Annotated in this window: 203 protein-coding genes, 1 rRNA gene, 4 pseudogenes and 1 riboswitch; of the genes and pseudogenes, 53 read left to right on the top strand and 155 right to left on the bottom strand. The window is 35.5% G+C overall.

Features of this window, described 5'->3' with window-relative positions; translation table 11 throughout:
* Positions 1-212, bottom strand: a 16S ribosomal RNA gene (locus tag C9J37_RS07525); the annotation flags it as partial.
* Between the two features lie 268 nt (positions 213-480).
* A complete protein-coding gene (locus tag C9J37_RS07520; protein WP_107894877.1) occupies positions 481-1,380 on the bottom strand; it encodes a DMT family transporter in 900 nt (299 codons plus the stop codon).
* 130 nt (positions 1,381-1,510) lie between these two features.
* Here C9J37_RS07520 and C9J37_RS07515 point away from each other — a divergent pair, with 130 nt between their 5' ends.
* Together C9J37_RS07515 and C9J37_RS07510 are read left to right on the top strand one after the other, a co-directional pair.
* Complete coding sequence (locus tag C9J37_RS07515; RefSeq protein WP_024364890.1) at positions 1,511-2,233, top strand: MgtC/SapB family protein; 723 nt, start codon at positions 1,511-1,513, stop codon at positions 2,231-2,233.
* Positions 2,234-2,245: 12 nt separating this feature from the next.
* Entirely contained in the window at positions 2,246-3,229 is a 984-nt protein-coding gene (locus C9J37_RS07510) for a cation diffusion facilitator family transporter (RefSeq protein WP_107894876.1), read from the top strand.
* 115 nt (positions 3,230-3,344) lie between these two features.
* Here the strand turns inward: C9J37_RS07510 and C9J37_RS07505 are convergent, their stop codons facing one another.
* The 3 genes from C9J37_RS07505 to C9J37_RS07495 all read right to left on the bottom strand — a co-directional run bounded on the left by C9J37_RS07505 (position 3,345) and on the right by C9J37_RS07495 (position 5,333).
* Complete coding sequence (locus C9J37_RS07505) at positions 3,345-3,662, bottom strand: hypothetical protein (RefSeq protein ID WP_153063485.1); 318 nt, start codon at positions 3,660-3,662, stop codon at positions 3,345-3,347.
* Positions 3,628-3,846, bottom strand: coding sequence for a hypothetical protein (locus tag C9J37_RS07500; protein WP_107894874.1), 219 nt, complete (start codon positions 3,844-3,846; stop codon positions 3,628-3,630). The genes C9J37_RS07505 and C9J37_RS07500 overlap by 35 nt, the downstream gene beginning before the upstream one ends.
* 323 nt (positions 3,847-4,169) lie before the next feature.
* Complete coding sequence (locus C9J37_RS07495) at positions 4,170-5,333, bottom strand: iron-containing alcohol dehydrogenase (protein ID WP_107894873.1); 1,164 nt, start codon at positions 5,331-5,333, stop codon at positions 4,170-4,172.
* A 228-nt stretch (positions 5,334-5,561) separates the two neighbouring features.
* On the opposite strand from C9J37_RS07495, the gene C9J37_RS28210 reads away from it, so the two are divergent.
* Positions 5,562-5,813: a hypothetical protein gene (locus tag C9J37_RS28210; protein WP_107894872.1), complete on the top strand. Its 252-nt coding sequence runs from the start codon at positions 5,562-5,564 to the stop codon at positions 5,811-5,813.
* On the opposite strand, the gene C9J37_RS07485 is transcribed toward C9J37_RS28210, so the two are convergent.
* From C9J37_RS07485 to pruA, 3 genes are all read right to left on the bottom strand, one after another.
* Positions 5,790-7,034, bottom strand: a complete 1,245-nt coding sequence (locus C9J37_RS07485) for a Glu/Leu/Phe/Val family dehydrogenase (RefSeq protein ID WP_024364887.1) — start codon at positions 7,032-7,034, stop codon at positions 5,790-5,792. The two genes, C9J37_RS28210 and C9J37_RS07485, sit on opposite strands and share 24 nt — an antisense overlap.
* A gap of 82 nt (positions 7,035-7,116) precedes the next feature.
* Positions 7,117-8,310: an ornithine--oxo-acid transaminase gene (locus tag C9J37_RS07480; RefSeq protein WP_107894871.1), complete on the bottom strand. Its 1,194-nt coding sequence runs from the start codon at positions 8,308-8,310 to the stop codon at positions 7,117-7,119.
* Between the two features lie 230 nt (positions 8,311-8,540).
* The gene (pruA, locus tag C9J37_RS07475; RefSeq protein ID WP_024364885.1) at positions 8,541-10,085 is read right to left on the bottom strand and encodes an L-glutamate gamma-semialdehyde dehydrogenase; all 1,545 of its coding nucleotides are present in this window, start codon (positions 10,083-10,085) and stop codon (positions 8,541-8,543) included.
* 148 nt (positions 10,086-10,233) lie between these two features.
* Between pruA and C9J37_RS07470 the strand changes: the two genes are divergently transcribed.
* Complete coding sequence (locus C9J37_RS07470) at positions 10,234-11,541, top strand: sigma-54-dependent Fis family transcriptional regulator (protein ID WP_024364884.1); 1,308 nt, start codon at positions 10,234-10,236, stop codon at positions 11,539-11,541.
* A 52-nt stretch (positions 11,542-11,593) separates the two neighbouring features.
* On the opposite strand, the gene yugI is transcribed toward C9J37_RS07470, so the two are convergent.
* From yugI to C9J37_RS07455, 3 genes are all read right to left on the bottom strand, one after another.
* Complete coding sequence (gene yugI, locus C9J37_RS07465; RefSeq protein WP_024364883.1) at positions 11,594-11,968, bottom strand: S1 domain-containing post-transcriptional regulator GSP13; 375 nt, start codon at positions 11,966-11,968, stop codon at positions 11,594-11,596.
* Between the two features lie 88 nt (positions 11,969-12,056).
* Complete coding sequence (locus C9J37_RS07460) at positions 12,057-13,712, bottom strand: hypothetical protein (RefSeq protein ID WP_107894870.1); 1,656 nt, start codon at positions 13,710-13,712, stop codon at positions 12,057-12,059.
* On the bottom strand, positions 13,705-14,253 hold the full coding sequence (locus tag C9J37_RS07455) for an RNA polymerase sigma factor (protein WP_107894869.1): 549 nt from the start codon (positions 14,251-14,253) through the stop codon (positions 13,705-13,707). Before C9J37_RS07455 ends, C9J37_RS07460 begins: the two co-directional genes overlap by 8 nt.
* A 243-nt stretch (positions 14,254-14,496) precedes the next feature.
* Here C9J37_RS07455 and C9J37_RS07450 point away from each other — a divergent pair, with 243 nt between their 5' ends.
* Complete coding sequence (locus C9J37_RS07450; RefSeq protein WP_107894868.1) at positions 14,497-15,837, top strand: sodium-dependent transporter; 1,341 nt, start codon at positions 14,497-14,499, stop codon at positions 15,835-15,837.
* A gap of 109 nt (positions 15,838-15,946) precedes the next feature.
* Here C9J37_RS07450 and C9J37_RS07445 read toward each other — a convergent pair whose 3' ends face one another.
* A complete protein-coding gene (locus C9J37_RS07445) occupies positions 15,947-16,207 on the bottom strand; it encodes a DUF1871 family protein (RefSeq protein WP_107894867.1) in 261 nt (86 codons plus the stop codon).
* A 73-nt stretch (positions 16,208-16,280) separates the two neighbouring features.
* Between C9J37_RS07445 and C9J37_RS07440 the strand changes: the two genes are divergently transcribed.
* Entirely contained in the window at positions 16,281-17,450 is a 1,170-nt protein-coding gene (locus C9J37_RS07440) for a MalY/PatB family protein (protein ID WP_107894866.1), read from the top strand.
* A gap of 132 nt (positions 17,451-17,582) precedes the next feature.
* On the opposite strand, the gene C9J37_RS07435 is transcribed toward C9J37_RS07440, so the two are convergent.
* Positions 17,583-17,792 carry a hypothetical protein gene (locus C9J37_RS07435; protein WP_025220379.1) on the bottom strand — a complete coding sequence of 70 codons (210 nt, stop codon included), beginning with the start codon at positions 17,790-17,792 and terminating at the stop codon, positions 17,583-17,585.
* 24 nt (positions 17,793-17,816) lie between these two features.
* On the bottom strand, positions 17,817-18,404 hold the full coding sequence (locus C9J37_RS07430; protein WP_024364876.1) for a peptidylprolyl isomerase: 588 nt from the start codon (positions 18,402-18,404) through the stop codon (positions 17,817-17,819).
* A 348-nt stretch (positions 18,405-18,752) separates the two neighbouring features.
* Between C9J37_RS07430 and C9J37_RS07425 the strand changes: the two genes are divergently transcribed.
* Positions 18,753-20,603, top strand: a complete 1,851-nt coding sequence (locus C9J37_RS07425) for a transglycosylase domain-containing protein (RefSeq protein WP_107894865.1) — start codon at positions 18,753-18,755, stop codon at positions 20,601-20,603.
* A gap of 166 nt (positions 20,604-20,769) precedes the next feature.
* Here the strand turns inward: C9J37_RS07425 and C9J37_RS07420 are convergent, their stop codons facing one another.
* The gene (locus C9J37_RS07420) at positions 20,770-21,333 is read right to left on the bottom strand and encodes a DUF5366 family protein (protein WP_107894864.1); all 564 of its coding nucleotides are present in this window, start codon (positions 21,331-21,333) and stop codon (positions 20,770-20,772) included.
* A 154-nt stretch (positions 21,334-21,487) separates the two neighbouring features.
* Here C9J37_RS07420 and C9J37_RS07415 point away from each other — a divergent pair, with 154 nt between their 5' ends.
* The 7 genes from C9J37_RS07415 to mnhG are packed head-to-tail and all read left to right on the top strand — an operon-like array spanning position 21,488 to position 27,249.
* Positions 21,488-23,905 carry a Na+/H+ antiporter subunit A gene (locus C9J37_RS07415; protein ID WP_107894863.1) on the top strand — a complete coding sequence of 806 codons (2,418 nt, stop codon included), beginning with the start codon at positions 21,488-21,490 and terminating at the stop codon, positions 23,903-23,905.
* A complete protein-coding gene (locus C9J37_RS07410; RefSeq protein ID WP_024364872.1) occupies positions 23,892-24,314 on the top strand; it encodes a Na(+)/H(+) antiporter subunit B in 423 nt (140 codons plus the stop codon). The genes C9J37_RS07415 and C9J37_RS07410 overlap by 14 nt, the downstream gene beginning before the upstream one ends.
* Complete coding sequence (locus tag C9J37_RS07405) at positions 24,314-24,655, top strand: Na(+)/H(+) antiporter subunit C (protein WP_024364871.1); 342 nt, start codon at positions 24,314-24,316, stop codon at positions 24,653-24,655. The genes C9J37_RS07410 and C9J37_RS07405 overlap by 1 nt, the downstream gene beginning before the upstream one ends.
* Positions 24,648-26,135 carry a Na+/H+ antiporter subunit D gene (locus tag C9J37_RS07400; protein ID WP_107894862.1) on the top strand — a complete coding sequence of 496 codons (1,488 nt, stop codon included), beginning with the start codon at positions 24,648-24,650 and terminating at the stop codon, positions 26,133-26,135. The genes C9J37_RS07405 and C9J37_RS07400 overlap by 8 nt, the downstream gene beginning before the upstream one ends.
* Before the next feature lie 4 nt (positions 26,136-26,139).
* Positions 26,140-26,619, top strand: coding sequence for a Na+/H+ antiporter subunit E (locus tag C9J37_RS07395; RefSeq protein WP_107894861.1), 480 nt, complete (start codon positions 26,140-26,142; stop codon positions 26,617-26,619).
* Positions 26,616-26,897 (top strand): Na(+)/H(+) antiporter subunit F1, encoded by a 282-nt coding sequence (locus tag C9J37_RS07390; protein WP_024364868.1) that lies wholly within the window; start codon positions 26,616-26,618, stop codon positions 26,895-26,897. Before C9J37_RS07395 ends, C9J37_RS07390 begins: the two co-directional genes overlap by 4 nt.
* On the top strand, positions 26,881-27,249 hold the full coding sequence (gene mnhG / locus C9J37_RS07385) for a monovalent cation/H(+) antiporter subunit G (protein ID WP_024364867.1): 369 nt from the start codon (positions 26,881-26,883) through the stop codon (positions 27,247-27,249). Before C9J37_RS07390 ends, mnhG begins: the two co-directional genes overlap by 17 nt.
* A gap of 204 nt (positions 27,250-27,453) precedes the next feature.
* On the opposite strand, the gene cysC is transcribed toward mnhG, so the two are convergent.
* Genes cysC through C9J37_RS07365 form a run of 4 tightly spaced genes read right to left on the bottom strand, consistent with a single transcriptional unit; the run spans position 27,454 to position 31,005 of the window.
* Entirely contained in the window at positions 27,454-28,047 is a 594-nt protein-coding gene (gene cysC / locus C9J37_RS07380) for an adenylyl-sulfate kinase (RefSeq protein ID WP_107894860.1), read from the bottom strand.
* Positions 28,044-29,183, bottom strand: a complete 1,140-nt coding sequence (sat, locus tag C9J37_RS07375) for a sulfate adenylyltransferase (RefSeq protein WP_024364865.1) — start codon at positions 29,181-29,183, stop codon at positions 28,044-28,046. The genes cysC and sat overlap by 4 nt, the downstream gene beginning before the upstream one ends.
* Positions 29,184-29,225: 42 nt before the next feature.
* Complete coding sequence (locus tag C9J37_RS07370; RefSeq protein WP_201262147.1) at positions 29,226-30,287, bottom strand: sulfate permease; 1,062 nt, start codon at positions 30,285-30,287, stop codon at positions 29,226-29,228.
* A gap of 16 nt (positions 30,288-30,303) precedes the next feature.
* On the bottom strand, positions 30,304-31,005 hold the full coding sequence (locus C9J37_RS07365) for a phosphoadenylyl-sulfate reductase (RefSeq protein WP_107894858.1): 702 nt from the start codon (positions 31,003-31,005) through the stop codon (positions 30,304-30,306).
* A 576-nt stretch (positions 31,006-31,581) separates the two neighbouring features.
* Here C9J37_RS07365 and C9J37_RS07360 point away from each other — a divergent pair.
* Genes C9J37_RS07360 through C9J37_RS07345 form a run of 4 tightly spaced genes read left to right on the top strand, consistent with a single transcriptional unit; the run spans position 31,582 to position 35,393 of the window.
* A complete protein-coding gene (locus tag C9J37_RS07360) occupies positions 31,582-32,577 on the top strand; it encodes a sulfate ABC transporter substrate-binding protein (RefSeq protein ID WP_407656235.1) in 996 nt (331 codons plus the stop codon).
* An 11-nt stretch (positions 32,578-32,588) separates the two neighbouring features.
* A complete protein-coding gene (gene cysT, locus C9J37_RS07355) occupies positions 32,589-33,422 on the top strand; it encodes a sulfate ABC transporter permease subunit CysT (protein ID WP_107894856.1) in 834 nt (277 codons plus the stop codon).
* Between the two features lie 9 nt (positions 33,423-33,431).
* A complete protein-coding gene (gene cysW, locus C9J37_RS07350; RefSeq protein ID WP_107894855.1) occupies positions 33,432-34,307 on the top strand; it encodes a sulfate ABC transporter permease subunit CysW in 876 nt (291 codons plus the stop codon).
* Positions 34,308-34,322: 15 nt separating this feature from the next.
* A complete protein-coding gene (locus tag C9J37_RS07345; RefSeq protein ID WP_107894854.1) occupies positions 34,323-35,393 on the top strand; it encodes a sulfate/molybdate ABC transporter ATP-binding protein in 1,071 nt (356 codons plus the stop codon).
* Between the two features lie 221 nt (positions 35,394-35,614).
* On the opposite strand, the gene cysI is transcribed toward C9J37_RS07345, so the two are convergent.
* From cysI to C9J37_RS07305, 7 genes are all read right to left on the bottom strand, one after another.
* A complete protein-coding gene (gene cysI, locus C9J37_RS07335) occupies positions 35,615-37,336 on the bottom strand; it encodes an assimilatory sulfite reductase (NADPH) hemoprotein subunit (RefSeq protein ID WP_024364858.1) in 1,722 nt (573 codons plus the stop codon).
* Between the two features lie 16 nt (positions 37,337-37,352).
* Positions 37,353-39,137, bottom strand: coding sequence for an assimilatory sulfite reductase (NADPH) flavoprotein subunit (locus C9J37_RS07330; RefSeq protein ID WP_107894852.1), 1,785 nt, complete (start codon positions 39,135-39,137; stop codon positions 37,353-37,355).
* Between the two features lie 28 nt (positions 39,138-39,165).
* On the bottom strand, positions 39,166-39,327 hold the full coding sequence (locus tag C9J37_RS07325; protein WP_227665373.1) for a YezD family protein: 162 nt from the start codon (positions 39,325-39,327) through the stop codon (positions 39,166-39,168).
* Positions 39,315-40,064, bottom strand: a complete 750-nt coding sequence (locus tag C9J37_RS07320) for a sirohydrochlorin chelatase (protein WP_107894851.1) — start codon at positions 40,062-40,064, stop codon at positions 39,315-39,317. Before C9J37_RS07320 ends, C9J37_RS07325 begins: the two co-directional genes overlap by 13 nt.
* A gap of 12 nt (positions 40,065-40,076) precedes the next feature.
* The gene (gene cobA, locus C9J37_RS07315; protein WP_107894850.1) at positions 40,077-40,853 is read right to left on the bottom strand and encodes a uroporphyrinogen-III C-methyltransferase; all 777 of its coding nucleotides are present in this window, start codon (positions 40,851-40,853) and stop codon (positions 40,077-40,079) included.
* A gap of 605 nt (positions 40,854-41,458) precedes the next feature.
* Complete coding sequence (locus C9J37_RS07310) at positions 41,459-41,668, bottom strand: hypothetical protein (RefSeq protein WP_024364854.1); 210 nt, start codon at positions 41,666-41,668, stop codon at positions 41,459-41,461.
* A gap of 65 nt (positions 41,669-41,733) precedes the next feature.
* Positions 41,734-43,242, bottom strand: coding sequence for a leucyl aminopeptidase (locus C9J37_RS07305; protein ID WP_107894849.1), 1,509 nt, complete (start codon positions 43,240-43,242; stop codon positions 41,734-41,736).
* Between the two features lie 124 nt (positions 43,243-43,366).
* Between C9J37_RS07305 and C9J37_RS07300 the strand changes: the two genes are divergently transcribed.
* Positions 43,367-43,849, top strand: a complete 483-nt coding sequence (locus tag C9J37_RS07300; protein ID WP_036205676.1) for a divergent PAP2 family protein — start codon at positions 43,367-43,369, stop codon at positions 43,847-43,849.
* A gap of 63 nt (positions 43,850-43,912) precedes the next feature.
* Here the strand turns inward: C9J37_RS07300 and C9J37_RS07295 are convergent, their stop codons facing one another.
* From C9J37_RS07295 to C9J37_RS07285, 3 genes are all read right to left on the bottom strand, one after another.
* Positions 43,913-44,242: a YuiB family protein gene (locus C9J37_RS07295; RefSeq protein WP_024364851.1), complete on the bottom strand. Its 330-nt coding sequence runs from the start codon at positions 44,240-44,242 to the stop codon at positions 43,913-43,915.
* A gap of 139 nt (positions 44,243-44,381) precedes the next feature.
* Positions 44,382-44,879: an NUDIX hydrolase gene (locus C9J37_RS07290; protein WP_024364850.1), complete on the bottom strand. Its 498-nt coding sequence runs from the start codon at positions 44,877-44,879 to the stop codon at positions 44,382-44,384.
* A 134-nt stretch (positions 44,880-45,013) separates the two neighbouring features.
* Entirely contained in the window at positions 45,014-45,472 is a 459-nt protein-coding gene (locus tag C9J37_RS07285; protein WP_407656233.1) for a MarR family winged helix-turn-helix transcriptional regulator, read from the bottom strand.
* A 134-nt stretch (positions 45,473-45,606) separates the two neighbouring features.
* Between C9J37_RS07285 and C9J37_RS07280 the strand changes: the two genes are divergently transcribed.
* Together C9J37_RS07280 and C9J37_RS07275 are read left to right on the top strand one after the other, a co-directional pair.
* The gene (locus C9J37_RS07280; RefSeq protein ID WP_167397275.1) at positions 45,607-46,098 is read left to right on the top strand and encodes a CarD family transcriptional regulator; all 492 of its coding nucleotides are present in this window, start codon (positions 45,607-45,609) and stop codon (positions 46,096-46,098) included.
* A gap of 270 nt (positions 46,099-46,368) precedes the next feature.
* Positions 46,369-46,932, top strand: a complete 564-nt coding sequence (locus C9J37_RS07275) for a hypothetical protein (RefSeq protein ID WP_107894846.1) — start codon at positions 46,369-46,371, stop codon at positions 46,930-46,932.
* A 293-nt stretch (positions 46,933-47,225) separates the two neighbouring features.
* On the opposite strand, the gene C9J37_RS07270 is transcribed toward C9J37_RS07275, so the two are convergent.
* Positions 47,226-48,311 carry an SH3 domain-containing protein gene (locus C9J37_RS07270; protein WP_107894845.1) on the bottom strand — a complete coding sequence of 362 codons (1,086 nt, stop codon included), beginning with the start codon at positions 48,309-48,311 and terminating at the stop codon, positions 47,226-47,228.
* Between the two features lie 366 nt (positions 48,312-48,677).
* Between C9J37_RS07270 and C9J37_RS07265 the strand changes: the two genes are divergently transcribed.
* Positions 48,678-49,088: a topoisomerase gene (locus tag C9J37_RS07265; protein ID WP_107894844.1), complete on the top strand. Its 411-nt coding sequence runs from the start codon at positions 48,678-48,680 to the stop codon at positions 49,086-49,088.
* 94 nt (positions 49,089-49,182) lie between these two features.
* On the top strand, positions 49,183-49,548 hold the full coding sequence (locus tag C9J37_RS07260; protein WP_107894843.1) for a hypothetical protein: 366 nt from the start codon (positions 49,183-49,185) through the stop codon (positions 49,546-49,548).
* A gap of 37 nt (positions 49,549-49,585) precedes the next feature.
* Here C9J37_RS07260 and C9J37_RS28205 read toward each other — a convergent pair whose 3' ends face one another.
* On the bottom strand, positions 49,586-49,729 hold the full coding sequence (locus C9J37_RS28205) for a hypothetical protein (RefSeq protein ID WP_167397274.1): 144 nt from the start codon (positions 49,727-49,729) through the stop codon (positions 49,586-49,588).
* Positions 49,730-49,885: 156 nt separating this feature from the next.
* Positions 49,886-50,260, bottom strand: coding sequence for a HesB/IscA family protein (locus C9J37_RS07255; protein WP_107894842.1), 375 nt, complete (start codon positions 50,258-50,260; stop codon positions 49,886-49,888).
* Positions 50,261-50,442: 182 nt separating this feature from the next.
* Here C9J37_RS07255 and C9J37_RS07250 point away from each other — a divergent pair, with 182 nt between their 5' ends.
* The gene (locus C9J37_RS07250) at positions 50,443-51,135 is read left to right on the top strand and encodes a DUF2225 domain-containing protein (protein ID WP_024364842.1); all 693 of its coding nucleotides are present in this window, start codon (positions 50,443-50,445) and stop codon (positions 51,133-51,135) included.
* A gap of 50 nt (positions 51,136-51,185) precedes the next feature.
* Here C9J37_RS07250 and C9J37_RS07245 read toward each other — a convergent pair whose 3' ends face one another.
* Positions 51,186-51,422: a NifU family protein gene (locus C9J37_RS07245; RefSeq protein ID WP_024364841.1), complete on the bottom strand. Its 237-nt coding sequence runs from the start codon at positions 51,420-51,422 to the stop codon at positions 51,186-51,188.
* Positions 51,423-51,506: 84 nt separating this feature from the next.
* Between C9J37_RS07245 and C9J37_RS07240 the strand changes: the two genes are divergently transcribed.
* On the top strand, positions 51,507-51,842 hold the full coding sequence (locus tag C9J37_RS07240; RefSeq protein WP_107894841.1) for a YuzD family protein: 336 nt from the start codon (positions 51,507-51,509) through the stop codon (positions 51,840-51,842).
* A gap of 89 nt (positions 51,843-51,931) precedes the next feature.
* On the opposite strand, the gene C9J37_RS07235 is transcribed toward C9J37_RS07240, so the two are convergent.
* Positions 51,932-52,999, bottom strand: coding sequence for an NAD(P)/FAD-dependent oxidoreductase (locus tag C9J37_RS07235; protein WP_024364839.1), 1,068 nt, complete (start codon positions 52,997-52,999; stop codon positions 51,932-51,934).
* A gap of 385 nt (positions 53,000-53,384) precedes the next feature.
* On the opposite strand from C9J37_RS07235, the gene C9J37_RS07230 reads away from it, so the two are divergent.
* Positions 53,385-53,621 (top strand): YuzB family protein, encoded by a 237-nt coding sequence (locus tag C9J37_RS07230; RefSeq protein ID WP_024364838.1) that lies wholly within the window; start codon positions 53,385-53,387, stop codon positions 53,619-53,621.
* A 136-nt stretch (positions 53,622-53,757) separates the two neighbouring features.
* On the opposite strand, the gene C9J37_RS07225 is transcribed toward C9J37_RS07230, so the two are convergent.
* Both C9J37_RS07225 and C9J37_RS07220 read right to left on the bottom strand, forming a co-directional pair.
* Complete coding sequence (locus C9J37_RS07225; protein ID WP_107894840.1) at positions 53,758-54,510, bottom strand: TIGR01457 family HAD-type hydrolase; 753 nt, start codon at positions 54,508-54,510, stop codon at positions 53,758-53,760.
* Positions 54,507-54,959: a DUF86 domain-containing protein gene (locus C9J37_RS07220; RefSeq protein WP_107894839.1), complete on the bottom strand. Its 453-nt coding sequence runs from the start codon at positions 54,957-54,959 to the stop codon at positions 54,507-54,509. Before C9J37_RS07220 ends, C9J37_RS07225 begins: the two co-directional genes overlap by 4 nt.
* A gap of 88 nt (positions 54,960-55,047) precedes the next feature.
* On the opposite strand from C9J37_RS07220, the gene C9J37_RS07215 reads away from it, so the two are divergent.
* Entirely contained in the window at positions 55,048-55,314 is a 267-nt protein-coding gene (locus C9J37_RS07215; protein ID WP_069509851.1) for a DUF3055 domain-containing protein, read from the top strand.
* Positions 55,315-55,477: 163 nt separating this feature from the next.
* Here C9J37_RS07215 and C9J37_RS07210 read toward each other — a convergent pair whose 3' ends face one another.
* The 11 genes from C9J37_RS07210 to C9J37_RS07160 form a co-directional block, all read right to left on the bottom strand.
* Positions 55,478-55,657 carry a hypothetical protein gene (locus C9J37_RS07210; protein ID WP_107894838.1) on the bottom strand — a complete coding sequence of 60 codons (180 nt, stop codon included), beginning with the start codon at positions 55,655-55,657 and terminating at the stop codon, positions 55,478-55,480.
* A gap of 64 nt (positions 55,658-55,721) precedes the next feature.
* Positions 55,722-56,249, bottom strand: a complete 528-nt coding sequence (locus tag C9J37_RS07205; protein ID WP_107894888.1) for a D-glycero-alpha-D-manno-heptose-1,7-bisphosphate 7-phosphatase — start codon at positions 56,247-56,249, stop codon at positions 55,722-55,724.
* Positions 56,250-56,662: 413 nt separating this feature from the next.
* Entirely contained in the window at positions 56,663-56,845 is a 183-nt protein-coding gene (locus tag C9J37_RS07200) for a hypothetical protein (RefSeq protein ID WP_107894837.1), read from the bottom strand.
* A gap of 959 nt (positions 56,846-57,804) precedes the next feature.
* Positions 57,805-58,629 (bottom strand): undecaprenyl-diphosphate phosphatase, encoded by an 825-nt coding sequence (locus C9J37_RS07195; RefSeq protein ID WP_107894836.1) that lies wholly within the window; start codon positions 58,627-58,629, stop codon positions 57,805-57,807.
* Positions 58,630-58,784: 155 nt separating this feature from the next.
* Positions 58,785-59,138, bottom strand: coding sequence for a YutD family protein (locus C9J37_RS07190; RefSeq protein ID WP_107894835.1), 354 nt, complete (start codon positions 59,136-59,138; stop codon positions 58,785-58,787).
* Between the two features lie 34 nt (positions 59,139-59,172).
* Positions 59,173-60,096, bottom strand: coding sequence for a lipoyl synthase (lipA, locus tag C9J37_RS07185; protein WP_107894834.1), 924 nt, complete (start codon positions 60,094-60,096; stop codon positions 59,173-59,175).
* A gap of 115 nt (positions 60,097-60,211) precedes the next feature.
* The gene (gene yunB / locus C9J37_RS07180) at positions 60,212-60,982 is read right to left on the bottom strand and encodes a sporulation protein YunB (protein ID WP_024364830.1); all 771 of its coding nucleotides are present in this window, start codon (positions 60,980-60,982) and stop codon (positions 60,212-60,214) included.
* Between the two features lie 44 nt (positions 60,983-61,026).
* Entirely contained in the window at positions 61,027-62,136 is a 1,110-nt protein-coding gene (locus C9J37_RS07175) for an HD-GYP domain-containing protein (protein WP_107894833.1), read from the bottom strand.
* 35 nt (positions 62,137-62,171) lie between these two features.
* Positions 62,172-63,539: a bifunctional metallophosphatase/5'-nucleotidase gene (locus C9J37_RS07170; RefSeq protein ID WP_107894832.1), complete on the bottom strand. Its 1,368-nt coding sequence runs from the start codon at positions 63,537-63,539 to the stop codon at positions 62,172-62,174.
* A 16-nt stretch (positions 63,540-63,555) separates the two neighbouring features.
* Positions 63,556-64,377 carry a sulfite exporter TauE/SafE family protein gene (locus tag C9J37_RS07165; protein WP_025220403.1) on the bottom strand — a complete coding sequence of 274 codons (822 nt, stop codon included), beginning with the start codon at positions 64,375-64,377 and terminating at the stop codon, positions 63,556-63,558.
* A complete protein-coding gene (locus tag C9J37_RS07160; protein ID WP_107894831.1) occupies positions 64,377-65,234 on the bottom strand; it encodes a DUF72 domain-containing protein in 858 nt (285 codons plus the stop codon). Before C9J37_RS07160 ends, C9J37_RS07165 begins: the two co-directional genes overlap by 1 nt.
* Before the next feature lie 234 nt (positions 65,235-65,468).
* Here C9J37_RS07160 and C9J37_RS07155 point away from each other — a divergent pair, with 234 nt between their 5' ends.
* Positions 65,469-65,840, top strand: coding sequence for a hypothetical protein (locus C9J37_RS07155; protein ID WP_107894830.1), 372 nt, complete (start codon positions 65,469-65,471; stop codon positions 65,838-65,840).
* Positions 65,841-65,957: 117 nt separating this feature from the next.
* On the top strand, positions 65,958-66,188 hold the full coding sequence (locus C9J37_RS07150) for a hypothetical protein (protein ID WP_107894829.1): 231 nt from the start codon (positions 65,958-65,960) through the stop codon (positions 66,186-66,188).
* A 734-nt stretch (positions 66,189-66,922) separates the two neighbouring features.
* Here the strand turns inward: C9J37_RS07150 and sufB are convergent.
* The 7 genes from sufB to C9J37_RS07115 form a co-directional block, all read right to left on the bottom strand.
* Complete coding sequence (sufB, locus tag C9J37_RS07145) at positions 66,923-68,320, bottom strand: Fe-S cluster assembly protein SufB (RefSeq protein ID WP_024362718.1); 1,398 nt, start codon at positions 68,318-68,320, stop codon at positions 66,923-66,925.
* 24 nt (positions 68,321-68,344) lie between these two features.
* The gene (sufU, locus tag C9J37_RS07140; RefSeq protein WP_024362717.1) at positions 68,345-68,773 is read right to left on the bottom strand and encodes a Fe-S cluster assembly sulfur transfer protein SufU; all 429 of its coding nucleotides are present in this window, start codon (positions 68,771-68,773) and stop codon (positions 68,345-68,347) included.
* Positions 68,763-69,992: a cysteine desulfurase gene (locus C9J37_RS07135; protein ID WP_107894828.1), complete on the bottom strand. Its 1,230-nt coding sequence runs from the start codon at positions 69,990-69,992 to the stop codon at positions 68,763-68,765. The genes sufU and C9J37_RS07135 overlap by 11 nt, the downstream gene beginning before the upstream one ends.
* Positions 69,992-71,299: a Fe-S cluster assembly protein SufD gene (sufD, locus tag C9J37_RS07130; RefSeq protein ID WP_107894827.1), complete on the bottom strand. Its 1,308-nt coding sequence runs from the start codon at positions 71,297-71,299 to the stop codon at positions 69,992-69,994. Before sufD ends, C9J37_RS07135 begins: the two co-directional genes overlap by 1 nt.
* An 18-nt stretch (positions 71,300-71,317) precedes the next feature.
* On the bottom strand, positions 71,318-72,097 hold the full coding sequence (gene sufC / locus C9J37_RS07125; protein ID WP_024362714.1) for a Fe-S cluster assembly ATPase SufC: 780 nt from the start codon (positions 72,095-72,097) through the stop codon (positions 71,318-71,320).
* A gap of 792 nt (positions 72,098-72,889) precedes the next feature.
* Entirely contained in the window at positions 72,890-73,648 is a 759-nt protein-coding gene (locus tag C9J37_RS07120) for a response regulator (protein ID WP_107894826.1), read from the bottom strand.
* Positions 73,620-76,565: a histidine kinase gene (locus C9J37_RS07115; protein WP_167397273.1), complete on the bottom strand. Its 2,946-nt coding sequence runs from the start codon at positions 76,563-76,565 to the stop codon at positions 73,620-73,622. Before C9J37_RS07115 ends, C9J37_RS07120 begins: the two co-directional genes overlap by 29 nt.
* Positions 76,566-76,812: 247 nt before the next feature.
* Between C9J37_RS07115 and C9J37_RS07110 the strand changes: the two genes are divergently transcribed.
* Positions 76,813-77,715 carry a glutamate biosynthesis transcriptional regulator GltC gene (locus C9J37_RS07110; protein WP_107894824.1) on the top strand — a complete coding sequence of 301 codons (903 nt, stop codon included), beginning with the start codon at positions 76,813-76,815 and terminating at the stop codon, positions 77,713-77,715.
* Positions 77,716-78,120: 405 nt separating this feature from the next.
* On the opposite strand, the gene C9J37_RS07105 is transcribed toward C9J37_RS07110, so the two are convergent.
* The 11 genes from C9J37_RS07105 to C9J37_RS07055 all read right to left on the bottom strand — a co-directional run bounded on the left by C9J37_RS07105 (position 78,121) and on the right by C9J37_RS07055 (position 94,736).
* The gene (locus tag C9J37_RS07105) at positions 78,121-81,303 is read right to left on the bottom strand and encodes a hypothetical protein (RefSeq protein ID WP_107894823.1); all 3,183 of its coding nucleotides are present in this window, start codon (positions 81,301-81,303) and stop codon (positions 78,121-78,123) included.
* Positions 81,300-82,721 (bottom strand): glycosyltransferase family 2 protein, encoded by a 1,422-nt coding sequence (locus tag C9J37_RS07100; RefSeq protein WP_024362709.1) that lies wholly within the window; start codon positions 82,719-82,721, stop codon positions 81,300-81,302. The genes C9J37_RS07105 and C9J37_RS07100 overlap by 4 nt, the downstream gene beginning before the upstream one ends.
* Entirely contained in the window at positions 82,718-83,764 is a 1,047-nt protein-coding gene (locus tag C9J37_RS07095) for a HEAT repeat domain-containing protein (RefSeq protein ID WP_107894822.1), read from the bottom strand. The genes C9J37_RS07100 and C9J37_RS07095 overlap by 4 nt, the downstream gene beginning before the upstream one ends.
* Positions 83,761-84,645 carry a response regulator gene (locus tag C9J37_RS07090; protein WP_107894821.1) on the bottom strand — a complete coding sequence of 295 codons (885 nt, stop codon included), beginning with the start codon at positions 84,643-84,645 and terminating at the stop codon, positions 83,761-83,763. The genes C9J37_RS07095 and C9J37_RS07090 overlap by 4 nt, the downstream gene beginning before the upstream one ends.
* Before the next feature lie 309 nt (positions 84,646-84,954).
* Positions 84,955-86,001 carry a glycosyl hydrolase family 18 protein gene (locus tag C9J37_RS07085; protein ID WP_235617053.1) on the bottom strand — a complete coding sequence of 349 codons (1,047 nt, stop codon included), beginning with the start codon at positions 85,999-86,001 and terminating at the stop codon, positions 84,955-84,957.
* 22 nt (positions 86,002-86,023) lie between these two features.
* Positions 86,024-87,775 carry a polysaccharide deacetylase family protein gene (locus tag C9J37_RS07080; RefSeq protein ID WP_107894820.1) on the bottom strand — a complete coding sequence of 584 codons (1,752 nt, stop codon included), beginning with the start codon at positions 87,773-87,775 and terminating at the stop codon, positions 86,024-86,026.
* Positions 87,772-89,640, bottom strand: coding sequence for a glycosyltransferase family 2 protein (locus C9J37_RS07075; RefSeq protein WP_107894819.1), 1,869 nt, complete (start codon positions 89,638-89,640; stop codon positions 87,772-87,774). The genes C9J37_RS07080 and C9J37_RS07075 overlap by 4 nt, the downstream gene beginning before the upstream one ends.
* A gap of 5 nt (positions 89,641-89,645) precedes the next feature.
* A complete protein-coding gene (locus tag C9J37_RS07070; protein ID WP_235617052.1) occupies positions 89,646-91,073 on the bottom strand; it encodes a polysaccharide deacetylase family protein in 1,428 nt (475 codons plus the stop codon).
* 16 nt (positions 91,074-91,089) lie between these two features.
* Complete coding sequence (locus tag C9J37_RS07065; RefSeq protein ID WP_107894818.1) at positions 91,090-92,415, bottom strand: nucleotide sugar dehydrogenase; 1,326 nt, start codon at positions 92,413-92,415, stop codon at positions 91,090-91,092.
* Between the two features lie 742 nt (positions 92,416-93,157).
* The gene (locus C9J37_RS07060; protein WP_107894817.1) at positions 93,158-93,916 is read right to left on the bottom strand and encodes a DUF4085 family protein; all 759 of its coding nucleotides are present in this window, start codon (positions 93,914-93,916) and stop codon (positions 93,158-93,160) included.
* Between the two features lie 625 nt (positions 93,917-94,541).
* Positions 94,542-94,736, bottom strand: a complete 195-nt coding sequence (locus C9J37_RS07055; RefSeq protein ID WP_107894816.1) for a hypothetical protein — start codon at positions 94,734-94,736, stop codon at positions 94,542-94,544.
* Positions 94,737-94,875: 139 nt separating this feature from the next.
* Here C9J37_RS07055 and C9J37_RS07050 point away from each other — a divergent pair.
* Positions 94,876-95,109 (top strand): annotated as a pseudogene (locus C9J37_RS07050) (IS21 family transposase); the annotation flags it as partial.
* Between the two features lie 22 nt (positions 95,110-95,131).
* Positions 95,132-95,827 (top strand): annotated as a pseudogene (istB, locus tag C9J37_RS07045) (IS21-like element helper ATPase IstB).
* Positions 95,828-95,882: 55 nt separating this feature from the next.
* On the opposite strand, the pseudogene C9J37_RS28885 reads toward istB, so the two are convergent.
* The 11 genes and pseudogenes from C9J37_RS28885 to C9J37_RS06990 form a co-directional block, all read right to left on the bottom strand.
* Positions 95,883-96,017 (bottom strand): annotated as a pseudogene (locus C9J37_RS28885) (tyrosine-type recombinase/integrase); the annotation flags it as partial.
* 239 nt (positions 96,018-96,256) lie between these two features.
* The gene (locus C9J37_RS07035) at positions 96,257-97,120 is read right to left on the bottom strand and encodes a MetQ/NlpA family ABC transporter substrate-binding protein (RefSeq protein ID WP_107894815.1); all 864 of its coding nucleotides are present in this window, start codon (positions 97,118-97,120) and stop codon (positions 96,257-96,259) included.
* A gap of 67 nt (positions 97,121-97,187) precedes the next feature.
* Positions 97,188-97,856, bottom strand: coding sequence for a methionine ABC transporter permease (locus C9J37_RS07030; protein WP_069509329.1), 669 nt, complete (start codon positions 97,854-97,856; stop codon positions 97,188-97,190).
* Positions 97,846-98,874, bottom strand: a complete 1,029-nt coding sequence (locus C9J37_RS07025; RefSeq protein ID WP_107894885.1) for a methionine ABC transporter ATP-binding protein — start codon at positions 98,872-98,874, stop codon at positions 97,846-97,848. Before C9J37_RS07025 ends, C9J37_RS07030 begins: the two co-directional genes overlap by 11 nt.
* An 84-nt stretch (positions 98,875-98,958) precedes the next feature.
* A riboswitch (SAM riboswitch) is annotated at positions 98,959-99,063 on the bottom strand.
* Positions 99,064-99,119: 56 nt separating this feature from the next.
* Complete coding sequence (locus C9J37_RS07020) at positions 99,120-99,431, bottom strand: thioredoxin family protein (RefSeq protein WP_107894814.1); 312 nt, start codon at positions 99,429-99,431, stop codon at positions 99,120-99,122.
* Positions 99,432-99,445: 14 nt separating this feature from the next.
* Positions 99,446-99,787: a toprim domain-containing protein gene (locus C9J37_RS07015; protein WP_024362697.1), complete on the bottom strand. Its 342-nt coding sequence runs from the start codon at positions 99,785-99,787 to the stop codon at positions 99,446-99,448.
* A 200-nt stretch (positions 99,788-99,987) separates the two neighbouring features.
* Positions 99,988-100,368, bottom strand: a complete 381-nt coding sequence (gene gcvH / locus C9J37_RS07010) for a glycine cleavage system protein GcvH (RefSeq protein WP_024362696.1) — start codon at positions 100,366-100,368, stop codon at positions 99,988-99,990.
* 81 nt (positions 100,369-100,449) lie between these two features.
* Positions 100,450-100,803: an arsenate reductase family protein gene (locus C9J37_RS07005; RefSeq protein ID WP_025220417.1), complete on the bottom strand. Its 354-nt coding sequence runs from the start codon at positions 100,801-100,803 to the stop codon at positions 100,450-100,452.
* Positions 100,804-101,028: 225 nt separating this feature from the next.
* Entirely contained in the window at positions 101,029-102,813 is a 1,785-nt protein-coding gene (locus tag C9J37_RS07000; protein WP_024362694.1) for an acyl-CoA dehydrogenase FadE, read from the bottom strand.
* A 72-nt stretch (positions 102,814-102,885) separates the two neighbouring features.
* On the bottom strand, positions 102,886-104,058 hold the full coding sequence (locus C9J37_RS06995; RefSeq protein WP_107894813.1) for an acetyl-CoA C-acetyltransferase: 1,173 nt from the start codon (positions 104,056-104,058) through the stop codon (positions 102,886-102,888).
* Positions 104,059-104,106: 48 nt separating this feature from the next.
* Positions 104,107-106,491 (bottom strand): 3-hydroxyacyl-CoA dehydrogenase/enoyl-CoA hydratase family protein, encoded by a 2,385-nt coding sequence (locus C9J37_RS06990; protein WP_107894812.1) that lies wholly within the window; start codon positions 106,489-106,491, stop codon positions 104,107-104,109.
* Positions 106,492-106,892: 401 nt separating this feature from the next.
* Between C9J37_RS06990 and C9J37_RS06985 the strand changes: the two genes are divergently transcribed.
* Both C9J37_RS06985 and C9J37_RS06980 read left to right on the top strand, forming a co-directional pair.
* The gene (locus tag C9J37_RS06985) at positions 106,893-107,237 is read left to right on the top strand and encodes a thioredoxin family protein (protein WP_407656234.1); all 345 of its coding nucleotides are present in this window, start codon (positions 106,893-106,895) and stop codon (positions 107,235-107,237) included.
* A 133-nt stretch (positions 107,238-107,370) separates the two neighbouring features.
* The gene (locus C9J37_RS06980) at positions 107,371-107,874 is read left to right on the top strand and encodes a C39 family peptidase (RefSeq protein WP_107894810.1); all 504 of its coding nucleotides are present in this window, start codon (positions 107,371-107,373) and stop codon (positions 107,872-107,874) included.
* Here the strand turns inward: C9J37_RS06980 and C9J37_RS06975 are convergent.
* From C9J37_RS06975 to C9J37_RS06925, 11 genes are all read right to left on the bottom strand, one after another.
* Positions 107,867-108,754 carry a 5'-3' exonuclease gene (locus tag C9J37_RS06975; protein WP_107894809.1) on the bottom strand — a complete coding sequence of 296 codons (888 nt, stop codon included), beginning with the start codon at positions 108,752-108,754 and terminating at the stop codon, positions 107,867-107,869. The genes C9J37_RS06980 and C9J37_RS06975 overlap by 8 nt on opposite strands.
* A gap of 136 nt (positions 108,755-108,890) precedes the next feature.
* Positions 108,891-109,889: an agmatinase family protein gene (locus C9J37_RS06970; protein WP_107894808.1), complete on the bottom strand. Its 999-nt coding sequence runs from the start codon at positions 109,887-109,889 to the stop codon at positions 108,891-108,893.
* Between the two features lies 1 nt (position 109,890).
* A complete protein-coding gene (gene hutI / locus C9J37_RS06965) occupies positions 109,891-111,162 on the bottom strand; it encodes an imidazolonepropionase (RefSeq protein ID WP_107894807.1) in 1,272 nt (423 codons plus the stop codon).
* 359 nt (positions 111,163-111,521) lie between these two features.
* On the bottom strand, positions 111,522-112,520 hold the full coding sequence (locus tag C9J37_RS06960) for a polysaccharide deacetylase family protein (RefSeq protein ID WP_235617051.1): 999 nt from the start codon (positions 112,518-112,520) through the stop codon (positions 111,522-111,524).
* A complete protein-coding gene (locus tag C9J37_RS06955; RefSeq protein WP_235617050.1) occupies positions 112,508-113,254 on the bottom strand; it encodes a GNAT family N-acetyltransferase in 747 nt (248 codons plus the stop codon). Before C9J37_RS06955 ends, C9J37_RS06960 begins: the two co-directional genes overlap by 13 nt.
* Positions 113,235-114,917 (bottom strand): GNAT family N-acetyltransferase, encoded by a 1,683-nt coding sequence (locus C9J37_RS06950; protein WP_235617049.1) that lies wholly within the window; start codon positions 114,915-114,917, stop codon positions 113,235-113,237. The genes C9J37_RS06955 and C9J37_RS06950 overlap by 20 nt, the downstream gene beginning before the upstream one ends.
* Positions 114,910-116,088: a glycosyltransferase family 4 protein gene (locus C9J37_RS06945; protein WP_235617048.1), complete on the bottom strand. Its 1,179-nt coding sequence runs from the start codon at positions 116,086-116,088 to the stop codon at positions 114,910-114,912. The genes C9J37_RS06950 and C9J37_RS06945 overlap by 8 nt, the downstream gene beginning before the upstream one ends.
* Positions 116,057-116,692 (bottom strand): sugar transferase, encoded by a 636-nt coding sequence (locus C9J37_RS06940; protein ID WP_107894804.1) that lies wholly within the window; start codon positions 116,690-116,692, stop codon positions 116,057-116,059. The genes C9J37_RS06945 and C9J37_RS06940 overlap by 32 nt, the downstream gene beginning before the upstream one ends.
* A gap of 145 nt (positions 116,693-116,837) precedes the next feature.
* Positions 116,838-117,308 carry an SACOL1771 family peroxiredoxin gene (locus C9J37_RS06935; protein ID WP_107894803.1) on the bottom strand — a complete coding sequence of 157 codons (471 nt, stop codon included), beginning with the start codon at positions 117,306-117,308 and terminating at the stop codon, positions 116,838-116,840.
* A gap of 22 nt (positions 117,309-117,330) precedes the next feature.
* Positions 117,331-117,636 carry a hypothetical protein gene (locus C9J37_RS06930; protein WP_235617047.1) on the bottom strand — a complete coding sequence of 102 codons (306 nt, stop codon included), beginning with the start codon at positions 117,634-117,636 and terminating at the stop codon, positions 117,331-117,333.
* Entirely contained in the window at positions 117,633-117,839 is a 207-nt protein-coding gene (locus tag C9J37_RS06925; RefSeq protein WP_107894802.1) for a helix-turn-helix transcriptional regulator, read from the bottom strand. The genes C9J37_RS06930 and C9J37_RS06925 overlap by 4 nt, the downstream gene beginning before the upstream one ends.
* 208 nt (positions 117,840-118,047) lie before the next feature.
* On the opposite strand from C9J37_RS06925, the gene C9J37_RS06920 reads away from it, so the two are divergent.
* Positions 118,048-118,644 carry an NUMOD4 domain-containing protein gene (locus C9J37_RS06920; protein WP_107894801.1) on the top strand — a complete coding sequence of 199 codons (597 nt, stop codon included), beginning with the start codon at positions 118,048-118,050 and terminating at the stop codon, positions 118,642-118,644.
* Positions 118,645-119,047: 403 nt separating this feature from the next.
* On the opposite strand, the gene C9J37_RS06915 is transcribed toward C9J37_RS06920, so the two are convergent.
* From C9J37_RS06915 to C9J37_RS06905, 3 genes are all read right to left on the bottom strand, one after another.
* Positions 119,048-120,739, bottom strand: a complete 1,692-nt coding sequence (locus C9J37_RS06915) for a GNAT family N-acetyltransferase (RefSeq protein ID WP_107894800.1) — start codon at positions 120,737-120,739, stop codon at positions 119,048-119,050.
* Positions 120,740-121,004: 265 nt separating this feature from the next.
* Positions 121,005-121,712: a TspO-related membrane protein gene (locus C9J37_RS06910; protein ID WP_107894799.1), complete on the bottom strand. Its 708-nt coding sequence runs from the start codon at positions 121,710-121,712 to the stop codon at positions 121,005-121,007.
* 235 nt (positions 121,713-121,947) lie between these two features.
* Positions 121,948-123,264, bottom strand: coding sequence for a protoglobin domain-containing protein (locus C9J37_RS06905; RefSeq protein ID WP_407656231.1), 1,317 nt, complete (start codon positions 123,262-123,264; stop codon positions 121,948-121,950).
* A 208-nt stretch (positions 123,265-123,472) separates the two neighbouring features.
* On the opposite strand from C9J37_RS06905, the gene C9J37_RS06900 reads away from it, so the two are divergent.
* Positions 123,473-124,381, top strand: coding sequence for a MerR family transcriptional regulator (locus tag C9J37_RS06900; RefSeq protein WP_107894798.1), 909 nt, complete (start codon positions 123,473-123,475; stop codon positions 124,379-124,381).
* Positions 124,382-124,601: 220 nt separating this feature from the next.
* Positions 124,602-125,288 (top strand): ZIP family metal transporter, encoded by a 687-nt coding sequence (locus tag C9J37_RS06895; RefSeq protein WP_235617056.1) that lies wholly within the window; start codon positions 124,602-124,604, stop codon positions 125,286-125,288.
* Positions 125,289-125,364: 76 nt separating this feature from the next.
* Here the strand turns inward: C9J37_RS06895 and C9J37_RS06890 are convergent, their stop codons facing one another.
* The gene (locus C9J37_RS06890) at positions 125,365-126,423 is read right to left on the bottom strand and encodes an S-layer homology domain-containing protein (protein ID WP_107894796.1); all 1,059 of its coding nucleotides are present in this window, start codon (positions 126,421-126,423) and stop codon (positions 125,365-125,367) included.
* A 475-nt stretch (positions 126,424-126,898) separates the two neighbouring features.
* Between C9J37_RS06890 and C9J37_RS06885 the strand changes: the two genes are divergently transcribed.
* Positions 126,899-127,798, top strand: coding sequence for a 3-hydroxyacyl-CoA dehydrogenase (locus C9J37_RS06885; RefSeq protein WP_025220433.1), 900 nt, complete (start codon positions 126,899-126,901; stop codon positions 127,796-127,798).
* A 95-nt stretch (positions 127,799-127,893) separates the two neighbouring features.
* On the opposite strand, the gene C9J37_RS06880 is transcribed toward C9J37_RS06885, so the two are convergent.
* A complete protein-coding gene (locus C9J37_RS06880; protein WP_137067725.1) occupies positions 127,894-128,532 on the bottom strand; it encodes a hypothetical protein in 639 nt (212 codons plus the stop codon).
* Positions 128,533-128,723: 191 nt separating this feature from the next.
* Here C9J37_RS06880 and C9J37_RS06875 point away from each other — a divergent pair, with 191 nt between their 5' ends.
* Positions 128,724-129,173, top strand: coding sequence for an AraC family transcriptional regulator (locus tag C9J37_RS06875; RefSeq protein WP_107894794.1), 450 nt, complete (start codon positions 128,724-128,726; stop codon positions 129,171-129,173).
* Positions 129,174-129,565: 392 nt separating this feature from the next.
* On the opposite strand, the gene C9J37_RS06870 is transcribed toward C9J37_RS06875, so the two are convergent.
* From C9J37_RS06870 to C9J37_RS06860, 3 genes are all read right to left on the bottom strand, one after another.
* Entirely contained in the window at positions 129,566-130,252 is a 687-nt protein-coding gene (locus C9J37_RS06870; RefSeq protein WP_107894793.1) for an ABC transporter ATP-binding protein, read from the bottom strand.
* Position 130,253: 1 nt separating this feature from the next.
* The gene (locus C9J37_RS06865) at positions 130,254-131,288 is read right to left on the bottom strand and encodes an ABC transporter permease (protein WP_107894792.1); all 1,035 of its coding nucleotides are present in this window, start codon (positions 131,286-131,288) and stop codon (positions 130,254-130,256) included.
* A gap of 221 nt (positions 131,289-131,509) precedes the next feature.
* On the bottom strand, positions 131,510-132,508 hold the full coding sequence (locus tag C9J37_RS06860) for a PDDEXK family nuclease (protein ID WP_107894791.1): 999 nt from the start codon (positions 132,506-132,508) through the stop codon (positions 131,510-131,512).
* 191 nt (positions 132,509-132,699) lie between these two features.
* On the opposite strand from C9J37_RS06860, the gene C9J37_RS28200 reads away from it, so the two are divergent.
* Both C9J37_RS28200 and C9J37_RS06855 read left to right on the top strand, forming a co-directional pair.
* Complete coding sequence (locus C9J37_RS28200) at positions 132,700-132,867, top strand: leucine-rich repeat domain-containing protein (RefSeq protein ID WP_137067724.1); 168 nt, start codon at positions 132,700-132,702, stop codon at positions 132,865-132,867.
* Between the two features lie 3 nt (positions 132,868-132,870).
* Positions 132,871-133,140 (top strand): hypothetical protein, encoded by a 270-nt coding sequence (locus C9J37_RS06855; protein ID WP_107894790.1) that lies wholly within the window; start codon positions 132,871-132,873, stop codon positions 133,138-133,140.
* 97 nt (positions 133,141-133,237) lie between these two features.
* Here C9J37_RS06855 and C9J37_RS06850 read toward each other — a convergent pair whose 3' ends face one another.
* Complete coding sequence (locus tag C9J37_RS06850) at positions 133,238-133,534, bottom strand: hypothetical protein (protein ID WP_107894789.1); 297 nt, start codon at positions 133,532-133,534, stop codon at positions 133,238-133,240.
* 324 nt (positions 133,535-133,858) lie between these two features.
* Between C9J37_RS06850 and C9J37_RS06845 the strand changes: the two genes are divergently transcribed.
* Positions 133,859-134,230 (top strand): hypothetical protein, encoded by a 372-nt coding sequence (locus tag C9J37_RS06845; RefSeq protein WP_107894788.1) that lies wholly within the window; start codon positions 133,859-133,861, stop codon positions 134,228-134,230.
* Positions 134,231-134,290: 60 nt separating this feature from the next.
* On the opposite strand, the gene C9J37_RS06840 is transcribed toward C9J37_RS06845, so the two are convergent.
* The 3 genes and pseudogenes from C9J37_RS06840 to C9J37_RS06830 all read right to left on the bottom strand — a co-directional run bounded on the left by C9J37_RS06840 (position 134,291) and on the right by C9J37_RS06830 (position 136,543).
* Positions 134,291-135,157, bottom strand: coding sequence for a M23 family metallopeptidase (locus tag C9J37_RS06840; protein WP_107894787.1), 867 nt, complete (start codon positions 135,155-135,157; stop codon positions 134,291-134,293).
* A gap of 162 nt (positions 135,158-135,319) precedes the next feature.
* Positions 135,320-135,601 (bottom strand): annotated as a pseudogene (locus C9J37_RS06835) (GNAT family N-acetyltransferase); the annotation flags it as partial.
* A gap of 234 nt (positions 135,602-135,835) precedes the next feature.
* Positions 135,836-136,543, bottom strand: coding sequence for a DNA alkylation repair protein (locus C9J37_RS06830; RefSeq protein ID WP_107894785.1), 708 nt, complete (start codon positions 136,541-136,543; stop codon positions 135,836-135,838).
* Between the two features lie 359 nt (positions 136,544-136,902).
* On the opposite strand from C9J37_RS06830, the gene C9J37_RS06825 reads away from it, so the two are divergent.
* Positions 136,903-138,081 (top strand): NupC/NupG family nucleoside CNT transporter, encoded by a 1,179-nt coding sequence (locus C9J37_RS06825; protein WP_107894784.1) that lies wholly within the window; start codon positions 136,903-136,905, stop codon positions 138,079-138,081.
* 61 nt (positions 138,082-138,142) lie between these two features.
* On the opposite strand, the gene C9J37_RS06820 is transcribed toward C9J37_RS06825, so the two are convergent.
* The 17 genes from C9J37_RS06820 to C9J37_RS06740 form a co-directional block, all read right to left on the bottom strand.
* Entirely contained in the window at positions 138,143-138,991 is an 849-nt protein-coding gene (locus C9J37_RS06820; RefSeq protein WP_107894783.1) for an MBL fold metallo-hydrolase, read from the bottom strand.
* Between the two features lie 462 nt (positions 138,992-139,453).
* On the bottom strand, positions 139,454-140,479 hold the full coding sequence (locus C9J37_RS06815; RefSeq protein WP_107894782.1) for a class I SAM-dependent methyltransferase: 1,026 nt from the start codon (positions 140,477-140,479) through the stop codon (positions 139,454-139,456).
* On the bottom strand, positions 140,448-141,347 hold the full coding sequence (locus tag C9J37_RS06810) for a hypothetical protein (protein WP_107894781.1): 900 nt from the start codon (positions 141,345-141,347) through the stop codon (positions 140,448-140,450). The genes C9J37_RS06815 and C9J37_RS06810 overlap by 32 nt, the downstream gene beginning before the upstream one ends.
* Positions 141,331-142,374: an arginase family protein gene (locus C9J37_RS06805; RefSeq protein ID WP_167397272.1), complete on the bottom strand. Its 1,044-nt coding sequence runs from the start codon at positions 142,372-142,374 to the stop codon at positions 141,331-141,333. The genes C9J37_RS06810 and C9J37_RS06805 overlap by 17 nt, the downstream gene beginning before the upstream one ends.
* A complete protein-coding gene (locus C9J37_RS06800) occupies positions 142,358-142,912 on the bottom strand; it encodes a hypothetical protein (protein ID WP_107894779.1) in 555 nt (184 codons plus the stop codon). The genes C9J37_RS06805 and C9J37_RS06800 overlap by 17 nt, the downstream gene beginning before the upstream one ends.
* A 328-nt stretch (positions 142,913-143,240) precedes the next feature.
* Positions 143,241-143,846 (bottom strand): TetR/AcrR family transcriptional regulator, encoded by a 606-nt coding sequence (locus C9J37_RS06795; protein ID WP_107894778.1) that lies wholly within the window; start codon positions 143,844-143,846, stop codon positions 143,241-143,243.
* A gap of 59 nt (positions 143,847-143,905) precedes the next feature.
* A complete protein-coding gene (locus tag C9J37_RS06790) occupies positions 143,906-145,210 on the bottom strand; it encodes an MFS transporter (RefSeq protein ID WP_107894777.1) in 1,305 nt (434 codons plus the stop codon).
* Between the two features lie 337 nt (positions 145,211-145,547).
* Positions 145,548-146,120, bottom strand: a complete 573-nt coding sequence (locus tag C9J37_RS06785; RefSeq protein ID WP_107894776.1) for a branched-chain amino acid aminotransferase — start codon at positions 146,118-146,120, stop codon at positions 145,548-145,550.
* A 103-nt stretch (positions 146,121-146,223) separates the two neighbouring features.
* Entirely contained in the window at positions 146,224-147,063 is an 840-nt protein-coding gene (locus tag C9J37_RS06780; RefSeq protein WP_107894775.1) for a GIY-YIG nuclease family protein, read from the bottom strand.
* Positions 147,064-147,158: 95 nt separating this feature from the next.
* Entirely contained in the window at positions 147,159-148,043 is an 885-nt protein-coding gene (locus tag C9J37_RS28880; protein ID WP_235617046.1) for an HNH endonuclease, read from the bottom strand.
* Between the two features lie 318 nt (positions 148,044-148,361).
* Positions 148,362-148,688: a hypothetical protein gene (locus C9J37_RS06765; RefSeq protein ID WP_201262143.1), complete on the bottom strand. Its 327-nt coding sequence runs from the start codon at positions 148,686-148,688 to the stop codon at positions 148,362-148,364.
* Positions 148,689-148,765: 77 nt separating this feature from the next.
* A complete protein-coding gene (locus tag C9J37_RS06760; protein WP_107894774.1) occupies positions 148,766-152,104 on the bottom strand; it encodes a DEAD/DEAH box helicase family protein in 3,339 nt (1,112 codons plus the stop codon).
* Positions 152,105-152,379: 275 nt separating this feature from the next.
* Positions 152,380-153,942 (bottom strand): SIR2 family protein, encoded by a 1,563-nt coding sequence (locus C9J37_RS06755; RefSeq protein WP_201262142.1) that lies wholly within the window; start codon positions 153,940-153,942, stop codon positions 152,380-152,382.
* 54 nt (positions 153,943-153,996) lie between these two features.
* Positions 153,997-154,140, bottom strand: a complete 144-nt coding sequence (locus C9J37_RS28195; protein ID WP_167397271.1) for a hypothetical protein — start codon at positions 154,138-154,140, stop codon at positions 153,997-153,999.
* Positions 154,141-154,167: 27 nt separating this feature from the next.
* The gene (locus C9J37_RS06750; RefSeq protein ID WP_107894773.1) at positions 154,168-155,316 is read right to left on the bottom strand and encodes a restriction endonuclease subunit S; all 1,149 of its coding nucleotides are present in this window, start codon (positions 155,314-155,316) and stop codon (positions 154,168-154,170) included.
* Between the two features lie 2 nt (positions 155,317-155,318).
* Entirely contained in the window at positions 155,319-156,812 is a 1,494-nt protein-coding gene (locus C9J37_RS06745; RefSeq protein ID WP_107894772.1) for a type I restriction-modification system subunit M, read from the bottom strand.
* 230 nt (positions 156,813-157,042) lie between these two features.
* Complete coding sequence (locus C9J37_RS06740; RefSeq protein ID WP_107894771.1) at positions 157,043-157,960, bottom strand: HNH endonuclease; 918 nt, start codon at positions 157,958-157,960, stop codon at positions 157,043-157,045.
* A 345-nt stretch (positions 157,961-158,305) separates the two neighbouring features.
* Between C9J37_RS06740 and mutT the strand changes: the two genes are divergently transcribed.
* Both mutT and C9J37_RS06730 read left to right on the top strand, forming a co-directional pair.
* Positions 158,306-158,704 (top strand): 8-oxo-dGTP diphosphatase MutT, encoded by a 399-nt coding sequence (gene mutT, locus C9J37_RS06735; protein ID WP_107894770.1) that lies wholly within the window; start codon positions 158,306-158,308, stop codon positions 158,702-158,704.
* 25 nt (positions 158,705-158,729) lie between these two features.
* On the top strand, positions 158,730-159,596 hold the full coding sequence (locus C9J37_RS06730; RefSeq protein ID WP_235617045.1) for a phospholipase D-like domain-containing protein: 867 nt from the start codon (positions 158,730-158,732) through the stop codon (positions 159,594-159,596).
* Here the strand turns inward: C9J37_RS06730 and C9J37_RS06725 are convergent.
* The 3 genes from C9J37_RS06725 to C9J37_RS06715 all read right to left on the bottom strand — a co-directional run bounded on the left by C9J37_RS06725 (position 159,484) and on the right by C9J37_RS06715 (position 163,687).
* The gene (locus C9J37_RS06725; protein WP_107894769.1) at positions 159,484-160,269 is read right to left on the bottom strand and encodes a hypothetical protein; all 786 of its coding nucleotides are present in this window, start codon (positions 160,267-160,269) and stop codon (positions 159,484-159,486) included. The genes C9J37_RS06730 and C9J37_RS06725 overlap by 113 nt on opposite strands.
* A gap of 522 nt (positions 160,270-160,791) precedes the next feature.
* The gene (locus C9J37_RS06720) at positions 160,792-162,264 is read right to left on the bottom strand and encodes a restriction endonuclease subunit S (RefSeq protein ID WP_107894768.1); all 1,473 of its coding nucleotides are present in this window, start codon (positions 162,262-162,264) and stop codon (positions 160,792-160,794) included.
* On the bottom strand, positions 162,257-163,687 hold the full coding sequence (locus C9J37_RS06715; RefSeq protein WP_107894767.1) for a class I SAM-dependent DNA methyltransferase: 1,431 nt from the start codon (positions 163,685-163,687) through the stop codon (positions 162,257-162,259). The genes C9J37_RS06720 and C9J37_RS06715 overlap by 8 nt, the downstream gene beginning before the upstream one ends.
* Before the next feature lie 243 nt (positions 163,688-163,930).
* Between C9J37_RS06715 and C9J37_RS06710 the strand changes: the two genes are divergently transcribed.
* Positions 163,931-164,356 carry a hypothetical protein gene (locus C9J37_RS06710; RefSeq protein WP_107894766.1) on the top strand — a complete coding sequence of 142 codons (426 nt, stop codon included), beginning with the start codon at positions 163,931-163,933 and terminating at the stop codon, positions 164,354-164,356.
* A gap of 150 nt (positions 164,357-164,506) precedes the next feature.
* Here the strand turns inward: C9J37_RS06710 and hsdR are convergent, their stop codons facing one another.
* The 7 genes from hsdR to C9J37_RS06675 all read right to left on the bottom strand — a co-directional run bounded on the left by hsdR (position 164,507) and on the right by C9J37_RS06675 (position 177,009).
* Positions 164,507-167,728 (bottom strand): type I restriction-modification system endonuclease, encoded by a 3,222-nt coding sequence (hsdR, locus tag C9J37_RS06705; protein ID WP_107894765.1) that lies wholly within the window; start codon positions 167,726-167,728, stop codon positions 164,507-164,509.
* A 248-nt stretch (positions 167,729-167,976) separates the two neighbouring features.
* A complete protein-coding gene (locus C9J37_RS06700; RefSeq protein WP_167397270.1) occupies positions 167,977-168,861 on the bottom strand; it encodes an HNH endonuclease in 885 nt (294 codons plus the stop codon).
* A 671-nt stretch (positions 168,862-169,532) separates the two neighbouring features.
* Complete coding sequence (locus C9J37_RS06695) at positions 169,533-170,126, bottom strand: HNH endonuclease (RefSeq protein WP_107894763.1); 594 nt, start codon at positions 170,124-170,126, stop codon at positions 169,533-169,535.
* 491 nt (positions 170,127-170,617) lie between these two features.
* Positions 170,618-173,815 carry an AAA family ATPase gene (locus C9J37_RS06690; RefSeq protein WP_107894762.1) on the bottom strand — a complete coding sequence of 1,066 codons (3,198 nt, stop codon included), beginning with the start codon at positions 173,813-173,815 and terminating at the stop codon, positions 170,618-170,620.
* Complete coding sequence (locus C9J37_RS06685) at positions 173,812-174,483, bottom strand: hypothetical protein (RefSeq protein ID WP_107894761.1); 672 nt, start codon at positions 174,481-174,483, stop codon at positions 173,812-173,814. Before C9J37_RS06685 ends, C9J37_RS06690 begins: the two co-directional genes overlap by 4 nt.
* Positions 174,434-175,837, bottom strand: coding sequence for a hypothetical protein (locus tag C9J37_RS06680; protein WP_235617055.1), 1,404 nt, complete (start codon positions 175,835-175,837; stop codon positions 174,434-174,436). The genes C9J37_RS06685 and C9J37_RS06680 overlap by 50 nt, the downstream gene beginning before the upstream one ends.
* A complete protein-coding gene (locus tag C9J37_RS06675; protein ID WP_107894759.1) occupies positions 175,828-177,009 on the bottom strand; it encodes a DUF2399 domain-containing protein in 1,182 nt (393 codons plus the stop codon). The genes C9J37_RS06680 and C9J37_RS06675 overlap by 10 nt, the downstream gene beginning before the upstream one ends.
* Before the next feature lie 356 nt (positions 177,010-177,365).
* Here C9J37_RS06675 and C9J37_RS06670 point away from each other — a divergent pair, with 356 nt between their 5' ends.
* Positions 177,366-177,800, top strand: a complete 435-nt coding sequence (locus tag C9J37_RS06670; RefSeq protein ID WP_107894758.1) for a hypothetical protein — start codon at positions 177,366-177,368, stop codon at positions 177,798-177,800.
* 871 nt (positions 177,801-178,671) lie between these two features.
* Here the strand turns inward: C9J37_RS06670 and C9J37_RS06665 are convergent.
* The 6 genes from C9J37_RS06665 to C9J37_RS06640 form a co-directional block, all read right to left on the bottom strand.
* The gene (locus C9J37_RS06665; protein WP_107894757.1) at positions 178,672-179,238 is read right to left on the bottom strand and encodes a histidine phosphatase family protein; all 567 of its coding nucleotides are present in this window, start codon (positions 179,236-179,238) and stop codon (positions 178,672-178,674) included.
* Positions 179,239-179,647: 409 nt separating this feature from the next.
* Positions 179,648-180,241 carry a hypothetical protein gene (locus tag C9J37_RS06660; protein ID WP_107894756.1) on the bottom strand — a complete coding sequence of 198 codons (594 nt, stop codon included), beginning with the start codon at positions 180,239-180,241 and terminating at the stop codon, positions 179,648-179,650.
* Positions 180,242-180,376: 135 nt separating this feature from the next.
* Entirely contained in the window at positions 180,377-180,799 is a 423-nt protein-coding gene (locus C9J37_RS06655; protein WP_107894755.1) for a hypothetical protein, read from the bottom strand.
* A 176-nt stretch (positions 180,800-180,975) separates the two neighbouring features.
* Complete coding sequence (locus tag C9J37_RS28745) at positions 180,976-181,209, bottom strand: hypothetical protein (RefSeq protein WP_201262141.1); 234 nt, start codon at positions 181,207-181,209, stop codon at positions 180,976-180,978.
* Between the two features lie 331 nt (positions 181,210-181,540).
* Positions 181,541-182,155 carry a hypothetical protein gene (locus tag C9J37_RS06645; protein ID WP_107894754.1) on the bottom strand — a complete coding sequence of 205 codons (615 nt, stop codon included), beginning with the start codon at positions 182,153-182,155 and terminating at the stop codon, positions 181,541-181,543.
* Positions 182,156-182,339: 184 nt separating this feature from the next.
* Positions 182,340-182,774 (bottom strand): hypothetical protein, encoded by a 435-nt coding sequence (locus C9J37_RS06640; protein WP_107894753.1) that lies wholly within the window; start codon positions 182,772-182,774, stop codon positions 182,340-182,342.
* 379 nt (positions 182,775-183,153) lie between these two features.
* Between C9J37_RS06640 and C9J37_RS29385 the strand changes: the two genes are divergently transcribed.
* From C9J37_RS29385 to C9J37_RS06635, 3 genes are all read left to right on the top strand, one after another.
* Entirely contained in the window at positions 183,154-183,285 is a 132-nt protein-coding gene (locus tag C9J37_RS29385) for a hypothetical protein (RefSeq protein ID WP_268807985.1), read from the top strand.
* Between the two features lie 353 nt (positions 183,286-183,638).
* Complete coding sequence (locus tag C9J37_RS28190) at positions 183,639-183,779, top strand: hypothetical protein (RefSeq protein ID WP_167397269.1); 141 nt, start codon at positions 183,639-183,641, stop codon at positions 183,777-183,779.
* 1,321 nt (positions 183,780-185,100) lie between these two features.
* Positions 185,101-185,433, top strand: a complete 333-nt coding sequence (locus tag C9J37_RS06635) for a hypothetical protein (RefSeq protein ID WP_107894752.1) — start codon at positions 185,101-185,103, stop codon at positions 185,431-185,433.
* A gap of 880 nt (positions 185,434-186,313) precedes the next feature.
* Here C9J37_RS06635 and C9J37_RS06630 read toward each other — a convergent pair.
* From C9J37_RS06630 to C9J37_RS06615, 4 genes are all read right to left on the bottom strand, one after another.
* Positions 186,314-186,550, bottom strand: a complete 237-nt coding sequence (locus tag C9J37_RS06630; RefSeq protein ID WP_107894751.1) for a hypothetical protein — start codon at positions 186,548-186,550, stop codon at positions 186,314-186,316.
* Positions 186,551-187,115: 565 nt separating this feature from the next.
* Positions 187,116-187,808 carry a hypothetical protein gene (locus C9J37_RS06625; protein ID WP_107894750.1) on the bottom strand — a complete coding sequence of 231 codons (693 nt, stop codon included), beginning with the start codon at positions 187,806-187,808 and terminating at the stop codon, positions 187,116-187,118.
* Positions 187,808-188,257, bottom strand: a complete 450-nt coding sequence (locus C9J37_RS06620) for a hypothetical protein (RefSeq protein WP_107894749.1) — start codon at positions 188,255-188,257, stop codon at positions 187,808-187,810. Before C9J37_RS06620 ends, C9J37_RS06625 begins: the two co-directional genes overlap by 1 nt.
* 526 nt (positions 188,258-188,783) lie before the next feature.
* Positions 188,784-189,764, bottom strand: a complete 981-nt coding sequence (locus C9J37_RS06615) for a hypothetical protein (protein ID WP_107894748.1) — start codon at positions 189,762-189,764, stop codon at positions 188,784-188,786.
* 263 nt (positions 189,765-190,027) lie between these two features.
* Between C9J37_RS06615 and C9J37_RS28185 the strand changes: the two genes are divergently transcribed.
* A complete protein-coding gene (locus tag C9J37_RS28185; RefSeq protein WP_167397268.1) occupies positions 190,028-190,186 on the top strand; it encodes a hypothetical protein in 159 nt (52 codons plus the stop codon).
* A gap of 224 nt (positions 190,187-190,410) precedes the next feature.
* Here C9J37_RS28185 and C9J37_RS06610 read toward each other — a convergent pair whose 3' ends face one another.
* Positions 190,411-191,049, bottom strand: coding sequence for a hypothetical protein (locus C9J37_RS06610; protein ID WP_107894747.1), 639 nt, complete (start codon positions 191,047-191,049; stop codon positions 190,411-190,413).
* A gap of 215 nt (positions 191,050-191,264) precedes the next feature.
* Positions 191,265-192,119: a hypothetical protein gene (locus C9J37_RS06605; RefSeq protein WP_107894746.1), complete on the bottom strand. Its 855-nt coding sequence runs from the start codon at positions 192,117-192,119 to the stop codon at positions 191,265-191,267.
* Between the two features lie 80 nt (positions 192,120-192,199).
* On the opposite strand from C9J37_RS06605, the gene C9J37_RS06600 reads away from it, so the two are divergent.
* The gene (locus C9J37_RS06600; protein WP_107894745.1) at positions 192,200-193,387 is read left to right on the top strand and encodes a protein kinase family protein; all 1,188 of its coding nucleotides are present in this window, start codon (positions 192,200-192,202) and stop codon (positions 193,385-193,387) included.
* Positions 193,388-193,434: 47 nt separating this feature from the next.
* Here the strand turns inward: C9J37_RS06600 and C9J37_RS06595 are convergent, their stop codons facing one another.
* From C9J37_RS06595 to C9J37_RS06590, 3 genes are all read right to left on the bottom strand, one after another.
* Positions 193,435-194,001, bottom strand: a complete 567-nt coding sequence (locus tag C9J37_RS06595) for a recombinase family protein (protein ID WP_107894744.1) — start codon at positions 193,999-194,001, stop codon at positions 193,435-193,437.
* Between the two features lie 230 nt (positions 194,002-194,231).
* A complete protein-coding gene (locus C9J37_RS28180) occupies positions 194,232-194,381 on the bottom strand; it encodes a hypothetical protein (protein WP_167397267.1) in 150 nt (49 codons plus the stop codon).
* A gap of 89 nt (positions 194,382-194,470) precedes the next feature.
* The gene (locus C9J37_RS06590; protein ID WP_107894743.1) at positions 194,471-195,001 is read right to left on the bottom strand and encodes a hypothetical protein; all 531 of its coding nucleotides are present in this window, start codon (positions 194,999-195,001) and stop codon (positions 194,471-194,473) included.
* Between the two features lie 133 nt (positions 195,002-195,134).
* Here C9J37_RS06590 and C9J37_RS06585 point away from each other — a divergent pair, with 133 nt between their 5' ends.
* The gene (locus tag C9J37_RS06585) at positions 195,135-195,848 is read left to right on the top strand and encodes a hypothetical protein (protein WP_107894742.1); all 714 of its coding nucleotides are present in this window, start codon (positions 195,135-195,137) and stop codon (positions 195,846-195,848) included.
* A gap of 660 nt (positions 195,849-196,508) precedes the next feature.
* Here C9J37_RS06585 and C9J37_RS06575 read toward each other — a convergent pair.
* The 14 genes from C9J37_RS06575 to C9J37_RS06510 all read right to left on the bottom strand — a co-directional run bounded on the left by C9J37_RS06575 (position 196,509) and on the right by C9J37_RS06510 (position 219,879).
* Complete coding sequence (locus C9J37_RS06575; RefSeq protein ID WP_107894741.1) at positions 196,509-196,904, bottom strand: SMI1/KNR4 family protein; 396 nt, start codon at positions 196,902-196,904, stop codon at positions 196,509-196,511.
* Positions 196,901-197,521 (bottom strand): HNH/ENDO VII family nuclease, encoded by a 621-nt coding sequence (locus C9J37_RS06570; protein ID WP_107894740.1) that lies wholly within the window; start codon positions 197,519-197,521, stop codon positions 196,901-196,903. Before C9J37_RS06570 ends, C9J37_RS06575 begins: the two co-directional genes overlap by 4 nt.
* Entirely contained in the window at positions 197,512-200,631 is a 3,120-nt protein-coding gene (locus tag C9J37_RS06565) for an ATP-binding protein (RefSeq protein ID WP_107894739.1), read from the bottom strand. Before C9J37_RS06565 ends, C9J37_RS06570 begins: the two co-directional genes overlap by 10 nt.
* 13 nt (positions 200,632-200,644) lie before the next feature.
* On the bottom strand, positions 200,645-201,430 hold the full coding sequence (locus tag C9J37_RS06560; RefSeq protein ID WP_107894738.1) for a hypothetical protein: 786 nt from the start codon (positions 201,428-201,430) through the stop codon (positions 200,645-200,647).
* On the bottom strand, positions 201,427-203,535 hold the full coding sequence (locus tag C9J37_RS06555) for a dynamin family protein (RefSeq protein ID WP_107894737.1): 2,109 nt from the start codon (positions 203,533-203,535) through the stop codon (positions 201,427-201,429). Before C9J37_RS06555 ends, C9J37_RS06560 begins: the two co-directional genes overlap by 4 nt.
* Positions 203,532-204,509 (bottom strand): hypothetical protein, encoded by a 978-nt coding sequence (locus C9J37_RS06550; protein ID WP_107894736.1) that lies wholly within the window; start codon positions 204,507-204,509, stop codon positions 203,532-203,534. The genes C9J37_RS06555 and C9J37_RS06550 overlap by 4 nt, the downstream gene beginning before the upstream one ends.
* A 5-nt stretch (positions 204,510-204,514) precedes the next feature.
* The gene (locus C9J37_RS06545) at positions 204,515-205,828 is read right to left on the bottom strand and encodes a dynamin family protein (protein WP_107894735.1); all 1,314 of its coding nucleotides are present in this window, start codon (positions 205,826-205,828) and stop codon (positions 204,515-204,517) included.
* Positions 205,829-205,919: 91 nt separating this feature from the next.
* A complete protein-coding gene (locus tag C9J37_RS06540; RefSeq protein ID WP_107894734.1) occupies positions 205,920-206,894 on the bottom strand; it encodes a helix-turn-helix transcriptional regulator in 975 nt (324 codons plus the stop codon).
* 447 nt (positions 206,895-207,341) lie between these two features.
* Positions 207,342-208,409, bottom strand: coding sequence for a DUF4145 domain-containing protein (locus tag C9J37_RS06535; protein ID WP_107894733.1), 1,068 nt, complete (start codon positions 208,407-208,409; stop codon positions 207,342-207,344).
* The gene (locus C9J37_RS06530) at positions 208,409-209,185 is read right to left on the bottom strand and encodes an MPN domain-containing protein (RefSeq protein ID WP_167397266.1); all 777 of its coding nucleotides are present in this window, start codon (positions 209,183-209,185) and stop codon (positions 208,409-208,411) included. The genes C9J37_RS06535 and C9J37_RS06530 overlap by 1 nt, the downstream gene beginning before the upstream one ends.
* A 139-nt stretch (positions 209,186-209,324) precedes the next feature.
* On the bottom strand, positions 209,325-213,872 hold the full coding sequence (locus C9J37_RS06525; protein ID WP_107894731.1) for a sacsin N-terminal ATP-binding-like domain-containing protein: 4,548 nt from the start codon (positions 213,870-213,872) through the stop codon (positions 209,325-209,327).
* A 4-nt stretch (positions 213,873-213,876) separates the two neighbouring features.
* Positions 213,877-216,963 carry a DEAD/DEAH box helicase gene (locus C9J37_RS06520; RefSeq protein ID WP_107894730.1) on the bottom strand — a complete coding sequence of 1,029 codons (3,087 nt, stop codon included), beginning with the start codon at positions 216,961-216,963 and terminating at the stop codon, positions 213,877-213,879.
* Positions 216,964-217,077: 114 nt separating this feature from the next.
* The gene (locus C9J37_RS06515) at positions 217,078-217,293 is read right to left on the bottom strand and encodes a YdbC family protein (protein ID WP_107894729.1); all 216 of its coding nucleotides are present in this window, start codon (positions 217,291-217,293) and stop codon (positions 217,078-217,080) included.
* Between the two features lie 18 nt (positions 217,294-217,311).
* Positions 217,312-219,879, bottom strand: coding sequence for a restriction endonuclease (locus tag C9J37_RS06510; protein WP_201262140.1), 2,568 nt, complete (start codon positions 219,877-219,879; stop codon positions 217,312-217,314).
* Positions 219,880-220,039: the final 160 nt, after the last annotated feature.

Here is a 220,039-nt window from a genome sequence, read left to right as displayed (position 1 = left end):
CTTTCAGTATTGTCCCATGAGGGACAATAGATTATTCGGTATTAGCCCCGGTTTCCCGGAGTTATCCCAAACTATAGGGTAGGTTGCCCACGTGTTACTCACCCGTCCGCCGCTAACGTCAAAGGAGCAAGCTCCTTCTCTGTTCGCTCGACTTGCATGTATTAGGCACGCCGCCAGCGTTCGTCCTGAGCCAGGATCAAACTCTCCATAAAAGAAATTTGATTAGCTCAAATTGTTTTGCTGGCATCAATTTTGATGTCCAAAATTTTGTTTCGTTCACTAACGAAGTTAGCTAGTAAAAACTATATTGATTACGTTTTGCTTGTTCAGTTTTCAAGGTTCATTTATTCCCGCTTGTTTTCAGCGACTTTATTATCATAACTTGTATTCAACAAGAAGTCAACAACTTTTTAATTTCTTTTTTCATGTCGTCCTTCTTGTTAAGGACAAGTAATAATATATAATATAGCAATATAAAAATCAAGCTTTTTTCTTAAAAAACTTTAAAATCTTTTTATCATCCACTACAAACAGTAGAATCCCTGCTATTACAATGCATCCACCAATGATTTGTGTAGTGATTAAATACTCTTTAAAAATAATAAAAGCTAATACTGCCGCTCCAATTGGTTCAAATAATATAGCAATTGATACAACATTCGTACTAACGTATTTAATAGACCAATTAAATAAAGTATGACCTAATAAATTAGGGACAATTGCTAATAAAATAAACCACATCCAATCCATAGACGAATATGGACCGAATGATTCCCCTTTTAATAAAACATAGAAAAACAATGTAATCGTACTTACTGCGTAAACAATCATTGTATAAGTCACAAGAGATAATCGCTTTCGTACATCTTGGCCAAATAATAAGTATATTGTAATAAGTGCACAAGCAATTAATGCAAGCATATCCCCATAGAACGCAGATCCACTTAGTTTAAAATCAACCCAGCTTATTATCACACTACCAACAATGGCAATAGCCCCCGCAAAAATAGTTTTTACAGTAATTTCCTCTTTAAAGAAAAAGTATGTACCTACAAACGCAAAAAGTGGTTGAAGTGTCACAAGCACAGTTGAGCTTGCAACAGATGTGTAATTTAGTGACTCAAACCACAAAATAAAGTGGAAAGCTAAAAAAACACCCGCTATAGAAGAAAAACACCAATCTCGAATAGATAGCTGTTTTAATTCATTGGTATATTTCCAAAAAAATAGTGGTGCCATGATTATGACAGAAAACAACATACGATAAAAAGCAATAACACCAGCATCTGCAGTTGCTAATTTCACAAAAATAGCAGATAAAGATACTGAAATAACACCTATGAAAATTGGAATATATGGATGAATCTTCGGTTCGCTCATTGAATCCACCTCCATAAAAAAACTTATACTTCATTACTTGCGTGATGTACAATACAAAAAAGTAATGTACATATAATAATGACAGCTTGCATATTTCTTAGCAATACGAAATAACAATGGAGGGTTGCGTTTGGAAACATTATTGGAGAATATGATTACATATGAAGTTGGAATAAAATTAGTGATTGCAGCCACATTAAGTTTAGTAATCGGTATTGAAAGGGAATTAAAAAAGAAACCTGTTGGATTAAAAACAAGTTTAGTGATTGCTACATTTAGTTGCTTACTAACTATTATTTCTATCGAGACTGCATACTCAACACCTCCAAGGGGAGATATAAACATTACAATGGATCCCCTTCGTTTAGCAGCACAAGTAGTTAGCGGCATCGGATTTCTTGGGGCAGGTGTCATTTTAAGACGCGGTAATGATAGCATTTCTGGTTTAACTACTGCAGCTATGATCTGGGGAGCTGCTGGCATTGGGATTGCTGTTGGCGCAGGCTTTTATATGGATGCAACACTAGCTGTTATTATCATTGTTTTTGGCATCGAAGTGTTATCTCCTTTTCTTATGAAAATTGGACCAAAACGAATTCGGATGCGAGAAGTATCATTAAAGGTTCAGATTGATAATGATGACCATACAGAATCATTTCTTCTTTTTTTAAAGGAAAACAACATTGTAATTGAAAATATTCGTATTAAAGATATACCAATGGCGAATAATCAAGTATTACACGAATTAGATTTCCGTTTATCGTTAATTGTCTCAGATAATTTACTGTCGTTTTATCGTTCATTACGTACCTTACCTTATATTGAAAAAATAGAAATGGAAATTTTAAACTAGTTGGAGGACTCTATGACAGAAATATTAAAACTATTAAAAGACGGTAATAAACCCTCCCTTATGGCTGCATTTGTAAACACCTTTTTAGGAATCATTAAAGGGATTGCTTTTTTCTTCACAGGCAATGTGGCTATGTTTGCCGAAATGATGCACTCCCTTGGTGATGCTGCAAACCAATTTTTCGTCTATATCGGCTCCGCCCTTTCGAAAAAAGCACCTACAAAGCAATTCCCAGGAGGCTTTGGTCGAATTGTTAATCTTGTATGCTTATTCGCCGTAATTATTGTAGCCATCCTATCTTATGAGACGATCAAGGAAGGCTGGCATCATTTTATGCATCCTTCAGGTGAATCGAAAGGAATGTTTATTGCACTTGGTGTGTTGTTTATTGGGATTGTATTAGAAGGTACAGTTCTTGCAAAAGCAGCAGTCGAGGTGCTACATGAGGCTGGACAAGAAAAGGCTGGCCTAGCTTCTATTGCAAAAGCATTTACGTATTTAAAACGTGCAAAACCTGCAACTAAATTAGTTTTTATGGAAGATTTAGTAGCTACTGGTGGTAACGTTTTAGCCTTTGCCGCCATCTTAATTGCACATTTTACTGGTTGGGCGAGAATTGAAGGACTTGTGTCAATTATTATTGGCTGTATGATGTTTTATGTAGTTGGCAAGGTATTCCTAGATAACGCACGTGGTGTTATCGGTGAAACGGATGAGGAAATGCTGAATCATATTGCTCACCTTGTAATGGATGACACCAATATTAAAGATATCGTTCGTTTAGAAGTGATTAAAGAAGGAGAATTTCTACATGTAGAGCTTGTGGCAGAAGCTGACCCGAATTTATCCCTTGCTTATTTAGATGATGTACGCGACCATTTAACAGAAGTACTTCTAAGTCAAAAAGGCGTATCAAAAGTAGCCATTTTATTTGATGAGGATGATGGTAGATTAAATTGGAATCACCTTGGAGAACGACCTACAAAAGAACAATAAACAAATAGCCAATTGCCAACGTTAGGCAGTTGGCTATTTAGTATAAGAATACGTAAAAAGCTCTATCATTGACAAATGCATTCAAACTTCTGTGAGACAATTACATAATCCGTAATCATCTTAAACAGATCATTTTTTGTATGCCATCGTGTTGAATTATAATTTTTGAGAATTCTAATGTAGCTAGACGATTGGCTAAATCAAATTCTTCAGCATTTGTTAACGGCTCTCCGTCCGGACGACAACCTAAACCAAAATTACCCGCATAAGAATCTTTTAGTACATTCGGATGCATCGATTTATAATGCACCTCGGCAATGGCATCCTCACCATTCATAAGATTATGCGCTACTAAATAGTGCTTCAAAGCCCCACTTAAATCAATTGCAATCGCCGTTTCAGCTAAAAATTGTTCGATAATATACAAGCACAATTTCAGCATCTTCTAAATTCGGCGTTACCTCCAGCATCATTTCTCCAGAAGGACGAACGTAAAGTTGCACAATTGCTTCCCTTTGTCCATCAGTTAATGTGATAGTCGTTTGTCCATATCGCATGCTTTTAAAAAATAGTCGATTGTCGACTACATATCCTGCGGCAATATGATCATTGTCCATTCGTAACGCAGTCGCTTCAATTCCTAATACTTCGATACAATTTTTTAATTCGTAAATATTCGGCTGAAAAAATGACCCTCACAGTGCATCGTAATATGATTTTCAATCAATTGTTTTAACATTCTCTCTAAATCCCCTGTCAGTTCAAAAATGATTACATTCATTTTAAAAAAATTACCTGAACAAATTCTGAACAATTTTGACAATTAACCTAAATAATCGACAGTCGTTTGTAGTTGATTTTATGTAATGAGTAAAATAAAAAGATGTATCAGAAGTGATAACCTCACTCTTCGATACATCCTTATCTGTCATACTATAACCTAACGTGCATTTTGTAAAATTGTACGTACATCTTCTTCCTGCAACTTATTGAAGTTGCCAAAAGGTCCATTTTCCATGGCATGTTCAACAATTTGGTCGAATTTTGCATCGTCAATATCGTAATCGGCTAAACGATTTGGTGCACCTAAAGATGTCCAAAATGCCGATAGACGATCAATCCCCTCATGGGCAACTTCCTCTGTTGTCTTTCCAGTTGCATCAACACCAAAGACACGTGTCGCAATACCCGCAAAGCGCCCAGGATTAACTGATACATTTAGACGCATCCAATGTGGTTGCAAAATTGCTAAACCACCTGCATGCGGGATATCATAAATGGCTGATACGGCATGTTCAATATTGTGGGAAGCCCAATCCCCTTGGGAACCAATTGATAAAAAGCCATTTAAACCAATTGTTCCTGCTAGTAGAATCGTTTCTCGTAATGTCACATTCTCTAAATCTTCAATAAGTTTAGGGGCCGTGCTAATTACTGTTCGTAATACTCCTTCACACATTTCATCAGTAATGGGTGTATTGGTTGCATTATGGAAGTATTGTTCAAAGACATGGGACATCATATCCACTATACCGTAAACTGTATGATTTTTGGGCACAGTCACTGTGTATGCTGGATTTAAAATAGAAAACTTAGGGAAGACAGCTGGGCTACCCCAACTGAATTTTTCTTCCGTTGAAGCGTTCGTAATGACCGAACCGGAATTCATTTCAGAGCCTGTTGCAGCTAAGGTTAACACTGTTCCTAACGGTAGTGCATCTTTCACAATAAATTTTCTTTTAACAATATCCCATGCGTCCCCGTCATATTTTGCCCCGGCTACTATTAATTTGGAGCAGTCAATAACAGAACCACCACCAACAGCGAGCACAAGGTCAATCCCCTCTTTTTTACAAATCTCTATGCCTAGACGAGCTGTCTCTACACGCGGATTTGGCTCAACACCGCTCAATTCAAAAATGGACTTACCCGCTTCTTGTAATTTCTCCATGACAGCATTATACACACCATTCTTTTTAATGCTACCTCCGCCATAAACAACTAGCACCTTCTGTCCGAACTGCGCTAATTCTTTCGGTAATTTTTCCAACGCCTCTTCACCAAAATGTAACTTCACTGGATTATAAAATGTAAATGAATTCATGGAAATCGCCCCTTTCTAGTTGGATTTTCTCATATTTCTAGAGTAGAAAGCAAAGATTTAAGCGCATTATACGGGCGTGCAATAATCCGCATATGCCCTATGTATTTTTTCTGGTACAAGCACACCTAATTCATCTTGTAATTTTCTTTGTATTTCATCGTAGCAAAAGATGCATTCTTGTTTTTTACATAAAGGAATTTTGTTTATGCTTATTAGCACAATTATTAGATGGGGATTTATATTGGGGAGCTTGCTGGTGTTGCGTATGATGCAAATAAGAAAGAGGCGCGTGGAAAAGAAAAAAGTGTTGGCGGACCGACTGGAACATCTTCTGCTTACAAACCCATAAAAATCGTCGTAACAAGTTTTGTTAAGTTTAACTTTCGTAACGGGCACACAGCTTCATTCTATACAAAAAAGAGTCGCTCCAAATTGGAGACGACCCTTTTCGATAGATTAAACCCATCCGCGGAAGCGTGATGCTTCTGCAGTACGACGTACACCAACCATATATGCAGCTAAGCGCATATTGATGTTACGTGTAGTGGCAGTTGTATAAACATTTTCAAATGCTTCAACCATTTTTTTGTACAGGCGTTCTTCTACTTCTTCTTCTGTCCAGTAATAACCTTGGTTATTTTGTACCCACTCAAAGTAAGATACTGTAACACCACCTGCAGATGCTAATACATCAGGTACAAGTAAAATGCCACGCTCTGTTAAAATTTTAGTCGCTTCTGCTGTCGTTGGACCATTTGCTGCTTCTACGACAATGTTTGCTTTAATATTATGCGCATTGTCAGCAGTAATTTGGTTTTCAATTGCGGCAGGAACTAAAATATCACAATCAAGCTCTAAAAGATCTTTATTTGAAATTGTGTTTTCGAATAATGTTGTTACAGTTCCGAAGCTATCACGACGATCTAATAAGTAGTCGATATCTAAACCTTCAGGATCATGAAGTGCACCATATGCATCTGAAATACCAATTACTTTGGCACCTAAATCATTCATGAATTTAGCTAAGAAGCTACCTGCGTTACCAAATCCTTGAATAACAACGCGAGCACCTTTAATATCAATACCACGTTTTTTCGCAGCTTCTTCGATAACGATTGTTACACCTTGAGCAGTTGCACGATCGCGACCCTGAGAACCACCAAGTACAAGTGGCTTACCTGTGATGAACCCTGGAGAGTTGAATTCGTCCATACGGCTATATTCATCCATCATCCATGCCATAATTTGTGCATTTGTAAATACGTCTGGCGCAGGAATATCTTTTGTTGGCCCTACGATTTGACTTACCGCACGTACATAACCACGGCTTAGACGTTCAATCTCACCCATTGACATTTGACGTGGGTCACAGATGACACCGCCTTTACCTCCGCCATATGGTAGATCAACGATTCCGCATTTCAATGTCATCCACATTGAAAGCGCTTTAACTTCCTCTTCTGAAACAGCTGGGTGGAAACGCACGCCACCTTTTGTTGGTCCTACTGCATCATTGTGCTGAGCACGGTAACCAGTAAATACTTTTGTCGTACCATCATCCATTTTAACTGGAATGCGTACTTGTAGCATACGAAGCGGTTCTTTCAGTAATTCATACATTGCTTCGTCATAGCCTAGTTTATTAAGAGCATCTTGAATAACATCTTGAGTTGATGTGAACAGATTTAAGTTTTCAGACATATTAAATCGCCTCTTTGTTTTTATAATGATAGTATATCGGCATCATTGTAACACACTTCCGAAATAAAATGTGAACATTTTGTTAAAGTTTAAATACTTTTTCAATTTGAGCAATTGACCAATCTAAATCTTCTTGAGAAATAACTAATGGTGGTGCAAAACGAATAACAGTATCATGTGTTTCTTTACATAATAAGCCTAATTCTTTTAACTTTTCACAATATGGACGCGCTGCCTCTGTTAATTCCATACCGATAAATAAACCACGACCACGAACATCTTTAATCACCGGGTTGTTGATTTCACGTAGTTTCCCTTTGAAATATTCACCTAGTTCTTGTGAACGCTCTGCTAATTTTTCATCTAATAATACTTTAATAGATGCGATAGAAACAGCACAAGCTAAAGGATTTCCTCCGAAAGTTGAACCGTGTGAACCTGGGTTGAAGACACCTAAAATATCGCGGTTAGCAGCTACACAAGAAATTGGGAATACACCGCCACCTAATGCTTTTCCTAAAATGTACATATCTGGCTCTACTTCTTCCCAATCACAAGCAAACATTTTACCTGTACGAGCTAATCCTGCTTGAATTTCATCTGCAATAAATAACACATTGTTTTCACGGCATAGTTCACGAGCTGCTTTTAAGAAACCTTCTGGTGGTATAACGATACCAGCTTCCCCTTGAATTGGCTCAAGTAAAAATGCTGCTGTATTTGGTGTAATTGCAGCTTTTAACGCTTCTAAATTACCATAATCTACAAGTTTAATGTTAGGTAACATCGGTCCAAAACCGCGGCGATATTCTTCATCAGACGATAAAGATACAGCTAGCATCGTACGCCCGTGGAAGTTTCCATTACAAGCGATTAGTTCTGCTTTGCCTTCTTCGACACCTTTTACATCATAAGCCCAACGACGAGCTGCTTTAAATGCAGTTTCCACTGCTTCTGCACCCGTATTCATAGGTAAAACCATTTGTTTATTTGTTAATTTTCCTACAAGCTCATACCATTCACCTAAGTTTTCACTGTAAAATGCACGAGAAGTTAATGTTACTTTATCAGCTTGTTCTTTTAATGCAGCAATAATTTTAGGATGACGATGTCCCTGATTTACTGCAGAATATGCTGATAACATATCTAAGTATTTGTTTCCTTCTGGATCTTTAACCCAAGCACCCTCAGCCTCTGCAATAACGATTGGCAGTGGATGATAGTTTGCAGCACCATAATTTTGTGTTTGTTCAATAACTTGTTGTGATTTTGTCATAAAGCACTCTCTCCCTACTAACTCATAATAAAAATCTATGAAAGATAAGACTGCCTAGTAGAGCTGAAAAAGGGCTATATAATAGAAACAAAAAATATTTGTTCACCTTAATATGGTTAAATCGCACACCTCGTAGAATTTATTTTCTACGAGGTGTGCTAACTTTTTCTACTTACTAGAACAGTCTATCTTTGAACATGTGGTGTCATCCCACATTAAATCAGTAAAAATTAAAGCATTTCTGAAGTTGTTTTTGCTTGCATATGAAGTTGTAGGTAGTCTGGGCCACCAGCTTTTGAGTCAGTACCAGACATGTTGAAACCACCAAATGGTTGGTAACCAACGATAGCACCTGTACAACCACGGTTGAAGTATAAGTTACCAACGTGGAAATCTTCACGAGCTTTTTCTAGGTTCATACGATTATTTGTAATAACTGCACCTGTTAAGCCGTATTCTGTGTCGTTTGCAATTTCAATCGCTTCATCGAAATCTTTTGCTTTTGCAATTGCTACAACTGGTCCGAAAATTTCTTCTTTCATGATGCGAGCAGAAGGATCTACGTCTGCAAACACTGTTGGGTTGATGAAGTAACCAACAGAATCATCTGCTGTACCACCTGCTACAAGGCGTCCTTCTTTTTTCCCGATTTCAATGTATTCAGTAATTTTATTGAAAGCTGCTTGGTCGATTACTGTTGCCATGAAGTTGCTATTGTCAGCTGGGTCACCGATTGTCAATTCATTAGTAAGCTCTGCTACACGGTTCACTACTGTGTCATAAACATCTTCTACGATAACAGCACGAGAGCATGCCGAACATTTTTGGCCTGAGAAGCCGAAAGCTGATTTTACAATTGATTGTGCTGCAAGCTCTAAGTCTGCTTCTTTATCGACTACAATTGTATCTTTACCGCCCATTTCAGCGATAACGCGTTTAATCCAAATTTGACCTTCGTTATGTGTTGCTGCACGTTGGTTAATACGTAAACCGACATCACGAGAACCAGTGAAGCTGATAAAGCGCGTTTTCGGATGATCAACTAAGTAATCACCAACTTCTGCACCAGAACCTGGTACGTAGTTAACAGCACCTGCTGGTAATCCTGCTTCTTCTAAAACTTCGATAAATTTATATGCAACAACTGGTGTAGTTGAAGCTGGCTTTAATAATACTGTATTCCCTGTTACTAAAGCTGCTACTGTAGTACCCGCCATAATTGCAAATGGGAAGTTCCATGGTGAAATAACGATACCGATTCCTAATGGGATGTAATCATAACGGTTGTATTCACCTGGGCGACTTTCTACTGGTTGGCCGTCTTTAATACGTAACATTTGGCGACCATAGTATTCTAAGAAGTCAATTGCTTCTGCTGTATCTGCATCCGCTTCATTCCAAGGTTTACCTGCTTCTTTTGTCAATAATGCTGAAAACTCATGTTTACGACGACGGATAATTGCCGCTGCTTTGAATAACACATCAGCGCGAATCGCTGGGTCTACTTTTTTCCATGTTTTAAATGTTTCGTCAGCTACTTGCATTGCTTTTTCAGCTAATTCTCTGCTTGCTTTTGAAACGCGACCAATCACCTGTGTTTTTTTAGCTGGGTTATATGAAACGATTTTATCTTCTGTAGTAATGCGCTCTCCACCAATAATTAATGGATAGTCTTGACCTAAATAACTTTCAACTTTATTTAATGCCTCTAAATATGCGTTGTAATTTGCCTCTTGAGAAAAATCTGTAAATGGTTCATGTTTGTATGGAATCATACTATATCCTCCTTTTGTGAGCTGTAAATATTTAGTATGCAAAAACTATTGACGCAAAATATTTTTGCGTATAAAATATTCTTACACTTATTATAATGCAAAATTTCGTTGCATATTTCAAGTAAAAAATTTTTGAGGTGCACATTTTATGAATAATTCTGAACCATTACTACCCTTTTATGAGTTTATTGCAACGAATGTATCCGTTGGTATACATGCGATTGACGTAACGGGTAAAACAATTATCTATAATTCAAAAATGAAAGAAATCGAAGGATTTCATTTTGATGAATTAGCAGATCGTTCGATTATTGAATTGTTTTCCTTCCGTCAACATGAAAGTACTTTAATGCGGGTGTTACAAACCGGTTTACAAGAAATGAATGTGAAACAAACCTATTGGAATAAAAACGGCCATGAAATTACAACCATTAATGATACATTCCCTCTTTTTAAAAATAATCAATTGATTGGTGCGATTGAATTCGCACGTGATATCACATCTTTAGAAAAATTAGTCTATCAGCCGCTACGACGATATGGTGAACCTTTAACTTTTGATATGATTACAGCAGTATCTGAAGCAATGCAACAAGTTATTGTCAACGCTAAAAAAGCGGCTGCAGTAAAATTACCTGTTTTACTTATCGGAGAATCTGGTACAGGCAAAGATTTAGTTGCAGAAGGTATTCATCATGCAGCTTCTACTGATCCTGAAGCCTTTGTTACATTATTTAGTCGACGTTCGGCAAAATCCGTGCTCGATAAGGTGCAGGAACTTTTACAAGATGATAAAGCCTATACATTTTTCTTCGAACGTATTGATTTTTTAAGTCTTCCTATTCAGGAACAGTTACTTGAGTTATTACAGTCATTACCACCATCCAAATATATGCTAATCGGTAGTGTCGGCAGTGACCCAATTACACTTATTGCAGAAAATAAGCTGTCTAAATCTCTCTATTATTTCTTTGCAACAATGTCCATTACTATTCCAAATTTAACAGATCGCAAAGAAGATATTTTACCGTTCGTGGCAGATTATTTTAGTCGTCATCGTGAGCGATTTGCGTCAAATGTGGCAGAACTTGCACCGGATGTCCAAGCATTATTCTTACAATATGATTGGCCAGGAAACTTAAAGGAACTCGAACTATTGCTAGATGAAATCGTTTCGTTTATGACAACAGAATCAACCGTTACGTTTGATTTACTACCTGTTCATTTTCGATTTAAAGTGCAAAGCCAAGACACATCTGACCATGAACCTGAATTTTTCATGTTCCACCAGCAAAACGATGTCATGCCTCTCGATGCTTATTTACGAGAAGCCGAATCCTATTATGTGCAAAATGTCTTAAATCTATATGAAGGCAATATAACAAAGGCTGCTGGTGCTCTCGGTATGAGCCGACAAAACCTGCAATATCGCATACGGAAGATGAAAAAGGGCTAAATCATAAATAATAAAAAACGAGGATGCCTTCACATGAAAGCATCCTCGTTTTTTAATGTCCTGACTGTTCGATCCAGTCCTGTAATTTATCTTTTAAGGAATTAAAACCATTCGCATCGGATTCATCCACTCGATCCTGTAATGATTTTCGGGGTGGTGCGTCTTTTTTTCTTGCTGCTGGGCGCTCTTGTAAGGCACGAATCGATAAACTAATTTTTTCGGCCGCTTCATCGATTTCAAGTACCTTGACTTCAACCTCTTGCCCAACTGATAAAAACTCACTGACGTCTTTTACAAAGCCGTACGTAATTTCAGAAATATGCACGAGCCCTTGTGTATCGTCATCAAGTGCTACAAATGCACCGTACGGTTGAATACCTGTAACTTTTCCGGTCAATACGTCTCCTAATTCATATTTTTTTGCCATAACCTTTGCCCACTTTCTATATGTTTGCTACGTATATATCACGATAAATTATAACATACGTCAATAAGTGGGGCAAAAAATCATCCCATCAATCCATGATTGCTGTGATACGATAATTACCTTCCTCTGATTTTGAAAACTTGATAAGGAACTGCCTTCCGTACTTTTCCTGATTGCCTATAGCAACACGAGCAGCGACGGTAGGAAAAATTCCATTATATTCGCCTAGCTGACTAAAAACATCAAGACTCTGTATCGTTTGTAACATACTTGCATCCACTTCGGCATCTGGTGTTAATAAAGCATTTTGCACTGCCTTATCGTCAATGGTCACAGCATATAAGTAAAGTGAGGCAATATTGATTGGGTGTAGTTGATTGATGATTGCTTCATCATTATTGTTTTTATATTGTTCATATATTCCTTTTACTTGTGCAATACGAGACTCATTCATATCGACAACATTAAAGTCACTGTCGTTAATATAACCTGCTGTTTCTTGCCGTGTCTGTAAAAGTATTGTCCAGATATCATAAGATGTGAGTTGTGATAATGTAGCTGAGTGTTGCGTTTGCTGTAATTCTCCTAAAATAGTAGCAGCGGTCTTTTTCATTACTTCACCATACTTTCCACTAGCTACTTCCTCTAAAAATTTCATATAGTCCTGATGAGGTTGCCCGTCAATTGCTATGGCAGGATATTGTTTTGTACCTAGCAATAATACCACCCACGTATTTTTATAGGTTTCTTCTAAAAGCTTATAATCAAGAGAACTAGCATTTACATCTGCAAGTAACGTTCGTTCCATTATTTTAAGTGAGCGCGCCGTTTTTTCTCGCGTGTATCGTAAGTCATCTGCCAATAATAAGTAACCCATTTTTAAATATTCGAAATACCCGAAAACATCCGGATGTAATTGGTTGACATACTGCGGAGCAAATTCCCCATCGATTGGATTTGCTTTAAAATAAAACACGCCATTTCCATCCGTTTTCAACTCCATATATTGATTATTTGCCGCTTCAATAATAGCTTGTAAATCAGATGGATATTGTTTTACATCATCTTTTTCTTTTAATTGCTGTTGATAAGGCTCAAGAAGCTTGCTATAAAAACGCTCCAATTCCTCTACGGAAATAACGTAGTTACTATAAACTGCAAACGATTCCTCAAAACTTATATTTCTAAAGGTTTTTATCTTTTCTAACGCCCGCTTAGGCGTTATTAAACTATTCATTATATTTTCTTCCATAATTTCTACATAGTTTTCATCCGTTAATTTCAAATGCAAATTAGTCGTAAGATAAAAATCTAACATTGAATTTGCGTTTTTAATAAAATCAAACGCTTCTAGCTCATCTTTGGTCACTTTTAATTCCTTTCTAATATCCTCCTTTTTACTATTAAATTTTTTCGTTAAGTAATCCGCTATCTCTTCCTCAACTGCCTTTTCAACAGGCACATCTTGTGTTACTTCACTGTGTGTATTTTCCTGTTGATTCAATGTATAGAACGACACTAAGAGACCAACTAGCAACACACTTGCAACGCTTGCTATCCAGACTGCTGGCTTCTGCCATTTTACGGCGTGTTTTTGTTGTGCGGTAATCAATTGTTTAGGTAGTGCTTTTGTTTTTTCTTCTTCGATTTGCTTGAAAACATTGTCGGGATTTAATTGAAGTTCCATTCGGTCGTATGATTTTTTCAACAGCGCCATGCGTTTGTCAAATTGTTGATCATCCATTTTCAACACTCCCTTCCTGTATCAAAGCTACTTTAAGCTTTTCTTTTGCCCGCAATATGCGTACTTTGACAGTGGATAACGAAATGCCAAGTACCTCTGCAATTTCCTCATACTTCAACTCATGAAAGTAATACAAGACGAGCGGATAGCGATATTTTTCATCAAGCGCTTGAATGCTATGATGCAATACGCGGTCTTCCTCAAAATTTAGGACATGCTTTTCAGCTGAAGGACTTGGGACTTGTCGCTGCGCGTTTAACAACTCCTCCTTTGCTTGCTCGCGTCGCTCTTTTCGATAATAATCACGGGTAGCATTAAGTGTGACTTTATAAAGCCATGTCGTAAATCGGTCCTGCTTAAATTGATGTAAAAAACGGTATAGCTTGACAAAAACTTCTTGTGAAACATCCGCTAAATCACTACTATGTACGCCACATTGAAAGGCAAATTTCTCAACTGTTCGCTGATGGATGCGAATTAGTTCAATATAAGCTTCTTTATCACCTTGTTGTGCTCGCTCGATTAATTCCGTTTCATTCACTCGTTATCCCTCCTTTTCTATGTAACGACCTGTTCTTCCTAATTGTTACAATTTAATTATAAATGGCTAGCTTGAGAAAATCGCTAGAATTGATAGTAAAAACATGTATTTCGTTTAAAGAATTCTACTTGTATTAAGACGTTGTGGCGTAAAAAGTATTTATAATCAATTTTCAGAAATTTGCCTTGTGTTATGTCATATTTGCGGTAAAATAGAACTTTAGTATAAGGAGGCTTTATTTTCGTGTCATCTAGAGATCAATTTTCAACAAAAATTGGATTTATTTTAGCTGCTGCTGGTAGCGCCATAGGATTAGGCGCTATCTGGAAATTCCCCTATATGGCGGGAACCAACGGCGGAAGTGTATTTATTTTATTATTCATTTTATGTACATTTTTCATCGGCTTGCCGGTGTTAATTGCAGAATTTATGATTGGACGTCGTGGGCAAAAGGATGCTGTAACATCGTTCAAACAACAAGCCCCAGGAAAACCATGGTTTTTAATAGGATGGGGCGGCATGATTATTGCGGGTTTAATACTATCCTTCTATAGTGTAGTAGGCGGATGGATTTTAAGTTATTTAGGACGTTCATTAACGTTTCAATTAACGAGTGATGGTCATAACGGGAATTATGCTGATTTGTTTGGCAATATTATCTCTAGTCCATTTGAAGCGGTACTTGTGCAAGGGTTATTTTTACTGTTAACGATTGCTATCGTATCTGGAGGTATTAAAGGTGGGATTGAAAAAGCAAGTACGTGGATGATGCCACTACTATTTATTTTCTTTATTGTGTTAGTAATCCGTTCCTTAACACTTGATGGCGCAATGGAAGGCGTAAAATTTATGTTTGTACCTGACTGGTCTTACTTAAATGCCGAAACATTTTTAAAAGCGCTTGGACAAGCATTCTTCTCCTTAAGTGTTGGTATAGCTGTTATGATTACGTACGCATCGTATCTCCCTAAAACCGAAAAAATCGGTAATTCAGCCATTAATGTAGCATCTATGAATATTATTATTTCGCTTCTTGCAGGTTTAGTTATTTTCCCAGCTGTATTCGCGCTAGGCTATACACCCGACCAAGGGCCAGGGCTTGTTTTTATTATCTTACCTGCCGTTTTTGAGCAATTGCCACTTGGGGGCCTATTCCTAACGATTTTCTTTATTCTTTTACTATTTGCTACAGTGACTTCTTCGATTTCAATGTTAGAAATTGTAGTAGCTATCGCCATTGGAGACAAACCCGAGAAGCGTAAAAAAATCGCATGGATTGGTGGTCTTATTATTTTCATCTTCGGAATTCCGAGTGCCCTATCTTTCGGTATTCTATCAGATGTCAAAATATTAGATCGTTCCATTTTTGATTTTGTAGACTTTATTACAAATAGTGTCGGCATGCCAATCGGTGCCTTACTGATTTCTATTTTTGCAGGCTATTATTATACGAAGGATATTTCTCGTAAAGAGCTTGCTTCCTCAAGTCTACTGTTTAACACTTGGTATATTTTAATTCGTTATGTGTCACCTATTGCGATTTTGCTTATTTTTATCCAAGGTATTTTGCCGTTATTTCAATAAGAAAGTGAGGTTGTCTAAAAACATAAGACAACCTCACTTTTATAAGGAAGCAGCTTTCGTGCAATCATTTGCACACAAACCTTTCCAATAAAAAAACACTATATGTCGATTAAATAATACATTTTGCTTCAAACTTAATGGCCAGTAGTTTATATGAAATCGCAACACAATCTTCAATTGGAATCCACTGTTCAAACGAGTGTTCGTAAGTTTCTTGAATGACCTTCGCAAGAGCAGTTGGGTCATCAATACTTTGTAGTGCTGCAACAACATCTGCTGTTTCTGTATCATAATGCTCAGCACCTAAGTGGAAAGGATCCCACTCTGCTAGCAGATGCACAGCTGTTCGATTCATTTTTATATTATCCAAAATACTCACCTATTATCCTTTAATCTTAATAGGTATGATACCATAGTAAAAAAAAAAGAAAAGAGGGGTTTGCTTGTCGATTTTCGATCAAACTTTAAATCGTCGTTGTACTAACTCAGTAAAATGGGACGCAATGGAGAAAATTTATGGATTAAGCGATACAACAGAAATATTACCAATGTGGATAGCGGACATGGACTTTGCTCCACCTTCTGTAGTTGCAGCAGCACTGCAAAAGCATGCTAAAGAAGCGATTTTTGGCTATAGCTATGTAGGCGAGGAAGCAAAACAAGCGATAGTAGATTGGCAAAAAAGCCGATACAATTGGCACATTGAGCAAGAAGCCATTTCTTTCAGCCACGGTGTCGTATCAGCTTTGGCAAATATTTTGACTGCACTGACTCAACAAGGCGATAAAGTGCTTATTTCTACTCCCGTCTATCCGCCATTTTTTAATATCCCTAAAAATAATGGCCGTGAAGTGGTTACTTGCCCTTTAGTAGCGCAAGATGAAACATTTGTCTATGATTTTGAGGCTTTTGAACAGGCACTTGCCCAAAACGTTAAAGCATACATATTGTGTAACCCACATAATCCAGGAGGCTATGTATGGGACGAAGCCACATTAAAAGAAATTATTCGTTTATGTGCAAAATATGATGTGCTCATTATTTCAGACGAAATTCATGCTGATTTAATGTTAGATGGTGCACAACATACTCCGCTTGCTAAACTAGCAGGAGATGAAATTAATCGTGTTATTACCTGTATGGCACCGACAAAAACATTTAATCTTGCAGGAATTCAAGTTGCTTATATTATTACGACTGATAAGAAAAAGCAAGTGCTTTTAGAGGCGGTTAATATGGCTTGCGGACAAGGTTCATTGAATAGCTTTGCTCCTGTAGCACTGCAAGCAGCCTACACAGAAGGATTACCATGGCTAGAAGAGTTACTTCTTTATATTTCCAATAATATGAATTATGTTATAGCCGAGTTAACGCAATTGCCAGGCATACACATTGCAAAGCCTCAAGGTACGTACTTACTGTGGATTGATTGCCGCCAACTAGGTCTCAATGAAAAAGAATTAATGCAACGTTTGCTTGAAGTTGGAAAACTTGCACTAGAACCTGGTTCAAAATATGGTGAAGAAGGCCGTGGCTTCCTGCGTATGAATGTAGCTTGCTCATTTGATACGGTAAAAGATGCCGTTGCTCGTTTTAAGCTCGCATTGTCATAGTGCCAGTCACTCACACAATTTTGAATTTTCAAGCTGTGCCTGCTGTCGGGATGTATATAAAAAGACTACAGACAAACTCGGGAAATCTCAAGTTTGTCTATAGTCGGAGGCACTCTTTTGCAGAGTGCTTTTTTAATTGTGTCTATTGTTCGTGCTGTTTCTCTCAGCTAAAATACGTGCTTCGATTTCCTTAGATTTTAATTCCTGCTTTTTAGAAATTTTACGGAAAATCATAAATACGCCTATACATAAAATAAGCATAATTAAAAATTCAAAAGCTGCTGGAATATACGCTGATTTATCTTCAGGGAAATATAAAAATTGATACATCAAATGTTCCATATTTTCTACACGTCCTTACAATAATTATTCAAAAACTGTAATTGACTCGATTTTCACATCTTCAACTGGTTTATCACGGAAGTCTTTTTCTACTTCAGCAATTTTATCAACGATATCCATACCTTCTACAACATGACCAAATACAGAATGTTTATGGTCTAACCATGGTGTTCCACCATTTTGTGCATACGCCTCAATAATTTCTTCTGGGAAACCAGCACCTTGTAATTGGCGCAGCATATCACTTGGAAGGTGCTTCATTTGTACGATAAAGAATTGAGAACCGTTTGTGTTTGGACCAGCATTTGCCATTGATAACGCACCACGTAGGTTAAATAATTCATCAGAAAACTCATCTTCAAATGAGTTACCCCAAATTGACTCTCCACCCATACCTGTACCAGTAGGGTCACCGCCTTGAATCATAAAATCTTGAATAACGCGATGGAAAATAATACCATCATAATAACCTGATTTTGCATGCCCTAAGAAGTTTTCAACTGTTTTTGGTGCTTGTTTTGGGAACAATTTAATTTTTAATGCACCTAACGTTGTTTTCATTTCTACAAGTACTTCGCCTTCTTGTACTTCAGTTGTTAATTGTGGAAACATTGGAGTCTCTCCTTTAAATGTAAATTTCAGTTTCAACGAAAATGATTATACCTTATCATTTCTGACCTCATATTAGTCTAACATACTTCCTAGCTGTTTTCTCCATCAAAGTATTGACGAATTTTGCAATTTTACAATCGTTTAGTCAAGTATGATTATGAAAATCTAGAAACTTCTGTGTAGTACCAATGGTAGTATAACCCAAAATCATGTTGGAATGACAGACGACCTCAAGGCAATTCTTATTTTGTAATTTAGTATTGTGTAAATAGGTCTGAACGAGTATTTGGAATACATCCAAAATATGCTATTCTGATGAAAGACTTATTTTCAAAGTTGGAGGCATATATGAAAAAAGTTTTTGGTTTTATTATTGTAACGCTATGTTTACCTACCATTTGGTGGATTGGTACAAATATACGAGCAGAGCTGAATACAGCACAAGCCCACGAACAACAAATTCAGGAGAAAATTGAGGTTCCCGAAGTCCAGGTACAGCTTCCTGTCACACTAGTTGATCAGAACGGCCAAACCTTTAGTGAGGAATATGTCGAATGGCGACAACCTTTAACTTTACAAGAAATCCCACAAATTGCCCAGGAAATTTTTATTGCTAGTGAGGATGCAGACTTTTATAATCATGTCGGCTTCGATCTTAGCGCTATCCTACGCGCGGTTGTTGCTAACTCAAACACCAATTCAGCTTCACAAGGAGGCAGTACCATTACCCAACAGCTTGTTCGTATGCGTTATTTATCTGATGAAAAAACATACGAAAGAAAACTAACAGAGCTATTTTATGCCTATGAACTTGAAAAGAAATACGATAAAGATGCCATTTTAACGATGTATTTAAATGAATCCTATTTTAGCAATCAAGTTTATGGAATAGGTAGTGCAGCAAGCTATTATTTTCAAAAGCCTATCCAAGAATTATCGATTGCACAGATAGCGTTTATTTCAGCTATCCCTAACAATCCTTCTCTTTATAACCCTTTAAAACATTTTGATGATACCAAGGCAAGACAAGAACGTCTACTTGATACACTCGCTACAAGTGGTGTTATTACAAAAGAAGATGCAGTTACATATAAAGCAGAACCAATCACATTAAATGTTAAGAACAAGGTACAAAGCTATCCGATGTATAGTACTTACGTTCTTCAGGAGTTACGCTGGCTTGTAGCCGAGAAGGAAGGCTATACAGATCGATTGCTCAACACGCTAAGTGAAGAAGAAAAGAAAACTATTCAAGCACAACTAGACAATCGGCTTAATACTTTATATCAGAATGGTTTAACTATTTATACTGCACTGGATCCAACTAAACAGAATCATGATGAAGAGCGCATAACTGCTATTTTAGGCAATGGCCAATTACAGGCGGCGGGTGCTGTTATTAACAATTCATCTCGTGAAGTCGTCAGCCTCTATGCTGGAAAAAATTACGAAAAATTTGATTATCATCGAGCCTATCAAGGTCCGCGACAGCCAGGCTCAGCCTTTAAGCCACTTGCTGTCTATGCTCCCTATTTTGAAACAACAACCCATACGCCAGACTCTATTGTCAATGGTGGGCGCTATTGTGTCGGTTCTTTTTGTCCTCAAAATTATGGAGGATATAACTACGGTGATGTGACAATTCATACAGCATTCCGGAATAGTTACAATACGTCCGCTCTTCGCATTTTTAACGCTGTGGGGGTGGATACAGCTTTCAGTTATCTTGATCGCTTCCATTTCCGCTCCATGGTGGCAAAGGATCATACTTACGCTGCTTCATTAGGTGGATTAACATATGGCGTCACTGCTCTTGAGCTTGCAGATGCCTATACAAGCTTTATCGATGGCTCTTATGTGCTAGCCCACAGTATTCGAAAAGTAACAGCTAATGATGGCACTGAGCTATATAGTTGGGACAAGGAACGTGACCAGATTTGGTCGCCTAAAACCGTAAAATATATGCGTGGGCTGTTGGCAGAAGTTGTCTCAAATGGTACGGGGCAAGGGGTTTATAGTAATAGTAGCTATGTTGGGGCTAAAACAGGTACAACAAATGATTACCGTGATTACTGGCTAGCTGGTTTAAATGACCAATATACCGCTGCCGTGTGGCTTGGCTATGATAAGCCTCAGCCGATGGAAAAACTAGAAGCGTACAAAATTCATCACAAACTCTTTAATGTTTTACTAGAGTAACTTTCTATTAGTGTATCAGCGCCAATTGTTTCGGTGAATTGTTTCGGTGACTGGCACTAGCATAAAAAACCCACTTCGTTTTCTGCAGGCACATCACCAGCCTTCGCAGGAGTCAAAGTGGGTTTTTACTTAGAAAAAATTCAGAATTGTTTGGGTGACTGGCACTTTATTTGGCAAATGGGAGACTTGCTAGTACGCCGTTGTACAATTTTAAAATGACATAAACTAATAACGAGAATAGTAATGTCCACATGAAAAGCTCAAATATGAGTAATCCAATTGTTCCACCCATAGACATATAAAGGCTCATTTTATAAATACGATAAATGAAATATATAAAAACCGTTAATACAAAAATACCTGCCAATACATAGATAGATTGAATTGCAAAGGCAGAACACATTGCACCAATAAATAAAATGACATAGCCTTCACGTGCTTGACTCACCGCAGCCCCTTCATTGTCTTTCGAAAAAAACAACATTCCTAGTTCATGAATTGTTTCTCCAACTAGTTTGAGTGCTGAAAAAGCCATAAAAAAGATAAGCGCAAACACAACGAGTAACAATACACGTAATTCAAAATCTGATAAAAATTCTCGCATTCCAGAATAAACACCGATTGCTTGAAACAACTGTAATGCTTCACCTACGGCATACATGCCGAACGTTAAACTAAATAATAAAATTGTAATTAATGGTAAATAACCATATATGTAAGGGTTCCTCATAAAAAATTTTTTTCCTCTGTTTTTTTTGATAACTTCCTATTTATAATATAGCGAAAATTCTCCTTGTATCCAAGCTAAATCCTACGAGTCGATATGCATTCCCTACAAAAGTACGTTATAATTATTACACTTACCTGCATAAAGGAGGATTTTTTTGTTACAAGTACTCTATATTTTCATCCCGATGCTTGCTGCAATTTTTGTGCCTTTTATATATAAAAGCATTAAAAATATTCACACAGGCTGGTTTGTTCTTGCAGTACCTGCTACACTCGCCGTGATTTATGCTACTTATATAGCGAGAGTTGCAAAAGGCGAAGTATTTTATGATGGGATTCCTTGGATACCATCACTTGATATTTCTGTTGTATCTTATTTAGACGGACTTAGTTTATTATTTTCATTACTAATTACTGGAATTGGCTCACTTGTTGTGCTTTACTCCATTTTCTACTTAGATAAACATAAAGAAAAACTACATAATTTTTATGTTTACTTATTACTATTTATGTCCGCTATGCTCGGTGTTGTACAATCAGACCATTTAATTACTTTGTACTTTTTCTGGGAATTAACATCTATTTCATCGTTCCTATTGATTGGTTATTGGTACACACGCGATGCTTCTCGCTTCGGTGCACTAAAATCGATGATGATTACCGTTTTTGGCGGCTTAATGATGTTAGGAGGATTTATCCTTCTTTATTTAATGGGTGGAACATATTCAATCCGTGAACTTATTGCAATGGCACCAAACTTAGTGCAACATCCGTTATTCATTTGGGCCCTTATATTATTGCTGTTTGGGGCGTTTACGAAATCTGCACAATTCCCATTTTATATTTGGTTACCCGATGCAATGGAGGCGCCGACACCTGTCAGCGCATATCTTCACTCTGCAACAATGGTAAAAGCAGGTATTTACTTAGTTGCTCGCTTTACACCTATTTTTGCAGCTTCTGAACTTTGGATTTGGCTTGTTACAGGGGTTGGTCTGCTAACGCTCTTCTGGGGTTCGTTCTTTGCAGTAAAGCAAACCGATTTAAAAAGTATTCTTGCCTTTTCTACTGTCAGTCAGCTTGGGCTAATTATGTCATTACTAGGAGCTGGTGCAGTTGCATTTCATGTAAATGGAGCAGCAGATTCAATGTTTAAATATGCAGCTTTTGCAGCCATTTTCCACTTGATTAACCATGCAACATTTAAAGGTAGCTTATTTATGATTGCTGGGATTATCGATCATGAAACAGGTACACGTGATATACGTAGACTTGGCGGATTAATGAGCATCATGCCTCTTAGTTTTACGGTTGCGGCTATCGGTAGTTTTTCAATGGCAGGATTACCACCATTTAATGGCTTCCTAAGTAAGGAAATGTTTTTAACGGCGATGTTATCACTTCAGAATTTCGAATTTTTCGGCTTTGATACATGGGGCGTGCTGTTCCCAATTGTTGCTTGGATTGCGAGTATTTTTACGTTTATTTATAGCTTTTACTTTGTATGTAGAACATTTACAGGAAAATATAAACCAGAACTTTATGCTCATAAACCACACGAAGCTCCGATAGGCATGCTTATATCGCCGATGATTTTAGCATCATTAGTCGTGATTATTTTCTTCATTCCGAATCTTATTGGTGATACGTTTGTGAAGCCGGCTGTACAAGCTATTCAGCCGTTTTTATATAATGCACCTGAAGATATCAACATTCACGTGGCAGCTTGGCATGGCGAAATTACACCAGAATTAGTTATGACAATTGGCATTGTTATTATAGGCGTCTTATTATTTGTTGCCTTACCTAAATGGCAAGGCATCTACAAGCTATTCCCGCGTGCTCTTACGTTCAATAATGCCTATGACAAAATGATGCTTGCTTTAGATGTAGGGTTAAATCGTGTATCACGTCTTTATATGACGGGATCTATGCGTCACTATCTACTGTATATGTTTAGTGGCATCACCGCTATTTCAATTGGAACCTTATTTGTAAAAGATGCCTTTTCACTATCTTTTGAAGGTACAGCACCAATCCGCTCATACGAACTAATTTTAATTGTCGTGTTAATGATTGGAACAGCGATCACAATTTTTGCAAAGTCACGACTGACAGCAATCATTGGGCTAGGCTCTGTCGGTTATACTGTTGCATTATTCTTTGTTATTTTTAATGCACCTGATTTAGCGTTAACTCAACTAGTTATCGAAACCATTTCGGTTGCGTTATTTTTATTGGCGTTTTATCATCTTCCGAAGCTTGGCAAGCGCGAAGAACGTATGCGCTTTCAATTAAATCGTGCGATTATTTCAATCGCAGTTGGTGTGATGGTGACACTTATCGCATTATCTGCACATTCGCAAAAACTTGTGCCGACCATCTCAAAATATTATGAAGAAACCGTTTATTCTAAAGCGGGTGGCGGTAATATTGTCAATGTGATTTTAGTAGACTATCGTGGCTTTGATACATTATTTGAAATTACAGTATTAGGTATTGCAGGTATGGCAATTTTAGCAATGATTAAGCTGCGTATGAATAGAAAGGAGAAACCACATGAAAACAAATGATGTGATTATACAATTTACAGCTAAAATTGTATTCTTCATTATTTTCTTCTTCTCCATTCATATCTTCCTAGCTGGTCATTATACACCCGGTGGCGGCTTTGTTGGGGGGCTTTTAACATCCAGTGCCATTGTACTGTTAGTCCTTGCCTTTGATTTAAATACAGTACGAAATGTTTTACCGATAAACTACACGTATTTAACGGCTACAGGCTTATTATTGGCATTTGCGACAGCCGCATTCCCGATGTTTTTAGGAAAACCATTTTTTACACATTTCTTTGATTATTTCGAATTGCCGCTTCTAGGTAAGCAGTCTTTGCACACAGCAATGCTTTTTGACAGCGGTGTTTACTTGGTTGTTGTTGGCGTTACGATGACCATTATTCAAACGATTGGAGAGGATGAATAATGGAAATAATTATGGCGTTTGTCATTGGCTTTCTGTTTATGGCAGCGGTTTATTTAATATTATCGAAAAGCTTATTACGCATTATTATTGGTACTGGACTTTTAAGTCATGGTGCCCATTTACTTATTTTAACAATGGGTGGATTAACAGGTGAGGCACCTCCTGTTTTAAAAGAAGGAGCCAAAACGTTTGCTGATCCTTTACCGCAGGCATTGATTTTAACTGCGATTGTTATTAGCTTTGGGGTAACGGCTTTCTTCCTAGTACTCGCATATCGTTCCTATCAGGAGCTTGAGACAGATGATATTAGCTTAATGAGAGGAAGTGATGAGGATGAATAACTTCCTTTTACTGCCGATTATCATTCCGTTCTTCTTCGGCATGATGTTAATGTTTGGGCAAAAAAATTTAAAATACCAGCGTTCATTTGCTTTACTAGGCATCCTACTTGCTTTTGTTTCAGCCGTTGCGCTATTAGTAAAGGTTAAAAATGATGGCATTCAGAAAGTCACGTTTGGCAATTGGCCAGTACCATACGGTATTACAATGGTTTCTGATATGATGTCGGCACTGTTAGTAACTACATCATTACTCATTGCATTCTTTGTTGTCTGGTACGGCTTTGGCTCTATTACAAAAGAGCGTGAACGCTTTTTCTATTACCCTGGTATGATGTTTATTTTAACTGGTGTAAATGGTGCCTTTACGACAGGAGATATTTTCAACTTATTTGTATTCTTTGAAGTACTCTTAATGGCGTCGTATTTACTAATTGTGCTAGGTGGAGAAAAAGGACAACTGAAAGGCTCCATTAAATATATTTTAATTAATGTTATTTCTTCTGCTTTGTTTGTTATTACGGTAGCCTACCTTTACTCGGTTGTGGGTACACTAAATATGGCAGACATCGCAGTAAAGATTAGCGACATTCATCAGCCAGGTATTATAACCGTAATTGCTGTTTTGTTTTTAATGGTTTTTGGACTAAAAGCAGCCATATTCCCACTTTACTTCTGGCTTCCAACTTCTTATGCTGCTGCACCTATTCCCGTGTTAACACTTTTCGGTGCACTGCTTACTAAAGTTGGCGTTTATGCGATTACGCGCACATACACATTATTTTTTGTACACGATTTATCGTATACACATGATTTACTAATGGTGCTAGCCATTGGAACAATTATTGCTGGCTGTATCGGCGCACTAGCCTATTTCGATGTCAAGCTCATTATTATTTACAACATCGTGATTGCAGTAGGTGTCATTTTGTTTGGTGTTTCCCAAATGAATGAAATGGCGCTAAAGGGCGCAATGTTCTATTTGATACATGACATGCTTATAAAAGCAGCCCTCTTTATGTTAATTGGTATTGTCATCTACATTACTGGTACATCAGATTTACGTAAAATGGGCGGTCTTATGAAAACATATCCTGCTCTTGGATGGTTCTATTTAATTGCTGCCTTTGGTTTAGCTGGGATTCCTCCTCTTAGTGGTTTCGTTGGAAAGCTTTTAATTGTGCAGGGGGGCTTTGAGGCTGGCAGTATGTGGAGTAGTATCTTTATTTTAGCCTCCTCTTTACTTGTCCTACTGTCGGTTATTCGTATTTTCCTATATGCCTTCTGGGGAGAGGAAAAGGAAACTAAGGGAACTGTCGATAAAAAAGTCTATACTACACTTTTTGTGCCGACTGTCCTATTAGTGCTTATTACCGTTGCCTATGGTGTTGGTTCGGAATGGATGACACCATTTATGAATGATGCTGCAAAACTTTTAAATGACCCATCTATTTATATAGATGCTGTAATGAAGGGGGATTAGAGCTATGGCATTTCAAATTATTTTAAATTTTGCTCTTGCCTTCGTTTGGATGTTCCTTTCATCTAATTACACAGCAACAGGCTTTATAGTAGGCTTCATCCTTGGTATTGTATTGCTCGTCATTATGAGAAGATTTTTCTTTACACGTCTCTATGTATTTCGAGTATGGGCAATTATTAAACTCACTGTTCTCTTTTTAAAGGAATTAATATTAGCCAATGTTCAAGTATTGAAAGTTGTATTAAAGCCCAAACTGGACATGCAACCTGCCTTCTTTGCTTACCCAACTGTATTGAAAGAAGACTGGGAAATTACATTACTATCAAGTCTCATTACATTAACTCCTGGGACTGTTGTAGTGCATGTTTCAGATGATGCTAAAACATTGTTTGTCCATGCTATTGATATTAGTGATGTAGATGATGCCATTGCATCCATTCGAGACTCTTTTGAAAAAGCTATTTTGGAGGTGAGTAAATCATGATGACGTTTATTATTGCAGCGATCGTAGTGATTTGCTTATCGATGATTGCAGTGATTTACCGTATGGTGAAAGGACCCTCTGCATCAGATCGTGTCGTAGCACTTGATTCCTTAGGTGTATCACTTATTTCTTTAATCGCGTTATTTTCAGTTTTAGTGGAAACAAGTTTCTTCCTAGAAATTGTTTTATTATTAGCGATTTTATCATTCATCGGTACTGTTGCTTTCTCTAAATTTATAGAGAAAGGAGATATCATTAAACGTGACAATTCTCGCTAATACGTTAGTTATTTTATTTATTTCGATTGGTGTACTATTTATCGTTGTAACAGCTATTGGGCTGATTCGATTACCTGATTTGTACACACGCGCACATGCCGCATCTAAAAGTGCCACACTTGGTGTTATGTGTGTGTTGGTAGGTGTATTCTTTTATTTTTGGCTAATAGAGGATCATTTTAACCCACGTATTTTATTAGGTATTTTGTTTCTATTCATAACTGGACCTGTCGGAGGACATATTATGACTCGTTCCTCCTACATAGCAGGTGTTAAGCCATGGAAAGGAACCGTACGTGATGAGCTAGGACCAGAAATTGAGAAAATGAAAAAAGAACAAGGTATTAAATAAACAAGGATGAGACAAAAATGAAAAAGTGTTAGATTGACTACAATCAATCTAACACTTTTTTGCTACACCGTTATTGTCCGCTTCGGCGGTGCTTTCCGCTCAGCACAGTAAGCCGCAACCCTCGCTAACGGTTTCTAGTGCCTGGCACTGCGCATATTCAGCGGGCATAGTTAGCATTGAAATTGTTTGAGTGCCTGGCACCCTTTAAATATAGCCTTTATCTGTTAAAAACGTTGTTAACTGCTCTACACATTCCTCAATAGAATAGCGTTCAGTATCCAAAATAAATTCGGGATGTTCAGGTTCTTCATAGGGCGCACTAATACCTGTAAAATTAGCAATTTCCGCATTGCGCGCTTTTTTATATAGACCTTTTGGATCGCGTTGTTCACATGTTTCTACGGAGCATTTCACATACACTTCTAAAAATTCCCCCTCTTCCACTAGCTGTCGAACGACTTGACGATCTTGTCGATAAGGTGAAATAAAGGCTGTGAGTACAATTTGACCACTCTCCACAAAAAGCTTAGAAACTTCCCCGATACGTCGTATATTTTCCTTACGGCTCACTTCGTCAAAGCCTAAATCATTATTTAAGCCATGTCTTACATTATCACCATCTAATACGAACGCCTGATTACCTCGCTCAAATAATGTACGTGCAAACGCGTTTGCTACGGAAGATTTTCCTGATGCCGATAATCCTGTAAACCATAAAATAAAGCTGTGATGTTTGTTTTGCGTGCGACGCTCTGTTTTCGTAATAGAAGCTTCATGCCATACGATATTAGAACTCATTTTAATACCTCCTTACGCATGCCTTTTATTAGTACATCGACAACCTCTTTACGGCTAAATGTACTTGGAGGCACTTCTCCATTACGGAGCATTTCTCGGACTTTCGTTCCTGACAAAATTACATGTGATGCACTATCATGCGGGCAAGTTTTTGTAGTTGCCATGCCTTCACATCGAGTGCAATAAAAACTATGTTCAAACTTTAAAGGCACAATCCCAAGTTCATCTTCGGTAAATTGTTCAAAGATTTTTTGCGCATCATATGTGCCATAATAGTCCCCTACACCTGCATGGTCACGTCCAACAATAAAATGGGTACAGCCGTAATTTTTCCGCACTAGTGCATGGAAAATGGCTTCCTTAGGCCCTGCATAGCGCATAGCCGCTGGGAACACACCTAATTGCACACGACTTTGAGGATAGTAATTTTCCAAAAGCACTTCATAACTCTCCATACGTATAGCAGCAGATACATCATCCGACTTCGTTTCACCGACTAATGGATTTAAAAATAAGCCATCAATTGTTTCTAATGCCGCCTTTTGAATATATTCATGCGCACGGTGAACAGGATTACGCGTTTGAAAGCCCACAATTGTTTGCCACCCTTTGTCTTTAAACAACTGCCTTGTTTCTGTTGGATCAAATGAATACGTAGGGAATATTTGCTCTAGACGCTTAATTAACGTAATTTGACCACCAACATATATCCCCTGCCGTTCATGTAACTTTTTCACTCCAGGATGGGCTAAGTCTTGTGTACCGTAAATAAGTAGTGCCTCTTTTTGCTTATCTGGTTCATATATATCCTCGATATGAATAACACCATAGACATCATTACCATAGATTAATTTTGCTTCATCACCTGGTTGTAAAGTTGCTGCTACTGCCTGATCAACAGGAAGTGTAATCGGTATACTCCACACAATGCCAGAGGCCAACCTTGTATGTTCAACAACAGATTCATAATCTTCTTTAGTTAAGAAACCGTCGATTGGGCTATACCCTCCAATTGCGATTAATTCTAAATCACTTAACGCAATGGTATCCAAAACAATCTCCTTCTCAATATGTACTACTGATTTTTGTGGATTATAAGCTTGCACTAAAGTGCCGCCATGTGGTTGTAAACTCATTCAATATTCCCCCTAATTTTATTTGAATACTATGTTTTATATTTAAATGCCTTCACCTGCATCGTATATTGAGCGTTCTTCTTCACGCATTGTTCGCATTAAACTAATAGCACCAAGCGTTCCGATTATAACGCTCCCCATAATGACGATGGCATATAAATCTTTCTCCATAAATAACTGAATTAGACTATAAGAAATCGCTAATGAAAAAATTGGTGATACAATCCAAATACACATGATTTTCTTTACGATATGTTTATGAAAAATTTGTTTACCGCTTTTCGCCATTCCGATACCAATAATAGAAGAGGAAGTTACTTGCGTTAATGGCACAGGTAATCCAAACAATGAACTAATACCAACAAGCAAGGCACCTGTAGTTGAAATAAGAATACCTTCAGCTTTTTCAAAACGCACTATCTTTTTGCCATTTGTTTCGAGTACACGTCTTCCTAGCAACAACGCCCCTAGTGCAACAAAAGCACCGCCTAGCCAAATACCCTTTGTCACCGTAATCATACCAGCACCAACAAGTGGGCCTACTGCATTGGCAACATTATTCATACCTGCTGAAAAAGCTTCAAAAAATCCAGCAAATATGAGTAGCACTGTTAAAATTGGGTGGTTTTTTAAAAAGCTCTTCCCTTGAAATTTATACAGTACTTTGCCAACTATAAAGGCAATGACAAACGCAATAACAGGAACGATTACCCAAAAAGACATAATGACGAGCAATGATTTGACATATAGCACGCGGTAGGCAATTCCTACACCTACGACTGCTCCTACGGTCACTTCACTCGTCGATAAGGGAATGCCTAACAAATTGGCAAGAAACAACGCACTTGTCGCAGAAATTAATATAATGATGACGATTTTTACAGTAATATACTGTTGTGGCATAATCCCTGAACTGATAGTCTTGACAACTTCACCGCCACCCAATATAGCGCCTGCCAAAACACCTACCGCACAAATTAACAATGCGTGCCATGCTTTTTTTATAGCGCCTGCCCCATAAGCAACACCCATGGATGCTGCTGCACCACTTGCCCCAATATTCATTGCAAAAAATAAACTTATAGCTAATGCAATATATTCCAGCATGATTTAAACGCCCCTATTCATGTAACCCACATTCAGTTTTACCCGTTCCTTGCCATCTACCTGCACGTAAATCATCCAACGTAAATGCAGGTTGTGTGCAGTGTTCACAGCCAATACTTGGATAGCCTTGATCGTGTAATGGATTGTACGTTAAATTATGCTTGGAAACATAACGCCATATATCTTTCCATGACCAATGAATAAGCGGGCAAATTTTAATTGATTTAAATTTGTCATCACGATTAATAAAATTTGTCTGTTGCCGAGTTGGCGATTGTTCTCTGCGCAGCCCTGAAATCCAAGCTTTTGCTCCTGATAACGCCTCATGTAACGGCTTTATTTTTCGGATGTCACAGCACTGATTAGGATTGGACTTCCATAATTCATCGCCATATTGTGCCTTTTGCTGCTCAAGTGTCAGCTTAGGCTTTTGCAGTATAATCGTTAGCTGCGGATAGTTTGCTTTTACTCGTTCAATCGTGTCATACGTTTCTTTGAAATGGACATCTGTGTCTAAAAATACAATCGTAGCATTTGGCTTTACTTTTGAAATCAAATCAATTAACACAATTCCCTCAATACCAAAGCTACACGCATATACAATCTCATCGCCATATTGAGCATAGCTCCAGCGTAACACCTCAAGTGCACCCTTATAGGATTCATCCACTTCAAAATTAGTCGTTGGCTCCTGCCAAGTTGCATACGTTAACATAAAATCCCCCTCGAAACATTTTCGGATATAGAAAAAGGCGTTTAACAACAGATACAATAATGCATTGTACCTTCGTTAAAACGCCTCTAGTTTGACTAGCCAGCATATATGATAATTGTAAACTAGTAATCTTGTACCTCATTCAACAATCACTTTTCTTATTACCCAATATATACTAAATTACACCTAGTAGTCAACTAGGTTTTGTAAAAATATAAACTTATTTAAAGAATGTCATTTTACACCTCTTTAAACTGTCACTATCGTTATATACAAATAATTTTATTCATAAAAAGAGTCTTTTGCTACTCGTTACTGCACTTAGGGAAAAACCTATCTAAAATTTTAAATATTTTCAATTCCTTGTTGACTAATAGGAAATATATGTTTAATGTGGTACTAAGCTAAAAAACAAAACATGCTGATCAGATTATCTGAAGGCCATCTCCTTAACATGTGTTGATACATGTTGCAAGAGATGGTCCTTTTGCATTTTGTAAGAAAAAGGAGAGATTTTCAATGAAAAAAAGAAAGACTATTTTTCAAACAATTGTACTCTTATCGGGGTTAACAATTATGTTAACAGGATGTAATAGCACGTCCAAAGATAACGATACAACTTCGGAAGACACACAAAAAACAGTTGAGTTACTAAATGTATCTTATGATCCAACACGTGAGCTTTACGATGAATTTAATCAAGACTTTATCGCGAAGTGGAAAAACGAAACAGGTCAAGAAGTAAAAATTCATCAATCACATGGTGGCTCGGGTAAACAAGGGCGTGCGGTTATTGATGGTCAAGAAGCCGATGTTGTCACATTAGCACTTGCTTACGATATTGATGAAATTGCACAAGCTCGTAATCTACTAAACAAAGACTGGCAAACAGAATTTGAAAATAATTCTACACCCTATACTTCTACCATTGTTTTTTTAGTAAGAAAAGGCAATCCAAAAGGGATTCAAGATTGGGATGATTTAGTAAAAGACGATGTCTCAGTCATAACGCCAAACCCAAAAACTTCAGGTGGTGCCCGTTGGAATTACTTAGCCGCATGGGGCTATGCAGCGAAGTTGTATAACAATGACGAGAAGCAAATAAAAGATTTTATGAAGGCTTTGTATAGCAATGTAGAGGTACTTGATTCTGGTGCTCGCGGCGCCACGACTACATTTGTTGAAAGAAAAATTGGTGATGTGTTAATTGCCTGGGAAAATGAAGCTTATTTATCACTTAATGAATTAGGGAAAGATGCATTCGAAATCATTACACCTTCTTTAAGTATTTTAGCAGAGCCTCCTGTAGCAATCGTTGACAAAATTGTTGATAAAAAAGGGACGCGTAAAGTGGCAGAAGCATACCTACAACATTTATATAGTGACATCGGCCAAGAGATTGCTGCGAAAAACTACTATCGACCACGCAATGAAGATATATTAGCAAAATACCAAGCGCAATTCCCGAAGCTTGAACTTATTTCCATTGAAGACTTTGGGGGTTGGACTGAAGCTCAGACAACACATTTTAAAGATGGTGGTACATTCGATGAAATTTACGTTCCACAATAAGGAGGCATATGATGACTAGCCTAACATTTAAAAAGAAGCCGGCTCGTGTTATTCCCGGCTTCCCCCTTTCACTTGGTTATACGATGCTCTACGTAAGCTTGCTTGTGCTGTTACCTTTAGCAATGATTTTCATTCAGACAATGTCCTTAAGCTGGGCAGAGTTTACCGCAATTGTCACCGACCCTCGAGCAATTGCCTCCTATAAGCTAAGCTTTGGCACTGCGCTTGCTGCTGGTTTAGTAAACGTTGTGTTTGGCACCATTATCGCTTGGGTACTCGTGCGCTACCACTTCCCGTTTAAACGTATTATTGACGGTCTTGTAGATTTACCATTTGCTTTACCTACGGCAGTAGCAGGTATTGCTTTAACATCGCTATATGCACCAAATGGCTGGATTGGGCAGTTTTTCAATTTTAAAATCGCCTTTACACCACTCGGTATTATAATTGCTCTAACATTTATCGGTCTTCCATTTGTTGTGCGTACTGTGCAACCTGTTTTACAAAATATTAGTGTAGAAGTTGAAGAAGCCTCAGCAAGTTTAGGGGCAACACGTCTGCAAACTGTATGTAAGATTATTTTTCCTGAACTTGCACCAGCCATTTTGACTGGCTTTTCATTAGCCTTTGCACGTGCATTAGGGGAATACGGTTCAGTTGTCTTTATCGCTGGTAACATGCCGATGAAGACAGAAATTACACCGTTAATCATTATGACAAAGCTTGAACAATATGACTATGCGGGTGCCACGTCTATTGCCGCTGTTATGCTGATTACATCCTTTGTCTTATTATTTACGATTAATCTTATTCAATGGCTAGCAAATCGCCGCTTTATACATTAGGAGGTATTTATGGATCAGTCTACGATTATCGAACCTTTGGCTCCACAAACACGGATTGTAGCAGCAAAGCCCGCTGCCTTACAGGAGCCTCGCTTCTTTCGTTATGTATTAACATTTATTGCACTCGCATTTTTAGCATTTTTTATCGTACTCCCCCTCGTATCGATTTTTATTACGGCCTTTCAAAAAGGGGCAGACGTATACTTTGCAGCAATCACACATCCAGATGCTTTAGCTGCTATTCAGTTGACCTTAACAGTAGTAGCAATTGCCGTTCCTTTAAATGCTATTTTCGGCATTATGGCTGCTTGGGCATTAACGAAATTCAATTACAAAGGTAAAAATTTATTATTAACAGTAATTGACTTACCTTTTGCTGTATCGCCCGTTATTGCAGGCTTAGTATTTATCTTGCTATTTGGTGCACAAGGGCTATTTGGAGATTGGCTATTTGCTAATGACATTAAAATTGTTTTTGCCTTACCTGGCATTGTACTTGCGACTATATTTGTAACATTGCCTTTTGTTGCACGTGAGCTTGTCCCGTTAATGCAAGCACAAGGGAACGCTGAAGAAGAGGCTTCTATTTCTCTTGGTGCAAATGGTTTTAAAACCTTTTGGTATGTAACTTTACCCAATATTAAATGGGGATTAATTTATGGTTTGATTTTATGTAATGCACGTGCCATTGGTGAGTTTGGGGCAGTTTCTGTCGTCTCGGGTCATATTCGAGGCATGACGAATACAATGCCGCTTCATATCGAAATTTTATACAATGAATACCAATTTTCAGCAGCTTTTGCTGTTGCTTCATTGATGAGTGTGTTAGCGATTATAACGCTAGTTATAAAAGATATTGTTGCATGGAAATCGAAATCAATTTAAAGGAGGTATTCTTGCGTGAGCATTCAAATTCAAAATGTTTCTAAGAAATTTGGTTCTTTTCAAGCTTTACAAGATGTATCCATCGATATTCAATCTGGTGAATTGGTAGCACTACTTGGCCCTTCTGGTTCTGGTAAAACGTCTTTACTGCGCGTGATTGCAGGGCTTGAAGCATCGGATGTCGGCGAAATCTTATTTGACGGCCAAACGATTACCAATCGTCACCCGAAGGAACGAAACGTAGGCTTTGTCTTTCAACACTATGCGCTCTTTCGCCATATGACGGTCTTCGATAATGTTGCCTATGGATTGAAAGTACGACCACGTAAAACAAGACCATCCAAAGCAGAAATAACCGATAAAGTAATGACCCTACTGCGACTTGTTAAACTAGACAATTTTTCGGATCGCTATCCCACACAGCTATCTGGTGGGCAACGTCAACGGGTTGCACTTGCACGTGCACTTGCTGTGGAACCTAAAGTCCTTTTACTAGATGAACCATTTGGAGCACTTGATGCAAAAGTGCGTAAGGAATTACGGCGTTGGTTGCGGAAGTTACATGATGATTTTCATATTACAAGTATTTTTGTTACGCATGACCAAGAAGAAGCACTCGATGTTGCAGATCGTATCGTCGTGATGAACAACGGCAAAATTGAGCAAATTGGAAGTCCAGATGAAGTGTACACCCATCCTAAAAGTCCATTTGTTTATGATTTCTTAGGTAATGTTAACCTCTTTAAAGGGCGTTTACATAACGGTAAGTTGACACATGGAGAATTTGCCATTGATGTGCCAGATACGCATGCCCATACGCAAGAAGATGCAGTAGGCTATGTGCGACCACACGATATACAAATTGAAAAAACAGCGGTGGCAGGCACTGTCCCCGCTCATATAAGCCATATTCATTTGCTTGGGCCGATTGTCCAAATTGAACTCCGACGTTGCGACATGGATGAATTTTTAGAGGCAGAACTGACAAAAGAACAATTTTTAAATCTTCAGCTTAAAGTAGGCGACAATGTATTTGTGCGACCAAAGCAATTAAAAGTATTTATTCCAGAAGATTATTCTATTTAAAAAAGCTGGGACAAAAAAGAAAAGTGTTAGATTGACTGCCTTCAATCTAACACTTTTTGCTATGTCGTTGATGTCCATTATGGGGGAAGCATTCTTACCTCCAATTAAGTGTTTCCAAGGGCACACGTAAACCGGGACACTCGCTACCATGGCTAATGTAATTGTTTGAGTGACTGGCACTAATAGAATTCAGAATTGTTTGCGTGCCAGTCACCCTCCTTTTACTCTTTATGAAATTCTCGGCCATCAAAGACGGCTGTTACATAACCTGCACGAATTACAAAATCCCCGAAATGCTCGCCCTCTAAACGGTCTTTTGCATAGTGCAGCAAAATTGGACGTAGTTCGGCTAAAATTTCTTCTTCCCCAATATTTTCGCGATAAATTTTATTTAAACGATTACCTGTAAAGCTTGCGCCAAGATACATGTTATATTTTCCTGGACCTTTGCCGATAAAACCGATTTCCCCCATTGCAGCGCGTGAGCACCCATTTGGGCAACCCGACATACGTATAACAATTTCCGTATCATGTAAACCCGCTTCATCGATAATCGTATCAATTTTCGTAATGAGTGAAGGCAAATAACGTTCTGCCTCTGCCATTGCTAAACCGCAAGTAGGCAACGACACACAAGCAATGGAATTACGGCGCAGCGCTGAATAGTGGGCCCCGTCTGTTAACTTATACTGCTCAATAAGCGCAGCAATGATTTCCTTCTGCTGTTGCGATACATTGCCAATCATTAAGTTTTGATTTGGTGTTAACCGGAAATCTCCGGTATGCACTTTGGCAATTTCTCGTAAACCTGTTAACAGCTCATAATCCTCAAAATCTTTAATGCGCCCATTTTGAATAAATAACGTATAATGCCATTTACCATTTGCACCTTTAATCCATCCAAATTCATCGCCCGTTCGGTCAAATGTAAATGGACGCTCCGCTTGTATTTCCCACCCTAGCCGACGATGTAATTCTGCTTTAAACCAGTCGAGTCCACGTGCATCAATTGTATATTTAAAACGGGCATTTTTACGAATTGAACGATTACCATAATCACGTTGTATCGTAATAATTTTCTCTGCCGTCTCAAGTAATTTATCAGGCGTTATAAAGCCAATCATACGCGCAAGCTGTGGATACGTTTCATGATCACCATGTGTCATCCCCATACCACCACCAACTGCTACGTTAAAACCTACAAGCTCATCATCTTCAACGATTGCAATAAAGCCAATATCTTGTGAGTAAACATCGACATCATTGCTCGGTGGAATCGCAATACCAATTTTAAATTTACGAGGCAAATATTGTGCACCGTAAATTGGCTCGATTTCTTCTTCTTGGCTATCCACTACTTTTTCGCCATCTAGCCATAACTCGTGATAGGCACGTGTTCTTGGCAATAAATGCTCACTTAACTTTGCTGACCAATTGTAAATTTCCTCGTGTAATGCTGATTGATTGGGATTGACATTACACATTACATTACGGTTGACATCCCCACATGCAGCAAGAGAATCTAACAGTACTTCATTTATTTCTTGCATATATTTTTTGACATTCCATTTTAAAATCCCGTGCACTTGGAATGCCTGACGTGTTGTTAATTTTAATGATCCATTGCCATATTTTCTTGCCATCTCATCCATAACAAGCCACTGTGCAGGTGTTGCCGCACCACCAGGTGTACGTACACGCACCATAAACTGATACGCGGGCTCTAATTTTTGACGTTGCCGTTCATTTCTTAAATCTCGATCATCCTGTAAATAACTGCCATGAAATTTCATTAAGCGATTATCATCTTCAGGAATACCTGAACTTAAAGGTTCGTTCATCGTTCTTTCTAATGTTCCACGCAAGTAATTACTATCGCTTTTAATACGCTCAACATCGCTTGGTGTTCCAGGTTGTGGGGGTAAAATAATTTTTCCAGTCATTTATCTCGCTCCTTTACTAATAAACATCACGTTGGTAGCGCTTCTGCTGTTTCAAATCATTGATATATGCTTTCGCTTCCTCAGGCGTTTTATGCCCTTGCTGCTCAATAATGCGACAGATTGTTTGATCAACATCAGCAGCCATCGATTTTTCATCACCACAAACGTAAATAACAGCCCCTTGCTCAAGCCATTCATAAAATACTTGTGCCTTTTCGTGAATTTTATGTTGGACGTATACTTTTTTATCTGTATCACGTGAGAAAGCAACATCCATTTGAGCCAATGTGCCTGAAGCAAGCCAGCGCTGCCAATCTGTTTGATAAAGGAAATCGGTGACAAAATGTTGATCGCCAAAAATCAGCCAAGAATCCCCTGTTATTCCTAATTCCTCTCGCTGCTCTAAAAAAGCCCGATACGGCGCAACACCTGTGCCCGCACCAATCATAATAATTGGTGTATCTGCTTGTTCTGGCAATCTAAAGTTTGGATTTTTATGGACATAAATCGGTAATGTATCGCCCACTTGAATTCGCTCTGCAATACTGCCCGAACACACGCCCAAACGCTTTCGACCATTCGTTTCATAACTCACTTTAGCAATTGTTAAATGGACTTCATCACTATTGGCCAATTGGCTACTAGCAATGGAATACAATCTCGCTGGAATTTTACGAAGAAGGGCTACAAACTGTTGTGCATCCCAAGTAAAAGGAGCAAAATCTTCAACGACATCAAGTAAATCTCTTCCTCTTGCATAATCCTTCCATGCTGTAGCACTTTCACATAGCTCTGCAAATGCTTTATGCACCGTAAAAGCACTTATTTTTTGTAAAAGAGGCTTCGATAACACCGTAATTTCTAATTTTTTTTGAAGAGCCTCTTTTAATTGCAAGGATTCCTCAAAAACCGTTACTTCTGTTTGGGGATGAAACTGTAAGGCTGTTATTAATGCATCTACTAAAGATTCATCATTTTCTGGAAGAATACCAATGCTATCTCCAGGCTCAAAATGTAAATTTGCACCTTCAATGGACAACTCAATATGACGTGTTTCCTTATTCGAGCCACGACCATTTAAATTGATATTTTCCAGTACTTCGGCATAATACGGATTTTTGCGGGAATATGTAGCCTCTTCTTCTAATAATGGCGTTGCATTCGAGACAATCGCTGTATCACTTTGCTGTAATAATGCCTGTTGAACAGCTGTAAACCATTTGGCTGCTGGTTCATCGTAATCAACATCACAGTCTGTACGTGGTACGATGCGTTTCGCGCCTAACTTTTCAAATTGTGCGTCAAAATCCTGCCCAGTTTTACAGAAAAATTCATATGAGCTATCTCCTAATGCCAAAACGGAAAAGTGCAAATGTTCTAATTTAGGCGCACGCTTACTGTGCAAAAATTCATAGAATTGAATTGCTTGATCGGGTGGTTCCCCTTCACCATGCGTACTCACTACGAGCAAAAGATTCGTTATTTTCTTCAAATTATTTGGCTTAAACTTTGCTAAAGATGTGACAGTCACCTCAATATCATTTGCTTTTAATGCAGCTGCATATTTTTCAGCAAGTCCTTGGCTATTTCCAGTTTGTGAGCCATATAATAGCGTCACCGTTTTCATCTCTGGTACTACTGACAATGCTGCTTCTTCTACAACGGTATCTAGTGTTGTTAGTGGAGCACTTAAGTATCCATTCAACCATATTTTTTGTTCTCCAGTTAATTTAGGTAAAAGTTCATTTAATAGCTTCACCTGTTCCTCATTAAAAGGACTGTTAATTACTTGCAGTTTCAACTAAGCCACCTCACGTATCATTATTAAATTATCTAAGACGTATTTTTTCTTTCTTTTCAATTTGTACAACGTAAAAGTTTTGAACAGTTAATGTAATCGAGCCATGGTTAACTGTATTTAAAATTTGTCGGACATTATCTAATGCTAGATTTATATTTTCTTTTCTTTTATCTACCATTACGAAAAACACCCTTCCTCCAAATAATGTAGTTTTATTAAGTCCATAATACGTTCCACTAATACCTTTCTTACATTATCGTCATAGCCCAAGCTATTACATAAAATCATGTTATTTACCTCATATCCTTGTAAACGCTTGGCAATACTTTGACGTAAAATGCCTGTAAACAATAAATATGGCACAATAAATACCTGCTCATTGTCTTGTTTTCTTTGTGCTAACCATTCCTCCAAATTAGGACCTGCTCCGTATAAAAAGCACGTATCGACCTTTCCATAACCATATTTATCGCGTAATCTTAATGCGATTTTTGTTAAATCCTCTCTTACTGCTGGATCACTACTGCCACGTCCAATCAGTAATACACTTGCATTGTTAGAATGGAGATGTGTTTCTAAAATTCGTTTTTGAAGTGTATCAATTAATAGTTCATGTACGCCGAGTGGTTCACCGTATGTAAAATGTACTGTTGGATATTGCTTTTGTGCTTTGTCAATTTCCTTGGGAATATCATGCTTGGCATGCTGCGCGGCTAACAACAAAATTGGCATAATCGCAATGGCCGTTGCTCCTTGGCGGAAGCAGTTTTCTATACCTTGTGCAATCGTCGGCTCGGCTAGTTCCAAAAAACAAATTTCTTGTATTGGTAAAGCAATGTCCTGTTGCACGCGTTGTAGAAATGCAACTGCTTGCTCTACACCAGCTTTTACACGACTGCCATGTGCTACATATAAAATCGCTTGCATCGAAACACTTCCTTATACTGACATCTCTTTGAAAGGCATTTGTGGACAAACTTCCTCAAACCATTGGATTTTTTCCCTTAATGTCACCACCTTACCAATTACAATCATGCTCGGATTTTGAATTTCTTCTTGCTGTACGACATCCACAATAGTTGCCAATGTACCTAGCACCGTTTTTTGTTGTGCACACGTTCCCCAATGAATAAGTGCGACAGGCGTTTGCGCATCACGTCCATATTGCAGTAACTGCTGTTGAATATAAGGCAAATTGCCAACGCCCATATAAATCGCAAGCGTATCGATCCCTTTAGCAAGACTTTCCCATTGAATACCATCATCTTTTCCTTCTCGCATATGCCCTGTGACCATTGCAAAGCTTGAACTCAAATCTCGATGTGTAACAGGAATTCCCGCATAGGCAGGTGCAGCTATACCAGATGTAATACCAGGTACGACCTCAAATGGTATATGGTGTTGTGCAAGTACTTCAGCTTCCTCCGCACCTCTACCAAAAACGAATGGGTCACCTCCTTTTAACCTTGTGACAATAAAACCTTGTTGTGCATAGCTTACAAGCGAATGATTAATATGATCTTGAATCATGGCATGCCGATTTGGTAACTTACCGCAAAATATTAACTTGGCACTTTTTTTCGCATAGGCTAATAAATCCTTATTGACCAGTCTGTCATATAAAATGACATCCGCTTGTTCAATGCAGCGCAATCCACGGACGGTAATCAAATCAACATCTCCAGGACCCGCTCCTACTATGAACACTTTCCCCATGTCGTTACACTCCTTTCATTCGATAAAAAAAGAGACTCATACTATCCATAGACACAGTCCTGCCTTTGGATAATAAGAGCCTCTAGTTTGCTAGTCAGCTTTTATTTTTAATTCTTAGTAATATAATAAGAATAATAAATAATTTAGTATATTCTGTCAACAGTTGTTTTATTCATTTTAAAAGTTAAACGACGAAACCAATCATTTAAAATTTACAAGACGCAAAAAAAAAGATGGGACATAACTAAAAAAATTGAGGAATAGAGGAAAGGTGTTCATAAATTTTTGCTATATGGAGAACTTAGCTATTCTTGCTTTTGCAATAAATAAAAATTTAGAAGGGTTCACTAGTTGTTGGTAGCGAAGGGGTGACTCCTGCTCAGAACGCACACAACGTAAGACGCTGGCATTCCTCGCGTTAGCGAGGGTTACGGCTTACTGTGCTGAGTGAAAAGCACCGCGCCGAAGCGGACAACAACAGCGCAGCAAAAAAGATGTTAGATTGACTGCCATCAATCTAACACCTTTTCTCCTTTGTCCCAGCCTCACCTTTTTTACTTTTTAATGAGCCCATAGTTAAACTTCTGGCACTCGTTTAATTCACATTAATAAGGTCTACGATACCTCGGGTATGGTCTACCTGGCGGGTAAAATGGACCTGGTGGGTATGGACGATAGTTTGGATAATTAGGATAGTTTGGATATTGATTAAATTGTGACCCAAGTAGACCGCCTAAAAATCCTCCAAAAAATGGTGCACCAATTGGCCAAAAGAAGCCACCGAAGCCTCCTGGATATCCTCCGAAATTCCGCATATGCTACCTCCCTTTTTCTCTATCGTATGAAGGGAGGTACATATACCGCAAGTCCTTTGCCTACTCTATTTCTCTTCACCTAAACGTTGCACAAAGTTTGCTAATGTTCGCACCATGACACCTGTACCGCCTTTTGGTCCTAAATCATGTGCAGAGACTGCATCCGATGTACCTGCAATATCTAAATGAATCCACGGTAAATCCCCAACAAACTCACCTACGAAGCCACCTCCGAAAATCATATGGCCATCGCGACCAGGAGAGTTGTTTAAATCGGCAATATCTGATTTCCGAATTCGCTTTTTATCACTTTCTGTTAACGGCATACGCCATACAAACTCATCTGTCTCTTGTGCTGCCTCCATAAAACTCGCATAGAATGCATCGTTATTAGAAAGCGCACCCGTTTTATCTAAACCAAGAGCTGTAATAACACCACCAGTTAAAGTGGCAACGTCGATTAGCGCAGTTGCACCTTGTTGTTTAGCATATGTAGTAGCATCTGCAAGTACTAAACGACCTTCAGCATCAGTATTTAAAATTTCAACCGTTTTACCGCTATACGTTGTAATCACATCATCAGGTTTAAAGGCTGTATCCGAAACCATATTGTCCGTAGAACCAATAACGGCTACAACGTTTTTATTAGGGCGTAATTCACCAATAATTTTCATAGCGCCAAGCACAGCTGCTGCACCACCCATATCGCCCTTCATTCCAACCATCGAATCTTTAGGTTTTAGAGAATAGCCCCCTGTATCATACGTTACACCTTTACCAACAAGCCCAATCGGATCACTGAAATCTTCAGTCGCTTTATACTTTAAAGTGATAAGGCGAGGTTCCTCATATGAGCCTTGATTTACACTTAAAATGCCACCCATTCCCAGTTCCTCTAGTTGTGCTTTATCTAAAATTTCCACTTCAAAATCATAGTCAATCGCAAGGGACTGTGCATAATTTGCTAAATCTGTCGCTGTTAATAAATTTGGTGGAAGATTAATTAAGCTACGTGCTTCGTTTACGGCATCTGCATAAATAATTCCGACCTCAAAGCTAGCTACAACATTATCTAAATCTTCAGCAGTAGTCACGAAATGTACAGCTTCCATGCGCTTATCTACTTCATTTGAAGTTGTTTTATAATGCGGAATCGTATAATAACCTAGCGTTGTGCCCTCACCTGCTAAAAATGCAACATCATCTACCGTTATTGTTTCTGTTGTAAATGATTCAAGCCAAATCGAATACTCTTTCACTTTTAAAGCATTTAGCTCTTTGCCGACTAAACCAAAGGCTGCACGTAAATCGCCTTCCGTTAAGTTTTTACGTTCATCTAAGCCAACAAACAAAATTCGTTTTAGATGGGCATGCTCCTTCATAAATGGCAATTTCGTAATGGCTTTTAGTTCAGTCGAAACATCACCTGCACTAAGCCAACCATTCAGAGATTCTCCGTAAAAAGTCGAAAAACTTGCCCAATCTTGCATTTGTTCACGATGTTTTGTGACCCCCACCACTAATACTTCTGTAGAAATCGTTTCAAATGTTTTTGCTTCTTTAACAATATGCATAAATATTCCTCCATTCAATATTTCTATTATACCTAACTTTCAGAAATGCACGTAATATTTAGCTATTTCTTCTTTTAGAAAATAATGAATGTTATAATAAAGGCAATTACAAGTGAAGGTTGTGATGAATATGTCGATACTTCAAAATACTCCTCTACTCGTCGCCCTCTTTTCCGTTCTTTTTGCACAGTTTGTAAAAATCCCTATTCATTTTTTAATGACCAAACAATTAAAGTGGGGACTGTTCACATCCACTGGAGGAATGCCTAGCTCACACTCCGCTTCTGTTACAGGGTTAACAACGTCCATCGCTTATGAAACAGGCTTAGATTCTCCCATTTTTGCCATAGCGGCTATGTTTTCTTTTATTGTCATGTATGATGCAAGTGGTGTTCGATACCAGGCAGGGCAACATGCCGTTGTCTTAAATCAGTTGCGCAAAGATTTTCAAACATTGTTACGTGATATAAAGGATTGGCCACAAATGGATGGGCAAGAAAAAATGGAAGAATTAAAAACCTTGCTTGGGCATAAGCGAAGTGAGGTATTTTTCGGAGCATTGACTGGCATTTTTATCGCCATCATAGCCTATCAATTTATTCAATAAAAAAAGAGTTGGTTCACATCCTCGAACCAGCTCCTTTCACAATTACATTGTGTCTTGTAAATATTAAAACATTCGATATCCACTTTTACGTAAATAAATCATTACAATTCCTGCTACAATCGCTCCTGCGAAGCCGCCAGATAAAATAGCAATATCTACTGTTTGAAGTGCTTGCAATTTCTCCAACAGCGCAGGGAAAGCTGAACCAGGTTTAAAAATATAATCTAAAAAGCTTACTTCATCGACAATAAAAACAACAACAATTGGATATACAATTGCCATTAACCATGTCATTCGCAGTAACATATTCAATAAGAATCCGATACCAAAAAACATGACGAAAAATAACACAATTGAAATGATTAACTGTACTAATGAAACTGAACCACCCATGTATGTATAACCTCCGTTTTCCTCTCATTAGTTTACATGATTATGAGAGTGCTTTCAATGAACATATCTTTCATTTCGCATGTTCGTCATATTTTAGTAAATCGTCAACTTTCAGTCAATATACTAGCTGTTCCTTGCATTATTTTTTAAAAAACAAACGGTAAGAGGTGTAACCGAATACCTCTCCTGGATTGATACCTTCAATGGCATCTAATTGATGCTGTTCAAACTGATTAGAAACCATTTCTTTTAACATGACCGATGTCATTTCATCCTGTGCCAATTCCCATGGATATAACCATTTTGCCTCTAACAATTCATTTTCTTGAATACACAGCTGTTGTCGCTCGTCTTTCATCTTACAATAAAAAATAGCCATATTATCACTAACTTCACCGTGAATCACACCTGTACGGAAGCCTATTAAGCCCGAAACATAACAATCTAAACCTGTTTCTTCTTTTAATTCCCGAACAATCGCCTCATCCACTGTTTCACCTGCATTTACAAAACCTGCTGGCAATGACCAGCGCCCCTTTAAACCGCTATAAGCCTTTTTGACAACAAGCCATTGTCCAAGTTCATTGACAGTGCAACCAGCGACTCCTAACCAAACTTTGCCTCGATCCTTTTTCATATCCATTCACCTCTATGTCCATATTATAGCGTCAAGCTTGCTATAGTTAGAAGTTTTAATTATAGAAAAAAGACGATATCTTTGCAGACAGAAGCTTTAAACTCAAGCACACGCATCCTGCGCAAAAGAAATATTCAGAATTGTTTCGGTGACTGGCACTCTATCCAATTGAGTTGTAAGATGTTTTTTAATTTTGCTACTTGCTCTTCACCGATAGTACGAACCAATTGCTGTTCAATTTCTGCTTTATTGCGTTCATTTTGCTCATAGCACATTTCACCGAAGCTCGTCATCCGAATTACTTTGTGCTTTTTACTATTCTCAGCGTTGCTCACTTCCACCAAACCTTTAGCTGCTAAACTTTTAATAAATTTATGAGTAGCTTGGCGAGAAAAATCCACAACTTTTGTTACTTCTGAAATAGTCGGTTGGTTTTTATAAATTTTGCTTAAAATATGCCATTCTGAGTTGGATATATGGACTGTATTATGTTTATTCCATTTCTCTTCAGCAAGTCGTCGAAGTATTTCATGACGTTCGCTCAACAAATCAATGACATCTCGATTTTGCAATTCGTCCTTCAACTCGTTCACCTTCATTCCCTAATTTCGTAATTACTATACAAAAAAACGAAGTCATCGTCAACTAAGTTGACAAAAGTTCTTTTATTGTTTACAATTAATTTAGTCAACTTAGTTGACAATAATGTTTGATGGAGGGAATATACATGTATAATGTTGGCGATGTAGTCATTTATTCATCACATGGACTTTGTTCAGTTGAAGATATTTGTGAACAAACCTTTAGCGACATTACTAAAACTTACTACGTTTTACAACCACTAAACGATTCAAAATTAACGATACGTACTCCTATTGATAATGCAAAAAAACAGCTTAGAGATGTTATTAAAAAAGAAGAAGCCATTCAAATTTTACAATCCTTCACATCTCCTGGTGTGGAATGGATTGAACAAAACACACATCGTATGAGATTTCACGTAGAAATTATTAAAACCGGTGATCGACAAAAGCAAGCTAACCTCTTAAATACACTGTTACGCAAAAAGTTTGAATATGAAGCGAATGAAAAAAAATTCCCAAATCAAGAAGAAAAATTATTGCACTCTTTACAAGAAATTATATTTTCGGAATTCTCCATTGCACTCGATAAACCTTCAGAAGAAATTTATGACTATGTATTAGCGAAACTTAGCTAACCAGCTTTTACCGGTACATAAAGAAGCCGCAAATATCTCTATTTAAGAAGATATATCGCAGCTTCTTTCTTATTGTACGAATATCCCCTTTCACCAAAATCAAAGTAAGCTTATCTACAACACCACGCTCACCCTATACACCTAAATATTTACATAACTATTTATTATTACTTTTATATGTTATTATTTGTAATAGATATGTTTTAGTTAACAAATAGGCAACAATACTAAAATTATATATCATAAATAAAATCGGGGAGTAGGCAATTAATGGGGTTCTTTAATAGGTTTTTTAAAAAAGTTGAAGAGGTGAATAAAGCAGAAGCTGATATTTCTGAACTTGAGTCTGCGTTTACTCTAGCGTCACCATTAGATGAGGCAAATGACTTTTGGAAGGAAATTGCACAAAATATTATCGTAAACACAGTGAAGGCAACTGACAACACAGTAGAACGTGCCTTTATTTTAATAGATATGGGTCAACATCCATCTTTCCATATTTTTTACCAAATTGATGGGCATCTATTGAAGTGGCATGAGCTTGAAAATCCTACTATTATAGATAAAATTCAAAATGAGTTACTACCTCAAGCTTCTAACGTATCTAAAGCAGTAAATGATAAATTTATTCAAGTGAACCATCCTAAAATTTCATTTGCTGAACTGCAATTTGAATGGGCAACAGGAGCTTGGTTTTCTCATATTATCTGGGAAGATAATGACGATATCAATCTCAAAGCAGAAGAAATTTCAAGTCAATGGTTCAATACTTTGAGTGAGGAAATAAAAAATAAACCATTAGATAGTGATGCTAAACTTTCATGGTATCCTTAACATCTTAATAGGATTATATATTTTTCAAAGAAATACTTTTGTGAAGGCTTGTGCGTTTGAACGACTATTCAGCACAAGTCTTTTTATTCTGCTTTCTCAATCGCTACTGGAGGTTTACATTACAACAGTGAGGTTTTTTTATAAAAACCACCCGATCACTAACACTGAATATTCATTCTCCATTGCAATTTTCACCTTCTTTAAAACCATACAAAAAAGCCTTTTAAATTAATTATGCTGTTGCAAGCACCAACTTAAAAGGCTTTATATCTATAGTTCTAACTATATGAATTTTATTTACGATAATATATTAATTTTGCTGTTGTATAAAGATTGTCATCATTCACTGAAATTAAAATTGAATAATCTCCTTTTTCCCAACCTGTAAATAAGCTACTATACTTATCATAAGTAAATTGATAATCATTACCAAATTCCGCTATTCCTTGTCTATGCAGTATGTCATGTAAAGCAGACATTTCATCCCATGTGTGATAACTATTATGTTCAGGAAGGAAATCATACGTAATATACTCTAATTGCCCACCTATAAAAATGTATGTTAACTCTGCAAAATAGCCATATTTTTTCGTCTCATAAATTAAATAAGTTTCTCTATCGTCTTGAATTTTTTGAATAAACGTTGATTTTTCATTTCTCTCTACATCACGAATAGACAATTTAAAGTTAATATTATTGAAAGGTACAACAGGTTTTTTTGTCGATAAAAATGAATCGACTACATACCCTTTAACATTACCAGCCGTTATATAAGACCACCCTACTAATGTAGAATGTAATGTTACTTGTGTACCATTGCTTAATGAACCTACTGAAGCTCCAGATTGACTGGCAATATTGCGAACAACAACCCCACTACTTGTATTTACATACTTAGTCGATGTTTTAGTCTTTCCCATAAAATCTGATTTAACATAGCCTATCACATTACCATATTGCACATAGGACCATCCATTCCCTACCGAACCATAATCTTCAACGACCATATTGTACTTCAATGTCGCTAATGTGGCTGCCGATAGTGACGGCGTAGATTTTACAACAAGACCACTTTTAGAATTTGCAATTTTTATTGTTGAAGGTGGAACGCTTAAAAATGAAGTATTAACGTAGCCCTTAACATCACCAGCTTGAATGTGAGACCAACCATTAGAAGTAGAAAACTCTATTACAAATTGGTTCTTATCTAGATTACCAACCGAATTGGCTGTATCACTCGGCGACTCTCTGACAATTAAGCTGGAGCCACTCACAACTTTCACTGTTCGGTAGTCTGCTGCTTCGGCTACTTGGTGCTGAAAAGTAAATAACATGATGAGTACAAAGGCTGCAACAAACCATTTCTTAAGTATATCCAATCAAATGACCTCCTTTTAATCTTCACTATTCTACCATTTTTACTATTCACAGTATATATTTCCATAATAAATTTTACCTATTTTTAAAGCTGAACATAAATGAATAAACAAGTATGCAATCCGCTTTCATTGCTTCGATTCGACTGTGCACAACCTCGATATACTTTGTAAATGAACATCAAGGCATTCTAGAAAATACCTTAGTCTTTCTATGTGTATATATTCACTCACTTTTATCAATTCAATAAGGTAAGCAACATGCACAATATTATGTTATAACTTGAAACTTTCGCCAATATATATCGTTAAACTTATGTATTGATAATTTTTCAAAATATGTAATTTATTTAGAAAGGAAGGGTATAAGTGTTAAAAAGAGCTATGCTTTCAGGAATTGTTTTTAGTTCAATTTTTTTAGTTGGCTGCAATAAAGAGGAAATTATAGATATTACGGAAAACAAGGAAAATGATGCAAATGTAATGTCAGAATCAGAATCAGAATCAAAAGAATTAAATTTGATTTCAGAATTTAAAAAAGAAATAATGGCATCTATTACAGAACAAACGGAATTGGATAGTGAGTCAATAGAAGGAATAATGGTAAGTGGTAGTCCCGTTAAAGGAATTATTGATATATCAATAAGCTTTCCCAAGGATACAAAAGTTGATGATGCGATGATTAAACAAATAATTAAAGATTCTATAAAGAAAGTATCTGAAACAGAAAACATCACAATTAGCGAAGAAAATATAACAATAAAAATTGAGAAACTCTAACGGAGAAGTTCTTAAGTTGCTTTATAAGATTGTTCAAAAAAATTATAAAGAAATATGTTATTGATTCAAACTACATTCAAATGGAGGTTTTTATATGAAAGGGAAGTTAGTCTTCACTATTGGTTTAACAGGCGTTTTAGCATTCACAATTGGTTTTGCAAAATACAATATAGGATCAGCTGAAGAACAAACCTTAGTTGCTTCAGAACAAACAGACATTACTACGGTTATAACAAAAGAAGAACAAAAAATGGTAGAAAATATGTCCGTTAAAGAAGGATTTGTACCGCAAGAAAATGGAACAGGTTTCTTTTTTAATAAAGGGGAGCCAACTGAAAAAAAGGATGTTACCGCTGTAATTACAGCACATGAACAAAACACTATAGAAAAAATGTCCATTGAAGAAGGATTTATACCACAAGAAAATGGAACAGGTTTCTTTTTTATAAAAGAAAAATAAGATTGGGTTCCTGTTATTAAGAAGGAACACTTTTCACTTACGCAGTTACTATAATAAGAATAGGAAGCCCCTCTGCATTTTTAGCAGAATCCATAAGGTCAATTGATTGTTCAAAGTTTTTGGATATTCTTTCTACATTGCCATCTTTCCACTGTTTATTTACTCTTTTTAAACCATACAAAAAAGCCCCTTCAATTTGTGATGCTTTCCGCAACAGACAAATCAAAAAGGCTTGGTATTCACAGCCCTAATGACGCTAATTTAGGGTTGTGTTTACTTATAATCGGGAGTGTATAGACCTATACAACCCTTCTTCAACATTTAATATCACGTTTAATTAGTCACAAACTTCAGGCGTACCTTCACGTTTTGCTGCTTTAAAGCTTGTGCCGCAGCCGCAAGATGCGATGGCATTTGGGTTGTCGATGGTGAAGCCACCACCCATTAACGATTGTTTATAGTCAATTTTTGTTCCCATTAAAATAGGCGCATCTTCGCGGGAAACAAGAATCGTTAAACCATGTTGTACATCTTCAAAATCGTCTTCTTTTTTCTCTTTATCGAAATGCATGCCATACGATAGACCACTACATCCGCCACCATTAACAGCTACGCGTAAAAAAGAACCTTGCTCCTCATTATGCTCCATCATTTCATTAATATGAAATGCAGCCGCTTCAGTCACTTCTATTACTTGCTTTAAACTTGTCATCCCAATCACCTTCCTTCTTACTTATCATATCAATTTTGACTATTGTATGACAAACATTCAGCTTGAAGTAGATTATTAGCAAAATTCCCGATATTTTCACTTAATTAGTATTTTTTATTCATGTGTTAAATGCATCTATTGGTATAATAGTTATAATTACATCGATGAAAGAGGTATATATTATGGAGATTTCACCGTATTATGAAAAAAAAATTCAATGTCTTAATTGTAAAAAAGAATTTCCAACATTAAAAGTACGCTCTAAATTCATAAAAGTGGATCATACGGAAACCGATTTTCAGCCGATTTATGCTGACGATGTCAATGCTCTTTACTACAATGTATTTGTTTGTGAGCATTGTGGCTTCTCCTTTACAGAGGACTTTACAAAATATTTTGCGCCTGGCGTACAAGATGAGATAAAGACACAAATTACAGAAAAATGGGTTCACCATGATTTTAAAGGTGAACGTACGGTCTTCCAAGCGATTCAAGCCTATAAATTAGCATTTTTATGCGCTACGATTAAAAAAGAAAAATTCGTTGCTACTGCTGGTCTGACTTTACGTCTTGCGTGGTTATATCGTTCATTAAAAAATGAAGGTCAAGAGCAGCGTTTTATGAAAATGTCACGAGATCTTTATATGGATTCCTATTCAAATGAGGACTACAGCGCAACTCAAATGTCCGATGTACGCATTATGTATATGATTGCCGAGCTATCACGACGTATTGGTGATATCGAAAATGCGACACGCTTCTTTTCTAAGGTTATTGAGAAACAAAGCATTGGTGGCGAAGCAAAAATTATCGATATGGCAAAGGAACAATGGACACTGATTCGCGAAGAAAAAGAAAAATCTCGACAAGCGTAAATTAAAAAAGTTCTAGCCAAAATTCAGCTAGAACTTTTTGTGCGTAAATGTTAGAAAACTTGTTCTACTTCAATAATTCCTGGTACTTCTTCTAATAAAGCACGTTCAATACCTGCTTTTAATGTAATCGTAGAACTAGGGCAACTACCACATGCACCTAATAAACGTAATTTTACAACCCCATCTTCTACATCTACTAATTCACAGTCTCCACCGTCACGTAATAAGAATGGACGTAATTTATCTAATACTTCTTGAACTTGGTCGTTAATTGTTGCTTCTGCCATTTGTCTCGACTCCTTTCCTTATAATGATTATAATGTTAGCAACAGAAAAAATCCAATATAGAATCACAAGGGAGAATAAATACTATGGGTCAAACAAAACCAGTTATCGAAATTTATGGCACTGCGGTCATCTGTGCTAGCTGTGTCAATGCACCATCTTCTAAGGATACATATGAGTGGTTGCAAGCCGCTATTGATCGTAAATATCCAGACCAAGCTTATGCTATTCGCTATGTCGATATTGAAGGTCCAATTGAGAATGAACGTGATTTAGATTATGCTAGACGTATTCAAGAAGATGAATTTTTCTATCCACTCGTGCTCATCAATGATGAAGTAGTAGGAGAAGGGTATGTTCAATTAAAGCCGGTCTTTAATGCACTTGAAAATCTTGGCTTTACACCAGACGAAACCGTTTAATAATAAATGAAAGGGATTGTTCACAAGTTTACCTTTGAGCAATCCCTTTTATTATTTACTAGTATGCTCAAAAGAATATGAGCAACGCATTAATCATTTTGATATTTGTACATCCATAGTAATCCAGATTTCATTAAACGTGCAATACGACCAGTAACAGTTGTATCCGCTAAGTAAGCAAAGCCTTGTTTTTTACCTAATGATCCCATGAAACCTTTTAGTTTAATATCAGGCATTTTTTCTGGTAAACGCTCACCTTTCCAACGCATACGTAATACTTTTACGATATGTTCCGCCTGCTCCTCCGCTAATTGTGCACTAGGAGAAAAGTCAGAAGAAGCGCAGTCACCAACAACATAGACGTGCTCATCATCCAACACATTAAAGTATTGCGTGACAATCGGACGACCTTGACGATCTTTTTCAACATCCATTTCACGCACAAGTTTAACAGGCTGCACACCTGCAGTCCAAACTACTGCATCTAGTGGTATTTCCTCTTCATGGTTAAAAATTTTCCCTGGTTCTACTTTTGTAATATTAGAATTTGCAATAACATCTACATTATGTTTCGTAAACCAATCTTTCACATATTTACTAAGCTTCTCTGGGAAGTCTTTTAAAATACGTGAACCTCGGTCAAACAATTTTACTTTTAAATCAGCACGGCTTTCTCGTAGCTCACTCGCCAACTCAATACCGCTTAAACCAGCACCAACAATGCCGACAGTTGAGCCTGCTGGTAAACCACATAACGCTTGGAATGTTGCACGTGATTTTGCCATCGTCTGAATGCTGTATGTGTACTCTTCTGCACCTGGTACACCATGGTATTTGTCCTCACAGCCTAGACCAATAACTAAATCATCATATTCAATACGTTGCCCATCCTCTAGAATGACTACTTTTTCAGCACGGTTAATCCCAACGGCTTCACCATACACAGCCGTTAAACGCTCGTGCTCTGGGAAACTTACACGAATTTCTTTATCTGTTGAAGTCCCTGCTGCTAATGCATAAAATTCTGTTTTTAAACTATGGAAAGGCGCTCTATCTACTAACACGATTTCCGTGTCCAAAGGTAAGTTGTTTGGTAAAAGTCGAAGCATGACACGCATATTGCCGTAGCCGCCACCTAAAAGTACTAATTTCCCCATAATAGTCTCCTTTAATGTATCTAATAATAAGTGTTCACAAAGTATCCACAATTGAGTATAACCGATTGTGAGAAGTTTCACAATATAAGATTGCAATTTTGTGAAAGATTTCACAATATCGATTACTTCTTTGCATTTTCACACAACAATTATGCCAAAGTCCATTACATTTTGGCAGAATTTGTGCCCCGTGATAAATAAGCCGACTCGAAAAGTTTAACTTAAAATTGGTGACATCCAAAAGTATCTTTCAATAATTTGCATCCCCATTACATATAAACGGTTAGTCAGCATTCATATAAACTGGAACGACTTCAACTCAATCAATTTAAATCATTGACGAACGTTTCAAAAGCTAGTAGCATATCAAGGGTGAGGTGAACATATGAATCCAATGGTTGAATTTTGTGTAAGTAATTTAGCAAATGGCTCACAAAAAACTTATGAAATACTCGAACGCGATCCAAATATCGATGTTTTGGAATATGGCTGCCTTAGCTACTGTACAAAGTGTTCTGAATCTTTTTACGCGATTGTCAATGGTGAATTAGTAGAAGCTGCTTCACCAGAGGAGCTCACAAAAGCCATATATCAATTTATTGATGAAAATCCATTATGGTAATTGTAGACAACATGGATACCATCAATATATTTACGAAAAAGTTTGAGTCCTAACAAAATAAAGTTACACATATGAAAAGGATGTTATACCAAAATCGGCATAACATCCTTTGTTAATTTATACCTCGAACAAAATTTTAAACCAGCGTTTCCACTAAATAAGTAGGTTGCTGTTCTTTTGTTAAAACTTCGCTTGTTGGTGTTACACCTGTATTGACATGAATGGTATCACAGCCAAAATGAATACCACACATAATGTCCGTATCGTAGTTATCACCAATCATAACCATCTCATCTTTTGTCAAACGATGCTCTAACGCAATGATGTCGAGCATTGCAGCAGACGGCTTCCCGATGTAGATTGGTTCAACCCCAGCTACCTCTCCTACTAGGCGCGCAAATGAGCCATTTCCAGGTAAAAATCCATATTCAGTTGGAAATTTAATATCTTGATTAGTTGCAATAAAGGCAGCACCATTTTGTACAGCAATTGTAGCCTTTGCCAGTGCCATATAATCTAATGTGCGATCGATGCCCATAACAAATACATCTGGCTCATTGTCTACAGGTTCAATCCCTTCATTTAACAACGCCAATCGAATACCATCAGCGCCCATCATTGCTACTCTTTTGTCTGGGAAATTCATCGCTACATACTTTGCTGTTACTAAAGCACTTGAATAAATATGATGAAGTGGTGCTTCTACGCCAATTGCGTGTAAAGCTTCTTGTAACTGCTCTCTCGTTTTAGAAGAATTGTTCGTTACGTAAAACGGCTCAATCCCTTGCTGCTGTAATTGCTGTATAAAAGCAACCGCAGAAGGAATACCTTCCTTTCCGCGGTAGACAGTGCCATCTAAATCAAAGCAATAAGCCTTATAGGTTTTCATTGATGATCCTCAGGTAAAAATGCTGATACGGGACCTAGCTCATTTGTTAAGTAGTTATTCACTGCTGGTGCAAACTGCTTTAAAGCCGGTAAGCTTGCTGTTAAAACCGTCACAACTTCTGCTATATCTACAGATGCGAATTCACGAACGAGCATTTTACGTAAGCCTACAACAGCTTTTAACGAGGCTTCCATATCAGTTGATACGACTTTTTCATCGATTAATATATCAATAATATCCTCATAGCTACCTGGATCACGCATGATGAAACCGTCAATCATTAAGTTACCTACATCCATCATTGATTCCATTACATTATGCCCAATACGTTCGAGCGCTAATTTCTTAATATCATTTTGTAGCCAGTTATCCTCTGTCTCCAAAATAGCTAATAGTTTATCTAAGTACTGTAAGTTTGTTGTGATTTTATTTCGATCTACAAAATACACAAGGAAAGCCCCCATTCAAATCATTTAAAGTTGATAGTCTTTTCTCTTCTATAGTACCATATCTATAGGACTGGAAGGAGATTAAAAGATGGAACGTTTTTTCTTATATGATGATGTAGAAGATACAAAAACACGCTTTGTTAGTTTTGCAGGACAGAAACTACGCTACGATTTAGCCATTTTACAATCTGGCCGCTTCTTTGGCAAAGTACTTGTGATGGATATCCAATTTGGCCGTTTTGCGATTATAGGACCAGATGACATAGAAGAACCTGGCTATCTTGAACACGTATACAACCGTTCGGAAGAAGAGACAGTCGAACTGCGTGAATACTTACGGGAATTACTAAACTAATACTGTAAAAAGATTTAAATAAAAAAATTTCGCTAATCCATTTGCTTGGGACTGCAATAGACCCTTTGGCATATAGCGAAATTTTTTTGTCAAAATCCCATCATGTCTATCGAATTTTATTTTTTGAATCAATTACACTAAATATAGGACCACTTACGTATCATTATTTATTTAAAGTGGAAGGGTTATCTTTATTATGTGGTTTGTTTTTGTTTTCATTATCATTTTGCTTTTTCGCCTGTTTATTTTGCCCGATAACAGCTAAATCATCCACACTAATATCAAATCCATATCCATATTCTTCACGGTCTAATTGTCTTTTCTTTTTTTTCTCGTTCGCCATAATTATCACCTCCATTTTATAAACTATCCTTTTTCAAGTGATTTATACTTTATTGCAATAAAAGCTATAAGTGTGCATCTTCTATTATCCAGTCAACAGCACTTATTAAATCTGGGAATACGGCATCCGCAAGTGGATCATATTTACCTAAAAAAACGCCTTTTGTACCAGCTCGTTTGCCTGCAATAATGTCTGTATCTGTATCCCCCACCATATAAGATTTTGATAAATCCACATTGTATTTTTCAGCAAGGTCTACAATTAACTTGCTATTTGGTTTCCGACAATCACAACCAGCTTTTGGTTTATGAGGGCAATACACGACTTCATGAATGATAGCACCTTGTGTCTTTAATTCATTTGTCATATGCATGTGTATTTTTTTGAGCTGACCTTCTTTCATAAATCCTAAGCCTACGCCACCTTGATTGGTTACAACAAAGACAAAATCAAAAAACTCATTCAATTTTTTTATTGCTTCTGGTACGCGTGGTAAGAAAAACAGTTGCTGCGGTTTATTCACAAATTTAACTCTTTTTGTCAACACTTCGTTAATAACCCCATCACGGTCCAAAAAGACTGCTCTTTTTATAAAAATCACACCTTTAATAAGAATCAATTATATCGTGCCCCATTATAATTCAACTTATAAATGCACATTGAAAAATACATTTCATTTTCGTTTCAAGTATAAGCATTTCACAAAAAAGACTAGTTAGTCACTGGGAATAGCAGCGTATGACCATCATACCTTCTTGTATTTATATTACAGTTGACATTGCGAAACATATAAAAAGACTTTTCTATTTTTCATAGAAAAGTCTTTAGACTACAGCCCTATAGTTGAATTAACGCTCTTACCTTTTTGAATGGCTGCTTTAAATGCTTTAAATCCACCATTACCAATACTTTATGTTTAATTTCATTGCTTATTAAAATTTGACCATCAATTTAAATATCATTAAAAAATTTAAAAAATCCAATCCCCTGGTACCTGTCTAGTTCCTATATGTTCTTTTTCTTCTTCATTTTTTCAATCCCATCAATTAGAATACCTATGCCAAATAACATAAACCCTATCTCAAATAAATATTTAAAATAAATAAAGCTATTATAGAAGAGTTTGTAAACTAGACCAATCAAAATGAGGACAACACCTATAATAATAGTACTATTCCCGATATTCATTAAAACTCCTCCTTTTTCTTAATTATCAATTAATATTAAATACTTTTTAAACAAAAATAGATTACTTATTATATTTTTAGAATAAAAGTAATAACATTTTTCAATTTTCAGAAAATGGAATAAATAAATAGAAATCTTTTAGCAATTAATAAGGCATTATGGAAGTCTTTGTACAAAATTTGGAAATCAATAAGATATGCTCGAGGAACAAATAGATTAATCATCTAATAAGAAGAAGTGTTGAAAAATAAGCCAGCAGCTCAGAAGAAGGGGAAAGAAGCTCCTCAAGCTCATTATGAATTGTAAGAGTTGATTCTTTACTATTAAAACATTAAAGTGGCTTAATGTTAAATGGTATATATGGCTTCATTTTAGTATGATATAAAAGATATTTCAAGAATAAAATGATATTTTTATTATCTGAATATTTTCATTTTTACTGTATCATACTACAAAAAATATTAAGAAAGTTTCATTATTACCAAGCCTACTTCACCTTCTCTTTTGGTGATTGATAATACAACTGATAACGAGCTCCCTGACTTAAACTAGATCCCGCCATTTGATAATCAATAGCATATTTATTAAAAGCGACTGGATTATGACCAATCTACTTTTAAACATCATGCTCCTACTAAAACACTATAATTCGAATCTACTGTGCTTCAATTACCATTAGAGTGACTTAATCTTAATTATAGTTCCAAAATGATGTTCTCCGTTTAAATCCTATCTGATTTAATTGCTTTACAATATTCCATAATTCTATTTTATCTCGAACTAATACTATACTCCCAAGCAAAACAGTTGCAGTTTTAGCTGGAATAGTCACAAGAACATTATAGGTAAGCCAACAGCAAACAATACGAACAAATACGGCAGACCATAATCCTTATTATTTTGTTATATTATAAAAATTTAATATTATGTAATTTTATACTATTCAATAGCTAAGTGCATCACAAATATACGATAAAAGCTATTATGATCGCTAATATAATTCGATAAATTGCAAATGGCGTCAGTTTAATACGAGAAATCAACTTTAAAAAGAATCGAATAGAAATAAGAGAAAAAGCGAACGAGCTAATAAAACCGGCAGTATAAAATCCTACATAATCAAAAGATAAGTAATCCCAATTTTTAATAATTGATACACCACTCGCTCCTAGCATAATTGGTACAGCCATGATAAAGGTAAAATCGGCTGCTATTCGATGACTCATTCCAAATAAAACACCACCTGAAATCGTCGCTCCTGAACGTGAAAATCCAGGCCATAGTGATAAGCATTGCATAAGTCCAACCATAAATGCCTGTTTATATGTAATTTGATCCAACGATACAACTTTTGGTTTTTCAGGACCAAATTTATCAGCTACAATCATCAGACTGGCACCGATAATAAGCGCCACTATAACCGCTTTTATATTGAATAGCTCATCTATCAAATCTTTAAAAATTAGACCTAGTATCGTTGCTGGTAATAAACCGATAACAAGATGTAATAAATTGAAGTGAGCCGTTGAAGTATGATTATTTATTTTATAGAACCCTAATAGACTAACGAAACGTTTCCAAAAAACAAGACAAACAGCTAAAATTGAACCTAATTGAATAACAATTTTAAATGTAATGGCAGCTTTATCTCCTAATAGATTTTTTGTTTGTAGCCACATGTCATCTACAATAATCAAGTGACCCGTTGATGAAACAGGTGCAAACTCAGTCATTCCTTCAATAAAACCTAAGATAATCGCTTTAATTAGATCAAAAAATTCCATAGTTGTTCCTCTCCTTCTTCAAAAATTACTACAATGGTAGTTATTTCATTATATATTATAATAATTGCACTCTAAATTAGTTGAATGCTCTTAAATATTTCATAACCCCTATAAATAAAAAAACCTGATGCGAATTTCACATCAGGTCGTTATAGCTATTCTGCTATATGTTCATTGTCATTTGGTTTTGTCACTTCGGTAGCTTCATTTATTACAACGTCTGGCTGCAAAATAGCTTTACCGGATTTACGCAATACAAAATAAGCACAGCCAAAATTACAATACTCATATAAGTAATCTTGTAGCGTACTGATTTTTGTATCAAAGGTAGATTTCTGATTTTTATCATCAAAAAAACCTTTTAACCGCAATTGATTATAGCCCCAGTCGCCTACAATATAATCATATTTGACTAAAATGTCTGAGTACCGCTCCTTAAAGACTTCTTCCTGAAAAGCTTCACGGTAATCTTCAACAACTTCGTATTCATATCCTTCAATAATGATCAAAGTGACACCACCTTTCTAAGTCTACTAAATTACATTACACTTCAGCCTGTAATTGTCGCTCTTTTGTTGCGGCATTCACTTGCTCGTCTGCGTGGTAACTACTGCGTACAAGTGGGCCTGCTTCACAATGCTTGAAGCCTTTTTCCATTGCAATTTTGCGAAGTTTACCAAATTCAATAGGCGAATAATATTTTTTTACAGCTAAATGTTTTTTTGTTGGTTGTAAATATTGACCAATTGTCATAATATCCACGTTATTCGCACGTAAATCGTCCATTACTTCTAAAATTTCTTCATGCGTTTCACCTAAGCCAATCATTAATGATGATTTAGTTGGAATGTCTGGTTGCATCTCTTTTGCTAAACGAAGAAAGTCTAAAGAACGTTCGTATTTTGCACGCGCACGTACTCTTGGCGTTAAACGACGTACTGTTTCAATATTATGATTTAAAATATCTGGTCTTGCATCCATTAGAAGTTGAAGATTTTCCTTAATACCTCCAAGGTCTGAAGGCAATACTTCTACTGATGTTAAAGGGCTTTTACGACGAATAGCGCGCACAGTTTCCGCTAACACTTCTGCACCGCCATCCTTTAAATCATCACGAGCCACCATTGTAATAACAACATGTTTTAAGTTCATAATCGCTACTGAATCTGCCACACGTTCTGGTTCTGCAAGGTCTAACTCATTTGGTAAACCCGTTTTGACAGCACAGAAACGACATGCGCGTGTACAAACTGAACCCAAAATCATCATTGTCGCTGTTCGACGCTCACCCCAGCATTCATGAATATTTGGACAACGTGCTTCTTCGCATACTGTATGAAGATTTTTTTCACGCATAAGCTTTTTAAGACCCTTATATTCATCGTTCGTGTTTAGTTTAATTTTAAGCCAATCAGGTTTTCTTACATGTTCTTCTTTTTCATTGCTAGTAGGTTTACAGGATGTCATACAATTTCGCCCCTATCAAAGTAATCTTTTGTTGAATATGATCTACCATCACTGTTGTCAATGTATCATATTACACGAACTGCAACAACTAACATTTACTCTCAACCTAACATTTCTATTGATATGGCACCGGCACTTCTATAGATGGCTGTACCGCATCTGTGCCATTCGTATAAATATTTGGTACTGGTCCTCTCGTTAACCCCATTGCTACAGGAATATCCTGTGATACCGTCGTTGACTTACTAGCAAATGGCACAATTATTTGGACATTCACTTCTATATGAATGCCAACTTCGACATACGCACTATTAATACCAAATTCTCTAATATCCGCTGTAACATTACTATGGACATTGCCAATTACATGAAAACGTATGGGTATTTTAGGCCCTAAATTACCGAGTAAAGGAATATCAGCAGCCTGTGCAAGCGGAACGAAAAAGACAATACCATCTCCTTGTTGAATTTTATTCACATCATATTCAACATTATCTAAATCCGGTAAATGGGACAATTCTCCGTGCTCAGCTTGTTCTAAATACATTTTCACAAGTTCAAGTGTTTCTGCACGCACTCTATTAATAATTTCTGTATTAAATTTTGTGGTCACTGACGTACCAGATGGTACATCTTCGATTATATCATTAACGTCCAATACGTTAGAAGTACGTGAGTTAATGGCTTTACTAACAACATACGACGCAATTTTATTCGTCTGCACTTCTGCATATTCCAAATATGTGGGTTTAAGACGCTCATTTAAAAAATACAGAAATAATGCGATACAAATAATACTTGCGACAATTAATAAGGTTAAACGATTGAGCTGCATTCCTCTTTTATGATTCGTTCGCAATTTCATCCTTTTTCGAGGGAAAAACAAAAAAATCTCCTCCTGTTCTACAACGTATGAACAGGAGGAGCAAATTATACGACTCTCGTTGGTACTACATAATCAGTTTCAATACTATCAATTTTTACAGTTGGATAGTCCACTAAATTAATTTCATATGTCGCTGTAAGTAATTCATTACGCTCTTCAAAAATTCGAATCCATGGCAAGGCAGCATCAAACGTATTTTGTTTAGAAACAATGCCTCGGCGACCATCTGATAATTTTAAAATCAGCCCATTCGGATAATGGACAACCGATCTTTTTAATGCATTAACAATTCGTGCATCATAAATAGTGCCTGAGCCGGCTTCAACAATGGCAAGCCCTTGTGATGGTAGCATTTTTTCACGATATACACGGTTTGTCGTCACCGCATCGAATACATCCGCTACACCAATAATTTTGGCAAATGGATGGATTTCAAAATCAACTAAGCCACGTGGATAACCACTTCCATCAATGCGTTCATGATGTTGAAAAGCGCAATGTGCAACCAGTAAGGAAATAGAATGCAAATTACGTAATAAATCAAACCCGTAACGCGTATGCATTTTCATCATCTCAAATTCCTCATGTGATAAGCGACCTGGTTTTTTTAATATCTCTTTCGGCACCATAAGCTTTCCAACATCATGCAATAAGGCACCAATACCAATTAAACGAAGATCTTCAGCAGAATGACCTAATTCTTTTGCTATTGCAATCGAGTATAAAGTCACATGAAAAGAATGCTGATATAAATATTCATCAAATAAATAAGCATCTGTTAAAACCGTTAAAATTTCATTATTACCCGTAATAGCTGAGAGTAGTTCATCGACAATCGTGACAATCGCTTTCGACTGTTGATCCAGTATATAAGAGGCATTCACCGTACTTAAACCATTCAATGATTGGAAAGAATCTTTAATAGTTGAAATGGCTTTATTCCGGACATCAGTAGGAACTGTCTCCTTGACTTCAATGCCTTCAGAAATTTTGTCATCAATATATAAATAATGCGTATTCAACTGTTGAAGTCTTTCAATAATACGTTCATTAATGACAACGTCTTTCTTTAAAAGTGGATGACCTGCCTCATTCCAAATGGTTCTTCCTAGTACCATTCCTTCTTTTAATACATCGATTGAAATTAATCGCATGACTTCTTCCCCAATCCATTCTTAAAGCATTTTATCTATCGCTTAAAGAAACTTTGCCCATAATCTAACATAATGTTTCGTAAAAAATCAGGTAAAATATATTTTTTCTTTGCATATTTAAAGCTAGGATAAAAATAACCGAACGTAAATAAATCCAGCGTTACTAATTTATAAGTACGTTCATTATCTGCAATCTTTCCATTAATGAGCAATTGACGCTCCTCATTCATTGCAAAGCCATACGTCAGCATCTTACCAAAAACAACGCCCCTAAACCCTAATCCTTTAAGCTCCATATTGGGCCACTCTTCATTTTTCGATTGCTGAAAAATCTCTTTTATTTCAGATACCGACAATTCGATTGTACATAAATTAATTGGATGTGGAAAAATTTTATGTAAATCAAGCGCGGTTACCGTTCCTTTTGGAAGGCCCTCTAAAAAAATCCCTGCATTAAATAACGCACAATCTGCACCGCTTTTTTCTATAATTGCTTGCGCAAATAAGTGAGATAATTGTGAGTAATGGAACCATTCTTTATTGTACATTTTTTCTGTTGAAAATACAGGCTTGTCTAATAACCTTTTGCCTTCTTCTTCTAAAGTTAGCAAAAATTCATTTTCATTTTCAACAATTGGCAAGTCCTTATTATGAATTAAAGTATCCTTTTTTTCAACAATTTCTCTCGTTTTTTTATCATATTCTATCACGAGATGTCCAGTATATTGGCCAAATTTTCCTCCGCCAGTAAGCAATACACCATTGATGAACTTTCCATTTGGCAATGTATGATGCGTATGAGACCCAAAGATAACATCAATTTCAGGACATTCCTCTGCGAGCAGTTCATCTTCAGTAATTCCTAAATGTGACAGACAAACAACAATGTCTACTTCTTTACGCAGTTGATGGGTTAATCGAATAAGGGAACTTCGTGCATCGTCTATTTGCCATTGCAATTCCTTATAATAAATTTCGAACATAGCTGTCGCTGCAATAACCGCGATTTTCGTGTCATTTTTTGTAGTTAACACAACGTAAGGCTTTAGCCACATTGGGTTTTGTCCCTTCAAGGCATTAAAGTTCGCCACTACGACTTCAAATAGCGCGTCATCATATAGATGAAACAACTCATCATGAGACAGTGTAATGCCTTCATTGTTACCGATTGTCACAACATCATAACCTGCATCGTTTAATAATTGGACATTTCCCTTCCCAATAGTCGCATCTGTATAAATATTTGACCTATCTAGATGATCTCCAACATCAACTAAAAAGCTAGTTTCCCCTAGAGCTGCATATTGAGCACGTTGCGCATTGACATAGTTTTGCATGCGTGGCCAATACTTAAAATGACTATGCAAATCATTTGTGTGAAAAATATGAATTTTTTCTAGCATTCCAGCCACCTCTTCTTTACAATAAGCCCTCTATAATGGAACGAATTCCTAATAATAATAAAATAATTCGAAGTGCCAGGACAAGTGTATCTGATTTAATTTTTTTATTGAGTGCTGCTCCTAACTTAGCTCCAATATAAGCCCCAGGAATAACTGGAATCGTATAAAGCCATGGTACATGACCTAAATAAATATGGCTTGCGGAGTTCACAATGGATGTTAAGAACACCATAAACATGGATGTTGCCACTGCCACATGGGGTGGAAATAAAAATAATATGATCATTGCAGGCACAACCATCGAGCCGCCACCAATACCAAATAATCCTGATGCAAAGCCAACTGCAAAGCAGAACAACAACGCAAACCAAATCGGATAGCCGTAAACATATGTTTGTCCCGATGCATCGATAAACTGGTGTTGTGTACCATTTTTCACAAACCATTGTACAGGTTTTAATTTATCGCGTACAAGTAAAATAATCGATATAACAATTAACAATAACCCAAAATATAAATTAAATGAAGGTAAATCCAATCCTTTATTTACCCATGCACCTACCATTGTTCCTGGAACACTACCTAAAAAAAATATAAAACCACTTTTATAATCCACCGTTTTGGATTTCATGTAGCTTAATGTTGATGCTAGCCCGGTGAAAATCATCATCACAACAGATAGGCCAACTACCTTTTGCGGTGTTATATCTGGAAGCAACCCAAGATTTAAGCCAACAAATAAAGTAGCCGGTACTAAAATAATCCCTCCACCTAGCCCAACAAGAGAGCCGATTAGCCCCGATGCTAGTGCAATGATAACTAAAAGAATAAACTCCATTATATTTCTCCTTCAAACATATTTAATTGTTTTGGCGCTAAACCAACATCTCGTATTGCTAATAGCTCCTGAAGCTCCTTTGCATTTTTCGCAGCATGCAACCCTGAGTTATTATTAAATAACACAAATAGCTCCTGTACCTTTGGCTGTATAGCTTGAATATGCTGGCCAAGTTGTTGCAATTCTTCTTTATTATAATCATATAGAAACCGAACTTTGCGCCAGTTTTCCAGATTGCCAGTATTACGCCAACCATGAATATTACGACCATGAATGCGTACAAGTGCCCTATTTGCCGTTACTTTAGGGTAAAAGGGAACAGAGCCAATACCTGCTTGTGGTTCATCACAAATCGTATGAATAAATTGATGTTGCTGCAAGAAATCCATTGTTTGCTGGACAAGCTTGTCTGCATACCACGTGCGATTACGAAATTCAATTGCCACATCGAACTCTTTTAATTGTTGCCTAATATACAATAAATATTGGACATTTTTTGACTGACAATCAAACCATGGTGGAAATTGTGCAAGTACCATCGCTAATTTTCCATGACGTTTAAATTCATTGGCACACTCGATAAACGCGTTAAACATATCATTTTTGGATTCGAAGGGGATTTCCCCACGTAAATGACCGGTCATTCCTTGATAAGCCTTTATAACAAAACGGAATGAATGTGGTGTTAGTTCACACCATTTCCGCACATTGTCAACTGATGGAATTGCATAAAATGATGTGTCTACTTCTACTGTTAAAAAATGACCTGCATAATCAAATAATTTGTCCTTTGAGGCAGTCACACCACTGTATAACGAAGGATGATCGCCCCAGCCTGTTAACCCAATTCGAATCATAAGACTCCCTCCCTATGTACCTAATGATAGCATACACTTTCTAGTGCAAATACTTACAAAAATCAGAACCATCAGTTGATTATAATTGATAATGCAGGATTACTTAAAACGTTGAAAATCATTAATAGATCCCGACATTAATATCAAAATTTTTGCAATATTCTCACCTATGTTTTATAATAGATGCGATTTTAACCAAACATTCTAAAAAATGAAAGGAAAGGGGCAAGGGAAGTGCAAAAAAAAATCATTTATTTCATAGTAGCTTTGATTTTGGTTGTTTCGTTTGGTTCAATTGTTATTCAGCCACAAGCATTGACGACAGATGAGGTAAGTGAAGATTATACAAAAGAAAAGGTTGGTGATACGAGTGGTAAATTATACCAAATAAATAAAGATGAGGTTACAACTTATGGATGGCCTTGGACTGCAATAACTAAAACTGTAAAAAAAGAATATACTTCTGCTGCTGCAGTCCCAGATTCAATCTATTACGAAGAGTATATTGATGGTAAATGGTATCATGGCAAACTAATAAGAACTGGAGAAGTAGAAAAGCTTCAATATACTTGGAGAGCAACTTTCGCAGGTAAAATTAATTATTAAAAAAGGAGTGTTATATATGAATAACTTTTTTAATAAAGGTTTATTGATGGTAAGTGTTGCTTCATTTATTTTACCTTTTTCTAATCCAACTGTTCAGGCAAGAGAAACAACTATACCTTGATACAACAAACACAAACTGATGTATCACCATTTTGGGTTTATGATCATATTCAAACAATCACTTTGACTTTTCCTACACCTTCATTAATTCCTAAGGAAGTACCCTATGAGTATTATCATGAAGTTTACGGCGTAATGAGGAATGTTTTAAAATATGTAAAACATGAGTATATTAAAGGGGAATATATAGCTACATTTACTGGCAGAATGTATAGTAATCCTCTATAAATGATCTTCATTAGAATAAAATAAAATTAGGATGAGACAACCCCTCTTAAATATAAAGTAGATTTGTAGCGTTAGGGAAATACAGACCTACGATGATAAGATTATATCTTAAACAAGGGGTGCAGGATCGCTTAAAATATTTAAATTTTTTGTATAACAAGTTCTGGGAGAAAATTTATAAAAAAAACGCATAAACAATGTTCACAAACCATTGTTTTGTAATTAATTTAGAAAAGGTCGATAGCATAAAATGGGACTAAACCTGGTATATAGGACAACAATTAAAATAGCATCACTCAACCAGTTGTCGGTATTGAACCGGCTACTGGTTGTTTTAAGTTTTGTTTGGATTCGGTTATAGTAATAATAATTTTTATAGTCTTTTACGATCCATTTCCCTCGAGTGTCTTATCTAATTTGTTGGTCTATTCAACCTAGGTAACAGATTCATCATAAACCTCGCTATGTTCTTGTCCCTTTATCCTACTACAGCATAACTGTAGCTTTCTATTTCTCGGATGCATCTTCCAAGCTAAAGATAAGACTTGTATTGTCATAAATCGCTATACAGCAATTACTTACTTATATATAAATAAAAAAGATCGAGCGCAATGCACTCGATCTCTATAAAAAACATATAATTTTATAATTTGTGGATGATTTGTAGGTATTTCACACATTTCACCTTACACATACCATACAGAAACGCTGATGTAGAAAGGTTTACCGGACGTTTACCCGATACTGCCTTCCATCTCGAACTTGATAAGACGGTTCATTTCTACTGCGTATTCCATTGGTAATTCTTTCGTAAATGGTTCGATAAAGCCCATTACGATCATTTCTGTTGCTTCTTCTTCAGAAATACCACGAGACATTAAGTAGAATAGTTGCTCTTCTGACACTTTTGAAACTTTCGCTTCATGTTCTAAAGAAACATTATCATTTAAGATTTCGTTGTATGGAATTGTATCCGAAGTAGATTGATTATCCATGATTAACGTGTCACATTCAATGTTAGCACGTGCACCACTTGCTTTAGGACCGAAACGAACTTGACCCATATATGTTACTTTACCACCTTGTTTGGCAATCGATTTAGAAACGATTGTAGAAGATGTATTCGGTGCCATATGAATCATTTTTGCCCCAGCATGTTGGTGTTGTCCTTTACCAGCTAATGCAATTGATAATGTCATACCACGAGCGCCTTCACCTTTTAGGATACAAGCTGGGTATTTCATCGTTAATTTTGAACCAATATTACCGTCAATCCATTCCATCGTACCGTTTTCTTCAACAACTGTACGTTTAGTTACTAAGTTGTAAACATTATTTGCCCAGTTTTGAATCGTTGTATAACGGCAGTAAGCATTTTTTTCGACGATAATCTCTACAACTGCAGAGTGTAAAGAGTTTGTAGTATAAACTGGAGCAGTACATCCTTCAACATAATGTACGTGTGCGCCTTCATCAACGATAATTAACGTACGCTCAAATTGCCCCATGTTTTCAGAGTTAATACGGAAGTATGCTTGTAAAGGCGTTTCCACTTTTACACCTGGTGGCACGTAGATAAATGAACCACCTGACCAAACTGCTGAATTTAATGCAGCAAATTTGTTATCAGTGTATGGGATTACTTTGCCCCAATATTTTTTGAAAATCTCTTCGTTTTCACGTAAAGCTGAATCAGTATCTTTAAACACAATACCAAGGTCTTCAAGATCTTGTTTCATGTTGTGGTATACTACCTCAGATTCGTACTGAGCTGATACACCAGCAAGATATTTTTGCTCTGCTTCAGGAATACCTAATTTATCAAACGTTGCTTTAATTTCTTCAGGTACTTCATCCCAAGATTTTTGCGTAGCTTCAGATGGTTTAACGTAGTACGTAATCTCATCGAAATCTAAATCGCCAAGGTCGCCACCCCATTGTGGCATCGGTTTTGTATAGAAAGTTTCAAGCGCTTTTAAGCGGTATTCAAGCATCCACTCTGGCTCTTGCTTCATATTTGAAATTTCACGGACGATTTCTTCAGTCAAACCACGTTTTGAACGGAAAATTGATACGTCCTTGTCATGGAATCCGTATTTGTAATCGCCAATATCCGGCATTTTTTTAGCCATTATTTCTCCTCCGTTCACGAATTATTATTCTTTTACGCCTTTTTCCATTGCTTTCCAAGCCAATGTCGCACATTTTATGCGTGCAGGGAATTGTGAAACACCTTGCAGTGCTTCGACATCCTCTAGGTCGTATTTATCGCTATATTCTTCACCCATCATCATTTTTGAGAAAATATCAGCAAGTTCTAATGCTTCTGCTACTTTTTTCCCTTTAATGATTTGAGTCATCATCGATGCAGAAGACATCGAAATTGAACAGCCTTCACCGTCAAATTTCGCATCTTCTACAACACCATCATTCACTTTAAGTGTTAAGTGAATACGGTCACCACAAGTCGGATTGTTCATATCAATTGTGACAGCATCTGTTTCTAAAGATCCTTTGTTACGAGGATTTTTATAATGATCCATGATTACTGAACGGTATAGTTGATCTAAATTATTAAAAGACATCGCCAAAATACTCCTTCGCTGAACGCAACCCAGCAACTAAGCGGTCAATATCTTCCTCCGTATTGTACAGATAAAAGCTTGCACGCGCTGTCGCTACTTGTTGGAGACATTTCATTAGTGGCTGTGCACAATGATGTCCGGCACGAACAGCGATGCCATTCATGTCAAGAACAGTTGCAACATCATGCGGATGTACATCATCTAAGTTAAATGTAACAAGTCCACAACGCTTCATAGGATCGCGTGGGCCAAAAATTTTAAGTCCGTCAATTGTTTCAAGCTGATCCATCGCATAGCCTACAAGCGCATGTTCATGCTTTGCGATATTGTCTAACCCTACTTCAGTTAAGAAATCGATAGCAGCTCCTAAACCAATTGCTCCTGCAATAATAGGTGTACCACCTTCAAATTTCCACGGCAATTCTTTCCACGTTGAATCATGTAATCCAACAAAGTCGATCATTTCGCCACCAAATTCAATTGGCTCCATCTTTTCAAGGTGCTCTTTTTTACCATATAGTACACCTATTCCAGTCGGTCCGCACATTTTATGTCCTGAAAATCCTAAGAAATCGACATCTAGGTCTTGCACATCAATTTTCATATGCGGTGCTGCTTGTGCACCATCCGCTACCATAACTGCTCCATTGGCATGTGCAATTTTAGCAATTTCTTTAATCGGATTAATCGTACCAAGAACATTTGATGCCATGGATACAGACACGATTTTTGTTTTCGGCGTAATTGTTGCTCGAACCTTTTCTAGGTCAAGCGTTCCATCTGCCTCAAGGTCAATGTACTTTAATGTTGCATTTTTTTCTTTTGCAAGCTGTTGCCAAGGTATAATATTAGAATGGTGTTCCATATGTGTGATGACAATTTCATCACCTTGCTCAACATTTGCACGACCATAACTAGAAGCTACTGTATTTAACGCAGTTGTTGTACCGCGAGTGAAAATAATTTCTTCTGTCGTTTTCGCATTAATGAAATTACGAACCTTTTCACGAGCACCCTCGTATTTGTCAGTCGCACGATTCCCCAATGTATGCACACCTCGGTGAACATTTGAGTTATCAAATTCATAGTAATGCTTAATTGCTTCAATTACTTGAATAGGCTTTTGAGATGTTGCTGCACTATCAAGATAAACAAGCGGGTGACCATTTACTTGTTGATTTAATATTGGGAAATAGCTTTTAATGTCTTTATTGATCATTAGCGAACTTTCCTTTCAATAACCTCCGTCAGTTGCTTTTGAACGCCCTCAATTGGTAATTGCGTAACAACTGGCGCAAGGAATCCATGGATAACAAGGCGCTCTGCTTCTGCTTTCGAGATACCACGACTCATTAAGTAATAAAGTTGTAGTGGATCTACTCGTCCTACAGATGCTGCGTGTCCTGCTGTTACATCATCTTCGTCAATTAAAAGAATTGGGTTCGCATCGCCACGAGCTTTTTCAGAAAGCATTAGCACACGTGATTCTTGCTGTGCATCCGCTTTTGTAGCACCGTGTTCAATGTAACCAATACCATTAAAGATTGACTGTGCTGCATCTTTCATCACACCGTGCTTCAAGATGTGACCATTTGAGTTTTTACCCCAGTGACGAACTTCTGTAGTGAAGTTTAGCTTTTGCTCTCCGCGACCAACTACAACTGTTTTTGTATCTGCATGAGAACCATCACCGATAAGGTGTGTAATGTTTTCAGAGATTGTATCTGAATCATTCATTAAACCTAGTGCCCAGTCTACTTTTGCATCACGCGCTAAACGAGCACGACGATTTACATAAGTAGTATAACCTTTAGCCAGTACATCAACCGCACCGTAAATTACTTGCGCGTTATCTTGTACAATGACTTCGGAAATAATATTAGCCTGACCTTTCGCTTCTTCAACTGTAGAAATATATGTTTCTACGTATGTGACAGCTGCATTGGCTTCAGCAACAACTAATACATGGTTATATAGAGAAGCTTCGGCATTATCATTTAAAAATACTACTTGTAACGGTTGCTCAATAACGACGTTTTTCGGTACGTAAACAAATACGCCACCATTTACAAGTGCTGCATGAAGTGCAGTTAATTTATGTTCATCGACTTTTACTGCTTCAGTCATGAAATACTTTTGTACAAGCTCACCATGTTCACGTACAGCTGTTAACATATCTGTAAAAATAACGCCTTTGTCAGCAAGCTCCTGTGACGTTTTAATAAACGCTGGTGTGTTGTTACGTTGAATATATAAGTTTTCTTGAGACTCAAGATTAATTAACCCTCTTGCCTCTTCTGGTAATGCATCTAATGAAGTTAATTCTTCACTGACAACTGTGTGAGTTGGGAAGTTCATAAAATCCCATTTTGTAATATTTGTTCTATCTGGTTTTGGCATATCTAAACCAGCTGCTTTGTCTAGTGCTGCCGTACGAAGCTCTGCAAACCAAGTTGGCTCACCATTCGCTTCTGAGAACGAGCGCACGTCCTGTACTGTTACAGGCAAGTTAAGTTCCACTGTCATGCTAGTTCGTCCTCCTTCTTATGCTTCTTGTTCTTCTGTTTCTTCTTCGATTCCTAGTTCTTTTTTAATCCAATCGTAACCTTCTGCTTCTAAACGTTGTGCTAATTCTTCGCCGCCTGATTTTACAACACGACCTTGCATCATTACGTGTACGTGATCTGGTGTGATGTAGTTTAGTAGACGTTGATAGTGCGTAATCATTAAGCATCCAAAGCCTTCGCCACGCATTGCATTGATACCTTTTGACACAACTTTAAGTGCATCAATATCAAGACCAGAGTCAATTTCATCTAAAATAGCAAAAGTTGGTTTAATCATCATTAATTGAAGAATCTCGTTACGCTTTTTCTCACCGCCAGAGAAACCTTCATTTAAATAACGTTGTGCCATGTCTTCATGCATTTCAAGGAATTCCATATTTTTATCTAATTCACGAATAAATTTCATTAGTGAAATTTCGTCGCCTTCTTCACGACGTGCATTAATAGCTGAACGTAAGAAATCAGCGTTCGTCACACCAGCGATTTCTGATGGGTATTGCATCGCAAGGAATAAACCTGCTTGTGCACGCTCATCAACTTCCATTTCAAGTACGTTTTCACCATCAAGTTCAACTGTACCAGAAGTAACTTCGTATTTAGGGTGTCCCATAATTGCAGAAGCTAGTGTTGATTTACCAGTTCCGTTTGGTCCCATAATTGCATGGATTTCATTTGTATTAATTGTAAGGTTTACGCCTTTTAAAATCTCTTTCCCGTCGATTTCAACGTGAAGATCTTTAATTACTAAAGTTGACATGAAAATACCTCCATAATGTGTTCTATGAATGGGCAACCATTCCTTAATTATTATCATTCTAATCTTAACTGAAAATCGTTCTCTATGCAAACCATTTTGACCACTTTCACTTTTCAATGATGAAATCGTTAAATATAAAGACTTTGTAAGCATTTTCAGATTATTGGAAATCGAAACTGACAATGAGAATCAACAAAGTTTATTTTCAATGAAATATCTCTAATTGAGAATAGATTTCATCTAGCTACATAGTGGAAACCTCGCATAGAGCGTTAATTGTAACGGTTTTGTGACAAATACGCACAAACAACCCTATCTATACTATATCCTATTTCATTCGAATGGAATCACTTCAAGAAATAAAATTATAGAGTACTAGCATAATAAACACATCAAGCAGATTTACACTTTTTTACTGTATGATGAAAATTTAATTTGCTTTCAGCAGAAGTCTCCATAAAACTTTGTATGTAAATATAAAAAACAAGAATAAACCTGTTCGTAACTTTTAGCTAGGTTCAATGAATGGAAAACCTAGTGATTCCTTCCTTTGCAATTATTTTACCAATGTAGAGAGCATACTAGTTGTAGCAAAGGACATGGCTATAGTAGGAACAACATAGAAATGGAGATGCAACAAAGCGTGGCATATAACGGGGTGCATTCTTAGCGCGTGCGCATAGCCGTTGTAACGGACATTAGCAACATAGCAAAAAAGCGTTAGATTGCTAGCAGGTCAATCTAACGCTTTTGTCTTAAGATCTCTTCTTTACTATTTTTTAAAAATATAATTCAGCTTATTTTATATGCCCATAAATAGCCCTTTGATTCAAGAAGGAATGAATCAGGCTCATTGGGCATTTGCAGCACAACGGCATTATTTGTTTTTAACTCATAGCCGTCATTGATACGTTCAATTTGGATTGGCACTTCTAATTCATTAAATAGCTGGCGCAAGCGATAAATCGTATTATAAAGGTTCGCTAGTGCCTTTCGCTCATCAAGATTTGGCCAAATATCATCTAAAATACGATATTTAGAAACGACAACTCCTTCATTCAGCAGCAAATAGTAAAACAGTTCTTCTGTTACCTTTGTACGCCATTTAATCGCTTGACCGTTCATACGAGTTCCTGCTTCACCTCGAAGGCGAACTTCAAGCTTCGCAATATTGTGTTGTTTCTGACGACCATAATATTTTGCAAGTCGTTCATCTAACTGTAGGACCGTATTCGGTGTCATCGGTTTTAAGACATAATCAAGCGCCTGTACGCGGAAAGCATCTACTGCATACTTCGTATAAGCTGTCGAAAAAATGATTGGTACATCAATCCCTTCCTCTACTAGCTTTAACGCAAGCTCTAAGCCATTTATTTTAGGCATTTCGATATCCAACAGAATCGCATCTGCCTGAATTGTTGAAAGCTCTTTGGCTGCTTCTATGGGCGAAGTATAAGATGCAATAACCTTAAAAAGACCACTCTTCTCCAGTAAACGCTTATGCAAGTTTAGAATAGGTTCTTCATCTTCTACCATAATAATTTTCCACATTGGCATGCTCCTTTAAAGGTTGTTTTAAAATCATTGTAGTTCCTTCATCCAATTTAGATTGAATCATGAGCGAAGCTTTTGGTAACTCTTTAACACGACGTAATACGTTCGTAAAACCAATTCCATTAGAACTGATATTTTTCCCCATTGTTAAAGCGGCTACTTGTTCTGCTGTCATCCCAACGCCATCGTCGATAATTTGAACGACAAGGAAATTTTCTTCTTTTTCTATTTTCACAATGACACAGCCATTTCCTTCTTTTTCAAAAATTCCATGACGAATCGCATTTTCGACAAGAGGCTGTATAAGCAGGCTAGGCACCTCAACTTTTGCTGTATCAATTGATTCATCAATTTCAATTACAACGCTTAATCTACTACCAAAACGAGCTTGTTCAACTTCAACATAAGCCTGAATGATTTCTAGTTCTTTTTCAAGCGTTGCTCGATGTCCTTCTTTTCCAGAATCAAAAATATATCGTAAATACGTAGACAACATGGTTAATAAATGGCCTGCACGTTCTCCATCTGTATAACAGAAGGAAATAATACTACTAAGTGCATTATATAAAAAGTGTGGCTTAATCTGCGCTTGTAAAAAGTTCATTTCATGCTCAATAGCATTCGTCATCGCTTCTTTCGTTAAAGAAATGGCAGAGAGTCGTGCCAATAATGATTCCTTGGATGCAGGCTTTCGAATGTAATCGTTAGCGCCTGATTCAAGTACAAGTGAAATATTCGTAGGATATTCATTAGCTACTAGCATGATAATCGGTAACTCAATATAGCTATATTGAGTTCTTATTTGTTTGGTTAACACTAAGCCATCCATCACCGGCATCACTTCATCGATTAATAAATAATCCGGTTTTTTATGCTGAATAGTGTAAAGCGCTTCTTCAGCACTATGCGCTAAAGATATTGCGTAATGATTCTGAAGCAAACTTCGCAATACTTCTGCATGTATAACATCATCCTCCACAATCAATAAATTTGGTAAATTATCATTTAGTGTTGGAAGGGGTAATGGCAGAATATAATCTGTTTTATTGTGTAGGTTTTTCTCATATCCCCCAAAAGGCAATGTGATTAAAAACCTTATGCCATTATGTAAAATATCTACCGAATAGCTGCCACCCATTTGTTCAATTATTGCTTTTCCGATTGATTGACCCGTTTCGTCTGCAGCGATTTGCTTGATAACGTCAGGTCCAGTCCCTTCAACTACTATTCTTACATCTGCATCATGATGCATAATCGTTAGGACGACTTCTCCATTGACCGCGTGAGCAATGGCTGTTTCCACCACACGATAAACTATTTGACTAATTCTTTGCTCATCTGCTTGTATTAGCAATTGACTATCTGCATGCGTATAAAATCGGATATTTGCTTTTTCCATCGTACGTTCATGCATTTTAACGACATGCTGGAAAATCATTTGCACATTTACCGGATGAACGTCAATATGAAAATCTTGGAAACGGATTCTTGTAAAATCCTTTAAGTCATTTACTAAATATAGTAAACGTTCAAGTTGTTGCTCAAGTAATTGATGCTCTATTAAAGTTCGATGTGCTGATAATGATTTTGTGACGTTCAGTGCATGATAAAGAGGTTGTTCGAGTTCTTTTGTTGTAACTTCTAAAAAAGAATCTTTACCTATTGTAGCCTTTTCCAATCTTTCGCTAAAAACTTCCGCTTCCGTCGTTCGATTAATAAGACGCATTGCAAGAAAGACGTTCATGCCTAGAATAAAAAATAGTAGTCCCGCCCGATTCAGAACATTTTTTCCAGAGAAAAAAAGTTGATCGACTGCGCCACTTATCGAAAAGATAAGTAGTGAAATCATCGAGGCACTTAAAATCATTAGTTCATTTCTAGGTATTTTCGTACTTTTAGTGATAAGTAAGTGGACCAATCTCCCAATAATGATTAAAGCCAAAACATTTATGTATCCAAAGAAGAAATATTGTAAAAATGATAATGACCTTGCAGGTAAGAGTAGCGTTCCTACTCCGTATAAGATAAGCGGCATCGCCAGCGTAATAGCTGTTCGACGCTTGACTAGCGTTTCAACGGTATAGACAAAGAAAAAGAATAACGTAACGGCATTGATATACGTAATAAAATCTTGTAATCGAAAGTACCATTCGAAGGAGATGGCAGGGTACTCCCGAATAAGCGTCCGTTCGCCTCTTGTAGATACTAATAATGCCAGTGTGAAAAAGTACAGAGCACTGTAGAAAAAAGCTCGATCTTTTGTCCTTAATAAATACAAGCTAAAATGAAAAATCGAAAAAATAAATAAGATAATGATTGTCGTTTTTTCTAAATTAACATCCTTTACAACATCGTTGGCAATCGTTTCTGCATCACCAAGATCAATTGGAAAAATGACGCCATGTCGTGCATTATAGAAATCCGCTACTTGCAATGTAATGGTCAGTGATTTTGTTTTAGGCTTAAAATATATTTCATACACTGGATTACTCGGTACTGCCCCCTCCTTTTGCGTTCCAAGCGTTCCGTAAGACGCAAACTCTTCTCCGTTGATAAAGAGGCGATGTGCAGACCAAATATTTCTTACACGGATGCCTAGTTTATCGAAATGGGCAGGCAATGTAACTTGAAGCTGATAAGTACCATATTGGACGTTTTCTTTCCAAGGCCCCGGCACAATTTCCACCTTTGCATTTTGCAGAATATCTGTTGGCTTTACGTATTCATTGCCAACAAACTTCCATTCACCTGACAAGGCAACTACTTTTTCATTTTTAGAAATACCCGTAAGATCTAATATGCCATCTTTTGCTTGCAAATCTGTATTGCTCGTATCTTGATCGTTAAATGTTAAACCAGCTAACATTGTAATGGCCAGTAGAATTAGTAGCCAGCTAATTCCTTTCTTTATCATAAATTTCCACCTCATATACATCTTACAAGACACAACTCTCAAATTACTAACAGAATAAGTGTAATTTCCCTTTTTTAATATGATCATTAAAAGATTGTGTTAAATCTTTCAGTTCCAATTGTCTTTTCTGTAATTTATCATATTTTTCTTTCGCACTATGCTATTTTTTCAGACTATTTATATATTAAATATTATATAATTAAAGTATAATCAATCGGATTTTTCGATTAATAGAGGTGAATATCCAGTGGAGTTACGTCAATTACGTTATTTTGTGGAGGTTGCAGAACGGGAACATATTTCAGAAGCTGCTGAACATCTTCATGTTGCTCAGTCAGCAATAAGTCGTCAAATTGCTAATTTAGAGGACGAATTAGGCACACCACTTTTTGAACGCGTCGGTCGAAATGTAAAATTAACACCGATTGGAAAAACTTTTCTCGAACATACGATTACTGCTTTAAAAGCCATAGATTTTGCAGCGAAGCAGGTAGAGGAATATTTAGACCCTGCAAAAGGTACTATTAAGATAGGCTTTCCTACAAGCCTAGCAAGCTATGTGCTACCGACCGTTATTTCAGCCTTTAAGCGCGAATACCCAGATTTGCAATTCCAATTGCGTCAGGGCTCTTATCGCTTTTTAATTGATGCTGTTAAAAACCGTGAGTTAAATTTAGCATTTTTAGGACCGCTTCCCCCAAAGGACGAGGCAATCCAATCAACTATACTATTTACAGAAAACATTGCAGCCTTATTGCCAGCAAACCATCCATTAGCTAAACGAGAAAGCATTCAACTGGCAGACTTACGTAATGACCTTTTCGTTCTATTTCCAGACGGCTATATATTGCATAAAGTTGCAATGGACGCTTGTCGTGCTGCTGGCTTTTTACCGAATGTAATCTCGGAAGGTGAAGACTTAGATGCCTTAAAAGGTCTAGTTGCAGCTGGAATTGGCGTTAGCTTACTTCCTGATAGCTCACTATATGATTCAGCTGCCCGCTTCACGATTAAGGTACCCATTGAATCACCTACAATACCAAGAACTGTTGGCATTATTTCACCGATAAATCGTGAAATCGCTCCATCTGAAAAAATATTTTTAGAGTTCGTAACTAATTTCTATTCTCGACTTTCACAATTTCAATGACCTAAACAATTGAGATGCGTCCGACGACGGTGCGACAACAACATTCACAGTAAAAAGAGGTTGGGACATAAGAGAAAAAGTGTTAGATTGACTGCAATCAATCTAACACTTTTTTGCTATGCCGTTGTTGTCCGCTACGGCGGTGCTTTCCGCTCAGCACCGTAAGCCGCAACCCTCGCTAACGCGCGGAATGCCCGCGTCTTACATTGTGTGCTGTTCTGAGCAGGAGTCACCGCCTTCGCTACCAACAACTAGTGAACACTTCTAATTTTTTTATTGCAAAAGCAAGAATAGCTAAGGTCTCCATACAGCAAAAAATTATGAACACCTTTCGTCTGTTTCTTAATTTTTTTTAGTTATGTCCCAGCCCCTTTTTCTGTTTATCCAATGCTTCAAGTGTATACGTTAATCGTCTTTAAATACTTTTTGTAAAATATAATAAGATTGTTTTAAGCGTTCATTGTACTTCGGTTGTTGCCAAGTATCCCAACTATATGAATCCAATGCTGGCAATACATTATTCGCAGACTTCGGTAAAGATTGGACTACTTTTCCTTCTTCATCGACAAATACTACACCAACAAAAATATTATCCACTTTAACTGACGCTGTTTCACCATTTGCATATAAATCTCCCATAAACTCTCGCTGACTTGGATCTTTGGATTGTAGCAGAAGCCAAGGTATTCGTAGCTCAATCACATTATCATCTGTCCATGTGTAGTCAACGAGTGAATTATAGTGAGACGCTTCAGGATTTGCATTTCCTTGTAGCAATTTACCTGTTTCATAAAAGCTAAAGTCTGTCGTCTTTTTTTGTTCTGGTAAGTACAGTTGTTTATTTAAAACATAATAAATCGGCGCAAACTTGCCACTATTTTTAACCGCTGCTTTCATGCGTGGTGAAATCATGCTTAAACGATGTCCATAGAAATAATCATAGAAATCGTAGTATTCATCAATGACAACTCGCGAATCGCTATTTTTATTTAACTCAACAATAAAGTCAACACCATTTGAAAATGTCATATTTTTAATAGTTGTTGCAGATGTATTGCCTTGCTCTGGTACTACGTCTAGTAAAATACGTGGTGATGCCGTTTTTATCTCATCACTTTTCAACTTCATGTACACATACTTTTCATCGTAATCCACAGCAAAATCAGTCGAGCTAGAAGGCGAAGTTTTATATAATTGTGTACCTTCTTCCCAATCATTTAGCTTTCCATCTACTTTCACTTTATTTCGATCAAAGCTCATTAGACCGAATTGCTGTTCATTAGTTTGAGCATTGGACCAAAACGGTCGACGATTCGGGTCGTCGTAATCCATTGTATTCCACGTCCGTTTAAACCACTCATCCTGCCATGTAAATACAAGCCCACCAAGCAAGCCTTCATGCATGATATCTTCATACAAATGCTGCAATGTTTCACCTTGTTTCTTTTCAGACATGTGCCCCTGATTCCAACCGTAGACATTTTCATGTGTCATTCCACGCGATGCTGGAATGCCGAATTCCGCGATAAGTACCGGCATTGTATGGGCCTTATGCAATTCATTTAAATAGCCTGCATAACTATTTTTTTGACCACGAAAATCTACATAATTTAAATAATCTTTATCGAAATTAAAGAAATCTGGGTAATAAGGATAGACATGATACGAAGCAAATTGTCCTGGTGTTTGCATTTCCCCTTTTGTAAAGATGACATTCGGGTTAACGCCTACTAAATCTTCTTCTTCTGATGGTTCAGATGGATGATCTAGTAAATCTGTTGTTACCCAGTTGGTAAAACTCATCGGTCGCATCCAATTGTATTTCTCTTTCTCATAAACTGTAATCATGTCCATCTGCTCAGCAAGCCAATGCTCAAAAGGTGTCGCATTTTTTGTTTCGAAATATGTTCCATTATATTGCCCTAAATTAGCATGCTTTTCATTTGTTCCGACGACCATATGTGGATACCACTCAATCCCAAGCACCCAACCAATTACATATTTTGAAACATCTACATCGTATAAGCCAGATGCATGTCCCGTAACAGGCTTCACATAAATATTACCGTGAATAACATCAACCATGCGCTTCATTTCATGTTGAAAATCCTTTAACGTAGTTGCATCATAAGCATCAAGTGATTGTGATAAGCCTTCTTCATTAATCCAAACACCATGTAAAACGTATAATGGGCGATTAGGATTTTCTTCGTTGTACTTTGCCAGCGCTCGATAGAAGCCTGGCGGGTGTAACGTATATACCCGTATCGTATTCGCATTCATAGCTGCAATTTGATTAAACCAACGATAATACTCTTCTTCAGTGATTGCTGCTTCCCCAGGAAATGCACCTGGTTTCCCCATACCAATATTGACACCTTTGAATGTTATCGGCTCCCATTTTCCATCTTGTAACACTTCAAACGTTTCACCTTGAACACGTGCATTATAGTTTAATTTGTTTGCATGATTTGTTTCTTGCACTTGTTTTTTCTCAAATGTCTTAAATACTTTGTGCATAACTGGTATGTAAATAGACCAATAAAAAGAGCTGTCAGCAAACTTCTCAGCATATTTATAAAGAGTAGGTAAACCTTTGACTTTAGATAGCGTAGGTAAACGCCCCATATCATTGAAATCTCCTGCAAAATAATAGCTAGTTGTATAACGTTTATCCTGTGAGACAATCGCTGCAAATTGTTGTGGAATATGATTGTCATCTAAAATCTTGGACCCTTCTTTAGTTAAATCCCACTTGTAGTTGGCTAATGCATCTTCAGCATATTTCGGCGTAATAATATCAAACCAATACTCATATTTTGCACTGCTAGAGGTATTAAAAAATTGCTTACCCGATTCCGTAAATTGTAGCTCAATCCCTGCCGTCTTAATATGTTTGTCCAACTCTAATACTACGAGCTTTTCTGTAATTTCATTAAAGACGATAAATCCTCCACCTTTATAGGACCAATCTTCTCCGTATTCATCTACTATCCATTGTGGTATTTCTAAATTTTTATGATAATCGAGCTCATCAAAATAACGCCCAATCCATCCTGACCATGATATTCCCAAATAATCTTGAAGCTCTTTTCGGACTGCTTCCGTCGTTGGCGAAGCGAATGTATTGTACTCGGCTATTAACATACTTTTTTTATTACTAGCTAGTCGAGATACAATTGACTGCCATTCTTCCATCTCTAAACCACCGACAATTTTTTCTGAGCGTTGTCCTAGCCTTTTTTTTTGTCCTAAATCATCTTTATACACACCATACGTATCTGCTAAATAAATCACATCATAGTTACTATAGTCTGTTGGGAATTTTTTTTCCGTTACACTTTTTAATTTGTCATCTGGTTGCGTACCGAAATAACTGTCCACTAAATCATAAGGCTGATTGTCCATCGTATACTTGTAATGATTTAAAAACCAATTCACGCCGAGATGTTCGCGATATGTTTCATTTGGAACTGTTTTATCTAAAATCGCTACGTTTAGCGGGGTATTATCATCCAAGTACCAAATAATAATCGGAGTAATAATGAGCATTAATGTAATGATAATTCCTATATATATTCGCTTCATACACTTTTCTCCTTTTCAGCAATCCCGACACGCTTCATATTTCCCCATTCACTCTTTCTACGTACAAATCGAATTAATCCTTCACAACGCCATAGTAGTGTAAGTGGGCGATACCAAAAAATTTCAGTAAACGCTAAAGTAATCATACGTAACAAGTCTCTCTTTCTTGGATACGTATTCATGCTCCAAGCCTCAAATAATACGGAAGCAACGGAAAAAATAACACCATAAATAACAAAAAGCAATAATAACAAAATCGCCATTTCATAATAAATTTGCCCTAAGAAAAACGCGATAATAATATAGATATAGCCACCTAGTTCTACAACAGGTCCTAAACATTCCACAAGCCAAAAATACGGAAACGACACCATACCAATCAAGCCGTATCGTGGATTTAACGTCATTTTCTTATGTTTCCAAAGGCTTTCAAACATCCCTTGGTGCCAACGTCTTCGCTGATTTCGCAAAACACTTAATGTATGCGGCGCTTCTGTCCAACAGACAGGGTCTGGCACAAATTCAATTCGTTTATTTTCTTTTTTCTCTTTAATAAGTCGATGAATATTGACAACGAGCTCCATGTCTTCACCAATAATATTGGTCGAATAGCCGCCTGCTTCAACAGCCCATTTTTTTGAAAAGACACTAAATGCACCTGAAATAATCAACACAAGATTAAATTTACTTAATGCAATTCGCCCCATTAAAAAGGCTCGCAAATATTCAATTATTTGCATGATAACTAAATAATTACTAGGTAATCGCATATCATAAATCGAGCCAAGTTGCATTTTCGCTCCGTTGGCGATACGTATATTGCCCCCAGCTGCAATCACTTCTCCATCAGATAAAACAATCGGCTTCATTACACGAAGCAATGCTTTTTCATCTAAAATGGAATCCCCATCAATGGAACAAAAATACGGATATTGTGATACGTTGATACCGACATTCAATGCATCAGCCTTGCCGCCATTCACTTTATCTACTAATATACAATTCATATAAATTTCTGATTCATAAATTTGGATAACTTGCTTCGTATGAATATTTGTTTTTATAATTTTATTTACAGGTTTCATCTGAAAGTGCTTAATGACCGTTTGTAGAGTATTATCAGTGGAACCATCATTAATAATAATAATTTCTGTTTGCGGATAACGTAAATTAAGCAATGAATAGACGGTATCTACTACCCCTACCTCTTCGTTATAGGCAGGAACTAGTAAGGACACAGGCTTGGAATAAAAGGCATCTATATGCGCATCATCATACTCCGAAGGGTCTAAACGGTATCGCTTACGCAAATCAAGCATTGCGATAATTAACATGGTGCAATACGAAACAATAACAAACAGCATATAAAATACAATTACGCCGCCAAAAAACAACATGGAGTAATGTAAAATTTTCATCTCGTTCCCTGCTTTCTCATTATTGTTTCTTGTGCCATCTCTACTGCATAATGATCAGTAGAATATGAAATAAACTCTTTTAATTTCTCTAATCCGTCACGATCTTCAGCAATCGTCTTCGCAGCTTGAGAGCGAACCCACCAATTTTCATCTTGAAGAAGCTGTTCTAAATAGGGATAAGAATAGGACAAGGGGACATATTTAAAAATCTTCCCTACCATTAAGCGTACTTCCCATAAATGTGACGTTACGAAAGGAATATACGGATTGATATTTTCAATTACACCAATTTCAAACAGGCCCTTTAGCGCGCGTATTTTAATTTCATCATTTTCATTCGTTAATAATTGCTCTAATTTCTCAATGTATTTCATATTTTTTTTGGCCGCAGCCGTATCGATTACAGCAAATTGGATGCTCATTGACCAGCTCGTAAACTCATCAAAAAATCTCATAAATGTATCTTCCTCTAATAAAACGAATAATCTTCTATATTCACTTTCAGAGTAATTTGCATTGGGGACCTTTATTTTTTGAATAAATAATTCCGGCTGAAATAAAGAATATATTTTAAGCAATTGAAAAAACTCTTCCTTCGAGTATTTCGTTGTCTCTAATTTTTTACAAGCATCCAGCAATTCATCGAGCTGCAAATCGGCGATACGATATAAAGCGTTCATGCGAATGCTCCAACGTTTATTCATTAAATCATTTTCATAAAATGTCTTTAAATACTGATTGGAAAAATTCTTCATTTTCCATCTCATATCATCATTCGTAATGTTCTTTAAATAGGATGAAAAAATCATTTCGATTGCCTGAACTTGCGGCTTGCCACGTGGTATAAGCACCACTGAAAAAATTTCATTATTAAAAAGATATTCATACCAAAGCTGTGAGTAGTCTTTTAAATAGATATCTCTCGATTTTTTAAAACGCACTTCACTTTGACGTTGATAAAATATATACATCATGAAGCCACACAGAACGATGAACAGTATAGCTATTACGGATAAAAGAAAATCAAGCGATAAGTCTATCATAGCCAATACCTCGCAAAAGTGCGTTTAATTTTTGCTTCTAATAAACGTAAATTAAACGGTTTAACTATAAATTCATCCACGCCACCTTCATATGCATTTAGTGCGGCGATCTCTGAGTTACGTTCAGACATCATGTAAATGAGGAATCTCTTTTCGTTCGGCATTGTTCGTAAGCTGTGTAAAATTTCTAAGCCATTATTGCGCGGTAAAATATCATTCATAATAATTAAATGCAAATGCCCGGATTGATAAGTATTAGATTGTAAAAAACTATAACCATCTTCATATGCTGTGACATCAAAAGTAAAATTAGCGATATCCATGGAATTTAAAGTCGTTTCTAGCACTTTTCTAAAAATAGCATTTTGTTCAATAATACTCACTTTTACAAGTTCAATGGATTGTAAACGATAATCCTCTATCTGTTCAATCCACCATTGCTGTTGATTGTTATCAGCCAGTAATGCTTTATTTTTTTCTACTAGTATTTCAAAGTTGATCTGATTATTACGTATTTCTGTTATAGAAGCTTTTAAGGCAACGCGACTTTCTAGCGTTGAATCTTTCTTTAGTAAATGGAAGATTCTTTTTAAAAATGCATTCGCTTCAACATCGCTACTTTGTAAAAAAATAATGCCCCAATGCTCTCCATCTGCCAATTGGAAGAGTAAATCCGTCTTCCGAATATTTTCCGTTAAAAAATCAGTAATTTGAGTATTTACATTGCTATGATTTACTTCTGAAGAGGTACTGTGTACACACTTTAAAAAAATTGTGGTAATCGTCATATGTGAACGAATAGCACTTTCAAGCATAATTTCAAAATATTTTTTAACATCTTGTTCTAGCATTATATCTTTTGCGAAAATTACTTCATTCATTATTCCTACCTCCTTGTAGCTCTCCTCGAAATAATTCGAAGCCTTACTTGTTTAGTGCCCGATAGGAACAAAAATAAACCTTGTACTAACCGTACATTATGTTTGATAAACAAGGTAAACCCCACCAAATAAACTTTTATAGGAAAGCGAGTCAGACAAGCCCCCTCAATATGGCACATGCCATATTGAAGATGCTCGATGCTCGCCCACGAAAAGTTAAATGGTGGGGCTTGTCATATTTAATCATTATATAGCTTTTAGCTATTTCAAACTACAGTAAAAAATACGTTTAATTGACTTATCTATCCTTCATTTGATAGATTGCTTGTCAATCCACTTTAATGTATCTGAACTTAAACCGCCAGCGCGCCATAATACTACCTCATGATAGCTTTTTTGTTGGACATAGCTAATCCATTTTTCAAGTGTCTCTTGATCCGCATACCATACCTCATGACGTACATTATTGTCATCAGAATAAGTGAAATAGGCAGCCCCGCTTGCTTGATCTCGTTGTTTCTTTACTTTCGTTTTGGCGAGTAGTTGCTCTGCCTCAATTTCCGTTAAAGCAACCGCTTTCCCTTGTGCAGCCCATTTAAATCCACCCGTTGCAAAAGCAATGGCTAAGTCTTGATTAGACTTTTGTATTTTTTTTAGTAAGTCATCTAAAAATGAGAATGTTGCTTTCGCTCCAGGTCCACTATGATAACCATGGACATTGTACGCCATAACAGTATACTTTGGGCCATCAGGCAATTTCATATCGAATGGAAAACGCGGTTCTAATACAACATGTAGTGTGATATTTTTTTTGGATAACTGTTGATAAAGCTCTTCTAAAAAAAGTATATATTTCGGAAGATCCTCTTTCGCTACCTTTTCATAATCAATTTCTATTCCCTTGACCTGATATTGCTCAACAATTTGCAATATATTATCGATATGCTTTTGTCTCGTTGAAGTATCTTGGAGCAGGCGATGTAATAACTTACTATCCTTCTGAACTGATGGGGCGTTATCTGTAACATAGTCATTGATTAACGTAAGCATCACAGAATGTGTGGCATGAAATTGTTGCTGTGTTTGTTGCAACATCTCTACCGCATTATCTGTTAATAATAATTGATCTTTACTGTTGAAATAAGCGCCAAATACACGGATATCCTGTAAACCCTGCTGTGAATTTTTCACGTCTTCTATTGCTGATTTTTTTTGCCATTCAGGCAACCAAATAGATAATTGCAACTTATTTTTATTCTTTAGCTCTTCCTTTGCTTCAACCGGAACTTCTTTGCTATTACTACATGCTGTGATAATTAGTAGTGCCATACAGATAAACAAAATAAATTTTCTCACGTGAATCTAACTTCCCCTCGGTTTAGAAGGTTTCAATAAAGAAGTCTACAACGTTATTAAACAATGTCGTTGTTTTATACTTTACTTTATCAAAATTCGTATATTGATTTGAAAAGAGTGTCGTCTTGTTTCCATCTGTTATTAATAGATCATCGATCAATGTATCATAAATATCATCTGCATACTGTTCGTGTGTCGTATCTTTTTTACTATACATTGCTCCGATTCCCAATTGTTTCCCATTAATAACTGGATTTACCTTTATTGTCTTCGATAATACATCGTCGACATTTATCTCTATTTTATCTTTATTCACAGCGATATTAAATACTCTTTTTTGTGTTAAATTTCGTGGATATTCATCTTCATCAATTCTAGAACCTTTTTGTGTATCTTGATAGTTATAGACAGTTGCTTTATTAAATGCGTATTGTTCTTCATCCCACTTAATATCATTTAACTGCAAGCGTTCCTTTTCAACAACACTTGCTCCAGGTAATTTTTCTGACACAACGATCTCATTGTCTATTAATGCAATACGAATATAGCTATTGCTTTTTTCATCATAGTTCAAATATAGAGATTGCTGCCCTACTACATTTCCTTTAAAAGCAAAATTGACATTATATTGATTAGGCAAGGCATCCTTTAAAATAATGCGCCCTTCACTGGATGGTGCAGACGTTATAATGATTTCATTATTTTTAAATTCTGCGGCTCCATTAATAATGGACCATTTTTTTGCTTGTTGAGCATCCCCTACTTCAAATGCTACATTTTGTTTACTCGCTTGGCGGATTTTCATCATCACATGGTTTGTTGACCAATATGGCGATACTTGTAATCGGCTTAAGTTATAGAGATCTGCGTCTTTGTTATTATAGGCACCTAGCTCTAAATTGAAATGCATACGAAATGTATTTTTAATTTCGGTATCGTTGATACTCTCTACTAAAGGGTCCATATTATTGTAAAGTGCATTGGCATGCATAATGGCATACGCCTTTGGCACTTCCTCTAACTTTTCTTCATAAATATCGTGCATTAATTTATAATCCTTTTTAATTCGCGTCTCCATTTCTTTCCGCGTTTCACTCGGAATCATAAACTGATTGCGAATAAAGTCCATTAAATAGTGATTATAATATTCGATTGTCGTTTTATTTGGCACATCATTCTCGTCGATCATGCCTAATGACTGTCCTTGATCATTATAAATATTAATATACGTCAGACGGTATCCATTGGAACCTAATTCCCAAAACCCACTTTTTTGCATAAGTAATAAATCTTTAGGTTTTAAAAATTTATTGTCTCTCGTATCCATCTTATTGGCATACGTAAACATGGTTGCTTTATAATTCAACTCTTCCATAATGTTTTGAGCGAAAATACTTGAGTCTGTGCGTCCATCTTCAAATGATAAAAACAATGCTTTCTCTGGTAGAGGTTTGTTCTTTTCATAAAAATCTAATATATCTTGCTGGGTAATCGTTTTGTAACCTTGCCCTTCAAGTAACTCCAACTGTTTTTCCAAGTTCTTTCTGGACACGTATTTTGGAGAATCATTTCTACTTACGCCAAAGTAGGATAATGCAATAAAACCATCTTTATTAATTAGAGGAACTGTTTCCTCTTCTTTTTTTTCTGTTAAGAACACGACACGTATTAAAATCACCGCTAAAAATACAACGATAACGAATTGAGCAATAGAACGAAGTAATTTTCTGCGATTTTTTTTAGCTGGATCTAATACAACATTTTTTTCACTCATTCCTTCTCACCCATTTTTCTTATTTTCAGCATTGAAAATCGGGATTTCCGAATCTTTTGTTTTTCCAATTTCTTTTCCCTTGCCAATACATCTTGAGGTGTTTCTCTTGTACCCCAAGTTGATTTCCAAAATGTCACCCACGCCACAGGCATTTGCCAAAGTAAAATAAATTCGTAGAAAAGGACAAATATAAAGCCAAACGTCCATAACTTACTTCGTCTAAAGAATAGGTGGGCCAAGCTCATCAGCATTGCCATTAACAATAGACCCATTAAAAATGTTGTTGGAAATATCCCATGCATAATAGGCACATAGATTAAATTGTAAACTACGACAATTGGTGCTGCGATTGGAACAATTAAACCAATGATAAAGAACAAAAACATAAAAGGTTCTTTTTTCCACATAAATAAAAAGGCTCTTAACGACTCTCGTAACCATGATCGTTTCCAGCGCATTTGTTGCGACAAAAAGACTTTTGTATCTGAAGGTACAATCGTAGAACATACTGCATTGTCTTGATAGCCTGTGCGATGCGTCTTTAAAATATAGTTTGTCATACTACGATCATCACCAAATGTTGCCGGTTGCCCTAAAAACTTTTGATTTAACCACGCTGTTTCATTTTTTAATATAAGCTCTTTACGATAGCATGCAAGTGGCCCCGATAAGCATGTTACGGTGTCAAACCAAGACTCTGCCGCTTTCATTATACGAAAGGCTATATAATATCGAACCGTTTGTAGTTTTGTTAGAGCATTCGTAAACTTGTTTTCTACTTCTGTTCTCCCTGCTACACCGCCCATTTTAGGATCTTGGAAAGGTTGTACTAAATTTCGAATGGCGTGAGGCTCTAAGAAGCTATCTGAATCGACGAAAACGACTAAATCATGTTTGGCCAAATGCACTCCCGCTATTAACGCTTCACGCTTCCCCCCATTTTGTGGTAGCTTATGAAATTTCAAACGTCCCTCTGTTCTAAAACGCCCACCTTCCCTATGAATCAGCTCAATCATGTTATTGGCGGCTTCCTCTGTTCTATCTGTAGAGTAATCATCTACGACAATAACTTCTAATTTATCCACAGGGTAATATTGATTGATACAGCTTAAAATGGTTCTATGAATCCATTGTTCTTCATTAAATACTGGAATAATAATAGAAACACCGGGTTCATATTGAGGATTGATTGGCACATTCTTATAGAAAATACCAAACAAATATCTACTTAGAAGAAATGTTGCTGCGATTATACTATATAAATATAAGAACTTATTAAACTTAAAATAGATGACACTTTCAGCACGCATTAATACAACGATAAGTGAAACAATAAATAAAAATAAACTCGCTACAAAAATTGAAAGTCCCCAACGTTTTTTCGTTAAATACTCATTTAAAGGATTTAAAAATTCAAACGCATAGTAGTATCTCGTTTTTCCATCTACATCTTTTGTAAATTGACGGACTACTTTAGCTTTTAACTTTACTTTTGATTCATAACCCTCAGGCATCGCTCCATCAGGTATTGTGAACTGCATCGTAACAATTTCATCAGCTAATAATCTATTTGCACTATCCGTATAAACAAGGATACCTGTCACCGAAATATCTTCAGCATAATATTGATAAGGATTTTTTTGTCTAGCTCTTTTAATGTTCACTTCAAATGCAGTTTCATAACGCAAACTTAATAACTGTAAACGATAAATTTCATTTACATTTGTAGGGTCAATATCCCCTTCTGTTTGGTACGAAGCCCCTCGACGATTAACGAGGCTCCGCACATTTTCAGGATCAGGAATATTGGATAAGATACGTCGATCAGAGCGCGGCATTGTTAAAATCTCTTTTTTCGTTTTCATGATTATCAATTCACTTTCTTATTTGAATCTTCTTCAATCCAAGTCGACATTTTTGCAAAACTATAGCCTTGCTTTTGAAGTTGTTCAATAATTAATGGCAGTGCTTCGACTGTTTTTGTACCGTCTAAAATATGCATCACCACTACCTTTCCTGGAGCTGCCCTAGTCATAACCCGATCATAAATATCTTGTGCCGTATAATCTAAGTTCCAATCAAATGATGCAATATCGTACATGGCAATTGTTTGAACGCCAGTAGCGGCAATAATTTTAGCAGACTCCTCATTGATAACACCTTGATTTGGTCTAAAATATAATAACGGTGATTCCTGTAGGGCATACGTGAGTGCTTGGTGTGCCTTCAATACGTCTTCTTGTAACTCCTCTGGTGTCATCGTTGTTACATCGACATGATTATAAGAATGACTCGCTACTTCGTGTCCTCGATCTACAATTAATCGTGCTAATTGAGGGTTTTTTTCAACACCCTTCCCGATTAAGAAAAATGTACATTGAATATTGTACTTATCCAAAACATCTAAAATTTCCTTCGTTCGTTCCTCACTTGCCCAGTCATCAAAGGATAAAGCAATTTCTTTTTTTGTTGTATTTTTCCGATAATAGACATGCGGCTGGACATTTTCGTATGCTGGATTTATTTTTATCGCATCGTAGCCTTTAATTTCCTCTAATGATTTAACCAAATATTCGTTTTCAAATACGTCCGTTAACGTAGAAAATGTAAAGCCTTTTTCTTTGCCAAACTGTGCAAGTAACGGGACAACATCAATGACGGCCGGATTAATATACGTATTTAAATGGATGACTGAACCACTATCTACATACGTTCGAATATACGTCATTATTTCCTCTGCACTTTGCATATTACGATCTTTCGGATTAACAGATGCCTCTACAACAGCTTTCATATTAAGAGCATTTGTAGCATAACGCATATTGTCTGTTGCGTCCCCTGAACGACTTCTCACATACTTCGGTGTATAGCCTAATTGCTCTTCAAAAATTTGATTTGTTAAATATATTTCTTTATAAGTTTCTTCATAATCTATATCTGCCATATCAGGGAACGTTAATGTACCGTTTTCTACTTCATGGCCTTTGCTCAATATGTCCTTAACCAATTCAGGTTCTTGTGCAAGACGCATACCTTCGATAAAAAACGTTGCCCTGATGTTCGTTTGATCTAATACCTTTAAAAGCTTTTGCATTGTCTCATTGTCTGCAAGTCCATTAAAAGTCAAAGCCACTTTTGGGGTAAGAATATTGGCATGACGTAAAATATCGCTCATCGTTCCATCATGCTCTTTTATTTCAATCGACGAATCTACTGGTGCAACTTGACTTTGTGTTTCGGATTGACATCCTGCTATGAACAAAGCGACTAGTAAACTACATAATTTTAGTCTTTTCATTTCCACACAGTTCTCCTTACAATTTATGATAATTTTTATTGGCAAATAAAAAATGGGTATTCCGTGTATCAAAAATTAGTGCAGCATATTGATCGAGCAATCCATAATCAATTTCTGCATGATTCGTTAAAATTAATACAGCTTCTGCTTCTTCGATTAATTGTTTTGATAATGCAACAGTATTAAGTGTGTATTGGTTGACTGAAAAAGTTTCGATAAATGGGTCCACAACCATAACATCATATTGCTTCTCCAATAATTCTTGGATGACGTGAAGTGCAGGAGATTCACGGAAATCATTAATATTTGGCTTATACGTGACACCAATAACAACAATCTTTCCAGCTCGTAGCTCTTTCTTCTGGTCAATAAGATAATTTTCCAGTCTTTCAACCACAAAACTCGGCATGGAATCATTAATTTTATCTGCCGCCTCAATTAATGAAGCCGTAATACCATGTTGCTGTCCTGCCCATAATAAATATTTAGGGTCAACAGGGATACAATGCCCCCCTACCCCTGGACCAGGTGTAAACGGCATAAATCCATATGGTTTTGTCGAAGCAGCTTCGATTACTTCCCAAATATCTACATTCATTTTGTAGCATATTTTGCTCAGCTCATTAACAAGTGCGATATTGATTTGGCGAAAGGTATTTTCCAGTAACTTCTCCATCTCTGCAACCCTTGGGTTAGAAACAGGAAAAACATTTGTATTGATGATTGTTTCATAAAATAGTTTTGCTATTTCTAAACATGCTTCTGTCACACCACCGACTACTTTCGGTGTATTTGAAACGGTAAAATTAATATTTCCAGGATCAACACGTTCAGGGGAATAAGTTAAAAAGATATCCTGCCCAATCACATAATTACTTTTTTCTAAAATTGGTTGAACGATTTCTTCAGTCGTTCCAGGGTATGTCGTACTTTCAAGAATCACTAGTGTATTGGCAGAAATATATTGTGCGATTGATTTGGACGCATCTTCAATGTAAGAAATATTCGGTGTACCATCTGCTGATGTTGGAGTTGGAACACAAATAATCATGACATCTACACTTGCAAGCTTTGAAAAATCCGCAGTCGTTTCCAACTTCTCTTCTTTTAAGACCTCTTGGATAACAGCATCCGATAAATCGGCAATATAACTTTCTCCATTCGTTAGCTTAGCTATTTTTTCGTTATTTTTATCAATACCAATTACTTGATACCCTTTTTTGACCATTTCTATAGCGAGTGGTAATCCTACATAACCAAGTCCGATTACACCAATTTTCGCCTCTTTCGTTTTGATTTTTTTCGATAAAGCTAATTTTGGTGAGTCAATTTTAATCCCCATAAACAAATTACCCCTTTACCTAATTTTAAACATTAAATACAAATAAATCCTTTTTCGTGCAAAAAGTATTCATTCTCTTGTCACCACAAAATAAGCACACATTCCCAACATACCTATAGTACTAATTTTAACTAAACAAATTCTAAACAATTTTTAAATGAATGTATATATAACTATTTTAAAGTAAGTTGATTTCACCAAAAACCTTCATATAATCCTTAAGTATTATATCATTTTTGGTAAATTAATACATGCACTATTTTTCTAAATATAATTAACTAGATGCAAAGATGGCATTATTTCAAAAAAAGAAAAAATATCGTCACACTCCGATTGCTTAAAATAAATGGCCTTTTCCTAATTGTTCACTTTTTCACACACCTCTTTTTAACTGTATTAATAAAAGTCACATTGTAACACTGAACAATGTTAATAATTCACATTTAACATAATAAATACTTTCTTACTATCGTTTGTTAACACAAATATGCTCGTAAAAGATGGATTGGACATTGCCTTGAACAACGGATATTTTCCTTACATAAAAAAGAGTATGTAAGATATTTTTATCAAGACCTATTTTTAAAAAAGATAGAAAAATTAAAGGGTTTTACATATTAGATATGACTAATATGTAAAACCCTTTCTTCTTTTACTAAAGCTCCCGTTAGCTTAATAAGGCTTCTCTTTATTTTTTTAATATCTTCGCTTCGACTTAATACAAAAACACCTCAGTTTACTATCAAAGATTATTTTTATTACTTATAAAGGAAATTTGTTCAGCTGATATAATAAAATCAATTAAGTCCTCCGTTTTATTTTGTAGCAAGACGTGAAATTCATATGTGTCATTCACTTTATATATTTCCTCATACAGCCACCATGAATCTTCTAACAAATTATCCTGTTTGATAATATTAAAATTTTCAAATATGACCTCATCTATATTTGTATCTGTATAACTCCCTTTATTATCAAGGAATAATTTTAAGGATTTATCATTCTTAATTGATTTTATAATTTTGCAATCATGGAAGCTAAAACCCCCATCAATTTCTATATCCAGTAATGTTGAGTTTTCTTTTATATATCTTTTGTAATCTTCAATTACTGTGGTTACAATTCTGTCATTTTCCTCGCAAAATTGAGTTACAGCATTTATTACATTACGAGTTGCCTTATCTAAAGTAAACACCCTTATATCTGCAATCTGTTTTACTATTGTTTCTGGTAATTGCTTTTTTAAAAACATAAGATTATGTATGAAAATATCATGAAATTGTTCTATTCCCTTTTCTTTATTAAAAGGTTCATAGTTTTCGTGAGATTTTAATCTTAAATTAGCTTCTTCTTGTAAAGTAAGCCAACTATTTAATTCAATGTGGTAAAGCTGTTGAAAATATTCTTCTGAGAATGTTTCAGCTAGCTTTTCTTCCTCTAAATGCAGATGTAAATTATTTTTTTGACACAATTCATGCCATTCTTTAGTAAAATATTTCATTTTATTACCCTCGTTTCTCTAAGTAGATAATTTTTAATTAACCTGCCACGTTAGTGGAACAAGGATATCCTGCCATCTTACTCGTACAATTACCTTATTCCCTTTTGTAATTACAGCCACAAGAATCACATTCACATTTATACCAGCCACAAGTTTCACATCTGGAATGAGTCTTATGGCTGACCATTTCCCCTAAGAATGACAATTATTAATATAAGGCTCATTTACTTTTTTACCCTGACTATTCTTATAATCAGTTCTAAGTTTTTTTATATCCCAAGTATAAACGTTAATAAAACTTCTTTTTCAAATCTACTGTTATCTTCGTAATGATAATCTTCATCAATGATATCTCGAATAAATACTCCATGTTCCTCTTCAAATTCAACTAACAAACTGGATTTATCTTGTGAATCAAAATTTACTATTTTTCCCTTGCCATATGTTTCGTGTTCTACCGTATCAAAAGATTCTCCACTTATAAATCATTTTCCTTCTTCAACTAAACTGCTCCTTTAGTTCAATAAGAAAAAAAACCTGCTTATGCAACTCAATGATCTTCAAGAAAAGCACCCCGTTCGTCAAATATTGTTACCGAACATCATCTGTACTATGTGCGTTTCCCTTATTCTATTACTATACTAAATGAGATATTAAGTTTATCCCAAACCCAAGCCTGAAAAATTCTATCTATTTCTATTTTTAGTGCTTTATCATCCAAATCATCATCAATACCTAATTCTTTAAAAGTAAATGTTTCTGTCGCCTCTGTACCTTCATATTTTGTACTACTGAATGAAAAAGTAACTGTCTTATCCATTGATTCACCCTCCTATTTTAACCTTGCATAAATTCACCTTTTATTACAGTTTACAATATTCTTTCTTATTGCACTAAATTGCTCCGTTAGTACAAGAAGAAAAAAGAGTTGTTTAAGCATTTCATACGAAACAAAAGATGGTGAACAAGTTGAAGTGAACGTAGCCGTACTACTCCTTGCACAATCAAGATTACGTACATTCCATTTGAGTATATCGAAGTCGCAAAGTGTTCTACTTTCCTTCTTAACAGAAACATTTGAAGCGCTTGGTGGTGTGCCTGCGGAATTAGTGACTGACAATATGAAAACCGTCATGGATGAGGCCCGAACAGAACACTTTCCAGGCAAAGTGAATACGAAATTTGCAGAATTTGGAGTATCTAAAGCTCAAACAAATGTCTCTTCATGTAAATGAAGTCATTGACTTCAGTGTGCGTAACCAAATGTCTTTCGTTGATACATTGATTAAATTAACGACCTATGAAATTGATGTGCGGGAACAAAATATGATGCATGCGATGGTGAAAGTGGGTGCTTTTCCGCATTTAAAAGAGATAAAAGATTTTGATTTTAGTTTTCAACCGTCCATTAATGAGCAATAAATCTTAGACTTTTTAACACTTCGTTTTATTGGAGGAAATGAGAATATTGTCTTTTTAGGTCCGAGTGGTGTTGGGAAAACACACTTGGCCACATCAATCGGGATTACAGCTGCGAAGAAACGGACGAGTACTTATTTCATTAAGTGCCATGATTTAATTCAGAATCTGAAGAGAGCAAAACTCGAAAATCGATTAGAAAGCCGATTGAAGCATTATACGAAGTATAAGTTATTGATTATTGACGAGATTGGTTACTTACCAATTGAACCAGAAGACGCGAAGCTCTTTTTTCAGCTCATCGATATGCGTTATGAAAAGCGAAGTACGATTTTTACAACAAACGTGAATTTCAAATCATGGGATGAAGTCTTCCAAGAACCAAAGCTAGCAAATGCAATACTAGACCGTGTTTTACATCATGCAACGGTTGTAACAGTCGTAGGTAGCTCGTATCGAATGAAGGATCATTTAGCGAAAGAAAACGAGTGATTCTGTACAAGCTTACGCAAGCGAAAGTGTACAAAATTGTGTTGACATTTATAAACATTGCACCGTTTTCTAATTCCCCACGGTCTGTTAACCGAATCCGATGCCCCTTTCCATAGTCAAAAACAAAATCCTCCATGAAAAGAGCGAGAACTTCTCCAATACGCAATCCCGTTTCAAATAACAGTTGAATTGTATTAACGCTCGGTCTAAAGACCTCACTACGCCTCCCGCTGTGGGCTTTGTTCTCCACCAATAATAAAACATATGTTCCTGTATATTATATACATATTACACGATATTCTTAACATCTAATTAAGAAATATAATATACATAAGAAAAGAGGATATATGCTCATATATTGAACATAATATCCTCTTATTAGTTTAGTCTATTTAGTTTTCACTTACATACTCTTTTTAAAAGCTCATATTATTTAACTGGTACTACTGCGCCTTTCCATTCATCCAGAATGAAGTCTTGGATTTCTTTAGAAGTTAATACTTCTAATAATTTTTTAATTTCTGGTTTATTTTCATCTCCAGCACGTACCGCAATAATATTAACATATGGAGATTCTTTGTCTTCTAAAGCAATTGCATCTTTGATTGGGTTTAGGCCATTATCAATAGCATAGTTAGAGTTGATAAGGACTGCGTCGCCTTCTTCATTTTCAAACATTTGAACAAGTAGTTCTGGTGCAGTATTCGCATCAAATTTAAAGTCTTTCGGATTATCTACAATATCTTTAATTTCAGCTGCAGTTTTATCGATACCATCTTTTAATTTAATTAAGCCTTTCGCTTCTAATAATGACAGCATACGACCATGGTCTGGAACAGAATTAGATAATAAGATTGTTGCACCTTTAGGAAGGTCTTCAAGAGATTTATATTTTTTAGAGTAAATACCGATTGGCTCGATATGTACACCACCAGCATTGACAAAGTCATAGCCGTTATCTTTAATTTGTGTATTAAAGTACGGAATGTGTTGGAAATAGTTTGCATCTATATCTTTAGATTCTAAATCTTTGTTAGGTAATACGTAATCTTGGTATGTTCCGATTTCTAAGTCAATGCCTTCTTTAGCTAAAATCGGTTTTGCTTTTTCTAAAATAACTGCGTGAGGTGTGTTAGAAGCACCTATTTTTAATGTTACTTTTTCTTCAGTTTTTGCATTGTCGTCTGCCTTATCTCCAGTTGTTGAACCTGCTTCATCTTTGTTACCAGCACCACAAGCTGCTAAAGCTAGTACAAGTACTGATAAAAATAATCCTGCTAATAACTTCTTCATTTGTCTACACTCCCTTTATTTTGTTCAAACAATAATATGTTAGCGGTAAATAACCGGTATAACCTTTTTAACGTTTGTCTGTTTTCGAAGTAATCATATCGCCAATCCATTGGATGATAAATACAACTACTAAGATCAAAATAGTTGCCATTAATGTCACATCTTGGCGATTACGTTGGAAGCCATCTAAAAAGGCTAAGTTTCCTAGACCGCCAGCACCAATAATACCAGCCATCGCCGTATAGCCAACAAGGGCAACAGCCGTTACCGTAATCCCAGAAATAAGTGCTGGTAATGATTCTGGAATTAGTACTTTCCATATAATTGTGGACGTTTTAGCACCCATTGAACGCGCTGCTTCTATAACGCCCTTATCAATTTCTCGTAGTGCAATTAATACCATTCGTGCATAGAATGGTGCTGCACCGATAATAAGTGCTGGTAAAGCTGCATCTGCTCCACGGATTGTTCCAAGTAAAAACTTTGTAAACGGTATTAGTAAAATAATTAACACGATAAATGGTATCGAACGGAATATATTGACGATTGATCCCGTTAAAAAGTTGACGATTTTATTTGCCCATAATTGGTTCGGGCTCGTTAAAAAGAGGATAATACCAATAGCTAAACCAAGTATGAACGTGATGACCGTTGAGATAGTGGTCATATAAAGTGTTTCATATGTGGCAGACCACATTTTTTCCCAGTCGACATTCGGAAAGAGACTAGTTAGCATTTGCAATCACCTCCGTTTGTACTTCAACTGTATTCAAATAATTTAATGCGGCTGCTACATTTGTCTCTGAGCCATCAATTTGCACAACAAGTGTGCCGTATGCGCCGTTTTTAGTTTGTGAGATATTACCATGAACAATACTAATTTCTACATCAAACTGCTTCACTAAATGCGATATTACGGGCTGCTCTGTTTTTTCTCCTACAAAGACAAGCTTGACCAATTGCCCTGTAGGATAATTCGCTCTAAGCTGTGCAACAGTCTCCTGCGTTTCCTTCGTATCAGTAATTTGAGAGACGAATTTTTTTGTAATTGCCGCTTGAGGTGCTTGGAACACTTGCAATACTTCACCGCGCTCTACAATTTCTCCAGCTTCCATCACCGCCACACGATGACAAATTTTGCGAATAACATGCATTTCATGCGTAATTAACACAATGGTTAAGCCTAATCGTTCATTAATATCAACAAGTAAATCGAGAATTGCATCTGTAGTTTCTGGATCAAGTGCAGATGTGGCTTCGTCACATAACAATACTTCTGGATTATTGGCAAGGGCTCGCGCTATACCAACCCGTTGCTTTTGACCACCTGATAGCTGTGATGGATACGCTTTATCGCGACCTTCTAAGCCAACGAGTGCAATTAGTTCTTTCACGCGTGCTTCTCTCTCACGCTTAGAAACGCCTGCTATTTCTAGTGGAAAGGCAATGTTTTCTGCCACTGTTCGGGACCAAAGTAAGTTAAAATGTTGGAAAATCATACTTACCTTTTGTCTAGCATCACGGAGCTTTTGCCCCTTAATAGATGAAAATTCTTGATTATTGACCTTCACTGTACCTGTAGTAGGTTTTTCTAAACCGTTTAATAAACGAATCATCGTACTTTTACCAGCACCACTGTAGCCGATAATGCCAAAAATTTCACCTTTGTTAATCGAAAGATTTACATCTTTGACAGCAGTCAATTCGCCATTTGCGGTTTTGTATTTCTTCGTAATATTTTGAAGCTGTATCATAGCGAATACTCCTTTTCTCATATAGAAAACCCCTTCTCTCAAGACAAGTAGAAGGGGTCACGTACTTTTATACGCTAAACCGTTCTCTCATCTTTCAAAGATAAATCTTTGGGTGATTTGGCACCTTTTCACAAATGTGATGGTTGCTGGGCTTCATAGGGCACGTCCCTCCGCCGCTCTTTATAAGAGTTCGATATATTTAATAGTTTTTTAATATATTTGTTACTTTACCACGCTAGCAAAGTTCAGTCAATTGGTTTTTTTAACAATTCGTATAAAAATGGTACGGATTGAAAGGCATAAATCTTTTCAATAACCTCTCCTCCATCGCTAACAAGTAAACAAGGTACACTTTCAATTTGAAAATCAAAAGCTATTTGTTCTAAAAAATTGATATTTGCCTTGCCTATTTTTACCTCTGGCAGTAACTGTTCAATGATATTCATCATTTTGGATGCAACGGCACAAGTTCCGCACATCGGTGTATATAAATAAAAGGCAGTTTTGTCTCGAGACTGTACAGCCGTTTCCCACTGCTCTTTTGACCATTCTTCCATGATTTCACGCAACCTTACAAAATATATTCATTATGGATTGAAAAATGAGCACGCAATAAAATCGTCGCTAGCACTTTCCTCGGTGTTGTTTCTACTTCTTTATATGTTGGCATTGTCCGTAAATGCTCGGCCTCTGGATAATGTCTATCCATTAATGCTCGTAGTTTATCGCCTGATGTATCCGCATCAAAAAATGTATAGAGCTCACAGCCCTCATATGGGTCGAGTAATTCTTCTAATTGATGCACACCAATTGTACCATTTGTACAAAGGATTGTAACATCTTCACTCAGAATAGGTTCAATTTGAAGCTTATCCGAACGGCCTTCCACGATTAAACATTTCCCTTCGAACATCACGCCACCCCCATTTAGACAGTTATCTACTACAGCATAACATTTGAATAATTGAATTTCATACTATTGCATCTCAATTTTTGGGCGTTTCCATAATTATTCATTGCACTAGCAATTCCTAAGAATGCGCCGAAAAACTGTAGCACTATATAATAAAAAACGCCGGTAAATTTGCCGACGTTTTTCTATTACAGGCTTGTTTATTCTGCAATCAATTTTTCGTATTGCTCAGCTGTCATAAGGTTTTCAATCTCTGATGCATCAGCAGGCTCTACAACGATCATCCATGCTTTTTCATATGGTGATTCATTTACGAATTCTGGGCTATCTTCTAAGTCTGCATTTACTTCAACTACAGTACCTGAAATTGGTGCGTAAAGTTCAGAAACAGTTTTTACTGATTCTACGCTTCCGAATGGATCATCTGTTTTAATTTCGTCTCCAACTTGTGGAAGCTCAACGAAAACGATATCTCCTAGTTCTGATTGTGCGAAGTGAGAAATACCGATACGTACTTTACCATCTTCTAATTTTACCCATTCATGTTCTTCAGAGTAACGTAAGTCTTTAGGTGTGCTCATGCCAAAAACCCCTCCATAAATATGTAATATATTCACTATCAGTGTGCCATACTTCTATCATAAAAACAAGGATAAAAGCAGTTATTTCCAAGCTTGCTCAAATTCTGTTTCTTTAAAACCTAACGTTACTTTTTTTCCATCTGTCACGATTGGTCGTTTAATTAGCATACCATCTGACGCAAGCAGTGTAAGTTGCTCATCTTCCGGCATTTCCGCCAATTTATCCTTCAATCCAAGTTCACGGTATTTCATGCCAGAAGTGTTAAAAAACTTCTTCAGTGGCAACCCGCTCGCTTGCCAATATTGCTTTAATTGTTCTTTCGTAGGTGCTTGTTCAACGATGTGTACCTCTTCGTATGAAACGCCATTGTCGTTTAACCACTTCTGTGCTTTTTTACAAGTTGTACATTTAGGATAATGGATAAATTGAATCATATTTGTAGGCTCCTCTACTATCATTTTCTGTAGTATACCATCATAACTAGTATGTGCCAAAATGAAACAATTATAATTGTTTCGGTGCCTGACACCAAAAATATTCAGAATTGTTTGAGTGCCTGGCACCAGTGGATTTCAGAATTGTTTCGGTGCCTGGCACCAAAACAACAACAGCAAAACAGACTGTAGATTAAGGTATCTACAGTCTGTTCATAGCTCGTATTAGACGATGAATTTTTCAGCTTCGATAAGTTTAACGGAAGCTTCACGTTTTTTAGCAATAAGGTTATAAGGATTGTTGCGAGTCAGTTTGCGAAGCGCTGACAATGTCATCCGTGCAGCATCTCCATCTGCTGAAGCAAGAATTGTATCCTTTGCCTCTTTCTCAATTTCTGCAAAAGCTTCTTGGCAGAAAATTTGCGTGTAAAGTAATTTTTGTTGCGATTTTTCTGCACCCTCACGAGCAATCGCTTTTTCTGTACGTAACACAGCGGACTCCATAGCGAATAGTTGGTTTGCGATATTCGCGATATTTACCAATACTTCTTGCTCTTGGTCAAGCTTCGCACCGTAGCGTTGTGCTGCCATACCTGCTGCTAACACAGCGATTTTCTTAGCATTTTTCACAAGATATTTTTCTTGTGCTAGTGGCTCTGTCCCTACTTCTTCTGGCATCATCATCAGCAATTCTTGTTGTAAATTTTGTGCGACTTGCAATAATGGCAATTCGCCTTTTAATGCTTTTTTCATAAATGTGCCAGGCACAATCATGCGGTTAATTTCATTTGTTCCTTCGAAAATGCGGTTAATTCGAGAGTCACGATAAATGCGCTCTACCTCATATTCTGCCATAAAGCCATAGCCACCATGTAATTGCACCGCTTCATCAGCAATATAATCCAATGTTTCTGACCCAAATACTTTCGCAATCGAACATTCAATTGCATATTCTGCAATTGCATTTGCAATGACTTTCCCTTGCTTTTGTTCTTCAGGGCTTAATTGGCTTAGACGATCTTCAAATAATCCAACTGTACGATAATTTAATGATTCTGACGCATAAAGTTGAGACGCCATAGTCGATAGCTTTTCTTTTGTTAGGTTGAAATCAGAAAGCTTTGTTTTAAATTGTTGACGTTGGTTCGTATATTGAATCGCTAGCTCTAATGCACGTTTTGAGCCACCGATTGTACCTACACCTAATTTATAGCGACCGATATTTAAAATGTTAAAGGCAATGACGTGTCCACGACCTACTTCACCAAGCAGATTTTCAACAGGTACTTCTGCATCTTCAAGCACTAATGTACGAGTTGATGAAGATTTAATCCCCATTTTCTTTTCTTCTGGCCCAACAGAAACACCATTATATGCACGTTCTACGATAAATGCCGAGAATTTATCGCCATCGATTTTTGCATACACAACAAATACGTCAGCAAATCCAGCGTTTGTAATCCATTGTTTTTCACCATTTAAAACATAATGAGTACCAGCAGCATTTAGCTTGGCAGTCGTTTTAGCACCTAATGCATCGGAACCTGAACCTGGCTCAGTTAAAGCATAAGCTGCAATTAACTCACCTGAAGCAAGCTTTGGTAAATACTTTTGCTTTTGCTCTTCGTTCCCGAAAAGCACGATTGGTAATGAACCAATCCCCACATGCGCACCATGTGTAATCGAGAAACCACCTGCTACAGACATTTTTTCTGCGATTAATGCTGAAGAAATTTTATCTAAACCAAGACCTTCATATTCTTCAGGTACATCCGCCGCTAAAAGGCCTAGCTCACCAGCAGTTTTTAGTAAACGTACTGAATGCTCGAACTCATGATGTTCTAAGTTTTCAACGACAGGTAATACTTCATTCGCAACGTACTCTTCCGTTGTTTTGGCGATCATTTTTTGCTCATCTGTAAAATCTTCAGGTGTAAATACGCGATCTAACGCCACATCCTCAATAATAAATCCGCCGCCTTTAATGATATCTGTAGTTTTTTCTGTCATGTCCAATTCCTCCTTATTTTTCGGTGCCAGGCACACATACAATTCGCAATTCTTAAACAATTTTCACATAACTTATAGAATCTCAAATACTCCAGCAGCGCCCATACCGCCGCCGATACACATTGTGACAACTCCGTATTTTTTACCTTGACGTTTCAGCTCATGAATAAGTTTTAATGTTAAAATTGCACCGGTTGCGCCAAGTGGATGTCCTAATGCAATTGCGCCACCATTGACATTAACCTTCTCTTGGTCGATGCCTAAATGACGTACAACTTGTAAAGACTGTGAAGCAAATGCTTCGTTAATTTCCCACAAATCGATGTCCTCTATAGATAAACCGGCAATATCAAGTGCTTTCGGTACTGCAACGATTGGACCGATTCCCATCACTTCTGGTGGGACACCACCTACCGCAAAGCCTAAAAACTTCGCCATTGGTGTCATCCCTAGCTTTTCAGCTTCCTCACGATCCATCACAAGAACTGCTGCTGCACCATCAGAAGTTTGTGAAGCGTTACCTGCTGTCACACTACCTTTTACATGAAAGGCAGGGCGAAGTTTCGCTAAGCCTTCTACAGATGTGCCAGGACGTACCCCCTCATCCATACTGAAAGTAAATTTTTTCACCTGTAGTTTATTATTAGCATCCACATAATGTTGTTCTACTTCAATTGGGACGATTTCATCATTGAATTTACCTTCTTTAATTGCTTTTTCTGCAAGCACATGCGAGCGTACAGCAAATGCATCTTGATCTTCACGGCTAACATTATACTGTCGTGCGACTTCCTCTGCTGTATGCCCCATCCCCATATAATATTGAGGGGCTGTTTCGGCTAATGTTGGATTTAAGCGTGGTGTATTCCCTACCATTGGTACCATGCTCATAGACTCAACACCGCCAGCAAGAATTGCCTTTGAATGACCAAGCATAATACGTTCAGCTGCATACGCTATTGCCTGTAAACCCGATGAACAAAAACGGTTAATAGTCAAAGCAGGTGTCGTATCCGGTAGCCCTGCAAGTGCACCAATGCTTCGTGCAACATTCATGCCTTGCTCTGCTTCAGGCATTGCACACCCTAAAATTAAGTCATCAATAGGCCCTTCATAGCCCGCTCTTTTCAATGTCTCTTTGACAACTGCTGCCCCAAAATCATCTGGTCTTACTGTTGCTAATGAACCTTTTTTCGCTTTTCCAATAGGAGTTCGTGCTCCTGCTACAATAACGGCTTCACGCATCGTCTAAATCCCCCTTTGTTTCATGTGCAAATATAGTCATCTATCTAATTAGTTACGAAGTGGTTTTCCCTTTAACAACATATGTTGCATTCTTTGTTGCGATAGTGGATCTGCTACTAAACTTAGGAATGCTTCACGCTCTAAGTTTAAGAGATATTGTTCATCTACTAATGTGCCGTATGGAACTTTTCCACCTGCGATAACATACGCTAACTTCTTGGCAATTTTTAAATCATGTTCACTGATGAAACCTGATTCAAACATCCCTTGAGCACCGATTAGTAACGTACCGTAACCTGATGCACCGACAACAGGAACTTTTGTTGGCACCGGTGGTTGGTAGCCTGCCTCATAAAGTGCCAAAGCAGCCTGCTTTGCATCATAAATTTGGTGATCTGCATTGACTGAAATACCATCTGCAAAGTTTAGGAAGTTATTGTCTCGTGCTTCCTCACCTGAAGTTGATACTTTCGCCATGGCAATTGTTTCAAACACTTTATTGGCAATATGTTGATAATCTACTTCCACACCATGCGGTAAACCTTTTAAGAATTTTTGGTAAAGTGCTTTGTTACCGCCACCGCCTGGAATTAAGCCAACACCGACTTCTACTAAGCCCATATAAGTTTCCATTGTCGCTTGGATATGTGCAGCAGGTAAGCATACTTCTGCGCCCCCACCTAATGTCATAGCGAACGGTGCAGCGACAACTGGTTTTCTTGAATATTTTATTTTTTGCATAGCATCTTGGAATGCTTTAATAACAAAATCTAGTTCGAAGATGTTATCATCCTGTGCTTCTACTAAAATCATGCCTAAGTTCGCTCCGACACAGAAGTTTTTGCCTTGGTTTCCGATTACCAAGCCTTTATAATTTGCTTCTACTTCATCTATTGCGTAGTTAATCATTTGAATAATATCTAAACCGATGGCATTGGATTGGGAATGGAACTCTAGTAACGCAATACCGTCACCCAAATCTATTAGGCTAGCACCGCTATTGGACTTAATAACACCATGTTTTTTCTTATAACGCTTTAAGTTAATTTCTTTTTCATTCACTGGAACTTTCACGTATTGTGAACCGTTATAATACGCTACATCACCGTCTATTTCTGAATAGAATGTAGTAAAGCCCTGTGCTAACATATCTTTCACAAATAGTGGAACCTCTCGACCTTCTGCCTCCATTTTCGCAACAGATTCAGTTACACCAATGGCATCCCAAATTTCAAATGGACCTTGCTGCCAGCCGAATCCCCACTTCATGGCATTATCTATTGCGACGATATCATCAGCAATTTCACCATGTAACTGCGCAGAGTAAATTAGTGTAGGTGCAAAAATTCCCCATAAAAGCTCACCTGTACGATCTTTTGCGTATGTTAATGCCTTCACTTTGTTCGCTAGTCCGCGCGTTTGTTTCGCCATTTCAATCGAAGGTGTTTGTAATTTTTTAGCTGGACTATAAGCTAAAGTATGTGGGTCAATTTCTAAAATTTCTTTTCCTTTCTTTTGGAAGAAACCTTGACCAGACTTTGCACCTAGCCAGCCGTTTGTCACCATTTTTTGTAGGAACTCAGGTACTGCAAATACTTGCTGTTCCTCTCCTGTCGTTTGGTCATATACATTTTTTGCCACATGGATAAATGTATCTAAGCCAACGACATCTAATGTACGGAAAGTAGCTGATTTTGGGCGACCAATGAGCGGTCCTGTCACTGAATCTACCTCTCCGACTGAATAACCACCTTGCATCATTTGCTGTAAAGTGATTAACAGACCGTATGTGCCGATGCGATTGGCAATAAAGTTTGGTGTATCCTTAGCCAATACAACACCTTTCCCAAGAATGTCCTCACCGAATTTTTTCATAAAGTCAACAACGTCTGGTGCAGTTGTCGTTGCCGGGATTACTTCAAGTAATTTTAAATAGCGCGGAGGGTTGAAGAAGTGTGTCCCTAAAAAATGTTGTTGGAAATCTTCTGAACGTCCTTCAGCCATCGCATTAATGCTAATGCCCGATGTATTAGAACTGATTATTGTACCTGGCGTACGAACAGCATCAATTTTTTCATACAGGCTTTGTTTAATCACTAGATTTTCTACGACAACTTCAATAATCCAATCGACATCTTTCAGTTTGTCTAAATCGTCTTCAAAATTCCCCACCGTTAGAAGCGATAAGTTTTTCTTAGAAGTAAGTGGTGCTGGTTTTTGCTTTAATAACTTTTGAAGAGCTCCATTTACAAAGCGGTTTCTTACAGCTGGATGTGCTAACGTAAGCCCCTTTGCTTCCTCCTCTTTCGTTAGTTCCTTTGGTGCAATGTCTAATAATAATGTTGGAATACCGATGTTTGCTAAATGTGCTGCAATTCCAGAACCCATTACCCCAGAACCTAGAACAGCCGCTTTTTTAATGTTGTAAGTCACAAGCAATTCCCCCTTATTCTCCCATTGAATGAATGACCATTCATTTTTTGGTCAAAAAAAATCAAAATTGTGCTTCGGCGTTTTTGCGCATAGATTTTGACCCATCTAGCATGAATGCGAAGTTTTACACTACCATTGCTCAAAATCTGTGACAATCGCCAGAGACTTATTTTCACTCAATTCACTTTCTTAAATTACGAGAAATGTCTTCCACTGAATGAAAATAAAACTACTTTTTCTGTTTTTAGTGTAGATTATTTTGTCTAAATTAGCAATCTTTTTTCTATAATTATTTTTGCGATATACAACTTTTTTTGTTTTTTACGAGCGAAAACAAGACAATAAGTAGCTTTCACATATCCCAAACAGATAACTTTCAGGTTGAAGAGAAAATGTGTAAAATGGAAAGCAAGGAGAGTGATTTACTAATGAAAACAATAACAACTGCAGAACAATTTAATGGGCTTATTTCTGGTGAACAAAAAGTACTTGTAAAATTTTATGCTGGATGGTGCCCAGATTGCACACGTATGAATATGTTCATCGACCCAATTATTGAAGAATACAACCAATTTGATTGGTATGAGCTTAACCGTGACGAGCTGCCAGAAATCGCTGATAAATACGATGTAATGGGTATTCCAAGTTTATTAATTTTCCAAAACGGTGAAAAATTAGCCCACTTACATAGTGCGAACGCTAAAACACCACAACAAGTTACGGAGTTTTTAGCTGCTCAACAATAATAAATCGTAACAAAAGAAAAAATAGTATGCTGGGTATCCCTTGGCATACTATTTTTTCTTCTATATCAATCGAAAGCAAACACCTTATTAAAAACACGTAGATTATAAAGCGTTTTTTGGAAGGGAGATAATAATGAAACAGCATTTGTCATTACAAGGAAAATCACAATACGATGCATCTATTGCACCTCATTATCGTAACTCTGCCTGTGGGCCGACAACAGTCCATGTCATCCTGAAGTACTTTGACCTGTCAGCTCCATCGGTAAATGACCTTTACCAAATCCTTGGTTGCACCAAAGTTGGTTTGTTTAAATGGCGTTTAATTACTAACCTTCGAAAGCTGTTACCGACATGGGACATACGCAATTGCACATTAAAAGAGGCGCTGCAAGAAATTGACGCAGGTCGCCCCGTGGCAATGCGCTTTGACCGTTATTTTAGCCTACAATGGTTTGATAAAAAATCGACCTTTGCCTACCATTGGGTACCACTTATTGGTTATGAAGTACAAGATGATAAGCTATTGTTAATTTTCCACGATAACGGAGGAAACAATCGCGACAGTCAAATTCGTAGTGCTCTATTTCAACAAAATCAAAACGTGTTACGCTTCGTTAAAATAGCACCTAACTAAGGGCATACAATGAACGTGCTTGCTTCGCAATAAGTGTAAAGCCACGTTCCTCTATTGCATTAATCGTCTGGTGCTCATAGTTTGGTACTGCTAAATGAGCAAAATCGGCTTCAATCGGTACATTCGTTTGTATCGTTGCAAGTTCATGTGATAACTTCAGCATATCCAGATTGTCTTTAATTTTGGTACGCTGACCAGGCTTTAAGTCCTCTAAGGAAGCGATCACATTATCAATCGAGCCATACATTTGAATAAGTGTCAGTGCCTGCTTAGGTCCAATTCCTTTAACGCCTGGGTAGCCATCACTCGTATCACCCATAAACGCTTTTACTTGCGCAAATTGAATTGGCTCTATACCATATTCTTCTTTAAAGCGTGTATGTGTATAAAGATCATATTCAGTGTAACCTTTTTTTGTAAAAGCAATTTGCGTTGTCGGTGTGAGCAATTGTAATAAATCCTTATCCCCACTAATAACCGTAATATCAGCTTCATCCTGCCACTTCGTAATCATCGAGCCGATTAAATCATCCGCCTCCATACCGACAACGCCAAAATTTTGCCATCCGATATGTTGAGCTAAATTTTTAGCCATATCAAATTGAGGAAGCATCTCCTCTGGCGGTGCTGGACGGTTAGCTTTATAGCCATCATATAATTCATTGCGGAATGTTTGTGCCCCCATATCCCAGCAAATAGCTAAATGTGTTGGTTGCATAATAGATTGTGCCGTCAACACATGGCGCACAAATCCTTGCGCACCATTCGTTGGTGTGCCGTCCTTTAATCGAATAAAATGCCCCATTGCTGCTGATGCAAAAAAAGAACGAAATAACAACGCCATACCATCAACAATGAGTAATTTAGGTTTTGTAGTCATAATAAAAATCCTCTCTTATCTATTATTCTATTATAACAGTTTAAGGTGCCAGGCACTCAAACAATTTTAGGAAGGTGTCAGGCACCCAAACAATTTAGATGTGCCCGCGGGAAGCGTCCGCCCGTAGCAAAACAGACTATGGAGTAGCTCCATAGCCTGCCTTTTCTTTCCTTGATATACGATTACGATGATCCAATTGAATGCCGGTCAGCCATTGCAAAAATGCAGTAACCCCCGTTTTCACCGTTTCTAAGCGAAGTTCATTTTGTTTTGGATCAGGGTAAATAAAGTCAATATGCCGTACACCTTCATTTTCACCAATCAGCTTTAAAATATCAAATAATTCATAGGCCGTTAATCCACCAGGTGTGGCTGCAGGTACGTCTGGGGCAAACGTAATATCCAATGCATCTAAATCCACGGATACATAAATCCTATCTACCTCATACATAAGCTGACGTAGCATTTCACGGATAGTCAACTGGATACCATCACGTCGCATCTGCTTTAACGTAATCATATGAATTCCTTGCTCACGAGCATAATAAATCATTTCTGGTGAATTAAAAAAGCCATGCAAGCCAACGTTATACATATGTTTCCCCTCTACAACGCCTGATGCGATTAGTTGATGAATCGGTGAATTCATTGCTAAACCTATATCTTCTTGATTTCTTGCATCTAAATGCGTATCAAGTTGAATAATGCCAATTCGCTCATTCGGAAAAGCATTTTTAATCCCTCTTAATGAACAAGCCGTGATTGCATGGTCACCACCAATCAGGCAAGTGAAGCTTTTCTGATAAGCGATACTTAAGTTTTCAGCGGCTGCCTCAATAGCAGATTCCGAAAGCATGCGATTGGTCGAGTCGATTGCCACGTCTCCAATATCAACAATTGCTAATGAACGCAAATCTACTTGTTCGTCTAAATTATAGGATTGAAAGCTTGACCACGCTTTCCGAAAAGCAGTAGGATACTGCGCTTTTTTCATAGGATCGCTCGCATAAGATAATAAGGCTCCATAGACAATAATATCTACATCATTTGCATGTGGGTTTTGCTTTTGCTTAATCCACTGATGCATGCCTGAGCCGTTTTCTTGTTTCCATTGCCATTCAGGTTGGATAAACATCTTAACCTACCACCTTCACACCTTTTTTCCAAACCTTTTTCACATGATTCACACCAAAAATATAATGTAATTTTTGATGATTATGGACATCCCAAAGCACTAAATCAGCTTGTTTTCCAATTTCGATAGAGCCTACGCGATCTTCAATTTGCAATGCACAAGCCGCATTATAGGTAGCGGCACATAAGCTTTCTGCCGGCGTCATTTTCATTGTGATGCATGCTAAGTTCATAACAAGTGGCAGCGAAATCGTTGGCGATGAACCTGGATTACAATCAGTCGAAATCGCTACAGGTACACCTGCGTCAATAATATCTCGGGCACGTGCTGGTTTTTCACCTAAATATAATGCTGTTGCTGGTAATAAGCATGCAATTACGCCCGATTTAGCAAGTTCTTCAATACCTTCATCCGACACTTTTAATAAATGCTCAGCAGAAATAGCACCTACTCTTGCCGCAACATGCGCCCCCTGATTTTCTTCAATTTCATCGGCATGTATTTTAGGTATAAGCCCTTGTGCCTTGCCAGCCAATAAAATACGTTCTGCTTGCTCGGGTGTAAAGACATCGACTTCACAAAATACATCAATAAATTTTGCAAGCTTTTCTTCCACCACTGCAGGAATCATCTCATCAATAACTAAGTTAACAAAGTGCTCTGGGTTTTCTCGATATTCTTCTGGTACTGCATGTGCGCCCATAAAGGTCGGCACAATGTCCATCGGATGCTTATTTTGCAATCGTTGCATAACCCGTAATTGTTTTAACTCGTTTTCTAAGTCTAAGCCATAGCCACTTTTACTTTCTAACGTCGTAACACCATGTTGTAAAAATAAGTCCAAGCGTCTCGTCGTCTGATTGAAGATATGTTCTTCTGTCAACGAGCGCATTTTTCGAGTTGTTGCATGGATGCCTCCCCCAGCATTCATAATGTCCATATAGCTCGCGCCTTCTAAACGCATCTCAAATTCATGTTCACGACTACCGCCAAAAACAACATGGGTATGAGGATCAATCAAACCGGGCGTGACAATTTTCCCTGTAGCATCGACAATCTCCGCTTCCTCTGCACGGGGTAAATATTTTAATATCATTTCTCGTGTTGTACCAAGATCTTGAATCACACCATCTTCAAGCCAAACACTTCCTCCTTCAATAATAGCAAGCTCTCGCATTGCTTCTCGTACTCGCGGTCCTTTCTTGTCACTTGCAAGTGTTACTAATTGAGAAATATTTTGAATCCAAATTGGCTTTTGTTGCTTGTCCTTCATCCCTAACTCCCCTTTGTCTATGTATAACCCTCATCCGTTAAGTGAACTTTTCATTACTATGATCTCACTAAAATATGAACACGCTTAGTCAATGTAAAGCAGCCCTATAGTAAGGTACTTACATCTTCGTCACGCCCCGCGCAATTCCCTCTTATTCTCTTAAAATTTCTATAAAACCTAACGATCCATTAGACATTAGCGCAAAATGAATCCATATGTTCGAAACTGCTCGAATAGTACCTTTTCAAATCTGTAACATTCAGCGAGTTAATTTTAGCGCACGCTTCATTGCCCTCTTTAGAGTAGCAACTAAATTTCACAGCAAGACAAAAAAAGCAATAACACTCTATACAGAAATGTTATTGCTTACATAGCATTGCTACCTCGTACATGGAATAGCTTTGGAAATCATAGTCTCTTTGCAATTCTTGATAATATTGCAAAAGCTCCTCAAGCATCGCTAAATTTTTATCAATATGTCTTCCAAAATTATGTGGATGCCACCACAAATGATAAAAGGCCCCTTCCTTAGCAGCAGCAAGCATCCCTTCTTTAATTCGTTGTATCTTGCGATGCTCAAATGCACGTAAAATACGACTGTAAGGCCTTAAAAATGCACTTGCTCGAACATTAATAAATGCATCCTCTTTCATTTCTTCTAATCGGACCATATGATTGCCCGTAATATTAACATAGCTATCCAGCCATTTCATTGCACCTAATGATAGTCGATTTTTTTTTGTGAACTTTTTCGGATTGTATAAATCATGCCGTTCATTTCCTCTATAGCAAACATAGCCTGCTTGCTGACACGCAGCAAAATAGTTGTCGTTTACCTGATTACGTGGAAAAACAATCGACTTCATCGGTGCAATATATCCTTCACAAATCATGGACATCGCCTGCAAATCCGCTTCAAAATCCGATTCAATTTGTCCACTCTCTAAACAATAATAATGCGAAAACGTATGACTACCAATTTCCTGATAAGGTGTTTGAATAATTTGTTCTATTAACGATTTGCCAAAGTGTAAAAGATCTTCTTGCTCATTTTCACCTACTTTTGCAAGTTGTGAATGTGCTGCATACTTCATTTGCTCGTACTTCACTGGAATGCCTCGCAAGTAGTGCGCCATTTCTCCCTTAGACTCCGCAAATAATAAGCCAACAGTGGCCCATGTTGCATGAATTTCATATTCCTTAAACAGCATTAGGATTTTAGGTAAGGCCTGACGTACTCCATATAAGTTTTTATTATATTGCCCATACCTAAATACATCATGGACACCCCAATTTAGCTCAAAGTCCAAGGAAATAACAAAACCTCCATGATTGACTTTGCTTGCTATTTTCTCCACTTTTGCACGCCCAATAACAACGCACTTATTCTCGAATGTGCGATGTAACCAGAATATACGTTTACAACTTGTCCACCGAAACTCAATTTAAATTGACGAACCGTTTCGATATCTGTTAGCTCACCCATATCATATAGAACGAACCCTTGCTGTTTTAAATACATGAAATTGTGCCATAACAAGAAACGATTCGCATAGCGCATAGGACGTTTTAAATGTGTAGGTAATGCGCTAGCATGACAGGTCGCTACATAATAGGACATCGCTTTTTGTGCATGGACAATATCCAGTCGATAGCATAAGGTTTGTCCACAAATACTCCGCACCTCTGACAATAACAAAGCATGTTGTTGATTTAATAGCATGATTGCTTCCATTTGAGGCTTATTTATTTGGTCGATTTTTTTCCTTTTGGCAAACTCATTATAAAACTGTTGAAATGCTCGTAAATTATCCTCCGAAGGCTCTTTATATAAGAAAACTTGATAGGACTCTTCTTGTGCACGACGCAATAGTTTTCGAGTGTTTTTCGACAGTGCACTCAACATCATGTACTCATGATCTGTTAATCGAATATGAACCGCTTCACGCTTAATCAACTTACGACTTGGAACAAGTGAATGTGTGTGACAAACTAACTTCATCGGCTTTCTAGTATTTGCTATCTTTTCTGCAAAGTAAATATGCTGCATCGCGATATTCCATCGCTTACTTCTAATGGATAGAATGAACATCGCCCCCACTCTCTGTGTAATTTTCTACATGATTGCGCTCATAACGAGCACATTTAAAATGCTTCATTCGAGAAATACGTTTATAGCCTATTTGTTGTAGACGTTTTCGCTTACGCCATTGCCAAAAATTTGCCGTTATCCACAGTGTTTTATCTGGTTTTACTTTTTGAATATATGCTGTGATAATGTCGATATTTTTATAGAGATCATAAGTTAAAAAATAGGTTTGCTTTGGCAATGGCTCAACAATTTGCAATGCATCCACACGTAAATTTTCCGTATGTAAAGCAAAAGCAGGCTTACTCGTTTGAGCAAAGGAATCTTTATAGATGGTATATCCCTTAGACAATAAGGAAATAAGCTCTTCCTGATCGATTTGTATCGCCTCTTGAATCGTCATTTCCTCAAACAACTCTCCTACTGGTTGCTGTGGTATTACTCGATCCGTTGGGGATAACTCGTACAATTCCACGCGCTTTAAACGAACAAACTTTTCAACGAATTGTTGTCCATATTCTAGCCAATCTTTCCCTTTCCCATACTTTACTAAATAGCGTAAATGACCAAGCGTATGACGTGTCCATTTGACAACGCGCTGATTACTGCGCAACATTTCCTTTATGCGTTCCTTCCATACAAATCGTCTAAATAATAACTTGGCACGCTTCGTGTTACTACTCACCGCTAGCCGCCTTGTAAAATCAATGCCAGAACGCCACGCGAATTTAGAAGGCTCATAACCAGCACTCATATCGTACAAAAGGTAGTTTTCTGTAAAAATACGTTTTATTGTGGATTGATTCAGTAAGTGGTCTACCCCAAAACTTGTAAAGTTGGGCTCATAACCGCTTGCATACGTTACATAACGTCCCCGACAACAAATACCGTAGTTAAAAGCTAGCCATTGATTGTCAAAAGCAAGAGCATCTACCTCGACTTGCATTGCTTCCCCTTGCAGTAGCATAAGCCTTTCAAAGAAATCTTTTTTCTTCCCTTTTGTAAACTCACTCGTATCTATTTTTTTTAGCCAACATCTATCGTATAACTGAAACAATGCTCTTAGGTCTTCTTGTACAGGCGATTTCTTGCGCAAATAGCCAAATGTTCGCAGCTTATTTTTCCGACGTTCGACATCATGCATTTTTTCCCTTTCCTTAAAATAGCTATCGAAATCAACTTCGCAAAAGGCGAGATACGGTGTTACATCTCGAAAAATACGAGGTTGTAATTGCTTTTCAACAAAATACTGCTCGATTACTTTTGATGATTCTTTACTTTCTAGTAATCCATGAAAGGAAAATAATACGTGGCGGTGCTTTTTCATAAGCTCATCAAATACGAACGTAATGGCAGAAAGTTGCCACTCTTTCCTTGCGACGATTCCTGTATAATGAGCTATTTTTTCACCTGTAAAGGCATATATGCGCACTCCCCAAAGCATTTTTACCGTAAATGGCAAAAACGCTATAATATCCTCATCCTTTTGAACAGCATATAGCTCCACTCGTTCTTTTCTTCCAATCGTAATCCACCAGTTATAAAACCATGCATATTCAATAAATGGATTATCATTTTGTTCATGCGCTAAAATGTCATCCCATATCTCCTTATAAAGCACAAGTTCATCGTCCGTTCGAATGCGAAGTAATTGCAATTTAATCACCCTTCTTAGCAAACTTTGAAATAGCTTGTTCATAAATATCGAGCGTCTTTTGATACATAGGCAAAAACGTAAAGTTTCGTAAAAAACGGCGTTCGCTTGCATCGCCCATTTTTTCGCAAAGTGTTTTATCTGCTAAAAGCTGTTTTAGTTTTTTTATTAATAGACTCTGATTTTCATCGTCACGAGGAATTAAAAATCCATTTTCACCATCAGTCACTAATTCATTCACTCCACCAACATCCGTCGCAATAATGGGAAGCCCAGCTCTCATCGCTTCAATAATTGAAATAGGCAGGCCCTCCCAGTCGGATAACAATACAAAGATTTGACTTTCAGCAAGTAGTGTTGTGACATCCAATTGATTGCCTAAAAAGGTCACTCTCTCTGATAACCCTTTGTCTTTCACATAATTTTCTAATGGCAGACGTAAAGAACCATCCCCAATAAATTGAAGATGCCAAGGAATGTCACGTAACGCCAACAAAGCTTCTAGCAATCGATCCTGTCTTTTCGGTATCTCAAAGCGAGCGACCATAACAAGTTGAGGCTGTTCATTCCATACTCTATTTGGTGCCATTATGCTTTCTAAATGTTCTATACCATTATGAATGGTCTGCATTTTATGAGCGGGTGCGATTCCCTTCGCTAGCGCTAACTTGCGATCATAATCAGAAACGGTAATAATTTTTGTTGTGAGTGGTTGGACAGTTTTTTCAAGCTGACGATACATTAATTGTTTTTTGGGCGGCACTCCCTCTGTAAAGCTCCAGCTATGCGCAGTAAAAATTGTTGGAATACGTAAAAGACGACCGGCAACACGTCCAATTGCACCTGCTTTAGAAGAATGTGCCGCAATAATGTCAGGCTGCATTTTTTTAAAAGCTGCTCGTAATTGCCAAAGCGCTTGCATATCTTTTGTCAGATGAATTGCTCGCTGCATGGCTGGGATACTAATAACTTCAATTTGCGCCTCTTGTAAGCGCCATAATGATGCATCATAACTCCCTGTCACAATCGTCACTTCATGGGCATCTTGCTTTAATTTTATAGCAAGCGCCTCGACATGCTTTTGAGCGCCACCTACCTTATCCATACGTGTGATTAGTTGAACAATCTTCAGTATCCTCCACCTCCTGCTTTCAATAAGCACCTGTTCTGGCCAGTACGACAAAAAGTGTTTTCACAACAATTTTTACATCCATCCAAAAAGTTACATGGTCCACATAGTGAAGGTCATAGGAAATTTTTTGTCCATGCGATATATTAGAGCGACCGTTAATTTGGGCAAGCCCTGTTAAACCTGGCTTTACTTCCAAACGACGTGCTTGTAATGCGCTATAGCTATTTGTAATTGCAGGAATTTCAGGCCTGGGCCCAACAATACTCATATCACCTTTTAATACGTTTAAAAGCTGTGGAATTTCATCAATACTTAACTTACGAAGGACTGCACCAATTTTTGTAATGCGCGTATCTTGGTCAGTTTTAAAATAGTAATCATCTGGTATACCATCTGTACATATCACAGGCATATTGACAGGTGTTGCCTGTATGGACATGGTCCTTAATTTCCATATGATAAAACGCTGATGATCATATCCCGTTCGAATTTGTTTGAAAAAGATGGGGCGTCCAGTAGTAATAAGTAATAGGAGGAAAATAGCTATCATAAGAGGAATTGTTAAAAGCAATAAAATAAGTGCCCCTACTATATCAAAAATTCGTTTTCCATACTGACCGTAAAATGTGAGTGTCTCGGCTGTCTGTACGTGCAATACATCACCCTTTTCATTTTTTTAGTGCTTAACTTTATATATTCATTTCGCCCATTTATAGAACTATTTCAGTCCAAGTAAATACTATGTAAAAATGACAAAAGGAATTACGCTAGAAAAACTTCTAGCATAATTCCTTTCATCATTAAATCGTTGAGGTGGCTGGTTGACCATCAGTCGTATGTTCAATTTGAAGGTGACATTCAATTTGCACATTTCCTTTTAAAGCTTTACTAATCATACAAGTTTGTTCTGCTTTATGTGCCAATCGATTAATACGTCTTTCCTCACGCTCCGTGAGATGAGCTACTTTGACATTCGGTTTGTGGATAATTTTTTCATATGTAAAAACACCATCCGTTACATCGACAAACCCTTGTGCCTCCATTGATAATGCCACGACAGGAATTTTAGAATTTTCAAGTAAAGCAGCAAATGTAATTAAATAACAAGTTGCGGAAGCACCCAATAACATCTCATCCGGATTTGTTCCTATTCCTGGCCCATTCATTTCCCGAGGAATAGATACATTTGTTTTCAAATGAGCGGCTGATAAATTGCCTGTACCATTTCTTCCTTGTGACCAAGATAAATTCATACTAAACTGATGTTGCATATTGAATTTGCCCCCTTCCACTCTAAAACTTTAAATTATAATACAATGTTGAAAATGCCCATCCTGCCATATGAATGAATAACAGAATCCCTAATACTTGGGCAGTAGAAAACTGCGTACCAAGAATCACTAAAAGGAGTAGCAGATAGATGGAGATAATCGTTATTTTCCAGCCAGTTGCCAGTGAATGAACTGTAATTTTTTCATATCTTTCATCTAGCCCATTTTTACGTGCAGCCATTCTACGTCCCCACCAAAGTCCAAAAAGACCGCCTGAAAGTCCTAATACGATACCAAGAAAACCTAGCATTTGTTCCAAAGTCATCATGCATCACTACCTTCCTCAAAAATAAATACTTCTTCAATACTTAGTTGAAATGATTTTGCAATCTTATACGCCAGTTCTAAAGACGGATTATAACGACCATTCTCTATCGAAATAATCGTTTGTCTAGAAACACCTAGTTTTTCGGATAGCTGTTCCTGTGTCCAACCAAAGGAAGCCCTCAGCTCTTTTATGCGTTGTTTCATTTTTCACCACCCCTATGTAAAGCTAACTTTACGTAAAGTGTACTTTACTTTCTTTATTTTGTAAAGCATCCTTTACATATTTTTCTTAAATTTACCAAACTGTATTTTTGCATTTTTCTTTCCTATGGGCAATTGCAACAAGCATTAGAAAACAGTACTACTAATTTTATGGTAAAATAGAAAAAACATTTTTTTAGGAGAATTAATAATGACTTTAACAAAGCAACAAGCATTGCAAGCACTAAATAAAAACAAATTTATCGGTTTTACGATTACGACAGGAAACATTATTATGAAAAAGGTAAATAAAACCGACTATAATATTTTTGTCTATGAAGAAGGTAGCGACAAACCATTACATTATGTAGGCTCCATTATGAATGTAATGGCAACAATGAGCGATAAAGCTTCCAATAAAGATTTTATTATTGTTGAACAACTTCCAGAGGAAAAGAAACCCGAAGCGCCTGCTAAAGAACAAAAACCTGTTGACAAGGCAGTTATTAAAACAACTAATTTAGATGAAGAAAGCCGTGCAATTGCAGGCTATGAAGGACTCTATGAAATAACGGCAAGCGGACGCATTATGACAGTGCGAGAAAATCGTCCACTCGCTCGTTGTAATGACGAATACGGTTTCCATATTGTCCGCCTAACAAAAGACGGCACAGCGTCAAATCATAATGTATTCGAACTATGGAAGCAGGCATTTCCAGAGCTTGAACAAACACACTTTAAAGGTGCCTTAAAAGCGAAATATGGCACAGGCTGTAAGCTTATTGATAAACCAGGCATTCACTTTTAATTTGATTTTTGCTAATGCACTACGTTAACAAAATATCACCTGCATTACAGCATGATAGTTACAATTAAATTTAGACAAGCTAAAAAAGAGGCTAGGACAAAAGAGAAAAAGTGTTAGATTGAACCCAATCAATCTAACACTTTTTTGCTATACCGTTGTTGTCCGCTACAGCGGTGCTTTCCGCGGGCACACCGTAAGCCGCAACCCTCGCTAACGCGCGGTCTGTTGCGTCTAACATTATGTGCTGTTCCCGCTGGAGTCACCGCCTTCGCTACCAACAACTAGTGAACACTTCTAATTTTTTTATTGAAAAAGTAAGAATAGCTAAGTTCATATAGCAAAAAATTATGAACACCTTTCCTCTGTTCTTTAAATTTTTTAGTTATGTCCCCGCCTCTTTTTGTTATATAAGCAAGGAAAGTATGGCTAGATGCCAAATATGCTCTAATTTATGCCCTTGTTTTAACAAATACTTTTCCCATTTATCCTGTTGACGATATATTTTTTTCCATTTAAAAAATTGATTGACCCATACACGTTCTACCTTTTGAAATCCCAATGCTGACAACTTCTTACGTTTCCTCCATTCAAACCAATTGGCAGACGTACAAATTGCTCGCCCTTCTCGTTGCACTTCCCCGACTATTATTTGGAGGTTCGGTAGTTCATAATTTTTAATATATGTAGTATTCGGTGGCAACTCCTGTATAAATCCAATTGCTTCCTCACGTATCAATTGATCATGTCGCAAATAAGCGACTTCCTGTTTGCTTTGTCCGTACAGTTTATAGCCTTTAAAATAATGCATAAGGAGCTCGGAACGCTTATCGTGTTCCAGTACGGATTGAATATAAATTTCACGAAAGTTCGATTTGTTATGACCTCGTTTTGACTGTAAATAATAAATATGAAATACCCGTCCACTAAAAACCCTACATTTTAGCATTGAAAACCACTCGTGCAAAGTTGCCTTTGTCAACCAGTATCGCATTTCTCCTAATGTATTACGTTTCCATTCAACAATTCTGCGATTTGCTTTTACTATTGTTAAAATCGTTTCATGGAGCACCATTGCATTTCGAAATAGTCGCTCCCTAATTCCTGTCGTACTCATAATGAATTTTCTTGTAAAATCTAAATGAGTATACCATTCAAACTTATACGGTTCGTAGCCACTGCCAAAATCGTAAAGATGTAAGTTTGTACTATGTGCTTGTAGCATATTTTCCTTCTCAATCAATCTTCCAGGTCCGAACATATTGAAATCCGGCTCATGCCCCATTGTGTGACAAAAGTTTCTGCCTCGACAGCAAATATCTACTGTAAAGCCAATCCAAATATTTTCAAATTGCAAACGATGAACTTTTAAAGCAAGTGCTTCATTTTGTTGTTTTGCGAGCTGTTCAATAAATGCCCGCGTCCGCTCTTTTGTAAATCCACTCGTATCTACTTTCTTTTGCCATCTTCTTTCGAACAACTGAAACATATTATCTAAATTTCCATCATCAACTTTTTGAAACGTAAGTTGACCATATTCTTTTAATCGTTTCTCTCGACGATAAATACTTTTAAATTTACGCTTATGCTTCTTTAAAAAATCCGGTAATTCAATTGCTCTAAAATCTATATAAGGTGTGACCACACGAAAAATTGAATGGGGCAATTGTCGTTCTAAAGTAAACTTTTCTAAAATCTGAGAAGTATCCTTACTTTCAAGCAAACCATGGAACAAGAAAAGAACCCGTTTATATTGGTTTGTCAGTTCTTTTAATAAATATTGCACCACTTTCTCTTTCCAAATTTTCTCGGAAATCACCTCCATATAAGAAGCAAGTCCTTGTCCTAAAAAGCTAAATTGATGAATGCCACCAAATCGAATAGCATGAACAAATGGAAAAAATGCAATGGGCTCTCCACTATGCTCAACTACGTAAATTTCCACATTTTCTTCGCACCCAAGTATCGACCACCACGTCGACACCCAACCATACTCTATAAATGGATTATCGTTTTTTTCACGTTCAAGTATCTTAGTCCAAGTTTCCTTATACGACTCAAGCTCGTCAATCGTTGTCACGAGTCTATACTCTAGCACGTGTGTAGTCACTCCTTTTTGCCTTCAATAACAAAGCATCACGTTCTTTGCCAAACGCTTATTTTCTAGTGTTACACTTCGCATCCTATTTCAGCACTTAGTAGCCACTATATTCATATAAGAACAAAATTAGAACAACTAGCACGGTCCTTGACCATAATCCAATGAATGAAAGAGACTGGGACAAAAGCGAAAAAGTGTTAGATTAACTGCAATCAATCTAACACTTTTTGCTATGTCGTTGATGGCTGTTACCGTCAACTAGTTACTCTTTCCGCTTTCCTACAAAAATCCATATCAAGAGCACTACGCTATACAGTATAGGCATATAAAATAAACTTCCTGCATCCACTCCATTTTTGACAGCAATGCCGATAAAAGCCCAAATAATAACTAGTGGAAACACAACATCCACTTCTACAGTGCGTATATAAATAGCAAGACATGTAGCGACAAAGAGCAATAAATTTGCCCACCATATTTCAGAGATACCAAAGCCATTCCATTGATAATACTTCAGTACAAAACTAATATTCGCCATTAAGGCTACACTAATCCAGCCTAAATAAATCGAGAACGGTAATCTTCCTGCAAAACGAGTATCCCCTTTTGGATAACTACTGTATATCAAGATTAAGCTTATAAGGAGACCTACCATCATTACAATGGATAATACGAAATATGCATAATGCCAACATAAAAGCCACGCAATATTAAACAGACACGTTAATGTAACAAGATTGATAATGGCGGTCTCCTGATTTTCTGTTTTCGAAAAGAAATGAATAAAAATCCATATACCCAAAACAATATAAATCACAATCCAAATGGCAAAAACATAGCCTGCTGGTGTGAAAAGTACCTCTATTTGATTGGATATTTCCGCTGTTGTTTTGCCATTAATACCGATTGTACTTGCTAAACCATTGATTATAATCATTGCTATATAACTTAACAGTGCAACCCACTTCATAGCCATCCCTCCTTATTTTTATCTATATAAGGTACTATATAGCCTTTTAATTATTGATATACATGTTTCCTTTAAAAACACGCTCTCCCCTTTTATACCTGTAGTGGCTACTTTTAAAACAGTCCATGATGAACAGAGACTGCTCGTTTCTACTCAAGGACATAAAAAAAATAGAATGATCTACAAGTTGGAGATCGTTCTATCTTAGTGAAAAATCTATCAGCATATGTGTTATCTACATATGTATGGCTGTCTGATATAAACTATCGGCTGTACTGGCAACAGTGCGTGTTTCGTTCCCAATAGAGCTAATTACCTTTTCTAAATTTTTTACATCCGTTTCTACCTGTACAATACATCGCTCATTTTCCACAATAGCTTGTAGGATATCGTGAAATTTCGATTGTGTTTCAACAGCAGCCTCAACACCATCTGCCACGCTTTCTTCAATACGATCTATCATTTCAACTGCGCGCATCGTTAAAGAGGTAGATGTTTGAACAAGCTTCGTAATTTCCTCGACAGATTGTTTTGACTGTTCAGCTAAATTGCGTACCTCCTGAGCAACTACAGCGAATCCTTTACCATGTTCACCTGCTCTTGCCGCTTCAATAGAGGCATTTAAGGCAAGCAAATTGGTTTGATCTGCAATGGCTTTGACGAGCAAAACAATATCAATAATACGATCCGAAGACACTTTTAAGTTGCCGATTAATGTGCCCATTTCTTCTGTCCGGTTATAAATATGTCGCATCTCTTGTTCCAACTTCATGACATGTTGATTACCAACATCTGCATCTTGATTAATATGATGAACAGTCTCGACATTTCTTTCAATTATTTGTGCAATCATCGTCGTTTGCACATCTACTTCATCAATAGACGAATTTGTTTCTTCAGTTAAATTAGCCAAATCTTGACTGATTAATGATATTTTTTGTTTTAACTCATTTTTAATGTGATTGTATTGATCATTTCTTATTTTAACGTTTTCCTTTTCGTATTCTTCCAACACAATTTGCATTTCAAGATTAATTAATTTTGAAATGGTTAACATAATTTGCTCACGAAGAGCAGGTGCTGTCATCTCTTTCACAATCAAATTGATGATTGCTTCTTGGATATGTTGAAAAGTACCCATATACCACTTTGGCTCTAGGCCAATTTTAAAATGCATGCGAGCTAGCTTTCTTTTTCTTTCAATTGCTTCTACATTAAAAGCTCCATCAAACATTGCAATTAAATAGTTCCCTAATGTTTTTTTCAAGCGATCGATTTGGGTACGCTCCTCAATGATTTTACGCAACGATGGAACTGCGAGTATGTTTTGGTAAAATACAGCCGTTACTTCTTCGATACCGTCGCGAACAAATGGCTGACATGCTTTTATTATGTAGAAATCTTCTCGTTTAAGCCCTATTAATACCATCTGTTTTTCTAACTCTGGCATAGTAGACAATTCAATAACTGGTTCAAAGCCATCTTCCAAACTAAACAATTCATCTTTAGAAGCTTCTAACTTCCGTTTCCACCATTTCGCCAAATTCTCCACCTCAATCACATAATTGTTTAGTACCTGTATATCATGAAAAATTAAATATTGTCAAACTATTAGATTTAATAGTTATACAATTATTATACAAATTATGTTTTATCGTTTAAAATAGAGCTATAGGTTTAAATATTCCACTTGATAAATCTACAGTATAATTGTTATGATAATTCGATACTTTTCAAACCGGAAAGAGGGTTGACGAACAATGACATCTGTCAATTCAACAACATGGCATTATAATATTACACAAGTTTCTGAAGTAACGGGTCTTTCTAAGCAAGTCATTCGAAAATGGGAAGAACGCTATCAACTTGTTGAACCAAAGCGATTAGACAATGGCCATAGAGTTTACACAGAACAAGATATTCAAATACTACTAAAGGTACGAAAACTATCCGAACAAGGATATTCTATAAAACAAGCGGCCACAGTTGTCAAAACAATGGAGCCAGAGCAAGAATCAGATTCTAAACCAATTCCTGTTCCAACTATCCATCACGAAATGAACGATTATGTTTTTCTTCTTCTAGAAAAAGGGGCGCATTGTGACGAAATAGAAATTAACAGAATTCTTCAAGATGCCCATTATGCGCTTGGCTTACCCAAATTTCTATCGACTGTAGTTATTCCTTTGTTACATGAAGTAGGTATGCGATGGGAAAAAGCGGAATGGTCAGAATATCAGGAAGCTGTTATCACGATGGTGATTCGAGATTATTTAGTACAGATTAGACGCAACTATCAATACAAAGACAACGCCCCGCTCATTATGGGGGCATGTTTACCAGGGGAATATCATGAAGTCCCACTCCATATTTTGCTTTTACAAGCGATGTTGCTTGGATGGAAGTCATTTTTAATAGGGAGCTCACCTGCACTAGGGGCAATTGAATCGCTTGTTTCGAAGTTTCAGCCTCAAATTGTTATATTGTCTGCTCTAACAACAATGCCTTTTGAAATGCACCCTGCTCTCTTACAGCAATTAGAGGATTTTGCTTCAAAGTATCCATCTATACAATTTTATTTAGGTGGAGCTGGCGCAATCGAATATACAAAAGATAAAGACTTACATTTTATTAAAATTGCTCAAACGATTGAAGAAGTCTTTCAATAACCCTATACGGTCTACAGATGGAAGGGAAGCTTGTTACTGCTCCTTTTCATTTGTACGAGCTGTAACTTTTTATTTGCTGTTCAATGTTTTCCTGCTCTACATAGCTAGTGAGATTGTATATTTTTAACAGCGTATCCTCATATAAACCCTTGAATTGCATATATTTTGTAAAACGGACTTCAGATTATAATGGGGCGGGGGAATTTCGCAGTTGAGTGCAATGATACTTGGAGGATTTCTTTTTTTCAGCATTAGTATAGGAGGAACAATTGCTTGGGTGTTCTCTAAGCTTTTTCAACATACAGCCCAAGGCTTATCGTTATTATGTGGCGGATTTTTAGTGGGATTGCTTATATTAGACATCATTCCATCCTCATTTCAAATGTACAAGTCTTTTGGCATTATACTAGGCATTCTCATCGGCTATTTAGTTTTTCAACTACTTAGTAGTTTATTTCACCCTACTAATTATCAAAATCCCTCCGTTTCCTTGCTCGCCATTGCAATGGTCATTCATACAATCCCAATCTGTCTTACAGTAGGCAATTTACTAGGAAACTCTGCATTAAGTATAACGATCACAGCTTCCATTATTCTTCATCATCTTCCTGAAGGATTTGCACTTACAACAGCTTTTCTCTCACAAAGTGAAAAGCTATGGAAGCTATTTATTTATTTCATCGGATTCTCCATTTTCTTTATCATTTTTATTTTAATTGGTCAGTATTGGGATTTAACAATAAGAGCACAAGGAATATTAATGGGCTTATCAATCGGATTAATCGGTACGGCTAGTATTTCAGAGTTTATTTTGCACCATGTACAAACAGTCACTTGTAAAGCCTTTCTCACCTATATATTATTAGGCTATCTTTTAAGCTATATGTTCCACGTACTTGCTGGATGAATTGTGTCAAAATTGTTTCGGTGACTGGCACGTAAAAAAACCACTTTTGCCTTAGCAAAGTGGTTTTTTACACTTACTATTTATTTACTGTCATCAGTGTAAGCGATAAGATTTTAGTAAATTGCGCACGTGTCAAATTGCCTTTTGGATTAAACTTACCATTTGCGCCTTCAATAATTCCTAATTGCTGTAATAAGCCAATCGATGCTACCGCTTCCTGACGCATGTCACCTTTATCTGTAAAAGTATTATTTTTATTAGCCTTTTCTACATCGAATTCTACTGATTCCAAGTAGCTTGCCGTTACATGAGCCATTTCCTCACGTGTAGCCGGTTTATTTGGTTCAAAATTTTCACCATCAAAAATTTCGAGTAAGCCATACTCTTGTAAAATCGCTACTTCCTTTGCCCCCCAGAAGCCTTGCATATCTTTGTATGTAGCTGGACCTTCATAATCTTTATTAACATCTAGTCCTGAAGCACGGAAAATCATCGCAGCTAATTGTCCACGTGTTACTTGACCATTCGGATTAAACGTTGTATCCGTAACACCTGTCACTATTCCAGCTTGATAAAGTAATTGGATATAGCTTTCAGCCCAGTGACCAATTGCATCTGTAAAATAACCACCTGGTTTAAGGTCAAAATCTGCACGGTTTAATACTGTCAACCAATCATTCACATCTTCATTACTTGCAGTTTGCCATTTTCCCTCTGCATAAACTTCAGCCTTGTAACTATTACCAGATTGAATAAAGCGCATTTGCATAGCATCACCAAATAGCTTTTTAATTTCTTCGTAGTTTTCTTTAAACTCTTTTTCACCCTCAGGATATAAGTTTGACCCATCTGAATAGCTATCCATTACTGCCTTTAGTGAAATTTTCACAGTAATGCTATTTTTAGTTGTTACTACAGTCATATTATCAGGATTGTCAATACCTAATTCTGAAAGTAATAGCATTTTGTAGATATCTTGATAAGACATAGACTGCGCTTGGTTTGTTGCTACAACAACCTGATTTGGATGAATAATATTGGCAATATTGTCATTGCCTTGAGCTTGTGCTTGTGTAGCAAAACCTCCTGTAAAACAAGCAATACTTAAAGCTCCAGCTAAAATCGTTTTCTTCATTTTTCTTTCCCCTTTCAATTCATAAATTTAGTGTACTAAATCATCTGTTAACAAATCTATAAATATATGTAAATTATTCAAAATTATAATAAAGTCCTATATTTAAAAAATAAATACACCGTCTAAATAATTAGTTGCATAGGTCTAATTAAGTACTACTTTTATTAATATAAGGGATAACTACTCATCTCGCACAGTCTTTTCGACTCACAACAACATCCTTTGTACAGTGCTCATCTAGTATAAGAGACCTCCACCTAAAAAAATGTTAGAGCCGTTATTTTTATTATCCATCAGCACATACTCTAAGGAGGTAATTTTGAATAGCAATCAGACATATTTTTATATCATTATAATAATTGAGTTTATTATTTGATTTTAGTTCATTGGAAGCAGTACTATGGGAGTGTAACAAGGAAATCATTTTGTAACGAAACTATTATATTGATGTAACATTATCAGAGGAGGAAGTCAGATGAATTATCAAAACATTACTGTTGCAGGAAGCGGAGTTTTAGGAAGTCAGATTGCTTATCAGTCTGCTTTTAAAGGATTTAACGTTACTGTATACGATATTAATGACGAAGCTTTAAAAAATGCGCAAGAGCGTATTACAAAGTTAAAACCATTGTACCAGCACGATTTAGGTGCCACACAGGAAGAAGTGGATGCTGCTTACGCTCGTCTATCATTTAATAGTGATTTAGCAGATGCTGTAGCAAATGCTGATTTAGTTATCGAAGCTATTCCTGAAGTTGTAAAAATTAAAACTGAATTCTACACAAACCTTGGTAAAGTTGCACCCGCAAAAACAATTTTTGCAACGAACTCTTCGACTTTATTACCTAGTCAATTTGCAGAAGCAACAGGGCGTCCAGAGAAATTTTTAGCATTACATTTTGCTAATACTATTTGGGTAAACAATACTGCTGAAATTATGAAACACCCAGGTACAGATATGAAAGTATTTGATGAAGTGGTGGAATTTGCACGTGCAATCGGCATGGTACCACTACCTTTATATAAAGAACAGCCTGGCTATATTTTAAACTCTTTACTAGTGCCATTTTTAGATGCAGCAGAAATGCTATTAGTGAAAGAAGTAGCTGACCCTGAAACAATTGATAAAACATGGATGATTGGTACTGGCGCTCCTCTTGGACCATTTGCTATTTTAGACGTTGTAGGTATTAATACAGCCCATAACATTGTAGAAGCAAAAGCTGCCGCTACAGGGGATGAAAACATGAAAAAATTAGCTAACCTATTGAAAACAGAGTATATCGATAAAGGTAAATTAGGACGAGCTACAGGTGAAGGCTTCTACCAATACCCTAACCCAAGCTTCGCTAAACCCGATTTCCTAAAAGGCTAGTTCCTGTCACTCATACAATTTAAGCCGCAACATGTCGCACTTAGCGCATGTTACGGCTTTTTTTTTAGTGCCTGTCACCCACACAATTTCACCATTTATTGATTTAATACTTTTCCCTGAGCACTCACTATTTTAATGTCATATGTACGCTTTTGAGATTGCTCATTTCGGTTTTGAAAATTAATTATTTCATAAACTGTCTCTTCCATCTCCAGCGCTAATTTTTCCGCGTCTTTCTCAGAACTATCTATTGTCGTTTGGATAGTAATGAAAGACTGGTAATCCGTCGTTACATGTTTGAATACTGTATAACTTTCAAGACTTTCCACAATCGTTTTAATAAAATTGGATAACCTATTATCGAGATTGATATCCTCTTCATCCCGTGAGGTTAGTTCCCAGCGCTCAAAAACAAGTGTATAGTCCATAAATGGCGAGTTTGCTATCACACTTTTGGCAATCGGCTCCATATCCTTTGTTACCAAATTAAAATAATCTTCGTCCGCAACAACTTGTAACACCAATTCTTTCTTTGGTGTCGTTTTCACATCTACACCAACATATATTGCACGCAACTTATCTTTCAATGTAGCCATACTTAATTGTTCTTGACTAACGAATGAACCCTGCCCTTCTTTATTTTCTGAAGTATCGGCTGCTAAAAGCCTATCGACAAGGTTAAAAGTAACTATAGCTACTAGCAATACACCAACAAACATTACTATTTTTCTCAACATGCATTCCCCCTAATTAGAAGGTATGACATAGAAAACATAAAAAATGCCATCATCCACATAATGGGTTCTTGCAAATTTGCTTTGAATAAATAGAATACGGAAGAATTAAAACATTTCATTACTTTTAAAAAAGTTCTTGAGAAACATTTTTAATCATATTACCTTAGCTAAAGAAGGAGGACGATACAATGAAAATCACAATTGAAGAATTACCCGCTTCAAAAATTGCCTTTTTTAGAAACGTTGGTCAATATGGTGAACGGCAAAACAAAGGGTTAATGGAGTCTTTTAAACAATGGGCACATTTAAATGACTTGTTGAACCAATCAGCCATATTCGGCATAGCGCAAGATAATCCCGAAATAACACCTAAAGAGCAATGCCGTTATGATGTTGGCATAATGATTCATGAAAATTTCCATGTGTCAAAACCTGCACATGTTGGTACATTTAGTGGCGGGAAATACGCTGTTTTCCTGCTCGACCATACCAATGAGGCAGTTAGCACATTTTGGAGCACTGTCTTTTCAGAAATCGAGCAACATCAGCTAATCATGAGACAAGAACCAATAATTGAAAGATATACGTCGCAAATGATTGATAATCATTTATGCGAAATATTAGTTCCGATTCAGTAAAGTATTCGAATTGACTTCTCGGGGTCAACGTTACTGCAAAGAAAGAGTCTGAGACAAAGGAGAAAAAGTGTTAGATTGACTGCCATCAATCTAACACTTTTTTGCTGCGCCGTTGTTGTCCGCTTCGGCGGTGCTTTCCGCGGGCACACACGTAAGCCGCAACCCTCGCTAACGCGCAGAATGCCCGCGTCTTAAGGTGTGTGCGTTCTGAGCAGGAGTCATCGCCTTTGCTACCAACAACTAGTTTTTCTTTCTAATTTATCATTCATTATAATAGAAGTAAAAGGAAATATTTCCCTTATTTTTCTTAGCAAAAATTTATCGAAATCAATGTACCTATATTTAAGATTTTAAGGTTATGTCCTAGCTTCTTCCCACTTTTGCGCATTTTATTAATTTACATTTTGCAAAATTTTACCGTCATTCATTTTAATGACTTGGTCTGTATACATAAGCATTTCTTCATCATGTGTAACCATTAACGTCGTTATATTTAATGTTTTAGTAAGATTTCGAATTAACTCCATTACGTCCTTCGATCGTTTCGAATCGAGACTTGCTGTTGGCTCATCTGCAAAGAGCACTTTCGGTTTATGAATAATCGCTCGGGCAATAGCAACTCGCTGCTTTTCCCCACCTGATAATGAAGAAGGATAGGCATTTTTGCGATGATCCATCCCTACTAATTTTAAAATACGCTCTACCTCTCTTTGCTGCTCGTGTTTCTTTAATGGCGATTCAGAAACTTCCAACATAAGCAGAAGCTGTTCTTCTACTGTAAGAAACGGAACTAAATGTGCAAATTGAAAGACAAAGCCAAATTTACTTGCCCGTACTTGACGAACTTGATCTGCACTCAATGTCGTCATGTTTTTCCCTTCAAAGATTACCTGCCCATCGGTTGTAGGTTGCAAACCTGCTGCAATCGTTAGCAAAGTACTTTTACCAGAACCTGAAGCGCCCACTAATGCTGTTACTTCACCTTCCTTCAGGGTCAGGTTAATGCCTTTTAATATTTCTTCCTGCACTTCACCATTTGTAAACGTTTTTCTAACATTCTCCATTGTAAATTGTGTCATATTAGACCTCTCCTTGTTGTATCGCTTGTAATGGTTGAATTTTTTTAATTTGGATCCCTGAAATGGTAGCCCCGATAAATCCAATAATAAGGAATACAATCGACAATTGTGTTATTGTAGCAAAACTTAAACTAAATGGCATTCCTTGTGGTGCAAACTGATTAAAAACTTGGCTTAGTGTAATAGATAGCACCAGAGAAATCACAGTAATCACAATCATTTGTGTCCAAATCATTTTGAATAACTTACTTGTTTTTAAACCAATTGCTTTTAAAATACCGTATAAGCCAATCTTCTGAACGTTCATCATATAGAAAAAGATTGCAAACAGCATGCCACTAATGACAACTAAAAACCAGACAATCATATTAAGAGACATTTGTTCTGCGCTATAACTCGGTATCGTATTTAAAAAATCACTTTTTGAAAAAGCTTGTAATCCTGTATACGCTTGTGAGGCATCCCCATCTGGTGTAAACACTAATTGCATTTCTTTAACCCGATAAATTTCTTGGTAATCTTCCATACTAATATAGGCTACTGGCGCATGGCTATATTTCTTTTGTTCAACAAAATCTTTTACAATAAACTTGCCACTAAACTGATTGTTCGTTACTGTATCGCCTATCTGTATACCTTTATCCTTTAATGAGCTATCTAAAATAATTTCTTGATGTTTAACATTTGCAAATAACGGCGAATCGGTAGCTGTTACAAATGCCACGCTTTGTTGCTTTCCTGCCTTATCATTGATAAAGCCCATTTGAATAGAAAAGGCAACAGCATCTTTTTGTTTGCTTAAAATTTCATCTTGGGTACTGCTATCTATTCTAGACAGATTATATGTTTCATCTGCATCTTCATTCATGTAAAACTGCCCCGCTGGCAAATCTTTAATAAGCGCAGCATTGTCTTGCGATAATCCATTTGCCAAACCCGAAATAATAAAGGTTAATAAACTCACCAGAAAAACAATCGAACCTAAAATCACAAATCGCACTTTATTTTTCTTCATTTCTTTTAAAGCCAGGTTCATCTTAAACCCCTCCTATTTCTTTTCACATTCTTAGAATATAGAGTCAACATGAACACAACATGAACTGAAAATGAACGGAAGATGAACTAAACATTACAGTTGAACATCACTGCCGCTTGCTATTCAAACAAAAATAAAAAACCTCCTACGCATAATGACGTAGAAGATTTTGTAAATGGTGATGTAACGATTCTTTTACTGCAGTAGCGCTAAAAGAATCGTTACAAATAGTGTTTTTGAATTACTCGCATTAATTTATTGGCATTTTCTTCGCTAATTGAGAACATCGTTTGTCTAAAGTTAAAACCTTGTCCACAAATAGTTTTCATTTCAGAAGCACTTAATGGACGCTTTAATGTACAAAAACCATTTAAAGGTGTATTTGTCTCTGCATTAGTATAGCCATTATAATTTTGCTTCTTATAATTACCCGAACCTTTTCCGTATCCTACAATTCCAGCGCCGCTTTTATAAAGGAATACAATATCGCCCTTTTGAATCTTTTCTATTTTTTCTTGCCATCCTTTATGATAAGCCGCTGCTTTCATTTCAGTTAACATTTCGTCTGTCGTTAGCGGATTATTGTTATGATTGGTGTTTAAAACGTAGGCGCTACTCTCATATTCTAAATAACTTTCAATCGGAGAATACATATTAAACTCAATATAATGTTCACCATTGACTTCAAATATCCAGTAGACAATGGCATCAATAGTCAAACCATTCTTCTTCCAATAAATAATTGCTTCTACCGTTTGTTGGTCTAAGCCATTTGTCATGACAATGAAATGTTGCTTATTATTAAACATCTCTTGGGTAATTTGATTACTTGCATCTTTACCAAAATACTGTTTATGGGCATCCATTAACGATATATTGCCTTGGCTATATTTGAGGTATTTTTCATTGAGCTCATCGTAACTACTATTGCCAAATAATTGACCATATCTCAATACTTGTAACAAATTCTCTTGATTTGAACCCCATCTTTTCAATTCAAATATGTATAAATCGCCATCTTTATCAACTGCTAAAATATCAGGTTCTTCTTGTCTTGGACGCTCGTTAAATATTGTCATTAAATCTTTGCTAGAAATAAAATCTTGCAGATGTTTAGATACTAACCTTTCTAAATCCTTCTCTTTCCAGCCAATCGCATCAAGACTCACTCTTTTAACCTTTTCATAATCCCATGAAGACTTATTTAATTTATATAACATGTAGACCATTTCCTTTCATTGATAGTATCAAATATATTATTTCACCTATTGTAAATATTTTCAATATCAGTACCAACGACATAAGTAGTTTACAGATAAACCAAAATCAAGTAATACCGATTACAGATAACAATCTTAAACAGGCAATTCAGCAAACATTGGGACTGTCTGGGGAAATCACATTAGGTGATATGATTACACTAACTAGTCTACATGCACCTAATGCCCGTATTACAAATCTAGAAGGCTTACAATATGCTAAAAATTTAACATCTCTCGATATTTCGGCTAATAGTATTACCGATTTCTCACCATTGAAAAGTCTAGGTGCATTGGATACTATCACTGCGCATCCCTAAGTTGTGGAAGTATCAAGCTTAACAGGTCCAATAGCGACGGTTGAGAACTTAGTAAAAGGTTTGGATGGTCAATACTTAAACCCTTATCAAATCGGTCTAAGAAATACGAAAACAATGAAAGAAATCTACGTAGATGTGGAACAACTTACACCGAATACAGACCACTTTACAATCGACCTTTCACAAGAAGAACAAGACACATATATGCTCGTCATCGCTTATAAATTAAACGAAGACACACTGATTCAATTAACTTATTATGTAAAAAATTAAGTATTGTGCTTTAGCATAAATAATCTAATCAATAACGCCCACGGATTTTTCCCGTGGGCGTTTTAGCTTATATACAAAGAACTGCACGTGGCATCGTTCAATAAACGCTAATTTGCGCTTCCAAATCCAACTCGCTCATTTTAAAATACGTGGTGAATCGATTGGACAATGCCTCTGTTATTGTCTTACACTGTTCCTCATTCAGTGATTTGGCATAAATTAGGATAACCCCAATATTTTCGTTGTCGGGTTCCAACGGGTTCATCACGACATCTTCTTTCAAAATTAACGCATTGCTCATCGCAACAAAGTTTAACACCGTATTTTGCAACATTTTTCTTTCCCTTGGATTTAACCCCACAGTATCAATTATTTCGACCCTAACATAATTCATACTCTGCACCTCCATAAAATGCTGTAAAAATTTATTTTTTATATTTTACTACTTTTATTTTAAACAGAAAATAATAGATTTTTAAAAAAATACGCATTAACCAAACCATTTTTCCTAATAAAATGGTTAGCACTCATTAGTATAGTCCATATTTACGATTTTATCTAAATGGTATTTACTACTATAAATTATTTATTTAAAATGAAATTATCCCGATTAATTCAAAAAAAAGTAAATTTTTTAATAATTTTTACTAGTAAAATATGATACAATAATCATGAAATTGTTAAAATGGATGAAGCAAAACACGAAGGAGCATTTTCAATGAGTACTGATTTTTTAGAAGATAAACTAAGAGAAACTTTCTCGTATTTACAATCAATAGAAGGTGTAAAGCCGGTTGATGATATTTTAGCGGTTTTAAACGACCCTGAAATTTTTCCTGAAATCACAACATTAATACATAATTCAAAATTGGAATTAGTTTACTTATATGAAGAGCAACAAGTAATTTTAAAAACGATGACGAACGGCATTACGATTGATTCATCTTTTATGCAGGAAGTCCATCTAATCTATCAATATAAAGAAATGATTGAATGTATCCTAACGGGTATTATTGCAACCGATAAAATTAAAAACTATTCACTAAACTTACTTTCCCTAAAATATAGCGAATTAATTCAAAGTATTTAATGGTGAGTGGCCCTATAAAGAAGAACCGATGAACGGGAAATTCGCTCATCGGTTCTTTAGCTATTTTACAAAATCACCTTGAATTGGCTCTAAACCATCCGCAAAACGAATGCGTAAAGATTGACAATTTAGAAAGTCTGGTGCGTCCATCACTTGAAAATGGATATGTGCCTCTGAGGAATTTCCTGAATTTCCGCAAAGCGCTATCACATCACCTTGTTTAACAGTATCTCCTTGTTGCACAAGACAAGAGTTCTTTTTTAAATGAGCTACCATACTATATTCATGATTGGTATGTTCGATAATAATTACATTTCCTGCTGGCTCCATTTCATACATTTCTCCAGGGACATTATCTTCTAGATGATTGACAACTTTAATTACCTTCCCATCTGCAGGTGCGGTAACTTCTTTATTAAAGGCATAATAGTTTTCATTGACGCTAGGAGATTCTTTAAATGTCGCATCATTCTTCATAATTACCAAGTCATATGCATATCTTTGTCCTTCATACGCGTAATGGTAATTGACAAACTCATTAACCCCTCCCCAAAATACAAACCACTCCTCTTTTATAGGCATTATATATGTATTTTGACTATACTTTTTATCACTTTCTGGAAAAACTACATAAGGTTTAATTAATAAACTATGAATGATATTACTTGAATCCATCGTTACCTGAATCGCTTTCTCTTGTCGATCATCCAACCAAACATATTGATGGTAATGAGCGATTGTTGTTTTATTAAATAACTCATAATTTTGTACATTCGCATTAAAAGATTTAGCTAATTCATTAAATTGCTCATTCGAAACCATCTCTTGAAACGTTTCATGACATTGGTTATAAATTTCATCAAATCTTTCTTGTAAAAAAAACATCCCAAAATTTTGAGGTGTTACTTCATTTGAACTAACTCGCATCCTAAACATCCCCTTTACGCTGACTATAGTACCTATACGTTTGATTGGATAATAAGTTTCAATATTTACCATTTTAAAATCAGATAAAGGACTATGTACGCATTGCAATCGTAGACAAAGTAAAACTAAACGCAGGACAAGCTCCCATTTTTAGTTCTCTTTTTATTCAAAAATCCATTCATATAAAATATCAGGTAAATTTTCTTCTTTTTCATGCCCTCTACCAATCACCTTAAATCCGTGTTTTTCATAAAAATGTTGGGCCTTTTCATTTACATCAAATGTATATAAAGTTAATTTTCCACTTGATTGGGCTTTCGCTCTATCCAACAATGTTTGCCCGATACCAAGCCCCTGATAGTTTATATGAATATACAGTTGACTTATTTCCCTACCGTTATAGGCAATCATACCAACAACTGTTTTATCAATAATCGCTAACTCTCATTATTTTTTGTTGCGTCATTATTGTGCCTCCTTTTTATAGAGATGGAATATGCTTGTTCCACGGGAGATGCGCTGGAATCGCCATGTAATCTTGTGTTATCGCCACTAAATCCACCGGAATCGCCATGTAATCTCATGTTATCGCCACTAAATCCACCGGAATCGCCATGTAATTTTGTGTTATCGCCACTAAATCCACAGGGAATCGCTTAATTTGGTACTTGCTAGGATTTAACATCTTACATATTTGCGTTTAAAGCCAATTCTGCCTTTATCTACTTCCTTTTGAATACTTTCATAAGCGTGAAGGAAACTACTTTTTTTATTATTCTTTTTAAGTTCTACAGGACCTATCTGTTGCGCTGTAGCTAACGCTTTGTCATGTAATGGGATATACGAGACCCCTACCGTATGGAGGAAATTATTCATAGCAGATTTTGTTCGTTCAGGTGAATCGTGAATCGCACTTTTCACCATTTCAAGCATATTAGCCATTTTACTTTCGGAAAATTCAACATCGGGACGATTTCCTAATAGCCAGCAGTAACAACTCCAGCCAGCAGACATTTTTAGTTCTTCCCCACTAGCAATCCATTTATCGGCAACCTGCTGCGCAATGTCCGCTTCCGCTAACGTCACTGCCACCACATAATCAGACAACATATAAAAATACGCCCCATCAATCCAGCGCTCAAAATCCGACTCGGTCATAGCTTTTGGCTCCGCAATAATGCCTGCAAAATACATTGCGTCATAATTTCCTGTGGCATAAAGGGCTTCCGCTAATGGTTGATTCAATTTGATTTTCTTAACTATCGGCTTCATCGCCCCCGTAGCCACCCCAAAAAGTGGCTCCTGTGCACCATTTGACATATATATTTTTTTCGTGCGCTCCTTCCCAAGTGCTTCAAGCTCTTGCATCACCATCTCAACATTCATTTTCACTGCACTCCCTTACGTTAGCTATTGTTACGATTGCCCATCTTCAATTTATTTTCATTATGCTATATCACTATGGCATTTGCCAGCTAGCTCTATATTGTAAAAAAAGCATAATCCTTACTTTTATTCCCTAGTGCCTATCAAAATTTCAGTAAAATAGATATTTTTTTGCTTTTTTAATAACTTTCTATTAATATCTCTATGTTACCTTTCTTCAACAAAGGGTATTTATATTAAATAAGTGCGGTTCTTTTTTAGTAATTTGGACAACATATTCAAGACAACACTCACAATTAATAAAGGTACTATGCGAAGGTAATTATCACATCATGTTTTCATACATCAGGAGGTTACATATGCAATACGTTATTTCTATTTTAGGTATTCTCATTGTATTGTTTTTCGCTTGGCTGGCTAGTTCCAATCGAAAAGAAATTAAATTCAAACCAATTATTACAATGATTATCATTCAAATTCTGTTCTCATTACTGCTGTTAAATACACAATTTGGCTTAATTATTATTAAGGGAATTGCTACTGTCTTTAACAAATTACTCGAATATGCAGGTGAAGGGGTTACCTTTGTATTTGGCGGCTTAGCCAACGAGGGAGAAGCGCCGTTCTTTTTAACCGTATTGCTACCCATTATTTTTATTTCAGCATTAATTGGTATTCTTCAACATTTAAAAATCCTCCCCTTTATTATGAAAGGTATTGGCTGGGTTTTAAGTAAAGTAAACGGCATGGGGCAATTGGAATCTTATAATGCTGTTGCCTCATTAATGGTCGGTCAATCAGAAGTTTTCATCACATTAAAAAGACAACTTGGTCTGCTGTCAAAACAGCGCTTATATACACTTTGTGCGTCAGCGATGTCCACTGTATCCATGGCCATAGTTGGTGCATATATGACGATGCTGGAACCAAAATATGTTGTCACGGCTTTAGTTTTAAATTTATTTGGCGGTTTTATCATCGCTTCAATTATGAATCCATATGACATTGACCCGAAAGAAGATATTTTAGAAATCGAGCACGAAAAGCAATCGTTTTTTGAAATGCTTGGCGAATATATTTTGGATGGCTTTAAGGTGGCAATTATTGTCGGTGCCATGTTAATCGGCTTTATTGCATTGATGGCAGGATTTAATAGTGTCTTCGAGTTACTGTTCGGCGTTACTTTCCAAACGATTCTAGGCTACATCTTTGCGCCAGTTGCCTTTATTATGGGCATTCCTTCCTCGGAAGCGGTTAGTGCAGGATCCATTATGGCGACGAAACTAGTAACAAATGAGTTCGTAGCGATGTTGGATTTATCTGGAGGCGATTATCACTTTAGTGAGCGGACAATGGGCATTCTTTCCGTATTCCTTGTGTCCTTCGCCAACTTCTCTTCAATTGGTATTATTGTCGGTGCTGTAAAAAGTCTTAACGAAAAACAAGGAAATGTTGTCGCACGCTTTGGCTTAAAATTATTATTTGGTGCTACCCTTGTAAGTGTCCTTTCAGGTATTATCGTAAGCTTAATTTTATAAAGAAAAGGAAGTGGTGAGTTCCACTTCCTCGTGCCAGGCACTAAAACAATTCTGACGATTGTTAATAACCATTCACAAAGTCAGAGATAGTTTCAATTTCATCTTCTGTTAGTTCTCTTTTTACATGCTTTTTATATGCTTGCATAATTTTTTGTGAATCACCATCACAACTATCGGTATATGTAGCAATCGTTCTAAGCAGCGCTACTTCTTGATTAAACGCTTCTTTTGTTATAGGCTGCTGATGCGAAGGAATATATGTATCCGCATCAAATTGCTCTAATTCAGCCAACAGACGAAGCGTTTCCTTAACTGTATAATGTTCTTTTTCAGCATACAGATTAGGATAAATACAATCAGCAAGGAACAGAATCTTTTCTTCTTTTATATAGACCACAACAGAGTCGGCCGCATGATCCCCTCCAACATGTTGAAGGATACAACTGACACCACCTAGGTCAATCTCCACCCGTTTATCAAACGTGACATCCGGCAAAACAATCTGAATATCTCGGTGATCCTTGAATTCTTCTTTAATAGCTCTGGCACAAAATTCAATTTCTATACCTTCCTTCACACGTGCATCAAGTGCCTCATCTGACCAAGAAAATGGAATTAATTGCTCCATCGCTGTTTTTGTTTTTTCCGAAGAAATAGACACCATTTGACGTAATGCAGAGAGTCCAAAAATATGATCCCAATGCCAATGCGTTAAAACGACCATATCAGGTTTAGGAACGCCCATTTTTAAAAGTTCTTCCTGAAAATAGTGTGCATGCTCCTCCGAATTCCCTGCATCAATCATTAATGTTTTGTTTTGACCAACTACCATCCCTAGAATAGGACGATCCGTTTCCGCTATAGGCGTCATATACCAAAAACAATCACCTATTTTATTTATTGAATGCATATTGGGTAATCCCCCCTTTCATAATAGTTTAATTCAAAAAAGGGCAATTTACTCTTTGAAAGAATTTTTTATTATAGGGTATTATTTCCTGTTGCAAAATAATCCAATAGCAAAATAAATCAATGCATTGATACAATAAAGAACAAAAGAGAAGTACATTCCAATTACAAAGATTTAATAGATTAGTTTTAATACTTTAATAATGTCTTTAGTAATGACCAACATTTCTGATGCAAAAAGTTAGGCAAAAAACGTAATAACGTCAAAACCTATTGCATTAAGGTTTTGACGTTGGGTTGAAATTATAAGGAATTATTAGATAGATACGAAATAAAAACATCTTCGAACACTAGCAATCATCGTTATTGCTTTCTTGAAGCTACTGTTAAAAGGTTTGTCTATAGAAAATGATTTATATTTTAGTAGAATAAAGAGCCTTCATTCCTACAACGTACTTTTCTTTTAAATATGAATGGTTAATTGATTAGCTTTTAAAACATCTTCAGCCATTCCCCATTCTTCTTGCATTGCTAATAAAAAACTATATAGATGTATTTTAGCATTTGAATTTATATTTAAATTTTCCAACATATCAATGCTCTTGTCGATTTCATCAATTGTGGGTTCTTTTTGTAATACATTACTTAATATTTTGATAAGATTAGAATATTTATCGTATTCATTATCATTTTCTTTTAAAGACTCAACTATTGATGTATTAACTAATTCTAATCTTTCATAAGACCAAGGTGTATCAAGAACAGGTAAATCCTTACCTAGACTCTCTACCGAACACATTCGAAGTCTAAAGAATTTATCTAACCATTTTAATTCTTTTACATTGGTCTCTATTCGTTCGGGAAAGGGACCTATCCATAATAAGTAACTTGTCCACAATGGTACAATATATATTTCTTCGTTTGTAATTTTTCTAACCGAACTTATTAAAGAATTAAGTATTGTTGAAACCTTTGGTATTGATATACCAGCCGCTGTCAAGGTTCCTAAAATATCCAAACAATGTAGTATTAGTATGCCATCTTTATTCTTTAAAGAAAGATACTTTTCAATCCATTCAATATCATATGCTTCTTCTACATATCCTTGTTCATTGTATACATCTACTATAATGGTCTTGAAATCTGTATAAATATTTCGTAAACTCTCTCTAAAATCACCGTACATTACATTATAATTAGCGTATAACCTATTAAAATCATCAAAACTATCATCTATCTCTAACCCAACCCCGCTTGCACAAACTCCCCATTTATCTAATAGCTGAACGAAAGTGCCAGCCCCAAATCCTACGGATAACACTTTATTATCTGGAATTGTAGCTACTGCCCACGCTAAGTAATCCCAATATTTATAAGTTAATTTTTTTCTTACTATTTTAGAATGTTTTAAATTTGTTAATTTCCCACTCTCTCTGTCACATAACACAATATTATCGTCAATTATTTCCCACTTTTTGATAAATATCACCTGTTTCTTTATTCAAGACTAAAGTTGGAGAAATATCTTCACAAATCCAATCTTCGTGATCCTTATTTTCATTTGAGTAGTCTAAAACATTAGGATAATTTTCGCTAAACATATGATGCCTATACCATAATCTCCAAAGAGATGGATCCTTTAATATCGTTGGTCTAAAAAAACTTAATACATTCGATGCAGTTGCGCTAACACTATTCGTTTTAATTGGAAGTGAAATTAGAATTTTATCTATTTCAGGCGTAATAACCCCTATCACTGGAACCTTTACTTTTTCTAACAATCTAAAAAGACCACTTCTAATTTTAATTTCTGAACTAATAAATGGTAATTGAATAGGGTACTTATCTTCCCCATACCCAGTCATTCCATCTAAATAAAGGAATACTACACCACCATCTTTTAAATGACGTACTATTTTTAATGCGGAAGTGGACTTTTCTGCAATCACCATTTCAACATTTTGTCTATTATATGTTTTTACTACTTCTATCGAAGCACTTTCACTATTATAAGATTCTTCATCAACTACTAATAAAATTTTTTTATCAGGATGGACTTTAATTAATTCATCAGTAATTCTATATTGTACGGGTCTATATGCACCATAATGCATACCGATTATGGCAAAACCCTTTTCAGCATATAATTGTTGAAGTTTTTCAATACTGAATCCCTCAATCCTTTTAAAACCATTATGAAAATTATTATTTACTCTATATTGATCACAAATTGCTATATACTCAGAATACTGGTTGAAGACATTTACCGGTGAATAATTCCCAAAATATCTTAGTTCTTTTATCATATTAGAGAAAGCCATTAAATAATCAAATTGTAATTTATTGGATGATTCCATTTATCTTTTTCACTCCTTTATGAACAAACAAATTATTTAAAATCCTTATTAATATATGTAATGGTATGTCATAGTCACCACCACTACTATTACCTCCAACTGATCCTTCAACAATATCAACCGCTTTTATATTTGAGAAATTAAAAATTAAATTGATTATCTCTAGTAACTCATTATTATTAAAACCGTTAGGGACTCTAAAATCGACATATGGGAAATAAATAGGATCTAAAGCGTCCATATCAATCGATAAATAGCCGTCTAAGTGACTATACTTCTCTAATAGTTCAGTTATTTTTTCCTTTGATGCTTGTTGTTTAGTTATTTGAACTACTTTTGGATGTTGAACTAACTGACTATCTGTTCTGAATCCCCTTCCTCCAATTTGAACAATGGCTTCAACAAACGGCAATTGTGCAATATGAAAAAAAACATTCCCATGATCTAAATTTTCTGGATTACCAAATAAATCATTGTGTGCATCAACTACCCATATGGCAATCTTTTTGTCCATTTTAGAGAATGAAGAAATAATATCATATGTATAAGAATGATCGCCTCCTATACATATAAAAGGTAATGTTGAGTTTACACAGTAACTAGAAACTTTCTGAATGGCAACCCGCTCACTATGATTATCGAAACTTTTAACATCTCCTAAATCTAAAACCCTTCCACAATCTATTTTTTGTTGGGTATCTAATTCGTAAAAGTTTAAAGGTTTTGATATAGGATAGTGATTAAACTGTGTCAGTTTTAAAGAGGCTTCTCTTAACAATTGAGGAAATTGATTAACTTGGGATTGTGGAGCGCGACTTCCTTGATTAAAAGGAACTCCAAATAACAACACATCTGGTACTTCATCTAGAAAAATATAGTTAAAGATAGGTTTTACTTCTTTTAAAAATGGACTAACATTTATGTTAAATGGTGTTGTATTTTCAATCTTATAAAATGCATTCTTTTCGATATCTTTTAATACTATTTTTTCATCATCTTTTGATATGATTTCATATGTGATGGTCAATTTTCTTATCCTCCAAATATAAATATCCTATTCTTCTTAAAGTCATCGTAAGAAGTAGTAAATAAACAATAATCATTATCCATTTAAAATAAAAACTACTTTCCCATAAAACGACAATGCCAATTGATGATATAATAATCAGTAATATTGCAATTGACCATAGCAATACTTTCAACTTTAGCGCAGGGTACATTTTATAAACAAAAGAACCGTCTGTGATTGATAAAGGAACAAAATTTATAGCAATAACACATAGATAAAAAATAGAAAAGATACTTAAGGATGTACTTTTCCATGTAATAATGACAATCAAAGAGACTAATAATTGAAATAGTACTCCGTTTAAAGTAAAAAATAGAAATTTGGGGATATTCATTTTTTTCGGGTATTGAAATTTTCCTTTCACAGATGAAAAAGAAAATTCAAAGCCTTTAATTTTACCACCTATTAATAACATTGCAATTACATGACCAAATTCATGAATTATTATCATTAAAATAATGTATAATAAAAAATAGAATACATCTGTAAAAAACAAACTATCACCCCATATATTAAGACAGACAGAAAGAGCGGCAACTCCTTCTGTCTATAGCTATTAGCAGCGGATAACACAACGAATTACATTGCGATCTGCCTCTAGCTTAATTAATTCTTCAACTGTAAGTGGTTTTGGCTGATTACTTGTTTGTTTTTTCATATGTATCACCTCCTTGAGTAAATAATTCAATGTTCACTAGCAGCGGATAACACAGCGAATTACATTACGATCTGCCTCTAGCTTAATCAACTCTTCAACTGTAAGTGGCTTTGGCTGATTTTTTGTTTGCTTTTTCATATGTATCACCTCCTTTAAATAATTTAAATTATTCTAGGATTTCACACATCTTTTTAATTAACCTTCTTATATTTTCCATTTCCTTAGGGTCAGGTAACTTTGAATGACTTACATAATAAATTACTAAGCCGTCTACCTGTGACCACCATAATCTAACAAATGCTTGAAGCAAATTTCTATCTATTGATGGGCTATGCTCTACAATGATTTTTTCAATAATTTGGAAGCTAGTATTGGATTTTTTCTTCATTATTTCTTTTAATTGTGGTATTTTGGAAGACTCAAACCAAAATTCAAATTGTATGCGTGCAAATTGTAAATTTTCTAAAGTCCAAGTGTCCACAATTCCATCCCAAACAGTAATTAATTTTTCCGTTAAAGTAAATCCTTTAGGGAATTCAAAATTTAGTACTGTTCGTTGATCGGTCATTTCTTCCCAATACTCAGCTAGTTGCAAGAAGATTTCCTCTTTGCTTTTAAAATACGTATATATTAATCCCTTACTAATGTTGGCATTATTAATAATGTCATCTACAGACGTTGCAGAATATCCTTTTTCGGAAAATTCATTAAGTGCCGCAGTTAAAATCTTCTTTTTTCTTTCTATTTTTTTATCCTCTGATAATTTAGGCATATGAAACTCCCTTAAGCTATTCAATAAATAAAACTGACTATTCCGTTTCTATAAAAATTTTAACATTGTTCAGAAAAATTAGTCAACGATTTTCCCTCTTTTTCCTTTTTATTTCTTTTTTTACCTTTCATAAACATTAGAAATAAAATGATAGATATAATAAAAATACTACATCCACCTAATAAAAATGTAGTTTGTAAGCTATAATTGTCTATTACTATCCCCGTGATAAGAAAGGACAAAGGTTGTAATCCAACCGACCCCATTAATTGGATACTCATTACTTTCCCTAAAATCTCCTGTGGGCTATGGAGTTGAAGCAAGGTAATAAAAAGAACATTGATACTGCCTATTGCTACCCCTGACAAAGCTAACAATACGCAAATTATTATAAAATGTTCTGGTCTTACAATAAAAGTCCACAAAAAACTAAAAAAAATACCTAATACGGATAATGAAAATAATAAATTCACTCTTTTACTGAAAAAACCAATTAGCGCTGATCCTACAATAGAACCCAGCCCTAAAACTGACAATAAGTACCCCAATTCTTTAGTTCCTAGTTTTAATTCTTTATCAATCAATATAGGTAGACCTATTTGTTGTGGACCTGCAACACCTAAGTTTAATACGGCCGTAAACAATAATAATAATAACAACATAGGGGTACTAAAAATAACCTTGTAACCTTTAATACCTTTATTACGCTGTGCCTGTTTCTCTAGTTGTTCAAAGTTTTCACTTCCATTGTCCAACTTTGTAAATTTGCAAAAGTAGATTAATATTACTGATAAAAACATCATGAAACTTAAGACGATATAGTAGTATTTTAGTTTTATAATACCTAATAATATACCAGCAATTGCAGGCCCTATAAAAATTGTTAACTGGTTAATTAATTGAATTGCAGCATTAGCTTTTGGTAGATTGTTTTGATTAACCACTTTAGGAATAATAGAAAATGTCGAAGGTAAAATAACGGCACTGATTCCTCCAAAAACACCTGCAAATATCATTAATACTTTTAACGACAGGAGATCCATCTGTTCAATAATTCCCATTGCCCCTAACAATATTGTCAGTCCTATAAATCCAAATAACATGAGAGTTTTTTCGTTATATTTATCTGTTAAAATTCCCGCTAAAGGCAGTATTACTAATCTTGGTATGACCATAACCATTAATACACTAGCTAACAGAACTGTTGAATTCGTAATCTCAAGCAACTTATTTATTTGACCAAGCATATAGAACTGATTCGTTAAATAAAGAAAAAGAGCTGCCACACCAAATAAAATAAATGATCTATTCATGCTGAAAAATGACTTTGACATTTTAACCTTTTCAAACAATACTCGAACCAATTAAAATTCACCCCCTATAAAAACTGACCGTTTAGTTTTTTAAAATTTAAAGAAAAACCTCACTCTTTTTAAGGAAAATTCTTGATACCAATCATACTATATTTTTTTATTTTTTTCTAATTATTTTTAATTAATTGTCTATTCTTGTATTACAGACTTACCATTTTTTTGCGAAAATCCCCCTTTTTCGAATGGTTGTTTAGAATGGTATGATTTATTTACTTCCATTATTCTCAAATTAGTATAAGGGTTAAATTGAAAATAAGGATTGAAAAGATTAAAAATGTCCAACGAAGTCTTTATTAGACCATGTTGGACACAATGAAAAAGTCACTGACTATACGCTCGCCTCAAGTTCTTCAAGAAGCCCAAAAACAAGACAATATAATTGTGCTAACACTTCATCAAACGGCTGCTGCTCACTAAATCCATCCAGCGCATCTAACGCAAGATTCACTTCCCAAAGCCCATCTTCCCCAGAAAATACCGCACTATAGGTCATCTGCTCATGTTGCAAATGTGCTGTAAAATAGGAATGCAAAAATGCACTATACTTCTTTTGCAATCGCAGTCCAAACAAGGCACTGTACACACCAAACGCCCCATCAAATTCAAGCGCAAGCGAATCCACACGAATCACATCCAAACGTTCAGACGTCACATACATAAATTCATTCGCATGCTCTTTTAAATAATGCACAGGTTTTGTTAGAAAAGAACCCGTTTCTTCCGCTAGTAATTCTTCCGTTTCCTTAAGGCAACGTTCAATCACGTCAAATGGTAAAGAAATTGTTTCTACCGTTGCATCCTCATCTAACAATTCGTGCTTTTGGGCGTAAGTCTTTTCTACATCTAGTAATTTACTATTGGCTTGCTCATTTATTAATGATTCAATTTGATTTTTTAACACTTAGTATCCTGCTCCATTCGATTGGTTTGGGTATAAGTATAGCTTAGGAAGGGTGGGTATGGGGATAATTATTTAATAGGATTCCCCCCATTGGATCAAATTATCAAACTAAATCTTTCAGACTTTTTCCATTCCTATCTTTCCATTCAGTCAACCCATTCGCACTTCGCCCCGTTACAATATCAGCTGCTGCCGAAGGGCTAGTAAATAAAAGATCTTCCATTACAACAAATTCATCATTAACAACTTTCACTTTTTCTGTATGTAATAAATCATTTCTTTTTGCTAATAAACGCTCTGAATACGAATTTACAATGCTATTTGCAATTTTAGATCCCTTTAATACGACAAAACCTTCTTGTGTTTGGATACCTTTAGCATCCACACCACGAGTGGATTTTATAAATAAAACCTCATCTGCATTAACTTCTGAGCTATCTTTGATTTCTTCAAATAATTTATGACCCAATGTATTGACCATCATTACAAGATTGCTAATATATTCATCCATCTCTGCACGGTCTGCTTCAGAAATGGATGGCATGGGAGGGATATTGCCATTCATTAGAAAGTAACGATTGGCGACTTTAGCTTTTTCATATAACTTGTTTTCAATGTACTTAATATGAGCTTTATTTAGATTCTCATCTTTACTTATAAATACAATCACTTCATTCCAAAAATCTTTTTCACGCAAATGGCTTTGTAATCGAGTATAAACTTCCTCTGCTTCCCCTATGTATACAGCCTCTTTATCATCAACATTTCGACCAAATAACATATACACACCAGTAGAATTCAAATTAGGGCGATCCGAGCATTTTTTCACTTCAGTTCTAGGGATTCTATACGCCAGCCCCGTCCAGTTAGATAATTCACACGTTAATCTTCCACTTGGGTCTCCATCAATCAAAAACATTTTTATTGTTTTGCCGAAAGTCATTTTAATCACTCCTATTGATTCATATCCACGATTTACTTTCACACAACCACTAGATTTTGCCCCTCAATACCCGACACATCACAATAATTCATAAATCAATTTAATTCTTGGTAATGTCCTACCATATAACTCAACTGCTTTTCAGTTAACTCAACTCGCAGCTCATCATGTACATTCAAAAATAGGCGAGTAACTTCATCCAACGTTTGCGAAATAACTATTTTCCCATGTACATCAAAGGAAATTAAATGTTTATCAAACAATGCATCATGATTAGGACATAGTAATAAACCATTATTTTCATCAAGCCGCTCCTCATTTGTAGAAACACTCCAAGGTTTAATATGACTAGCAATCAAAACACGAGGATCGGTTACACCGCATAATGCACATTTGCATTCACGTTCAATTAATAACTTTTTAAACTTTCCCTGACCAATACGTGCTTTGACCATGCGTTCTTTTTCAGTATCTGTTATTGGTAAATTTTCAACTTGCTGAAGTGCTCTAAATTCTTCTTCTAGTTCATTAACTACATTTGGTATAGATTGTATTTTCATAAGCTTTGCTTTGCTATCTTTTAAACGCAGTGGAAAAACCCAAACAAGTCGCAGCAATCCATCTTTATCCTTCTGCTGTTCCTGATAGGGCTCACCTGCAAGTTCTACTAGTCCCCGGTATGTATATTCCTTTTTCTTCAAAACCTCAAAGAAATGAACTTCTACTCCATTACTATTTGATTGTGCTAACGTCAAATTTTGCCTGCTCATCTTCTGATCACCATTCTGGCCCATACCGGTGTAATGGTATATTTCATTAACAGCTTTATCATCATATAGCTTAGATTTATCTGAAATAAGCGTTAACGTATTCGTACGATTTGACTTACGCATTCCTCCTTGAGGTGCACATAAGAAAACCTCACAAAGTTCCTTATTATTTATAACTTCATTTATTAGTAACGGACGTGTCATCGTCATAGCACAGCCTCCCAAAATCATTCATTCTTCTCATTAAGTTCATAACACTATGATCGATAACATAGTTCTATAATGTTTATAAAGAACAAAATTTCAACATAGCAATACTATAAACATTTTAATTTAAACCCAATTTTTTAAGTTTAATGGTAATTCCCAAAAAAATGTACCTAAATTATGTCTAATTAGGAATTTTATTTAAATAAAAAATGAGCTTCATAAACATGAAACTCATTTTTACTCTTTTAGGCTTTTGCATTTACACCAAACAATGCCTATTTACAGTACAATGATTTAAATTATGTTATTATGAATCATCTAACTATTTTGATTTTCCTCTTCAATCTTTTTCTCACGCCACTCTGCTAACGTAAGAGTTTGCTCTTCTTTTTCTAACAATGCCCATTCGTAAATATTAATTGTTGACCATCCCGTGACCTTCTGACCCCATTCATTATACTTCATCTTGTTCCCTTGATAAGAAACTTCCTTATCAGACACTATAGTTTCTTCACTACTTGTTCTTCCCTTAATACTCAATGTAGTATCCTTTTTTATAATACCCCACTTCCTTAATTGCGGCATTTTAGGCTTGATTCTACGACTAATTCTTTTTTTCAAGTTCCTTAAAGGTTTTAACTTCATAAGATTCTGTCGCTTCTACTAATGAATTCGTAATTTTTTGTATAGTGACTAACATTAAAAAACGCATCTAGATTTTATTATGAAATATCCTCCGCATTTCGATTAATGCTATCGATAATGTCCAATATCCCGCGGGCTTTTGGCAACTGTTCTTTAAAAACGACCATTATTCCGCCTATTGAACTAAATGGATCTTGTTGCAATGCTTGTCGCTCTAGCGTACCGTTTTTCACGATGTAATCAATAATTAGCTCGACGAACTGGGATTGCTGTAGGTTTAGATTTTGCTCTGATAGGAACGTTGAGAAAGCAGCCATTGCAGCTTCACGGTCTAGACCTACGATTTTACGAACAAGCTTTGTAACAGGTGTATCGCCATAATCTTTTTCATACTGCTCTTTCGATCCAAGCTCTTGCCATAAGATATGTTCTAAGTAATCAACGTCTTGCTTCGTTAGTGGCTTGTTATTACGTAATTTGTAAATTGCGAGCGTATCTTCATGTTGATGCTCCTTTAAGTAGTACTCGACCTTTTTGCGATAACTTTGTAGGTCGTTAACATTTAAAATAGAAGCATTTTCTGCTACCGTCATCACTTCATCTTGGAAATCCGTATAGTAGATATTTTGATTTGAGCTTTCAATATAGCGAATTAAATCACGCATTGCCATACGTACTTTTTCTAAATCAGCTAATGTGGCTTCTTGCCAGAATTCTGTTGTACGTACTTGATCGATGATATCTTTTTGTGCCAACACTTGCGGAATTGTACCTAGTTTTGAAAGTGCTTCGGCTGTATCTACTACACGGCGAATTGGTTTTGTCGCATTATTTGATTGCAGGCTGGCTAATTCAATTGTCAGCATTAATAGGTCAAAGCGTTTGGCTAATTCATCATCCTCTATTGGTACAATTAACGGTGAAACATTTTCTTTTACTTCATTTGTTTGTACAACTGATAATGCTTGCCAGTTATCTTCGTTTTGGTATTTATGCACATATTGCAAGTACTGACGCACTCGGAAATTTTCATCATTCAATGCGCGCACATCTGATAAAATCTCCTTCAACAGCTGCTCACGATACGAAATAAAGTGTGCTTCTTGATATTGCAATGACTGTAATTCACGTACAATGTCTACTTTCGAATTAAATAGCTTTTCCGTTAACGTTTGGGAGATTTTTGTTTCTTCTCCTTTTTCGTTTTCACGGAAATATTCGAAGTTCCTTAAATAATCAAAAATTAAGAAGTACTCTTTATCCATCCCTGGACCGAATAAATCTTTACGTAAACGTGTACCTCGTCCTATCATTTGCCAGAACTTCGTTTTCGAACGTACTTTTTTGAAAAACACTAAGTTTAATACATCTGGCACATCAATCCCTGTATCGAGCATATCGACTGAAATGGCAATTTGCGGCATCTTATCCGGTGTTGAAAAATCATCAATTAATGTTTGATAATATTCCACGCTATAATCAATAACTTCTGCAAAATTGCCTCCGTACTCAGGGAATTTTAAATCGAAGCGCTCTTTAATAGCCATTGCATGTTTATGGTTTTTAGCGAAGATTATTGTTTTTCCTAATTTGTCTCCACCTTCAACTTTTAAGCCATGCTCCATTAAGTCATTTAACACATGATCAATCGTATTTTTATTAAACACAAAGTTGTTAATTGCTGAGCTATCGATATCTTTCACTTGTGGATCGTCTTCAAAAATCTCATCAAATTCTTTTTTCTCATCCTCTGATAAGTCATCATAACGAATACCATCATCTAAAATTTTCATCGTTGTTTCACGCGTACGATAATCAACTAAATACTTGTCTTCCACCGCTTTCGCTAGTTCATAGGCAAAGGTAGGGACACCATTTTCTAAATCGAAAATTGTATATGTATTTTTGTCTAGCTCATCTTTCGGTGTAGCTGTTAAGCCGACAAGCATCCCATCAAAGTAATCAAAAATACTTTTATATTTTTGATAAATGGAACGATGTGATTCATCGATAATAATTAAATCAAAATGACCGACTGTAAATAAACGATTGCCATCTTTACGCTTTACTTCATCGATAGCGTTCATCATTGTTGGATACGTAGAAAACACCATACGCGCAGCTTCTGGGTCTGATTTTTTCTCTAACATATTGCTTAATGACAAGTTTGGTAACAGTGTATTAAAGTTACGAAACGCTTGCTTAACCAGGGATGTACGATCTGCAAGGAATAGCACATTTTTAATCCAATGGTTGTTTGTTAACACATCAACTAAAGAAATAGCTGTTCGTGTTTTACCGCTTCCTGTTGCCATGACTAGTAAGCCTTTACGCTGATTTTTGCTGAACGTATCGCAAATCGCCAAAATCGCCTCTTTTTGATAGTAGCGGTTTGTTATATCATCGTTAATTTCAATATTATCTAAAGGTTGTTTTAATTGGCGGCGATCAATTAACAATTGAAGCTCGTCTTGTGTATAAAAACCCGACACTTTTCGAGCAGCGTAATTATCATGCCAAATATACGTTTCAAAGCCGTTTGTATAGAAAATAATCGGACGCAATCCTTGCGCTTGCTCTACACAATCGGCATATAATTTCGCTTGGTTACGCCCTTCTTTCGAATCACGTGATGTACGTTTCGCTTCAACAATAGCTAAAATTTTGCCGTTTGTACCGCGCAATACATAATCGATATAGCCTTCACCTTTTACATTTGGCATTCCTGCTACAGAATATTCTGCTTCAACATTTTTATCGATTTCCCAACCTGCTAATTTTAAATCTAGGTCGATATAGCGTTTACGTGTTTCGAATTCTGATATCGTATCCACATCAAAATCATAATCTTGTTGTGCTTCTAAGCGGTTTGCTGTTAGCATTTCACGAAGTGCTTCATTTTGCTTACGTAATTCTTCAAGAGATTGATCCTTTGCACTGAGCTTTTCGTATAAATCATTTAATTCCTCTGGTCGCTCTCGTTTGTAATCCACATTGTATAACAATGCTTCATCAAAATCAGTCGCTGTGTATTCCTCTGCGTAGCAATAATCAATCCATGAAACAAATTGATGTAAATTATGAAGAGCAAGTACCGCCTCATCGCGCGTTATCGCAACATTTGTATGTACAGCCGCATTGCCTAGCTTCACGACATATTTCATCATCGGTAACAGCTCTTCATCGATGATACCTAAAAAGTGACTGTCATGAATTAAACTCGAAAGGTTATCACGATAAGGTACCTTCACATCATTATCAAACTGATACACCCATTTCACCGCAAGCTCCAACGCACGGCGCGACAAAATCGCAACCGTTGCAGGGCTAACTTGCATCGCCTTTTCCGCTTCAAAGCAGGCATTAGCGAAACTATTAAATGGTAGTTTATCTTTTAAAAAATCGAAGTTTAACATATGCAAATCTCCTTTGTAAGAATGTATTAACACGATTCCCCTTCATAAACCAATTATATAATTCCTCTGACCTATAAAATCGCTATTCAAATACACGCTAATTTATCTGTTTACAATCGTATTATTCTTTTGTAAAATGAACTTACATAATTACTAATAACACGCTAAACAGATAGGTGCCTATTTATAGGGGCTTAATCTCGAAGGTATGTTTAGAGGAAATAGGGTTTCCTGTACGGTATTTGTTTACAAATGCTTGAGTCAGGAAGCTCTTTTTATTTTCCCCATTTTAAATAATCATAGATCATAATAAGCCTTCTAATATTTGTTCTTTCTTGGGAATTGACATTTTGCAGTACATTTATATCTTCTGAAAAAATTTCTTTCAGCATATCCTCAAGCTCACTAATTTCAATTTGTACTTCCTCAAGATGCGAAATCAATCTAGTAGCACGCTCTAAGGACGTTTTTTCCCGATTCCAAATTTGCTTTACAGACTTATAATCGCCCAACCTCTTCCTATTTTTTTGAATTGAAGGGGAAATAATTTTATCGAAATTCAGCTGACCAGCCAATTTTCTACATTCCGGAAAATCCTTTGTTGCTTCAGATAAATATTTATTGACCGGAAGCCGTCCCGAGTTTTGATTCAACACCTTTGGAAAAGCATACTCTAGCATTTCATCTGCTGTAAACTCCAAATCTCCTATAACAATATCACGATACCATTCATTCCCGTCGATACCTTTTAGTCCTTTTAAGCCTAGATCAGATACTTTCCCTATGGCCAATACTAGTTCTTCATCATCTACCCTTGCATCATCTAAAGCAGCTACTCTTAAATTAGCAGTAGGCTTATTCGTAACCGTATAATTATACAGTTCTTCTTTAAAACGTCGTAATATTTTCACAGGGAGTTTAGTTTTCTTTTTCCCTAATGCGTTGTACAAAGTCATAAAATCGGATAGGGAAACTCTTTTCATAATTAACGGTTTATTATCAATCATAATCGTAAATGGACTAACTTCTACTCCTACCATATCAGGCTTATATTCCACAAATATAAAACGATCTTCAAGCAATGTCAGTTGTGGTTCGTCTAAGCAATCCACAATAGACTTGATAATATTTTGTATATTTGTATCACCAATAGAGTAACCGATGAAAATAATCGGATATTCCATGAAAATCGTCATTAACTTTGCCGCAAGATACGCACTATTCTTTTCGAACATGACATAGTCATTTTCATTAATGATAATACTATCGGGTTTTTCTACAGAACCGTGGATCTTGTATATTTCTGCAATGCCTTGAATCGCTGAAAATATTAATTGATTTTGTCCAATATATTTTGTGAATCCCTGCAATGTATCTTCGAGAAAAGAATCATAGTTCGTTGTGATGATTCCTGCTATACTTTTTTCAGAAATTTGAGCAAGTTTACTTACTTCTCCTTCATAATCTGAGTTAATCGTGGTTTGATTTTTTATAAAATTAGCTATTTCAGCCTTGAACGGCGATAGACCATGCTCTTTTATTTGCTCCAACACTTCTCCCTCAACCGTTCTAATCATAGGGTCAGCAAACCATTTAGCATCAAAATCATGCTGAATCAACTCCGCTACTTTAGGCAAAATACCAGCTTTGCATTCCAAGGCCTTTGCTTTATTTTCATAGGCACTGTAAGCAAAATCATTATTAGCTATCACTTTTGTAAAATGTTCTAACAAACCTTTCCAATCAGGTAAATTCAAATATCTTCTTGATAATCCTGAACCAACAAATAGAATAGGGGTAGCATTAAACCTGTGAACAACATCTTCAAGTTTCAACATTCTTATACACCTGCCTTGCTTTTTGGAGTAGGTTAATCAATTATTGCAACACGGTTAAGAAAAAGTTATATGCAGCGCAAAGCATGACAAAATCGCAACCGTGGCCTGGCTAACTTGCATCGCCTTTTCCGCTTTAAAGCAGGCATTAGCGAAACTATTAAATGGTAGTTTATCTTTTAAAAAATCGAAGTTTAACACACATACATCTCCTTTTTAAGATAGTTATTATTCTTGGAATAGCTCGCCTTTGAAGGCTTTTTGGAGTAGGGAGCCATATAAGTTATGCATTTCTTCAAGATTAGATTTTAATAATTCCTTTTGTTGATTAATTTTTTTGACTTTCTCTGCAAATTCTTGCTGAAGTTTAATTGGTGGTACTACAATTGACAAATCAGTGATTTTTTTTATTGTTAATCGTTTTATAGCCCCACCACTCATATTACTTATAATATTTTCTTTTATACGATCATTATTTAAATAATGTACCAAATAATAATTAATTAACTGTTCACTATCAGGTCTAATTAAAGCTAAACTCGATAACATACTAAATTCAAAATCGTAGTAATTTATACCTGCAATTCCTGTAGTAGCTCCATCTTTAATGTATAAAACATCCCCGTTAATTGGATCGCATCTTTTATAAATCTTTTCATGTTCTTCTTTAGAAATATACGCTGGATTAGAGAAAAAATCTAAATACCCTTTACCTAAATGTTTTGCTGAAACATATGGTATACCTTTCTCAACCATAGGAGGGGAATGATGTGTCCCATCAGTTATTTTAGTACATATATTTTTCAGTTTGCATAATGGATATTTTGAGGGATTCTTAGCTGGATCACCAAACATCTCTAAAAATAAACTTTTAGCTAATTCATCTAATGCTGTTATTTGGGATTGACGTTTATCAATTAACTCTTTCGTTTTTAACATCTGATTATAAATGTATTTTTGTTTTTCAATTCCAAATACAGGAATATCTAAATTTTCTAATGCTGCTCTAGAGATATGTGGTATAGTAGCTCCTGTTGCTGTTCTTTGGAAATAATCAAATTTCGACTGCAAATATAATGCTAAAAAAGGTGCAAATATATCTTTATCTAACACTGAAATCTTAGCAAGTGTACTTCCTATAGCCCCTTCTAAACCAAAACCAATAGTACCTGCATTCGCACCATCCCATGCAATTATCAAGTCGTCTTTTTTAACATATACATATCTAGAATCTGGAGAACAAAATTTAATATTATTATTATTTCTTAAGTCATCAATCTGAATATACCTAATTGAATTGTCTAATGCTTCCTCTAGTTCAAATACCTTTTTTCCCTTTTTAATTTCACATATATCTTTAATTTTTTTATAATTCATTTTTATTCCTCACCAATTAAAGTATTTAATTCTTTTAATCCTTTAATAATTTCAACCTCTAGTTGCTGAACATATTGAATTATTTCTTTTGGCGATTTATACTCCACTTCCTCATACTCAACCTCTTTATATTTATTAACTGACAAATCATAACCTTGCTCACGAATTTCATCGACTGGTACAAAGAATGATTGCTCTGTACGTTTACGTTCTACTTCACCTTGTAGGTTACCGAAACGTGTAAGTATATCTTCAATGTCATTTGCTTCAATTGGTACGCGTTTATCGTCTAATGAGAAACCATCCGCTTTCATATCATAGAACCATACGTTATCCGTTCCACCTGTACCTGTTTTCGTGAAAATTATAATACCGGTTGAAACCCCTGCATATGGCTTAAATACACCACTTGGCATGGAGATGATGGCTTCTAATTTGTGGTTATCAATAATTTCTTGACGAATCGCTTTATGGGCATTTGAGCTACCGAATAATACGCCGTCTGGCACGATTACTGCTGCACGGCCACCTGGTTTTAGCGTACGTAAAATAAGCGATAAGAATAACAGCTCAGTTTTTTTCGTTTTCGCTACTTTTAATAAGTCATTTGATACCGCTTCATAGTCCAATGAACCTTTAAATGGAGGGTTTGCTAGTACTAATGTGTATTTATCTGCATCTTTATTTTCCTCAGATAATGAATCACGATAATCAATATTTGGCGCATCTACGCCGTGTAGCATCATATTCATCGCACCAATACGTAGCATCGTTGTATCCATATCATTACCAAAGAACATATTGTGATGGAAATGTTCATTTAAGCCTTGTACTAAAAATAGGTCACTATGGTTTTTACGTAAGTATTCACTTGCAGCTACTAAAAATCCTGCTGAACCCATTGCTGGATCAATAATTGTATCTTCTGGTGATGGCTTCATTAATTCCACCATCATTTTAATAATGTGACGTGGTGTACGGAATTGACCATTTGTACCTGATGTTTGCAGCTTCGATAATAGATACTCGTAAATGTCACCTTGTGTATCGCGGTCTTCCATTGGGATACTATCAAGTGCTGTTACAACCTTTTGTAACGTAGCTGGCTTGTTAATTTGGAACATTGCATCTTTCATATACTTCGAAAAAGCTGATTCATCTTTACCACCTAATGTTTTAATGAACGGGAAAATCGTGTTCACCATTACTTCATACATTTCTTGTGCAGGTAGATTTTTAAATTGAGTCCATCTTAACATCGGCCAATGCTTTTTTTGCATATCTGTAAAGTCTGCTGATATTTCGGAGAAGATACCTTTATATTCAAGCCCTAAAAATGCCGCTTCGTTTTCTTTTTTTAATTCACCTTCGTCTAAGCCTTTAATGAACAGTAGATATGTTAATTGTTCAATGTTTGTTAACGGGTTTGTATTCCCTTCCGTCCATAACGTCGTCCAAATATTATCAATTTTATTCTTAATTTCACCTGTAATCATGCTGTGTTCCTCCTATCGAAATTACCATTCACGGTAAATAACGTATATTACTTATTATCTATTAAAACACTTTTAAAAGCGATAGACATTTTATTAACTAAGCTATTATGGAAATTATCCATTCATAATACAATACATAAAGCTCGTCTAGTGAATGCCATCTAATAATTATAGCTTTTCGATTTCATCAGACAAAATAAAAAATGCAGAGAGGCATTAACCCTCTCTACTTATTGAAATATATATTTCCTATGCCATCTAAAGTACAGCTTATTCTCTTCATACCTTGAAACCTTCATCTTTTGATGAATGTTATACATTCCGTAATCTGTGGCTGGAATCCGTTCTGAAATGTGAATTAAGCCAGTTCCATCAAATGTAATATAACCTTGGTCGTATAACACATCATGATTACAGCAAAGCAATACACCATTATACGGATCTAAGCGTTCTTCATTCGAACTCTCCCGCCAAGGCTTTGAGTGGCTTGCACGTAAAAGAGCAGGTAGCTCGATACCGCAAAGTGCACATTGATGATTCCATAAAGGTAATAAAGCTGCTTTAAATTTCTCTTGGCCAATACGAATTTTACGTTTCGCTTCAGCTTCTGTTTCTGTAATCACAGGAATAAGCGTATTTCGTTCTGTCCGTACTATCGTTCCAATCGCAAGCTCTAGCTGTTCTTCATCTACTTGATAAATATTCATATCACTAATAATATCTAATAGCTTGATTGCCAGCTCTTCATTACAGGGATATAGGTAACCTTGGTTTCCATCCCCATCTTGCTGAAAAGCTGAATATTTAACAGGCAATAACATTTTTAACTCATTAAAATAATCTTTAATCGTTAATGGTTGTTCTAATTCATGATATTGCAGCTTTACGAGAAAACCTTTTTCTTCCCACTGGTCATATGATGTCATTGACGTAGGCTTTATGCCTTCCTCACAATTAGACAAAGCAATGCTAATTGCAACAATCTTTCCTTTTACATAATGAAAAATACGGTCTCCCTCGTTCACTTCCATCATACGTCGCCATGAGTGCGGAGTGTTTCCTCCTTTATCTTTTTGTGGTGACCAAATGATTTGTGCTTCTTTTTCTTCTTGATAGGTATGCCCTTGCATGACGATGTAGTGGTTCATTTTTTTCTCCTATTCTATTATCCATTTCTTCTATTATAACTAAAGTACAATTTCATTTGATCAATAGAATGAATGTCTTTCTTTTGTTCTTGTACCATTTCTTTTTAATAACGTACTTATTTTTTATCCCGTCATCATATGAGACCTTTGTTTTTAGTATGCTTTTGATTATTTTTACTTTTTTGTTCACCTTCCAGATAAATCTTATCCTCAAAAATAAGAAAAACCTAAGTATTATTTATAAAACTAGGCTTTAAGGAATATGATTGAGTTCGTCTATGAGATGTAATATGCTACTAAAATAAGCTAAACTTAAATTATTAAAAAGAAAAAAGGTGATATATTATGAAAAAAACTGTCCATGTCGTTGGTGCGATTATCGAAAATGAAAAAAATGAAATCTTCTGTGCCCTAAGAAGTCCAGAAATGGATTTAGCAAATCACTGGGAATTTCCTGGTGGGAAAATTGAAATTGGAGAAACACCTGAACAAGCGTTAAAACGAGAAATTCAGGAGGAATTTGCTTGTACGATTCAAGTAGGTGCAAAAGTAGAAGATACAACATATGAATATGAAAGAGTAATTGTTCGACTCGAAACATACAAAGCACAATTAGAAGAAGGACAACCAAATGCATTAGAACATGCTGCCACGAAATGGGTTACGCGAGATAAACTTACACAGTTGAATTTCGCCCCTGCGGATGTCCCTGCAGTAGTGAAGATTACAAATGAAGCAAAATAAAATGAATGAAATGATGTGAATTTATATGGAGCAATTGCAACTGATTCAAAAAATCGAAAACTCTCTTTACAAGGGGTTTATCGATCAAAACAAGACTGTCACTGCACAATTTAAACCAAAACTTCTAACAAACAAGCATCATGAAACTGTCTTATCGACAATACTTCAAGAATTAAAAACATGTAAGACATTTATTTTTTCAGTCGCCTTTATTACTGAGGGGGGTTTAGCAACCTTAAAAACAATGCTTTACGACTTAAAGCAAAAAGGAATTAATGGACGCATTTTAACGTCAACATTTCTAAACTTTAACCAGCCGAAAATGTTTAAAGAGCTTCTTAAACTTGAAAACGTTGAAGTGCGAGTAACTAGTGAAAAAGGTTTTCATTCAAAAGGCTATATTTTTGAACATCAAGACTACTACTCTTTAATTGTCGGAAGCTCCAATTTAACTGATAGTGCTTTAAAAGCAAACTATGAGTGGAATGTATTTTTAACTTCATTAGTAAATGGAGAAATTATTAATCAATTAAAAAATCAATTTGAAGATGCTTGGAATAAAGCCCTTCCTTTAAAGGAAGAATGGATTGCTAATTACAAACAACATTACGAGTTACAGCCTCTTGTTAAATATACTACTTCGAATACATTAGAACTAAGTGCTGAATATTTAACAAATACGCTTAAAGAAAGCTTAGCTATTCAACCAAATAAAATGCAAACAGCTGCATTAGAACAATTAAATACGCTTCGTGCAACAGGCGCTAAAAAAGGATTAATTATCTCTGCAACAGGTACAGGTAAAACTTATATGCATCATTATAACCCTCATCAAAAACTTCTTTTTTGCGCTCTTCAAAACCAGCTTCATATCCGGCTTCATATATACTAGCTTCATATTTATTATAAGATGTCTTAATTTTCGATAAAGAATAACCATCTTCAAATGCAACACCTGCAATATTTTCTAGTTCACTTTGCACATCTTCATACGCTTCTCGAAAACCTTTATTCCATTCTAAACTCTTCTCTTTATTTTCTATCGGCTGATTTATTTTATCTAAATAATCGTCTGCCGCCTTTTTCTCACCTGATTTTCTTCCATCTTCTTCATCAGCAATTTTTTGAGCTTTTATCTTCTCTTCTAAAGCAACCTTACCTTCCTTATAGCCTAATTCATAGCCAAGTGAATACCGTTCATATGCAGCTGGTGAATTTCCTCTATGTAAATAGTAATCATATTCATCATATACAGCTCCTGACTCTCCAGCTGTATAACCTCTAGAATAGCCTTCTGCTTCTAAATCATCACCTTCTGTTTCATATATGTAGGGTGAATCATCATATGTATCGTAGCTCTCATCGCTGTTTGAAGTCGTATAATCTGAACTAGAGCTTGAAGTTGAGTCACCATCATGTCCATGGTACTCTCCATATTCTAGTCCCCATTTCGCACAATTCGTCCAACACGAATGTTTTCCTGAATCATCTGTATTTCCTGGATGGGCACTAACGGAAATCGTCATAAGCAACCAAATAATAATTATTAGTGCATACCTTTTCATTCTTATCTCATCCCTTTTCGAAAATTAATAAAGCAGACGGTTTTAACCTTTAAATCGTCTGCTGCATATACTTTAATTTGCTATTGTAGCTTTACTCATATCCAACTTTAAAAATTTGCCCTCTATAATCTTCGCAGATCCATTCCCATCACCTAACAACATTTAAGGGCTGGTGCGTAATATTACACACAACTCCTTTTGTTATGCTTCCTCATTACCATTCCACTCCCAAATTGGTTAGATGTAATACTTTCCAGAGAAATTCTCTTATCTGTTTTATTAATTGGACTGCCTATAACACTAATTATGAGTAATTCCATATCCAAATTATAACATTCATACTCTTTAACGGCTAAAAAAGTAATTAAAATTTTGAATATTAGCTTTTAATACTTACTTCTTCTAAATTATCAAGTTATGTTCAGCTACGTTTCCATAACTTTAATGGCATAAAAAATAGCCCACCCGATAATTTAACGAGTGGACTATTTTGGTGTCTGACCGAATTAATACAAACAACAATTATAACTTTTCTTGAAGCATCGATTTTAATAATTCGATTGCTGATTCATCTGTCGGGTCATTTGTACCAAGTTCACCTTTGAAGGCTTTTGAGAGAATTGATTGTTTTAAGTTTGCAAAGTCTACATCAAGATTCAAACTTTCTATAGCTTTCCTTTCTTTAGCTTTTAAATTCTCTATAATTTTATTGATTTCTACAATCTCATTTTTGGGTGGCAAAGGAATAGGTAAAGAAGCTAACTTTTGAGAGTTAATATTTGCTTGTCCAACCTGTTGCGTCACCATAGACAACAACATTTTTCTTCCTATTTTCGAATTAATAAAGGTAACTACATACGGAGCTAATATTTCTTTATCAATTAAACTTAATCTAATTAGATATGAAGCAAATGAATAGCCTTCAAATTCTTGGGTAACTAACGCGCTCTTCCCTACAAGTTCATAACTATTTGTCCTATTAAATAATATATCGTTTTCTTCTAAAACAAATTTCTTCACGTCTAAGTGATTTAAAGGTAAATACTTCAAATTATCATTTAACAAGCTTCCATCTTGGATATTCCCCATTCTTAAAACTGCTTTCCCACTACTATCATCATCTGTTTTAGCTGATGAGCCATAAGTCATTGATTCAATCAAATTATTGAGTGTAACCCATTTCCAATTTTCAGGTAATGAATATAACGTGTTAGTTATCGATTGATCAATTTGAGATTTAAATTTTTTACTACTTGCTATTGGTTTAACTAACTCAATACACTGATTTACATTTCGATATTCCAATGTAAGTTCACCACTAAAAGCTTTTTCCAAAATAGCCGCACGACGAAGTTCAAAAGTTTCTTTCACTTCTTCTATCAATTGTTTTGCTTCATCTAACTTAGCAAATAAAACTTCAATTTGATTTGTAATCCTCTTTTGCTCTTCCAACGGAGGTAAAACAATTACTTCTTTTTTCACATCACTCAGATTTAACTCAATTTGATTAGTGCTACCACTATAAGAATTTTCTAGCTTATTTTGAATAAAAGTGCTACTTAACCAATAATATAAATACTTTGGAAAGACTAACTTTTGATTAGCTCTAACCACTGTCACATGAGAATCTGCAACAGTTGGATGTATCACTTCTTCTTCAATGATTGCTACTCTTCCAATTGTTCCTGTGCCTGTCGAGTTCCATAATAAATCTAATTTTCTTAAAAATCGTTCTTCTGCATATTTTACTAGTGTAGCCTCATCGATATTACGTGCTACACTTATATCAAATCCACTCCATTGAACACATTTTTGAGATACAACTATTGCATTAGAACTTTCAACATATTTAGGAGATTTACCTCTTTGAATATAGTTACTGATTCCTTCTAATCGGGACCATTCCCAATTCTCAGGAATCCCATAAGGCTGCTCATCCTCTGGTACTACAACTTCTTCTAACAACTCTACTAAAGTCTTTTTCTTCTTAGTCACCAGCCTTCACCTCAATCGATTTCAGTTCAGCTACAACTTGACCTAGTAAATTCATCGCTTGTTGCAACTTATCAATCGCTTCTTCTGCCGATTCAATTGGATCTGGTAAGTTGTCATAAGCAGATAATGATTCATCTACAATTAAACCCATATCTAAGTTATCACCTTTAGATCCTATCTCTTCACGTGTGAATAAGTTCCAACGTTCATCTTCTACTTTTGTACGATTTTCTGCGTGATAAGCTTCAATAAATCCACCAAAGTGATTCTCAGTTAATGGTGTTCGTTTACCGAATGATGGCATGTTTGTACGTAGGTCATATACCCAAACCTCTTTTGTATTACCTTCATCTTTTGTGCCACGTTCAAAGAATAAGACATTTGTTTTCACACCTTGTGCATAGAAAATACCTGTTGGTAAACGTAAGATTGTGTGAAGATTACACTTGTCCATTAAGTCTTGGCGGATTTTTGCACCGACTCCATCTTCAAATAATACATTATCAGGTAATACAACAGCCGCACGACCTGTGCCATCGGTAACAAGTGAGTTATATATTAACTGTAAGAAGTTTAATTGTTTATTCGATGTTTCAAATGTTAAGTCATCACGTGTTGCACGTTCCCCGCCCTTTTTTGTACCGAATGGTGGGTTGGTTAATACGACGTTAAAGTTCTTCATCCATTTACCGTTTGCTGATAAAGTATCCCCTTGCTCTAAACGCCCTTCCATATCATGAAGTAATGCGTTCATTAAGGCTAAACGGTGTGTATCTTTTACAAGTTCCATACCTGTGAAAGCTTCTTTCTTTTGGAACTCAGCTTGCTCTGGTGATAAATCAAAGTAATCATCTGTTTGCTCTTTTAAGTAGCGGTCCGCTGCAATCATGAAACCAAATGTACCCGCTGCTGGGTCATTGCATCGTTCTCCAATTTTCGGTTCAATTAGTTTCACCATTACATCAATTAAGACACGTGGTGTAAAGTATTGACCTGCACCTGATTTTTTCTCACTTGCATTTTTCTCAAGTAATCCCTCGTATAGATCACCTAAACCTTCTTCTTTTGCGTTATACCAATCTAGTTCATCAATTGATTTGATTAGCTTTTCTAGGTTTTTCGGTTCATCAATACTTGTTGCTGCACCGTTATAAATTTGGCGTAAGCGCTCGTTTTCGACTTCACTACTACCAAGCTTTAATAATAGTCCTTGATAAAACTCTTTTAGCTCAATACCTTCTTTAGCAAGTAAATCATCCCAGCGATAGCCTTCTGGAATTACCGCTTCCATTTCTTGCTCTTTCATCATTTTTAAAAATAGGATATATGTTAATTCCGTTACATATTGTTGATAAGTAATCCCATCATCACGTAATACATTCGCTAAGCCCCAAAGTTTTGAGACAATTTCTGTGTTATTCATGTTCTTCCTCCATACCTTCTTATGATCTATGCACATTATAACCTTTTTAGGTTAATAGCTCTATTAGAAAAGGAGCTCTATTTCTAGAACTCCTTAACGGATCACTTATTAATTCTTTTATCTATTAAAATCGCATTTGAATTTATATCCATTTAAACTAAAATCTATTATTCACTTCCAAAAAAACAAGTAAATATATGGTATTGTTATAGTTAACTAAATTATGAACAGTAGGAGAATACTATGGAAGAAATAAATGAAAAAATAATCCCTGAAAATGATACAGTTAAAGCAAGTGCTGAAGCCGCTAAAATTCTTGCTAATTTAGCAAAAGAAGCACTGAAGTTTGGAAAAAGCAGTGAGGATATAACTAAAGCTGATCAACAATCAACCTCAGAATACAATACTGCACTTTCAGATACATTAAATGCAATTAATAAAGAAATTAGTGAATGTGACGATCCTGAAGAAAAATCAAGACTTTACAAGCAAAGAGAAGATGTTATGAATAGAATGAGAGAAGAAAAAGAAAAACAACGACAGAATAATAATGAAAGAGAAGAAAAAGACCGAAATCAGGCAACAGGTTTATTCGCTATCGTTACAGCAGTCGCATTAGGGGCTGGAGCAATTGCAACTAAATTATTATTGGATAATAAAAAAACTTAAAAAGTACGACTTCAATTTGATTGATTAAATATTAAAAAGTCATCTTAATAGAAAACAAAGAGCCATGTGAAAATTCCAACATGGCTCAATTTTTTTGACTAGTTTTAAGTAAAGATAAACACATTGTTCAAAAGTGTTTAAATCTCTAATTTAACTAGCATACAAACTATCATTTATCAGCTTTACAATTTGATCCACTTCTTCACCAAGCTCTTTTTTCAACCTTGTATAACCGCCCTGACTTTTAAATGGTTCTTCTGAAAAGGCATCTTGTGGATTAGGAGAAAGTACAGGCATTTCGATAAGTTGTTTTTCTATACGTTCTAACCATTTACGCTGTCTCGGTGTCCAATCATGCATTGAATATACTTTTTGCATCGCATTTTTCACACGTGATTCAGTAGATACTAAAGCTTCACCTAATGCTGCTTGACGAATAAAGCTAATAATATCAGCTGCAATTTCTTCATTCTTTGCTTGCTTCCATGCAGTCTGCAAATGCTCTTGTTTAAAATGTTTCGTTGCTAAAATCACTTCAATCTCACGTAAGTCTTTACGTGTTAAATCTTTTGGTCGTGTACATACTATTTGAAGTGCTGGAATTTCGTTCATATTCTCTCTAATGAATTGTACAAAGCCATCTAAATAATCGGCTGGTCGCTCGTTTCCTTCACCATAACCACGTTTAACATCTGTCACTTCATCTTCATGATTGGCAATCACTTGTAGCTCTCTCTGAGTTTTATAAGTCGCTACATAGTCAAATAACACACTATTATTCTGTGCCTGCTGTGGTGTATATTCTTTAAGCTCTTTAGCCCACTCATCAACTGTTAAACCGTTTGAGAGCTGTTCAAATTGTCGTTTGGCTTCATCATTTAGTTTTTGCTTTTTACGTTGGATTTTCGCTACTAATTGGTCTAAAAAGTGCTGCGCTTCATCCTGTGTTTCAGCTTGTACAAATGCACTATGAATCTGCTCAATCGTTTGATTCTGTTGCTTCACGACAGGCTTCATCTCTGTGTATTTCTGTAACTGATTATAAATACCAACTGCATCAAAAATACGGAAGTGTGTTTTCTCAATATCAGTACATAGACGAGTAGCACGACCTAACATTTGGTCATATAAAATACGTGATTTAATGCGACGTAAAAACACGATATTTGTAATAGAAGGTACATCGATTCCTGTTGTTAATAAATCAACTGTCACAACGATGTTTGGTAAACGCTCATTTTTGAATCGCTTTATCATTTCATTTGGATGATAAATTGAACCTGTAATTTTCACAATAGCATCATCAGACACTTCATCACCGTTCGCTTCAAATGCTTCCTTTAGTAAACGAACGACTAAATCAGCGTGCTGGTCTGTTGCCGCGAAAATTAATGTTTTTTCTCGACTCTCTGGATCTATGTATTCCGTGAGTTTATTTAAAATTGCGCGGTTAAAGCCTTCCGTAATGACACGTTTATTAAAGTGCTCAACCTCAAATTTCAGTTCGTCTTCTAATTGTTCTAAAACAATTTCACCTTGTTCTGGGTCATATACCTCGACCTCATCACCTTTTTCAAATTTAATGCCATGTTCTTTCAGCTCTGTTTCGAAAAGATATGGTGGCTCATGGTCTACTAAAAAGCCATCTAAAACCGCTTCCGTATACGAGTATTTATAAATTGGAGAACCGAAAATCTCTGTTGTGTGAAGTGCTGGTGTAGCGGTTAATCCAAGAACAGCCGCATCAAAATAATCAATTACTCTTCGATATTGGCTTACATAGTCATTTTGATCTCGGAATAATAGCTCTTCTTCTGTCATTTCGCGGTCACTTGTGTAACCTCTGTGTGCCTCATCCACAATAATGAAGTCATATTGCCCAACAGAAGGTAGTTGTTCATTATCACTATAAAATAATCGTCTTACCATCCCTTGAACCGTTGCAATTTGCACCTTCGTTTCCACATCTGGTGTCATATCTTCAAGTGACTTCACATCATAGATCGATGAAAACGGTAATCCATTTTCCATCTTTGAATCCTTTAGTGCATCGGCTGTTTGCTGACCTAAAGAATTACGGTCTACTAAAAATAAAATCCGACGACATTTCTTAGCTTTAATTAAACGATACATAAGGGCAATCGCTGTACGTGTTTTCCCTGTACCTGTCGCCATTGCAACGAGCATTTTTCTAGCACCTTGCATTAATGCTTCCTCTGCTGCTAATACTGCCTTTTGTTGATATTCACGTAAACCGAACTTCGTAATATCTTCATTTTTCAGGCGCTCATTTGCTTCTTTGTCATCTACGTCTAATAGGAGCTTTAAATCGGCTGGTGAATGCCAACCTTCTAATGCATGAGCTCGTTTCGTTTGATTACGTGAATCCCAGAACCAAATACCTGACTGATCTTCAAGCTGCCTTAAGTATGGTCGGCCATTCGAAGCAAAAAGAAATGGTACTTTGTATTCTCCGTTTGGCGGCAATAGTTCAATACCATCAATTGGCTGTACTGCACGTGCATAAACTTTTGTTTGGCTTTCAAGTGCTGCTGGAATATCACGATGTTTCGCTTTTGCTTCTACTATACCGACTAATTGGAAACCGATAAATAAAGCGTAATCAGCATACTTCGAACCAACTTTCCATTCTGCAATCGCCATATTTTTATTTTTTTCAGGCAACGTTTTATGCTTTTTAAAGTTGTACTTTTCTGTATCAACAATCCAACCAGCCGCGCGCAATTTATCATCAATAATTATACGTGTTTGGGCTTCAGATAGACGATGCTTTTGTACATGAAGCTTCGACTTTTCTTTTCGTCTTATACGTGTATCTTTGGCAATTGCATCATCAGCTAAAGTGTCTAGCTGTTTTAATAGTTCTTTCTCTTTTTTTGCAATTTCTTCTTCTAAGGCTTTCACCTTCAATTGAAGCTCTTGTGAACTTATTTCTGGCTCTGGTTCTCTATATGTAGGTGCAACAAATTCCCAATCAATATACACTTCCATAAACCAAATAGATATTTGATAGGCTAGTGCTAATAATTGTTTTGCTTCTTCTGTCGTACCATAAGATGCTTCATGTGAAGCGGTATTTCCTTTTCTACGTAATGTATGGAATATATCTAACATTTCAGGCTCAGCCAAGCCTTCTTTTTTCATAGTATTTAAGCGATCTACTTGTCTAGTATCATACGCTTCACGAATGTTATCCGATGCTAATACCGCCTTCGCAATCGACTCGCCAAGTAAACGTAATTTTATAACGGAAGTGTGCGGATCATTATAAAGATTGCGCTCTGCGCTTTCACCGAGCTTCGCTAAAACTTCCCAATCGCCTTTAAAAAAAGAAAAGTTACTCATTATCATTCACCGCTTTTCTATGTATTTAATCCAATTGTACTATAATGGGAAATTTGGGACTAGTAAAATAACTATTCTTGTAAAAATCATACTTTCCTTATGAATAATGCAATTGGACCCTTGCACACGCTTGTATAATATTCAATTAAAAGAAATATGTTTCATAACATAAAAAAGACCACACCAATGATGCTCATGTGGTCAATTTAGATGTTTGGTTATTAATAAAACTAATAGTATATTTTAACAACACATTACCATACCTCTTGCAAAGGACCCCTTAATTCAACTTTTTTCAACATTTTATACTTGTCTGCTGGTTCATTAAGGATATGTGCTTTTTTATGGCATACAACACATAAAGCAACACAATTTTCAATTATATCTGGCCCTCCTTCTGATAAGAATTCAATATGATGACATTCTAAATATGGATAACCATTTTTATCATTAAATTGTGCGGGCTGATCACACAACTCACATACACCATTTGCTCTTTTTTTAACATACAAACCAACATAAGGATTACGATTATAACTACTTATTGTTACCCTTCTGTTACCCTTTTCAGATGCTTGACTCGCTTTTATAGCAAGTTCTTCTAATGATAAGTAATTTGCTTCTTTTTCTATATCTATCATTAACTCATGAATATCTTTTTCTAGTTCTTTTTTACTCATTTCTTTTTCCATAACTAATTCAGCATGGTGACTGTCGAATAATCTATCCCATTCATCTGGGCAAGGAAAGAGATATGCTTGATTACCTTTGCCCCCTACTTGAAAAGCTGAATATTTTTGTGGACGACTTAATTCCATTTCTCCCCAAATTTCAGCAATAATAATTGGCTGTTCTAAAATTGTATAGTCCACGTCTACTTTATATCCTGCATCTGACCATAGATTTTTTTCCTGTAGTTCATGTGGTTGAGCTGCAATATAGCAATCAGACTTAGCAATACCAATCGCACGTATGGCTTTATCGTAGCAACTATAAATCTTATCCCCGGCCTTTATAGTTGTCATTCGTAGATAAGCATGGTTACTAGAACCCCTTTTGTCTTTTTGCGGTGACCACATATATCCACCATTAATTTCTTCACCATGTGTAGCATTTTGCATTACAATAAATTTATTCATGAATACACCTCTATTGTTAAAGTAAATACTGCTAGTCGTTACCATCTAAAATTATATACACATTTTTCCAACATTTATAGATATTCTTCTTATTTTCTGTAAGAGTTAAAAAGGATATTGCCAAGAGTTAAATCTCTCGTTCAATATCCCTCTAAACACAATTCACTTTCTATTATAGAGGACCAAAGCGCATACACCACTTTTTTTCATGAAGCTTATGTTAAATGCAGCTTCATTGGAGAGCCTGAGACACAGGAGCATCTTTGATGTACTGTGCGCTGAACTAACAAACTATTGATTTCGGCATTTCTTTACAACGCTTTCAGGTTTCCACCTGTGCTTTATGTCGTATATTGAAGTCTATTAATATCTGTTTGATTGGCACAGCTGCTAATGGTATCTCAATCATTTTCATTTTTACTTCATATAGATAACTCATCTTGTACCCATAGAAAAAACATCCCCAAATTGAAATTTAGGTATCTATAATACTTTTTTTATTTGCCTATAATGTTGGGGTCAATACTATAGGTACACATTCCTTTTTGCTATCATTAATCAACTATTAACCAACTAACTTCTAACTTGTACTATATTCTAAATTCAGCGATTGTTTCCCTACATTGTGTTAGGTTATTTTCTTAAATATTGAAGGGACTAGTAGTCTCTCCTCAGATCATTAACTCATCTTCATCATCATAAAATCGATATAGACCTTTATTGGCTAATTGTTTGATGACCTCTTCTTTGAAAGGAATGGCACCTTCAATGCGATATAAAACTAAATTATCTAAAACAGTGTTTTTTCCTAACATTTTAACTTCAACTTCAATCGCTTTTAGTGCTGCTTCCCTTTTTCTAATTTTGAACTTTCTTAAATACTCTTTATAATCATCTTCCGAGCAATTATTAACACTGATAAAGTGTAACTTTAACTTGTTTATCTGTTCATTATTTAACTTACTAAAAGTTCTTCCTATATGCTGCCAGGAATGGCAATTGACACAGATTAAATCTAAATCTTTTAAAATGCATAGTAATTCATCTTCTCCATACTCTTCTACTTCATGAACATGAAGTTTTTTAAATTCTTCAACTGGCGGCTGATATCCGCATATAGTACATGCATAGTTTCTTTCTTCCAATACACTACTTCTGATTTTCTTCCATAAGGATTGGGTAATATTTTTTCTGACAGTATTTCCATGATAAGCACCAGGTTTTATATCCATTTTCAGCTTAAAATCTTCATATTTATTATTCATATATTGATCTGCTCCTTCAAAAACATTATTCGTAATATTTAAATTCACATCATTTGTATCGATTTAAAGTATTAATCCCATAACATCTTACAGGTAATTTGGCTAATTCTTTCTTGATTTTACGTGTGCCATAATTAGTATTAAGGTAACGGAGAAAATAGGAATAATAACTGAGTACAATGAGGTAGATTGTGCTGATGATCATTCGTTACTTATGCAATCAAATTAACCCTAAGATTATCAAATTTGATCTCTTATCAAGAATCTAAGAATATTGTAAAGAAAGTAGTAACATTTGTTTTCTAGACAATAGCAAATTTTTGTAAACCTTATATTAGAAAATGTTTAAACTGATAAATATTACTTATCATCACTTGATTTTTATTTGTCACATTGACCAAATCAATTCAACCAAACACAAAAAGAGCATGTTAAAAGTTTAACAACTTTTAACACACCCTTATAAAACCATTTACCAAAATCAATTACATTCACTTCTTATTCTGTATCCCGCGAATCGTACTTTTTGGAATCGTGGCATCGTGCTCTACAATGAATACTTTTGAGAAGCAGTTGTAATATGTTTCATCGTGTCCTTTTGGCGATACAATGATTAGTTTACGTTGGAGCTCTTCGGCATAGAGATTGAATACTTTATTTTTTCGTTCATCGTCTAATGCGCTATCGAATTCGTCGAGGACGATATAGCCTGGTGAAGTGGTTAAGTTTTGTAGTAGGGCGAGGGCGAACAGGAGTGAGCTTAGTGATTCTTCTCCGCCGGATACGCCTAGGCCTACTTTGCCACTACGAGCTTTCATGCTGACATCTTCGAGGGCGCCTTGATGGCCAATTTTACGTGCTTTAATATAGAGTCGGAAAGTTACGCGACCTGATTTTTCTTCTATGCGTTCTTTTTCGACTTGTCCTTCAAATTGGAACAAATCCATATATTTTTGGAAAAGCGTATTGATTTTGATTAAGTGCATTGTAATCGTGGTTTCTAAGCGATCTTCTTGCTCATTTGCACGAATGGTATTGCTTTCAAGAAGCTGCTCCGACTTCGCTAGCTCCGCATTTTTCTTATCGAAATCCGCTTTTTGTTGATCGTAATTTTGCTGGGCATTTTCGTTTATTTTTTCTAAGCGTGCATTGCGTAGCTGCGCTTGTGCTTGTTCGCTTTCAGCCTGTAGCATCGTCAGTGACATGTTCGTTGCGAGTTGTTCATCTAGTTGCTGTGCTTCTTGCGGTAGTATCTGTTCAAGTTCAATTAAATCGAGCTGACAGCGACTTTTCATCGTTTCATCCAATTCTAGCTTGTCCATTGCCTTTTGAATCGTTAACTCATAACCTGTTATTTGACTTTCAACGATTTTTAACTCGCTTTCGAATTGTTGTTGCTGTTCACCTAGTCGCGATTGCTCGCGTTTTTGTTGATTGATTTCACGATCTTTTGACTCTTGTTCGATAGTAAGTGCTCGAATATTTTGTTGCAAGTATTTTCTTGCCTGCACAATTTGTTGTAGTTGCATTTGCTGGCCTGCAAATGCGCCGAGCTCCTCATGAATTGTCCATTGTTGCTCATAAAAATCCTGATTATGTTTTGCTTCCATTTGCTCGCTTTTTAGCTCGTCTAGTTGAATTTCAAGTGCTGTTTGCTCATCATAAAGATCTGATAATTTTTGTTCGACTAGTTCAAGTTGCTGCAAATACGATGCATAATCTGCTTGCTTTAATAGTGTACTTTCGGCTAATTGCATTGTATGAAGATGACCTTGTAGCTGTTTCAACTGTTGTTGATTTTCAGTGTATTGTTTTTCTAATTGTTGCTGCTCGTTCTTTGTTTTTGAATAGTTCTGTTGTACTTCCTGCAACAGCTTTTCAATCGCCCCATCACTTAAAATATATTGCGCCGCTTCCTGCGCACCACGAACACCTCGCGTATCATATAACAAGCCTTGCTCGATTTTCGGGCTCTCTAAGATAAACTGCTTGACCCACCAAAGTGCCTTATTCGCATAATTCCGCTGCTGTTCAGTTAAGTCGTTACGAATTTGTAAGCCAAACTCTGGTAGCTTTGAAATACTTTCTGTTGGCACAAGCTGTGGAAGTGATACATAATACAAATCATTGACTGGCTTATAGTTTTTTCCGACATAAAAAATGCTATATTTAATCGCCTCAAGCTGCTTTTCCAACTGCACTGGAGCAGATGGCATAAGCTCTATCAACTCACGTAACGTGTACGCCTCCAGTTGCTGTTGCTTTAAATGTAGTAGTCCTTGCTGCTGGCGTGTTGATACGACCTTTTTTAGTTCATACTGTGTAATATTTTGTTCCATCATTTTTAATTCCATGTTAAGACGCTGTATCTGTTCAAAATCACGTTCATTTTGCAGTGATACGGTGTTGATTTGTTGCTCGATTTGCGCACTGCTTCCATAAATTGCTTTGTGCTTTTCTGCCTTTGTGATTTCATCTTTTAGCTGCGATGAAGTCACTTCTAAACGGGCTTTATCTTGATCGAGCACGCGTTCTTGCTTGCGCAGTTGCGTGTGCTGATTGTTGAGCTCAGCTAATTGGTTGGTAATCGTAGCGTATTGTTTTTTTGTTTCTTCTAGACTACGTTGTGTCGTGTCGGCATCAAAACGTAAATACTTGCGCTTCTCATCGATTTTTTCAAGCTGCTGTTCTAACTGCTGCTGTAAATTTTGTTGTTGTGTATCTTCATCTTGTTGTTGTTGGAGCTGATTGATTATGTGCTTTAATTGCTCTGACAGTACCTCCATATTTTGTGACAATTGTGTTTTTTGTTGCTCTAGTTCACTTATATTTTGCTTTAATTTTTGCTGTGCAACAATCCGTTTTTCCTTTTCTACTTGATCATGCGCTTTTTGCTCGGACGTCTTGTCAATCGAAGTACTATAATACCCGATCATGCGATGGAGCAACGTATAATATTTTTGGCCGGATGTGAGAATACGTTTTTTGTTATCCAAATATTTATTGAGCTCTGTTTGCGCCGCATTTAAGTTTAACTCTGCCCCTTTTTGAATCGCCTTTAAATATTCAATTTCCGTACGAACTTCTTTAATTTTTTCTAATGAAGCTTCCCATTCCTTTTGCATCTCAGAAATCTCGAACATATCACTAAATTTGCGGAAACGCTCTTCCGGGTACATCGCCGCAAATTGATTGACTTCTTGCTGATACCAAATTAAATAATAAATATCTGGTTCAATTTTATAGCGTACACGCAAATCTTCACGATACGCCTTGAATGTCCGCCCTGCTGTCCCACCAGATGTATAGCGGGCATGCGATGTTAACTGTTCTTGATCTTGTCCATGTAACACCTCATACTCCCGCTGAATCGGGCTATTTTTCGTATCTTGATTGACTGTTAACTGAAAGGCGATAAATTTTGGACCGTCAATTTTTGTCTTGCCTTCATTTAAAAATATGAGTGTAATACGTGCATACCAAGGGTCATTTACTTTTAAATTTGTTGAACGAAGTCCCTCTAGTTCTACCTTCGATGAATATAGCACTGCTCCAAGGCAAAATGTTAATGTCGATTTCCCTACACCATTTGGACCCGTAATTAAAATATGCTCGTCTGGTTCCCCCAAATGAATACTGCGCGGTGAGTAGTCGCGTACGCCATGAATTTTTAATTGGTACGGAATCATTCGTTTTCCTCCTCAATATGTAAGTTATAGCGATTGAAAAACTTCATTACTTCTTCTTTACTAAGCTGGGTTTCCTGGGCAAATTCCGTTGTGCGTCGTAAAAATGACTCTGAAAACATATGTACTCCTATAGCCGTTAACATATAGGCCTCTTCAGAAACGGATTCGTAGTCTGTAACCGCGCCAATTTTTTTCAGTTGGTCGATATTATTTTTCAATTTACGATTGGCATTTAGTGATTCATGACCAAAATCAACTAGGATTTGATGTAGGAGCGTAAATTCATGACCGAGTACTTCTTGGTGATAAAACAAATACAACATAATGGCGAGCGCCTCACTGCTTAATGTTGATTTTGCATGTTTTGCGGTTACATGCATCATGACAATTACGCGGTCTCTACGGTCATCGTAAATCACACGGAAATAGCGACTTAACGCAGCATTTAAGCGATTGATAAATGAATGGAAAGCATCATCGTCTCCATTTTTAATGCCAAGCAGCTTTTCTAAATCCTTCTTTGCTAAGCCGTAATTTGCTCCTTTAATCGATGCAGATGAAGAAAATAATAACTGCATAAACGCTAATTCCTCGTCGGTCGTTAGATAGCCCTTTAAGCTATTCATCATCATAAGGGTATTGTCGAACGGTAAATCGTTTGTCGTCATCGTCTATCCACTCCCATTGTTTTTCATAGTCTTTCGTGTGCTCAATAGGCTGTTGTTCTACCTTTTTGTTACTCGTTAATGCCGAGACAGCTAATAATGAAAGAATCGCATCATGCCATTTATTTGAACTCGATTCCACAATAAGCTCTTCCATTTCCGTTTCACCGTGCTCGGTTAAATAATTTTCAATTCGTTCGGTATCAATTAATGATTGTGTCATTTTCCATGAAGCATCCTGCAATGCATCTTTTATTGGGCGAACATCCATTTCGGTTTCTTCATATGTATGCTCAAGCTGATGAGACATCGGCTTTTCTAGCTTTGGTTCATACGTTAGTAAATAATGTACGGCATCTGTAATATCTTGTGGGCCAATCGGTGCGGCAAATTTTACAGGGACCCACAAGCCATCCATCCCCTCTTCTTCATATTGATTTTGCTCCATAAAACTTAAAATATCGTGGGCTGTTGGGATATTCGTATTAGCTTCTGGTGAATGCATTGCCAAAATAAATTGACGCACCTTTTCTGGTGAAATAGTGTTAGCGGTAGGTGTGAGCTGCATATTAACAAAGCGAATATATTTTGTCAGTAAACTTAAGCTAAGTGAAGTCCCTTTTGAAATAGCAGCCGTTCCGCGACGCATTAAATCACTCATTTTCGTACTTTCTTCGACGGTACCAAACTGTTGTAAACGTTCATTTAATTTTGTTTCAAGCTCAAGCATTAGTTGATTAATTTTCTCCAGCTGCGGTAAGGCATTGCGATCAGCAAGAAGTTCAAGTTGGCGTTCCTCCAATTGCTTAATTGCCTCTTCAACGTTGTAAATCATCGATGCAATTTTATTGCCCCCAGAAATTCCTTGATCGTCATAGGCAGCGCTTATTTCGGCATCGCGTCTCGCTTGAAATAGCGAGCGTCCAATATCATCCTGCAAATAATAGGCTAGCGCATCGTTACCCATGCGAATTAACCCGTCCATTAAATTTTTCCCACGGTCACGCATTTTAATTTGACGGCTCTGTTTCACAATCCAATTATTGCGTTCTAAAATCGTCAGCATTCTCGTAATTTGCGCTAATGTTGGCGGTTCATTGTCTTGTGGATACGTAGACTGATATCGGTAGTACAGTACTTCCTCGTTATCGATGGCATCTTTAATGCCAAGAGATGCTTCATTAATTAATTGAATAACATTTAAAAAACGAATCGTTTCGATTGGAGAATCGTACATTTTTTCGGTACTTAATTCCTTTAGCACACCTGCTAATGAGGCTAAATCACGCATTGATTTCATAAATTCTGCGGTTTGATAATCACTTGTAAAAATTGAAATCGGTTCTTTTACACCCATTTGCTCCACTGTTCAACCCCTCCTAACTGCTGTTCCTGTTCATGCGCTTCTTGTACTTGAGCAGCATAGCTTTCAATTGAATGATACAGCTCATAATCACGCCCAACAATTTTTACTGTTCCCTTAACTAAGGCTGCGGCATATTTGGCAATCGTTATACCTGCGCTATCGGTATCTGTCCAAATAATCGTTTGTTTAATAGAAGATTGCAGTAATTGCTCGATAAATTGCTTATGGGCAGAACGAATTTGTCCGTCTAAACAAACGATACAAGAATTCGTGTACCGTAAAAATTCCGTCTCTACAGCCATACGCGTTAAAATAGCGCGGTTTTCAACAAGCCATAGCGTTGTATTTGTCGTTGTAAAAGATGATGTTAAGACCGCATTATCCGTCGTCGCATGCACCGCGCCAATCGCATACGTTGCAACGCTATTTTGCACATTACCAGTAAAATAAATGGGCACAATTTTTCCGATGCTCACAAGCCCATAAAGCGTCGGGTCAATACCGCTTTGCTCCAGCTGCGCTAAAAAGGCCTCGCGCTCTTGGTCAAATACTTTTGAACCCCCTATCGTATCGTGTAAGGTCGCGCCGATTTCCTTAAAATCAAATAGCTCCTTTTGCAAGGATAACGCATAAAATGCTAAACAAAACTCAATATATTTCATGCGCTTTTTCATCGTCCACTGTGCAGGTAGCACGTTCCATTCGATTGCCCGTTGGAATAACTCTGGTAATGCTAGTTGCTCAACTTTTTGCTGTAACGCCTGCATCTGTTGCTGTTGTTTTATCATCTGTTGTTGCTCGGATTTGTGTTGCGCTTCTATGTAAGCCGGGCCAATGCGGTAATAATCTTCCTTAACGCTAATACCGTCTGTGTGATAACGAATTTCACGCACAATCCACCCCTGTTGTAACCACTGCTGAATCGTGTCATTCGTTTCATGTAACGTTCGTTTGGCATTTGGTGTGAATTTATAAATTGCTAATTTTTTAGGAAAAGGTGAAGTAAATTCTGTCTTCATCGTTATCTTTAAATGTGCCACTTTACGAAATGTACGCGCCGTCTTTCTAACAATTGTCATAACAAATAGTTGCTCTTGCTGTTCTACCTTTTCGATCGTCTCATCCTTTTTCAAAAAATACGATTGGATAAATGCCTCATGCATCGCAAAACCCTCCTCTACTGTGTGCTCTGTTAGTAGTAGCGTACCATATGTTTTGATTGTTGTGGAGAAAGGCAATAAGCCGCGCAACCGTACCTACGATAGCTATTGAGTATATTGGCGACACATGCGTAAAAAGATTTATAAGCTGGTGGCAACCTTTCGTACACAGCCACGCCTAGCTATCACTTCTATTAGAAGGGCATACTTCATTTACAGAGAATGATTAAAATTTGAATTTACGTACTTAAAATAAAGTTGATAATACTCTCTTTTATAGTAAAATTACACTAACGGTTAATTATCTTCCCCGTTTGGTAAGGGCTATGCATATTAATAATTAGAGGAGGGATTGTACTTTGAAGAAAAATAAAGTTTTTTTACTTGTTATTGTAGGCGTTTATTTACTGGCGCTCATAATTAACTTTACTGTAGCTATTAAGTATCCAGATTTAAGTATTAGTACTCCAAGTTTCCTTATTTCACTTATACTCCTGTTATTATTATTGTTTTATTCTTTCTTTGGTGAAAGAATTTACAGATTCATGATAATTATTGGAGTTGTAGGAAGTGTATTTATTTCTGTAGTTCAGTATTATCAGGATGTTATTTATGATATATGGATTTTGGACGTTCTATCTGCACTTCAATATCCATTGTATGTTATGTACGTAGCCCCCCTATTTGGTATTAACCTTTTATTAGATTACACTCCGGCGATGTATACATTATCAGTATCAATTGTATTTTTAATCTGCTTGATTATTTCCGTATATTTCAGAAAAAGAGCCTAGTTTCGCTTTATATAAGAACTTTCATTTCCACTAAAGTAACACTCAACAGCTTGACAATATATTTGACAATAGAAAAACTGCACATCAATTGTTAGAGGGTGTCTAACAATTGATGTGCAGTTCAAACTGGCAAGGTTTTTTGTAATTTCAATAAACAAATAACAAATATATAAAATTGAAGATTAATTGTTACCTTTCCAATGATCTTTGCAACTTTAAAGTTCAATAACATTATTAGCTTCTACCTTTTTTGCTATTGTGTGATAATCCTTCATTCTTTCTAGCAATTAAAACAGCTTCCTGCCCCATTGAGTAATTTTCAAAGTAGTTAGAGATGGCTGTATTCTGTAGTTCAGTCTACATTAAACCCTACTACTGATAAGATATCCTCTGGTACTTCATATCCCTATTTTGAAAAGCCTGCATATCACCTATAGCTGTAGGATCATTAGCAACCAAAACAACGGTAGCAAGCTACTTTGCTCTAATAATTTTTCCGCTACTTCATATCTACCGCTAATGCCTTTGTCTCCGAATATAACCTAGGACTTCACTTTTTAATATCTGCGCTATTCAAGATTTTTCTAATCTTATGTCTTCAACTTCCTCAGCATCTTAACAACTCATGACCTAAGCTATGCAAATAATCTATTACCTTTTCGATGTTCCAAAAGAGATGGATGCACAATTATACATGACTATAAGCAACGAAAGCTAAGAAACTGCTATAAGGGATAAACATGTTAGAGTGAGGAGGAATGTTTGAGGAAGCATAAAAAGGGACTTTTGATAATTTTACGCACAAGCCCTTGATTGAAGTGTGATGGGCTTTATCTCATTTGTTTAAAAGGAGATAAAGCCCTGATTTAGCCTATTCCCATATTCTTTGTACTAGTTGTAGTTTTTTTCTTAAAAAGACTAACTTGTATATATCTGGTTTTGAAGTGTTTTTCCAAAAATCATAACCGTATTCTTTATTAAAATAATTCATAATAATAGTCATAACATTTCCATGAGTTCCTATAATAATTGTTTTTGTCTCATATTTATTTAGAAGATCATATATTATAGGAATAGCTCGGTTTTGGACGTCTCTTACTGATTCTCCACCCGATAATTTAAAATCAATATCTTTAAAGGATTTTTTTATTGCCTCTTGTATTTCTTCTTCAGGTAATTTATAAGCACCTTTTAATCGCCTTTCCCTTAATTCTTCAATTTCTTTTACTTCTATATTTTTGGAAACGACAATTCCCTCGATTGTTTGAATTGCTCTTTTATAGGGACTTGATACTACTAAATCAATTTCTTTCTCATTCATTATTGCCGTTACTTTTTTTGCGTCTATTTCACCTTGGGTGGATAATTTTCTCGTTCGTTCTTGACCAATAATAAATGGTGATTCTGCGTGTCTTATCATATAGATGGTGGTATCCATTTTACGATTCCTCCTCACACTTATTCAACAAAGCCAAAATCTCTTCTAAGTTAACTAAAAATTTAAATTTTAGAAAATTATACCACAACAAAATATTAATAGGTATTTGATTGGAAAAAACTTAGCTTCTTGAAACATTTGATAAGGGCTGATATTGGAGCTGAGGATCTTGATACAGGTTGTCAAATTGGAACTACAAAGCTATTGCGAATCAGCAAAACAATAACAAAATTATAAAACTATTTTAGTTTATCAATATAGCTTTTCCTGAAAATTGCTTTTTCATTAACGTAAGTCATTTATAAAATCTCAAATGTTATCTGTCTTTAAACTAACATTAAAATCACCATAATACCCTAAAAGATCAATCTAGATTCTTCAACTAACCTGCACGTCAGCACAAAACCATTTAGTCATTAAACATTTTTTCAATATTATTCAGTTCTATCTTTTCTTCTTCTGAACGATAATCTATATATTCATTTTCAACGGTTATTCTTAACGTTCCATCCTGAAAAAATGATAATAATCTCCTTGCTTCATTAACCATCTTAGGTTTAATATTTTTTAATATTTCTCTTTTACTATTAAATTCGTTTTTATCCCATTTTTCTTTTTGATGTAATTTAGGAAGATTATCAATTCCAGTAACATAATTAAGCCCTAAATATCGAAGAAACGAATATCCTCTGCAATATTCCTCGTATACCTGCTCTAATAACTCTACTAAATCACCTTTTTCAGAAATTATGTTTTCTAAAAGTGAAACTATGTGCATTTGTTCAAATTCACCAAATGGAATTTTATTTTCAATAACTTTCTCTAATTCATTTTTAATATGTCTACTTTTATAGTTCAAATCAAGTAGTTTGAAGTAAAAGTCAGCACCATAGACCTTTTCAATTTCTGGTGTATTATAAAGCCAATCTTCGAATTCCAAAACGCTAATCAGCCCTTTATAAATTTTATAAAACTGCTTTTGAATATTCTTTTCATTGCTCACTCGCTTACTTCAACTCCTTAAATTCTAACTTCGCTTCTTGAACTCTTCTGCACTCAAGTCCAATAAAAAAGTAAAGTCCCCCGTTAGTTTAGTAAATTACAAAAAGTAGGGCTAATTTTATATCGAGTTTACCCTTTAGTTTTCTATTCGGATAAAGTATTTTTCATAGATATTTAATACTTCAATCTGCGGATTATTTAAATTAATTTTCAACTCATCCTCACGATCTTCATCTTCTTCACCCAACCAACAAATATAAACTTCACAATAATCACCTTGTGGAAGCAACTCTTTTAGTAAGTGACATAAATAGAGAAAAGTCTTTTTGGATTTTTCATAGTTATATGGTGAATGAATCTTTTGATATTCATTCATTTGCCAAATAGGGTTACCTTTCTCAAGAACTTCATATATATAAGGTGTAGTAAAATGCTTCTGTTTAACTACATCACGATTTTCTTCATTCGAGAAAACATAATCGATTTCAACTTCATTCTCCTTATAATACTCATTAAGTTTTACTGAAAAATTTAACCCAATGTAGGTTACTATACTCATTTTCACATACTCCTGATTTTAGCGTGACTTTAACTAATATAGTTTATTATTGTTCACTGCTATTTGAGATCGAAGCTAGCTTAAAAGAAGTACATGTACTTTTAACATTTTAACTATCTTCTTATGTACAGCTTTTTGACATTCTTTACAGATTCCATTTTGGTAATCGGGTTTGGTTAGTTATGATAGATTCCATCTACCAACTGATTACAACTGTAACAGTTTTTCCTCAGCGAGGCTGGCATATAAATTGTCATCTTAAACATATACTTTACTATAATTTTTTGAATAGCAGCATTAACTCTAGTGTAATCGTCAGTCCCTACTGGATATGAAGGGCTACGTGAGCCAGCAATTTCACCATCATAAATCATTTGTCCTTTTACTACTAAGTTATTTCGATCTCCCAAAAGTTCTTCAACAATAGAAATCTTATATTCAGCATTAGCAAGAAAAGGACTACTAGCAGGTATAGAAATAAACATCTTCGAATAAAACTTTTTTACCGCTAATTACCAAAATACTTTAAATACATAAATAATACCTAGTCTAACCAAAGATATTTAATTTTTGATGATAGCATTTGATTACGTTCGATTGAAATTCAATGAAACTTTATGACATAGACAAAATAAAAAACCCTTGATATGAATGAACTGCGCCCCAATCGTTAGACACCATCTAACAATTGGAGGTGCAGTTCATCACAGAAAGGAATAACTAGCAAAATCAAAAATAAAATTAGTCCTCCCAATAAAAAATACCATCGAACACTTTATAGATTTCATTCAGTTCTGGAATTGTTAAGATGGTCGGAATTTTAGTTTCAAACGATAGCGGTTTAGATATATATTCTTTATCTAAAATACTATAACCTGCATTACCCAATTTTGTTATGATTTCTAGAAACTCTTCTACCATAAAATTTGGAGATTCGGTGATTACTTCATCCGGACAAATATAGGACTTTACACTAAAATATTCATCCTGCTCATTCTCAGTATCTATAATTGTCTTCCATCGAGCATCTTTCGCAATAATAGCTACAGGTGCTAATCGACTTATATAGATAGCAAGACCTTCCAAATGAATTTCAGTGCACAGATATTCTTCAATATATTTTTCCTCCAGTACACTACCTCCATCTCTTTTATAACAAAAGAAATCGACATAGGAAGCATAGCCACTTCCGTGATCATCCGTTTCACATTTGATGATTTTTGAACGATTGAACGTATCATACAAATTTTGAATGTATTCCTCGATTAGGTCTTCATCCTTTGTGTTATATGGATATATGTCTCCAATTGGCTCTCTTCCAATCATCGTTTGTAGCTGTTCATTCGTATATTTCAATTCTCTTCACCTCAAATTTAATATTCCAACCATTTCTATTATTTACATAAACAACCTCATCGAAATTATTTAATCTACATTGTTGAAGATTCAACAATTGAAATTCACTTATCCCCATTAATAATTTCTTTAAACAGGAATACTGCCTATTATATTAATTAATTTTTATCAACTATTGTAATCATTAATCCCAACAATTGAAAATTACGTCACCGATTGAATAGGGTTGCCAATAGGCTACTTGTCTCAACTCAATTTCTTCTAAATCATGTTCATTTTTGGAGAATGGCAAATTTAATACCTTTTTTGTGAGGACAGTATAATATTCATTAAAGCCTCTCGTTAATGTTGGCAAATCTGTAAAATCCATCCCATTGCCATCCCATTTCTTAACGAAAGCAAGATAGGGATAGTATTCATTTAAAAGAATATAAAATAACTCTCCCTTTAAAAGAATATGAACTTTAAAGTAATTATGTGGATACAGAGGACACTCCCATTTAAGAACCTCTCCTTCAGCCTCTCTCAATACTTCATAACAAATTTTTTTAAATTGTTGTCCGTCTATCGTTTCCTCAATATCATTAATAAATCCTGTAATACCTTTGGGAAGTCTCAATAAAATCACCTCTCTAGCTAATTTTGCTTCCTCAAATATTGTCTAAGTTTAATTAAACTAACTTGCACTGTTAGTTTAATAATATCTCATAACTCTTTCAGTTGGATATCAATTTCCATTCACCATTCTTGCCAATTATCTAACGATGGTCCACCATGCACGATTAATTGTGGAAGGCTAGCTCATTTAACTAATATAAAAAGGTGCTGGACGCTCTTTATAAGGAGTTTCTTCTATAAATAAAGATTTACCCGACTTGCTTTCTAAACGGTTAATAGCACGACTTTATTCCCCTACAAATACAGTACTTTTGATATTTCTAACAAATTTAAATATAATGAATATCGGAGATAGGCAAAATTAAAATGAGGTTTTCAAAATGAACAAACTAGAACAAACAACCCAAGAATTACTGAAAGCTGGTTATACGTTAGAGGAAATTAAATCGGCTTTTGAGGAAGTAATTGAACATGCTAAAGAGTCCAAGGCAGAACATAAAACAGATAACTAACGAAGTTATCTGTTTTTTATTATGTACATTTGTTATAAATGTCGCATCGAGATGTACATTTTTGCTCACCTAAGTATGTGCATTCATGCTCAAAATGCTTTCCTCTATTCATATGAGTGAATAATGACAACTTAACATGGAGACCTCTACTCGCATGATTCGGCAGCCAAAACCCAGCTATAATAAGAGCTGGCTGACCAAAAAAGCTACCATGCTCGCTCCTCCAAGTAAAGTTGTAATATACAGTGGGAATTAAAAATGTACATGTTTAAACGAGCGTTTTTGTACGTACATAAAAGCGCATTTACAATTTGTCTCTAACCTACTTGGAAATATAGAGGGCGGTATATAAAATGGAGTCACTGACTATAAATGAAAGAATTTATAAAATTAACTTTATTCCTTTTGAAGACAAATGTGGGCTAAATGAAGATGGAACATACGATATTACAGAGGTAAGTATATCGAACTTCATTGTGAAAAAGAATTATTAAATGCTAGGATATATGATGATACAAAAAATCGGTTTCTTTTTTCTTTTGCCCTTTCACCATCTTTGGAAAAGATTTAGAAAAGGTAAAGGAATATTTTCAAGAAAAACATGGGATAAGAGAGTTCAAATATTTTGAATCAAACAGCGATGAAGATAGTTATATAAATTTTTAATCATGAATTAGAAAATGACCAAGACGGCAATTAAGCTCTCTTGTTGTATTCGTTAGAATAAGCTTCCTGAAAACTCATGGAATTTCTTGACGATTTCATTTAACACCTGTGGATATTCTGTGTTTAAACAACAGTTAGTATGTCTTATGAATGAATAGTAGAAGCTTTATATACAACTAGGATGTTCTTATGTTAGAGGATAATCAAAATCTTTATGGATATTTTCAGATTTACTGACCTTCGATACTGGGAATACCGTTATTACAAGGTAATTTTACTGTATATCCAATGCCTTTTTTATTAAGTTCAAAATAAACACTCCTCAGAATTATACAAGATTTTTCTTTTTAGTAAAAAAGCCTTCGAAAATCATATACAACGCACATGTAATAAAAAAGCTATATATCCATGTGTTATTTTCTTTTAAATCCGTAAAAATTATAATTGCCCCAAATAATGTAATGAGAATTTTAATAATTATTTTCATCAAATTAAACACTCCTTTCTGATAGAAAAATAAGGCTGTACTCTATTAATGTAATTCTAACATTTTCCATTATTAAAGTTCAATGCGAAATCCACACCAATTATTTGCGCTGTTCAACAAGCTTTCAATAATCCGCCTAATCTCTCCATTTTACCGCAGCTTTTTGGCGCTCATATTATTCTTTCATATAGCAAATGGATCGTTTTCTTTAACTTCTCAATGAAACACTTGAAATCGGAGCTTTAGCAGGTACATGGTGGATTCCTGATGTAGGGCAAGAACAGCCCATGTCGTAAAGAACAGGCGCTAAGCTGTAATAGTCTACAATTTTTGCCGTAGGTTATCGCCATTTAGAGTAATGATCCATTGATTTCGTCCAAATACATGTTCTTTCTTACTTTTACTCATCGATGAGTTAATATCAATCTTAGTTTCAGCATATAGCACCTGAGCCATTAGGTTGTGAGTTCTAAACATTCCCTCTTGGTATTGCACTGTATATTCAATACCTGCTACATTTTCTTACAGTAGTATTAGCATTTGTCTTCTCCTTTCTCAAGGCAAAATAAAAACCCACTAATTTTAGCGACTTGGACAATTTATTGCTAATTTCATCTAGACTCACATTATTTAGTTACCTATTACGAAAATGAGGTGATACTTTGTCAGGCATTTTTAAATTTACAAAATACATTCTTCTATTCATTTCTGTGATTCAGTTAACTAGGTTCAGTCCAGAATATTTAGAACCTACACTTCTATATGAGTATTTTATATTTATAGGACTTATTATTTTACTTGGTGTATTGGATGATTTTTTTAAACTTAATAAAAGAACAAATATTTTATTACGTATAGCCATTATCCTTTGTTCTCTTGCTTTATTGATTACATCAGTCTCTTTTCAATCCACTTCTTCAGTTATTTTTTCTATAGTAATGTTTATTGCATTTAGTTTCTCAATATTTTTAGAAATTAAGCAAAAGGAAGATTAACACCTTTTGCTTTTACCACTCTCTACTGAATCGTTTTCTCCACTTGCTGAAAAGCATGGGATAAAGAGCTTGCTACATTGAAAAGCTGAAAGAGTCGTGATGGTAAGGAAGGTAATTCATGGACTAGGGATGCAACTAAAACAGATGCACGCCGCAAAATACTGATGCCAAATGCGTAATGAAATTATTAAATGCCATTAAACTGGAACATTAACCAGAATTAAATTATGTTGTATTAGGCGACATTAAAGATAGCATCAACAACAACTTTAGGTAGACGATTTGAGAAATATGTACATGATGCTCGAATATAGAAAATACGAACTATATGATTTCAAACATTCATATGCTTAGTATTTAATAAATAAACGAGCAATTATTTCTGTAATTGCTGCACGAATTGACATGGTGATGTTGCGCATACTTTAAACACTAACAGCCTTTTGTATCCTACAACAGAAAAAGAAGCCGTTCTCGACATGGAAAACGACTTCAAGTCTGCTCAAATTTAATTTAACGCTAAATAAAAGTGAATTGTTACCACACTTTTTAAAAGCCTTGTTATTACTATGTTTTGACCTACTTAATGGAGACGGCGGGTGTTCTACCTATCAAATCAGAAAGCCTTGTAATATCAACGTTTACAAGGCATTTCTGACCATCTGAAATTGCTCTTACAAAGGAATTAATAAGGTTTGCTAAATTTGCTTACGGAGACGATAAATTAAGTGTAAAAAATCATGTGTTTTAACATCAATTCTGTACACAGTGTATATATAAATTATCATATCAGTAGGCAAAGGTTTAACCTTCTTTTTTCTCAAAACATGAGATGTTGATGGGTTTAAATACTTCTCAAATACCTATGTATTCATGATAATTATTGATTAGATTCACGATACAAAAAATTCTTTACAGCTTTCCATTGAGCATTGAATTTAACGAAGAGTTGACCGTTAGAATCCATTTTCAAGTAATGATCTTCATTATCATAGTCTAGCGCTAATAAATATAAATCACTTTTCGTTTCCTTCGTAACTATTATCTGATCAAAGTTTTTATATCTTTTTTTGATTTTATTAATTCGATCTTCAATTTGTTCCTTAGAGTATGCCATTATATTTCCCCTATTATATATATTTATTTTAGTACTTTAAGAATAACTTGCTTGAGAAAAAGATTGTATCTTGCAATACAAGGGTGATTGGCGGTATACAACCGTAAATGTACCATAACTCGCTATATATGGATAACTTTCTTCTACTTTTCCCGTTAGTATATAAATTTTAAATTCTTATTGCACAGGCAAAACAAGCTAATTATTAATGTGATATATTATAGAAATTTACTATAGTATTTGCTTAATATTTTTTAACCGGTCTACACATTTCTAAATCATCTAAGTAAACTAGCAAAAAGAAAAATGTATTCTGAAAGTGATGATACATACAGACAGATGAACCATCCTAAACTTAGTTATGATGTTACTCAGAAAAGAACCCCCGGAAGAAATGCTCATAGGGATTCCAAAAATTATACAAGCTCAGGGATATTCCAATACTCTAATAATATAAAAAGTAATCAATTAAAAAGACAGTCTGTGTGAAACAGTCTGTCTTACAAAATTATCCTTCATATTTTCGTTTCTTTATTTCTATTAGTCCACGAAAATGGCAATATGTTTATCTTGTGTGAGACCATTCAAGTAAGAATTGTTCTAGATTTTTAACAAATCGATCTTCAGAAGATACATCTAATGGAGATAAATCTGTAAAGGAAAGTGCGGGTCCAGTGCTTAAAAACTTTTTTAAACCGTCGGTAGCCTGATTTGAGATAAAAGCTTTGAATTTTTTCCCTGAGCAATCTGTTAATAACCCTACAAAGGTTCTAGCTAAAGAGACTCCGGGAGCGGAAGTATAAAATTTACATTCTATTGCTCCTATTAAATGTTTTTGCATTTTTGGAAAAACCCTATTTGACCTAGCAATATTAGCCTGTGCTTTTGAATAAATCGAAACGTCTAGTTCGTGATTTGCACCACTTCTTCCTTCATAGGTAACATCTACATGAACTTCAAAGCTTTTATCGTTAAGTGTACAGTCTAAGTAACAAAAATCTTGAGAAACTGACCACATATTACCAGGACTTCCTCTAAAAATAACAATACTTGGGTTTGGCCCTGACTGGGTACCAGTTAAAGTTGCTGTTGCCGTTGTTGTTGCTCCTAGATTTTTAACCGCTTTTGAACATAAGGAAAATATGTAAGCCTCAAAAGCTCTCTCAGGTGTATGAGAGTTAAGATGTAATATAGCTCCTGTTGACGATAAAGATAATAAGTTATCAATTGCATTTTTTAAGTCAGTAATCGAGGTCATCAGATTTCCTCCTTTTCTAAAGCTTGATATAAAACATCTAAATTAGTACGAATAACATTTAATTCATCCTCTGAGAGGGTTATGTCTGTTAATGCGAATTCGATATTCTCCTTAATTGGATTAATAGAAGTTGTATCAGAAATAAATTTAATTTTCTGTGGCAATTTACCTAAGTTAATGGATATTTCTTGTGCTATCAAAGGGGTTTCCAGTAAAAGTGACCGAAGATAGTTTATAGCAATTACAAATTTTTCTTTGTCACTCTTTTCTTTGACAGATAATTCTATTGATTTTTTCTTTTCGTCTACACTTTTTTCATATGTAACATATGTATTAATTTCTGCATTTAAATTCTTAGTCAAAATCGGGGGCATTTTGGAAGAAATCTCTTCTAAAAGATAATCAAGTAATTCTCCCCAATCTATATTGGTAGTACTATCCTTTTTCAATACCTTCACCTCATATTATGTATGTAAAAAACAACCATTTTAAATTTTAACATAGGAGTTAAAATATATCTATTATAGAAAAGGTCTTTGCAGCTTTACAACACGGTGCCTATGTGCTTCGTAGTTCACTTACTTTGTATCTCTATGTACTTTTGCTGATTTTTTAATGTTATCGGCAATTCCGCCATCCTTCTTTTATTAATTACAATGCAGTTATCAATATAAGAAAAAATCCTTCCTGCAACTAAGACACTACCGGCCAAAAAACGTGCAACTTTACTCGATTTTTTGCTTTTAAGTACTTTAGAAGCTTTTCCCCACTCTCAAGTAGTAAAGTAATCTGACCGCTTGACGGTGGTAAAGGTGGTTACTTACCGCTTATAGCGCGGTTTTGTTTGTCCTACGAAATTATCTAATCCAGCACTTTCTTTTAAAGCACCTACGATTAGCATGAGTCTGCTTCAAAATCAGACTCATGCCAATACAACTTTTTTAGTTGCCTTCAGATAAAGAGTTTATAAATAAGTTACTTGTTCAACTCATTTATAAATTTTGAACCTAGTAGTGTAACGACTGAGTAATCAGTTACGTCACCTTCGATAATTACTCCGAAAGAGCTTTTTAAATCAACTGGGATATCAACATCAATTACATTGTTATCTTTTGAGAGTGTATAGGTTTTTAATATTTCACTATCTCCAACAAAACTAATAGTAAATGGTGTCTGGTTTGTGTATTCATAATCATCCATCGTAGGTGAATAAGATAAGGTCGTTTGGTATCGATCCACCTTTTCTATAGAATTAAAAGATACCCCACGAATTACAAAATTAGTATAGAATTTAGAATGAACACCCATCTGATCTTCATTTTCACCAAAAGCTACCCAAAATACCTCTTTATATTGTTTTTTAGAATTTGCATCCAGAAAGGCATTTCCTTTGTTTACTTCTTCATCCGTAAAAATATGAGTGTTATATCTCAGGTTATTTTCATTCTCAAGTATATCTAACTTGAAATCAGTTTGTATAAAAGAATTAGTATGTATTTGTTCAGTATCATCTGCTGCAAAAGCAACTAAGGCAAATAATAAAGAAAAAACGATCCTTATAGCAAGGATAAGTATATTAGCAATAAAGTAAAAATTTATTAGTTTGCTTTTATTCCTTACACTTTTAAGTGAAAATGTGTAAATTAGAATTAGCCCACTAAAAATAAGCGCTTTAATGAAATGATTTTCTGAAAGAATATTAAAAAAGATATCAAAAGTAGAAGGTAAAACTACTATTTTCATAATGATAAATTCATATGCTGGTCTAAGCGTTTTTCCGATAGTTTCATACAAATTAATCATAAAGTATGCTACAGCATCTACAATTGTAACTAAGATTCCAAAAGCGACTGTCAAAATAGCAAAAACACCTAATATACAGCCAATCCCTCTAAAATCCTCGCCATCGTATATTGCTCCACTATTCCCTTTACGTGTAATAAATATTTTTGGCATATAATTCCTCCCGTAAAAATATAATATAACATTTTTTATAAGTAGTAACAATGTTATAGATTTCTTGAAATGAAATTACATGTCTTACCACCTTTTTAAGTGCATTGGAGTTTCTAATATATTTAACTATCAAGGTAATACTTGGAGAAAAACCAAAAAATCGATATAATTTACTTATAATAATTGTGTTTTGATAAGGTAAACGGGACTTTGACATCACCCTAACTACGCACCAAATGCATGAGAAAAAAGGAGGATTTTTATTGAACATCCCCAAATTTAGCTGTCGAGGTAAAGTTCGTCGTGAAGAAATAGTTAAACAATATAATCTAAAAATAATTGCTCGTACAAAATTGCTAAATGGCCAATCTAAAAAGAGTAGTGTTGGAGGCGAGTGTACTGATGAACATACATATTATTGATTATTTTACAAAGCAAAAACACCTATCTAAATTAGCTTAGATAGGTGTATCATATATTACTATTTAGAAACTTCTTTAATTAATCTTGTTGTGGTGTTTTGGGAATATTAATTTTTCTAAAGAGTTAAAAAAATCCTAGATTTTACTCTAGGTTCTGATTTCAAAATCGATGGTTTACATCTTCACTAAAAATCAATATTAGTACTTAATAATATAAAATTATACTATTTTAAAAAATCTAGCATTTTAACATCTTCTAGTACTCTTTTCAATTCACGCATTTTTCTATAAGGAGTATCTAATATTTGTTCCAATAAAGGTTTAATCATATAAAATATTCCTACCACCATTAAACATAATAAAATAACTAATATCACACTATATATTCCCATATCGTTGTAATTTAACAACTCTTTAGTCAAGATAGTTATTATTGGTATTATTAATACTGTGCTAATCTTAGATATTGGTTTTAAAACTTTTTCACTGAATTTTAATTCCGACACCTCTTCGTTTATTTGATTTATTAACAACTCAATCTGTTCAATTTTATTAATATCTCGTTTATTTAATATGGTTCTAATTGAAATCATATCATGGTCAAAAACATCTTCTTTGTTTCCGATATTTTTTAACTTAGATTTTTCCACTTCATTCCCAAAGTAAAGCCCAGTACCAGCTGCAAATACACAGGAGACTAAGAGAAACCAACCATTTGGTAAAAAGAAAAATTTAATAGAAAAATACACAGTAAGTGCTAAAAGTGAAACTGAGATAACCCATACATACCATTTTAGATACTTCAAAAAAAATGTATTACGCACATTTTGATTAAAATATTCCTCATATATTAACCACAACATATCTTACTTCTTGCCTCCTTATAAAATTCCCCTTACCTTTAGTTGCTAAACACAATTCTAGAAGGTAAAGGAATGGTTCATATAATGCAATCGCTAACTCTATTATTTGTTTCATTTTCTTTCTTATTTAAATCTAATCCTAAAACATTAATATCCTCTTTTACTTTTATTATTAATGATACTTAATTACCCGTTCTCACATCGTCTAAAATCCCTTAGTTAACACCTTTTAGTGTATATTCAAACCATTGCTGTTCTAGCATAACTAATTCTATTTGTTTATCGTATATTTCTTCTGTTAAAGGAATTTCATCTGGTAAACTTGGTAATCTATAGTTCATATCTATTAATAACATTAACAATACTTTGCTATAATAATTCAGTTCATCCCAACTACCAATCTCTCTCTTCTGAAAACTATGTATAGCATTTCTATAATCTCTTATTCTTCTGAATTCCTCCTTGCTATATTCATTAGAATTAAAAATTTTATTGGAAGTATAAAAAGCAATTAACGGCTCGAGAGTGAGTTTGTCAATCATCGGCAGATTCTTTTTATCCTTAATAATCTCATCGATTTTTTTCATTAAACTCTTTCTGTCTTTACCACTAAAGTTAATATCACTATCTTCAACTAATTTTTTAAGGTTCTCGTTAAATTCTTTTTTCAGCATATTATTTAGTTTCTGGATTACATTATCATCCCAAACATTACCCCTATTTGTTATATAATCTCTATAATAAAAAGCTAAGAATATTTGCAAAGTCGATTCTAATAAAGAACCTAAGTTTGACCAACTCTGCACTAAGAATCCTTCCTCTAAATCTAATGATTCTCGTTGTAATTTGAAATTGTTATATGGGAATTTTAAAACCTTAGCATTACTTTTATATCGTTCGAGAGTTTCTTTAGATAAAAGCTCAGAGACTTCTTTAGAATATTCTACTTCTAAATCCTTTAATATTTCTATTTGACTTACAAGATAACAACAAAAATCTTCTATAGAATTTAACGTTTTTTGTAAATCCATTTCTTCAAATGCTGAACTCTTAATCTTTGTCAAAATCATCTGATACACTTCCTTCCTTTATATACTTGAGAAATATCACTTATCTTAATTATAATTACAATATAAGGAGATGTAAAAAAATGCTACAAAATAATAACTTAGAATATATTAACAATAAATATAGCTCCATTGCTACACGTTTCGGTGAAGAATCAACAAATAGACTTATTTATCTTTATGAAACAATAAATCAGCCATTACAAAAAGTTTTCTCTCTAGTCCATTTTCAATTAAATAAATTGTTTAAATATGTTAATAGTAGAATATCTAATGGAAGAATTACAGCACAAGAAAGTAGGGATTTAATTTTTTTAATCGAAGAATTATTTAATTTACAAGCAAACTTATCTACAACGGTTTATAACTTTAATATTCATGAAAATTATTTATCTGTGCTAAATTCTTTAAATAATTTCTTAGAAGATTCTTACGGCAGTGATATCCCAAAGGATTTCACAAAAATAAATATTTTAGAAAACATCCCTATCTTCACTCTGAAAAACTATGTTCAAAAATCTTCTCATTCACAAAATCAGCTATACGAACTAAAACTAATCGGTGAAGGCTCTTACGCTAAAGTTTTTAAATACAAAGACACGTTTTATAACAAAACATTTGTTATTAAACGTGCAAAAAACGGGTTATCTTCTAAGGAATTAATACGGTTTGAAACAGAGTTTAACACAATGCAAAGCTTCAATTCTCCATACATCATTGAAGTATACAAATACGACTCTTTAAAAAATGAATATTATATGGAGTACGCAGATTACACATTAGAAAAATTCATTAATCAAAACAACAACAAATTAACCTTTAGCAAAAGATGTGGATTAGTTAATCAAATTATTAGAGCATTTGAATATATTCATTCCAAAAATCTTCTACATAGAGATATAAGTCCTAATAATATACTTCTTAAAGAATACGAAGAACTGCACGTAGGGAAGATTTCTGATTTTGGCTTAGTTAAATTACCAGATAACAGTTTAACCAGCCGTAATACCGAATTTAAAGGGTCTTTTAATGACCCTAATTTAGAACTAACTGGTTTTGGTAGCTATGAACTTCGACACGAGATTTTTGCACTTTCTAGGATTATTTACTTTGTTATGGAGGGAAGAATAACTTTACAAAAGTTTTTCAATGATGATTTCGAATCTTTTATAAAAAAAGGAACAGACTTAAACATCAATAATAGGTTTAAAACTTTAGAAGAACTTAAATTAGCATTTGAAAAATGTATAAAATCGGTAATTCCAATTTAAATTAGTAAAGCTCAAGAAACTAAAACTATTGTTCCTTGAGTTTTAATTTATTCTTCATTTATGATTTTGTATACTGTTGCTCTTCCAACTCCATATTCTTTCGCAATATCAGTTGCACTTTCTCCTGCTTCAAATAATGCCCTTACATGCTTCTTAGTTTTTTCATCAATTGCAGGTCTGCCCCCCACTCTTCCACGCTTGCGAGCTGCCTCTAACCCTGCTTTTGTACGCTGCTGAATAATATCTCTTTCAAACTCCGCAAAGACAGCTAACATTCCAAACATAGCTTTTCCAGTAGGTGTTGAAGTATCAAATGAATCATGGACCGATACGAAATCTACTGCCTTTTCTTTTAATCGCTCTGTTAGCTCATATAATTCTTTTGTACTTCGTGCTAAACGGTCCAGTTTATAGACAACGAACAAGTCACCTTTTGAGGCTGCTTTCATTGCATTGATTAATTCCATTCGCTCATTCTTACGGCTCGACACTTTCTCTACATATAAAACAAGATCTAATCCTTTTTGATCTGCATAATTTTGAATTGCTCGTTCCTGCATATCTAAATTCTGTTCTTCAGTACTTACACGACAATAACCAATAATTCTACTCAACACTAAACCCTCTTTTCTATAAACTTATACGTTATATATTCTTTCGATTATAGACGAGTTTATAGACAAATTCCATAAAAAAAGAGAGCATAAACTTTAATGTATGCTCTACCTTTAATTCGTCTACTAAACGATGGATTTATAGACTTATCAAGTGATTATAGTTTAAAAAATATTTACCTCGAAAGAAAAAAGCATCCAGTTAGGATGCCTTTGCTTAAAGGTGGTCACTATTCATCATCGGCTGGTGTAGGGGTTGAAGAATCTAAATTACCATCTTCAGTGTACCAATCGGTTCTACCTTCACCGTCGTCAAAACCATAAAATTTTTGACCATCAGATTCATTTGTTGAAGTACGATTGTAATCGTTTGGTCCCATAACACTGCAACCTCCTTCGAAATTATTAAATTAAACCTCTATGCCTTTTAAAAACTCGTTTCAAATGTATTGACCCTATAAATTTTAGTCTAGTCTTTTCGCTCATTCATAGACTCAACAATAAAATTAGTTTCCTTGTTTTCTTCTGCAGTTTCCACAGTTATTTTATAATCTACCGTTATTTTATGAAGTTCATCATGCACAGTAATAAAAAAATAATTTGTAGACTCATCAAATTTTAGGGAGTCTTTAATATAATCAAAAGAATAGCCATTACCTTCACCAATAGAAAACCCTTTTACATCGTTATCTGTCAAAAATGCTATGTTTACTTTCTTCTCTGGTGTATCAAAAATTACTAATAATTCTTTTGAATTATCTTTATTTATATCATACATTGCGTCATTATATGTTATAGCATTAGGGAATTTGTTCTTAAATTTATTTAATAATTCTTTTTTATTATCTTCTATAGATTGAACTGTATTTTCTTCTTTGGTAGATGTTTGAATCTCACTTTCTTCTGTTGAGTTTAACTCAGCCTTTTCTTCATTTGTACAGCCAATGAGAAAAATAGAAATAATCAATAAAGCCATTAAAAAGTTGATTTTTTTTATCATTTAGCATCACTCAATTCTGTTTTTAGAATATTTTAATATTTTTAAATATTTTAACATAAACAGGAAGGAAATTGTAAAATATTGTAGAAATTATAGTTTGTACTAAAAAAAGAAAAGAATGGAGTTGGAGATTTTGAAAAGAAACAAATTACGATTTGGATCAATGGCATTAGCAACAACGTTATTATTGGGTGGTTTTTCGTCACTTACTGCCTCAGCCTCAGAAGTGGATACACAACAACCTTATTTATGGAATGAAGAAACAAACACAGTAAGAGATATTTCATCAGTAGTAGACGAACAAATTAAAGACGAGACAACCTTTAATAAGCCAGTTGTTAATAAGCCGGATTTTGGAGGAATTTCACCTCGGTGGACATATAAAGAATTAGTACGTTATGATCAATCTACAGCTAATGTTAACTACAAATATAAGTTTGTTAACAGAGTTATAGGAGATAATCGATCAAATTTATATACACCCTTAGAAATCTGGTTTGAAGCAGAAAAGAGTGGTACTTTTACATTAGAGGGTAATGTATCTGTTGAAGCTACTGCCGAAAAGGAATTAGTAGTTGCTAAAGTTAGTGGAACTGTGTCAGTGGGGGCTTCTATGAGTAGAAGTTGGACAGCAGGAAGTAAATATGGGGCTAAAACAACAATCCCTGCGAAAGTACGCGGGGCAGTTACCGGCTATATTCCTGGGACTTCAACAAACGGCCAACTAGTTTATAAAATAACAACAGATTCTACAAATGAAGTACGTTACGAATATAAACCAGTTGGTGGTGTAGTTCCATCAAAAGCTGAATGGAACATAGTACCGGAAATTCCATACAACGGATGATTTGTAACAAAAAAAAGCCCATTTAGGGTTTAATGTCTGAATGTCCCAAGCGGTCTTGGGCTTCCTTAGGACTAGCGCCCGCTTCAAACAGGAGGGAGCAGTTACGACGATGAATATTTATACGCACCTCACGCCAGAGGCTAAATCGGGAGCTATGCAAAAGTTCGATTATCACATGAATGGCTCGCTTTAAAATTAGCTACGGTTTTAACTACGGTTTGTTTAAAAACGTATAAAACTATACGAAAGAAAAGAACACCGAAACCCCATATATACCATGGGATTTCGGTGTCCATTCAAACCTATAATTTCCATACTATGGAGACGGCGGGTGTTCTACCTATCAAATCAGAAAACCTTGTAATATCAACGTTTACAAGGTTTTTCTGACCATCTGAAATTGCTCTTACAAAGGAATTAATAAGGTTTGCTAAAATTGCTTACGGAGACTTTTGAAATTACTACCTACCATCACCATAACACGGACAGACAACAAACCACCGTTATTGTCAGTTAACTTGTAAATAATAATTTAACGTATGCTTTATTATTGAATATACTTAGTGTAAATCTTTACAAGAAAATGATATTTGGGATATCTACCCTCTGTTACAAGCTGACGCACTGATATTTATATGTGTTCACCTTTTAACAATAAAACTATACACAAACTTCCATTTTTAAATATGAGAAGAAATCCTTGTATATTTGTTTAAATTCACCATTAACATATTCGTATACATTCCCCTCTGAATCTAATACGATTAACATTCCTTCAGATCCAATATTTTGAATTACAATATATTCTTCTAAGTCATTTTCAGGGGAAAGTACACGTTCCTCTTTTGTTAACTCTACTACGTTTAAATAACCTTCTACTCCTAAAGCTGCAATTTCATGGGTTCCTACAGAAACAGCTCCGTATTCTACCAATAGCTCTTTATACTCTTCTGGAAAACTAACTGATAATTCCTTTTCGGCTTTTTCAACTTCGGATACTGAAACACCACCAGTTGAAAAAACCTTTACATTTTCAAATAATTGTTTTAGTTTCATGAAATACCTCCTGCAGCTTTTATTTCTTCCGCACGTGCTTTCCAATGTGCTTCTTTCTCAGCATTAAAAACATTACGGTTTATCGTACTTTCTTTTCCGGCTTCATGTAAAACAGAGAAGTTTCCTTCTCCACGGTGTTCACCACGAGTCAATTCAGCTAATGGTGAGTCCATTTCTTGTCCCACATGATGTAGTTCAACAGGTTGCCCATCTACTAGTGGGGCTAATCCCTGTTCCATACGCTCTAGGTTTGTACGACCAAATTGATCTTTAGCGCTGTAATCAATATCTGTTCGAATTAATACTTCACGGTCATTAATAACAGCTTTTTCTAAGCCTGCCTCTTCATAAATCGCTTTTTCTGCCTCTGATGCTTCACTTAACGCTTCATCAACCGTTCGAAATTGATCAATAGGTTCAATATTAATGGCTTCAGGAGCAATTTTAGTAGCTTCAATTTTATCTAAATTGGTTGGTTCAATATTTTGCATTTCCATTGTACTTTCTAAGTTGCCATATACCACATCTGGCATCGTTACAGGCGCTTTGACCCCTTCTGTTATAACAGCTGTTTTTGCACCTTCAACAGCACCTAAAATTGATTCAATTAACACCATAACATACTCTCCTTTTCCAACCAAACTTCAAATTGAACGAGTAAACTTTTAGATTCCCATCCAAATAATTGCGTTAACGATCTTAGAAGCAATTGTTTCGCATACTCATTCCACGACCAAATAATAAACTCGTCTTGTAATATTTGAATTGCTTTTTTAAATACTTTCGAAGCATTATCTGTCGCAAAATTATTAATATCTACCTCGTCTAGCAAACCTGATAGCTCCATGTATTTCGACAAGAAAATGACTTCACCATCTACTACATTTCTACTCGATTCCATCCACTCATACTTTTCTTCATCAAAAAGTAAAAGTTCTGTCGCGTTTATTAGTAACGGATGAATCACTTTCTGACGTTGCTGTTCAAAAACATTCAGCTCATTTTCTGACCAATCATAATCATGGTTTTTTAATAGTAAATTTAAATAGTAAGACACTTCATCTTTAACAAGCTTAAAGTTAGAGAAATAAACACGTGAATTTAGATACTTTTCGGTTAACCCTGTACATAAAGTAATCATAAACTGGCCTTTCTGTTCTTTAGGTATAATATAACCAACCTTTTCAACATTTCTAGACAGGTCTTTTACGAATTTAGATACTATATTATTTATGTGCATCGTATTACCATACAAAGCATTGTGATAAAACTTTCGATACTGATTTAACATAGTACTTACTAAACGCTCGTTTTGACGTAAAATATATTCCGCCATTGGATGTTCTAATTCAGCATTAATCACAAATGAATTGTATTTCTCGGCAACCTGTTGGATATCTATTTCTTTGACATAAGACAAACTTGATTTAGCTGCGTTTACTAATACATGACCGGCTTTATACATACCACTTGTAAAGAATAAGGCCTCTCCGCGTTTCAATTGCGATAAGAATAGTAAGTCTTCATCATTCGCAATTGCAAGTGCCTGTGCAACATACTCAGCATCATCTTGAGATACTAGTCGATGGATAATTTTCGTATCAGTATTTTTCAAAGCATCGGGTGCTAGCTTTGTCGGCACTTGATCAATAATAATAATGCCTTCACCCTTAGAGCGAATTTCACTTAAAATATTACAGAAAAACTCAACAGCTTTTCCCTTCGTATTCGCAATTTCAGGATTTGTGCTTTCTTCGTGATTTTTAAATAATCGGTGAGCTTCTTCAATAATTGTAAAATGTTTTAGCTCTGCATCTAATTTTTCTTCTGCATCTACTTTAAACTGTTCTGACAGGCGAATGAAAAATAGCCCTATAATTAATGCTTTATCATCTTCATCTGCAATTTCTTCAAGTTCAATAACTGCTTTTGAATTTAGTAAATCTGCAAAATCAATTGTGTCTTGAGTATTTAGCATTTTTCCTTTACTACCGGTCATTAAACTTTTAATACGCGTTAATAAAGCTGCACGTATATTAGATTTCTGTTCTTCGGCATATCCAGATTTATCTAAATATAAATCAATTTCTTCATATAATAATTCAAGTGTTGGAAAATGTGTTAATTTGATGCCATCATTAGCAAATACATTAACCGACTGATTTAAATCCCAGCCTACTTTCTGATAAATCGAATATAAACATTGCTCTAAAATATTCGGCATAGATGCATACATTGAAAAGGCTGACATAAATACAGCTTTTAATGAATCAATATGACTCATTACAGAAATACCTTCTGGGAAATAAAACGGATTTAGTCGAATCGGTGATATCCGCTCGTTACCAGGTGTAAATACTTTAACTGTTTGATCAATACTTAGTAAATGTCGATATTCTTGTTTCGTCGGTTCAATAATTAAAAACGGAACAGGGCTATCTTTTAATAAAGACATTACCGTATTTGTTTTACCACTTCCTGTGATTCCACTTATTAAACAGTGACGTCGTAAATTTGAGTAGCTGTACTTCACTTCTTTTTCAGTTAACACATTTCGAACAAACTGTTTACCCATTAGCCAAACATCACCGTTTTCTTCATACGGTAACCTATTTACTTCAAAATCGTTTAAAGCCTTCACTTCAAAGCCATCGTAAGATTGACTTGGCAATTGAATTAGGCGCGCTAGCTCTTGCGATGTTAAGACATTTGTTATCAATGACGAATATCCAAAAATTGGAGAAAATCTCGATTCTTCATTTGGAAATACAAAATGATTAAAACATTGCTTGATAGCAGGGAAGTTATGAACATCTACACCTTCACCGAACTCTTTTTCAAAGCTCGATTGTTGGATGGCTGACTGTAAACTACTAATTTCCGTTGGCTTATTAGAAGCAATATAAATCCCTACTTGAAATTGACCGATAGAATTCGCTAATAGTTGTCTGTCCATTAAATACGAAAGTTGTTCACAGTAACGTTCTATAGCGTAGCTTTTATATTCAGTTGAACGGTCGCTGGAAGAATCACTGCTTATTGTTTCACTATCAGTTTCCCCCATGTTTTGTCCAACTAAAATGGCTGATTCATTTTTAGTGTGACTAGTACTTTTCTGTTTTTGTATACTTTCAGAATTGGATGCAGACGTTTGAATTTGTTGATATGGATACACTTCTTCATACATTGAAGATAAAGTTAACAAGGTCTCACTTTGATCAGTAACTTGGATCACAATGCGAACTTCGAATGCATTTCGCCAATTTGACTTTAAAAAACTATCAATTACTGAAATAAATGTATTCTCTTTTTCTAAATCCAACGCCGGTGTATAAGTTAGTGCTGCATAATGGCTCCAATGATTTTCTGTCGGCTGCACTTTAGCATAATTCATTGTTCCATTGATAGAACTGATTAATGCTTGAAGTTGCAAATCATTTTGAGAGTTGGCTACTGCTAAACTTATTCTTCCTTGGCCATTACCAGATAAAATAAAAACCGTACGTCCTTTGACAGCCGAAAGTGCTTTTGCAAAAGCAATAGCACTTTCTTTTAATTGTTGTTCAATCGATGTATCCTTTTGTTGCTCAATAAAAACTTCTGAAATCTCATAAAAATATGGAATTGTACTCGCTGTTTTAATGCCTTCTTTAATACTTTTAGGTCGCCTGTTATAAAGGTCCTGTTGATTTACCTGAAATTTTTCGATTGTTGTTCTTTCTAGCATAGATACACCTTCTTTAAGAATTTAACTGTGCAATTAATTTATTATATTCTGCCTCTGCGTATTGAATAGCTTTTTTTATTGCTAGTTCAGCTTCTAATTTTCGTGCATCTAATAAATTGTCAACTGATGCTTTATCCATCGTTTTCTTAATTGTCTGTGCGGGCATTGGTTTAGCTTCGCCTGGGCGAGACGTCTGTTGCTGTACTTCCACTTTTTGCAAGATACCATTTTCGTTCTGTACGTTGAAAATTGTGTACACTATACCGCCTATGACTATTGCTGAAACCCCTACTATTAAAAGACTTGTACCTAATCCAAGCGGCGTTAATGCTGTCAATAAAGGGGTTCCCACTACTATCGTCCCCGCAGCTGCTACCCCCGCCATTATCACTGCGGCGTTCTTTTTTGCTTGATGAACCGGTGAATTTTGTTTAAAGTTTTCATACCCTTTTTTTGTTGATTGCTGAGATTGGTTAGTTGTATTACTAGAAGTTGTTGAGGAAGCCTTTTGACTAAAATCAACTTTAATCATTTCTAATTGGGGAATTTTCACTGCCTTTTTAAACTGCTCCCCTAATTCATAGCCCTTTAATTCATCTGTCATATTAACAAAATCAGCACGCGCCGCAGTAATCACCTTTTTCATAATGTTACGAATCGCATTATTTGTATCTGCATGTTCAGTAAGTAGCAACTCTTTAAAAGCCCTTTCTGAATTACTAACTTTTGTCCGTTTTAAATTTCCGAAATTTTCTTTAAAGAAATTTGAAATTTCATCTTCATATTTCTCAAAGTTCATACTAGTTCCTCCATTACCAAATTATTAATTCGCTCAAATTCATTACGATTATTAATTACTAATTGCTCTAATAATCTGCACTTATCTTCGTTTAACTCTTTTAATTCATTATAATTTTCTTCCGAAGCTTTAGTTTCACTATATAAAGATGTTAGTTGTTTTGATTGCCATTGACCGAATTGTTCAATACGCCCTTTAATTAATTGATTATTTAACATCTCGATTACTTCATTATCTATATTAAAACCGATATGTTTGTGTGCTGAACGTAAAGTGTCATGCAACTCTTCTTCTAGTGAATCTAACGCTAATTCTACTTCACTAGTTAAGTCTATAATGAAATCTTCTAATTCAAAAATTGATACGCGCTCTTCCTTACCAAACCAACTTTTAAAGAAATTCACTACACCTTTTTTTCGTTCCATCCTTGTATTTTGAGCCTTAATATACGATAAACTCCCATCAATATCTTCATGAATTTCAGATGCTGAATTCCCTTTGAATAGTTTTTCAATTTCTTGTGATAATTCTTCAATTAATTCGTCAAAGTTAAAGAAAGAAATATTAGATTGTTCAATGTCGAATTCTGTTTCAAAATGACGTTTAAAATTTTCTTCAAGCTCTTGGATTAACTCTTCACATTGCTGAATCGTAGACATAATTCCTTTTTGAATTATGTTAAAACTCATTTGGTGGTATTGCTGTTTAACATTTTCTATTTTTAAATCAATAATATTAAAATACTTATCTAAAACATCGTCGGCATTATTTTTTGTAATACCACGTTTTGATTTACGCCATTCTGAATTAAATTCTTTTCGAACTTCTTCAACAGTGTCAACTGCATCAACATGGAACAGTTGACGAAGTTTACTCATTATCGATTTTTTAGAAGAAATATCATTTAAATTATATTCAGTAAGTTCTTCAATTTTCATTTTTAACGATGAAATCTCTTTTTTAAAATGAATATTTAATTTTTCTGCTTTCTCTTTTAATTGCCCGCTATCGTCTTTAAAACGTTTTTCTTCCAATTGTAAGTGCTTTTTTAACGTTTCTACTTCAAGTTCGATTGCACGATTCAACTTTTGAAATACTTCACTAATTAAGTAGCCATTTTTTTCTTCAAAATAAATACCTAAGCTGTCATATACCGCTTGAATATTACTAATACGTTTGATTGTCGGTACATCCGATTCATTAATTGCTCGACCAGCTACTGGGAAACCGTCACCATCTACGAATTTAATCGTTTCATCTCTACGAATATCATTAATTGTAATATGACCATCTTCAAACATTTTTGTCATTAAACCAAAGTAAGATGAAACTTTAAAAATTTTAGGGGCCATTACAACACCTTCAAGTACCTTTTTTAATTCGATATATGCTTTTTCAACTTCTAATTCCGGATATTGGTCAATTTTATTTACTGCAAAGAAAATATGCTTGTCCGAATTATCTAAAGTCGTTCTTTTTGCGTTCTCAACATATTCACGAATTACTTTCATGAAGTTGATTTCACCAACTGTCGTCGGATCAATAATAAAAATTACTGCATTCACTGATTTTAAAATATTCGATGTAATTCCACTATGCGCTTCGTATTGTGCAAAAAGTCCAGGTGTATCAACTATTTCAACACCGTTCTTACATAAATCAATCGGCCAATAAACATCAACGTGACTAATTGATGCTTCCACCTCAAACTCGTCATCTTCACGATTTACAGCAGTATAACGTTTAATCTCACTTTTAAAGCCAAATAAATCTTCTTGATCTCCATCAATAATAATTTGTGAACCATCATAGTAATTAATTTCGGCACGCGGACTTTCAGCATACTTCACAGTCGTAATAGCGGCAGTCTCTACTAAAATACTTGTTGAGAGTAAATCAAAACCTAATAAACTATTAATAAATGTCGATTTTCCAGCGCTAAAAGGAGCTACTACAGCAATTTTAAATACACCATTATTTAACCGAGCTAAACTTGCTTTAATATCCGTGGAAACTAAAACTTCTTCTGATAACTCGGCTTCTTGTAACGTATTTTGAACATATTCATTTGCTTGTTCAAACTTTAGTCTTGTTGATTGAATCATACTAATTTCACTCCAATATTATTTATTACATCCGTAAATCCTGAAATATTTTCTATTTCTGCATGCCAGTCCTTAATTTTTGATTTCGGTTTTGGATACCCTTTTTTATCAAGAAAAACTAAACCTTCTATTTGATAAAGCCTATCTGTTGGAAGCTTCTTTAATTCAAAAAGTTTTTCATCGAAATAGTGAATATAAGGATTTTTTTTACTATTACCAATTAAGATTGTATTGTTTGATGGTTGTTCACTTATCTCGTCTTCTAACACATACTGTAACGAAATTACATGTTGATCTTGTTTAAGAGTTGTAAATTCATCAAGCGTTGGCGCTTTCATTAATTGGACTTTGAAAGTTTGTTGTAACTTTTCTAAAATCGTCTTTGGAACGTTATACGATACGATTGTTGGAACTTGTTCGTTTTTCCAAAATAATAAGTAAGGACTCTCATACCAAACCTGTAGCCTTTTCATCACCAATGCTTGTCCATGATAATTCAGAAAAGCTTGAAAATCATCGACACTACCAATCATAAGTTGCTTAATCGTGTGATATTCCTCTAGTAAAAAATCGTAATACATAAAACGCTCTTCTTTTTCAACAAAAGCTTTGAACGCCTTTAACGAAATCACTTCAATTTGAGGGTTCGCAATATAATTTGCTAACTGTTTGTGTAAATCGCTAACAACTAATTCGATATCAGATTTTTTTGAAATAGTTTCTTTGTTTATTAACACAAAATACATACTTTGATGATGCGCACCAAGTTGTAACAGCTGTTTAACACGTTCTTTAAGCCATGAGCTATTAGCGCTTTGTAAGCTTAATAAAAACAGTGAAAAATGTGGGGTTGAATCTACTTCACTTTGTTCATTTAAAGGCTGCCATTCATAATCGAAATCAAATTCGTCACCAATAAAATCGATGAAATCATTGGCTACTCCCATTTGTGTTGAATATAACATAATTTTCAACCTACTCATCCTCCATACATACTATTTAAATATGACTCTAATTCTAAAATACCGCTTTCTTTCTCCAAAATTTCTACACAGTCTTCTGTAAAGTTACGACCACTATAGACCTCTCCATTTTTCTTGATAGAAATTAACATATCTTTTTTCAACGTTATTAAATCTACTTCAGCATTTTTGTATAATCTCGATTTTAATCCGCTATATGCCGAAACTAAGAATATACCATCGTGTGCAACTAAATGACCCATTTTTTCGTTGAATTCTTCCATTAAACGTTGACGGTCTTTTTCTTCTTTTACTAAGTCGATTTTGTTCATTACAAAAATACATGGTTTATTATATTTTTTTTGCCACTCGATAATTTTACGTGTATACGGTTCAAAACCAAGCTGTGTCGGACTTAATAAATAAATAATTTGATCCACATCTTTGATTATACTCTCTGTAATTTCATCATGTTGAGAAAATTTCCCAAATAACCCTGGTGTATCAATCAAAGTTATATTTTTTAATGTTGGATTGTCCAATGTAACATTGATAACATGCCCCTGATTTTCATTTATTGTAGTAAGATAACCTAACCTAGATTTAAAATTGCCTATTTCCTTATACTTTTCTACAAAAAGTTGATTACCTTCCTTCATTAACCAAAATTGAGCATTATAGTTTATAGTTGTTACTTTGGCTGTCTTAACTAAAATATCCTCAGCTAGAATTTTTCGACCAAGAAGGCTATTGATCAAAGCTGATTTACCATAAGTAAAAGGGCTTACTACACATACTTTTTTAGTTTTATTAACTTTAAATATTTCTTTCTGAAAAAGCATTTTATATTTTTCGATTAAATCTGATTTTTTCTTATCTACGATTAAATATTTATGGCTTAAATATTCATCATATAATGCACTCCATATTTTAGCTTTCTTTGGCTGAAGGAATATTTTATCAAAAACATTTTTCTCCTCCAGCGTGAAATCTATAATTTGAATTTCTAAATTACTTTTCTCATTATTAGGAGTAAAATTTTTATTGAATTTTTCAATTGCAACTGAATTCATCTTAAAATTATTTGTTAAAACTAAATAATCCGCTAACCAATTTCTAATTTTTTTTCCTTGAATCCAAGTTGAAGGAATAATTATTAGTTGCAATTCACTTTCGTCATGTATATTTTTTAAAGCCAAATATGTAATGTCGTCTTGCGTAAATTTATAAACTTCATTTTTCTTAGCTACTTCATGTAAAAAACTAGTAATCATCTGGATTGAATATTTTTTTTCGGACAGCATAGCTTCTCCCTTATCTACAATTTTCATGAATATGGTACAAATTTTTAAAATACCTACTATGGCACTCAAGCTATATAAAGCATTATATTAAAGTAAAAAGTGTACCTTGCTATATTTATCAACAGTCATAAAGCTTCTTGATTCGTCTAATACCATCTATAAAATCTACCTTAAAGTCCAATGGTTGAAGTATTTCAACATACTCCCTCTGACTCAACAACCACATTTTAATCCCATTACCAAATACTTCAGCTTCAAAAATTACGCCACCATCAATCTTTTCTACAACTCTTGCTGTAGGTAATCGGTCCATTACAGCTTGTTGAGAAGGGCCAGTAAATTTAAACTTCACATTGATTAACTCACCGGGATACATAAATTGCACCCTCTTGCGAAACTCACCTTCTTGGAACCGTTCATCGTAAGGTACTTTGAATGGAATCGACGTCTGCTCAAAGTGTTCAATACGATCAATGCGATAAATGGTCGGATAGTCAAAATCTTTTCCAACTGGATAAGCGATTAAGTAAAAGTAAAATTCCGAAAACATAATGCCGACTAGTTTTACGTTTCGCTCACTTGCTCGCTCGTCAAATTCGCGTTTATAGTGCATAGTGATGACTTTCTTCGCCTGAATCGCTAATGATAGTTGCCACAACACATCAAGCAATTCCTTTTGATGAACCAACTCGACATACAAATACTTTTCATTCGCCATCATTTGCTTAATTATTGTTTGGTCTCCTTTTGTAGCAAGATGAGTTAGTTTATTAATTAAGCTGTCCATCTCACCTTTAGGAAATGCTCTAGATTCAATTAAGACTTTTAGGATAGCGAAAATCTCTTCATTTCTTAGCCAGCTTGGTGTCTTCGTTTCTAAAACATAACCTTTTTTCGAATGATCGTAATCGACATATTCATTGCTTTTTTCTAATTCGAGAAAGTTACGGATGCATCCAATATCTCGCTGAATCGACTTTTCACTTATTTGGAACCGCGCTGCTTCTTCCTTTTTAATAAGTGTTTCGCCGTTCGTAAGACGCTCATACATAGACAAAATACGATGAATTTGCGGTTCTTTTTCTTGGCTCATTGCATCACCTCGTTAAATCTATCTTACTTATGTAATTGGACATAATATGACCACTCAATAAAATAAAACTACACACCTTAACAATACCAGTATTTTCATTTTTATTATGACTTTTATACAACCATACAAGGGAGTATTATATCAGAAATATATAATAAAATGACAATCTATGGAGATAATTTAAATACTATTTCAATAATATAAATAATTGCTTTTATTGTTTTTCTACAACAATAAAAAAGAAGAACTAATTAAAACAAAGAAGAACTACATCTTTACCGCTATTGCTAGCATTAGGTGCAGTTCTTCTTATTGCCTATTATATAGATAATATTATTAAAATCCTCAATTTGCGGTTTGCAACAAGTAATCTTGTTTCCTCAAGAAACTTTACAATAAGTGGACAAGAAATTGCATACCAATAATATTTATCTAGATATGTTAACTTTAAATTTCAACCTTTGTAAACTCCATTCCCTTAACCTTCAGCTGATTAAATAAATTCGCTAATGCCGTCTCGCCTACATTGCGGTACTTGCCTAATAGTACTAGCTCTTTCGGGAAATCCTTAACATGTGAAAAACCTTGCTCTTGTAACGAGGTAAGCAGGCTTGTTTGGCCAGGGAAGTTGTCCTTCGTTAATGCAACATTTCCCAATGCTTCTGTTAAAATAGCAAAATCTGATTTGTAAAATAGCAAGACTTCCCCGCGATATTGCTCCATCAATATTTTGCGTTTTTGTTCTTCTTCAACGAATAATCGTACTTCTTCAAATAAGCATTCATCATTAGCTTCTTTAAAGCGTTTGACATGCTGGTGCATACCTTCTAATTGATATGGCAGTTCACTCATAATACGAGCTTGCTGTTCGCCATTCAAACGGATTAAAAACGTTGTCGATTTTGGGAAACGCTGTGGCAATAAAAATGCATCTCGTAAAAAATCAGGTATCTCAACAAATTGATCTTTATAGTAAATTCTGCGACTAACCTTTTGCTCGGTTACAACATTTTCTGACGTCGGTTGTTTTTGCACAAATGTCTGCATTAATGCTTCAATATGTTCGATTAAATATTCACTATCAGCCGCGCTTTTCTCAGGAACTGGCTCTATATACTCTGGCACCTCAATATCTGGTGATGCATATGTTTCGATAAACCATGTCAAAATCAAATGTTGGTACTCCCAACAAGTTAATGCTTCTCGAATTAGCATTTTACGCGTTCCATCATGACTTGCTATGTTTCCTTGTTTGCGAACGAAGTGAATCGCATTATCCGTTGTTGGGGTCACAATACCCTCATTTTTCAACTTCATTTGTAGTTCACCGAAGTTGAATTCGTTATGCTCAAGCCCTTCTAATTGTGCAACTTGACGAACTAAGGTTTCCGCCATTGTTCGCGTTGTTTGCATCGCTGCTCTAGGTGAAACAAAAAGGAGCTTTTCGATATCTTGTGTTAGCTCAGCTAAACTTGGATTAATTCCGTATAAAATTTCTTGTAATTTTTGCGACACTATTTCACACCTACCGACTTAATTTTTTCAATCAAATATGGGATTTTATCTTTATACTTATCTTTGTTTGCTAAGCGTAAAGAGTACTCTAGCTTTTTCAAATGATACATTGCTTCTTTTGGTAATTGTTCGAGTATGATGTTGTTTTTATGTAATAATAGATTCATTTCCACTTCGGATGAGTATAGCTGTACTTCTTCAAGAGCTTGTCCTGTCCAATGATAAGCACGGATTTTAAAATCATAGTCTTTATAATGTCCATGTATGATATGTCCGTCATGGCTAATTAGCTCAGCTCTAGGAGCATCACTAGCTTTAGAGCCTTTTACGTCAAAAAATCTGTATTGTGTATCGTTCGAATATTCATATTTTAATGTTGCACTTGGGTCTTGATCTTTACTTTTAACAATTGCAAAAATAAGTTCAATATTAGAGTTCACATCTTTTGAAACACGTATATCGCCAATACTAGGATCTGCCCAATTTTCGTAAATTTCATCATATGGATGACTATGATAATACGCTACAAAATCACTCGTTGTTACTAATTTTCTAGCTTCTTTAATTATGTCATTTACTTGCTCATTAACATTTACACTTGAAGCAGTTTTACTTTTTACATTTGCGACTGGAAAGGTATATTCTCCAATGACCTTTTCATTATTCTCACCAAATATTAAACCAAAGCATTCTTTTTGCTGACCTCGCTTAGGGTAATGGCTAATACAATCAAGTAGCATGGTTGTTAATGTATTGTTGATTAGTTCTAAGTGCATAAAAAATCCCTCCATTATATTTAAAATGAAAGCGTATCAGAATAAAAACATGATACGCTTTCTTAAGGTTATAGTTGATCTAATAAGCCATTTCTGCTGAAACCAATAACCAATAACCAATCTAGATATTATAGGCATGTTACTCTTCTTCCAATGAAATAAACATTGCAAAATAATTCAAATGTTGCTGCGAAATAACGATTGAACCTTCTTCTCCATTGATTTCGCATGGGATATTATAGAAATCGCCGTTATATAATTCTATTTCTTGCGGGGCTGTTTCTTGTAATAAAAAGGCCTTAGCTTCTTCAATAATAGATGTTAAATCTAACTGTTGTCCGTGCTTCATAAGTGCATGACAATTCGGGCAAAGACCTAAAATGTTGAATGGCTGATTATGCCACGCATGGCCTTCCTTGTATTCTACTAAACGATAAACTTCAATATAATATTGATTAGGTCCAATCATTAAACGAGTAGCACAAACTTGACAACGACCTCCATACTCCTGTATTAAATACTTTTTTGGATCAGATGCAGTCGTATCAACGTATTGTATATTTGACTTTATTTTTTTTGCACGTTCTCTTACTTCTTTTTGAACAGGACCCACTTTTAATTGTTCAGTTGTGCGCTCTTTTAAAATTGCTATACTTGCTAAATGCTGTTCTGGATCTGTTGCTGTTTTCCATGGTTCATAAGTAGCCGCAACTTCGTTATTTTGTTCACGTTGTAATGCATTAATTAATAAATCAGCTACGGATTGGAGATTTTCTTCAGTATTAGATTTATCAAGAGGATCTTTGACAACTGCTTTAACATCTTCAGGTGAACCTATTTTATTATTTTCTTTAGGCACTACATTTTCTTTACTTTGCTGTTCTTGTACAACAATAGATTCTTCTACTCCTAAATCTAATTCTTTAATTGATCCCGAACTATCTTTTAGATTAGTCGTTGATTTCTTAGGCTTTCTTAATGCTTGTTCCCTTTCAATGATTTCTTGATAGTAGTATTCGTAATCTCTTAGCGTACTTTTGTATGGTGCAAATTCTAGAAACGCTATCCATTGAGCAGCTATTTCAAAAATGTATAGGCCTTCTTGAACATAAAACCTTTTCTCTCTAGTATCATATAATGGCAAACTGCTATTAATTTCGAAGTCAAAAATCTTTTTATGAATTTTATTAGTATAAACAATGTTCTCTACTACTTGTTCAATACCTCCATAAGCATCAAACAAACGCTTCAATCTAGATAATTCATTAAACTCCAGCTCTTCAAACTGGAATTTAAATAGTTGAATCAATATCGTTTTTTCATCTTCCGCTAGTAATGAATAATCATCGGCTGATACTTTTCCATACTCTTCAACATTCTTCATCGAGAATTCATTTGCAATATTATTATAGATAACCTCTTTTTGAACATCACATTCGATGTGAACAATATAGTATTCTTTTTCTAAAATATATTGATAAAGATTAAAATTATTACAAACATAAAGAAGCTGTTTAGGATTATTTTGACGCTTTTTTATATTTAACTGCTCAGCTAGTAAAGTCAATTGATCCTCTTTATTTAAGTACTCATATTGGTTAATAACATAATTGATGATTTGATTTTTCTCTTCAATAGACTGGTCTTCATCTAAATAAAATCCTTCTAAACTCTCCAATAAAGGAATTATTTCCGAATCCATTGGTAGTTGTAGTTTTTCTCCCAATGACCTACCAACTGCCCCGTATTGTTGCTCTATATAGGGTGTCATTTCATTAATTTCTGCGCCTAATTTAAAATCAAAAATCGTTCTCAATTGCTGAGTATTTTTATCGATAATTCGTAACTCTGTGAGGTCAGCTTGATTGGTTGCAAGTTCATATGTGGCTTCTAGCAAATTATCCCATTGCTCAGGTGTCGCTACTCGCCATGCTTGATTAATCTCTTTTATAGAAATGTCTTCCACTTTTAATGTATCTAAATAGAAAGTGTTATATTTTTTGGGACTTTCATGCACAATATCCCAAAAATTCAATGCCTTATTTAAACCTCTAACGGATTTTAGGCGTAATGCTTTTGAAGCATTCGTTAATCGTTCGTCCTCCGTTGTTAAAGGAATAAAATAACGATCTAATCCACCCCAGAGTTCATCTTCTATAAGTAATTCCTTTTCCGATCTTTGTCTATGATAAATTGTTTTTAAAAACCCAGGTGGTGTCGGCTCGTAGTAGGCACTACTTTCAATATTCCCTATGTGATTCAAATAATTGTTTTGCCATACTTGATATAACCGTTGCTCAACTTCTACAGTTGCTTTTCCATTTTTAAATAAATCTCTAGTCGCTTGATCTAATACAACACTTTGCAAAGTAATCGAGTTTCTACTAGTATAGTCTTTTCTGTTTTTTTCTTGCCAAACTGCAAATCGATTGGGACTATAATAATTAAAATCAGAAGCTGTGTCATATTTCATTTCTTTGAAAAAAAATTGAGGACTATTAGCAATACCACATACTACCAAAAAATCTCGGATTTCCATATAATATTGGACCAATCTTTCTCCACTTTGCTCAATCTTCAACTCAGACAAATACCAATATTCCGGCAATTCTATCTCACTTAAACCTGAGTTATTATAAGCATCATCGCCACTTTTCAGTTGTAATTTGGTTGGTAGAATTACATTGGAAAGTTTTTTGATTTTCTTATTAGCTACGGGAACCTTCATCTCACGTAACTCTGACAACACTTTCAAATAACTTTCATCCTTATTTGACCTTTTAGCTCGATAGGCATCAAATACCGTAAACAAGACTTGCATACGATTATCTACAATCTCTTTAGTCCATTTTTCATATTGCTTTGTTAAATAAGGGATTTGAATAGAGCGTAAAATTGTATCTTCATTTAACTCTTCAATCTTAATTTCTTTCAATAACATTCTTAGTGCTTCATTGCGTTTTGCTATCAGCTGTTGTTCAGGATCATCTAATGAAGTAGGTTGCACCGTATAACTATAATCGATAATCGTTAGGTCGTTTATTAATTTTAAACCGTGATTTTTTCTCATACGATTTGAAATCCAGAAACATTTATTTGGCTCTTTTAATTGAGTAATAGCTCGAAACCCTTGTCTTTCAATTGGATATATCATGGCCTTCTTTATATTATTCTTCACATTACTCCAAGAATACTGTGTGCGAATTCCTGTATAAATCTTTTGATACAATTGGGTTAATAACACGTAGTCCGATACAATCTGTTCATGTAATTGCTTTCCTTCTAATATTGTTACCATCTGGGTAATATCTAGCTCGTTAATTTTATATTCTTCCCAAACTCGCTTCCAACGTAAGTTTTGTTGCCATTCCTCAACAATAAATTCCTTATAAATTCTTTTCTCTGCATGATTTAGTAAGGTCTCATCGATATTAAACATTTGATGCCACATTGTAGAAGCCTGGACTGCTTGTGAAGGTTTTTTCCAACCCGCACTAGTTTTAACCCACTCCGATTCTTTCATCAATTCAATAAAACGTTTAATTACAGGTGCTAGCTGTGAACCACCTTTATCTATAGGCATTATATCTGGTAATGATTGCTGAACTGATATATGAGAACGAATATGTAGATAAGCCTTTTGTAAAAATATAGGCAAATAATTTAATAAATATTGGTTCCATTCATTTGCCTGTGGATCATGTAATCTTTCACGGTCCGCTTTTAAATGCCCATCAACTTGTAAAAATATTGGTACTGGTAAAGTTACTTCTGTTGGTAAGTAGCAAAATAATCTGCCCTCTTCTATACCAAGGTTGTATGCATTTAGTAATACAGCCATCTTCAGTGTTCGTTTTAATGGTTGATCCGCTGTTAAACGTTCCCAACGAGACTTTACTAAGTGAGGAGAAAATTCTAGCTCATCCTCGTAAACTAAATATTGACGCTCAATACCTACTGGCTCTGCAGTTAATTTTATGAGGTCTGAGCTTTTCTGAATATTTAAAGTATATCTTTTCGTTTCATTACTTCGATAATCACTCAATATAAAATAACTCAGCTTTTGCAAAAATAAAAATGACTCCAATCTCTCCGACAACAGCTTTCTCAATTCATCCGCAATAATTTCAATGCTTTCATTTTCTTTAAAATATACTTTTAACTCCGTACCCTCTGTAAAAGATTGATTTTCAAGAATGGTAGGCACTATATATGATTCATTGTCTAGCTTAAAATGCCATGATCCACTATTTATATGAACTTCTTTTGCTAAAGCAAAGACTGATTTAAAACCAATACCTTTTTCTCCAATGAATGAATTTGCACCTAGTTTACTTGTTGTTTTTGTAGATCCACCTGTATCAGTGATTGCAAAGATATCTTGCATACTAAATCCAGATTCATTATATGAAATCGCGAAATAATCATTATAAATTTTAAAATGAATAGTTGGTTGTGTATCATAATGAGCATCATCTGCATTTTGAATAAGCTCTAATAAAAAATGCTTTCTATCTTCATAAGTAGTATCAGATAACACTTTAAGGGAATTCATATACCCCGGCACACGACTTTCAAATTCTCTCAGAATTTGTAAATACCCAAGTGCTTCGTTACCAGGACTAGCTTCAAAAAACTGTTCTTTTAACTTCTTTAATTTAGCTTCAAACTCTGCCGGATTTTGCATCTATTTATTCTCCCTTCACTACAAGATCAATTAGTCCGATTAATTGTGTTGTATATGCAATTTGTTGACTTCCCTTTAATGATACAATTTTTTCATTCGCCCTATTTTTTTCATTTTCTATTTGGCCATTCAACATCCTTAAATATCTTTCATCCTCACGCCCACTTACAAGATAATCGTTAATCATTTGTTTAAGACGATTGACACGAGTTTTACAGCCTAATTCAATTGCTTGAATACGTGTTTCAATTAATATAGTTTGCTCAAACTGAATTTCTTCGAGATAGTTCCCCATAAATTCTTCTATCGCAAACTGACCTTCAGCGATTGCTTCGTCATGTGTAAAGAAATACAGACCGAAGTTATCTATTTCTTCAACATTAGACAATTGTTTACTAAATTCTAGATAATCAACATCAACTGCTATTCCTGTTTTCTCACAAACTGGAACCATTCCAATATGGTTTAATTCTTGAACACCGCTCACCTCTATATTAAAAATAGGCATACAATAATTTCCTGATCCCATTCCGATTTCCTTTGAAGAGACAGCAAATCTAAATACACGGTATAAAGCAGACCTATTTTCTAACTCTGCTAACACAAATCGAATCCAGAAACCTGTGATAGGTATAAAAACTTCTAGTAACTCATTGTACTTACTTCCATTGAATTGAAAAACTAGTTTTTTACTCTTTAATATCAAAGCCATTTCCTCTTGATGTCCTTCATTTCCAGGCTTTCTTAAAAACGTTGTTAGCTGCTCTAATATAATAGGTGATATAGTAAATTTAAGTCGTTCATCATCTAGCCATTCAAACTCGATATTATTCATCTCGAGATAAAAAGCTGTAATCTTAGCTGCATCTCTAGGTGTTAAAAAGTCATTTTGCTTAGTAATTCCGCTAATAATCGAATTAAAGGAATCATCCCCATACAAATCATTTCTTTGTAAATCAAATTGTTCTTTTTCAAGTTTGGCCTTCTCTACAGCCAGTAACAATGTTTTCATTTTTTCCTGTTGCTGACTTTCAGTTAGTGAGCCTTTTATTAAATCCTGCTGCAAACCTTCAATTTCTTTTCCAATAATAGGTTCAAACATCCCAATGCTCTCATGGATTAAATTCACTCTTTCGTATAATAATTCATATATTCGTTCATCTACTGTATTTGCAAGATACATATTAGCTATAAACACTTTTTCAGCTTGCTGACCAAATCGATCGATACGTCCAATCCGTTGTTCAATTTTCATTGGGTTATATGGCAAATCATAATTCAGCATTGACTGACAAAACTGGAAATCCAATCCTTCACCACCGACATCACTCGCAAGTAAAATATTGAATTTCTTTTGCTTAAAATTTTCAATAATCTCATAGCGCCCTAAATGATCACGATTTTCTACTAGAGGTGTTTCCCCTGTAATCACACCAACTGAAAAACCATCAGCTTCTAAACGTTTCTTTAAATAAGCAATGGTTTTTGTAAAAAATGAGAAAATGATAATTTGCTTATTTTCTAGAACTTCAAACAAATGATTAATCGTTATAAGTAGCTGATCATATTTTGTGTCTGTGGTTAAAGCATTAATTTTTTCACAAATTTCTTGAGAACGTATCTGTAATTGTTGAGGTAATATATCATAGTGAAACATTGAGTCATCCTCTAAATCTTCAAGAGGTTCATCAAAATTCATAATTTCTGTTAAAAACCCTTTAGTTAAATATTCTTTCATTGCTGGTAAACAGCTTGTTGCCATTCTTCTTGGCAAATTAGTTACAAATCCAATTGCGCTTGGGTGACCGCCCTTTAATTGATATTGCTGTGTTGCAAACTCAATGATTTCATCGTAAATTTCGTTTTCTTCTTTTGAAAAATATATAGGAACTTTCACAACATCCCTTACCACTACTTGTTCCAAGGCTTCTTTTTTTAATGTTCTTGTAAAGCTAGCTTCTAAAGGATTAAACAACTTTAAAATTCGCTCAAACTGTGCTACTTCTTTAGGTTGAAAAGGAATATTTCCACTCAATTTATGAAGCAATTGCTGCATTTGCTCATGCTTCATAAATAAACCATTCATCTTTTTATCTATTTCTAACATTTGTAATTGCATGTACGAAAATTGCGATACATCATTTAATAGAAGATCCTGAATGAATCGATTCAATATTTTTACCGGTTCAATTAACGCTGAAAATGATTGAATATCCGGGTACAAATAAGGATTTAAAATATGCATGAGTTGAAATAAATCTTCATCTTTTAAATTTAATGGTGTTGCCGAAAGCATTATAAGCATTTCACTTAAGGTACTTATCAAATGTCCTAAACGGTTACTATTCGTTCCACTATTCCGCATATGATGCGCTTCATCTATAATTGCTAAGGACCAAATAGCTTCTTGTTGCTGACTATTTAGTTCCTCTAATAGTAATAGCATTTCTTCACTTCTTAACATTTGCATGCTAACAATATGGAACATTTGATGTGGTTGAAGCTGATTAGTTTGAATGTTTTTTAATAATAATTTAAAGGTATCCTTATTGTGCAATTGAAAAGTTAGATTAAATCTATCGCGCATTTCTTTTTGCCATTTCGGACCTAAAATATTTGGACAGATGACGATAACTGGTTTTTGCCAACGGATTTTTTTTCGTGCAAGCATTTCCGTAATAATAATGCCACTTTCTATCGTTTTACCAACCCCTACCTCATCTGCGATGAATAACCTTTCCATCGATTGACCTTGTAAAAACTTTAACAACGGCTTAAATTGAAACGGATTAAAAACTGTTTTACTATTTAAATAACTATATAGATTTCCTTCATAAGGTTTTTTTAATCGAGTCCATGTTTGAAAAACTTCATAATCACGCAAGTTACCATAACGTGCTTCATCTATTTCCTTATAAATTAACGATTCTTCGTTGATGAAAAATTCAAAAAATTTAGCTTGCATAGTTTTTATAGTTCCATCAACCAAGACTTTATATAAGTACTGTCCACGTCTTTCAATAATGTCTACGATGACACCAATCTGTTGCGTAGTAATCAATCGTACTTGACTGCCTATTTCTATCTTCAACAATTTCACTTCCTTGTTGCATACTAAAAAATCATACTATCAGCTTAATTATATAGAAATATTTACAAAAATATAAGCACGCCGACATAAATCGGCATGCTTATACAGTAAATTTCACAGATTATTCATTAATATTTTTAATGCATTAAATTCTTCCTCCGACAACGTAACACCTTTCCCCATCTTCTCACGATTTGGCGCCCATTCACGTATGTCGTATTTCGGAGCATTTCCATTCCAGCTAATACGGTTCATTTCTTTCTTCCAACCTTTTGCGGATTCAGATAATACACCAATGTGTTCAACAACTTCATATTTGATTTCAGCCATATAATAATCTCCTAAATTTTAATAAACTTGTTCAAGTTCAACTGCTTGCTTAAATGTAATACCTGTATTAATCGCAGCAAAGTGTTTTTTTCCACAGCGAATTTTTTGTAATTCTGTTTTGCGTAAATCTTCTGAAGCAGTACTTCCTTTTGTCTCCACAATAAAGTAAAGTTTCTCTTTACCGTCTTCTTCAACAGATAATGCCCAGTCAGGATTATAGTTTCCGAGTGGTGTTTTGATTTTAAAATCTGCTGGCAATTTAATATAGAACTTTACATTTGGATCTTGTTCGCACGATTCTGCAAAAGCTCGTTCAATGTTAGAGTCAACAATAACATGATCATAAGGAGAACGATTGTCTGAAACTTTCACAATGCTATCTTCATACGATTCAATCTCTTCTTGATTAAATAAGCTTTGATCGTACACTTCTTCTGTTTCTAGTTTTTCATATTTAACGCCATCAACCATCGCTAATCGCTTTGCAGCATTAATAATGCGTGCTGCCTCTAACATATACATTTGTGGATTACGTTTAAAATCATGTAACGTGCCACTTTGCTTTAAAATAGCAATTAACGTTTTACGAGTTAGCTTTGTATCTTGTTGTAACTCTGTTAAAATATCTGGTGCTTTCATATATTCACGCTGAACCGTGCTAAAGCTTGTTTTAACAGTAGTCTTTTCTTCAATTCCCGCTTCTTCAATTTTTAACTGCCTGCGCTCATATTCGAGTTTTTGAATACGTACTAGGAGTTCATCACGTAGTTTGTCTGCTGCATCTTTAATAAATTGCTCGCTATCAAAATGAATCGAATAAGTCGTTTTATATTTAATGCGTTCCCATAGTTCGATAAATGGTCCAGATAATGCCTCTTTATTTAATCGAACCGTTTCTTTTTTCGCATGATCTTTAATTTCAACTTTTTCTGTATTAAACTTCAACTCAATTGTAGCAATAACCTTCTCCGTCATATCTGGTGCAAGAACAGTATATTCTTCAGGCAGTTCAAACACTTGATCTTTAATAGCTTTCGCTAATGCAACGGTTCCTTTACCTTTTGAATCAATGTATTTTTGATCTGTCAAATATTCTACAAGCTTTTTCGAATACTCATGACCTAAAGGTTTTAGATATCCAGTAAGCTCATCTACTTCTAACACAAGAGAACTAAAGGTTTCGTTCGTGAAAATACCAAACTCCATGCCATCTTTTTCATACTCATGTTGTAAACCGCTTGCAAAGTCCTCATAACTTTCGTTTGCCATAACCGTTAATGTATTTACTTCGAATCCATGTACACGCTCACCATTTTGATTAACAGCTATGCGGAGACCTCGACCGATTTTTTGGCGCTTCGTAAGTTCATCTTTCGAATCAATTAACGTACAAATTTGGAAGACGTTTGGGTTGTCCCATCCTTCTTTTAAGGCTGAGTGTGAGAAAATAAAACGCAATTTATGAGCTGTTTTCGTCTTCCCTTTTTCTTCATCATACATCGTCAGTAAATCTTCTTTGTCTTTCATGATGATTTGGAAAGCACTTTCATCCTTTTCCCCACCATTTTTAAACTTACCTTTTTTATCTATAGAGAAGTATCCGTTATGCACTTCTTCAGCTGGAATATGATAATCACGCAGTTTTCTATATTTCGGAGATTTTAATACATCCTTATATTCTTCTTCAAAAATGCGGCCATATTCCCCTAAATAAGGCTTACCTTCATCATCATATTTTCGATAGTTCGCAACGTTATCGATAAAGAACAGACTTAATACTTTAATCCCTAATACATTTAGTTTCAGCTCTTTATTTAAGTGTTCTTCAATTGTTTTACGAATTTGACCCCGCTTTACTTCTAAATCCGCAAAGTGTGCTTGGCTTAAATAAATAATAACTGGCTCACCTGAAAACTCGATGTACTCATTATCTTTTTCAGCAGAAATGTCACGTACATACCCAATTTCTTCATAAGCAGTTAGCTTTGTCTTTTTCACTAAATCATCGTTTTTCTTTAACGAAATAGTCTTTTTCACAATGCCTGTTTTCGTTTTTTCTAAAACCTCTACGGATGCTGTAACAGAAGTCTTTGTCGCTTTAATACCTAATAATTGTAAATGAGCTTCATTACCATCAATTGTGCGCTTAACACCTGCAACTTCAATTTGCTTAACGAGTTTGTGTTGGTACGCCTCAACTGGCCCTAATTTATAGAGTAAAGGATATCCTTCTTCTTTGTGCGTTGCAGAGAAACGGAAAACGAATGACGGATTTAACGCAGCGATTGCAGCCTTAGCATTCGTCGTGTTATCTACACTTTGTGGCTCATCAATGACAACTATTGGATTCGTTTCTGCAATGTAATCTTTCGGCGAAATGCCATATAAGCTATCACGATCATTACGGTTGAAAATATTATCTTCACTATTGAAGGCTTGAATATTAATAACCATAATTTCTACATCATCGCTAGAGGCAAACGCCTGCACGTCATTTAATTTAGAACTATCATACATAAATGCGCGGTATACTACCCCTTGCATTTGTGTCTTAAAATAATCTTTTGTCATTTGTAACGTCTTCATGACACCTTCTTTAATAGCTACAGAAGGTACAACTGATGTTAGTCTAAATTATGGACACAGTGAATTGGGAGTTTATAAAGTATAATAATCTTAACAATTTACTAGGAGTGTCTAAGATGACAAAACGAAAAAGTTATGACAAAGAATTTAAATTAGAGGC

Source organism: Lysinibacillus mangiferihumi, from assembly GCF_003049665.1.
Classification (GTDB): domain Bacteria; phylum Bacillota; class Bacilli; order Bacillales_A; family Planococcaceae; genus Lysinibacillus; species Lysinibacillus mangiferihumi.
Note: the sequence above shows the minus strand (reverse complement) of the source record. Positions and strands in the feature narration are given on the sequence as shown.

Coding starts and splice junctions, on each gene's coding strand:
- C9J37_RS07520 (WP_107894877.1), bottom strand. CDS start 1,380: ATGAGCGAACCGAAGATTCATCCATATATTCCAATTTTCATAGGTGTT.
- C9J37_RS07510 (WP_107894876.1), top strand. CDS start 2,246: ATGACAGAAATATTAAAACTATTAAAAGACGGTAATAAACCCTCCCTT.
- C9J37_RS07500 (WP_107894874.1), bottom strand. CDS start 3,846: ATGGACAATGATCATATTGCCGCAGGATATGTAGTCGACAATCGACTA.
- C9J37_RS07495 (WP_107894873.1), bottom strand. CDS start 5,333: ATGAATTCATTTACATTTTATAATCCAGTGAAGTTACATTTTGGTGAA.
- C9J37_RS28210 (WP_107894872.1), top strand. CDS start 5,562: ATGGGGATTTATATTGGGGAGCTTGCTGGTGTTGCGTATGATGCAAAT.
- C9J37_RS07485 (WP_024364887.1), bottom strand. CDS start 7,034: ATGTCTGAAAACTTAAATCTGTTCACATCAACTCAAGATGTTATTCAA.
- C9J37_RS07480 (WP_107894871.1), bottom strand. CDS start 8,310: ATGACAAAATCACAACAAGTTATTGAACAAACACAAAATTATGGTGCT.
- pruA (WP_024364885.1), bottom strand. CDS start 10,085: ATGATTCCATACAAACATGAACCATTTACAGATTTTTCTCAAGAGGCA.
- C9J37_RS07470 (WP_024364884.1), top strand. CDS start 10,234: ATGAATAATTCTGAACCATTACTACCCTTTTATGAGTTTATTGCAACG.
- yugI (WP_024364883.1), bottom strand. CDS start 11,968: ATGGCAAAAAAATATGAATTAGGAGACGTATTGACCGGAAAAGTTACA.
- C9J37_RS07460 (WP_107894870.1), bottom strand. CDS start 13,712: ATGGATGATCAACAATTTGACAAACGCATGGCGCTGTTGAAAAAATCA.
- C9J37_RS07435 (WP_025220379.1), bottom strand. CDS start 17,792: ATGGAACATTTGATGTATCAATTTTTATATTTCCCTGAAGATAAATCA.
- C9J37_RS07430 (WP_024364876.1), bottom strand. CDS start 18,404: ATGTTTCCACAATTAACAACTGAAGTACAAGAAGGCGAAGTACTTGTA.
- C9J37_RS07425 (WP_107894865.1), top strand. CDS start 18,753: ATGAAAAAAGTTTTTGGTTTTATTATTGTAACGCTATGTTTACCTACC.
- C9J37_RS07420 (WP_107894864.1), bottom strand. CDS start 21,333: ATGAGGAACCCTTACATATATGGTTATTTACCATTAATTACAATTTTA.
- C9J37_RS07410 (WP_024364872.1), top strand. CDS start 23,892: ATGAAAACAAATGATGTGATTATACAATTTACAGCTAAAATTGTATTC.
- C9J37_RS07405 (WP_024364871.1), top strand. CDS start 24,314: ATGGAAATAATTATGGCGTTTGTCATTGGCTTTCTGTTTATGGCAGCG.
- C9J37_RS07400 (WP_107894862.1), top strand. CDS start 24,648: ATGAATAACTTCCTTTTACTGCCGATTATCATTCCGTTCTTCTTCGGC.
- C9J37_RS07395 (WP_107894861.1), top strand. CDS start 26,140: ATGGCATTTCAAATTATTTTAAATTTTGCTCTTGCCTTCGTTTGGATG.
- C9J37_RS07390 (WP_024364868.1), top strand. CDS start 26,616: ATGATGACGTTTATTATTGCAGCGATCGTAGTGATTTGCTTATCGATG.
- cysC (WP_107894860.1), bottom strand. CDS start 28,047: ATGAGTTCTAATATCGTATGGCATGAAGCTTCTATTACGAAAACAGAG.
- sat (WP_024364865.1), bottom strand. CDS start 29,183: ATGAGTTTACAACCACATGGCGGCACTTTAGTGCAAGCTTATAATCCA.
- C9J37_RS07365 (WP_107894858.1), bottom strand. CDS start 31,005: ATGTTAACGTATGCAACTTGGCAGGAGCCAACGACTAATTTTGAAGTG.
- C9J37_RS07360 (WP_407656235.1), top strand. CDS start 31,582: ATGTTAACAGGATGTAATAGCACGTCCAAAGATAACGATACAACTTCG.
- cysT (WP_107894856.1), top strand. CDS start 32,589: ATGACTAGCCTAACATTTAAAAAGAAGCCGGCTCGTGTTATTCCCGGC.
- cysW (WP_107894855.1), top strand. CDS start 33,432: ATGGATCAGTCTACGATTATCGAACCTTTGGCTCCACAAACACGGATT.
- cysI (WP_024364858.1), bottom strand. CDS start 37,336: ATGACTGGAAAAATTATTTTACCCCCACAACCTGGAACACCAAGCGAT.
- C9J37_RS07320 (WP_107894851.1), bottom strand. CDS start 40,064: ATGCAAGCGATTTTATATGTAGCACATGGCAGTCGTGTAAAAGCTGGT.
- cobA (WP_107894850.1), bottom strand. CDS start 40,853: ATGGGGAAAGTGTTCATAGTAGGAGCGGGTCCTGGAGATGTTGATTTG.
- C9J37_RS07310 (WP_024364854.1), bottom strand. CDS start 41,668: ATGCGGAATTTCGGAGGATATCCAGGAGGCTTCGGTGGCTTCTTTTGG.
- C9J37_RS07305 (WP_107894849.1), bottom strand. CDS start 43,242: ATGCATATTGTTAAAGAAGCAAAAACATTTGAAACGATTTCTACAGAA.
- C9J37_RS07300 (WP_036205676.1), top strand. CDS start 43,367: ATGAATATGTCGATACTTCAAAATACTCCTCTACTCGTCGCCCTCTTT.
- C9J37_RS07295 (WP_024364851.1), bottom strand. CDS start 44,242: ATGGGTGGTTCAGTTTCATTAGTACAGTTAATCATTTCAATTGTGTTA.
- C9J37_RS07290 (WP_024364850.1), bottom strand. CDS start 44,879: ATGAAAAAGGATCGAGGCAAAGTTTGGTTAGGAGTCGCTGGTTGCACT.
- C9J37_RS07280 (WP_167397275.1), top strand. CDS start 45,607: ATGTATAATGTTGGCGATGTAGTCATTTATTCATCACATGGACTTTGT.
- C9J37_RS07275 (WP_107894846.1), top strand. CDS start 46,369: ATGGGGTTCTTTAATAGGTTTTTTAAAAAAGTTGAAGAGGTGAATAAA.
- C9J37_RS07260 (WP_107894843.1), top strand. CDS start 49,183: ATGAAAGGGAAGTTAGTCTTCACTATTGGTTTAACAGGCGTTTTAGCA.
- C9J37_RS07255 (WP_107894842.1), bottom strand. CDS start 50,260: ATGACAAGTTTAAAGCAAGTAATAGAAGTGACTGAAGCGGCTGCATTT.
- C9J37_RS07250 (WP_024364842.1), top strand. CDS start 50,443: ATGGAGATTTCACCGTATTATGAAAAAAAAATTCAATGTCTTAATTGT.
- C9J37_RS07245 (WP_024364841.1), bottom strand. CDS start 51,422: ATGGCAGAAGCAACAATTAACGACCAAGTTCAAGAAGTATTAGATAAA.
- C9J37_RS07240 (WP_107894841.1), top strand. CDS start 51,507: ATGGGTCAAACAAAACCAGTTATCGAAATTTATGGCACTGCGGTCATC.
- C9J37_RS07235 (WP_024364839.1), bottom strand. CDS start 52,999: ATGGGGAAATTAGTACTTTTAGGTGGCGGCTACGGCAATATGCGTGTC.
- C9J37_RS07230 (WP_024364838.1), top strand. CDS start 53,385: ATGAATCCAATGGTTGAATTTTGTGTAAGTAATTTAGCAAATGGCTCA.
- C9J37_RS07225 (WP_107894840.1), bottom strand. CDS start 54,510: ATGAAAACCTATAAGGCTTATTGCTTTGATTTAGATGGCACTGTCTAC.
- C9J37_RS07215 (WP_069509851.1), top strand. CDS start 55,048: ATGGAACGTTTTTTCTTATATGATGATGTAGAAGATACAAAAACACGC.
- C9J37_RS07210 (WP_107894838.1), bottom strand. CDS start 55,657: ATGGCGAACGAGAAAAAAAAGAAAAGACAATTAGACCGTGAAGAATAT.
- C9J37_RS07200 (WP_107894837.1), bottom strand. CDS start 56,845: ATGAATATCGGGAATAGTACTATTATTATAGGTGTTGTCCTCATTTTG.
- C9J37_RS07195 (WP_107894836.1), bottom strand. CDS start 58,629: ATGGAATTTTTTGATCTAATTAAAGCGATTATCTTAGGTTTTATTGAA.
- lipA (WP_107894834.1), bottom strand. CDS start 60,096: ATGACATCCTGTAAACCTACTAGCAATGAAAAAGAAGAACATGTAAGA.
- C9J37_RS07175 (WP_107894833.1), bottom strand. CDS start 62,136: ATGCGATTAATTTCAATCGATGTATTAAAAGAAGGAATGGTACTAGGA.
- C9J37_RS07170 (WP_107894832.1), bottom strand. CDS start 63,539: ATGCTAGAAAAAATTCATATTTTTCACACAAATGATTTGCATAGTCAT.
- C9J37_RS07165 (WP_025220403.1), bottom strand. CDS start 64,377: ATGGAGTTTATTCTTTTAGTTATCATTGCACTAGCATCGGGGCTAATC.
- C9J37_RS07160 (WP_107894831.1), bottom strand. CDS start 65,234: ATGATTCGAATTGGGTTAACAGGCTGGGGCGATCATCCTTCGTTATAC.
- sufB (WP_024362718.1), bottom strand. CDS start 68,320: ATGGCTAAAAAAATGCCGGATATTGGCGATTACAAATACGGATTCCAT.
- sufU (WP_024362717.1), bottom strand. CDS start 68,773: ATGTCTTTTAATAATTTAGATCAACTATACCGTTCAGTAATCATGGAT.
- C9J37_RS07135 (WP_107894828.1), bottom strand. CDS start 69,992: ATGATCAATAAAGACATTAAAAGCTATTTCCCAATATTAAATCAACAA.
- sufD (WP_107894827.1), bottom strand. CDS start 71,299: ATGACAGTGGAACTTAACTTGCCTGTAACAGTACAGGACGTGCGCTCG.
- sufC (WP_024362714.1), bottom strand. CDS start 72,097: ATGTCAACTTTAGTAATTAAAGATCTTCACGTTGAAATCGACGGGAAA.
- C9J37_RS07120 (WP_107894826.1), bottom strand. CDS start 73,648: ATGTGGAAAATTATTATGGTAGAAGATGAAGAACCTATTCTAAACTTG.
- C9J37_RS07115 (WP_167397273.1), bottom strand. CDS start 76,565: ATGATAAAGAAAGGAATTAGCTGGCTACTAATTCTACTGGCCATTACA.
- C9J37_RS07105 (WP_107894823.1), bottom strand. CDS start 81,303: ATGAAGCGAATATATATAGGAATTATCATTACATTAATGCTCATTATT.
- C9J37_RS07100 (WP_024362709.1), bottom strand. CDS start 82,721: ATGAAAATTTTACATTACTCCATGTTGTTTTTTGGCGGCGTAATTGTA.
- C9J37_RS07095 (WP_107894822.1), bottom strand. CDS start 83,764: ATGATAGACTTATCGCTTGATTTTCTTTTATCCGTAATAGCTATACTG.
- C9J37_RS07090 (WP_107894821.1), bottom strand. CDS start 84,645: ATGAATGAAGTAATTTTCGCAAAAGATATAATGCTAGAACAAGATGTT.
- C9J37_RS07080 (WP_107894820.1), bottom strand. CDS start 87,775: ATGAGTGAAAAAAATGTTGTATTAGATCCAGCTAAAAAAAATCGCAGA.
- C9J37_RS07075 (WP_107894819.1), bottom strand. CDS start 89,640: ATGAAAACGAAAAAAGAGATTTTAACAATGCCGCGCTCTGATCGACGT.
- C9J37_RS07070 (WP_235617052.1), bottom strand. CDS start 91,073: ATGAAAAGACTAAAATTATGTAGTTTACTAGTCGCTTTGTTCATAGCA.
- C9J37_RS07065 (WP_107894818.1), bottom strand. CDS start 92,415: ATGGGGATTAAAATTGACTCACCAAAATTAGCTTTATCGAAAAAAATC.
- C9J37_RS07060 (WP_107894817.1), bottom strand. CDS start 93,916: ATGAAATATTTTACTAAAGAATGGCATGAATTGTGTCAAAAAAATAAT.
- C9J37_RS07055 (WP_107894816.1), bottom strand. CDS start 94,736: ATGGATAAGACAGTTACTTTTTCATTCAGTAGTACAAAATATGAAGGT.
- C9J37_RS07035 (WP_107894815.1), bottom strand. CDS start 97,120: ATGAAGAAGTTATTAGCAGGATTATTTTTATCAGTACTTGTACTAGCT.
- C9J37_RS07030 (WP_069509329.1), bottom strand. CDS start 97,856: ATGCTAACTAGTCTCTTTCCGAATGTCGACTGGGAAAAAATGTGGTCT.
- C9J37_RS07025 (WP_107894885.1), bottom strand. CDS start 98,874: ATGATACAGCTTCAAAATATTACGAAGAAATACAAAACCGCAAATGGC.
- C9J37_RS07020 (WP_107894814.1), bottom strand. CDS start 99,431: ATGGAAGAATGGTCAAAAGAGCAGTGGGAAACGGCTGTACAGTCTCGA.
- C9J37_RS07015 (WP_024362697.1), bottom strand. CDS start 99,787: ATGTTCGAAGGGAAATGTTTAATCGTGGAAGGCCGTTCGGATAAGCTT.
- gcvH (WP_024362696.1), bottom strand. CDS start 100,368: ATGAGCACACCTAAAGACTTACGTTACTCTGAAGAACATGAATGGGTA.
- C9J37_RS07005 (WP_025220417.1), bottom strand. CDS start 100,803: ATGATTCAATTTATCCATTATCCTAAATGTACAACTTGTAAAAAAGCA.
- C9J37_RS07000 (WP_024362694.1), bottom strand. CDS start 102,813: ATGACAGAAAAAACTACAGATATCATTAAAGGCGGCGGATTTATTATT.
- C9J37_RS06995 (WP_107894813.1), bottom strand. CDS start 104,058: ATGCGTGAAGCCGTTATTGTAGCAGGAGCACGAACTCCTATTGGAAAA.
- C9J37_RS06985 (WP_407656234.1), top strand. CDS start 106,893: ATGGAAAGCAAGGAGAGTGATTTACTAATGAAAACAATAACAACTGCA.
- C9J37_RS06980 (WP_107894810.1), top strand. CDS start 107,371: ATGAAACAGCATTTGTCATTACAAGGAAAATCACAATACGATGCATCT.
- C9J37_RS06975 (WP_107894809.1), bottom strand. CDS start 108,754: ATGACTACAAAACCTAAATTACTCATTGTTGATGGTATGGCGTTGTTA.
- C9J37_RS06970 (WP_107894808.1), bottom strand. CDS start 109,889: ATGTTTATCCAACCTGAATGGCAATGGAAACAAGAAAACGGCTCAGGC.
- hutI (WP_107894807.1), bottom strand. CDS start 111,162: ATGAAGGACAAGCAACAAAAGCCAATTTGGATTCAAAATATTTCTCAA.
- C9J37_RS06955 (WP_235617050.1), bottom strand. CDS start 113,254: ATGTTCATTCTATCCATTAGAAGTAAGCGATGGAATATCGCGATGCAG.
- C9J37_RS06935 (WP_107894803.1), bottom strand. CDS start 117,308: ATGCAACATCAGTTTAGTATGAATTTATCTTGGTCACAAGGAAGAAAT.
- C9J37_RS06930 (WP_235617047.1), bottom strand. CDS start 117,636: ATGATGACTTTGGAACAAATGCTAGGTTTTCTTGGTATCGTATTAGGA.
- C9J37_RS06925 (WP_107894802.1), bottom strand. CDS start 117,839: ATGAAACAACGCATAAAAGAGCTGAGGGCTTCCTTTGGTTGGACACAG.
- C9J37_RS06920 (WP_107894801.1), top strand. CDS start 118,048: ATGACTTTAACAAAGCAACAAGCATTGCAAGCACTAAATAAAAACAAA.
- C9J37_RS06910 (WP_107894799.1), bottom strand. CDS start 121,712: ATGAAGTGGGTTGCACTGTTAAGTTATATAGCAATGATTATAATCAAT.
- C9J37_RS06900 (WP_107894798.1), top strand. CDS start 123,473: ATGACATCTGTCAATTCAACAACATGGCATTATAATATTACACAAGTT.
- C9J37_RS06895 (WP_235617056.1), top strand. CDS start 124,602: ATGATACTTGGAGGATTTCTTTTTTTCAGCATTAGTATAGGAGGAACA.
- C9J37_RS06890 (WP_107894796.1), bottom strand. CDS start 126,423: ATGAAGAAAACGATTTTAGCTGGAGCTTTAAGTATTGCTTGTTTTACA.
- C9J37_RS06885 (WP_025220433.1), top strand. CDS start 126,899: ATGAATTATCAAAACATTACTGTTGCAGGAAGCGGAGTTTTAGGAAGT.
- C9J37_RS06875 (WP_107894794.1), top strand. CDS start 128,724: ATGAAAATCACAATTGAAGAATTACCCGCTTCAAAAATTGCCTTTTTT.
- C9J37_RS06870 (WP_107894793.1), bottom strand. CDS start 130,252: ATGACACAATTTACAATGGAGAATGTTAGAAAAACGTTTACAAATGGT.
- C9J37_RS06865 (WP_107894792.1), bottom strand. CDS start 131,288: ATGAACCTGGCTTTAAAAGAAATGAAGAAAAATAAAGTGCGATTTGTG.
- C9J37_RS06860 (WP_107894791.1), bottom strand. CDS start 132,508: ATGTTATATAAATTAAATAAGTCTTCATGGGATTATGAAAAGGTTAAA.
- C9J37_RS28200 (WP_137067724.1), top strand. CDS start 132,700: ATGATTACACTAACTAGTCTACATGCACCTAATGCCCGTATTACAAAT.
- C9J37_RS06850 (WP_107894789.1), bottom strand. CDS start 133,534: ATGAATTATGTTAGGGTCGAAATAATTGATACTGTGGGGTTAAATCCA.
- C9J37_RS06845 (WP_107894788.1), top strand. CDS start 133,859: ATGAGTACTGATTTTTTAGAAGATAAACTAAGAGAAACTTTCTCGTAT.
- C9J37_RS06840 (WP_107894787.1), bottom strand. CDS start 135,157: ATGCGAGTTAGTTCAAATGAAGTAACACCTCAAAATTTTGGGATGTTT.
- C9J37_RS06830 (WP_107894785.1), bottom strand. CDS start 136,543: ATGAATGTTGAGATGGTGATGCAAGAGCTTGAAGCACTTGGGAAGGAG.
- C9J37_RS06825 (WP_107894784.1), top strand. CDS start 136,903: ATGCAATACGTTATTTCTATTTTAGGTATTCTCATTGTATTGTTTTTC.
- C9J37_RS06820 (WP_107894783.1), bottom strand. CDS start 138,991: ATGCATTCAATAAATAAAATAGGTGATTGTTTTTGGTATATGACGCCT.
- C9J37_RS06810 (WP_107894781.1), bottom strand. CDS start 141,347: ATGGAATCATCCAATAAATTACAATTTGATTATTTAATGGCTTTCTCT.
- C9J37_RS06795 (WP_107894778.1), bottom strand. CDS start 143,846: ATGCCTAAATTATCAGAGGATAAAAAAATAGAAAGAAAAAAGAAGATT.
- C9J37_RS06780 (WP_107894775.1), bottom strand. CDS start 147,063: ATGACTTTCGGCAAAACAATAAAAATGTTTTTGATTGATGGAGACCCA.
- C9J37_RS28880 (WP_235617046.1), bottom strand. CDS start 148,043: ATGACGATGACACGTCCGTTACTAATAAATGAAGTTATAAATAATAAG.
- C9J37_RS06765 (WP_201262143.1), bottom strand. CDS start 148,688: ATGAAGTTAAAACCTTTAAGGAACTTGAAAAAAAGAATTAGTCGTAGA.
- C9J37_RS06760 (WP_107894774.1), bottom strand. CDS start 152,104: ATGTTAAACTTCGATTTTTTAAAAGATAAACTACCATTTAATAGTTTC.
- C9J37_RS06755 (WP_201262142.1), bottom strand. CDS start 153,942: ATGTTGAAACTTGAAGATGTTGTTCACAGGTTTAATGCTACCCCTATT.
- C9J37_RS06750 (WP_107894773.1), bottom strand. CDS start 155,316: ATGAATTATAAAAAAATTAAAGATATATGTGAAATTAAAAAGGGAAAA.
- C9J37_RS06745 (WP_107894772.1), bottom strand. CDS start 156,812: ATGATTACAGGTGAAATTAAGAATAAAATTGATAATATTTGGACGACG.
- C9J37_RS06740 (WP_107894771.1), bottom strand. CDS start 157,960: ATGAACCACTACATCGTCATGCAAGGGCATACCTATCAAGAAGAAAAA.
- mutT (WP_107894770.1), top strand. CDS start 158,306: ATGAAAAAAACTGTCCATGTCGTTGGTGCGATTATCGAAAATGAAAAA.
- C9J37_RS06730 (WP_235617045.1), top strand. CDS start 158,730: ATGGAGCAATTGCAACTGATTCAAAAAATCGAAAACTCTCTTTACAAG.
- C9J37_RS06725 (WP_107894769.1), bottom strand. CDS start 160,269: ATGAAAAGGTATGCACTAATAATTATTATTTGGTTGCTTATGACGATT.
- C9J37_RS06715 (WP_107894767.1), bottom strand. CDS start 163,687: ATGAATAACACAGAAATTGTCTCAAAACTTTGGGGCTTAGCGAATGTA.
- C9J37_RS06710 (WP_107894766.1), top strand. CDS start 163,931: ATGGAAGAAATAAATGAAAAAATAATCCCTGAAAATGATACAGTTAAA.
- hsdR (WP_107894765.1), bottom strand. CDS start 167,728: ATGATAATGAGTAACTTTTCTTTTTTTAAAGGCGATTGGGAAGTTTTA.
- C9J37_RS06700 (WP_167397270.1), bottom strand. CDS start 168,861: ATGAATAAATTTATTGTAATGCAAAATGCTACACATGGTGAAGAAATT.
- C9J37_RS06695 (WP_107894763.1), bottom strand. CDS start 170,126: ATGAATAATAAATATGAAGATTTTAAGCTGAAAATGGATATAAAACCT.
- C9J37_RS06690 (WP_107894762.1), bottom strand. CDS start 173,815: ATGATTCCGTACCAATTAAAAATTCATGGCGTACGCGACTACTCACCG.
- C9J37_RS06685 (WP_107894761.1), bottom strand. CDS start 174,483: ATGACGACAAACGATTTACCGTTCGACAATACCCTTATGATGATGAAT.
- C9J37_RS06680 (WP_235617055.1), bottom strand. CDS start 175,837: ATGGGTGTAAAAGAACCGATTTCAATTTTTACAAGTGATTATCAAACC.
- C9J37_RS06675 (WP_107894759.1), bottom strand. CDS start 177,009: ATGCATGAGGCATTTATCCAATCGTATTTTTTGAAAAAGGATGAGACG.
- C9J37_RS06665 (WP_107894757.1), bottom strand. CDS start 179,238: ATGGATACCACCATCTATATGATAAGACACGCAGAATCACCATTTATT.
- C9J37_RS06655 (WP_107894755.1), bottom strand. CDS start 180,799: ATGAGTATAGTAACCTACATTGGGTTAAATTTTTCAGTAAAACTTAAT.
- C9J37_RS29385 (WP_268807985.1), top strand. CDS start 183,154: ATGAACAAACTAGAACAAACAACCCAAGAATTACTGAAAGCTGGTTAT.
- C9J37_RS28190 (WP_167397269.1), top strand. CDS start 183,639: ATGGAGTCACTGACTATAAATGAAAGAATTTATAAAATTAACTTTATT.
- C9J37_RS06630 (WP_107894751.1), bottom strand. CDS start 186,550: ATGGCATACTCTAAGGAACAAATTGAAGATCGAATTAATAAAATCAAA.
- C9J37_RS06625 (WP_107894750.1), bottom strand. CDS start 187,808: ATGACCTCGATTACTGACTTAAAAAATGCAATTGATAACTTATTATCT.
- C9J37_RS06615 (WP_107894748.1), bottom strand. CDS start 189,764: ATGCCAAAAATATTTATTACACGTAAAGGGAATAGTGGAGCAATATAC.
- C9J37_RS06610 (WP_107894747.1), bottom strand. CDS start 191,049: ATGTTGTGGTTAATATATGAGGAATATTTTAATCAAAATGTGCGTAAT.
- C9J37_RS06605 (WP_107894746.1), bottom strand. CDS start 192,119: ATGATTTTGACAAAGATTAAGAGTTCAGCATTTGAAGAAATGGATTTA.
- C9J37_RS06600 (WP_107894745.1), top strand. CDS start 192,200: ATGCTACAAAATAATAACTTAGAATATATTAACAATAAATATAGCTCC.
- C9J37_RS28180 (WP_167397267.1), bottom strand. CDS start 194,381: ATGGGACCAAACGATTACAATCGTACTTCAACAAATGAATCTGATGGT.
- C9J37_RS06590 (WP_107894743.1), bottom strand. CDS start 195,001: ATGATAAAAAAAATCAACTTTTTAATGGCTTTATTGATTATTTCTATT.
- C9J37_RS06575 (WP_107894741.1), bottom strand. CDS start 196,904: ATGAAACTAAAACAATTATTTGAAAATGTAAAGGTTTTTTCAACTGGT.
- C9J37_RS06570 (WP_107894740.1), bottom strand. CDS start 197,521: ATGGTGTTAATTGAATCAATTTTAGGTGCTGTTGAAGGTGCAAAAACA.
- C9J37_RS06565 (WP_107894739.1), bottom strand. CDS start 200,631: ATGCTAGAAAGAACAACAATCGAAAAATTTCAGGTAAATCAACAGGAC.
- C9J37_RS06560 (WP_107894738.1), bottom strand. CDS start 201,430: ATGAACTTTGAGAAATATGAAGATGAAATTTCAAATTTCTTTAAAGAA.
- C9J37_RS06555 (WP_107894737.1), bottom strand. CDS start 203,535: ATGATTCAATCAACAAGACTAAAGTTTGAACAAGCAAATGAATATGTT.
- C9J37_RS06545 (WP_107894735.1), bottom strand. CDS start 205,828: ATGAAAATTGTAGATAAGGGAGAAGCTATGCTGTCCGAAAAAAAATAT.
- C9J37_RS06540 (WP_107894734.1), bottom strand. CDS start 206,894: ATGAGCCAAGAAAAAGAACCGCAAATTCATCGTATTTTGTCTATGTAT.
- C9J37_RS06530 (WP_167397266.1), bottom strand. CDS start 209,185: ATGCACTTAGAACTAATCAACAATACATTAACAACCATGCTACTTGAT.
- C9J37_RS06525 (WP_107894731.1), bottom strand. CDS start 213,872: ATGCAAAATCCGGCAGAGTTTGAAGCTAAATTAAAGAAGTTAAAAGAA.
- C9J37_RS06515 (WP_107894729.1), bottom strand. CDS start 217,293: ATGGCTGAAATCAAATATGAAGTTGTTGAACACATTGGTGTATTATCT.
- C9J37_RS06510 (WP_201262140.1), bottom strand. CDS start 219,879: ATGAAGACGTTACAAATGACAAAAGATTATTTTAAGACACAAATGCAA.